140 protein-coding genes, 2 tRNA genes and 2 pseudogenes (1 of these 144 only partly in view) are annotated in these 168,178 nt (G+C 64.0%); 72 read left to right on the plus strand and 72 right to left on the minus strand.

The features are described 5' to 3' along the window. The 3 genes from malZ to OPU71_RS03660 form a co-directional block, all read right to left on the minus strand. On the minus strand, nt 1-1,585 hold the 5' portion of the coding sequence (gene malZ, locus OPU71_RS03650; RefSeq protein ID WP_267725016.1) for a maltodextrin glucosidase. Its footprint begins 245 nt before the window's first position; only the first 1,585 of its 1,830 coding nucleotides appear in the window; the start codon lies at nt 1,583-1,585; its stop codon lies beyond the left edge, outside the window. 93 nt (nt 1,586-1,678) lie between these two features. Continuing rightward, nucleotides 1,679-2,755 carry a sensor domain-containing diguanylate cyclase gene (locus tag OPU71_RS03655; protein ID WP_267725017.1) on the minus strand — a complete coding sequence of 359 codons (1,077 nt, stop codon included), beginning with the start codon at nt 2,753-2,755 and terminating at the stop codon, nt 1,679-1,681. A 72-nt stretch (nt 2,756-2,827) separates the two neighbouring features. Beyond that, nucleotides 2,828-4,810 (minus strand): DUF1631 family protein, encoded by a 1,983-nt coding sequence (locus OPU71_RS03660; RefSeq protein ID WP_267725018.1) that lies wholly within the window; start codon nt 4,808-4,810, stop codon nt 2,828-2,830. Nucleotides 4,811-5,031: 221 nt separating this feature from the next. On the opposite strand from OPU71_RS03660, the gene OPU71_RS03665 reads away from it, so the two are divergent. Next, nucleotides 5,032-6,303 carry a Glu/Leu/Phe/Val family dehydrogenase gene (locus tag OPU71_RS03665; protein WP_267725019.1) on the plus strand — a complete coding sequence of 424 codons (1,272 nt, stop codon included), beginning with the start codon at nt 5,032-5,034 and terminating at the stop codon, nt 6,301-6,303. A 36-nt stretch (nt 6,304-6,339) separates the two neighbouring features. Here OPU71_RS03665 and OPU71_RS03670 read toward each other — a convergent pair whose 3' ends face one another. After that, a complete protein-coding gene (locus OPU71_RS03670; protein WP_267725021.1) occupies nt 6,340-8,340 on the minus strand; it encodes an ABC transporter substrate-binding protein in 2,001 nt (666 codons plus the stop codon). Then, complete coding sequence (locus OPU71_RS03675) at nt 8,337-9,581, minus strand: EAL and HDOD domain-containing protein (protein WP_267725022.1); 1,245 nt, start codon at nt 9,579-9,581, stop codon at nt 8,337-8,339. Before OPU71_RS03675 ends, OPU71_RS03670 begins: the two co-directional genes overlap by 4 nt. Nucleotides 9,582-9,706: 125 nt before the next feature. Between OPU71_RS03675 and OPU71_RS03680 the strand changes: the two genes are divergently transcribed. From OPU71_RS03680 to OPU71_RS03690, 3 genes are read left to right on the plus strand one after another with little or no spacing between them, the layout of a single operon-like run. Further along, on the plus strand, nt 9,707-11,242 hold the full coding sequence (locus OPU71_RS03680) for a DUF4118 domain-containing protein (RefSeq protein ID WP_267725023.1): 1,536 nt from the start codon (nt 9,707-9,709) through the stop codon (nt 11,240-11,242). Then, nucleotides 11,239-11,928, plus strand: a complete 690-nt coding sequence (locus tag OPU71_RS03685; protein ID WP_267725025.1) for a response regulator — start codon at nt 11,239-11,241, stop codon at nt 11,926-11,928. Before OPU71_RS03680 ends, OPU71_RS03685 begins: the two co-directional genes overlap by 4 nt. 25 nt (nt 11,929-11,953) lie before the next feature. Further along, on the plus strand, nt 11,954-13,837 hold the full coding sequence (locus OPU71_RS03690; RefSeq protein ID WP_267725026.1) for a potassium transporter Kup: 1,884 nt from the start codon (nt 11,954-11,956) through the stop codon (nt 13,835-13,837). A 6-nt stretch (nt 13,838-13,843) separates the two neighbouring features. Here the strand turns inward: OPU71_RS03690 and OPU71_RS03695 are convergent, their stop codons facing one another. The 3 genes and pseudogenes from OPU71_RS03695 to OPU71_RS03705 all read right to left on the minus strand — a co-directional run. Continuing rightward, nucleotides 13,844-15,661, minus strand: a complete 1,818-nt coding sequence (locus OPU71_RS03695) for a GGDEF domain-containing protein (RefSeq protein ID WP_267725027.1) — start codon at nt 15,659-15,661, stop codon at nt 13,844-13,846. Between the two features lie 238 nt (nt 15,662-15,899). After that, complete coding sequence (locus tag OPU71_RS03700) at nt 15,900-17,294, minus strand: phosphomannomutase/phosphoglucomutase (protein WP_267725028.1); 1,395 nt, start codon at nt 17,292-17,294, stop codon at nt 15,900-15,902. A gap of 58 nt (nt 17,295-17,352) precedes the next feature. Further along, nucleotides 17,353-18,261 (minus strand): annotated as a pseudogene (locus tag OPU71_RS03705) (hydrolase); the annotation flags it as partial. A 194-nt stretch (nt 18,262-18,455) separates the two neighbouring features. Between OPU71_RS03705 and OPU71_RS03710 the strand changes: the two are divergent. Further along, entirely contained in the window at nt 18,456-19,277 is an 822-nt protein-coding gene (locus OPU71_RS03710) for a hypothetical protein (protein ID WP_267725030.1), read from the plus strand. Here OPU71_RS03710 and OPU71_RS03715 read toward each other — a convergent pair. The 4 genes from OPU71_RS03715 to OPU71_RS03730 form a co-directional block, all read right to left on the minus strand. Next, nucleotides 19,247-19,678: a YybH family protein gene (locus tag OPU71_RS03715; RefSeq protein WP_267725031.1), complete on the minus strand. Its 432-nt coding sequence runs from the start codon at nt 19,676-19,678 to the stop codon at nt 19,247-19,249. The two genes, OPU71_RS03710 and OPU71_RS03715, sit on opposite strands and share 31 nt — an antisense overlap. Further along, nucleotides 19,675-20,697, minus strand: a complete 1,023-nt coding sequence (waaF, locus tag OPU71_RS03720) for a lipopolysaccharide heptosyltransferase II (protein ID WP_267725032.1) — start codon at nt 20,695-20,697, stop codon at nt 19,675-19,677. The genes OPU71_RS03715 and waaF overlap by 4 nt, the downstream gene beginning before the upstream one ends. 77 nt (nt 20,698-20,774) lie before the next feature. After that, a complete protein-coding gene (locus OPU71_RS03725; RefSeq protein WP_267725034.1) occupies nt 20,775-20,975 on the minus strand; it encodes a zinc-finger domain-containing protein in 201 nt (66 codons plus the stop codon). A 12-nt stretch (nt 20,976-20,987) separates the two neighbouring features. Beyond that, complete coding sequence (locus tag OPU71_RS03730; RefSeq protein ID WP_267725035.1) at nt 20,988-21,908, minus strand: branched-chain amino acid transaminase; 921 nt, start codon at nt 21,906-21,908, stop codon at nt 20,988-20,990. A 135-nt stretch (nt 21,909-22,043) separates the two neighbouring features. Between OPU71_RS03730 and OPU71_RS03735 the strand changes: the two genes are divergently transcribed. The 3 genes from OPU71_RS03735 (at nt 22,044) to OPU71_RS03745 (ending at nt 24,261) form a co-directional block, all read left to right on the plus strand. Further along, nucleotides 22,044-22,490 (plus strand): NUDIX hydrolase, encoded by a 447-nt coding sequence (locus OPU71_RS03735; RefSeq protein WP_267725037.1) that lies wholly within the window; start codon nt 22,044-22,046, stop codon nt 22,488-22,490. A 12-nt stretch (nt 22,491-22,502) separates the two neighbouring features. Beyond that, entirely contained in the window at nt 22,503-23,609 is a 1,107-nt protein-coding gene (gene mnmA, locus OPU71_RS03740) for a tRNA 2-thiouridine(34) synthase MnmA (protein ID WP_267725038.1), read from the plus strand. A 292-nt stretch (nt 23,610-23,901) separates the two neighbouring features. Next, complete coding sequence (locus OPU71_RS03745; RefSeq protein WP_267725039.1) at nt 23,902-24,261, plus strand: hypothetical protein; 360 nt, start codon at nt 23,902-23,904, stop codon at nt 24,259-24,261. 9 nt (nt 24,262-24,270) lie between these two features. On the opposite strand, the gene OPU71_RS03750 is transcribed toward OPU71_RS03745, so the two are convergent. Further along, the gene (locus OPU71_RS03750; RefSeq protein ID WP_267725040.1) at nt 24,271-25,740 is read right to left on the minus strand and encodes a wax ester/triacylglycerol synthase family O-acyltransferase; all 1,470 of its coding nucleotides are present in this window, start codon (nt 25,738-25,740) and stop codon (nt 24,271-24,273) included. Between the two features lie 95 nt (nt 25,741-25,835). On the opposite strand from OPU71_RS03750, the gene OPU71_RS03755 reads away from it, so the two are divergent. Then, entirely contained in the window at nt 25,836-26,093 is a 258-nt protein-coding gene (locus tag OPU71_RS03755) for an acyl-CoA-binding protein (RefSeq protein WP_267725042.1), read from the plus strand. 40 nt (nt 26,094-26,133) lie between these two features. Here OPU71_RS03755 and OPU71_RS03760 read toward each other — a convergent pair whose 3' ends face one another. After that, nucleotides 26,134-26,415: a polyhydroxyalkanoic acid system family protein gene (locus OPU71_RS03760; protein WP_267725044.1), complete on the minus strand. Its 282-nt coding sequence runs from the start codon at nt 26,413-26,415 to the stop codon at nt 26,134-26,136. 87 nt (nt 26,416-26,502) lie between these two features. Here OPU71_RS03760 and OPU71_RS03765 point away from each other — a divergent pair, with 87 nt between their 5' ends. Next, the gene (locus tag OPU71_RS03765) at nt 26,503-28,182 is read left to right on the plus strand and encodes a long-chain-fatty-acid--CoA ligase (protein ID WP_267725045.1); all 1,680 of its coding nucleotides are present in this window, start codon (nt 26,503-26,505) and stop codon (nt 28,180-28,182) included. Between the two features lie 220 nt (nt 28,183-28,402). Here the strand turns inward: OPU71_RS03765 and OPU71_RS03770 are convergent, their stop codons facing one another. Continuing rightward, nucleotides 28,403-28,753: an ArsR/SmtB family transcription factor gene (locus OPU71_RS03770; RefSeq protein ID WP_267725046.1), complete on the minus strand. Its 351-nt coding sequence runs from the start codon at nt 28,751-28,753 to the stop codon at nt 28,403-28,405. 134 nt (nt 28,754-28,887) lie between these two features. On the opposite strand from OPU71_RS03770, the gene OPU71_RS03775 reads away from it, so the two are divergent. The 5 genes from OPU71_RS03775 to OPU71_RS03795 all read left to right on the plus strand — a co-directional run bounded on the left by OPU71_RS03775 (nt 28,888) and on the right by OPU71_RS03795 (nt 34,373). Next, entirely contained in the window at nt 28,888-29,913 is a 1,026-nt protein-coding gene (locus OPU71_RS03775; RefSeq protein ID WP_267725048.1) for an efflux RND transporter periplasmic adaptor subunit, read from the plus strand. Nucleotides 29,914-29,923: 10 nt separating this feature from the next. After that, nucleotides 29,924-33,139: an efflux RND transporter permease subunit gene (locus OPU71_RS03780; RefSeq protein ID WP_267725049.1), complete on the plus strand. Its 3,216-nt coding sequence runs from the start codon at nt 29,924-29,926 to the stop codon at nt 33,137-33,139. Between the two features lie 17 nt (nt 33,140-33,156). Next, nucleotides 33,157-33,375, plus strand: a complete 219-nt coding sequence (locus OPU71_RS03785; protein ID WP_267725050.1) for a YgaP family membrane protein — start codon at nt 33,157-33,159, stop codon at nt 33,373-33,375. A gap of 79 nt (nt 33,376-33,454) precedes the next feature. Beyond that, on the plus strand, nt 33,455-33,883 hold the full coding sequence (gene trxC, locus OPU71_RS03790) for a thioredoxin TrxC (protein WP_267725052.1): 429 nt from the start codon (nt 33,455-33,457) through the stop codon (nt 33,881-33,883). Nucleotides 33,884-33,920: 37 nt separating this feature from the next. Continuing rightward, complete coding sequence (locus OPU71_RS03795; RefSeq protein ID WP_267725054.1) at nt 33,921-34,373, plus strand: OsmC family protein; 453 nt, start codon at nt 33,921-33,923, stop codon at nt 34,371-34,373. Nucleotides 34,374-34,620: 247 nt separating this feature from the next. On the opposite strand, the gene OPU71_RS03800 is transcribed toward OPU71_RS03795, so the two are convergent. The 11 genes from OPU71_RS03800 to OPU71_RS03850 form a co-directional block, all read right to left on the minus strand. Continuing rightward, nucleotides 34,621-35,421 carry a glycine zipper 2TM domain-containing protein gene (locus OPU71_RS03800; protein ID WP_267725056.1) on the minus strand — a complete coding sequence of 267 codons (801 nt, stop codon included), beginning with the start codon at nt 35,419-35,421 and terminating at the stop codon, nt 34,621-34,623. Nucleotides 35,422-35,548: 127 nt separating this feature from the next. Beyond that, on the minus strand, nt 35,549-37,471 hold the full coding sequence (gene mnmC / locus OPU71_RS03805) for a bifunctional tRNA (5-methylaminomethyl-2-thiouridine)(34)-methyltransferase MnmD/FAD-dependent 5-carboxymethylaminomethyl-2-thiouridine(34) oxidoreductase MnmC (RefSeq protein ID WP_267725059.1): 1,923 nt from the start codon (nt 37,469-37,471) through the stop codon (nt 35,549-35,551). Between the two features lie 36 nt (nt 37,472-37,507). Next, on the minus strand, nt 37,508-39,016 hold the full coding sequence (lysS, locus tag OPU71_RS03810) for a lysine--tRNA ligase (protein ID WP_267725062.1): 1,509 nt from the start codon (nt 39,014-39,016) through the stop codon (nt 37,508-37,510). A gap of 590 nt (nt 39,017-39,606) precedes the next feature. Beyond that, nucleotides 39,607-40,716 (minus strand): sensor domain-containing diguanylate cyclase, encoded by a 1,110-nt coding sequence (locus OPU71_RS03815; RefSeq protein WP_267725063.1) that lies wholly within the window; start codon nt 40,714-40,716, stop codon nt 39,607-39,609. Between the two features lie 66 nt (nt 40,717-40,782). Continuing rightward, the gene (locus OPU71_RS03820) at nt 40,783-43,572 is read right to left on the minus strand and encodes an AAA family ATPase (protein ID WP_267725065.1); all 2,790 of its coding nucleotides are present in this window, start codon (nt 43,570-43,572) and stop codon (nt 40,783-40,785) included. Between the two features lie 6 nt (nt 43,573-43,578). Continuing rightward, nucleotides 43,579-44,277 (minus strand): hypothetical protein, encoded by a 699-nt coding sequence (locus OPU71_RS03825; protein ID WP_267725067.1) that lies wholly within the window; start codon nt 44,275-44,277, stop codon nt 43,579-43,581. A 48-nt stretch (nt 44,278-44,325) separates the two neighbouring features. Beyond that, a complete protein-coding gene (locus OPU71_RS03830; protein WP_267725070.1) occupies nt 44,326-44,928 on the minus strand; it encodes an HD domain-containing protein in 603 nt (200 codons plus the stop codon). Beyond that, a complete protein-coding gene (locus tag OPU71_RS03835; RefSeq protein WP_267725072.1) occupies nt 44,928-45,446 on the minus strand; it encodes a hypothetical protein in 519 nt (172 codons plus the stop codon). The genes OPU71_RS03830 and OPU71_RS03835 overlap by 1 nt, the downstream gene beginning before the upstream one ends. A 6-nt stretch (nt 45,447-45,452) precedes the next feature. After that, nucleotides 45,453-46,820, minus strand: coding sequence for a hypothetical protein (locus tag OPU71_RS03840; protein WP_324256029.1), 1,368 nt, complete (start codon nt 46,818-46,820; stop codon nt 45,453-45,455). Between the two features lie 37 nt (nt 46,821-46,857). Beyond that, a protein-coding gene (prfB, locus tag OPU71_RS03845; protein ID WP_267725074.1) for a peptide chain release factor 2 occupies nt 46,858-47,962 on the minus strand; the annotation gives its coding sequence in 2 pieces (ribosomal slippage) (nt 46,858-47,880 and nt 47,882-47,962; 1,104 coding nt in all). Between the two features lie 157 nt (nt 47,963-48,119). Beyond that, nucleotides 48,120-50,120 carry a site-specific recombinase gene (locus OPU71_RS03850; RefSeq protein ID WP_267725077.1) on the minus strand — a complete coding sequence of 667 codons (2,001 nt, stop codon included), beginning with the start codon at nt 50,118-50,120 and terminating at the stop codon, nt 48,120-48,122. A gap of 157 nt (nt 50,121-50,277) precedes the next feature. Between OPU71_RS03850 and OPU71_RS03855 the strand changes: the two genes are divergently transcribed. Next, nucleotides 50,278-50,481: a DUF2116 family Zn-ribbon domain-containing protein gene (locus OPU71_RS03855; RefSeq protein ID WP_267725080.1), complete on the plus strand. Its 204-nt coding sequence runs from the start codon at nt 50,278-50,280 to the stop codon at nt 50,479-50,481. 33 nt (nt 50,482-50,514) lie between these two features. Further along, nucleotides 50,515-50,721: a DNA-directed RNA polymerase subunit omega gene (gene rpoZ / locus OPU71_RS03860; RefSeq protein WP_267725083.1), complete on the plus strand. Its 207-nt coding sequence runs from the start codon at nt 50,515-50,517 to the stop codon at nt 50,719-50,721. A gap of 76 nt (nt 50,722-50,797) precedes the next feature. Here the strand turns inward: rpoZ and aceK are convergent, their stop codons facing one another. From aceK to OPU71_RS03890, 6 genes are all read right to left on the minus strand, one after another. Beyond that, complete coding sequence (gene aceK / locus OPU71_RS03865) at nt 50,798-52,600, minus strand: bifunctional isocitrate dehydrogenase kinase/phosphatase (protein ID WP_267725086.1); 1,803 nt, start codon at nt 52,598-52,600, stop codon at nt 50,798-50,800. A 113-nt stretch (nt 52,601-52,713) separates the two neighbouring features. Beyond that, entirely contained in the window at nt 52,714-53,502 is a 789-nt protein-coding gene (locus tag OPU71_RS03870) for a diguanylate cyclase (protein ID WP_267725089.1), read from the minus strand. A 103-nt stretch (nt 53,503-53,605) separates the two neighbouring features. Then, on the minus strand, nt 53,606-55,723 hold the full coding sequence (locus OPU71_RS03875; RefSeq protein WP_267725092.1) for a prolyl oligopeptidase family serine peptidase: 2,118 nt from the start codon (nt 55,721-55,723) through the stop codon (nt 53,606-53,608). Nucleotides 55,724-55,830: 107 nt separating this feature from the next. Next, a complete protein-coding gene (tssA, locus tag OPU71_RS03880) occupies nt 55,831-56,910 on the minus strand; it encodes a type VI secretion system protein TssA (protein WP_267725094.1) in 1,080 nt (359 codons plus the stop codon). An 81-nt stretch (nt 56,911-56,991) separates the two neighbouring features. After that, nucleotides 56,992-60,051: an efflux RND transporter permease subunit gene (locus tag OPU71_RS03885; protein WP_267725096.1), complete on the minus strand. Its 3,060-nt coding sequence runs from the start codon at nt 60,049-60,051 to the stop codon at nt 56,992-56,994. Continuing rightward, entirely contained in the window at nt 60,048-61,187 is a 1,140-nt protein-coding gene (locus OPU71_RS03890; RefSeq protein ID WP_267725098.1) for an efflux RND transporter periplasmic adaptor subunit, read from the minus strand. Before OPU71_RS03890 ends, OPU71_RS03885 begins: the two co-directional genes overlap by 4 nt. A 350-nt stretch (nt 61,188-61,537) precedes the next feature. Between OPU71_RS03890 and icd the strand changes: the two genes are divergently transcribed. The 6 genes and pseudogenes from icd to OPU71_RS03920 form a co-directional block, all read left to right on the plus strand. Beyond that, the gene (icd, locus tag OPU71_RS03895; RefSeq protein ID WP_267725100.1) at nt 61,538-62,785 is read left to right on the plus strand and encodes an NADP-dependent isocitrate dehydrogenase; all 1,248 of its coding nucleotides are present in this window, start codon (nt 61,538-61,540) and stop codon (nt 62,783-62,785) included. A 305-nt stretch (nt 62,786-63,090) separates the two neighbouring features. Beyond that, on the plus strand, nt 63,091-63,345 hold the full coding sequence (locus OPU71_RS21315; RefSeq protein WP_420712359.1) for a hypothetical protein: 255 nt from the start codon (nt 63,091-63,093) through the stop codon (nt 63,343-63,345). A gap of 85 nt (nt 63,346-63,430) precedes the next feature. Next, complete coding sequence (locus OPU71_RS03905) at nt 63,431-63,634, plus strand: hypothetical protein (protein WP_267725103.1); 204 nt, start codon at nt 63,431-63,433, stop codon at nt 63,632-63,634. Nucleotides 63,635-63,637: 3 nt separating this feature from the next. Further along, nucleotides 63,638-63,784, plus strand: a complete 147-nt coding sequence (locus OPU71_RS03910; protein ID WP_267725106.1) for a hypothetical protein — start codon at nt 63,638-63,640, stop codon at nt 63,782-63,784. Nucleotides 63,785-64,278: 494 nt separating this feature from the next. Beyond that, the gene (locus OPU71_RS03915; RefSeq protein ID WP_267725108.1) at nt 64,279-64,647 is read left to right on the plus strand and encodes a group II intron maturase-specific domain-containing protein; all 369 of its coding nucleotides are present in this window, start codon (nt 64,279-64,281) and stop codon (nt 64,645-64,647) included. Nucleotides 64,648-64,726: 79 nt separating this feature from the next. Then, nucleotides 64,727-65,107, plus strand: a pseudogene (locus OPU71_RS03920) (integrase core domain-containing protein); the annotation flags it as partial. A 61-nt stretch (nt 65,108-65,168) separates the two neighbouring features. On the opposite strand, the gene OPU71_RS03925 reads toward OPU71_RS03920, so the two are convergent. After that, nucleotides 65,169-66,587: a DEAD/DEAH box helicase gene (locus OPU71_RS03925; protein WP_267725111.1), complete on the minus strand. Its 1,419-nt coding sequence runs from the start codon at nt 66,585-66,587 to the stop codon at nt 65,169-65,171. A 171-nt stretch (nt 66,588-66,758) separates the two neighbouring features. Next, a complete protein-coding gene (pabB, locus tag OPU71_RS03930; RefSeq protein WP_267725114.1) occupies nt 66,759-68,576 on the minus strand; it encodes an aminodeoxychorismate synthase component I in 1,818 nt (605 codons plus the stop codon). Between the two features lie 293 nt (nt 68,577-68,869). Here pabB and glpD point away from each other — a divergent pair, with 293 nt between their 5' ends. Genes glpD through OPU71_RS03950 form a run of 4 tightly spaced genes read left to right on the plus strand, consistent with a single transcriptional unit; the run spans nt 68,870 to nt 72,892 of the window. Then, nucleotides 68,870-70,372, plus strand: coding sequence for a glycerol-3-phosphate dehydrogenase (gene glpD / locus OPU71_RS03935; protein ID WP_267725116.1), 1,503 nt, complete (start codon nt 68,870-68,872; stop codon nt 70,370-70,372). 21 nt (nt 70,373-70,393) lie between these two features. Continuing rightward, nucleotides 70,394-71,893: a glycerol kinase GlpK gene (gene glpK, locus OPU71_RS03940; protein ID WP_267725118.1), complete on the plus strand. Its 1,500-nt coding sequence runs from the start codon at nt 70,394-70,396 to the stop codon at nt 71,891-71,893. 14 nt (nt 71,894-71,907) lie between these two features. Then, complete coding sequence (locus OPU71_RS03945) at nt 71,908-72,657, plus strand: sulfite exporter TauE/SafE family protein (protein WP_267725120.1); 750 nt, start codon at nt 71,908-71,910, stop codon at nt 72,655-72,657. Between the two features lie 55 nt (nt 72,658-72,712). Next, on the plus strand, nt 72,713-72,892 hold the full coding sequence (locus OPU71_RS03950; protein ID WP_267725121.1) for a hypothetical protein: 180 nt from the start codon (nt 72,713-72,715) through the stop codon (nt 72,890-72,892). Between the two features lie 64 nt (nt 72,893-72,956). On the opposite strand, the gene panB is transcribed toward OPU71_RS03950, so the two are convergent. The 6 genes from panB to OPU71_RS03980 form a co-directional block, all read right to left on the minus strand. After that, nucleotides 72,957-73,772, minus strand: coding sequence for a 3-methyl-2-oxobutanoate hydroxymethyltransferase (panB, locus tag OPU71_RS03955; protein WP_267725123.1), 816 nt, complete (start codon nt 73,770-73,772; stop codon nt 72,957-72,959). A gap of 136 nt (nt 73,773-73,908) precedes the next feature. Then, nucleotides 73,909-74,544, minus strand: coding sequence for a deoxynucleoside kinase (locus OPU71_RS03960; RefSeq protein ID WP_267725125.1), 636 nt, complete (start codon nt 74,542-74,544; stop codon nt 73,909-73,911). Between the two features lie 87 nt (nt 74,545-74,631). Continuing rightward, entirely contained in the window at nt 74,632-75,120 is a 489-nt protein-coding gene (gene folK, locus OPU71_RS03965) for a 2-amino-4-hydroxy-6-hydroxymethyldihydropteridine diphosphokinase (protein WP_267725127.1), read from the minus strand. After that, on the minus strand, nt 75,120-76,463 hold the full coding sequence (pcnB, locus tag OPU71_RS03970) for a polynucleotide adenylyltransferase PcnB (RefSeq protein WP_267725129.1): 1,344 nt from the start codon (nt 76,461-76,463) through the stop codon (nt 75,120-75,122). Before pcnB ends, folK begins: the two co-directional genes overlap by 1 nt. Nucleotides 76,464-76,520: 57 nt before the next feature. Further along, nucleotides 76,521-77,186 carry an HAD family hydrolase gene (locus tag OPU71_RS03975; protein WP_267725131.1) on the minus strand — a complete coding sequence of 222 codons (666 nt, stop codon included), beginning with the start codon at nt 77,184-77,186 and terminating at the stop codon, nt 76,521-76,523. Further along, on the minus strand, nt 77,183-77,872 hold the full coding sequence (locus OPU71_RS03980; protein WP_267725133.1) for an HdaA/DnaA family protein: 690 nt from the start codon (nt 77,870-77,872) through the stop codon (nt 77,183-77,185). Before OPU71_RS03980 ends, OPU71_RS03975 begins: the two co-directional genes overlap by 4 nt. A 282-nt stretch (nt 77,873-78,154) precedes the next feature. Here OPU71_RS03980 and OPU71_RS03985 point away from each other — a divergent pair, with 282 nt between their 5' ends. Continuing rightward, the gene (locus OPU71_RS03985) at nt 78,155-78,931 is read left to right on the plus strand and encodes an SIR2 family NAD-dependent protein deacylase (RefSeq protein ID WP_267725135.1); all 777 of its coding nucleotides are present in this window, start codon (nt 78,155-78,157) and stop codon (nt 78,929-78,931) included. A gap of 10 nt (nt 78,932-78,941) precedes the next feature. Here OPU71_RS03985 and OPU71_RS03990 read toward each other — a convergent pair whose 3' ends face one another. After that, on the minus strand, nt 78,942-80,051 hold the full coding sequence (locus OPU71_RS03990; protein WP_267725137.1) for an AIR synthase-related protein: 1,110 nt from the start codon (nt 80,049-80,051) through the stop codon (nt 78,942-78,944). 252 nt (nt 80,052-80,303) lie between these two features. Between OPU71_RS03990 and xylB the strand changes: the two genes are divergently transcribed. The 4 genes from xylB (at nt 80,304) to tal (ending at nt 86,361) form a co-directional block, all read left to right on the plus strand. Then, complete coding sequence (gene xylB, locus OPU71_RS03995; protein WP_267725139.1) at nt 80,304-81,770, plus strand: xylulokinase; 1,467 nt, start codon at nt 80,304-80,306, stop codon at nt 81,768-81,770. 34 nt (nt 81,771-81,804) lie between these two features. Further along, nucleotides 81,805-83,118, plus strand: a complete 1,314-nt coding sequence (xylA, locus tag OPU71_RS04000) for a xylose isomerase (protein WP_267725144.1) — start codon at nt 81,805-81,807, stop codon at nt 83,116-83,118. Between the two features lie 181 nt (nt 83,119-83,299). Beyond that, complete coding sequence (gene tkt / locus OPU71_RS04005) at nt 83,300-85,297, plus strand: transketolase (protein WP_267725147.1); 1,998 nt, start codon at nt 83,300-83,302, stop codon at nt 85,295-85,297. Then, nucleotides 85,294-86,361 (plus strand): transaldolase, encoded by a 1,068-nt coding sequence (gene tal, locus OPU71_RS04010; RefSeq protein ID WP_267725148.1) that lies wholly within the window; start codon nt 85,294-85,296, stop codon nt 86,359-86,361. Before tkt ends, tal begins: the two co-directional genes overlap by 4 nt. Nucleotides 86,362-86,427: 66 nt before the next feature. Here tal and trhA read toward each other — a convergent pair whose 3' ends face one another. Continuing rightward, a complete protein-coding gene (trhA, locus tag OPU71_RS04015) occupies nt 86,428-87,045 on the minus strand; it encodes a PAQR family membrane homeostasis protein TrhA (RefSeq protein ID WP_267725151.1) in 618 nt (205 codons plus the stop codon). Nucleotides 87,046-87,274: 229 nt separating this feature from the next. After that, a tRNA-Val gene (locus OPU71_RS04020) sits at nt 87,275-87,349 on the minus strand. A 118-nt stretch (nt 87,350-87,467) separates the two neighbouring features. Between OPU71_RS04020 and gltX the strand changes: the two genes are divergently transcribed. Beyond that, nucleotides 87,468-88,865 carry a glutamate--tRNA ligase gene (gltX, locus tag OPU71_RS04025; protein ID WP_267725154.1) on the plus strand — a complete coding sequence of 466 codons (1,398 nt, stop codon included), beginning with the start codon at nt 87,468-87,470 and terminating at the stop codon, nt 88,863-88,865. Nucleotides 88,866-89,236: 371 nt separating this feature from the next. Here gltX and OPU71_RS04030 read toward each other — a convergent pair whose 3' ends face one another. Both OPU71_RS04030 and rlmM read right to left on the minus strand, forming a co-directional pair. Then, nucleotides 89,237-89,623: a YchJ family protein gene (locus OPU71_RS04030; RefSeq protein ID WP_267725157.1), complete on the minus strand. Its 387-nt coding sequence runs from the start codon at nt 89,621-89,623 to the stop codon at nt 89,237-89,239. Further along, complete coding sequence (gene rlmM / locus OPU71_RS04035; protein WP_267725160.1) at nt 89,624-90,688, minus strand: 23S rRNA (cytidine(2498)-2'-O)-methyltransferase RlmM; 1,065 nt, start codon at nt 90,686-90,688, stop codon at nt 89,624-89,626. An 80-nt stretch (nt 90,689-90,768) separates the two neighbouring features. On the opposite strand from rlmM, the gene OPU71_RS04040 reads away from it, so the two are divergent. Together OPU71_RS04040 and OPU71_RS04045 are read left to right on the plus strand one after the other, a co-directional pair. Then, complete coding sequence (locus OPU71_RS04040) at nt 90,769-92,265, plus strand: HD-GYP domain-containing protein (protein WP_267725162.1); 1,497 nt, start codon at nt 90,769-90,771, stop codon at nt 92,263-92,265. 11 nt (nt 92,266-92,276) lie between these two features. Then, nucleotides 92,277-94,076 (plus strand): putative bifunctional diguanylate cyclase/phosphodiesterase, encoded by a 1,800-nt coding sequence (locus OPU71_RS04045; RefSeq protein ID WP_267725164.1) that lies wholly within the window; start codon nt 92,277-92,279, stop codon nt 94,074-94,076. Here the strand turns inward: OPU71_RS04045 and OPU71_RS04050 are convergent. Next, entirely contained in the window at nt 94,073-94,561 is a 489-nt protein-coding gene (locus OPU71_RS04050) for a hypothetical protein (RefSeq protein WP_267725166.1), read from the minus strand. The genes OPU71_RS04045 and OPU71_RS04050 overlap by 4 nt on opposite strands. A 147-nt stretch (nt 94,562-94,708) precedes the next feature. On the opposite strand from OPU71_RS04050, the gene OPU71_RS04055 reads away from it, so the two are divergent. The 9 genes from OPU71_RS04055 (at nt 94,709) to frdD (ending at nt 105,083) form a co-directional block, all read left to right on the plus strand. Continuing rightward, nucleotides 94,709-95,974: an extracellular solute-binding protein gene (locus tag OPU71_RS04055; RefSeq protein ID WP_267725169.1), complete on the plus strand. Its 1,266-nt coding sequence runs from the start codon at nt 94,709-94,711 to the stop codon at nt 95,972-95,974. Nucleotides 95,975-95,980: 6 nt separating this feature from the next. Then, entirely contained in the window at nt 95,981-96,718 is a 738-nt protein-coding gene (gene ugpQ, locus OPU71_RS04060; RefSeq protein WP_267725171.1) for a glycerophosphodiester phosphodiesterase, read from the plus strand. A gap of 130 nt (nt 96,719-96,848) precedes the next feature. After that, on the plus strand, nt 96,849-98,408 hold the full coding sequence (locus OPU71_RS04065) for an AAA family ATPase (protein WP_267725173.1): 1,560 nt from the start codon (nt 96,849-96,851) through the stop codon (nt 98,406-98,408). A gap of 100 nt (nt 98,409-98,508) precedes the next feature. After that, entirely contained in the window at nt 98,509-101,136 is a 2,628-nt protein-coding gene (gene alaS, locus OPU71_RS04070) for an alanine--tRNA ligase (RefSeq protein WP_267725175.1), read from the plus strand. A 58-nt stretch (nt 101,137-101,194) separates the two neighbouring features. Then, nucleotides 101,195-101,623, plus strand: coding sequence for a PaaI family thioesterase (locus OPU71_RS04075; protein ID WP_267725176.1), 429 nt, complete (start codon nt 101,195-101,197; stop codon nt 101,621-101,623). Between the two features lie 170 nt (nt 101,624-101,793). After that, nucleotides 101,794-103,578: a fumarate reductase (quinol) flavoprotein subunit gene (gene frdA, locus OPU71_RS04080; protein WP_267725177.1), complete on the plus strand. Its 1,785-nt coding sequence runs from the start codon at nt 101,794-101,796 to the stop codon at nt 103,576-103,578. Next, nucleotides 103,571-104,332 (plus strand): succinate dehydrogenase/fumarate reductase iron-sulfur subunit, encoded by a 762-nt coding sequence (locus OPU71_RS04085; RefSeq protein ID WP_267725178.1) that lies wholly within the window; start codon nt 103,571-103,573, stop codon nt 104,330-104,332. The genes frdA and OPU71_RS04085 overlap by 8 nt, the downstream gene beginning before the upstream one ends. Continuing rightward, complete coding sequence (locus OPU71_RS04090) at nt 104,329-104,727, plus strand: fumarate reductase subunit C (protein ID WP_267725180.1); 399 nt, start codon at nt 104,329-104,331, stop codon at nt 104,725-104,727. Before OPU71_RS04085 ends, OPU71_RS04090 begins: the two co-directional genes overlap by 4 nt. Next, a complete protein-coding gene (gene frdD / locus OPU71_RS04095) occupies nt 104,724-105,083 on the plus strand; it encodes a fumarate reductase subunit FrdD (RefSeq protein WP_267725182.1) in 360 nt (119 codons plus the stop codon). The genes OPU71_RS04090 and frdD overlap by 4 nt, the downstream gene beginning before the upstream one ends. 143 nt (nt 105,084-105,226) lie before the next feature. Here frdD and OPU71_RS04100 read toward each other — a convergent pair whose 3' ends face one another. The 3 genes from OPU71_RS04100 to OPU71_RS04110 form a co-directional block, all read right to left on the minus strand. Then, nucleotides 105,227-105,802, minus strand: a complete 576-nt coding sequence (locus tag OPU71_RS04100) for a hypothetical protein (RefSeq protein WP_267725184.1) — start codon at nt 105,800-105,802, stop codon at nt 105,227-105,229. After that, nucleotides 105,783-106,331: a hypothetical protein gene (locus tag OPU71_RS04105; RefSeq protein WP_267725186.1), complete on the minus strand. Its 549-nt coding sequence runs from the start codon at nt 106,329-106,331 to the stop codon at nt 105,783-105,785. The genes OPU71_RS04100 and OPU71_RS04105 overlap by 20 nt, the downstream gene beginning before the upstream one ends. Before the next feature lie 180 nt (nt 106,332-106,511). Further along, the gene (locus OPU71_RS04110) at nt 106,512-108,833 is read right to left on the minus strand and encodes a helix-turn-helix transcriptional regulator (protein ID WP_267725188.1); all 2,322 of its coding nucleotides are present in this window, start codon (nt 108,831-108,833) and stop codon (nt 106,512-106,514) included. Between the two features lie 195 nt (nt 108,834-109,028). Between OPU71_RS04110 and OPU71_RS04115 the strand changes: the two genes are divergently transcribed. Then, on the plus strand, nt 109,029-110,108 hold the full coding sequence (locus OPU71_RS04115; protein WP_267725190.1) for a hypothetical protein: 1,080 nt from the start codon (nt 109,029-109,031) through the stop codon (nt 110,106-110,108). A gap of 13 nt (nt 110,109-110,121) precedes the next feature. Continuing rightward, nucleotides 110,122-110,784: an HAD family hydrolase gene (locus tag OPU71_RS04120; protein ID WP_267725193.1), complete on the plus strand. Its 663-nt coding sequence runs from the start codon at nt 110,122-110,124 to the stop codon at nt 110,782-110,784. Between the two features lie 109 nt (nt 110,785-110,893). Here OPU71_RS04120 and OPU71_RS04125 read toward each other — a convergent pair whose 3' ends face one another. Further along, nucleotides 110,894-111,349 (minus strand): DUF962 domain-containing protein, encoded by a 456-nt coding sequence (locus OPU71_RS04125; protein ID WP_267725195.1) that lies wholly within the window; start codon nt 111,347-111,349, stop codon nt 110,894-110,896. 199 nt (nt 111,350-111,548) lie between these two features. Here OPU71_RS04125 and OPU71_RS04130 point away from each other — a divergent pair, with 199 nt between their 5' ends. The 3 genes from OPU71_RS04130 to OPU71_RS04140 all read left to right on the plus strand — a co-directional run bounded on the left by OPU71_RS04130 (nt 111,549) and on the right by OPU71_RS04140 (nt 115,449). After that, nucleotides 111,549-112,034 carry a GNAT family N-acetyltransferase gene (locus OPU71_RS04130; RefSeq protein ID WP_267725197.1) on the plus strand — a complete coding sequence of 162 codons (486 nt, stop codon included), beginning with the start codon at nt 111,549-111,551 and terminating at the stop codon, nt 112,032-112,034. A gap of 297 nt (nt 112,035-112,331) precedes the next feature. Next, the gene (locus tag OPU71_RS04135) at nt 112,332-113,942 is read left to right on the plus strand and encodes a DEAD/DEAH box helicase (protein ID WP_267725199.1); all 1,611 of its coding nucleotides are present in this window, start codon (nt 112,332-112,334) and stop codon (nt 113,940-113,942) included. A gap of 175 nt (nt 113,943-114,117) precedes the next feature. Further along, nucleotides 114,118-115,449, plus strand: a complete 1,332-nt coding sequence (locus tag OPU71_RS04140) for a glutamine synthetase family protein (protein ID WP_267725201.1) — start codon at nt 114,118-114,120, stop codon at nt 115,447-115,449. 53 nt (nt 115,450-115,502) lie between these two features. Here OPU71_RS04140 and OPU71_RS04145 read toward each other — a convergent pair whose 3' ends face one another. The 3 genes from OPU71_RS04145 to OPU71_RS04155 all read right to left on the minus strand — a co-directional run bounded on the left by OPU71_RS04145 (nt 115,503) and on the right by OPU71_RS04155 (nt 119,216). Continuing rightward, a complete protein-coding gene (locus OPU71_RS04145; RefSeq protein WP_267725204.1) occupies nt 115,503-117,116 on the minus strand; it encodes an alpha-amylase family protein in 1,614 nt (537 codons plus the stop codon). 211 nt (nt 117,117-117,327) lie between these two features. Then, entirely contained in the window at nt 117,328-118,284 is a 957-nt protein-coding gene (locus tag OPU71_RS04150) for a TIGR01212 family radical SAM protein (RefSeq protein WP_267725206.1), read from the minus strand. 80 nt (nt 118,285-118,364) lie between these two features. Next, nucleotides 118,365-119,216 (minus strand): DUF4114 domain-containing protein, encoded by an 852-nt coding sequence (locus OPU71_RS04155; RefSeq protein WP_267725209.1) that lies wholly within the window; start codon nt 119,214-119,216, stop codon nt 118,365-118,367. A gap of 233 nt (nt 119,217-119,449) precedes the next feature. Between OPU71_RS04155 and OPU71_RS04160 the strand changes: the two genes are divergently transcribed. Next, entirely contained in the window at nt 119,450-121,945 is a 2,496-nt protein-coding gene (locus OPU71_RS04160; RefSeq protein WP_267725211.1) for an ABC transporter permease, read from the plus strand. Nucleotides 121,946-121,948: 3 nt separating this feature from the next. On the opposite strand, the gene OPU71_RS04165 is transcribed toward OPU71_RS04160, so the two are convergent. Continuing rightward, nucleotides 121,949-123,706 carry an ATP-binding protein gene (locus OPU71_RS04165; RefSeq protein ID WP_267725213.1) on the minus strand — a complete coding sequence of 586 codons (1,758 nt, stop codon included), beginning with the start codon at nt 123,704-123,706 and terminating at the stop codon, nt 121,949-121,951. A 131-nt stretch (nt 123,707-123,837) separates the two neighbouring features. On the opposite strand from OPU71_RS04165, the gene rmuC reads away from it, so the two are divergent. The 4 genes from rmuC (at nt 123,838) to malE (ending at nt 128,742) form a co-directional block, all read left to right on the plus strand. After that, entirely contained in the window at nt 123,838-125,241 is a 1,404-nt protein-coding gene (gene rmuC / locus OPU71_RS04170; protein ID WP_267725215.1) for a DNA recombination protein RmuC, read from the plus strand. Between the two features lie 30 nt (nt 125,242-125,271). Further along, on the plus strand, nt 125,272-125,778 hold the full coding sequence (locus tag OPU71_RS04175) for a DUF1993 domain-containing protein (RefSeq protein WP_267725217.1): 507 nt from the start codon (nt 125,272-125,274) through the stop codon (nt 125,776-125,778). A gap of 134 nt (nt 125,779-125,912) precedes the next feature. Beyond that, nucleotides 125,913-127,529 carry a methyl-accepting chemotaxis protein gene (locus OPU71_RS04180; RefSeq protein ID WP_267725219.1) on the plus strand — a complete coding sequence of 539 codons (1,617 nt, stop codon included), beginning with the start codon at nt 125,913-125,915 and terminating at the stop codon, nt 127,527-127,529. A gap of 10 nt (nt 127,530-127,539) precedes the next feature. Continuing rightward, nucleotides 127,540-128,742 (plus strand): maltose/maltodextrin ABC transporter substrate-binding protein MalE, encoded by a 1,203-nt coding sequence (malE, locus tag OPU71_RS04185; protein WP_267725221.1) that lies wholly within the window; start codon nt 127,540-127,542, stop codon nt 128,740-128,742. A gap of 5 nt (nt 128,743-128,747) precedes the next feature. On the opposite strand, the gene mobA is transcribed toward malE, so the two are convergent. The 3 genes from mobA to OPU71_RS04200 form a co-directional block, all read right to left on the minus strand. Continuing rightward, on the minus strand, nt 128,748-129,314 hold the full coding sequence (mobA, locus tag OPU71_RS04190) for a molybdenum cofactor guanylyltransferase MobA (protein WP_267725223.1): 567 nt from the start codon (nt 129,312-129,314) through the stop codon (nt 128,748-128,750). Beyond that, on the minus strand, nt 129,311-130,369 hold the full coding sequence (gene moaA / locus OPU71_RS04195; RefSeq protein ID WP_420712361.1) for a GTP 3',8-cyclase MoaA: 1,059 nt from the start codon (nt 130,367-130,369) through the stop codon (nt 129,311-129,313). The genes mobA and moaA overlap by 4 nt, the downstream gene beginning before the upstream one ends. A 276-nt stretch (nt 130,370-130,645) precedes the next feature. Continuing rightward, on the minus strand, nt 130,646-131,962 hold the full coding sequence (locus tag OPU71_RS04200; protein WP_267725225.1) for a DUF4397 domain-containing protein: 1,317 nt from the start codon (nt 131,960-131,962) through the stop codon (nt 130,646-130,648). Nucleotides 131,963-132,131: 169 nt separating this feature from the next. Between OPU71_RS04200 and OPU71_RS04205 the strand changes: the two genes are divergently transcribed. The 9 genes from OPU71_RS04205 to OPU71_RS04245 all read left to right on the plus strand — a co-directional run bounded on the left by OPU71_RS04205 (nt 132,132) and on the right by OPU71_RS04245 (nt 140,886). Further along, entirely contained in the window at nt 132,132-132,761 is a 630-nt protein-coding gene (locus OPU71_RS04205; protein WP_267725227.1) for a TetR/AcrR family transcriptional regulator, read from the plus strand. A gap of 415 nt (nt 132,762-133,176) precedes the next feature. Then, entirely contained in the window at nt 133,177-134,499 is a 1,323-nt protein-coding gene (locus OPU71_RS04210; protein ID WP_267725231.1) for a hypothetical protein, read from the plus strand. A gap of 201 nt (nt 134,500-134,700) precedes the next feature. Further along, on the plus strand, nt 134,701-135,081 hold the full coding sequence (locus OPU71_RS04215; protein WP_267725234.1) for a DUF2946 family protein: 381 nt from the start codon (nt 134,701-134,703) through the stop codon (nt 135,079-135,081). 156 nt (nt 135,082-135,237) lie between these two features. Further along, entirely contained in the window at nt 135,238-135,633 is a 396-nt protein-coding gene (locus OPU71_RS04220; RefSeq protein WP_267725238.1) for a DUF2946 domain-containing protein, read from the plus strand. 164 nt (nt 135,634-135,797) lie between these two features. Next, entirely contained in the window at nt 135,798-137,300 is a 1,503-nt protein-coding gene (locus tag OPU71_RS04225; protein ID WP_267725241.1) for an MbnP family copper-binding protein, read from the plus strand. A gap of 82 nt (nt 137,301-137,382) precedes the next feature. Beyond that, entirely contained in the window at nt 137,383-138,477 is a 1,095-nt protein-coding gene (locus OPU71_RS04230) for a methanobactin export MATE transporter MbnM (RefSeq protein WP_267725244.1), read from the plus strand. Next, on the plus strand, nt 138,464-139,699 hold the full coding sequence (locus tag OPU71_RS04235) for a hypothetical protein (protein ID WP_267725248.1): 1,236 nt from the start codon (nt 138,464-138,466) through the stop codon (nt 139,697-139,699). Before OPU71_RS04230 ends, OPU71_RS04235 begins: the two co-directional genes overlap by 14 nt. Before the next feature lie 49 nt (nt 139,700-139,748). Continuing rightward, the gene (locus OPU71_RS04240; protein WP_267725251.1) at nt 139,749-140,228 is read left to right on the plus strand and encodes a copper chaperone PCu(A)C; all 480 of its coding nucleotides are present in this window, start codon (nt 139,749-139,751) and stop codon (nt 140,226-140,228) included. A 31-nt stretch (nt 140,229-140,259) separates the two neighbouring features. Further along, nucleotides 140,260-140,886: a Crp/Fnr family transcriptional regulator gene (locus OPU71_RS04245; protein ID WP_267725254.1), complete on the plus strand. Its 627-nt coding sequence runs from the start codon at nt 140,260-140,262 to the stop codon at nt 140,884-140,886. Between the two features lie 50 nt (nt 140,887-140,936). Here OPU71_RS04245 and OPU71_RS04250 read toward each other — a convergent pair whose 3' ends face one another. The 3 genes from OPU71_RS04250 to OPU71_RS04260 form a co-directional block, all read right to left on the minus strand. Further along, nucleotides 140,937-146,294 (minus strand): AAA family ATPase, encoded by a 5,358-nt coding sequence (locus OPU71_RS04250; protein ID WP_267725258.1) that lies wholly within the window; start codon nt 146,292-146,294, stop codon nt 140,937-140,939. 39 nt (nt 146,295-146,333) lie between these two features. Beyond that, nucleotides 146,334-147,050: a hypothetical protein gene (locus OPU71_RS04255; RefSeq protein WP_267725261.1), complete on the minus strand. Its 717-nt coding sequence runs from the start codon at nt 147,048-147,050 to the stop codon at nt 146,334-146,336. A 118-nt stretch (nt 147,051-147,168) separates the two neighbouring features. Continuing rightward, complete coding sequence (locus tag OPU71_RS04260; RefSeq protein ID WP_267725266.1) at nt 147,169-147,957, minus strand: gamma-glutamylcyclotransferase family protein; 789 nt, start codon at nt 147,955-147,957, stop codon at nt 147,169-147,171. Nucleotides 147,958-148,210: 253 nt separating this feature from the next. Here OPU71_RS04260 and OPU71_RS04265 point away from each other — a divergent pair, with 253 nt between their 5' ends. The 6 genes from OPU71_RS04265 (at nt 148,211) to OPU71_RS04290 (ending at nt 157,586) form a co-directional block, all read left to right on the plus strand. Then, nucleotides 148,211-150,610: an alkaline phosphatase family protein gene (locus OPU71_RS04265; RefSeq protein WP_267725268.1), complete on the plus strand. Its 2,400-nt coding sequence runs from the start codon at nt 148,211-148,213 to the stop codon at nt 150,608-150,610. A 418-nt stretch (nt 150,611-151,028) separates the two neighbouring features. Next, complete coding sequence (locus OPU71_RS04270) at nt 151,029-151,493, plus strand: DinB family protein (RefSeq protein ID WP_267725271.1); 465 nt, start codon at nt 151,029-151,031, stop codon at nt 151,491-151,493. A gap of 286 nt (nt 151,494-151,779) precedes the next feature. Continuing rightward, a complete protein-coding gene (locus OPU71_RS04275; RefSeq protein WP_267725273.1) occupies nt 151,780-152,124 on the plus strand; it encodes a hypothetical protein in 345 nt (114 codons plus the stop codon). Nucleotides 152,125-152,234: 110 nt separating this feature from the next. Next, nucleotides 152,235-153,002, plus strand: a complete 768-nt coding sequence (imuA, locus tag OPU71_RS04280) for a translesion DNA synthesis-associated protein ImuA (protein WP_267725274.1) — start codon at nt 152,235-152,237, stop codon at nt 153,000-153,002. Between the two features lie 43 nt (nt 153,003-153,045). Beyond that, nucleotides 153,046-154,455 (plus strand): Y-family DNA polymerase, encoded by a 1,410-nt coding sequence (locus OPU71_RS04285; protein ID WP_267725276.1) that lies wholly within the window; start codon nt 153,046-153,048, stop codon nt 154,453-154,455. Continuing rightward, nucleotides 154,452-157,586 (plus strand): error-prone DNA polymerase, encoded by a 3,135-nt coding sequence (locus tag OPU71_RS04290; RefSeq protein ID WP_324256031.1) that lies wholly within the window; start codon nt 154,452-154,454, stop codon nt 157,584-157,586. The genes OPU71_RS04285 and OPU71_RS04290 overlap by 4 nt, the downstream gene beginning before the upstream one ends. 54 nt (nt 157,587-157,640) lie before the next feature. Here the strand turns inward: OPU71_RS04290 and OPU71_RS04295 are convergent, their stop codons facing one another. After that, nucleotides 157,641-158,327: a Bax inhibitor-1/YccA family protein gene (locus OPU71_RS04295; RefSeq protein WP_267725278.1), complete on the minus strand. Its 687-nt coding sequence runs from the start codon at nt 158,325-158,327 to the stop codon at nt 157,641-157,643. Between the two features lie 184 nt (nt 158,328-158,511). Here OPU71_RS04295 and OPU71_RS04300 point away from each other — a divergent pair. Then, nucleotides 158,512-158,599, plus strand: a tRNA-Ser gene (locus OPU71_RS04300). A 213-nt stretch (nt 158,600-158,812) separates the two neighbouring features. Next, nucleotides 158,813-159,787 carry a DNA-methyltransferase gene (locus OPU71_RS04305; RefSeq protein ID WP_267725280.1) on the plus strand — a complete coding sequence of 325 codons (975 nt, stop codon included), beginning with the start codon at nt 158,813-158,815 and terminating at the stop codon, nt 159,785-159,787. Here OPU71_RS04305 and OPU71_RS04310 read toward each other — a convergent pair whose 3' ends face one another. From OPU71_RS04310 to OPU71_RS04335, 6 genes are all read right to left on the minus strand, one after another. Continuing rightward, entirely contained in the window at nt 159,788-160,453 is a 666-nt protein-coding gene (locus OPU71_RS04310) for a hypothetical protein (RefSeq protein WP_267725319.1), read from the minus strand. 477 nt (nt 160,454-160,930) lie between these two features. Then, nucleotides 160,931-161,155 (minus strand): hypothetical protein, encoded by a 225-nt coding sequence (locus tag OPU71_RS04315; protein ID WP_267725321.1) that lies wholly within the window; start codon nt 161,153-161,155, stop codon nt 160,931-160,933. A gap of 4 nt (nt 161,156-161,159) precedes the next feature. After that, nucleotides 161,160-161,342 carry a hypothetical protein gene (locus tag OPU71_RS04320; RefSeq protein WP_267725323.1) on the minus strand — a complete coding sequence of 61 codons (183 nt, stop codon included), beginning with the start codon at nt 161,340-161,342 and terminating at the stop codon, nt 161,160-161,162. Beyond that, entirely contained in the window at nt 161,339-161,542 is a 204-nt protein-coding gene (locus OPU71_RS04325) for a hypothetical protein (protein ID WP_267725326.1), read from the minus strand. The genes OPU71_RS04320 and OPU71_RS04325 overlap by 4 nt, the downstream gene beginning before the upstream one ends. After that, entirely contained in the window at nt 161,539-162,006 is a 468-nt protein-coding gene (locus OPU71_RS04330) for a hypothetical protein (protein ID WP_267725329.1), read from the minus strand. The genes OPU71_RS04325 and OPU71_RS04330 overlap by 4 nt, the downstream gene beginning before the upstream one ends. Before the next feature lie 39 nt (nt 162,007-162,045). Then, a complete protein-coding gene (locus tag OPU71_RS04335; protein ID WP_267725331.1) occupies nt 162,046-162,759 on the minus strand; it encodes a hypothetical protein in 714 nt (237 codons plus the stop codon). A gap of 231 nt (nt 162,760-162,990) precedes the next feature. On the opposite strand from OPU71_RS04335, the gene OPU71_RS04340 reads away from it, so the two are divergent. Beyond that, on the plus strand, nt 162,991-163,422 hold the full coding sequence (locus OPU71_RS04340; protein ID WP_267725335.1) for a hypothetical protein: 432 nt from the start codon (nt 162,991-162,993) through the stop codon (nt 163,420-163,422). Nucleotides 163,423-163,513: 91 nt separating this feature from the next. Here OPU71_RS04340 and OPU71_RS04345 read toward each other — a convergent pair whose 3' ends face one another. The 5 genes from OPU71_RS04345 to OPU71_RS04365 form a co-directional block, all read right to left on the minus strand. Further along, nucleotides 163,514-164,962 (minus strand): AAA family ATPase, encoded by a 1,449-nt coding sequence (locus OPU71_RS04345; protein ID WP_267725339.1) that lies wholly within the window; start codon nt 164,960-164,962, stop codon nt 163,514-163,516. Nucleotides 164,963-165,088: 126 nt separating this feature from the next. Next, nucleotides 165,089-165,334 carry a helix-turn-helix domain-containing protein gene (locus tag OPU71_RS04350; RefSeq protein WP_267725341.1) on the minus strand — a complete coding sequence of 82 codons (246 nt, stop codon included), beginning with the start codon at nt 165,332-165,334 and terminating at the stop codon, nt 165,089-165,091. A gap of 220 nt (nt 165,335-165,554) precedes the next feature. Next, a complete protein-coding gene (locus OPU71_RS04355; RefSeq protein ID WP_267725344.1) occupies nt 165,555-165,824 on the minus strand; it encodes a hypothetical protein in 270 nt (89 codons plus the stop codon). Between the two features lie 112 nt (nt 165,825-165,936). After that, nucleotides 165,937-167,199 carry a tyrosine-type recombinase/integrase gene (locus tag OPU71_RS04360; protein ID WP_267725348.1) on the minus strand — a complete coding sequence of 421 codons (1,263 nt, stop codon included), beginning with the start codon at nt 167,197-167,199 and terminating at the stop codon, nt 165,937-165,939. A 652-nt stretch (nt 167,200-167,851) separates the two neighbouring features. Then, nucleotides 167,852-168,178: IS5 family transposase (locus OPU71_RS04365; protein ID WP_267725352.1), on the minus strand; the 327-nt coding region annotated here is incomplete at its 5' end.

Here is a 168,178-nt window from a genome sequence, read left to right on the forward strand (position 1 = left end):
CGCCGTGGCGCAGTTCCGGCCGCGCCTTGCGCAGCGTAATCAGCGCCTTGTAGTGATCGAACAGCTCGCGGTTCCAGTGGTTGCGATCCCAGTCGAAGCAGCGGCGGCAGTCCGGGTCTTGCCCGCCTTCGAGGCCGATTTCGTCGCCGTAGTAGATGCAGGGCACGCCGGGGTAGGCGAAGAGCAGGCTCGCGGCCAGTTTCATTGCCTCAGTGTCGGTACCCACCAGGGTGAAGAAGCGCGCGGTGTCATGGCTGTCGAGCAGGTTGAACTGCGCCAGCTGGTTGTCGTAGGGGATGCGCCCGCGGGCCGAATCAAGCCAGTCGCTGAAGGCTTCGGTTTCCAGGCGGGCATCGTGGTAGGCGATGTCGGTGCCGGCCAGCCATTCGCGCACCGGGTGGGCGAAGCCGTAGTAGTTCATCGCGCCGTCTTCCTGGTCGCCCTGCAGCCAGCGCGTGGCTTCGTTGAAGTGCTCCCCCATCACGTAGGCTTCGGGGTTCTCTTCGCGCAACGCCTTGCGGAATTCGCCCACGTAGTGGCCGTTGCGGCCTGAACCGGGGCCTTCGCCGAGCATGTGGATCACATCGAAACGCCAGCCGTCGATGCTGTAGGGCGCGCGCATCCAGTGCCGCAGCACCGCGTTGGGGCCGGCGTAGATGGCGTCGCGCAGACCTTGCGCGCTGAAGTCGAGAACTGGTAGCGACATATGGCCGTTCCAGCCGTAGTAATGACCGGCCTGGTCGAAGTAATACCAATCACGCCACGGGGATTCGGGCGATTGCATGGCGCCCTTGCTGTCGTGACGGCCATGCAGGTTGAACCACGGGTGGTTGGTGCCAGTATGGTTCACCACCGCGTCGAGGATCAGCCGCATCTTGCGGACTTTCATCTCGGCCGAGAGTGCGGCGAGCGATTCGTTGCCGCCCAGATGCGGGTCGACGTTGAAGTAGTCTTCGGTGTCGTACTTGTGGTTGCTGCCCGAAACGAAGATCGGGTTCAGGTACAGCGCCGTGACGCCCAGTTCGTTCTGCAGGTAGTTGAGGCTGCGGCGCACGCCGATCAGGTCGCCGCCGTAGAACTCGGTGGCGCAGGTTTCCTGGCTGACCGGCTCGCCCCATCGTTTGGCCACTACCTTCATGCGGCCGCTGCCGTAGGTGTATTCGCCGGTTCGCACGGCGAGTGACGGATCGCCCTGGCAGAAGCGGTCGGGGAAGATCTGGTAGAAAACCTGATCGCGCACCCAGGCCGGCGGGGTGTCGCGGCGGTTGATGCGGAACATCTGATCGCGATGTGGCACGCGGTGGTGCTGGCCGTCGCCGGCAAGCCAGTGCTGCTTGCCGTGTTCAATCACCTTGAAGCAATAAACCGTGGGGTCGTTGCCCGAATCCCAGGGCAGCAGCGCCTCGAAGCGGTGCAATTCCGCCTCGCGGCCGGTGTGTTGCATGTCGATGAAGCGCGCCTCGTTATCGGGCTCGCAACGCAGCATCACCGTGATGCCTTCGCTGCGCTCGGTCAGCAGCGTCAGCTTGACGCCTTCTTCAGTGCGGATCAGCCACGGGGCAACCTGGGGGTGGAGCAGGAACATGGTGAAGTCCTCGGTTTTCGATGGCTGCACTCTAGGCGTGCAAGCCGCGGACGTCGTCGGCAGGCGCGGTTGATCTTGCGGGGTGGAGCCGGCTCAACCCGCCGTGGCGTGGCGGCGCTCGGTGCAGGTGCCGGCCACTTCAACGCGATTGCGGCCGGCGCTCTTGGCGGCGTAGAGCGCATGGTCGGCCCTCTCGATCAGCCAGGGGATCGAGTGCTCGTCGGTGTGTTCGGCAAGGCCAATCGATATGGTGGTCGGGTGAGGTAGACCGCCGCAGTGTGCCTGCTCGCAGGCGGCCCGCAGGCGTTCGATACTGGTGTGTGACTGTTGCAGATCGCCGTGCAGAATCGCGAGAAATTCTTCTCCACCCCAGCGGGCGATCATGTCGCCCTTTCGCAGCGTGTCGCGAGCGATGCGCGCAAATTCGCAGATCACTGCATCCCCGCGCGCATGCCCCCAGGTGTCGTTGATCTGCTTGAAGTGGTCGAAGTCGACAAGGGCAACGCAGAACGGCACGCGGTTCCCGGCTGAGAGGCGTGTCAATTGATCAAGATAGGCGAGTGCGGCTCTGCGGTTGAGCAGGCCCGAGAGTTCATCGTGATCCGACAGTTTCTTGTAGTGGCCGTACTCGAACAGGCGCCCTGACACGAAAGCACTGAAGGGCAGCACGAGCATCAGGGCACACCAGTGCAGGAGTTCGAGTTCAAGGCGAGGGCCGGGAATGCCCAGCCAAACACTTGTGGCGACCGCCATGGGCAGGGTGATGGCTGGAATCAGGCACAGGCGCATCAGGCTTGGCGTGGACAAGGCAAATGCGCCAAATTGCAGCGGAATCAGGTAGGCCAGCGTGATCAGGCCGCGCAGTTCGCCCGAGAACGTCGCCGTGAGCGAGCAGAGCAGCAATGCGGCGACGATTTGCGCGGCAGTCAGACTGGGGTCGGCAAAGCGCAGATTGAATCCACTGGCGATCGACGCAATAAATACCAGGTTCGTGAGCCCGTAAGCCGCGACGACGACGAGCCAGGCTTGCATCGGGTAACGGCCAAGGTATGTCGCAATCGCCATGATGCCGGCGCAGGCGGCATAGAACAGCGCTGCACTCAGGCATCGCTGCAGACGCAGCTTCTGCGCCCGCGCGATCTGCTGGGGGGTGTAGGGGGTGTCTGCCAAGAGGTTTTCTCTACCGGGCTTTTGCAAGGCTAACGGCAGAGCGGCGGGCGTGCTTGAGTCTTCCTGCCTGGCTTATTGGTTTCGGCTGCGAAGGCCTTTGAGGACGTGCGCCGCAGCGGTTTCGAAGAGCGGCGCTTCGTTGATCAGCCATGCGTCGCCGGTCGAGAACTCGCGTTCAAGCGCACGCATGGTGACACCCATGACGCCACGCCGGTCGGGGTCGCACACCACAATGGTCTGGCGCGCTGGCCCGATCCAGCCCACACAGGCCCGCACGCGCCGGTTATCGTGCAGGCCGAATTCGATCCATTGGCCGGGTTTGAGCGTGGCGAGCGCGGGGGGGAGCACACTCTCGCGTCCGATCACCCCAACCAACCGGAATACCTTGAGCCCGGGCGCGGCACCAACGGTACCGAATTCGAGTACGGGTTGTGGTGGCGCGTAGGGCAGCTCTGCCGGCATGGGCTGCGCATTGATGGCGGCAGTGTGGTAGGTCATGCAGGGCGCGAGACATTCGCGCGCATGGGCTTCGTCGATGCCGATGCCCGCAAGGCCTTCGGCGGCGTGGCGCAACAGCTCCGGCAGGGTGCGCAGCAGTTGCTGGCGTTCATCGGCGGTCGGCTTGGGCTGTACGCTCCAGATCAGGCGGTCCGCCACCGTCAATTGATTGCGCCATTCGGGGCTTTTCTCGCCGTGAGTCAGCAAGGTGTTTTGCAGTACCCGAACCCAGTGCTGGTCGAGGAAACCGCGCACGGCCGTTGGAACGCCGTCGCTGGACAAGGCGCGGATCGCCTTGGCGGCGAATTTCAGCGACACCTCTTCGCGTTCGACTTTGGCCGCAAGCGTGTTGGACGTGGTAGCGAGCTGTATCGCGAGTGCAGTGCGATCCGCTGCAATGGTCTGAGCGCTGGCCAATGCTTGGGCGAACACCTCCGGGTCACGCCCGAACTTGAGCACCACGCCATCGGTGAGGGTCTTGATGAGGACGCATAGCGGATGGTCGGCTCCGGCTGAGACAGAAAGGCCACGGCAGCAATCGCCGATGGCGTTGATCAGCCGGCGCGCCACATGGTCCGGCGCTTCGAGCACGGTGGGATCGATCAGCGCGAGCTTGAGCATGGGCAAGGCGAGCGAGCCCAGCGCGGCACGGATCGGGGCGGCGAGCTGGCGGTCCTGCTCGATCGCTCGGAAGACGTTTTCCAGCGCGTCGGCCGCAGCCCGTTCGCGCGGGCCCAGCAAGGGGCCCAGGTGGCTGGCGCCCAGTGCGGCGACCTCGCTGCCGATCGCCAGGTTGTGTTGTTGGTTGTCGAGCCAGGCCAATACTTGCTCGCGAACGGCGGCGGCCAGCGTGGCGTCGATCACCGCGCCGGTACCGCCGCCCAGGCGGCTGACGGTTGCGCGGTGCAGTTCGCCGAAACTGCCCGAGCCCCAGTCATTAGCGTCGCTCCTGGGTGCTTGTTGCGCGGGCGGGGAAGTCGGCGTTGCGGGGCGCGAGAGCGACTGGGGCTCGACGCCGGCAGCCTCAAGCTCCTTGTTGAGCCTTCCATAAAACAGGTTGAGCGCTTGGGCGAGCGAGGATTCGATCCGCTCCAGCATCTGCAGGCGCATGGCCGGGTCGAAGCCGGCGGCGTCAGACATCTCGCGCAAGCCGCAGCACACGGTTTCTGGCCCGACCGGGAGCTGCTCCACCGATGCGTCGTCACTTTGATCGAGCAGGGTCATGTAGCGCCCGTGCAGGCGGCCCAGTTCGCGATCGCAGCGCTCGCGCAGGCGCCGCGCGAACTCGTTGATGCGGATCGTGAATTCCAGATCTTCGTCATGCACCAGGCTGATCCGTGATGCGGTGAGCCCGCGTGCATTCTCGAACCCGCGCCGATCACGCAGGCCGGCCAGTTCATCGTGGCTGCCGAGGGCTCCGCGACGCAGGCCTTCGAGTCCGTCCGGGTGGGTGAAGCCGCAAACGCGTACCACTTCGTCAATGGTTTGAAGCAGGGCGTCGCGGTTACCTGCGACAAGGCGGGAAGCGAGCGGGCCGGGGGCTGAGGATTCGGTCATGGGGCGTGTGCGCAGCAGATCGGGGAGCTTGCCGCTGACTATACCCCCACAGGTGCCGCTTGCGGGCGGCGCATCCAGGCAAGTCCCTGTCGCCGCGCAAGGCGCGGCAAGCCCCGCAAGCACGGCAGAATGCCGCGCAGGGTGGTGATCCCGCCTCGTGGTGGCTCTTTGGGCCGTTTTATAAAAGTTGTCAAAAGCACACCCATAACGGGGGAGGCAAGATGGACAGGCTTTCTTATGTTGCAACGACGGTCGGGGGGCCGTGGGCAACCTACCTTGAACAGGTTGAGCGCGTAGTGCCTTACCTGGGGCACCTCGGGCGCTGGGCAGAGACCCTGCGGCGGCCCAAGCGCGCCTTGATCGTTGATATCCCGATCGAGATGGACGACGGCAGCATCCGCCACTTTGAAGGCTTTCGTGTGCAGCACAATCTTTCACGCGGGCCGGGCAAGGGGGGCGTGCGCTTCCACCCCGACGTGACTCTGGAAGAGGTAATGGCGCTGTCGGCGTGGATGACGGTGAAGAACGCGGCGGTAAACCTGCCCTACGGCGGTGCCAAGGGCGGCGTGCGCGTCGACCCCAAGACCCTGTCGAAGAAAGAACTGGAAAAACTCACCCGCCGCTACACCAGCGAGATCGGCCTGATCATCGGGCCGGACAAGGATATTCCGGCGCCCGACGTCAACACCAACGCGCAGATCATGGCGTGGATGATGGATACGTACTCGATGAACGTCGGCGCCACCGCAACCGGCGTGGTGACGGGCAAGCCGATCGAACTGGGTGGTTCGCTCGGGCGCCTCAAATCGACCGGGCGCGGCGTATTCGTGATTGGCCGCGAAGTGGCTCGGCGGATCGATCTGCCGATCAACGGCGCGCGGGTAGCCGTTCAGGGCTTTGGCAATGTGGGTAGTGCAGCCGCGGAATTGTTTGCCGGGAACGGGGCCAAGATTGTTGCCGTGCAGGATCACACTGGCACGATTTACAACGCCAATGGCCTTGATATCGATGATCTGATGGCGACGCTGCGTCGCGATGGCGGCATCGGCAAGTGCCCGGGCTGCGAGGTGATTCCGAACGAACAGTTCTGGGATGTGGAAACCGAATTCCTGATACCGGCCGCGCTCGAAGGCCAGATCACCCCCGAGCGTGCCAAACGCATCAAGACCCGCGTGGTGCTTGAGGGCGCCAACGGCCCGACGGTACCTGAGGCAGACGACATCCTCACCAGCAAGGGTGTGCTGGTGGTGCCCGATGTCATCGCCAACGCGGGCGGCGTCACGGTGTCGTACTTCGAGTGGGTGCAGGACATCGCCAGCTTCTTCTGGAGCGAGGATGAGATCAACATGCGCCTCGAACGCATCCTCGCCGAGGCCTTCCGCAAGATCTGGGATACCGGGCAAGAGCACAAGATTCCGCTTCGCACGGCGGCCTTCGTGGTGGCTTGCACGCGCATCCTGCAAGCGCGTGAGGAGCGCGGTCTGTATCCCTGATTGCCGGGGTGATGCGGCGGGGGCGCCCCGCCGCGTTCAGTGCTCGCGTGCCACGGCGACGCCGTGCTTGCCGCCGTGCTTGATGCGGTACATGGCTTCGTCTGCGGCGCGCATCAGCGATTCGGGGTTGTCGCCGTGGATCGGGCTGAACGCGATGCCAATGCTGGCGCCGATCTGCGTGTAGCGGGCGGGGCGGATCTCGATCGGCAGCCGGGCCGCTTCCTCCGCCTTGTGGGCGACGATCATCGCCGCTTCGGGTGATTCGATTTCCTGCAGCAAGATCACGAACTCGTCGCCGCCGATGCGGCTGACTGTGTCCGATTCACGCACCAGCTTGCGCAGCCGCATGGCAATCGAGCGCAGCACCATGTCACCGGCGGCGTGCCCCCAGGTGTCGTTCACTTCCTTGAAATCGTCCAGATCCAGGTAGATCAGCGCGACATGGCCAGTGTGGCGATGCGCCAGCGACAGCGCGCGTTCGAGGCGGTCGTAGAAGAGCGAACGGTTGGCCAGGCCGGTCAGTGGGTCTGCATGCGCCATCAGGTTCAGGCGCGCTTCAAGCTCACGCTGCGCCGTGACATCGATGGCCATTGCCACCAGGCGCCGAAGCCGGCCATTGCTCGACGGCATCACCGCAAAGCGCCAGTCGCACAGGATGCGCCGCCCCTCTGAGGTATTGGCCCACACCGCCTCATGCTGGCTGGCTTCGGCCGCAGCCCGGGCCGCTTCCAGCATGTCGGCGCACGTCTTGCGGTCGTCGCTCGGGACGATGAAGTCGAGCAGATTGCGGTTGCGCACGTCGTCCCACTTCCAGCCGAAGGTGCGCTCGGCGGCCCGGTTCCAGCTGGTGACACGGTTGTCGTCGCCCAGCACGATGAGGGCCAGCGGCGCGGTATCGATGATGACCCGCTGCTGTTCGCGCGCCGCCTGCAGGCGGTAATTGAGGCGCAACACGTAGGCGGCAACGCCGGCGATCAAGAGCAGCGCCGCCAGGCTCACGACCAGCCATTTGCGTTGCCGTGATGATTCCGAGCTCACGCTGTCTTCGTAAAGGAAGCCGTCGAGCGAGACATCTTTGGGCAGGAGCCCGAGCTCGGCGTAGGTGTTGGCCACATGCTGCCAGCGCCCGATGTGCATGTAGCCGGGCTCTACCAGTGAAGGTTGCAGCAGGCGCTCCATCACCGTAGCCTCGAAGCGCAGGTGTTCGGCGGTGTGGCGCTCGCCATACTGCGTGAGGATCAGGTTGATGATTTCTTCCGGGTGCTGCATGGCGTAGGCCCAGCCGCGCAGCGTGGCTTCGCGGAATGCGCGTACCCGCTCGGGATGCTTCTGGATTTGCGCCTGGGTGGTGAACAGGTTGTCGCCGTAAAAGTCGATGCCGGCCGAGCGCGGTTCGAAGAGGTCGTAGGCCACACCGTACTGCTTGAGTTCAAAGGGTTCGTCGGTGGAGTAGACCGACATCGCATCGACTTTGCCGGCCACCAGATCATCGGCATTGAATTTGTGCGGCACGATCCTGAGCGAGTCGGCTTCGACCTTCTCACGCTTGAGATAGGCGAAGAGTTCGGCCGAATTGGGCTCGATCATGACTTTCTTGCCCGCCAGATCCTGCAAGGTCTTGATGCCGCTGCCGCGGCGCGTCAGCAGGGTCAGGGGTGAATGCTGGAAGATCACGGCCAGCACGACCACTGGTTTGCCGGCATTCCGGAGCAGAAGCAGTTCGCTGGTGCCAACGCCGAAGTCGGCATTGCCGTTGAGCACCTGGTTGATCGGGTTTTCGCCGCTGACCGCTTCGCGGATCTCGACATCGAGGCCGGCGTCCCAGTAGTAGCCCTTGAAGAGTGCGGCGTAGTAGCCGGCAAACTGGAACTGATGCTGCCATTTCAACTGCAGCACGACCTTTTCCTGGTTTGCCGGCGCGGCCTGCACCGCTTGCCAGCACGGCAGGATCGGCAACAGCGCCAGCCATGCGCGAAAAACGAGCGCCAGCCTGCCTCGCCGCAAGACCGCTGCCAGTTGTGGAGTTCGCAACGTCATTCCTGCGCCGGTTTTCCGATCTGCGAGGCCCAAGCCATGGCCGCGGACTCGGCCGAGAAAACGGCTTCTGCCGTTACGCCCGGGCACTGCGCCAGGGCTGCGAGGAAGGCGTCCTGATCCTCGTCTTCGAGCGTTTGGGCTAATTTCAGCAGCGCGCCGAGTGGGCCGCCGCGTTCCACCATCGCTGACCGGAGCCGCTCGGAAACCGGCAAGCCGCTGAGGATCTCTTCCATCGGAGTGGCCAGCAGTGCCGGCAGCAGCGACAGCACGCCCGCCAGGAAGGCCTCATCGTTCAGCGCGTGCAGCGGGCTGTCTCGTTGTTCGGTCAGCAGTTCGAGCAAGCGGCCGCGGGTGGCGGCCATCGTCATCAGCGGGTCGCCAGCCGGCGCGCTGCCGGGCCGCGCGAAAAGCAGCAATTGCACCCACCGCTGCAGCTGGCGCCGGCCCAGCGCAGTGATTGCCTGACGCATCGAATGCACCGGGCTGCGCAAACCAGCGCCCACCGAATTCACCAACCGCAGCAAATTCACCGCAAGACTTGGATCGGCCTTGATGACGGCCTCCAGCGCGTCGGTCTCGGCATCCTGGATGACCAGCCCGAGCAGGCGCATCAGGGTCAGTTCGTTCTGGTTGAGTTTGCGCCGCTCGAGAATGGTCGGGCGGGCGAAGAAGTAACCCTGGAACAGCTCGTAGCCAAGATCGCGGCACAGGTCGGCCTGCGCCAGGTTGTCCACTTTTTCCGCCAGCAATGGCACGCCCAGCGGCAGCAAGCGGGCTGTCAGCGTGCGCAGCTCCGCTTCGGAAAGGGGCTGGATGTCCACCTTGATGAAATCGACCAGCTTGAGCAGTTCGCGGAAACGGTCTTCCGCGCCGATGTAGTCATCGAGCGCCAGCATGAAGCCTTTTTCGCGCAGCGCTCGGCAGCGCTCGATCACTTCCGGTGTGGGCTCAACCGTCTCAAGGATTTCCAGCACAATTCGGCTGCAGGGCAGCACTTCGATTGCATCAGAGAGCAGCAGGTTGGCGTCGCAGTTGATAAAGCCCAGCCCGGTGCCCAGCGCGGCGTCGATGCCCAGGTCGGTGAATGCGCGCGTCACGACAGTGGCGGTTGCCATCGTGTCGTCGGTCACGCGCGCCATGTTCTCGGTGCCGCCCCGAAAGAGCAACTCAAAGCCAACCATCTGGCGGTCGCGATCGAGAATGGGTTGGCGCCCGAGGAAGGCTGTGCTGGATTTGCTCATACCGCAGTCTACGGCACCGTTTTGCACTTGTTGAGGGTGCCGCAATCGAGATAACGCAACTTTTGCATCGTGTTTACCTCATTCGCATTACGCTCGGAATCAACCCATTTCTGGAGATGTTGAACTTGAACCCGCGCCATGCCTTGGCTGGATCACTGCAGTCACCCCGCTGGCTGGGCTTTGTCATGGCCTTTGTGCCAGTGCTGCTGGTCAGCGCAGGGGGCGTTCTGGCGGTACCGCATTTTGCGCTGACCAATCTTGCCATGCCTTACCTGCTCGGGGTGGTTGGCGTGGCGGTCAGGTATGGCATTGCGCCCGCCGTGCTGTGTGCGGTGGCCAGCGTGGCGGCGTTTGACCTGCTGTTCGTGCCGCCGCGATTCTCCTTTGCCGTGCATGACGCCGAGTACCTGGTCACCTTTGTGGTCATGCTGGCGGTGGGGCTGGTTGCTGCGCACCTGGCTGCCCGCTTGCATGACGAGGCCGCGCGGGCCACCGCGCGCGAGCGCGATACGGCAACGCTCTACCTTGCGGCTGAGCGGCTGGCCGGGGCCTTCGCGCCGGCGCAAGTGGCGGAGACCGTGCAACACGTGTTGCACGAACAGCTCGGCGCGCGCGCGCAGTTGTGGCAGAGCAATGCGAACGAAGCGCCCACCGCAATTGGCGGCGCGCTGCCGCCTGCCTGCGTGCCCTCACGCGCGCTCGACCTCGCGCTTGAATCCGAGGCCCCGTTCGACTGGGCCGATCCGCCCGCACTGGAGCGCGATCTGCGTGTGCAACCCTTGCGTGTTGCCGGGCGATTGCGCGGCATTCTGGTGGTGGAGTTGCCGCCGCGTGCGGCGCACGATGGTGCGCGCGATCTGGTCGCCGCGATGGGGCTACTGGTGGCTACCGCCCTTGAGCGCCTGCACTTTGTGGACGTGGCGCAGTCGGCAAGCGTCGAGATGGCGCGCGAGAGACTGCGCAACACCATCCTTTCGGTGCTGTCGCACGACATCCGGACCCCGCTCACCGTTCTGGTCGGGCTCACCGATTCGCTTTCTGCCTCGCCGCTGGCGGGGGCAGATGCAACCCGCAAGACCCTCGCGAGTCTGCGCGAACAGGCCTTGTCGCTGAACGAATTTGCCAATGACCTGATCGACATGGCGCGGCTGCAAAGTGGCGCAAGCCTGCGCCGTGAGTGGGAATCGATTCAGGAGATCGTTGGCGCAGCCGTGGCAAGCCTCGATGCCCGCTTGAGCAGCCATCTGCTGGAACTGGATGTGCCCTCTGATCTGCCGCTGGTCGAGTGCGACGCGGTGCTCGCATCGCGCCTGGTGGCCAATCTTCTGGACAACGCCCAACGCTATACCCCGGCTGGCAGCACGATCCGTGTCTGTGCGTATGTAACGCCCGGCCAGATGCACCTGAGGGTGGCAGACAACGGCCCCGGCCTTCCGGCGGGTGGCTCGCAGGCGCTCTTCGAGCCCTTTGCCCGCGGTCAGCGCGAAGGCGGGCCATCGGGCTTGGGGCTTGGTCTGGCAATCTGCCGCGCAGTGGCTGAGCTGCATGGCGGGCGGGTTGAGGCCTTGCCGAACAGTCCGCAGGGCTGCATCTTCGAATGGGTGATGCCGCGGCGCGAAATGCCGGTGATCGAGGCCGAAACCCAGGAGGGCGCCGCATGACGACGCCGCAGACCCTGATCATGGTGGTGGAAGATGAGCCACAGATCCGCCGCCTGGTGGCTGAGGCCGTGCTGGGCGAGGGCTACCTGGTGCACGAGGCGGCATCCCTGCAGCAGGCGCTGACCGATGCGGCCAACCGCAACCCGGAACTGGTGGTGCTCGATCTGGGTCTGCCGGACGGCGATGGCGTTGAATTCGTACGCCGCTTCCGCGACTGGTCTGCCGCGCCGGTGCTGATCTTGTCGGCGCGCCACGATGAAGTGGTCAAGGTGGCTGCGCTCGATGCCGGCGCCGACGATTACCTGAGCAAACCCTTCAGCCTGCCGGAGCTGCTGGCACGCGTGCGCGCGCTGCTGCGCCGGCAGTTGCGCGCCCAGGTGCCGCAATCGATCGTCACCTTCGGGTCGGTCGTGCTCGATGTGGCCCGGCAACAGGTCAGCCGCGGCGGCGAACCGGTCCACCTCACCCCCACCGAATACAAGTTGCTGGTGGCGCTGGTGGCGGGGCAGGGGCGGGTGCTGACACACCGGCACCTGCTGCGCGCGGTATGGGGCCAGGCCTACGCCGAGTCGGCGCACTACCTGCGAATTTATCTTGGCCACCTGCGGGCAAAGCTTGAGGACGACCCCGCACGGCCGCGACATTTCATTACCGAAACTGGGGTTGGCTACCGCTTCCTTGCCTGAAGCGCGCTGATCCGGAAAGACATCAATGCCCCACAACAATGAACGCAGTACCCCTGCAGCACTGACCCTCGCGGCGCTTGGCGTCGTCTTCGGCGATATCGGCACCAGCCCGCTCTACGCAATGAAGGAAGCCTTCGCGCAAACGCACTACCCGCTGGCGGTGACGCCGGAAAACATCCTCGGCATCCTTTCGCTGATCGTGTGGACGCTGATCATCGTGGTGACGCTCAAGTACGTGGTACTGGTGCTGCGCGCCGACAACCACGGCGAGGGTGGCGTCGTGGCGCTGCTTGCGCGGGTGGTCGAACGCTCGGGCGACCGGCCGCGCAAGAAGGCGATCGCGATTGCGCTGGGCCTTGCCGGTGCCGCGCTGTTCTACGGCGACGGGGTGATCACGCCGGCGATCTCGGTGCTCTCTGCAGTCGAAGGGCTTGAGGTGGCCACCCCGGCGATGAAGCCCTTCGTGGTGCCGATCGCGCTGGGCATCCTGATTGCGCTGTTCCTGCCGCAACGGCGTGGCACCGCGAGCGTGGGCCGCATCTTCGGGCCGGTGGTGGCGGTGTGGTTCCTCGCGCTGGCGGTGATCGGGGTGTCGAACATCTTGCGCCATCCCGAAGTGTTGGCAGCCTTGTCGCCGACCTACGCGATCGGCTTCTTCGTCAGCAACCCGATGGTTGCGTTTCTGGCGCTCGGCGCCGTGTTCCTGACGGTCACCGGCGCCGAGGCCTTGTACGCCGACATGGGCCACTTTGGCGCCCGCCCGATCCGCGTGGCCTGGCTCGGCTTTGTCATGCCGGGCCTGTTGCTCAACTACTTCGGCCAGGGCGCGGTGCTCATTGCCGACCCGGCGGCGGTGAGCAACCCCTTCTACCTGTCGGTGCCTTCGTGGGGGGTGCTGCCCTTGGTGGCGCTCGCGACTGCCGCCTCGGTGATTGCCTCGCAGGCCCTGATTACCGGGGTGTATTCGGTCACGCGCGAACTGGTGCAGCTGGGCTATTGCCCGCGCATCGCGATCCAGCACACCTCGGGCGCGCAGATGGGGCAGATCTACGTGCCCTTCATGAACTGGCTCTTGCTCGCGCTGGTGCTGGCGGTGGTGGTGGGCTTCCGCTCTTCAACCAACCTGGCCGCGGCGTACGGCATTGCGGTGTCGATGACGATGGTGATCACCACCTTGCTGGCTTTCTCGGTGTCGCGGCGCGACTGGAACTGGCCGACCGCGCTTGCAGTGCTGGTGTGGGGGCCCTTGCTGGCGGTGGAATTGGCCTTCTGTGCGGCGAACGCCACCAAGATCGCTGATGGCGGCTGGTTCCCGCTGGTGTTTGGCGGGCTGCTATTCACGCTCCTGTCCACCTGGCGCCGTGGCCGCGAACAGTTGGCGCGGCGCAGTGAAGACGAAGGGATTCCGCTTGTGCCCTTCATCGAAGCGCTGGTGGCGGACCCTGCCCTGGCGCGGGTGCCCAGCGCGGCGGTGTTTCTCTCGCCGCGCTGCGATACCGTGCCGCGCGCCTTGTTGCACAACCTCAAGCACAACATGGTGATGCACGAGACTACGGTGTTCGTGAGCGTGGCCTTCATGCAGCAACCTCGTGTGCCGGATTCGCAGCGGGTGCTGGTGGAGCGCATCGCTGCCGGTTGCTGGCGCGTGAAGCTCTACTTCGGTTTCATGGAAGAGCCCGATGTTCCAGCGGCGCTTGAGTGGTGCGCCGAGCAGGATCTGGCGCTTGAGCCGATGCGCGTCTCCTACTTCCTGAGCCGCGAAACCTTGCTGCCAACGCCGGGCGAGGGCATGGCCCTGTGGCGCGAGCGGGTCTTCGAGTTCATGTTCCGCAATGCCACCAGCGCGGCGGCATTCTTCAATCTGCCGCCCAATCGCGTGGTGGAACTGGGGAGCCAGGTCGAGATCTGAGCGCCTTCAATCGGCCTTGGCGAGGCGGTCGCGGCCGGCCTGCTTTGCTTCGTAAAGGGCGAGGTCGGCGCGGCGCAAGGCGTGGGTCAGGCCTTCGCCCTTGCGCACGCGTGCCACCCCCATGCTGAAGGCGACTCGGTGGCCGGACGGGAGCCCCGCCGCATGCATGCCGGCCACCGCAGTGCGCATCCGCTCGAACACCGACTCCTCGGCGCCGGGCGGCGCAACCGGCATCACCAGCAGCCACTCTTCGCCGCCGGCGCGGCCGAGCATGTCGTCGGGGCGGATCGCGCTCGCGGCTGCCTTGTAGAAACCGCGCAGCACCGCGTCGCCCACGTCGTGGCCGAAGCTGTCGTTGATCTGCTTGAAGTGATCCAGATCCAGCAAGGCGATCACCGCGTTGTCGCCTTCGCCGCTCGGGCGCGCGATGATGACCTCGGCAAACTGCATGATTGCGCGGCGATTCGGCGCACCGGTCAGTTCGTCTTGCAGCGCGAGCACCTTGAATTGCTGCTTGAGCGCAACCTGGCGGCGTAGCAGCACCACGCCACTGATCAGCGCGATGACCGCTGCTGCGAGCCCGCCGGCCAGCGCCAGCTGGCGCGCGCGCTGGGTGGCGATGGTGGCGTCGTTGAGCTGCTGCGTGAGTCGCAGTTGCTTGTTTTCCGCCTCGCGGCGCTGGGTTTCGAAGCGCACCGTTAGCTCGCTCAAGGCCTGCGCCTGCCGGCTGTCGAACTGGATGCGCTGGGTCCGCAAGACGCGCTCGTTGGCGGCGTAGGCGGCCTCGAAGCGGCCGAAGGCCGCGTTCACCAGGGCATCGGTGCGCCAGTAAATGGCTTCGTCTTCGGTGGTGCCGGTGGCGAGCAGGGTGGCCTTGGCGCTTGCCAGCGCGGGCCATGCCGCCGGATCGTGTTGCAAGGCGAGCGCGTGGGCAAGCCGGGCGTCGGTGCGCGCTACCGCAATCGTGTTCTGGCCCGCTTCCAGCACCGGGCGGGCTTGTTTGAGCAGTGTCGCCGCTTCGCGTGGGTTTCCTTGTTCGAGCAGCAGCGGTGCGAGTTCGCTTTCGGCGAAGGCAACGCCCATGTCGTCGCCGATGCGGCGGCTCAGCTCGATCGACATTCGCAAGGCGCGTTCGGCATCGCCCCTGTTCTCGCGCGAGCGCTCGACCGCCCCCAGCTCGTAGTAAATCGTTGCTGCAAGGTAGGCCTGGTGCGCCGGGTCTACCAGTTCCAGCGAGCGCATCCGTTCGCTGGTGCCGCGTTTGATGTCGCGCAGGCGGTCGTACAGCGTGGCGGACTGGTAGCGCAGTTCCGCTTCGCGCGCGCGGTCGCCGCGTTTCATGAACTGGGCCAGTGCGGCTTCGAAGTGCGGCACCGCATCCTGGTGGCGCTGCATGGTCCGGGCCAGCGACCAGCCGTACTGCGCACGCACGATGGCCTCGGCGTCGGCATCGCCGCCACGGGCCGCCGCAGCAAGCGCCAGCTCAAAGGCGCGCAACGCGGTTTTGAAATCGCCCTCGACTGCAGACATTTCCCCATCGACTGCGTGCAACAGGGCCTCGGCGGTGGCGTCGTGCAGCTCGGTGGCCAGTGGCAGGGCCTCGGCGAGCGCCGGGCGGGTAAGGTTGGAATCGCCGATCAGGTTGTAGGCCATCGCCACCAGGGTCAGCGATTCGAGCAGCGTTTGCTTGTCGCCGTTCTTGCGCGCCGCCTCGGCTTGGGCAACCGCGTCACTCGCTGCCGTGTAGGGGTTGTCGTCGAGCTTGCCGCGCAGTTTGAGGGCGTCGGTTGCCCAGGCGGCGCTTGCCGCCAACAGGGCCAGCATCGCGCAAGCAGCGCGGAGGCAACGCAGCGATCGGGTAAGCCTGTTCATGCAGCAGCGCCTGACGGGGTGAGGAGGCTGCCCCAGTATGCCCGCTGCCGGGCGCGAGGTGAATCGTTTGTGTGGGCCTTAGGGAAGGCCTGAATAAGTGGCTGCGACGGCGCATCGCTGCGTTGCGGCGTGCTCGCTCGCGCGCCGCGCCTTGCGCTGCATCCCTCTCGCTCACTCATTCAGACCTTCGTTAACGGGTGGCGCGCGTCAGGACGTCCAGCGCCAGATCGGGCCAGACAGCCTTGAGCGCAGCCGCGAAGGCTGCCTGGATGCGTGCGAGCGCGGCGTCGTTGTCGGCCTCGAAGCGCAGCACCGCAACCGGTGTGGTGTTCGATGCGCGCACCAGACCGAAGCCGTCGGCAAATTCAACGCGCAGCCCGTCCAGCGTCACGCGCCCGGTCTCCCCCGCGAAACGGCCTGTGCCGACGAGCGCTTCGAGCAGCCGTGCCGGCTCGCCTTCGCGCATCCGGATATGCAACTCGGGCGTGCTCACCGCGTTTGGCAGGGCCTTGAGCGCCGCGCAGGCGTCCGCGCTGCGCGAGAGGATTTCAAGCAGCCGGGCGCCGGTGTAGAGCCCGTCGTCGAAGCCGTACCAGCGTTCCTTGAAGAACATGTGGCCGCTGAGTTCGCCTGCCAGTGGTGCGCCGGTTTCAGCCAGTTTTGCCTTGACCAGCGCATGGCCGGTCTTCCAGATCAGCGGCTGGCCGCCGTGCGCGCGAATCCACGGATCCAGGTGGCGGCTGCATTTGACGTCGTAGATGATCGTGCCGCCCGGCACGCGCGCCAGTATGTCTGTGGCAAACAGCATCAACTGCCGGTCGGGGTAGATGATCTCGCCATCCTTGGTGACGACGCCGAGCCGGTCGCCGTCGCCGTCAAAGGCCAGGCCGACTTCCGCATCGGTGTCGCGCAGTGCCGTGATCAGGTCGCGCAGGTTGTCGGCTTCGCTCGGGTCGGGGTGGTGGTTGGGGAAATCCCCGTCCACCTCCGAGTACAGCTCGACCACCTTGCAGCCCAGGCGCTGGAACAGCGCCGGCGCGGTGTTGCCGGCGGCGCCGTTGCCCGAATCGAGCACCACCGTCATTGGCCGCGCGAGTTTGATGTCGGACGCGATGCGTTCGATGTAGTCGGCGCGCACGTCGGCGTAGCTGAGCGTGCCTTGGCCGTCGGCGAAGTCGCCCTCGATGATGCGCCGCCGCAGGTCTGCAATCTCGGCACCATGCAAGGTGTGGCCCGCCAGCACGAACTTGAGGCCGTTGTACTCGGGCGGGTTATGGCTGCCGGTGATCGATACGCAGGTGTGCGTGCCCAGATGATGCGCGGCAAAGTAGGTGATTGGTGTTGCAACACAGCCAATGTCGATGACATTGGTGCCGGTGCTCAGGACGCCTTCGGCGAAGGCGGCGACAAAGGCGGGGCCCGAGTGTCGGCCATCGCGGCCAAGCACTACCTGGCCTTGCCCGGCCGCACGGGCTGCGCTGCCGAATGCCCGCCCGATCTGCCGCACGACGTCCACCGTCAGGGTTTTGTCGACGATGCCGCGCACATCGTAGGCCTTGAAGATTTCTGCTGCGGGGACCTGCATTGCTTGCTCCTGATGGGTCAGGCCGTGGCCTGGGGTGAAAACCGTGGGCGCCGCGCGCTCAAGCACCGTGCTCGAAGAAGTGCAGCAGCCGGCGCGGCAGCCAGTCGATGCGGCCGGGGAAGGGGCCTTCGACAAAACCGACGTGGCCGCCCTGATCGGTCAGTTCAAAGCGCATGTTCGGCCCCAGTTGATCGGGGCGCGGATAGACCGAGCGAGGAATGAAAGGGTCGTTGCGCGCATTGAGCACCAGCGCCGGCAGCGTGATCTGCGGCAGCAGCGGCTTGGCCGAACAACGCGTCCAGTAGTCTTCGGTGCCCGCGAATCCGTGCAGCGGAGCGGTGACGACGTTGTCGAACTCGTACAGATTGCGCGCACGCTGCATCCGGGTTCGATCGAACACGCCGGGAAAGCGCGCCAGTTTCTCCTGGCTGCGCGCCTTCATCGTGTTGAGGAAATTGCGTGTGTAGAGCCGGTTGAAGCCCTGCGCCAGATGATGGCCGCAGGCAGTGAGATCCAGCGGCGCGCAGACCGACGCCACGCTGCGCACCACCGCGGCGGCCTTTGAGCCCTCGCGCGCGGCCCAGACCAGCAGGGCGTTGCCGCCGAGCGAAACGCCCGCTGCATAGCGGGGCAGGTCGGCAAATTGCGTCGCGAAACGGCGAAGAATCCAGTCGATCTCTTCGGCATCGCCCGAGTGGTAAGCCCGCGCGAGGCGGTTGGGTTCGCCCGAGCAACCGCGAAAGTGCGCCACCGCGCCGTTCCAGCCCTTGCGATGCAGTGCGCCAAGCAGGGCGCGCGAGTAGTGGCTGCCGCTTGAACCTTCGAGCCCGTGAAACAGAACAATGAGCGGCCGGCCTGGTCGAATGGCCAGCAAGTCGACGTCGATGAAGTCGCCGTCGGGCGCTTCCCAGCGCTCGCGACTGAGCGGGGGCAGCGGCGGCTTGATCGCCAGCGGCCAGATCGTCTGGGCGTGGCTGCCCGGTAGCCACGCTGGCGCGCGGTAGGGGGGGGGGAAGCGGTGGGCTGAGCGGGGTCATTGCGTGTGGACGGTGGCACGAATTGCATCGTCGGGTATCGGATGATGCCACCGTGCCCGCGCCGCATGACGGCGCCGATCGCTGCCGGCAGGCTTGTCGCCACGAATGTGTCTCGGAGGCAACAATGAACTCACCTGTCTTGCGTCACCACGCGCCCTTGGGCGCCGTGCTTCTGATCATCATCGCGCTGGTTGCGGCGGGGCCAATCCACACCCCGGCGGGCTATCACGACTTTGCCGACCAGCGCATGCTGGGCCAGTTGCCGCGCGCGGCCGACGTGTTGTCGAATCTGCCCTTCCTGTTTGTCGGGCTGCTCGGCCTACTGGGCATCGGGCGCGGCCGCTGGTTGAGCGGGCCGGTGGCTTGGTCGCTGCGTGCGTTCTTTCTTGCGATTGCCGCCACGGCGGTGGGTTCGCTCTGGTATCACCTGCAGCCGGAGGATGCGCGCCTGGTGTGGGATCGGCTGCCGATCGCACTGGCCTGCGGCGCACTGCTGGCCGCCGTGCTGGAGGAATGCACTGCGCTGCGGCCGCCGTTTGGCTGGCTCGTCTGGCTGCTTGGCGCGGCGGCAGGGAGCGTGGTGCTGACCAACGAGGCGCTCATGCTCGCACCGGGTGATCTGCGCGCCTACCTTGGCTTGCAACTGGCCTTGCTGATCGTGGCGCCGCTGCTGCAATGGCGCGCCGGGCTGGCCTGGTCACAGCGGCGTCTGTGGTTGGCGGCAGTGGCCAGCTATGTGCTCGCCAAGCTGCTGGAAGTGGCGGATCTGCCGGTGCTGGAGATGACGGGCCTGCTCAGCGGTCACACGCTCAAGCACTTGCTGGCGGCGCTCGGCGCATGGTTCGTATGGCGAGCCTACCGGCTGCGAGCGCTGGCAGGGCCGGCTCTGGAACGCGACGCAGTGCGTCCGCCGGCTCAGTGGACGACGCGCGGCGTGTCGTCCTGAAAACTGCCTGCCGTCTCGGGCGAGGGCGACGCGTGGTGCATTGCAATGCGCCAGCCGTAAGGGCCGCGCACATAGACATTGGTGGCGATGATCGGCGGCGGGATGCCGTCTTCGCCTTCAATCACCACATGCTGCAAGACGCTGCGCACCGCCAGCATCGGACTCGAATGAAAGATGCCGTGGTGCACCCGCAGCCGTAGCCGCAAGCCGCTCTCGAAGAGCTGCTTCCATGCGTCGCGAATTGCGTGCAGGCCTACCAGGCGGCCGCCGCCCGGGTGGATGCAGACCACTTCCTCTCCCTCTGACCACAAGGCCATCAGCGCCTCGAGATCGCAGCGGTTGAAGGCGTCGTAGAAGGCTGCTTCGGCGTCTTCGACGCTGGCGTGAAAATCCGGATTCATGCGCTGACTCCATCGGCGAGCAGGGCGCGCGCTTGCGCTTCAACCTGCTCTGGGCTGATCTTGTTGAGGCAATCGAGGTGGCCGAGCGGACATTCCCGCTTGAAGCAGGGGCTGCAGGCCAGTTTGAGCCACACCACCGCGGCACGGTCGGAAAGCGGCGGCGTGTAGTTCGGGCTGGACGAGCCGAACACCGCCACCAGCGGTGTGCCGAGCGCCGCGGCGACATGCATCAGCCCCGAATCGTTGGTAACGGCAAAGCGCGCGTGCGCCAGCAGATCAATCGCTTCGCCCAGCGAGGTGCGGCCGCACAGATCGCGCGCCGCCCCGTTTGAGAGGCGGACGATCTCTTCGGCTACCGGCACATCTTTCTTCGAGCCGAGGATCCATACCGGCGTGCCGTCGGCCGCGAGGCGACGCGCCAGCTCGGCGTAGTGGCGTTCCGGCCAGCGCTTGGCGGGGCCGTATTCGGCGCCGGGGCAGAACACCACCGGGGTGCTTGCGGTCGCGAGCTCGTACTTGGCGAGCGTTGCGGCGATCTGCGCTGGCGTGCGCAGCAGTGCCGGATTCGGCAAGGGGCGTTCGAGCGTTGCGCCCGCCGCCTCGGCAAGCTGGGCGTAGCGCTCCACCTGCAGCGGCAGCGCTTGCTTGTCGAGCTTGTGCGCGCGGTTGATCACGCCGTAACGCGCTTCACCGATAAAGCCGACGCGGACCTTGATACCGGCAAAGAAGGGGATCAGTGCCGACTTCCACGAGTTGGGCAGCACATAGGCTTCGTCGTACTCACCGGCCAGCGAACGGGCCAGCTTCCAGCGCCCGACCGGTTCAAACGCGCCATGCCCGAAGGGGTTGCTGATGACCTTGCGGATCTGCGGCATCGCCTGCATCGCCGGCGCGACCCAGGCGGGTGCCAGAGCGTCGATCACCACGCCGGGGCGGCGCGTTGCCAGGCGCATCAGCAAGGGCTGGGCGGCAACGCAGTCGCCGATCCAGTTCGGCGTGACGATGAGGATTCGAGTCATGGTGCTCACAATGGAAAACGGGGGCCGTAGCCCCCGATCCGCAGCGCGTGTCGGGGGCAACCGCCACCCGAGCCCGGTCAGTGGTGTCCGCTCGGACGTTCGCCGGTGAAGCTGTACTTGGCGCCGCAATACGGGCAAGCGGCTTCGCCGGTTTTCAGCACATCCAGAAACACGCGCGGGTGCCGTGCCCAGAGCGGTGCGTCGGGCATCGGGCAGTGCAGCGGCAGATCCTTTGCTGTAACCGCGATCGGCTGATTCTTGTCCTGATTCTCGGGCATGTTCAAAACCCCTTAAACGTAGGCGAGCCAGTCTTTGTGCTCGGGCAGGCGGCCGTTGACCAGATCGAAGAAGCGCGCCTGGATCTTCTGCGTGATCGGGCCGCGTGAGCCGCTGCCGATCTGGCGGTTGTCGAGTTCGCGGATCGGCGTGACTTCAGCGGCGGTGCCGGTGAAGAAGGCTTCGTCTGCGATGTAGATATCGTCGCGCGTCAGGCGGCGGGTGCGCACTTCGAGGCCCAGATCCTTGGCCAGCGTGTGCACCGTGGAGCGGGTGATGCCGGTGAGCGCCGAGGCGATTTCCGGCTCGATGATCACGCCATCCTTGACGATGAAGAGGTTCTCGCCTGCGCCTTCGGCAACGAAGCCTTCGGTGTCGAGCAGCATTGCTTCGTCGTAGCCGTCTTGCGTGGCTTCGAGGTTGGCGAGGATCGAGTTTGCGTAGGTGCTGGCGAGCTTGGCGCGCGGCATCGTCACGTTCACATGGTGACGCGCGAAGGACGAGGTCTTGACGCGGATGCCGCGCTCAAGGCCGTCTTCACCCAGGTAAGCGCCCCACGGCCAGGCGGCGATGGCGACATGCACCGTGGCGCCGCGGGTCGAAATGCCCATCTTCTCCGAACCGTAGAATGCGATCGGGCGCAGGTAGCAGCTTTCGAGCTTGTTTGCGCGCACGACTTCCTTCTGGGCCTCGTTGATCGTCGTCTTGTCGAAGGGGATCTTCATCATGTAGATGTGGGCCGAGGTGAACAGGCGATCGGTGTGTTCCTTGAGGCGGAAGATCGCGGTGCCAGTGTCGGTTTTATAGGCGCGCACGCCTTCGAAGACAGACAGCCCGTAGTGCAGTGAGTGCGTGAGCACATGCGTGGTGGCTTCGCGCCACGGCACGAGCTTGCCGTCAAACCAGATAAAACCGTCGCGGTCGGCCATCGACATGAGCATTCCCCCTTGGAGTTTGATTTGTTGCTTCGCCTGCGGTCGGCGAAAAGCGTGATTTTAGCTGATTCCGCGCTTGCACCGGCAGCCCGCCGTGCTCGCGTTAAAATGCGCGTTTTCCGGTCGGAGTTCGGCATGGCTTGGAATCCGCATGTCACCGTTGCTGCGGTGGTCGAAAATGAAGGGCGCTTCCTCTTGGTAGAAGAGGAAACCGATCACGGAGTACGCCTCAACCAGCCGGCGGGCCATCTGGATGAGGGTGAGTCGCTGCTTGCCGCGTGCGCGCGCGAGGCACTGGAAGAAACGGCCTACCGCGTTGCACCGCAGGCCTTGATCGGCGTGTACCAATGGCCGCGCCCCGATGGCGAGGTCACCTACGTGCGCTTTGCCTTTGCCGGCGTGAGCACCGGTTTTGATGAAGGCCGCAAACTCGATACCGGCATCCTGCGTGCGCTGTGGATGACGCGTGACGAACTTGCAGCCTGCCCAGAACGGCATCGTAGCCCGCTGGTTTTACGCTGCATTGATGATTACCTCGCCGGCCAGCGCTACCCGCTGGAACTGATCCGGCATTACGACTGAAGAAGAGACAGCATGAGCAACGGAAAGAAAGTCGTCGTCGGCATGTCCGGTGGCGTGGATTCCTCGGTCGCGGCGCTGCTGCTCAAGGAGCAGGGCTACGAAGTCATTGGCCTGTTCATGAAGAACTGGGAAGACGATGACGACGACGAGTACTGCTCGACGCGGCAGGATCTGGTCGACGTGGCCTCGGTGTGCGATGTGATCGGCATCGATCTGGAAGTCGTGAACTTCTCGTCTGAGTACAAGGATCGGGTGTTCGCCGACTTCCTGCGCGAATACGAAGCCGGGCGCACGCCGAACCCGGACATCCTGTGCAACAGCGAGATCAAGTTCCGCTGTTTCCTCGACCATGCGATGCAGTTGGGTGCCGACAAGATTGCAACCGGCCACTACGCGCAGGTGCGTGAGTGGCACAACGACAATCGTAGCGAGTTCCAGTTGATGAAGGCCGAGGACGGCACCAAGGACCAGAGCTACTTCCTCTACCGCCTCAACCAGGCACAGTTGTCGAAGACGGTGTTCCCGCTTGGCCACCTGTACAAGCGTGATGTGCGCCAGATCGCCGAGAAGGCCGGCCTGCATGTGTTCGACAAGAAGGATTCGACCGGCATCTGCTTCATCGGCGAGCGCCCGTTCCGCGAATTCCTGATGCGCTACCTGCCGACCAAGCCGGGCGAGATCCGCACGCTCGACGGCGACAAGGTGATCGGCGAACACCAGGGCCTGATGTACCACACCATCGGCCAGCGCAAGGGCCTGCACATCGGCGGCATCAAGGGCAATGATGTGGCTGGCGAACACGACGCCTGGTACGCGGCGGTGAAGGATGTGAAGAAGAACGTACTCTACGTCGTGCAAGGCCATGATCACCCTGCGCTGCTCAAGGAGCGGCTGGAAGCGATCGACCTGAACTGGATCTCTGGCGAGCCGCCGCGCACGCACTGGGTCTACACCGCCAAGCCGCGCTACCGCACGCCGGATGCACCGTGCGAGATCGATTCGCTGTCGGCGGATCGGTGCGAGATCGCCTTTGCCGCGCCGCAGTGGGCGCTGACGCCGGGCCAGTCTGTTGTGGTGTACGAATCCCGCGTGTGCCTGGGTGGCGGCATCATCGCTTGATGTCTGGAGTGCTCACCGCCAGCCCCGTTTGGCGCTGGCGGTGGCTGCGTCGGTGGTGCTGCATGCGGTGCTGCTGACGCGGCCGTTTGACCGGCGCCTGCCGTCGCCTGCACCTGTTCGGCTTCACGCTTCGCTGCGATTGAATGAATCTCAGCCCGTAGTGCTTGGGGTGACGACACAGTCCTCGGCGGTTGCAAAGCGAGCCGGACCCGCGCCCACTGGTCCGGGCCGCAAACCGATGGTTCGAACAAGGCCGGCGCCGCCGGGGCAGCCGCACGCAGCAGAGGTCAGGGTGCCCACCGAAGTACCGCCCAGCGGCGAAGACCTTGCGGCCAGCGCGCGGGCGAGCATTGGCGCGGTGATGAAAGAGATGGCGCGGCAGGAAGGCAGCCTCGATCCGAAGCGCGGACACATGCCGGCCGCGCCTGCAGCACGGCGTGACGCGATTGCGCTTGCGCTGGAAAAGCGCTTCGGGCGTCCGCTGCCCTTCCTCGAAGAAAGCTCATGGACGGCGCCGGAGGGCGGCATGGTGTGGCGCATCAAGACTGAGCAGGGCGCATTTTGCCTGATGGAAATGCCGCCAACCGCGATGATGTCGGCCCCCGGGCAGGGCGCGGGCAAGACCTTGATGGTGCCCTTGCCCTGCAACTGAGGCGCTGCTTCAGTGCTCGCCCAATTCTGCCTTGATGTGTTGCTCGACCTCGTGCGGATGCTCTAGGCGATCCCACGGCTCCATCAGCACCAGCCACATCAGTTTTTCGAATTCGCCGCTGAATCGTTTGATGATGTTCTCGGGGTCGGGGCAGTGCTTGTGATCGGTGATCAGGCCGAACTGCACGTTCCCGTTGTACGAGAGGATGCTGACGCCCATGCCGATGTTGCCGCTCTGCGGCACCCACACCATCAGCTGCGACACGCCCGATCCGGCGAGGAACAAGGGGTTCTGCGGGCCGGGCACATTGGTCATCACGGCGCTGGCCTTGTTGGCCAGCAGATCAAGCGCTTCCTGCTGCACGATCTTTGGCGCCATGCCGGCGACGCCGAGCAGGGCGAAGGCGACGGCCGCCTGGTAGGAATGCTTGAGCGCTTCCATCCTGCGTTTGGTGTCGTACAGGCGTTCGAGCGGGTTTTCCACGCCCACCGGCAGCTCCAGTGCAACCAGCCCGAAGTGGTTCCCCAGCTTGCTGGCTTGCCCAGCCGGGCGAAGGTTAACCGGCACCATGGCTCGCAGTTCGACGCCATCCACTTCGTCACCGCGCTCTTGCAGGTAGCTGCGCAAGGCGCCTGCGACCGATGCGAGCAAGAGATCATTGATTGAACAGCCAAGCACCTTGCCGACGGCCTTGATGGTGGGGAGCGGCATCGGTTCGGACCATGCTACGGACTTGGCAACACCCGCCTTGCCTTTGAAGCGGGTCGGAGAATCGTTGGGCATCAGCGCAAGCTTGGCCAGCTCACCCGCGAAAGCGGCGCCCATGCGGGCATGGCTTACCGCCTTGCCCGGATTCATCAACAGATCGAGATAACCGAACCACAGCTTGCTGCCGACCGAGAGCGAGTTGAGCCACGCCTCGGTCGCGGGGCTGAACACTTTCCACCAGAACTGGTCATCGTCGTGTGCTTCGATGTGCGGCTTGCGTTTGCTGGGGTGCGGCAGGCCCAGCGGCGCGTCGGCACGCTCATCGGTGAGCGAGAGGATCACCCCGATCAGCGCGATGCCATCGGCAATGCAGTGGTGGATGCGTACCGCCATCGCATTGACGCCGGCGGGGGTCTGGATGACCTGCATCTCCCACAAGGGGCGATTGGGGTTGAGTGGCTCACTGGCGAGATCGGCGACGTGTGCCTTCAGTGCATCAAGGTCACCCTTGCCTGGCAGTGTTACCGGGTGCACATGATGGTTGATGTTGAAGTCGTCGTCGTCCTCCCAGTAGCAAGCGGTGAAGGTTTGCGTGACGCGCTGCCGAAAGCGCGGGTAGCGATCGATCATCCGGATCTGCAATGTGTCCCGCAAGCGCTGCAAGTCGAGCGGTTTGTCGAACACCATCACACCTAGAATCTGCATCAGGTTGCTGGGTCGATCCATCCGCAGCCATGCGGTGTCGACACTCGACATCTTCTCGCGCGCCATTGATTCCTCTCCTCGATTTTGGGCGCAATAATACGGCTGCGGCGCGTTTGCGTCGCCCGATATTGTCGATGCATGACCAAAACAAGGAGAAAGCGATGAGCGACCTGAAGGCGCAGTTCGAAGCGGCAGTGGCTGATTCCAAGACGCTCACCGAGCGGCCCGACAATGCAACGCTGCTCAAGCTCTATTCGCTCTTCAAGCAGGCGAGCGAGGGGGACTGCGAGGGCAAGCGGCCCGGTTTCACTGATCCGGTTGGTCGGGCGAAATACGATGCATGGGCCGCGATCAAGGGTACGAGTCAGGACGATGCCTGCACCCAGTACATCGAACTCGTCAAATCGCTGAAGGGGTAAATCGAGCAGGAAACGGCGGCATGTGCCGCCGTTTTTTTGTTCAGGCCTCGCCGAATTCGGCGTCGAAGAACTTGTGGATTTCCGCTTCCAGGGGGCCGCGGAATACTGCGAGCAGGAAACCGAGCTTCATCCGGATCTCGACGGCATCGCCATCAAGATCAAGCTGGCCGGACAGGCCTGAACGTGCGAAGACCAGGGTGTCGTCCTGCCATTCGTAGTCAAGTTGGTGTCTTTCCCTCAGGTCGGCCGCGACGCGTTCGGCTGCCTCCCGTGCTTGTGCGGGGCTGAGGGTGTGGGTGCGTCGGATATGGATCTCGCTCATGGTGGGGCTGGAGTGTGCGCCAATGGCGATACGGCTGCCAAGTGAGCGCCAGAAAAAACAATCGGGGACAAACGGAGGAGGGGAAAGATGGAATCGATCTGGTTGAAAAGCTACCCGAAAGGCGTGCCGGCAACGATTGATGTCAATGCTTTCAGTTCGGTGGTGGACATCTTCGAGCGCAGTGCGAAGCGCTTCGCGGACAAGGTGGCCTACATCAACATGGGGGTACGGATCACTTACCGGGAACTGGACCAGCAGACAGCGGCCTTTGCGGGTTACTTGCAGAATGACCTGGGGCTGGTGCCCGGTGATCGCGTTGCGGTGATGATGCCCAATTGCCTGCAGTACCCGATCGGCGTGTTCGGCACGCTGCGGGCCGGCTGTGTAGTGGTCAATTGCAACCCGCTGTACACCGTGCGCGAACTGCATCATCAACTGAAGGACTCTGGCGCACGCGTGATCGTGGTGCTGGAGAACTTTGCACATACGGTTGAAGAGGCCATCGTCGGTACCGCGGTTGAGAAGGTGATCGTGACCGGGCTGGGCGATCTGTTTCCGGGCGCCAAAGGGGCGATCGTCAACCTGGTCCTGAAGTATGTGAAAAAGATGGTGCCGCACTGGAACATTCCAGGTGCCGTGCGGCTGAATGGAGCCTTGCGGCGTGGCGCGGGAACCGGCTTCAAACCGGTTCCGCGGACACTCGACGATATCGCCTTCCTGCAGTACACCGGCGGTACCACCGGGGTATCGAAAGGCGCCATGCTCACGCACCGCAATATCGTGGCCAACGTTGAGCAGGCCTACGCATGGCTGGCCTCCGCGGTGGTGGAAGGCGAAGAGTTGATAGTCACCGCCTTGCCGCTTTATCACATCTTCTCGCTTACGGCGAACTGTCTGACCTTCATGCGGATTGGCGCAGCCAACCTGCTGATCACCAATCCGCGTGATATTCCAGGCTTCGCCAAGGAACTGGCGAAGTACCGATTCACTGCCATCACCGGCGTGAACACCCTGTTCAATGCCTTGATGAACAACGATGATTTCCGTGACCTGGATTTCTCATCGCTCAAGCTCACGCTTGGCGGCGGCATGGCGGTGCAGCGCGCCGTGGCCGAGCGTTGGCAGAAGCTCACCGGCATGCCGCTGCTTGAAGCCTATGGCCTCACCGAAACCTCACCCGCTGTGACAATCAACCCGCTGGATCTGCCGGCCTACAACGGCACTATCGGGCTGCCGGTTCCGTCGACCGAGGTGTCGATCCGTGACGACGCGGGCGTTGAAGTGCCGCTTGGTCATCCGGGTGAGCTTTGTGTGCGGGGGCCGCAGGTGATGGCTGGCTACTGGCAGCGTCCGGACGAGACGAAGAAGGTCATGACCAGCGATGGATTCTTCATGACCGGCGACGTGGCGGTGGCGGACGAGCAAGGCTTCTTCCGCATCGTTGATCGCAAGAAGGACATGATCCTCGTCTCGGGCTTCAACGTTTATCCAAACGAAATCGAAGACGTTGTAGCAGGCCATCCGGGTGTGCTTGAAGTGGCTGCGGTGGGCGTGCCGGACGAGAAGTCCGGTGAGGCGGTAAAGCTGTTTGTGGTGGTGCGCAACGAAGGCGTTACCGAGGCAGCGCTGATTGCATACTGCCGGGAGCGACTGACCGGCTACAAGGTGCCCAGCCAGGTGGAGTTCCGCACCGAACTGCCGAAGACCAACGTCGGCAAGATCCTGCGGCGCAGTCTGCGGGACGAAGGCATGGCCAAGCGGGCCTGATGTGCTGCATCGGTGCGTCCGCGCGTGCTTGTCGCGGACGTATCGATGCACCGCATGAATGGTTTGGCCGACGGACAATCCACAGAAGCTGTGGGTGGATCTGTGAACAGGCTGTGGATAAGTACGCGATGGGCGCATCGGCCGGGCGCCGCGTCGGTTTGCCTGTTTTCTGGGCAATCCCCACGCGCGAGGCAGCAGTGCCCGCCCGGTGGCGCCGCGATCAGGCGTTGCGAAGCTTGCGGCTGTCCATCAGGGCTTGATGTAGCTCCAGGCCTTTTTCCAGTTCGCGCGCGACCGAATCGCAAACCAGCGAGCAAAGGTCGTAAATCGCCGGATCGGCGACGCTGATGACGGTGGTCGTGCCACGCGGCGTGCGGGCGACGATACCCGCGTCGGCAAGTACACGCAGGTGCTTCGACACATTCGCCTGGCTGCATTGCGCGATCTCGGTGAGTTCACCGACCGAGCGTTCCGATTCGCGTAAGGCGTTGAGGATACGCAAGCGTGTCGGGTCTGAGAGGGCGCGAAAATACAGCGCGACGCGGTCGATGGCTTGTTCGGGCAGGGCCATGGGGCAGGAGTCCATTTTTAGTCGTGTGTCCGAAATATATCCCAGTGGTTATCAAGCGAACAAGTCTTGCAAAGATCGCTTAGTGGTTATATCGTGATAGCAGACTTGAACGCATTCAACGAGGACAAGCTGCAATGACGATGCGAAATTTGCTCTGGCTGTTGTTGGGGATCAGCGGCGCCGCCATGGCGGCAGATGCCCTGCCGACAGCCGTGGTAACCCGATCGCCGGCCGCAGGCAGTTATGTGGCGGACGCTACGGTGCAGGCGGTGCGGCAAAGCGTGGTGGCGGCGCAGGTTCAGGGCAGGGTGCTGCAACTGGCGGTGCGTGCCGGCGACGTCGTGAAAGCGGGCCAGGTGCTGGTGCGGCTGGACGATCGCGAGCTGGGTGCGGCCGAAGCCTCCAGTAACGCCGCGATCATGGAAGCGCAGGCGAATCTGGCGAAGGCCGAACTGGATCACAAGCGCAACCAGTCGCTGGCAAAGCAGAACTTTGTCAGCCCCTCGGTCGTCGAGCAGTCCGATACGCAAGTCAAGGCGCTGCGTGCCCGCGTCGAGGCGCTTCGCGCCGGGGCCGGCGCAGCCACGGCGACGCGCAGCCACGCGCTGATCACCGCACCTTATGACGGCGTTGTGGCGGCCACCCATATCGAGGCCGGCGACATGGCGATGCCCGGCAAACCGATCGCGACGCTGTTCCAGCCCGGCGCTTTGCGCGCGGTGGCGCATCTGCCGGAATCGCAACTGGCCGCGGTGAAGGCTGGCTTGGCCAAGCAGTCCGCCGTTGAACTTGAGCTTGGCGGCCAGACCGTTGTGTCGCAACAAGTCACCGTGCTGCCTTCGGCCGACCCGAGCACCCGAACCACCGAAGTCCGCATTGATCTGCCCGCCAGCGCAAAAGCGACGCCGGGCCAGTTTGCGCGCGCGCGCTTTGCGGTCGGCGAGGCGCAGCGCCTTGCGATTCCGCAAGCTGCGGTGCTCAAGCGCGGCGAACTGACGGCGGTGTACGTCAAGGGCGCGGATGGCCGCTTCCAGCAGCGCCAGATTCGCGCGGGCGAACGCCTGGCTGATGGCCGTATTGAAGTGCTCGCAGGCTTGAAGGCCGGCGAGGCGGTGGCGCTCGATCCGGTGAAAGCCGGCATCGCGGCGGCAGCGAAGTGAGAGGCGCGTGATGAGCGAATCTACTGATCGACTCGGCGTGTCCGGCCGCATTGCGGCGATGTTCCAGCGCAATGCGCTTACGCCCTTGCTGGCGCTGGTCCTGCTGCTGCTTGGCATCTTCGCTGCCGCGATTACGCCGCGCGAGGAAGAACCGCAGATCAACGTGACGATGGCCAATGTGCTGATCCCCTTCCCGGGGGCGTCGAGCACCGATGTCGAGCGCCTTGTCGCGGGGCCGGCCGAGCAGGTGCTCGACCAGATTGCCGGCATCGAACATACCTATTCGGTGTCGCGCCCGGGTCTGGCGATCCTCACCGTGCAATTCAAGGTGGGTGTGCCACGTACCGAGGCGCTGGTGCGCCTCTACGACACCCTGCACAGCAACCGCGACTGGCTGCCCGCCGGGCTCGGCGTGATGGAGCCGATCGTCAAGCCCAAGGGCATCGACGATGTGCCGATTGTGGCGCTGACGCTTTGGACCAAGGATCAGGACGCGAGCGCGTTCGATCTGGAACGCGTGGCACATGGGCTTGAGGCGGAGATCAAGCGTGTCAAGGGCACCCGCGAAGTCAGCACGATTGGCGGCCCCGGCAATGCGGTAAACGTGTGGCTGGATGCCGATCGCTTGTCGGCGCTGGGCATGTCGGTCGGCCAGATCACGCAGGCCTTGCAGGCCCGCAACCTGGTGATGCCGGGGGGCGAACTGGCGGCTGACAATCGTTTGTTGCATGTCGAGGTGGGCACCTATCTGGCCGACGCCCGCGAGGTCGCCGACGTGGTGATCGGCAGCCGTGGCGGCAAGCCGGTCTATCTGGCCGACGTGGCGCGGATCGAGGCCGGCGCGCCGATGCCGGGCCGTTATGTGTGGCATGGCTTGGGGGGCAAGGCGCCCGCTGAATACCCTGCAGTCACGCTGCAAGTGACGAAGAAAGCGGGCGAGAACGCGGTGGATGTGGCGCGCGCGGTGACCGAGCGTGTCGATGCCCTGCACAACCAGTTGATCCCCGCGAACGTTGAACTCACGGTCACACGCAACTACGGCCAGACGGCCGACGACAAGGCGAGCAAGCTGATCCAGAAGCTCGCGTTTGCTACGCTGTCGGTGATCGCTCTGGTGTGGCTTGCACTCGGCCGGCGCGAAGCGGCGATCGTGGGTGCGGCGGTGATCCTGACGCTGGCGGCGACGCTGTTCGCCAGCTGGGCCTGGGGCTTTACGCTCAACCGTGTATCGCTGTTCGCGCTGATCTTCTCGATCGGCATCCTGGTCGATGACGCGATCGTGGTGGTCGAGAACATCCACCGCCACCGCGTGCTGGAGCCCGGAAAGCCCCTGTGGGAGATCATTCCGCAGGCGGTTGATGAAGTGGGCGGCCCGACCATCCTGGCCACGTTGACGGTGATCGCCGCGCTGCTGCCAATGGCCTTCGTCACCGGTTTGATGGGGCCCTACATGAGCCCGATCCCGATCAACTCGAGCATGGGCATGCTGCTCTCGCTCGCGATCGCCTTCATCGTCACGCCCTGGCTGGCCAACAAATGGCTCGGCGCGCATCACGGCGGCGAGGTTGACACCCATGCCGGCGATCACGCCGAGGGCAAGGTGATGCGTCTCGCCCGCAAGCTACTCAGCCCCTTCCTTGATCCCGAAAGAGGCAAGCGTGCGCGCCGCAAATTGTGGGCGGGTGTGGCGGGCGCCATTGCCATCTCGCTCGCCTTGCCGGTGATGCAGTGGGTGGTGCTCAAGATGCTGCCCTTCGACAACAAGAGCGAGTTTCAGGTGGTGGTCGACATGCCGCCCGGCACGCCGGTCGAAGACACGGCCGCGGTCTTGCGCGAGATGGGCGCGGCGCTCGCCAAGGTGCCGGAAGTTACCGACTACCAGGCTTACGCGGGCACTGCGAGCCCGATCAACTTCAACGGCCTGGTGCGCCAGTACTACCTGCGGGCGGCCACTGAACTGGGCGACATCCAGGTGAACCTGGCGGATAAGCACCACCGCAGCCGCAAGAGCCATGAGATCGCGCTTGCGGTACGTCCCGAACTGCAGGCCATCGCGAAGAAGCACGGCGCGCGGGTGAAGGTGGTGGAAGTGCCGCCCGGCCCGCCGGTGATGAGCCCGATCGTGGCCGAGGTGTACGGCCCCGATGAGGCCGGCCGCCGTGCGGTAGCGAAGAAGGTGCTGGCAGCCTTCGAGGGCACCGCCGACATCGTCGATACCGACTCCACGGATAACGCTGCTTCGCCGCAAGTCACGCTGCGGATCAAGCAGGGCAAGGCGGCGCAGCTGGGGGTGAGCCAGGCACAGATTGCGCAGACGCTCTACGCCGCAGGGCAGGGGGCCGAAGTGACCTACCTGCGCGATGGGCAGAGCAAGTACGCGGTGCCGGTGCGCTTGCAGGTGTCGCCCGACAAACTCTCGAATCTCGATGCGCTGCTCAAACTGCCGGTGGCCACCGCCGATGGCCGCACCGTGCCGCTTGCCGATCTGGTGGACGTTCAGCACGGCGAGCGCGACCGTGTCATCACGCACAAGGATCTGATGCCGGTGACCTACGTGGTCGGCGACATGGCCGGCAAGCTCGACAGCCCGCTCTACGGCATGTTCGCGATCCGCAGCAAACTGAATGATCTCAAGCTCGACGAGGGCGGCACCCTGGGGCAGACCTTCATCCGCCAGCCCGACGACGCGTGGCAGGGTTACGCGATCAAGTGGGACGGCGAGTGGCAGGTCACCTACGAGACCTTCCGCGACATGGGCGCCGCTTATGCGGTGGGCCTGATCCTGATCTATCTGCTCGTGGTCGCGCAGTTCAAGAGTTACATGACGCCGCTGGTGATCATGGCGCCGATCCCGCTCACCATCATCGGCGTGATGCCCGGCCATGCCCTGTTCGGTGCGCAATACACCGCCACCTCCATGATCGGGATGATCGCGCTGGCCGGCATCATCGTGCGCAACTCGATCCTGCTGGTCGACTTCATCAACCTGCAGGTTGCCCAAGGGGTGCCTTTCCGTGAGGCGGTGATCCGCTCGGCCGGCGTGCGCGCGCAGCCCATCGTGCTGACCGCCGTGGCCGCGATGATGGGCGCGCTGTTCATCCTCGACGACCCGATCTTCAACGGACTCGCAGTGTCGCTGCTGTTCGGCATTGCCGTGTCCACCCTGCTCACCCTGGTGGTGATTCCGATCCTGTACTACGCGCTCAACGCGCGCCGTTTTCCCTGAAATGAAGGAGTAATCCCATGACGACCGAACGCCTTATCCGCATCATCGCCGGCACCTTTGTCCTGCTCTCGCTTGCGCTGGGCATCCCCGGCAGCCCGATCTTTGTCAGCGAGTGGTTCCTCGCCTTCACGGCCTTTGTCGGTATCAACCTGCTGCAGAGCGGCATCACCCGCTGGTGTCTGATGGAAGACATCCTGACGAAGCTGGGCGTCAAGCGTGGCGGCATCCACGGCTGATCTTTCAAAGCGGCGCTTTGGCCATATCTGGCAGGGTGACGCCGTGTTGCTTCGCAACTGATTGAACAAGAGAACATCCATGCAAATTGTTTGCCCTCATTGCACCACCTTGAACCGCGTACCGCCAGAGCGCATTGGCGATGGCCCGAACTGTGGCCAATGCAAGCGCCCCCTGATCACCGGCGAGCCGGTCGAGCTGACCGAGGCAAACTTCGATGCCTTTGCCAACAAGAGCGATCTGCCGGTGCTGATCGACTTCTGGGCGGCATGGTGCGGGCCGTGCAGAATGATGGCGCCGCAGTTTGCCGCGGCGGCGCGCGAGATGATCGGTGAGGTGGTCTTCGCAAAGCTCGACACTGAATCCAATCAACGCATCGCTGCTCTGTTCAACGTTCGCAGCATTCCAACGCTTGCCATGGTGAAAGGCGGGCGCGAACTGGCCCGCGAGGCCGGCGCCCGCCCGGCCGCAGAGATTGTGCGCTGGGCGCGCAAGGCAGCAAGCCTTTGATCATGCCGTTGGAAACCCGTTTGCCAAGGAGTGAGTCATGAGTGATGCCGGTTTCAAGCTGCGCTTGACGCAGCAGAAGGACTACCAGTTCCTCGTCGAATTTCTCGACACCGAGATTCCGCCGGTCACGACCGACGAGCCGCCGCCCTTGGGCGAGAACGCGGGGCCGAACCCTTCGCGCATGCTGGCGGCGGCGGTGTCGAACTGTCTTGCGGCGAGCTTGATGTTTGCCTTGCGCAAGTTCAAGAACGAGCCCGATCCGGTGACGGTGGATGTCGAGGTGAGCATGGCGCGCAACGAGTCCAAGCGCTTGCGGGTGGGCGCGGTGGATGTCGCAATCAAGTTGGGCAAGCCGGGCGCCAGCTTTGAGCATCTGGACCGCGTGCTGGCGCAGTTTGAAGAGTTCTGCGTGGTGACACAGAGTGTGCGTGACGGGTTTGCGGTGAATGTAACGGTGAGCGATTCAGAGGACGTAGTACTGAAAGCGTGATCCCCAGCTTCTGTTGAACAGCCTGTGGATATCGGCCTAACAGTTGCGCTAAGTCACTGCCGCATAAGGGGAATGACTCCGTTGCACAAAAAATGGGCAAGGAGCCGCAGCCACCTTGATTTCTGTCCCCACAGACTGGGGGTCAAGCTGTGGATTAGTCCTGTACTGCCGTGACAAGTAACTGATGTTAAAGAAAAAAGTCGGCTTGCCTAATAAATGAGCACGCCGACTTTTTCGTTGCCATGCTTCAGAGCATGGCGGATGAAGCGGTCTCGGCACGGCCGACGATCACGCCGTTCTCGACCCGCACCCGCTCACCCGTGTGCCATGTCGTAGCCGTGGTTTGCGTCAGGGTTTTGCGGCTCCCATCGTCCATCCGCACGGTGACTTCGTAGTGGCTGGTTTTGCGGATCTGCTTTTCAGCCTGGTGACCCGCAATGCCGCCAAGGATTGCGCCGCCGATCCGTGCGAGCTGCTTGCCTTGTCCTTCACCAACCTGATGGCCGAGCACGCCACCGAGCACGGCGCCGCCCACGGCGCCAAGGCCACTGCCTTCGCCAGCTTGCTCGACTGCCTGCACGTTTTCGACAACCCCGCAGTCGTAACACTGCGCGACCGTGACTGCGCGGGGTTTGTCGTCTGGGGTCCGCGTTGGAATCGCGCGGGGCGCGGCCTCAGCCTCAGTTGCACGAACCGGTGCCGTCTTCTCGCGATGTGCCTCAGGCTTGTGCGTTGGCGCGGGCTTGCTGGCGGGTTTGGGTGCCGGTTTTGTGTTTGCGGGGGGCGTCGCGGCGCTTGCCGGTACGGCGGCTTGCGGCACGGTGACAGTGGCTTCGCCAGCGCTGGCGATCGGTGCCGCAAGTGGCGGCGGTGTCACTGCGGCGCTTGCAGCATTGGCCAAGGGGTCGGGCGTTGGCTCAAGCAGGCGTGCCGGGATCATGCCGGTAAGCGCTGCGATGCCGGTGAGGCTGAAAAGGCTAACTGACCCGGCGGCAACCCACATCATCGGATGCATGCTGGGAGGTTTGACTGCGTGTGCGTTTGTCATGAAGGGCTCCGGTATTTGGGCTTGCTTTCACGATAACGCGCCTGTCGCCGCTGGGCAGACAGGCTTTACCAGCGCTTACATGTGTGTCGCTCGCGATGCGCCTGGCATCGCGAGGGGCGCCGCCGTGTCAGATCTCGGCGACGAGCGGGCTGCGAATCTTGCGGAAAAGGAAGCGCGCCGGGTCTACCCGATCCGCGAGCGATTCCGGCACGGGCAGGGGCTCATTCGCAATCTGGCTGGCAACCAGTTCGCTCAGCAATGAACACCACACCAGGCCGCGCGCGCCGAATCCGGAAAGGATGTAGAGGCCGGCATGGCGGGGCACGCTGTTCAGATCGAAGCCCTTGCCGCTCATCACCGAAGGCAGTTCGCCGGCAATGGGCATGCGGTCGAGCGAGACCGGGCGTTGGCCGACACGGCCGCCAAAGCGGTCCATCGGCGCGTTCTTGGCGAAGCCCGGCAGCATCTTGTGTAGTTTGTCGATGTTCTCGAGGTGGTCGCCCAAGCGAACATGGGTCGATTCATCATCGGCAAAGAAGGTGGCGCCGGCGCAGGTTACGCCGTCAATCGCAGGTGTGGCGTAGCCTTGTCCGCAAACAACCGTCTTGAGCGCGGGTACCGTGTCTTCAGGCAGGTGGGTGACCTGGCCACGTGCCACGCGCAGGGCCATCCAGTCAGCCATTGCAAGGCGGCGCGCATCCGCAGCGTTGGCCAGCACGATTACCGGCGCTTCTGCGATCAGCTTGCCGTCGGCGGAAACGGCGCGCCAAAGCTTGCCCACCCGCTGCAAGCGCGCAACATGGGTGGAAAAGCGCGCGACGACGCGGCCGGGGTGACGCGCAAGGTTGGCAACGCACAGGCTGGGCGGATTGATCCACCCGCCCATCTGGAAGAACCAACCGCCGTGCGAGACCGGGGCACCCGCAATTCGCTCCGCATGACGCTTGTCCACGTAGCGGACGAACTCCTGCGGTGCTTTGATGGCTTCGACAACCATCCGCTGCTTTTCTTCTTGCTCCGGGTCGCGAGCCAGATGAAGTACGCCGCAGGGCGCCCAGCGCACGTTGAGCTCTTCCTGCTGCAGATTCTTGATGTGCCGCAGCCCGTACAGGAAACCTGAGCGGGTGATCTGGAAGAGGCGCCCGTCGTCGGCCGACGGCAGCGGGCGGAAGGCGCCGGCAAGGTTGCCCGAGGCGCCTTGGGCGGGTTGTGAGGCCGATTCAACCAGTTGCACATCCCAGCCGCGCGCGGCAAGACGCTCCGCCATCGAAGTGCCGGCCAAGCCGGCGCCGATCACGATTGCACGCCGGTCATCGGGCGTGCGGCGCCGCTCGGAAATCGTGGTTGCGCGGCCGCAGAGCATCTCTCGCTTGCCACCGTAACCCGCCTGCTTGTCGGTCAGGAAGCCGGCTTCGGCGAGTGCGGTGCGCACCCACGCCGAGACGGACCAGGTTGCAATCCGTGTCTCGGTGTGCGCGCGCTCGGCGAGCGCTTCAAACACCGCAGGCGACCACATGTCCGGGTTCTTGCCTGGTGCGAAGCCGTCCAGGTAGATCGCATCGGCTTGCGCACGCAGTTCCGGCAGCATCATGTGTGCTTCGCCGAACAGCAGCGTCAGCGTGACACGATCTTCGTCAAAGTGCAGGCGGTGGAAGCCGGGCATCGGCAACGGCCACTGCGCGCGCAGCTTGGCGGCAAGATCGGGCGGTGCCCCCGATTTTGCGTGCGCTTCGGCCAGGTCGCTGGCATTGAAGGGATGCTTCTCAACCGAAATGAAATGCAGGCGCCGGCATTTGTTCGGATCGGCACGCCACGCTTCCCAGGTTGCCAGGAAGTTATGTCCGAGCCCGAAACCGGTTTCGATCACGACGTAGTCGTCGCGCCCCTTCCAGCCCTCTGGCAGGGCACAGCCGGCCAGGAAGACGTGTCGCGCTTGCCCCATTGCGCCTGCATGCGGATGGTAGGCGTCGTCGTACTTGATTGAGTACGGCGTGCCGTCTTCACCGAATTCAAGGCTTGCAGTGTCGAGGGGGCGATAGTCAGTGCTCACGCGGGCGCTCTCGAGTGGGTTTCGGGTATGTGAAGCTTATTCCGGACGCATCTGCGGGAAAAGGATGACGTCGCGGATCGCCGGGCTGTCGGTCAGCAACATGATCAGGCGGTCGATACCGACACCGCAACCACCTGTGGGCGGCAGGCCGAATTCAAGCGCGCGGACGTAATCGGCGTCGTAGTACATCGCCTCGTCGTCGCCGGCTTCCTTCGCCTTGACCTGCTCCAGGAAGCGTTCAGCTTGGTCTTCCGGATCGTTCAACTCAGAGAAGCCGTTACAGATTTCGCGGCCGACGATGAAGAGTTCGAAGCGCTCGGTGATCTCGGGGCGGGCGTCGGACTTGCGCGCCAGCGGGCTGATCTCGGTCGGGTAGTCGATGATGAAGGTCGGCTCCCACAACTCGGCCTCGGTGTTCTCTTCGAACATCAGCAGTTGCAGGCCACCCAGGCCCGGCGCGCCCTTGACGTCGACTTTCATCGCGGCGAGCTTGTCGCGCAGCCAGTCGGCATCGTTGAGCTGCGCCATCGAGAAGCCCGGGTTGTACTTGTGAATGGCTTCAGCCATCGTCAGGCGATGGAAGGGGCGCGACAGGTCAAGCTCGCGGCCCTGGTACTGGAACACTTCGGTGCCCAGCGCTTCACGCGCCGCGTGGCGGATCAGCCCTTCGGTGAAGTTCATGACGAGTTGGTAGTCGGCGTAGGCCTCGTAGAACTCCATCATCGTGAATTCGGGGTTGTGACGGGTCGAGATGCCTTCGTTGCGGAAGTTGCGATTGATCTCGAACACCTTCTCGAAGCCGCCGACCACGAGGCGCTTGAGGTAGAGCTCCGGCGCAATGCGCAGATAGAGTTCCATGTCGAGCGCGTTGTGGTGCGTCTTGAAGGGCTTGGCCGCGGCGCCGCCGGGGATCGGATGCATCATCGGCGTTTCGACTTCGAGGAAGCCGTGCCCGGTCATGTAGTTGCGGATCGACTGCACCAGGCGTGAGCGCGCGACGAAGGTGTAGCGCGATTCTTCCGACGTGATCAGATCAAGGTAGCGCTGACGGTAGGTCATCTCGACGTCGGCAAGGCCCTTGTGCTTGTCGGGCAGCGGGCGCAGGCACTTCGAGAGCAGGCGGATCTCGGCGACCTTGACCGAAAGCTCACCCGTTTTGGTCTTGAACAGCGTGCCGACGCAGCCGACGATATCGCCCAGATCCCAGGTCTTGAAGTCTGCATACACTTCTTCGCCCACCGCATCGCGGGTGACGTAAAGCTGGATGCGGCCCGAAAGATCCTGCACGGTCACGAACGAGGCCTTGCCCATGACGCGCTTGAGCATCACGCGGCCAGCGACCTTCACTTCAACCGGGTTGGCCTCAAGCGTCTCGTTGTCCTTGCCGCTGTACAGCTCGTCCAGCTTGCCCGCGGTGTTCTCGCGGCGGAAGTCGTTCGGGTAGGCTTTGCCGGACTCACGCCATTTCGCAAGCTTCGCGCGACGCTCGGCGATGATGTGGTTTTCGTCCTGGGCGTGGACCGGATTTTCGTTGTTTTCGGACATGGCAGAAGCTCAAGGCAAGGCACACGGCAGCCGACAATGGTCGGGCGTCCGGGGCAGGATCGCCCCTCGGTGCAAAGGGTCTGATTTTGACATACTCGGGCCCCCCTGTGGCCACGTCGCTTGCGGGCCAGATCAAGAGTAAGCGCCGGGCATGCAGGCCCATGCCGCATGCGGGTAAACCTTGATCGAACACACCTGGAATCCGCCGTCTATGTGTGTGCCGCGTGTCTTTGATGAATGGATTCGGTCGGCCCGCGCGCGTGCATCTGCTTGAGCGCAGTGTTCAGTGCTTCAAGAAAGTCCGGATGCTTTTTGAGCGTGAGTTTGCTGATCAGAAAGGCGGAGTGATCGCTGCGCAGTTCGCGTGTGACTCCGACGTTCGGTGGCGTCGAGGGCTGCGACCGTTCCGTGACCGTGACCGGACCGTTAATGACGAAGCCGATTCTTCCGGTTCAGCGCTGCTTGGACGTTGGTCGTATCGAGCGGTGCGAATTCCCGCGGGGATGAAATGCCCGGCTTGGTCAAGGAGGTTGCGAGATTGCCGCCGCATGCAGAACCATGGACGTCGCCGCTTCGCGCCGTCTTTCCGATCAATCGAAAAGCGCGTCGATATCCGCCTGAAGCTCGGTGTTTGCGCCTGCGGCGGGCTTGGGGCCTTCGAGCAGGCCGCGTGCCACGAGGTCTTCGTAACTATTGACCTGGTTGCGGCCGTTCTGCTTCGAGAAATACAGCGCTTCGTCCGCGTGGCCGAGCATTTCGGCCGGCGGTTGAGTCGGATCGATCTGCGTGAAACCCGCTGACGCAGTGACCTGGCCGACCTGCGGGAACTCGTGCGATTCAACCGCGGTACGAAAGCGCTCGAAGATTGCGCGTGCGTCCGGCTCGCTGACATTGCGCAGCAGCACGACGAATTCTTCGCCCCCGAAGCGGAACAGCTTGTCGCGCTGGCGGAACGAACTCCTCATCACCTCGGCCACGCGCAGCAGCACTTCGTCGCCAAACAAGTGGCCAAAGTTGTCGTTGATGCGCTTGAAGCGGTCGATGTCGATCACGCCCATCCATGAGGGGCGTGTGGCCAGATCGTCCTGATTGCGGCGGTCTGAATCAGTCTGCAGCGCACGGCCTACACTTGCGATGAAACGGTCGAAGTTCTCGTCGAACGTCTTGCGGTTGAGCAGCTTGGTCAGGGTGTCTAGCTCGGCGTAGTCGAGCAGGTCAAGCTGATTCTGGTAGAAGTGGGCGACATGCAGAAAGGCATCGCGAACGCGCGGTTCCGGGGCGATGTCGCAGTCGGCAACCAGCAGCGCGTGCGGGTTGCCGGTGTCGCCCATGGCCAGCGCTAGGCGGTAGGCGGATTCAGAGCGAATCTCGGCAACGCCGTCGCTGGAGCGGATGGCCGAGTCCAGGAAGGGATCGTCGTGCAGCGGTACTGGTGGGTGTTCCTCGTCTTCGTTGGCCACCTGTTCGCGATCTGGCGCCGCCACGGCCACCACCGCGCCGACCGGGCCGTGCGGCGATGCGCTTACCGCGTAGAGCTTGACCTCTCGCGCGCCGAGCACGTCGCGCATCGCGGTGACCAGACGAAGCGTCATCTGCTCGCGGTCGCGGCTCGAAGACATGGCGCGTACCTGCCCCAGCAGCTTCAGCATGCTTTGGTCGGTGCCTGCAGCCAGTCGGGCAAGTCCGGTGGTATCGCTCATCTCTACGCTTGCTAGGTTATTGAGTGATTATCGGCCGAGCCGACTAGGGCTTGAGGCCAATTTGCATCAGATCTCGCGCCGCAGCACGCCGATTGGCGGCGCCCAGTCTTCGCCGCCCTTCTTCTTGCGGGTCACCAGCGTCAGTTGAGCTGGCTGGAACACGTTGGCGTTGTGCGTTACCGGCGTCGTGATCAGGTATTGCGCGCGGGTGGCGCGGAGGAAGGCGCCAACGCGGTCGATATTGGCCACGTCAAGGTGGGCGAAGGGTTCGTCGATGAAGACAAAGCCGCCAGGGCGGGCGTCGTCCATCAGCAGGCCCACCAGCAGGATCAGCGACTTCATCACCTGCTGGCCGCCAGAGGCTTCGCCATCGTTAAGCGTCTGCACGCCCTTCTGGTCGAAATCGAAAGCCACTTCCAGCCCGGCCGACGAGAGGGTGGCGTCTTCATTTTCAAGCAGCGGGGTGGGGCACTCGACATGGATGCCCGCAAGCTCGCCCAGCGCGCGCAGGTTCTTCGCGTACTGGCGCACGGTGGCGCGCAGCTTGGCGATGTAGGCGGCACGCGCTTCGTCGACGAGGATGCGGGTGCGCTCGCAGTAGCCGCTGCGCTCGCGGTAGTCGCGCTCGCGGGCGTCGAGTTCGAGCTTGAGCTTGTCGCGCACGATCAGCACCTGCTCGTCGGTCGCCCAGTCGCCTTCGTTCAAGCGGCGCTTCAGGCGCGCCAGTTCGTTGCGCGCGCCGGCCAGGCCGTTGAACTGCTCGGCCAGCCCAGAAAGGGTTTCGGGGTCGAGCCAACGCCGCGGCATGCCGCGGCGCTTGCTGCGCAGGCGCATCAGGCGGGCGGCCTGCTCCAGGCGTTGCGGTTTGTCGTCCGCGTTCAGGCGCACCAGCGCCTCGCGCGCGATGCGCAGTTCGTCCTTGCGGCGATTGGCTTCGATCTCGATGCCGCGCAGGCTTTCTTCGCAACGGGTGACTTCGGCGCGCGCCGCGTCGCGCTGTGCTTCGGCGGCCTGCTGTGCGCTGCGCGCCACCGCTTGTTCCTGCGCAGCCGCTTCGAACTCGGATGCGCGCGCGAGCATCAACTCGGCGGCCTGCAAGCCCAGTAGCTTTTCGCGGCAGGCGCGCAGGCGGGCATCGGCCTCGTCCTGCTGCTTTTGCGCCGCCTGCAGGCGGGCGTCCAGGTCGCGGACTTCAGCATTCAAAGCATCGACTCGCGAAGTACGGGCGAGTGCGCCAAACCAGAATTCGTGCGGCACGCCAAGGTGGCGGGCGCCGCGGCGTTCGCGGTGGTAGCCCTCGGGCGTGATCCAGTCCTGATCCTTCGGCAGGCGCTTGGCGGCGTCGGCACTGGCAACCCGCTGGATGCGGTTGAGCAGGTCGGCGAGCCAGCGCGGCGGGTCGCCGGCAAAGCGCACGACTTCGAGCAGGCTACCCGGCATCGGGCCAGGGCAGGGCGCGCGCTCTGCGACGAGGAAGTGGCGGAAGCGTTCCTGTTCGCCCAGTGCCCAGGCGGCGTAGCGGTCGTTCTCGTCTTCCAGCAGCAGCAGCGAACGATAGGGCCGCAGGATGGCCTCAACCGCGCCTTGCCAGGCCGGGTCGGTGACTTCGGTGAGTTCGGCCAGCGCGATGTGTTCGATGCCTTCGTCACTCAGCAGGCTGCGGAATCGGCGTACGTCCGCCTCTTGCGGCGGGCCGGCCTTATCGCGGGCTTGTCGCAACTGCTCGGTGACTTCCTCGAATCGGGCTTTGAGTGTGCGGACCTGGCTGCGCGCTGCATCGGCCGCGGCGAAGGAGGCGGAGGCTTCTTCCTCGCTCGCCAGCGCGTCAGCACCGTGTTCGCGGCTGACGCGCTCACGCAGTGCGTCACGCTCGGCGAGCAGGCGATCGATGTCGCGCAGGCGGTCGCGTGCGGTGAGCCACAGCGCATCCTGTTCCGCGAGCAGCGCCTTGGCGTTGGCGAGGCCATCGCGTGCCGTGCTGCGTTCGCCGTCCAGTTCAGCCAGGCGGGCGTTCGCGCTGGCGACCACGGCGGTGCGTTCGCGGGCATCGACTCGGGCGCCACGAAGCTTGCCGCGCGCCTCAGTGATCTCGCGGCTGAGGTCGGCGACTTCGAGCCGCGGAATGATCTCCGCTTCCAGCGACTGGGTTTCGCGGGTGAGGTCGCGCCACTCCATGTAGCGGTCCGCTTCCAGTCGTTTGGCCTCGGCCTGGGCGCGGAGCTTTTCCAGATCCAGCGCGAGCGATTCGAGTTCGCGCAGCGCGGTGTGTTGCTCGGTGCGGGCGGTCTGGTAGTTGTCCAGCACTTCCTTGTCGCCGAACACATCGAAGACCAGATCGAGCAGGGCGCGTGGCGAGTACTCGCAGAGCTTGTCGGTGTCGCCCTGCTCAAGCGCCAGCACCTTGGCGATGGCGGGCGTCAGGCCGGCGTAGGCAAGCCGGGTCTGGTAGTCGCGCAGGCCGGCCCACTGGGCGCGCTCGTCGAGTTCCTCGATCGGGACGATGCCGTCTTCGATGGTGTATTCGCGCGTCCAGTCGCCGCCGGCGCGCTTGATGCGGCAGGCGAGCGTGACGTCGTCGCGCAAACAGGGGAAGAAGGGGCGTTTGCCGGTCGGGCCGGGGCGGTTGGCCACCGTGGCACGAATCCACGCCACGCCGGCATTCGCGCGGCGAACATAGCGGCGGAACTCGCGCTTGCCGGAGCAGCGCAGCGCGAACAGCGTGCGCAGCGCGTCGAGCAGGGTAGTTTTGCCGGAGCCGTTGGGCCCGACGATGGTAATGATCTGGGCGTCGAGCGGGATCGTGAAGCGGCGCCAGAAGTCCCAGTGGACCAGTTCGATTTCGCGGATATGGAACATGCGGTATCAGGCGTCCGTGGAATCGGGTTCGGAATCGGCATCCTCTTCGAATGCCTCGTCGGTGCTGGGCAGCGCGTGGCCGGCGGCGGCCAGCACGTCGGCCAGGGTGCCGTTGACGATGCGGTCGGCCAGCACGCGGTAGTCGAGCAGCACGTCGAGCAAGGGGCCCTCGTGGATCATGCCGCCACGTCGTTCGATGAAGCCGAGCCGCGCAAGCTTGCCGAGGGCGAAGTTGCGCACCTTGGTCTTACCGCCCAGTTGCGCACCGAAGTCCGCCAGCAGCGAGGCTTCGGAGATTGCGCCGGAGACTTCCTCGCCGTGCGTGATCGGTTTTTCCTGCCCGAACATATCGTTCTGGCCATCGTCGCCGCGTTCACGCCGGCCGAGCTGGCGTTCGCGCTTGGGCAGGATGATCAGCGCCCAGATCACGATCAGCAGCGCAATCTCGTCGCGCGTCAGGCCCATCGTGCTGGCCTGGTAGTCGCGCCCGCCGAACACCGCGTCGAGCATGTCTTCCTTCAGGCCAACCGCGACATGCGCCGCGAACGGGTTGTCGAGCAACTGCAGGCCGACTTCGGCGAGCCGGTGTTCCAGTTCAAGCCGGAAGCTCTCGTCGACCAGCGCACGCTTGACCTGCGCATCGGTGCGCGGCAGCCAGCGATGGGCCAGCAGGCGGGCGGTGAGGGTGGTGATGTTGTGGTCCATCAAAGGCCTTCCGCGTTTGTTTGCTCAACGGTGATGCGTGCTGGCGAACTACTCATTTCGGTACAGCCCCTTCTCAGTACTGGTTTCGATGGTGCTCTGCGCCTGCGCCCAAAGCGCAGCCGATGCAGCCGCGATGTGCTGCTTGCGCGCCAGAACGGCGGTCTTCGTCGGGATCAGCGACGGGTCTTCGGGTTCGCCGGAAATCAGATGGTTTGTCAGCGGTTGCAGGGCGTCAATCGAGGCGGCAAAAGCGGCCTCGGGCGTGCTGCGCGCCTCGAACTCACGCCACAGATCAAGGAATTCGGCCCCTTGCTCCGCAGGTAGCATGCCGAACAGCCTTGCTGCGGCCGATTCCTCATTGTCGGGCTGCTTCTTCTGGGCTTGGGTGTCGTAAGCCCAGGTGTCGCCGGCGTCGATCTCGACCAAGTCGTGAATCAGCAGCATCTTTACGATGCGCAGCACGTCCAGCGAGCCGGCGTCCGCATGCTCAGCCAGCACAATCGCCATCAGCGCGATGTGCCAGGAGTGCTCGGCGCTGTTCTCGAAGCGCGAGCGATCGACAACCCGGTTGCGCCTGAACACCAACTTGAGCTTCTCGACCTCGTTCAGGAAATCAAGTTGTTGGGTGATGCGCGATTCGTTGGGCGACACTAAGCGCGCTCCTTCAGGGCTACAGTCGAAAGGAACTGCTTCAGGCGTTCTTCATTGTTCTGCGGACCGACGAGTTCGACGACCTTGCAGCGACGGCTGCCTAGCCAGTTTCGATGTGCGGCGAGGCTTCGGCCCTCTGCGGGGTTGCCGTCGTAGGATGCGGCCCATTCGAGAAACTCGGGTCGCGCGCTGCCATGCAGGCGCTGCTCGCGCTCAATCAGTCGCGCGACTCGAATGCTGGTTTCCACGTACAGGAATGCAACGGCATCGAAGCAGTCCTCGATCGCTGAACCCCATCCCATCACGCTTCCGGACACCACAGCATCGGGTGCGCCGTTCAGTGCACTTATCAGCATCGATGCTCGTTCTTCGGCTTGGCGAAGCTTCTGGTATGGCGGGTGAGTAGGAAGCCAAAGGTAATCGTCGGCTTCGAAGTGCCGCGCGCCCATCGCTTGAGCAATCGAAACGCCCAGCGTTGTCGTGCCCGAACCAGCCGCCCCTGTCACAAGAATTCGCATCAGAGCCTAAGCCTCAGGCTTGCGAACGACCGAGCCTGCCGACATCGTCGCCACTTCATCCTGATGCACCGGGATCTGGTGGTCTTCGAGTACCAGTTCGTACGGCATCTGGGTGAGGTCGGCGACCGGGCCTTCGGCTTGGGCTTCGACGCCGCCCAGCAGCGAGAGCAGGGAGAGGCGGTAGCTGGCGGGCGCGAAGCCGCCGCCGAGCACGAGGCGGTGGGCGGGGGCGGTTTCGGCGACGTTGGTGAGGCGGTCGGTGAGCTTCCAGAGCAGCGAGAGGTCTTCGGATTCAGGCGCGAGGTTCTGGTCGACGGTTTGCGAGGCGGGCAGGCTGTTGTCGGCTTCCATGCGCTGCACTTCTTCCGACAGTGCGCTTTCGGCGCGGTCCAGCAATTCATGGCCGCCGGCGACGAACTGCGTTTGCGGCGAGGCGCCGAGCGCGTCGTTGGCGAGCGCGGCGATGTCGGCGGTGGTGCGCGCGCGCAGCCAGACCATGACGTCGGACGATGAAACGCCGGATTCGCCCAGCGTGACCCGCTGCGATTCGATCTTGTTGAGCGCGCGCTGGAAGGCGGCATCGGCGCGCGCAAGTTTGCTCTGCGCAAGGCCGATGGCGTGGGCGACGCGGCCGATCTCGGGCGTGACCTCTTCAACATCCAGCAGTGAGCGCAGGATGCCGGTGCCTTTGTCGAGCCAGCGCATGTTGGCCGACAGGCGGCTGCGGGCTTCGATGATGCGGAATTCAGAGCCCGACGCGATCGACTCTTCGAAGGATTCGGTCAGCGCGTTCAGCTTGGCCAGCAGGTGTTGCAGCACTTCCGGCGTGACGGTGCCGGTGACCTGCATGCCGGCGAGCTGGGTGGTGAGGAAGCCCAGTTCGGCGTCTTCGTCCTCGCCAAAGCGCAGCAGCACCGATACCGCGGCCATCGCGTTGCGGCCGGCATCGGTGAGCTGGTACTGGCGGTCTTCGCCGAACACCATCAGCCCGTTTTCGCGCAGGCGTGCGAGCACGGTTTCGAGCTTGATCGGGTCGAGGTAGGCGAAGTGGCGACGCAGTTCGTCCGGGCCCCAGCGCGGGGTTTCGGCGCGTCCGCCCATCTCGCGCAGCACATGCAGGCGGATGAAGACTTCTTCCTCGCCACCGCGGAACAGGGTGATGAAGGCGGCGATCAGCGACTGCGCGCGGGCGAGCGACCACAGCGCGGGCACATCGTCGAGCGTGACGCCGGCGGCGAGGAAGTCGTCCAGCGCGCCGCCATCCACTGCGGTTTGCCATGAGTCGGTCTGCGCCATCGAGGCGTGGCGGCGCGGGCTGGCCGCATCGGCCGGTTTGCGCGGCGTTGCGGGGTCGGGATGGATGGCGTCGTTCATGCGGGGCGGGGCAGCGCGTGGCGCCGCCCCGGTCTCCTTAGACGCCTTGCTTCAGGCTGGCCTGGATGAAGTCTTCCAGGTCGCCGTCGAGCACGGCTTGGGTGTTGCCGACTTCGAAGTTGGTACGCAGATCCTTGATGCGCGACTGGTCGAGCACGTAGGAGCGGATCTGGTGGCCCCAACCGATATCCGACTTCGAGTCTTCGAGCTTCTGCTGTTCGCTCTGGCGCTTGCGCAGCTCCGCTTCGTAGAGGCGCGCGCGCAGCATCTGCCAGGCTTCATCGCGGTTGCGGTGCTGCGAACGGTCGTTCTGGCACTGCACGACGATGCCGGTGGGCACGTGCGTCAAGCGCACCGCCGAGTCGGTCTTGTTGATGTGCTGACCGCCGGCGCCGGATGCGCGGTAGGTGTCGGTACGCACATCCGCTGGATTGATGTCGATTTCGATCGAGTCGTCGACTTCCGGGAAGATGAAAACCGAGCAGAAGCTGGTGTGGCGGCGTGCGTTCGAGTCGAAGGGGCTCTTGCGAACCAGGCGATGGATGCCGGTTTCGGTGCGCAGGTAGCCGTAGGCGTAGTCGCCGGTGACCTTGATCGTTGCGCTCTTGATGCCGGCCACTTCGCCTTCGGACTCTTCGAGCAGTTCAACCGTGAAACCCTTGCGCTCGCAGTAGCGCAGGTACATGCGTTCGAGCATGCCGGCCCAATCCTGTGCCTCGGTGCCACCGGCACCAGACTGGATTTCGATGAAGCAGGGGCGCGGGTCCATCGGGTTGTTGAACATGCGGCGGAATTCAAGGCCGACGATGATCGCTTCGACGCTGGCGACATCGGCATCGACGGCTTCGACCGTGTCCCAGTCCGCTTCGGCCTGGCCCATCTCGAAAAGCTCGCGGCTGTCGGTGATGCGCGCCACAACGTCGTCGAGCGTGAGCACCACGCCTTCGAGCGACTTCTTTTCCTTGCCTAGCTCCTGGGCCCGTGCGGCGTCATTCCAGACGTTGGGGTCTTCCAGTTCGCGGTTGACTTCTTCGAGACGGCGATGCTTGGTCTCGTAGTCAAAGATACCCCCGTAGGGCGTGCTCGCGGGTCTTCAGATCCTCGAGCTTGTTTGCGATCGCGTTGATGCGTTCAGCGTCCATTTCGGCCTCCGATGAACCGATTCGCTGAGGCTGGCAGCCCCGCTTGGGGCAGCGCACGCAAGATGCGTGGGGGCCGAGTGATCGGCGTGCTACCGGCGAATTCGGAAAAACCGCGAATTATACATGCGGGGCGCAAGCGGCCCCGCAGTGCGCAGGCTCAGGTTTCCTCGGCTGCGCTTTGCCGGCGCGGTGGCAGGAATAGATCCTGCGGGCGCCGCAGCATGCGCTTGAGCACGCGCCCGAGCAGTTGCCGGCCGTGGCTGAAGCGCACCCGGCGCGACTTCATCGCGGTGTAGAGCGCCAGGCTGAAGCTGACCAGCAGGTTGGTCAGGCCAATCGCGGCGACGCCCAGCGTGCAGCTGATCAGCAGGTACAGCGGCACATCGAAGCCCTTGGCGGCGATGCCGTAGGCGAAGTTGGCGGCACCGAAGGTGACATGGCGGATATCCAGTGGCAGGCCGAGGATGAAGCCGATCGTGCCCATGCAGCCGAGCATGCAGCCGAAAAGGAAGTTGCCCATCAGGGCGCCCAGGTTGTTTTCGATGTAGTTGCTGACGCGGCTCAGGCGCGCTTCGCCAAGCAATTTGCGCAGACGGGGCAATTGCCGGATGCGTTGCGGGATGCGGGCATAGACGCACTTGTTGTCGTAATAACCGGTAATCAAGCCAGAGAGGAACAGGCACACGCCCGCAATGGCGGCATGCGGAATGGCCAGGCTGGTCAAGGGGCGGATGTCTTCGAGCAGGTGGGTTGCCTTGGCGGCATCGACCATGGGCATTGGCGCAAAACGCAGCCACAGCCAGCCGATCGAGATGCTGACGGCAAACGCAATCAGGACGTTGCCGACAATCGCGGCGAACTGACTGCGGAGCACATCGACGACCAGATTCTCAAGGCGGTCGAGTTGCGGCTTGCCGTCGCGGCCTTCATCCAGGGCCGCGGCGAGCAGGGCGGCCGTCATCGCGGGCTGTTTTGTGGCGATGGTGAAGTGCAGCAGGTGCACGACGATGAAGCCCAGCCCGTAGTTCAGGCTGAAGCCCAGTGCCTCCCACAGCGGGGGCAGGTGCGCCTTGGCGGTGTATATCTTGATGATGGCCATGAACGCCACAATTACCCCGGCGCCCGCGGCTGCGCCGAACAGTGCGCGCATTTCCTTGGTGGTGCTGGCAACGTAGTGCTCGCCGGTGCGGCTGGCGTGTTCGGTGACCTGAAGCGCGAGCAGATCGGTTACGCGTACCAGCAGCGCACGAATGCTGTTCTTTTCGCCTTCGTGGTGCAGCAATTCGCGGAAGAACGCGAGCTTGCGCTCTTGCTGGGCCTCAGAACTGTCGGGCGCGGCGAGTACGACCAGTTGCCGCATCCGCGCGATCGTCTGCCCGGCGCGCTGGGCGTCGTAGGTGAGGGCGACGCTTGCGCCACCCTGGCGGGCGAGTTTGCGGATCCGGTTGATATGCCTTTCGCACTGGCTGAGCAGTACTTCCAGGTGGCTGCAATCGGGCCAGGGCTGGCTGCCATCAGCGAGTGCGGCAAGGGCTGCGGCGGAGATCGCCTGCACTTCGTCGGTCTGCGCAACAAAGGGCGATTCGCGCGAAGCGGCATCGCTGTCGTAACGCAGGAAGTCCGGCTCCAGGCCAAGCGCTGCGAGGCGGAAGGAGAGTATGCGGAGCGCCTCAATCATCTCGGCTTCCATCTTCCGATCGTTTGCGGAACGGGCATTGCCGAAGCCGATTACTTCCAGCAGTTCTGCGACAACATGCTCCGGGATCTCGGCGATCCAGTTCTGATCCTTCGCCTCACGGACCAAGGTGGCGAAAAGGTCCTGCAGGTAGGTGTCGTCGTAGGCGGGCGGCAGCACTTTCGCCACCATGCGCTTGATCACGGCGCCGAAGATGCTGTCGTTGGTGAGGATGCCCAGGTCAGCGAAGAGCGAACGCTGCATGCGCGCGGCAAACACGCCAGACAGGTAGTCACGCAGGCCGTCGGCCAGATGCGGGCGCGTCTGCAGCACCGAGATCATGGCCCGCAATCGTTGCGTGGCGGCGCCTGGCGCCTCAAGCTCGCGCGGGCGCAGGCTCGCGATGATCTCCATCAGGGCATCGGTTGAACGGCTGCCTGGGGCGGCTGCAATGTCCTCAAGAATGGGTACCAGAGCTCTCATCGGTCTCTTGCCTGCACGCTGGGCGGACTATTCTGGCACACTGTGCGGGCGCCTTTCGCTTTCCGGGCGAGACGGCGGCCCGAAAACTTGGTAAAGTGCCGCCCCTTTCGCGGGTGGCATGCGTGCCTCCGTTTGCAGACTGCGGAGACGTCAGAAAATGGATGAAGCGGATCTGGCTCAACAGGAAGTTGAATTGAGCCTCAAACTCTCGCTGCAGCGTAAGGAGCCTTCGCTCGCGGCGACAGGCACCTGCTACTTCTGCAGTGAGTCGCTGCCGGAAGGCCAGAAGTTCTGCGACAGCGATTGCGAGGAAGACTATCGCCGGCTGCAGTGGCAGAAATCACAGCGCGTTCGCGGCTGAACCCGCGCAGCGCAAGCAACACAAGGAAAAGACATGGCCCGTATCACTGTTGAAGATTGCCTGAAGACGATTCCGAATCGCTTCGAAATGACGCTGGCCGCCGCGATCCGCGCGCGTCAGCTCGCTCGTGGCCATACGCCGCAAGTGGATGGCAGCAAGAACAAGTTCGCCGTGACCGCGCTGCGCGAAGTTGCCTCGGGTCACATCGATCGCGGCATCCTGTCGAAACTCGAAGCCTGATCGCAAACGGGGCCGACCTCACCGGCCCTGATCAAAACCGGCCGCGTCAGCGCGCGGCCTGTCGCGCCTCAGCGGTTCAGTCCTCAGCCTCGGCGAGAAGCTCTGCTTCTCCGTCCGGGGCTTTGGTCGTTTCTGTGCCGTAGAGCTGGCAGAAACGCAGGCGCTGCGGGTAAGGGAAGAAGTCTTCGACGTAACCTTCGCGGATTCGGGCCTGCGTGCCCTGCCAGAAGGCGGCGTCGAGCAGATCCCGGTGGTACTTCATGAACGCGTGCCGCACCTTGGGCAGGCCGAGCAGGAAGGTGCCGAATTCCTCCGGGAACACGTCGTTGCGTGCCACCGAGTACCAGACCTCGCCGCTCATTTCCATTTCTTCGTTGGGAGCCGGCGGAATGCGACGGAAGTTGCAGTCGGTCATGAACTCGATTTCGTCGTAGTCGTAGAACACGACGCGGCCGTAGCGGGTGACACCGAAGTTCTTCCACAGCATATCGCCCGGGAAGATGTTGGCCTGCGCCATTTCGCGGATGGCGCTGCCATATTCCTGCACCGCGTGGTCGGTTTGCGCTTCGTCCGCTTGCTCAAGGAAGAGGTTCAGCGGCGTGAGGCGGCGTTCGATGTAGAGGTGCTTGATGACGATCGTGTCGCCTTCCTCCTCAACGCTGTCGGCACAAACGTCTCGCAGTTCGGCGATCAGATCGGGGTGGAAGCGGTGGCGCGGCAGCGCGGCATCGGAAAACTCCAGCGTGTCGGCCATGCGCCCGACGCGGTCCACCTGCTTGACCATCTGGTACTTGCGCTTGACGGTCGCCCGATCCATTTCCTTCTGGATCGCGCGCTGGTCCTTGATGATCTTGAAGACGTAGGGGTAGGAGGGCAGCGTGAATACCGCCATCACCATGCCGCGGATACCCGGCGCGACAATGAACTGGTCGTTCGAGTGCAGCAGGTGGCTGACTAGATCGCGGAAGAACATCGTCTTGCCTTGCTTGCCCAAGCCCAGCATGGTGTAGATCTCGCTGCGCGGCTTGTTCGGCATGATCGAGCGCAGGAAGTGCACATAGCCTGACGGCACCTCCATATCGACCAGGAAGTAGGCGCGCGAGAGCGAGAACAGCAGCGAAATCCGCCAGGGTTCGAGCAGGATGGTGTCGGCGTAGAGGCGCCCTTCGGTGTTGTGCCGGATCACCACCGCGAAGGGCGTTTCGACATAGCCGTTGATGGCCTTGCCGATGATATAGGCGGCCTTGTTGCGGTAGAAGGGCGAGTACAGCACCTGGATCTGGCAATTCACCTCTCGCGCCGGCCAACCATTGAGGTGGCTCTCGATGCTGCGCAGGATGTGTTCGACATCGCGCTGGAGGTCCTCGAAGGGTACCTGCCATGCAAAGTCTTCGATCACCCGGCGCACGGTGGCGCGCATGCCGCCTTCGTGCGGGTAGTAGCTTGAGTAGGTAGGCGGGTAGGACTGGATGTACTCAGTTGAAATTGCCGGCCGCGCGAAGATGTAATCGTTGTGGAAGTAGGTGCGGTGCAGGATCTTGCAGCACACCGAGTTGAAGAAGGTTTCTGCAAGCTCGGGCTGCTTGTGATTGATCAGGAAACCGATGTAGAGCAGCTTGGCTTGTTGCCAGGTGCGGTCATCCAGCCCGTCTGCATGGCACTCGCCGCGCAGGCGCATCACCGTTTCGTTCACGCGATCGTCGTAGAACTGCACCCGCTCGCGCACCGCCCGCAGTTCGCCTTGCCAGTCGGCCTGCTCGAAACGTTGCTTCGCCGAGCGCGAGGTTTCACTAAAGATGCGGTAGTGGCGGTTGAAGCCATCGATCAGCGCTTGCGCGATCGCATGCGCCACGTGGTTGTCCGCTGCCGGAACGTCCATGCCGTCTCCCCCGGTGGTGTCCGATTGTGCAGATGCACATCGGCGATTCTAGCTGTGGCAGTCAAGCGGGCGCCATCGGCGGAAACACCGACATGCGTGGCCTGCATGCCCGCCTACTGGTGGGCGATCACTTGATTGCGGCCCAGATGCTTGGCCTGATACACGGCCGCGTCGGCACGGTTGAAAAGCGCTTCGAAGTTCTCGTCGGCCTTGAGCGTGGCGACGCCGATGCTGCAGGTGACCGGAACTCCGCCCGGTTTGAGTGTTTCGATGTGAGCGCGAAGGCGCTCGGCGCCCAGTGATGCCAGGGGCAGATCAACCCCCGGCAGCACCAGCAGCAGTTCTTCGCCACCGTAGCGCACCGGAATGTCTTGCGGGCGGGCGCTGTTGCGCAATGCACTGGCAACCGCAACGAGCACCTGATCGCCAGCGCCATGACCGAAGCTGTCGTTGATCTTCTTGAAATGGTCGAGATCGATCACGACCAGCGACAAGGCCTTTCCACTCTGGCGGCACTCGGCCAGCAGTTCGGGTGTGAGTTCTTCGAGCCGATGCCGGTTGAACAGGCCGGTCAGGCGATTGCGCTGGGCCATGTCCTTGACCATCTGATGCTGCGCCTCCAGCCGTGCAAACAGGTCTGCGAGGGTCACGAGCTTGCGCACCCGCACTTCGAACGCTTCCGGTAGCACCGGCTTCTGCACGAAGTCGTTGGCGCCTGCACGCAGGATCTCGATGCGTCGGCTCGCGTTGTCGCTGGCGGAGAGGGCGAGGATCGGTGTTTGCGCAGCGCGGCCGGGATTCCCCCGCACGACACGGATCACGTCAAGCCCGGTCTTGATGCCTTCAAGCATGAAGTCGGTGACGATGAGCGAATAGGGCCGTCGCCGTACTGCTTCATTCAACGGCAGGCGCTGCGGATTCCTGAGTGCCGGCAACCGCTTTGTCCATAACAAAACGGCGCGTCCGAGGTGACGCGCCGTTTGTGTGATGCGGGGCTGTGCCGACTCAGCGCGTCGGCTGGAAGGCCGGGTCGCCCATCTGCCAGAGGAAGAAAGACCAGACGTCTGCGGTTTCGTCGAGCGCCTGGCCGATGTTCGAGCCAATCCCATGGCCCGCATCGAAGTCCACGCGCAAGAGCACCGGTTTGCCCTTCGGATTGGCCGCCTGCAGCCGTGCGGCGAGCTTGCCGGGCATCCAGGCGTCAACACGCGGGTCATTGGCGCCGGTGGTGACGATCACGGCCGGATAGGCGACCCCGTCGCGAATACGGTGGTAGGGGCTGTTGGCGTACATCGCCTTGAAGTGCGAGGGGTTCGTCACGGTGCCGAACTCGGCCACGTTTGGTGCCCCGTTGGGCGTCAGCTCCATGCGCAGCATGTCGGAGACGCCCACGGCACTTTGCGCCGCAGCAAACAGATCCGGCCGCGCGGTGATGGCGCCACCGATCGTGATGCCGCCCGCGCTGCCGCCGGTGCCCGCCAGGGTGGAAGGCGAGGTGTACTGGTTGCTCACCAGCCACTGGGCACACGCGAGGAAGTCGCCCACGGTGTTGTGCTTGGTCTCGATGTATCCGCCGCGATGCCAGTCCTCGCCCAGCTCTCCGCCGCCGCGCACATGGCAGATCGCCTGAATGCCACCGCGCTCAAGCCAAGCCAGGCGGCTTGCCGAAAAGGCGGGTTCCAGCGAGATCCCGTAAGCGCCATAGCCGGTTAGTATGGTCGGGCGCTTGCCGTCACGCGCCACGCCCTTGGGCGTCAGCAAGGACATCGGCACCATGACCCCGTCGGCCGCCTTCACCATCACGCGGCTTGCTTCCACCTTGGAGGTGTCCACCTTGACCGGCGCTTGCAGCGGGGTGGGCTTGGTCTTGATCCCGTCGACCAGCAATACCTGGGGCGGATTGGTCCAGCCTGCCATGCGCACCAGCAGGCGCCAGTCGTCCCCGGCGCTGATTTCCTGCACGGTGCCGTCGAACGGCAATTGCACGGTTTCGACCTTGCCGTCCTTGCGCGCTACTCGGATCAGGCGGGACACCCCGCCGTCAAGCGCCTTCACATAGATTGCATCCCGCGCGACGACTGGAAACTGAAGCACGCTGTCGCCGCTCGGCAGGGCCACGCTCTGGGTGCCAGCGGCGATGTCCAGACGCAGCAACTCGCGGCGCGAGGCTTTCTTCTGGCTGATCGCGAAGACGGCGTCACCGGCGAGCGCTGCCCGGGTGACCTTGTCTTCCGGGCCGATGATCCGCTTCCAGGGCGTGTCAGCCCCCTTCAAGTCTGCCAGTGGCGCGACCCAGTACGAGCGCTCTGCCGCGTCACCGTGCAAGACCTCGGCCAAGGCCCACTTCGAATCCCGGGCGGTCGAGATGTAGGGCAGGTCCGGGACCGCGAACGTGCGCTTGGCTGATACTTCCCAGCCGAACACCGCCACATCTTGCGTGCTGGCGCTGCCGAGTTTGTGCAGCAACACCGCGCTCTTGTTGTAGCGCTCATCGGCGGGATGCCGGTTGTAGAAGAATCCGCGGCCGTCGGGCAGCCAAGCGACGCCGTTTTCGTTAAGGCCGGCGCGATCGATCGATTCGCTGAGAAAAGTGCCTTTGGCCACGTCCAGCACCCGCAGGACGCTGTCTTCGGAGCCGCCACGCGAGATGCCGATCGCCAGAAGCCGGCCGTTGGGCGAGGGGGTATACCAGTCGATCGAGTGGTGTCCGCCCTCACCGGGCAGCGCGTCAGGATCGAGCAGCAGGCGTTCGCCACCGCTGGTGCCGGCCCGCACCCAGAGTTTGCGTGCGTTTTCGCCCGGTACGCGTTTGAGGTAGAAGGTGCGGCCGCCCGCCTGCTCGTAGCCGGCGGTGATCTCGCCCGAATCGGCCAGTTCCCCCATGCGTTTGCGCAGCGCATCGCGGCCGGGCAGGGTCTTGAGCACGCTGCTGGCGTAGTCGGCCTGCGCACGCAGCCAGCCCTTGAACTCGGGCGTGCTCATGTCTTCCATCCAGCGGTACGGGTCCTTTACGCTGACACCATGGTAGACATCGACGACGGGCTTTTCCGGCGTGGCCGGCGGAGCGGCCAGGGCGAGCGCCGGAATGGCGAGCAGGGCGCTGCAGAGGGCATGACGGCGCATCTTCGTTCCTTGTGGGGTTTGAGCGGCTGACGCGCAGCAGGGTGAGGCCGCGCGTCAAAAGATGCAGATGCTAACCCGCTGCGCAGCGGCGCAGATGTCGTTATGTGTCAGCGCTGCACACCGAGCAACTCGTCGATGTGCGCCAGGGCGCTGTCGTCCTTGACGACCTGCCGCAGCCAGTCGTGCAGTGGCATGTTGGCCCATGTTGCGGCCTTGTCGGCAAGGTAGGCGACCGGGCTGTGCGGTTCGGTGCGGCGGAAGTATGCGGCGACTTCAACCAGCATGGCGACCGCTTCGGCGCGGCTCATGCCCTCTGGCGAACGCGGCGCGCTGCGGCTTGCGGCGGGGCGCGCGGGCTCGCCGGCTGCGCTGGCATTGGCAATTCCGTTGGCGTTGGCGGGCGCACTGGGCTGAATTGCGCTTGCGCCGCCGCGTTCGGTGATGAGACGGCTGATCAGGTGATGGATGCGCTCGTGCAGGTCGCGCAGCATCCGCAGCGATGGCGCGTGATCGCCGAGGACGCGTTCGGCGGTGGCATCGAGATTGCGCATCGACTCGGCGAGTGCGTCGAGCGTGTCGCGCGTGGCCTGCAACTGGGTGAGCGGGCATGTGCGGCAGGCAGCCTCCCATGCAAGGGCGAGGTCGGCGTGCTCGTGCGGTTCGCCGTCGTCGAAGCGCCCGCTGGCGCTGCGGGCACGCTCATGGTCGTCCCAGGAGAAGGTGGTGCCGTCGCCGTGGACCAGCGGTGCGGATTTGGCCACTTCCAGCGCGCGCTGCAGCATCCAACCGATGGCGCCGGCGCGCTCCTCGGCGTCGGCGTCTTCGGGCAGGGGGTGCACCGTGTCAGGGAAGGCGTCAAGCAATCCACTGCAAAGATCGAGGCCTAGGGCGAGGCCGGCAAAGCCATTGAGACGGCCGCTTGCCTCGGTGTAACGCGCCGCAACGCGCAGATCCTTGGTGCGCTTGCTCAAGAGGCTGCTGGCGACATCGATCACGCGTCGCCAGTCTGCCACCTTGAGCGTGGTGACCCAGTCGCCCTGGTCGAGCGACGGGTCGTCTTCACGGCGCGCTTCGTCGAGCGCGTCGAACTCGGGTGAGAAGGACATGTCTTCGCCCGTGGTGCTGGCACCGGTGAGCGGTGCCAGCAGGGGCGCAAGGATTTCGGCGTTGGCGTGCGGTGCGGTCATGGGAATCTCCGGAAGGTCGCCGGAGATTCTAATGTCATGACGCGCGCCGTCGGCGTGATGCCATGCGCATCAGCGGTGTGATCAGGCCGTTTGCAGGGCGCGCCGGCCAAAGCGCGCGCGCAGGTCTTCAAAGCCAAGGTAGATGACTGGCGTGATGAAGAGCGTGATCAGCTGCGAGAAGACCAGGCCGCCCACCACCGATACGCCAAGCGGTTGCCGCAACTCGGCCCCGGCGCCAATGCCCAGCGCAATCGGCAACGCGCCAGCCAGTGCCGCCAGGGTCGTCATCGTGATCGGGCGGAAGCGCAGTGCGCAGGCCTCGCGGATTGCGTCCAGCGGTGTTGCGCCGGCGCGCTGCGCCTCAACCGCGAAGTCGATCATCATGATGGCGTTCTTCTTCACGATGCCGATCAGCAAGACAATGCCAATGCTGGCGATCAGCGTGAGTTCCATGTCGAACAGGCGCAGGGTGATCAGCGCGCCCACCGCGGCGGACGGCAGGCCGGCCAGGATCGTGATCGGGTGGATGTAGCTTTCGTACAGCACCCCAAGCAGGACGTAGATCACCAGCAGCGCACCGAGGATCAGCACGACTTGTGCCCCCTGCGATTGCTGGAACGCGGCCGCATCACCGGCGAAGCTGGTGAGGATGCCAGAGGGCAGGCCGATCTGGCGCTCTGCTTGCTTGATCCGGTCGGTTGCTTCGCCCAGCGCCGCGCCGGGCGCGAGGTTGAAGGACACGGTCACCGCCTGGAGTTGCCCCTGATGGTTCACCGAAGTCGGGCCGGCGACGCGTTCAACATGGGTCAGGTTGGCCAGCGGCACCATGTTGCCGGCAGCGTTTTTCACCTGCAGGCGGCCCAAGGCCCGCTCGTCGCTGCGGAACGCCTCTTCAAGCTCAAGGATTACCTTGTAATCGCCGGATGAGGTGTAGATCGTCGAGACCTGGCGCTCGCCGAAGGCGCTGTAGAGCGTTGAGCGGATGTCGGAGAGCGCGACGCCGTAAAGGTTGGCACGTTCGCGGTCGATGGTGATGCGCGCGTTGAGGCCTTTGAGCTGTGAATCGGTGGTGACATCGCGGAACAGCGGATCGGCCGCGAGCGTTTGCTTGAGCCGATCGGCCCAGCCGGTCAGCTCTTCCCCGCCTACGCTTTGCATCACGTACTGGAACTGGCTGCGTGAAGGGCGGCCGCCCAAGCGCAGGTTCTGGACCGGCATGAAGTACACGTCCACGCCCGGAATGCCGCGCGTCTTGGCGCGCAGCCGCTCGACCACCTTGGGCATGGCTTCGCGCTCGCTGCGTGGCTTGAGGCGCAACCACATCCGCGCGCCCGATTCGCCCACCGCGGCAGAGTAGCCCTCCACGGCCGGGTCGCTGCCGATGGTTTTCATCAAGGTGTCGCCGTGCTTGAGGATGGCGTCGAACGAGGCATCGGTCGATGCGTCCGCGTTCACCATCACCAGGCCGGTATCTTCCTGCGGGAAGAAGCCCTTGGGGCTGGCGGCAAACAGCCAGACGCTTGCGATCAGCGTTGCCAGCGCCACGCCCAGGACGAGGCCGCGGTGCGCCAGCGCACGATCGAGGCCGCGCTGGTAGGCCGTCAGAATCTTGTTGAAGCCATGTTCCAGCCGGGCCAGGGCCGGGTGCTGGGTTTGCTCGGATTCGCGCTTGAGGAAGCGGCTGCCCATCAAGGGAATCAGCGTGAGCGAGACCACGGCCGAAACCAGGACCGCGAGCGATACCACCACCGCGAATTCATGGAACAGCAGGCCAATCACGCCGGGCATGAAGAAGATCGGGATGAACACCGCCACCAGCGAGAGCGAGATCGAGATGATCGTGAAGCTCACTTCCCGTGCGCCGGTGATCGCCGCTTCAAGCGGCGGGAGGCCATCTTCAAGATGGCGGACGATGTTCTCGAGCACCACGATGGCGTCGTCCACCACCAAGCCGACCGCAAGCGTGAGACCGAGCAGCGAAATATTGTTGAGGCTGTAGCCCAGCAGGTACATCAGGCCCAGCGTGCCGATCAGCGAGATCGGTAGCGTGACGGACGGGATCAAGGTCGCCGCCGCATGGCGCAAGAAGAGGAACATGACCAGCACGACCAGTGCGATCGTGCCCAGCATGGTCAGTTCGACGTCGTGGATCGCATCGCGCACCGACTGCGAGCGGTCATTGACGATCTGGACACGGACCGAGCCGGGCATCTGGGCCGACAGGCGCGGCAGCATCGCGCGGATCGCATCGACCGTGGCGACCGTGTTGGCATCCGGCTGCTTCTGCACGCCCAGCACGATGGACCGTTCGCCGTCTGCCCAGCTTGCATTGGTAACGGTTTCGATGCTGTCGGTGACGGTGGCGACATCGCTCAGGCGAACCGGCTGGCCGTTGTAACTGGCCACGATCAGCGGCGCGAATTCGCTTGCCTGCTTGAGCTGGCGGTTTGCGTCGATCGTCAGCGTCTGCGACGGGCCGCGCAGCACGCCAAGCGGGGTGTTGGTGTTCGAATTGCGGATCGCGGTGGCCAGTTGGTCGAGCGTCATGCCACGCGCGGCCAGCTTGTCGGGGTTGGCTTGCACCCGCACAGCGAACTTGCGCTGCCCCCAGTTCGATACCTGCGCGACGCCCTCAACCGTTGAAAGTGCCGGGGCGATCAGGTTGTCGGCAAAGTCGTTGAGCTGCGCGGGCGACAGCGATGGCGCCGTGAGCGCCATGATCAGGATCGGTGCGTCGGCCGGGTTCACCTTGCGGTAGGACGGCAGGGAAGTCATTTCGGCCGGCAGCGAACGCTGCGCGCGCAGCAAGGCCGCCTGCACGTCACCCGCGGCAGCGTCGATGTCGCGCTTGGCGGCAAACTCCAGCGTGATCGAGGTGTTGCCCTGAGTGTTGCTCGAACTCATGCTGACCAGGCCGGCAATCGTCGAGAACTGCTTCTCAAGCGGTGTCGCCACCGATGTGGCCATCGTTTCCGGGTTGGCCCCCGGTAGCGACGCGTTCACGTTGATGGTGGGCGTGTCATAGCTGGGCAGCGCCGCAACCGGCAGATACATGAAGCCGAAAATGCCCGCCACGACTGCCGACAGCGAGAGCAGGACGGTCATCACCGGCCTGCGGATGCAAAGCTCCGACAAGTTCATTGCTTGCCCTCGCCAGCCTTGGGCGCTTGATCGGCATCGCGCAGTTTGACGCCCGGCCGCAGGTTCTGGCCGCCGACGTTCACAACGCGCGCGCCGGCGGAGACGCCTTCGAGTACCGCAAAGCGTGCATCCTGATAACGGATTTTCACCGGCACCGCCTTGGCGCGACCCTGCTCATCGGCGAGATAGACGAACTGACCTTCGGGGCCGACCTGCACGGCCGTCAGTGGCGCCGTTGCAGCATCGCTGATGGTGTCCAGCGTCAGCGAGACAGCCACCTGCGATCCCGGCCACAGCGGGTATTTGTCATTGCCGAAGCGTGCTTTGACCCGCACGCCGCCGGCAGCCGCATCCACCGTGCTGTCGATGAAGTTGAGCTTGCCCTGGTGCGTGCCGCTGGCATCGATCACGGTCACCATGACCTCACCGCGTGCCTGGGCTGCGCGCAATTGGGCCAGGCGTGATTCGGGCAGCGAAAACGCAACGTCAATCGGGTCGAGTTGTGTCAAGGTGGTCAGGGCTTGGGTGTTGCCCGGCTGCACGAGACTGCCCACCCGAACGTTGATCAATCCCACGCGGCCGCTCTGCGGTGCGGCGATCACACCACGGTCAATCGTAACTTGCGCCTCCGCGATGGCTGCGCGATCTGCCGCGACCGATGCGATCAAGGCTGCGACGTTGCTCTTGCTGGCGTCGACAATGCCTTGCGAAACAAAGCCGCGTGACTGCAGTTCGATGTTGCGATCCAGCGTTCGCTGGGCCTCGCCGAGCAATGCCTCGTTTCGCGCGCGTTGGGCCTTGAGCTTTTCGAGTGACGCCGCCTCGGCGCGGGCATCAAGGCGGAACAGCGGTGTGCCCGCAGCGACGGAATCGCCCTCGCGCACCAGGATCTCCCGAATCGTGCTTGAGAGCTGCGAACGAACTTCAACCGTCGAGACTGGGGTGACGAAGCCGCTGGTCTCGAACACGACAGGAACCGATCGGGTTTCAACCGTGACAAAACGAACGCTGACGACCGGCTCGCCGCCGCCTTTGCCGCCCTTGAGGCTGCCGGATGAACCCGGCTTGAAAATGGCGTAGCCAGCGATTCCGATGGCAATAGCCAGCGCCGCGATCAGGAGTTTTTTCTTGTGCATGGAGGTATCGTGAAGGTGAAACGGCGCGCCTGAGATGCTTCAAGGCACGCCCATTCTGGCAGCGCCTGCGATGTCGTGTTGTGACTCGTCAGGGCACATTTGGTTCGCAATGTAATTGCTTTACACAGCAAAGAATAGCGCGCCTTGGTGCGGTGCCGCGAAATCGGCCATAATTTGAAGTTCAGATGATGCAGTAACGGCTGCATCGTCCATGCAAGGCCACATGGACCCTCAATGGCGAGGGGCTGGTGTGGCGCGGGGAGACGTGCTAGCCACACTGCCGTGGCGGCGCGGCGCGCAGCAGCCTTGCCTGCATATACCAATGACCCAACCCTGAGGAAGCAACAGCCATGAGCGCCCAGTCTTTGATCTCGGTACCTGCCGGCGGCCAGAAAATCGTTCCCGGTCAACCGACCCCGAACAACCCGATCATTCCCTTCATTGAGGGTGACGGCATTGGTGTTGATATCACCCCGGTGATGATCAAGGTGATCGACGCTGCTGTGGCCAAGGCCTACGGCGGCGCGAAGAAGATCCACTGGATGGAGGTCTATGCCGGTGAAAAGGCAACCGTGAAGTACGGCCCGGATCAGTGGCTGCCGGCCGAAACCTTCCAGGCGCTGAAGGACTATTCGGTGTCGATCAAGGGCCCGATGACCACGCCGGTGGGCGGCGGCATCCGTTCGCTGAACGTTGCGCTGCGCCAGGAGCTTGACCTCTACCAGTGCGTGCGTCCGGTGCAGTACTTCAAGGGCGTGCCGTCGCCGCTCAAGCAGCCGGAGCTGACCAACATGGTCATCTTCCGTGAGAACACCGAAGACATCTACGCCGGCATCGAATGGCAAGCCGAGTCCGAAGGCGCCAAGAAGGTCATCAAGTTCCTGACCGAAGACATGGGCGTCAAGAAGATCCGCTTCCCGGAAACCTCGGGCATCGGCATCAAGCCGGTTTCAAAGCAGGGTACCGAGCGCTTGGTGCGCGCTGCGCTTCAGTATGTGATCGACAACGATCGCAAGTCGCTGACGATCGTGCACAAGGGCAACATCATGAAGTTCACCGAAGGTGGCTTCCGTGACTGGGCCTATGCGCTGGCCAAGAACGAATTCGGCGCGGTGGAAATCGACGGCGGCCCGTGGTGCAAGTTCACGAACCCGAAGACGGGGCGTGAAGTCATCGTCAAGGACGCCATCGCCGACGCCTTCCTGCAGCAGATCCTGCTGCGCCCGGCTGAGTACGACACCATCGCCACCCTCAACCTGAACGGCGACTACATCTCCGACGCACTGGCCGCGCAAGTGGGCGGTATCGGCATTGCTCCGGGCGCCAACATTTCGGACAAGTACGCCTGTTTCGAAGCCACCCACGGCACCGCGCCGAAGTACGCCGGCAAGGACAAGGTGAACCCTGGTTCGTTGATCCTGTCGGCCGAAATGATGCTGCGCCACCTGGGCTGGAAGGAAGCGGCCGATCTGGTTGTGAAGGGCATGGAAGGCGCGATTGGCGCGAAGACCGTGACCTACGACTTTGCCCGCCTGATGGACGGCGCGACCGAAGTGTCCTGCTCGGCCTTCGGCGACGCGATGATCTCGCACATGTGATCTGCGCGGTCAGCGAATGAAAAGGGCGCCCTGCGGGGCGCCCTGTTTGTTTTATCTGACCTTTCCTGAATAGTGTTGACACCTTTTCTCACTAGAAAAGGAATATTCAATCAATTCAATCATCAAGCCCAGCCAGCGAGACCGTTCGCTTGCCTTCAAATTGTCGCTGATAGATCAGGTTGAGCGCGGGGAGCTGATCTATCGTCAGGCTCAGGCGCTACGGCATCAAGGGCAGCAGCACGGTCCTGAAGTGGCTGCGTCGCCACGGTCGGCAGGACTGGTCAGCGGGTGCATCATCTTTGCCCATGACGACACCCTCCAAAACCGCTCCGGCCAAGCCGCTGACGCCTCAGCAGCAGATCAAAACCCTGCAGGAGCAGTTGCGCGAGGCCAATGAGAAGGCGCAACGCTTCGAGGCCATCGTCGAGGTGCTCAAGGATGACGATGGGGTACGCGTCGTGAAAAGCCTTCCGGCAAGTCCTCACTCAAATGCGCCTGAGCGTGGCAAGGGCTTGCCAGTACTACAGGGGTATCAGCCGCCAGGCGCATTGTCAGGCTGAGCAGTGGTAACAGCGTCGGCAATCCGACGCCCGTCGGGCGGTCGAGCGGGTCAGCGCTTACCGCATCCGACAACCGAGCATCGCGATGGGACGGGATCGCGTGTTTGCCGTGCTCGCCGATGAGCGGATGCTGGTGCCGATGCGACGGGCGTATCACAAGACGACCCAGAGCCATCATCGTTTCCGCTGCCATCCCAACCTGCTCAAGACCGGCCCTGAACAGGTCAGCGCCAGCGCAAGCGAGCAGGTCTGGGTGTCGGGCTTCAGTGTGCCGCAGCAAGCGGCGTAGGAGATGAGGGTATTGCCCCTCGCCATTGGCTTGCGGGAGCAGGTGGCAAACCGCCATGAGCGGCTGGGGTCAAAAGCCCCGGTCGTGAGCGTCATGGAAAAGGCGTCGCAAAGGCGTCAGGTGTGGATCATGGAAGACGAACAACCGTGAACTGCCGTTCAAGTGTCGAAAGTACTCAAATGACATCAAAATCGGGGAGTGAAGTTGCCCCGCGATCAGCTTGGCCGTTACCTGCTTACGGGCCAAGCGGTGTCCGGCATAGAGGCAGCGTCAGCCTGATTCGGGCTCTTACGTTGAACTGCGGGAACCTTCGGTGGCGATGCCAAGCGAACGGCACAAGCTCGAAAGGCGAGGCCGAGAGTAGCGATGTGCCACCAAGGGGCGGAGCAGCTCGTAGTAGTGTTGAAGCCGCTGTAATGGCGGTGGAGCGAAGGGGCTGCGTCATCCCGGTCTGGGGCCGTGCCAACTGCGCGAACAGGAGGAGCACGGGTTCAAGACCAAACCGTATGACATTCCCAAAGCCGCGGGCTCGAATTGCATCCGGGCAAGACACGGATCGTCTACTGTCAGGACGTCAATCGGCGGGAAGCACACCGGGAGGTGCGGTTTACTTTCTCGGCTACACGTTCCGGCCACGCAAAGCGGTGGACAAGTATCAGCGGGGCTATGTGCACTTCGCCCCGGCGGTCAGCCGTGATGCCCTCAAGGCAATGCGGCAGACCATCCGTGGGTGGCATCTGCAACTGATGTGCGACCGCGAACTGGGCGATCTGGCGGCGATGTTCAATCCGGTTCTTAGGGGGTGGCAGAAGTACTACGGCCGCTTCCACGGCTCGGCGATGTCGGCGATCTGGAGACACATGAATGACTATCTGGTGCGCTGGATGATGCGCAAGTACAAGACGCTCGCCCGTCATAAAACGCGGGCAAGACACGCCCTCGGGCGACTAGCGCGTCTTTTTCCGACAGCCTTTGTGCATTGGAAGATGGGATGTCTGCCTGCGGTTGGATGATGGGAGCCGGATGAGTCAAGAGGCTTACGTCCGGTTCTGCGAGGGGCTGGGGGTGCAATCCTCCCGGCCGAATCATCTCTATCTGCCAACAGGGGAAAGAGGCCTGTTTGTCAGTCCCGTCACGGATGCATATTCAAGAAAGATCGTGGGCTGGAGCGTGGATGACAACATGTGCACCGCGCAGGTCAGCCCAGTACTGCTCGGTCGTGTATCAGAAGCTTCATGCCGCAGATGGGAGCACCTGCTCGATGACCGATGGCTATGACTTCTACCAGAATGCGTTGGCTGAACGGATTAACGGCATCCTCGAGGGCGAGTTTTTGCTCAACAAGCCTCGGGATCTGGCACAAGCACGGCAGATGGTTGCCGAATCGATCGCCATCTACAACGACGAGCGCTCCACCTCTCGCGCAAAATGAAGACGCCCGATACGGTGCATCGAGCGCCCTTAGCTACCTGAAGCGGTGGCCGCTATCCCGCCACAGGCGTCAACCTATGGCGGGACGGGTCAGCTTCGCTGTTTAGCGGCCGTTGCCGCCGAGGAGCACGGCGATCGGTCTGCCGGCCTTGCGCGCCGCGCTGGCGGCATTGGCGGTCTTGTTGGCGCCGGCAGTGGAAGCCGATGCGCTTTCGGTGTAGGGCCGGCTGAAGTCAAAGCCATCCGGCGCCGTGCGTGGCCGCCGCTCAAGGCGGTCCGGCGCCGGCCGCGTATGTGCGTCCGAGTCAGGTGACGGGTGGGCGCGGCGATCAGCGGTCTGGTTGCGCAGGATGCGGCGTGACGAATCGGCGGTGGCATCCGCACCGAAACCCGGAACGACTTCCTGCGTGATCTTCAGCTTGATCAGCTTTTCGATCGCGCTCAGGCGGATGTGCTCATCGGGCGAGACCAGCGAGATCGCATTGCCCTGTTTGCCTGCACGACCCGTCCGGCCGATGCGGTGGACGTAGTCTTCGGCGGTGGGCGGCAGTTCGTAGTTGATCACGCAGGGCAGGTCGTCAATGTCGAGGCCACGCGCGGCAACGTCGGTCGCGACCAGCACGCGGATCGCACCGCTCTTGAATCCCTCCAGCGCCTCGGTCCGTTGCTGCTGATTCTTGTCGCCATGGATCGCGTCGGCGGCGATGCCGTCCTTCTGCAGTTGGCGAGCCAGGCGGGCACATGCCAGCTTGGTGCTGCAGAACACCAGCACTTGTGGTGCGGCGACGTCTTCGAGCAACAGCCAGGTCAGCAGATCGCGCTTGACGGCGGCCGGAACCGGATGCACCCGGTGAGTAATGGTTTCACTGACCATGTTGCGCCGGGCAACTTCGATCAGTTGCGGGCTCTTGAGCATCGTGTCGGCGAGCTTCTTGATCTCGTCCGAGAAGGTCGCCGAGAACAGAAGGCTCTGGCGTTGCGCCGGCAGCAGACCGAGGATGCGGCGGATGTCAGGGATGAAACCCATATCCAGCATGCGGTCGGCTTCGTCCAGCACAACGAACTCGACCTGGCTGAGCGTGATGCTGCGCTGTTCAACGTGATCGAGCAGTCGCCCTGGGGTGGCAACAACGATTTCAATGCCGCGCCGCAACTCATCGAGCTGCGGTTTGATATCCACGCCGCCGTAGATGCAGGCAGAGCGCAAGGGCAGGTATTTTGCGTAGGTCTGCACCGATTCGTGCACTTGCATCGCCAGTTCGCGTGTTGGTGCAAGAATCAGGGCGCGAACCGGATGGCGCGCGGGCGAGGCGCTGGTATTGGCCCAGCGCGAAAGCTTGTGGAGCAACGGCAGGGTGAAACCTGCGGTCTTGCCTGTACCGGTTTGTGCGCCGCCCATCATGTCGTGGCCTGCCAGCACAACCGGGATCGCCTGGCGCTGGATCGGCGTTGGCTCGGTATAGCCAGCCTCTTCGACAGCACGCAGCAATTCAGGAATCAGACCGAGTTCGGAAAACGTCATAAGCACCCATCAAGCGCGGCAAACATCAGGGCTTGAGCTTGGCCGCGCGGTTTCAAGAAGGCGAGGATTATAGCTGGGACGTGGGTCGTTGCCCCATTTATTTGGCCTTGTCAAGCCGTTCGGCGGCGTTGCGTTGCATGATCGCCACGGCTGGTGCGGGTGGCCGGCAGCCTAATTGGCGACCGTCACGGCAATCAGCCCGCGTAGCGCGTTGCTGACATACACGGCTTGTGCGGAGAGCAGATCTGCGCGGCGAAGCACGGCCTCGTGAGCCTTGCCGGCATCAAGCAGGGCTTGGCGCATCACGCCCGGCAGCAGGCCGCTGCGTGCGGGCGGCGTGAGCAAGCGCCCATCGACTTCTATGAACACGTTGCTGCGCGCGCCCTCGCATAACTCGTCGCGCTCGTTGAAGAACAGCGCGTCAAAGTGCCCGCGCGCCATGCATTCCTTCAGGGTCTGGTCGTAAAGGAAGCGGCGGCTCGTCTTGTGCTGGAGTAGCGGGTCGCGGGAATCAAGGCGCTCCGGCGACAGGATGACCGTCAGCTGTCCGGCCAGAGGATCGAGCGATGCATGGCTGAGCGAGAGTGCGCCGCCGGGCGCGAGCGCGAGTCGCAGGCGATGCGCGCCCTTGCCGTGCAGTGGCGCCGAGGTTCTGGCGATCAGCGCGCGTGCCTCAGCTTCGTTGAAAGCAAAGCCCAGGGCGGCGGCCGAGCGGGTCAGTCGCGCCAGATGCAGATCGAGCAGGCGTGGTGTGGTCTCGCCGCTTGCCAGGCACAGGGTCTCGAACAGCTCGAAGCGCGGGGTCAAAGCTGTAACGAAGCGGGCCTTCGCGGCGCACTCGGCCCACTCATCGGCTGGCTCCGAATCTGCAACGATGCCGCTTCCGATGCCGAGCCGGGCGGTGCCGCTTGCATTCAGTTCAAGGGTGCGGATCGGCACGTTCAGGCTGAAGTCGCCGTTCGGGGCCAGCCAGCCGAGTGCGCCGCAGTAGATGCCGCGCGGCGTCGGTTCGATTTCGCGGATGACTTCCATCGCGCGGATTTTCGGCGCCCCGGTCACCGAACCACATGGGTAGAGCGCGTGCAGGGTTTCGGCGAGGCTGGCGCGAACCGGTTCGGCAACGATCGTCGAGGTCATCTGGTGCAGGGTCGCGTAGTCCTCGATCTCGAACAGTCGCTCCACCCGAACGCCGCCTGTTGCGGCCAGGCGCCCGAGATCGTTGCGAATCAGATCGACGATCATCAGGTTTTCGGCGCGGTCCTTGGTGGAATTTGCGAGCGCGGCTGCTTCGCCCAGTGGCGCGGTTCCCTTCATCGGGCGGGCAGTCAGCTGCGCGCCGCGGCGGGCGACGAAGAGCTCGGGCGAGTGCGACAGGATTGCGCCGGTGCAGTGGCGTACGAAGCCGCCGTAGCGCACTGGTTGGGCGGTGCGGAGCCGGGCGTAGAGGGCCAGCGGGTCGCCGTATGCGCGAGCCGCGAGCGGAAAGGTGAAATTGACCTGGTAGCAATCGCCGGCGGCAATCAGCTGTCGAATCCGTGAAACGGCGTCCACGTATTCCGCCTGCGAGAGTCCGAACTTCAGATCTACCAAGCCTGCGATACGCGCGTCGGCTTTGAGTCCTTCGAGCGATAGCGCGATCAGCGCGTCGGCCTGCGTACGGGAAAATTCGTCCATCTGCGCCCAGACCATCGCCGTCAGGAGCGGGCGGCCCGTCTGGGGCTGGCGATTGAGCAGGCTCGATTCAAGGGCGTAGCCGAGCTCGAAATCGGCGGCAATCGTGACCCAGCTGCCGCGGGCACTTGCTGCTTCGATTTCGGCGATTGCGCCGGGTATCGACCCTGCATCCCAGGCCGTGATCTGGCGTTCGAGGTCGCTGAATACACGCGCGCGACCATCGTGGTCGAGATTGTTCTCGAGCAGGGCGATCGGCCGGTCTCCGGCCAGCAGTCCGGCGAGTCGGCAGAATTCGGGGTGGGTGTCGGTCGTCAACGGTGCAGAATGAAACAGTGGTAGGCAGTTTTTGGCCTTATCCGGGCGACTGTACCCAGCGCAGGTGACAGCCACAATGCGATAGAAGGAATTGCCGCGAGGCGTTGATGCGACTGTTGCCAATTTGACAGTCGCGTTGTGTTCTTGCACTCGGCCAGGCGTTAGTGCTGCACCGGCAGCGGCGGGCTTCGCATTGACCGCCAACTCGCGCTAGTGTTCCGGCGTGCGGGGGCCCGGAGCAGGCGGGGGCGGGTTCAGGCTGCGCACGATCAACACCGGGGAGGGGCGAGGCCTTGGGCCAGTTCGATGTCTTTGTCGTCGGCGGGGGGATCAACGGCACCGGTATTGCCCGTGATGCGGCCGGGCGGGGCTTGTCGGTGATGCTTTGTGAGCGCGACGATCTCGCCGCGCACACTTCCAGCGCCAGTACCAAGCTCATCCATGGTGGCTTGCGATACCTGGAGCACTACGAATTCGGACTTGTCCGCAAGGCATTGATCGAGCGCGAAGTGTTGTTGCGCGCTGCGCCGCACATCATCTGGCCGCTCCGGTTCGTGATGCCGCACGACGCCGGGCAGCGCCCGGCATGGATGATCCGCGCCGGTCTGTTCTTGTATGACCACCTGGCGCAGCGCGAGCGCTTGCCGGGCTCGAACGCCGTCGACCTGCGCCGCCATCCCGCCGGCGCGCCGCTCAAACCCTTCCTGACGCAAGGTTTCGAGTATTCCGATGCCTGGGTGCAGGATGCTCGGCTGGTAGTGCTCAATGCGATGGACGCGCGCGAGCGGGGCGCACGTATCGCAAGCCGCACCGCCCTGGTGGCCGCGCGGCGTCGTGCCACGCACTGGGATCTGGAGCTCGCCGGGCCGCAGGGACGGCGCGAGACCGTCAGCGCACGGCTGCTGGTCAACGCCGCGGGCCCCTGGGTCGGCCGCTTGCTTGCCGATGTGCTGAACGTGGATAGCGACAAGACGGTGCGCCTGGTGAAGGGTAGCCATATCGTCGTGCGCCGCCGGTTCGAGCACGACTATGCGTACATTTTCCAGAACCCCGACAAGCGCATCATCTTCGCAATCCCCTTCGAGCAGGACTACACCCTCATCGGCACCACGGATCTTGAGTACCGCGGCGATGCCGCAGCGGTGGCGATTACCGACGATGAAGTGCAATACCTTTGCCGCATGGCCAGCCGCTACTTTGAAGCACCGCTCCTGCCTGCCGACCTCGTCTGGAGTTACTCGGGCGTGCGCCCGCTGCTTGAAGACGAATCAAGTGATGCCTCTGCCGTCACGCGCGACTATCTGCTTGAGGTGGATGCTTTCGGTGCGCCACTGCTCAGCGTGTTTGGCGGCAAGCTCACGACCTACCGCAAGCTGGCCGAAGAGGCGCTTGAGCGGATTCAACCCTTGCTCGGTATCGATGCAGCGCCGTGGACGGCATCGGCGCGTCTGCCCGGCGGCGATCTGCCGGGCGCGGATTTTGAGGGCTTCTATCGCGAAGTTGGCGAGCGCTATCCGTGGTTGCCACCCACGATGGCATTCCGGATGGCGCGCAGCTATGGTTCGCGCTTGCACCGCTTGCTCGACGGTGTTGGCGGCATGGGCGAGATGGGCGAGGCACTCGTGCCGGGCCTTCACGAGGTGGAAGTGCGTTATCTGATGCGCGAAGAATTTGCGCTGCGTGCCGACGACGTGCTGTGGCGCCGCAGCAAGCTCGGGCTCGGCGTGCCGCCCGATGCGGCCGTGCGCTTGCAGCACTGGATGGATGCCTGCGGCGCCGGCCAGCCTGATCACTGAGCAGACACACGGGGGCAGACTATGGGCTATTTGCTGGCCTTGGATCAGGGAACGACCAGCTCGCGCGCGATCGTGTTCGATACCCATGGCGCGCTGGTCAGCATGGCGCAGCAAGAGTTTGCGCAAATCTATCCGCAAGCTGGATGGGTTGAACATGATCCGGAAGCCATCTGGCAAACCCAGCTTGAAACCGCGCGCCAGGCGCTGGCCAAGGCAGGCGTGGGCGCGTCGCAGTTGCTCTCGGTGGGGATCACCAACCAGCGCGAAACCACGCTGATCTGGGAGCGCGCCACCGGCAGGCCGATTCACAATGCGATCGTCTGGCAGGATCGCCGCACCGCGGCAATCTGCGCGCAGATCGCCGCGGCGGGCCACGAGGCGCTGTTTCGCGAACGGACCGGGCTGGTGCTGGACCCCTACTTTTCCGGCACCAAGCTGGCGTGGTTGCTCGATCAAGTGCCCGGCGCGCGCGAACGGGCCGAACGCGGCGAACTGGCCTTCGGCACCGTCGATAGCTGGCTGATCTGGCGCCTGACCGATGGCCGGGTGCATGCCACCGATGTCAGCAACGCATCGCGAACATTGATGTTCGACATTCACCGCCAGTGCTGGGATGGAGAGTTGCTTGGCGTGCTGCGTGTGCCGCCGGCGCTCTTGCCGCAGGTGATGCCGTCAGCGGGCCACTTCGGGGATTGTTCGGCCGCCTGTTTTGGCGCGCCGGTGCCCATTGGTGGCGTGGCCGGTGATCAACAGGCCGCCTTGCTAGGCCAGGCCTGCCTGCAGCCGGGTATGGTCAAGAACACGTATGGCACCGGCTGCTTCATGCTGATGCATACCGGCGCGGCGCCCAAAGTGTCGCAGAACGGATTGCTGACCACTGCCGCCGCCCAGTCCGGTGCCGCACCCGCCTATGCGCTGGAGGGCAGCGTGTTTGTCGGCGGCGCCGTGGTGCAGTGGTTGCGCGACGGCTTGGGCATCATTCGCAGTGCCAACGAGATTGAGGCGCTCGCCCGCAGTGTGCCGGATACCGATGGGGTCTATCTGGTGCCGGCTTTTGTCGGCCTCGGTTCGCCGTACTGGGATCCGTTCGCGCGCGGCGCCCTGATCGGTTTGACCCGCGGCAGCACCCGCGCCCACATTGCGCGGGCTGCGCTCGAATCGATCGCCTTCCAGTCGGCCGAGCTCCTGCATGCGATGCAGGCCGACGCCGGTCTGCCGATCGCGGCGCTGCGGGTTGATGGCGGCGCCACGGCCAATGATCTGCTGATGCAGATGCAGGCGGACCTGCTGGGCCTGCCGGTTCAACGCCCCCGGATCACCGAGACGACCGCGCTGGGCGCGGCCTTCCTGGCGGGCCTCAGTGCGGGCGTGTGGGATAGCGAAGACGCCCTCTCGGCCAACTGGCGTGCCGAAGCGGTGTTCGAGCCAACGATGTCCGCCGACCAAGCGGCCGCCCGGATGGCGCGCTGGCAGTCTGCCGTGGCGCGCACGCGAAACTGGGCGGGCGAGGGCGCGGGGTGATGCCCGGTGCGGCGATGATCGAATGGGCGGCATTGCTCGGCGCGGCGTTCCTGGCGGGTGGCCTCAATGCGGTTGCCGGCGGCGGCAGTTTTCTGACCCTGCCGGCCCTGGTATTTGCGGGCGTGCCGGCACTCATGGCCAACGCCACCGGAACGGTGGCGCTGCTGCCCGGCTATGTCGCCAGCACCTGGGCGTTCCGCGAGGAACTTGCGGGTCTCGATCGCCGGCAATTGGGCCTGACGCTGGCATTGAGCCTGTGCGGTGGCGCCCTCGGCGCGGCCCTGTTGCTGCATACGCCCAACAGCACATTTCGCCGCATCGTGCCGTGCTTGCTGCTGCTGGCTACGGTGCTGTTCGCGGTGGCGCCCTGGCTGCTTGCACGCCTGTCACGCGACACCGGGCTGCAAGCCGGGCGGGGTGCGAACGCCAGTGGTGTTGCGCTGGTCTCGATTTACGGCGGCTACTTCAACGGCGGGCTCGGCATCTTGTTGCTTGCGTTGTATGCCGTGTTGGGCGAGCGAAGCCTGGCGCGCGCGAATGCACTCAAGAATCTCGTGTCTGCCGTACTGACCGCGGTGGCCGTGTGTCTCTATGCCTTTGGCGGGGCGGTGGTTTGGGGCAAGGCCCTGCCGATGATGCTTGCCGCCGTGGCGGGCGGCTACATCGGCGCACGCGCTGGCAAGCGAATCCCGCCGGCGCTGCTGCGGGGCCTGATTGTGCTGACTGGCCTGCTGATGTCCGTGCTGTTCTTCGTGCGAGGCTGACAGGGCGAGCGTGGCCTGCTAGATTGACAACTCACCCCAACCGGAGCCAGAAAAAATGAAACACGCAGCTTCCATTGCCGTCGTGATTGCGGCGTTCCTCTCGGCGCCTGTGCTGGCTTGCCCCGGTGGCGATATGGCTGGGCACGAGCAAGGCGCATCCACTAAGAAGTCCGCCGAGCAACAGACCGAAAAGTCGGGCACGGCTGACAAGAAGACCGACGCCAAGAAAACCTGACGCACCGCCAGCACCAACGCAAAGGGCCGGGATGACCGGCCCTTTTTTTTGCGAACGCGTTGTCTCAGTAGGTGTGCTCGGCGGCAGGGAAGCTGCCTTCCTGAACCGCCGTCACGTACGCGCCGACGGCTGCGTCGATGCTGGCGGCGCCCTCCATGAAATTACGCACGAAACGCGCCTTGCGGCCGGGGAAGACGCCGAGCAGATCATGCAGGACCAACACCTGGCCATCGGTGTCCTTGCCTGCACCAATCCCGATGCTTGCCATGGATGTGAGGGATGCCGTGAGCGCCGCGGCAACGGTGGCTGGCACCATTTCAAGGACGATCAGCGCCGCGCCGGCTGCCTCAAGCGCCTTGGCGTCGGTATTGAGCTGGCGTGCACCTTCTTCGGTCCGGCCCTGGACGCGGTAGCCGCCCAACTGATTCACCGCCTGCGGGGTCAGCCCGATGTGCCCGCAGACGGGAATGCCCCGTTCCACCAGGAAGCGCACCGTATCGGCCATGTACGCGCCGCCTTCGAGCTTGACCATGTGTGCGCCGGCCGCCATCAACTGCACCGCGTTGCGCAGCGCCTGCTGCGGGCTTTCCTGATAGCTGCCGAATGGCATGTCGGCAACGATCAGCGGCCGCTTGCAGCCGCGTGCAACGCACTGCGTGTGATAGACCATGTGCTCCATCGTGACCGGCAAGGTGCTGCTGTGGCCTTGCAGCACGTTGCCGAGCGAGTCGCCGACAAGAATCACATCAACGCCATTGCGCTCGAGCAGGGCCGCGAAGCTGGCGTCGTAGCAGGTGAGCATCGCGATTTTGCGGCCCTCGGCGCGCATCTTCGCGAGTTCGGTGAGGGTAACGGGGCGATCGTTCTGGAGATAAGTCATTGTGGGACGTCCTTGCTGCATGCGCCTTGCCTGTCCGCCAGGGTGTCGGGGACGGGCGCTTCGGTTCCCGTTTGGGGGCGATGCGTGCGCGTTGCGTGTTGGTCTGGCTGGAAAAGGTTTCGTCTGGGCGGCGCGCCTACTGGGCGTAGCCGAAGAATTCACGATAGCTGCGCATCGCATTGAGCCGATCGACCATCAATTCGAAGTCGTCGTCCTGGTCGACCGGGTTGAGCACTTCCGCATTGACGATGAACAGCGGTGCGGCGTCGTACTGATGGAAGAAGCTGGCATAGCGCTCTGACACGCTGGCCAGGTAGCTTTCGGTGATGTTGCGCTCGGCACCCACGCCGCGCTTGCGCACGCGATCCATCAGGATCTCTGGCTGCGCTTGCAGGTAGATCACCAGGTCGGGCCGCGGGATCTGTGGCTGCAGCGTTGCGTAAAGGCGCTGGTAGAGGCGCTCTTCGTCTGCGCCAAGCGTCAGGCCTGCGAACAGCGGGTCTTTCTCGATCAGGAAGTCAGACACCACCCGCCGCTCGGCAGGGTGCTGGGCAAACTGCGCAAGCAGGTCGTGCCGCTGGTACAGGAAGGACACTTGGGTCGCCAACGCCCAGCGGTCCATGTTTTCGTAGAAGCGCCCAAGGAAGGGGTTGAGCTCGGGCTGCTCAAGCATCAGGTCGGCGTCCAGCCGCTGAGCGAGGCGTTGCGCAAAGCTGGTCTTGCCAGCACCGATCGGACCTTCCACCACGATGTGGCGCGCCTTTTCAAGCATTCTGTGCTGCGTCCTGAGAGTGATGATTGACGTCGGCAAGCATACACAAGGCGGCGATGAGTTGCGCGGTGCGGCGCCGGTGGCGCCTCAATCCATGCGTTCGATCAGTTGATCGCGAACCGATGGCAGCAGTGCTGCGACGCGCCCGTGGCCGGGAATCTGCAGATCCGAGTTGATTTCGGCCAGCGGCGCGAGGACGAACGCGCGCAAGTGCATGCGGGGATGCGGCAGGGTCAGTTCCTCGGTCGCGAGCGAGATATCGCCAAACATCAGCAGATCGAGGTCGAGCGTGCGCGGGGCGTTGCGAAAACTGCGCTCGCGGCCATTGGCTTGCTCGATCTGCTGCAGCGCTCGCAAGAGCGCAAGGGGTTCGAGCCCGGTATCCAGCGCGACGACCGCATTCCAGTAATCGGGTTGTCCGGGCGCGTCGACCGGCGCGCTGCGATAGTGCGAGGAGCGCGCGACGAGGCGACACTGCGCAAGCCGGGCGATCGATTCGATGGCGCGGTTCAAGGCAGCGCGGGGTTCGCCCAGGTTTGCACCCAATGCGACCCAGGCGCGCGACAGTTCACTCATCAGGCCGCCGTATCGCCACCAGCGGGCTTGCGCCGGCGACGGCGGCGTTTCTTGGCCGCAGCGTCCTGATCGGGTACCAGCATGGTTTCGCGCGAATCAGGGTTGGCGTCGGCGAAGTTGTTCCACCAGTCGGCTACTTCGATCGGCAGTTCGCCGCTGAGCGCGCGCAGGCGCAGGAAGTCATAGCCTGCTCGATATCTGGGCTGCTCAAGAAGACGGAAGGGCGCCTTGCCGGCACGGCGCTCAAAGCGCGGTTGCAAGGCCCAGATTTCCTTGATGTCGGCCGAAATCTTGCGGGTGATCGCCAGCTTTTCGGCCTGTTGGTCAAGCACCTCGGACATTGCGTCAAACAGCGCGGCCTGGTTGGGTTCGCCGCGCGCCTTGCGCGCTTCCCAGTTGGCCAGGGCTTCATGCCACAAAAGTGTGGCGAATAAGAAGCCGGGTGACACGGGCTTGCCCGCGCGGACGCGCTCGTCGGTGTTTTCGAGCGCCAGCCAGACGAATCGCTCGCCCATCGGTTGCTCAAGGATCACGTCGAGCAGCGGCAGGAGCCCCTTGTGCAGGCCTTCGGCGAGCAGTTGCTTGAGGCAGGCCACCGCGTGGCCGCTGGTGAGCAGCTTGAGCATTTCGTCGAAAAGCCGTGCCGGCGGCACGTTTTCGAGCAACTCGGCCAACTCAAGTATTGGCTTGCGCGCGGCCGGGTCGATGATCAGGCCCAGTTTGGCCGCCATGCGCACCGCGCGCAGCATCCGCACCGGGTCTTCGCGGTAGCGCGTGACCGGGTCGCCAATGATGCGCAGCGTCTTCTGCTTCAGATCACCCACGCCGTGGTGGTAGTCGATCACCGTTTCGGTGCTCGGGTCGAAGTAGAGCGCATTGATCGTGAAGTCGCGGCGGGTGGCGTCTTCGGCCTGCGTGCCCCACACGTTGTCGGCGAGGATGCGGCCGTGCTCGTCGGTGTGGGTGTCTTCACTTTGCAGTGCGCGGAAGGTGGAGACCTCGATGGTTTCCGGGCCGCTCATCACATGAACGATGCGGAAGCGGCGCCCGATGATGCGCGAGCGCCGGAACAGATCGCGTACCTGCTCCGGAGTGGCGTCGGTCGCGACGTCGTAATCCTTGGGCGTGATACCCGCGATCAGATCACGTACCGCACCGCCCACGACAAAACCCTTGAAGCCGGCTTCCTGCAGCGTGCTGCACACGCGCCGGGCTGCCGGCGAGATGCGGTCGCGCGTGATGCCGTGCTGGGCGAGCGGGATGACGGCCGGCTCGATGGCGCGAACCGCGGTCGCGGCGGCCGGCTCGCGGCGGAATACTCGGCGCAGTAGCTTGCGGATCATTGGGTGTGAGTTCGTCTTCTTCTTTGAAAAATCCGCTAATTGTAACAGTGCGGTGACTCAGCCGCGCAGGCTGAGGACCTGCCAGCCCCTGCCTTGTGCCTGCGCCAGCAGCACCGGATCGGGATCGACCGCAACCGGGTCGCTGACGCGTTCGAGTAGCGGCAGGTCATTGCGTGAGTCGCTGTAGAACCAGGTGCGCTCGAAACTGCCCCAGTGCAAGCCGAGCGATTCAAGCCAGTGCTCGACGCGCTCGATCTTGCCGGCTTGAAACGCCGGGGTGCCGCGCGGCAGGCCTGTGAATTCGCCGTCTTGTTGTGCTGGTGTCGTGGCCACCATGTGGGGGATGCCTAGCTTGCGGACGATGGGGCCGGTAACGAAGGCGTTGGTGGCAGTCACCACCGCGCAGAGGTCGCCCGCGTCCCGGTGGCGGTCGACCAGCGCCTGGGCGGCGGGCAGCCACATGCCATCCACCCGTTCGCGCATGAACTGGTCGTGCAGGGATTCGAGTTCGGCGCGAGGGCGCTTCGCCAGCGGGGCGAGCGCGAAGGCGAGGTATTCGAAGATGTTCATCGTGCCGGCCTTGTACTGCTCGTAGAACTCGGCATTGCGGGCTTCGTACTCGGCGCGGTCTACGAGACCCTGGTCAACGATGAACTGACCCCACTCATAGTCGCTGTCTCCAGCGAGCAAGGTGTTGTCGAGATCGAAGAGAGCGAGATTCATGAGGCCTCCGGGGGCAGCAGATTGCCTTGCATCAGTTCGCGCAGCAGTGGCAGGGTTGGGGGGCGGTGGCGGGCGAGCGAGGCCTCGTCCAGCGTGTCGATCGCAGCGAGCAATGAAGGCAGGTCGCGGCGGCCGTGTCGCAAGAGCCAGCTGATCAGATCCGGCTCGAGCATCAGGCCCCGGCTCAGACCATACAGCGCCAGCATTTCTCCTTTGTGCCCGTCATCGAGGGGCTTGAGCTCGAACACCAGGCATTGGCCGATCCGTGTGCGAACGTCTTCACGCAGCCGCAGGCTTGCTGGCGGAGCATCGCCGCCGATCAGCAAACTGCACGCCTGGCCGGGGGCGCGGATGAACGAGCGGAACAGCGCCGCCTGACCGGCTGCGTCTAGGCTGTCCGCCGCATCGAGACACAGCAGGCCGCCCGGGGGCAGGGGGTAGTCGCCATCACTGCCCGGTTGCTTGGCCAGTTCGGCGGCGCGCCCGTTTGCGCGCGCATCCGCCACCGCCGCCTGCAACAGGTGGCTGCGTCCGCTGCCGGCCTCACCCCACAGGTAAATCGCCTGCGGTTGGCCATAGCAGGCCAGCAGGCGCACGCTGTCTAGCGCTTCGCGATTGGCGCCGACAACAAAGTTGTCGAAGCGCGGCGTGCGTTCGGGGCGCAGGTTGAGGGTGAGTTGTCTCACGATGGCGGTGGGCCGGGTGGGGCGATTGTTCGGGGCGCCAAACGGCGGGCTGGCTGGCGGCAAACCCGTAATCGTAGACGCCCGCCTGCCGCGACTCAACAGCAATGGCGGATTTCCCTGCTCACGCTGCGCGAACCTGAAATGTGCAGCTGCTTGACGACGGCCGCGTCGGGCGGATGAGTGGCGCGTTACGATCAGGCGGGTACTGGGCGCGTCCGATTGGTCCAGTGCAGATGGGGGCGCGATTGCCTCGCCGCACGAATCGGGCTTGGAGTGAGCAAGATGTCTCAACTGGAAGATACGCTGGGCCGTGTTGCACAGTGCCTGAGGGATGCGCGCCGTATCCTCTTCATAACCGGCGCCGGCATCTCGGCCGATTCGGGCTTGCCCACGTATCGGGGCATCAATGGTCTTTACAACGACCAACTGACTGACGAGGGCATCGACATCGAGGATGCCCTGTCTGGCGAAATGCTGCGCACCCACCCGGCGCTGACCTGGAAGTACCTTGCGCAGATCGAACGCAGCTGCCGTGGCGCTGTGCCCAACGATGCTCACCATGCCTTGCGGAAGATCGAGACCAGCGCGCCGCATGCGCTGGTGCTGACCCAGAACGTCGATGGTTTGCACCATGCGGCGGGTAGCCAGAACCTGATCGAGATTCACGGGAGTTTGCGGCGCTTGCGCTGTACCGGATGTGGCTTTCGCGAAGCGGTGACATCGCTGGAGGGGCGCAGCCTGCCGCCGGTGTGCGCAGCTTGCGGTGCATGGATGCGGCCGGAAGTCGTGTTGTTTGGCGAGCGCCTGGCGCAACAGGACCTTGAACGGCTTTACGCGGAATTGGCTGAGGGTTTTGACCTGGTGTTCAGCATCGGAACGACCAGTACCTTTCCGTACATCGTTGAGCCGGTCGCCTGGGCGGTGCAGGCGGGCGTCCCGACGGTTGAAATCAACCCGCAGGCCACACAGATCAGCCCCTACGTGCGCTACCGCATTCCGCTGGGGGCGGCACAAGCGATGAGGGCGCTGCTTGAACGCAGCGCCCTCGGGGATCTCTGACCGACAGGCTTTATGCGCGCAGGTGCAGTTCGTCCGCCGCAAAGACCAGATCAAGCGGCTCGATCACCACTTGCTTTGCGCCGGCTTCAACGCGCCCTGCCAGCCAGGCGTCGATGCCGTTCGCGCGGGCGATCTCAACCGTGCGCGCTGCATCGGCGGCTGCGACGTAGAGCGCAAAGCCCGCGCCCATGTTCAGGCTGCCGTAGGCTTCACGGTTGTCGATGCCCGCCTTCTCCTGAATGAAAGCGAGCACCGGCGGTACCGGCGGCAGGGTCTGGATGCGGTAGGTGAAGCTGCCCGGGTGGCGCATGATCTTGCGCCAGCCATGGCCGGTGATGTTCGCGCAGTAGTGAGGGATGATGCCGGCGGCGAACAGCGCCTCGGTCACCGGCACGTAGAGCGCGGTCGGATCGAGCAAGGCCTCGCCGTACATGCGGCCGTCGGAGAGCTTGCTGGCGTAGCCGTCGGGCAGGCGCTCGACCAGCTTGCGTGCGAGGCTCACGCCGTTGGCGTGGATGCCGCTCGACGCAAGGAACACAATCGCATCGCCATCGGCAAGCTTGTCGCCCAGCGTCAGATGCTCACGCGAACGGACGATACCGACCGACGAAGCCGCCAGGTCGATGCGGCCTGCTTCCACCACGCCGGCCAGCGCCGGGGTTTCGCCGCCGCCCCAGCTGACTTTGCAGACGTCGCAGGCACGCTGCCAACCGTTCACCAGATCGCGCATCCGTTGCTCGTCGGCAAACCAGTCGCTGCCGCCGGCCGACCAGTACGCGTGCACCGACATCGGCGTGGCGCCAACCGTAATCAGGTCGTTAACCGCCATCGCTATGGTGTCTTGCGCGATGCTGTCGTAGTGGGTGCGCCCGGTGATGGCGCGCACCGCATCGGCGACCAGCGCCTTGGTGCCGAGGCACTCGGTGATCGAGGCGATCAGCACGCCGCCTACGTCCATCACATAAGCCGATTCGCCGCGCGAGGCGGGGATTTCGCTTACGCCGTGCGCGGCGAGGTTGCCCTTGGTGGCGCTAGCGGCCTGCTGGGCGAGGATCTTGAGCGGGTCGATCTTGCTGTAGTCGACGCCGGCGGCGGTGTAATCGAGTGGGGTCTGGCTCATGACGGGTCCTGCGCAAATGAGGGCGCGATTCTATCGCGACCGGTGACCCCGCAGCCAGCGAGGGTTCGCATGCGCTAACAGGGGTACGTAAGCCTTTAGGGTTTCGCGGTGTCGGCGATGCTGATAGGCTTGGTCGAAGAAAACGATTGCAAGATTCTTTGATAAATAGTTTGACGCCCGAACAATTGGCGACTAGATTTATCTCATCGGCGCTGCCAATCGATGCAAGCGCAAGGAAGGACGGACCGAAACATGTTTCTAGGCATAGATCTGGGCACGTCGGAAGTGAAGCTTCTGCTGCTGGCAGATGACCACCGAATCGTAGCCATTGCGGGCGAAAAGATTGGTCTTTCGCGGCCGCATCCACACTGGTCGGAGCAGGATCCGGAAGAATGGTGGTCTGCCACCGGGCGTGCGATGGCGGCATTGCGTGCCAAGGTGCCGAGCGAGTTTTCCAGCGTGACGGCGATCGGGCTTTCGGGCCAGATGCACGGCGCAACGCTTCTGGATGCGCAAGACCGCGTGCTGCGCCCGGCAATTCTCTGGAACGACACCCGCTCGGCGCTTGAATGCGATGAGTTGACTGCGCGTTTGCCGTCCTTGCCGCAGATCGCCGGCAACCTTGCGATGCCCGGCTTTACCGCACCGAAGCTGGCCTGGGTGGCCAAGCATGAGCCCGCGGTGTTCAGCCAGATCGCCAGCGTGCTGCTGCCCAAGGATTACCTGCGGCTGCGGATGACCGGCGAGAAAGTCTCCGAGATGTCCGATGCTGCCGGAACCTTGTGGCTCGATGTGGCCAAGCGCGACTGGTCGGACGAACTGCTGGCCGCAACCGGCCTGAACCGTGCGCAGATGCCGCGGCTGGTTGAAGGCAGCGAAGCATCCGGCACCTTGTTGCCCGAGGTCGCGAAGGCTTGGGGCCTGTCGGCCGGGGTGATCGTGGCCGGCGGCGGTGGCGACAACGCTGCCAGCGCGGTCGGCATCGGCGCAGTGGCGCCGGGCGACGGTTTTCTGTCGCTGGGCACCAGCGGTGTGCTTTTCGTCGTGACCGACAAGTTCCGCCCGAACCCGGCATCGGCCGTGCACGCCTTCTGCCATGCCTTGCCGGGGCGCTGGCACCAGATGAGCGTGATGCTCTCTGCGGCAAGCTGCCTGAGCTGGGTGACACGTCTGGTCAATGCTGCCAACGAAGGGGAGTTGCTCGCCAAGGCCAACGCGCTCACCGATGCACAGCGCGCTGCGGCGCCGATCTTCCTGCCCTACCTTTCGGGTGAGCGCACGCCGCACAACGACGCGCAGGCGCAGGGCGTGTTCTTCGGCCTTAACCACGACACCACCGACGCGCATCTTGCCTATTCGGTGATCGAAGGCGTGGCCTTCGGCACCATGGATGGCCTGGCCGCGCTCAAAGCGGCGGGCACCGAAGTCGGCCGCCTCGCCTTGGTCGGCGGTGGTTCGCGCAGTGTCGAGTGGGCTCAACTGCTCGCCAGCCTGCTAGATACGGAAATCGTCACGCTCGAAGGTAGCGAAACCGGTGGCGCGCTTGGCGCGGCGCGGCTTGGCTGGCTCGCGGCGGGCGGCAAAGAGGCCGATGTTTGCCGCGCACCGGCGATCCGTGCGCGCTATACCTGCAATACAGAACAACGCGCAGCCTTGCTGCCGCGCTACGAACGATTCACCCAGCTTTATCCGCGCCTTCGCGACCTGTTCGCACGCTGACGCGGTACCTAAACCAAAACAAAGGAGACCCAAAATGGCTGCTTATTTCGAAGGCATCGACAAGATCAAATACGAAGGCCCGGATTCGCAGAACCCGCTGGCGTTCAAGTACTACGACAAGGACCGCCTGGTGCTTGGCAAGCGCATGGAAGACCACCTGCGTTTCGCCGCTTGCTACTGGCACACCTTCTGCTGGAACGGGCTTGACCCGTTCGGCGGCGACACCTTCCAGCGCCCCTGGCACCAGATCCCGAACGCCATGGAAGCCGCAATGGTGAAGGCCGATGTCGCATTCGACTTCTTCAGCAAGGTCGGCGTGCCGTTCTACTGCTTCCATGACCGCGATGTGGCCCCGGAAGGCGCAACGCCGCGCGAGAGCGTTTCGAACCTGCACCGCATCGTCGACATCCTGGGCCAGAAGCAGGAAGAGACCGGGATGAAGCTGCTGTGGGGCACGGCCAACCTGTTCAGCCACCGTCGCTTCATGTCCGGCGCTTCGACCAACCCGGATCCGGAAATCTTCGCGATGGCCGCGCTGCAGGTGAAAGAGGCGATGGACGCCACGGTGAAGCTGGGCGGCGCCAACTACGTGATGTGGGGTGGCCGTGAAGGCTACGAAACCCTGCTGAACACCGATCTGAAGAGCGAGCTGGCGCAGATGGGCCGCTTCCTCAGCATGGCGGTGGACTACAAGCACAAGATCGGCCTCAAGGGCCCGATTCTGATCGAGCCGAAGCCGCGTGAGCCTTCCAAGCACCAGTACGACTTCGACACCGCGACGGTGTACGGCTTCCTGAAGCAGTACGGGCTGGAAAACGACGTTAAGGTCAACATCGAAGCTAACCACGCCACGCTGTCGGGCCATAGCTTCGAGCATGAGATCAGCACCGCGATCGCGCTGGGCATCTTCGGTTCGATCGACATGAACCGCGGCGACATGCAGTGCGGCTGGGATACCGACCAGTTCCCGAACAACATCCCTGAAACCGCGCTGGCGATGTACTACATCCTGCAGGGAGGTGGTTTCACGACCGGTGGCCTGAACTTCGACGCCAAGGTGCGCCGTCAGTCGATCGACGCCGAAGACCTGTTCTACGGCCACATCGGCGGCATGGATGTGTCGGCCCGCGCGCTGCTGATCGCCGAGAAGATGATCACCGACGGCAAGTTCGCGCAGATCACCAAGGATCGCTACGCCGGCTGGCGTGTCGAGTTCGGCCAGCAAGTGCTGGCAGGCAAGCTGGGGCTGGATGCCGTGGCTCAGCGCGTGCTCGACCGCAATGTCGACGTCGCGCCGAAGTCCGGCCGCCAGGAGCTGATCGAGAACCTGCTCAACAGCTACATCTGAGTCGCACGCGGCTAACGGCCGCGTGAAGCGGCGCGCCGGGGTTCCCCGGTTCGCCGCGAATAGTTTGGCCTGCATTCCTTTCCCGAATCGATGGACGGAAAAGCTGATCCCGGCTGGGCGGCGTTTCCGGCGGGTGGGGCTGCGCTACGCTTCTGTCGCCGAAACTGGAAAGACGCTCCCGATGATCACATCCCAATCCCTTGCCGACGCCCTTCGCATCCTCGCGATGGACGGTGTGCAAGCCGCAAATTCTGGCCACCCCGGCATGCCCATGGGCATGGCCGAGGTGGCCGTTGCGCTGTGGCACCGCCACCTGCGCCATAACCCTGCCGACCCGACCTGGGCCAACCGCGACCGCTTCGTACTGTCGAACGGGCACGGCTCCATGCTGCTGTACGCGCTGCTGCATCTGAGCGGCTATGACCTGCCGCTCGACGAGCTCAAGCGCTTCCGCCAACTGCATAGCAAGACGCCGGGGCACCCGGAGTACGGCTACACGCCTGGGGTCGAAACCACCACCGGCCCGCTCGGGCAGGGCATCGCCAATGCGGTGGGTTTCGCGATGGCCGAGCGTCTGCTCGCGGCGGAATTCAACCGCGAGGGCTTCCCGGTTGTCGATCACCGCACCTACGTGTTCCTGGGCGACGGCTGCATGATGGAAGGCATCTCTCACGAAGCCTGTGCGCTGGCCGGCACCTGGAAGCTCGGCAAGCTGATTGCGCTGTACGACGACAACGGCATCTCGATCGACGGCCATGTCGAACCCTGGTTCTCCGACGACACACCCAAGCGTTTTGAAGCCTACGGCTGGAACGTGATCCGCGATGTCGACGGCCATAGCATCGACGCGGTGGACCTTGCCCTGCGCCAGGCGCGTGCGCAGTCCGCCAAGCCCACGCTGATCTGCTGCAAGACAGTGATCGGCAAGGGGTCACCGAACAAAGCCGGCACCCACGATGTGCATGGCTCGCCGCTGGGGGCGGCGGAGATCGCAGCAACGCGCGCCCAACTGGGTATCACGGCGGGCCCGTTCGAAGTGTCGGACTCAGTGCGCGCGATCTGGAATGCTCGTGAAAACGGCGCGGCCCAGCAAACCGCCTGGGATGCACTGTTTGCGCGTTACCGCGCCGACTACCCGGATCTGGCTGCTGAATTCGAGCGCCGCATGAAGGGCGACTTGCCGGCGGAATTCTCTGAAAAGACTGCGGTACTGCTGAGCGAAGTCGACACCAAGGCCGAAGCGATTGCGAGCCGCAAGGCTTCGCAGAACGCGATCCAGGCGCTCGCGCCGCTTCTGCCGGAGTTCCTCGGCGGTTCGGCTGACCTCGCGCCCTCGAACCTGACGATGTGGAAGGGCTGCGTGCCGGTGCGCGAAGCTGGGGGTAACTACCTCAACTACGGCGTGCGCGAATTCGGCATGGGCGCGATCATGAACGGCATCGCGTTGCATGGCGGCTTCCGCCCCTTTGCCGGCACTTTCCTGATGTTCAGCGAGTACGCCCGCAATGCGATCCGCATGGCGGCGCTGATGAAGATCAACCCGATCTGGGTGTTCACGCACGATTCGATCGGGCTGGGCGAAGACGGCCCGACCCACCAGCCGGTGGAGCAAACCGCCACCCTGCGCATGGTGCCCAACCTCGATGTGTGGCGGCCTTGCGATGCGGTGGAGAGCTTTGTTGCCTGGCGCATTGCAGTGGAGCACCGGCACACGCCGACCTGCCTGATCCTGTCGCGCCAGAACCTGCCGCATCAAACCCGCAGCGCGGCACAGCTCGATGCGATCGCCCGCGGTGGCTATGTGCTCAGCGATTGCGAAGCAGCGCCCAAGGCGGTGATCATCGCGACTGGCTCGGAAGTCTCGCTTGCGATGGAAGCGCAGCGAGTGCTGGCCGAACATGACGTGCCGGTGCGTGTGGTATCGATGCCTTCAAGCTTCATGTTTGAACGGCAGGATGCTGCGTATCGCGCATCGGTGCTTCCGCGCGGTGTGCCGCGCGTGGCGGTGGAGGCGGGGGTGACCGACGGCTGGCGCAAGTATGTCGGGCTGGAGGGCGCGGTAATCGGCATCGACGCCTTCGGTGAATCGGCCCCGGCGCCGGTCCTTTACGAACATTTCGGCATCACCACGGCACGTGTCGTCGAGGCGGTGCACAACCTGATTAAGGAATCAGCATGAGTCGTCTGAAAGCTATCGATGCCCTCGGTCAGCAAGTCTGGCTCGACTCGATTTCGCGCAAGCTGATCGAGAGCGGCGAACTGGCCCGACTGATCGCCGAAGACGGCATCTCGGGCGTGACCTCAAACCCGGCGATTTTCCAGCAAGCCTTGTCGAAAGACCCGGCTTACGTGGCGGCCAAGGCGGCCTTGCCGGCAACGCTGACGGACCCGGAAGCGCGCTTCGAAGCGCTGGCCTTGCCGGATATCCAGGCTGCCTGCGATGCCTTCTTGCCGCTGTACGACAAGAGCAATGGCAACAAGGGTTTCGTGAGCTTCGAAGTGTCGCCGAGCCTCTCGCGCGATGCGGACGGCACCTTTGCCGCTGCGCAGCGTCTGTGGAGCGCGATCGCGCGCCCGAACGTGATGATCAAGATCCCGGCCACGCCGGAGGGGCTGGTGGCGATCCGAAAATCGATCGCGGCCGGCATCAACATCAACGTCACGCTGATGTTCTCGCCGCGCCATGTCGAGGCGGTGGCTCAGGCGCATGCTGATGGTCTGGCGGATCGCCTTGCCGCGGGCTTGCCGATCGGCCAGATTCGTTCGGTGGCGAGCGTCTTCATCTCGCGCGTCGACAGCAAGATCGACCCGTTGGTGCCGGATGCACTCAAAGGCAAGATCGCCATCGCGTCTGCGCGCGTGGCCTACGCCGACTGGCTGGCGCACTGGGGGCAGAAGGGCGACCGCTTTGCTGCGCTCGCCGCTGCGGGCGCGCACCCGCAATGGCTGCTGTGGGCAAGTACCGGCACCAAGAACGCTGCCTATCGCGACGTGTTGTACGTCGAAACGCTGATCGGTGATCAGACCGTGAATACCGTGCCGGAGGCGACCTTGAACGCTTTCCGCGATCATGGTGAGGCGGCGGCAACGCTGGCTCAGGGTGTGGCCGCTGCGCGCGTCAGCCTCGCAGCGCTGGCGGATCTGGGGATCGACCTCAATGTGGTCGGCGAACACCTGCAGAACGAGGGGCTGGTGTTGTTCGAGCAGGCGTTCGAGACGCTGCTGGCTTCAGTCGGTACTTGAGTTCAGGTACTTGCCAACAAAAACGGCAGCGGATTTGCTGCCGTTTTTGTTTGGCCCTGCGACGCCTCACATTACGTAGCACAGCACCGCGATGAAGTGCATCAGGCTGCCGGCAATCACGAACAAGTGCCAGATGCCGTGCCAGTGGCGGAAGCGCTCGTCGAAGGCGAAGAAGATGATCCCGACGGTGTAGAAAATGCCGCCCGCCGCCAGCCACATGAAGCCGGCTGTGCCCAAGCTTGCGATCAGCGGTTTGACGGCGACCAGCACGATCCAGCCCATCACCGCGTAGATCACCAGCGACATCACGCGGGCTTCCGAGCGCGGTTTGATCTCCTGGATCATGCCGACGATCGCCAGCGTCCACACCGTGGCAAACAGCGACCAGCCCCACGGCCCGCGCAGGCTGATCAGGCAGAAGGGCGTGTAGCTGCCGGCGATCAGCAGATAGATCGACAAGTGATCGAGCTTCTGCAGGATGCGTTTCGCACGCCCGCGGACGCTGTGATAGATCGTTGAGCTGCTGTAGAGCAGCACCAGCGCGACGCCGTACACCGCCATGCTGAAGACCTTCCAGCCATCGCCGCTCGTAATTGCGATGGCGAGCAGCCAGATCGCACCGGTTAGCGCCAGCACGGCGCCGACAAGGTGGGTCCAGGCGTTGAATCTCTCTCCGGGGTACACGATCAGTCCTTGATGCAAGAATGGGGGGCACGACGCGACCTCGGTTTGTCGAGTACGCGCTGGAGTGAGTCTATTCGCAACGTGGCGCGCGGGCGGGGCCGCAATCGTCGCAATTCGTTTCGCGGTTGCGCCTGCGTGGCGACAGCGCGATGGCTGGTTGCCAGCGATAGCAGGTGGCAAGAAAGCAAAAAGCCCAGCAGGGCTGGGCTTTGCGTTTCGTACAAACCGGTGGTGGGCAGTACTGGGATCGAACCAGTGACCCCTGCCGTGTGAAGGCAGTGCTCTACCGCTGAGCTAACTGCCCGGTTTGCAGCGAAGTCCGCGACTATACCGTGGTCGATTTCGATGGTCAATAGTTCGGGCGAACTGGCGTTGTGCTCCGGTAGAATGTCGGTCTTTCCCGATTCCGGCCAATCCTTGCCATGACTCGACGCATCCGTACCCGCTTTGCCCCCAGCCCCACCGGTTTCTTGCACATCGGCGGCGCGCGCACCGCGCTGTTCTCCTGGGCCTATGCCCGTCACCACGGCGGTGATTTCATCCTTCGCATCGAAGATACCGACGTGGCGCGCTCCACGCCCGAGGCGGTGCAGGCGATTCTCGACGGCATGAACTGGCTTGGCCTGGAGTGGGACGAGGGCCCGTTCTACCAGATGCAGCGGATGGATCGTTACAAGGCCGTGATCGCGCAGATGCTGGAGGTCGGTACTGCCTACCACTGCTACATGACACCCGAAGAGCTGGATGCGATTCGCGAAGCGCAGCGCGCACGGGGTGACAAGCCGCGCTACGACGGCCGCTGGCGTCCAGAGCCGGGCAAGGTGCTGCCGACGCCGCCAGAAGGCGTGAAGCCGGTGGTGCGTTTCAAGAACCCGACAAGCGGCAAGGTTGCATGGAACGACGTGGTGAAGGGGCTGATCGAGTTCGATAACGCAGAACTGGACGACCTGATCATCGCGCGCCCCGATGGCACGCCCACCTACAATTTCTGTGTCGTGGTTGATGACTGGGACATGGGCATCACCCATGTGATCCGCGGCGACGATCATGTGAACAACACGCCGCGCCAGATCAACATCCTCAGCGCGCTGGGCGCCGAATTGCCGCAGTACGGCCACCTGTCGATGATCCTCGGCTCGGACGGGCAGAAGCTCTCCAAGCGCCACGGCGCAGTCAGCGTGATGCAGTACGACGACGATGGTTATCTGGTTGAATCCGTCATCAACTACCTTGCACGACTGGGCTGGAGCCACGGCGACGACGAGGTGTTTTCGCGTGAGCAGTTCGTCGAGTGGTTTGATCTCGATCGCATCACGCCCTCGGCAGCGCAATTCAACTTTGAAAAGCTCGACTGGCTCAACGCGCACTACATCAAACAGGCCGAGCCCGCGGTGCTGGTGGCGGATGCGGCGCGGCGCCTGGCCAAGCGTGGCGTATCGATTGAGAACGGGCCGAGTCTTGAGGCGGTTGTCGCGCTCTACCGTGAGCGGGTGAGCACCCTGGTTCAACTGGCGGACTCGGTGGAGGCTTATTACATCGACATCCAGCCGTCGGAGGAGATGGCGAGCCAGCATCTCACCGATGCCGCCAAGGCTGCCCTGCGTTCCTTGCAGGCGCGATTTGCCGGCGCAGTCTGGGATAAAGCCACCTTGAGTGCCGCCATCAAGGAAACCTGCAACGAGCATGGCCTGAAGATGCCCCAGGTTGCGATACCGCTCCGTGTGGCGCTGCTTGGCGTGAGCCAGACGCCCGCAATTGATGCGGTACTCGAAGTGCTGGGGCGCGACTGCGTGATGGCACGGCTGGCGAAGCTCGGCTAAGGTGGCTTTGCGGCAAGCCAGCAGCGAAGGGGGCGCAGTTTTGCAGCCCCCTTTTTCATTTAGGGTGTCGCCAAAATAAAAAGCCGCGGGGGTTGCCCGCGGCTTCGTCTGGGTATGCCGTTTTGATACGGCGTTCGTCGGTTCCGGTTCCGTATGTTTTGTCAGGCAACTCATGATTGCCCGTGTGTGCATTCACGGCCTTGAGTGTGCGGACTTGAACGGTTGATGGGGGGACGAACCCCCTTTGCGATCCGCCTGGTGAAGCTTATCCACAGAATCTGTGGGGCAATCTGTGGATAAGCTGTGAATCGCGGGGTGCAGCGGGTGCGCAGCGTGCGGGTGCTTTGTTTGATGCACTTTGCAGCATTGTTTCAGTCGCGGTGCTCGATGCCGTCGACATAGAGCCAGCGGCCGTCGATGCGCTCGAAGCGGCTTGTTTCATGCAAACGCCCTGCGCGGCCGCCGACCTTGAAGCGTGCGATGAATTCGACGCGGGCCTCGTCGCCATTGCTGTGGTGGGCACACACCTCAAGCCCGATCCATTTTGGCTTGGGGGATTCATCCAGATCGAGTTCCGTCGGGCGCGTGGCTGGCGCCCAAGAGCTGAGCAGATAGTCGGCCAAGCCCAATGCGAAGGCGCTGTAGCGCGAACGCATCAAGGCTTCGGCGGTGGGCGCCGCTTCGCCACCATGCCAGCGGCCACAGCATTCTGCGTAGCTGCTGCCGCCACACGGGCAGGGGAGCTTCGCCTTGCGCATTTACTTGGTTGCGGCGAGGTAGCCGGTGATTTCCTCGCGATCGTGGTAGAGGTGCTTGAAGCGCAGGGTCCAGTCGCGGCCCGAGACCGACATGCGGCGGTAAATCAGGTTGCGCGCCTGTTCCAGTGCTTCATGGCGCTTTTTCATCGGCAGCTTGAGGTTGAACATCGTGCGACGGCAGCGCCCGGAGGCCACCCATTCGGCCACCAGTTGGGCGACGCGCGAGGGCTGCTCGACCATGTCGCAGACCATCCATTCCACCGGGCGCGGTGGCTTCCAGACAAAACCGTCGGCGCGGATGTGTTCAACCATGCCCGTCGCCCTAACGCTTTCGGCCATCGTGCCGTTATCAATGGCAGTGACCAACAAACCGCGATGCGCAAATTGCCAAGTCCAGCCCCCCGGCGCCGCACCCAGATCGACCGCCTTGAGCCCAGCCCTCAGGCTGGACTTGCGTTCGTCTTCGCTGAGCAGTCCGAAGAAAGCTTCGGCCAGTTTGAGCGTCGATCGGCTTGGCGCCTCGCGTGGCATGCGGAGTCGGGCAATGCCCATGGGCCACGGCGAGGCCTGCGAGGGATCCGAGGTGCCGATGAATACGCGCTTTGGACTGGTGAAGAAGAGGTGCAGGTTCGGTGCGTCGGGGCGATCGAAAAGGCGCTTGTTGTCGTGCAGGGCGCTCTCAAGGATCGGCATGAAGCGTTTGAAGAACGAGGAGAGCGTTTTGGCTTCGTTGGTGTCGGGCGTCTCTGCCCACACGCGGCCAAAGCGGCCATGCAGGCGGCCGATTGCCGCCATCAAGGGGGTCAGTCGGTCTTTTTCCGGCAGATCGTCAATAGTTTCGCGCACCCAGATGAGCTGGCGCGCAAACACGAGTTGGTCGTATGCAACCACGCGCTGCGCTTCTTCAAGCGGGGCGTCGAACTCATGCAGCACGAAACCGCAGTCCGGTGTGCTGTGCGATTGCCCGGCGACGCCGGATTTTGCGCATTTGGCCGCGAACTCTGCGGCGAGGTCTTTTTCAAAGCCTGGGCGGCAATAGGCGATGGCGCGACTAGTAAAGTCCATGGCGGGTCACAGGCTGAAGTGGACTGGGCATGTTACCCGATGCGGGCGGAATTGATTGAGGTGGGCAATTGAAGGAATTCGTGGCGACCTCGGAGCTGGAGCTCGGCATGTTCGTGGCGGAACTGGATCGACCCTGGCTGGAGACACCATTCCTGATCCAGGGCTTCATGATCGAGAACGATCAACAACTGGCGCAGTTGCGGGCCGTTTGCCGAATTGTCGCAATAGATCGAGATCTTTCCGAGGCAAGGCACCAACACCCGCTGCCCCGGCAAGTTGATGCGCCAGTGCGGCGCTCGCCAAGTGCCGAATTGCCGCCGATGCCATTGCCTCAGGCGCCGACCGACTTCTTTGAGCTCTTGCGCTTCTTGAAACAGCAAGAGTCGGACCCGGGGCAGCCGGCCGTCGATGGGGGGCCGGTCCTTGCCTGGCAAGCGGCACAGACGGCCTTGCCGCCCGATTTGCTGGCAGATGAGCCGCCCGCGAGTTGCAACAAGCCCGAGCAGACAGGGGTTTGGGCTTGGCTGCGAGCGCGCGCGCGCGACGCGCTTGGGCAAAACGGTGTCGAGGAAGCGTTCGTGGATGAGGGTGAGGTTCAGGAGGAGGCGCCTTACCCGATCCGGGTGCCGCTTGAGCAGGAGCTGGTTGCGGCGGCCCCGGTACACCGTGAGGCGGTCATCGCGGTCAAGGAAATCCTGCGCGACGTTGAAAGGCAGGTTCCGCCTGACCTTGGCCGTGCTCGCGAAGTGGTGGGCGACATGATGCGCAGCGTCGTGCGACATCCCGATGCCCTGCTTTGGCTGACTCGTCTGAAGCGAACGGATCGCTACACCTACGATCACGCGCTCGATTGCAGCACTTACATGATGGTTTTTGCGCGCCATCTTGGCCTGCCCGAGGAACGGATCGTGCTCCTGGGGATGGCGGGGCTGATGCTGGACATCGGCAAGCTGCGGCTGTCACAGCGTTTGCTCGCCAAGACGGGGGCGCTGACCCCGCTTGAGTACGAGCTGTTCAAGACTCATGTCGAGAGCGCGGTGCTGATCCTGCGAGCCGACGCGAATGCGGATCCCGAACTGATTCAGATCGTTGCGCGACATCACGAGCGCTTCGATGGCAGTGGCTATCCGGAGGGCATCCAGGGCGAGCAGATCGGGGTTTTCGGCGAAATGGCAGGCATTGTCGACAGCTTTTGCGCGATGACCCGCCATCGATCCTGGCGTCCGGCTGTGTCCGCCCAGCGAGCTCTTGAAACCCTGATCAGCCAACGCAACAAGCACTTCAGCGAGGTGCTGGTGGATCAGTATGTGCAATGCATCGGTATCTATCCGGCAGGCACACTGGTTGAACTTAATTCAGGCGAAGTTGCGGTGGTGGTGGCGCAGAACCGGGTGCGGCGGCTCCAGCCCCGGGTGATGATCCTGCTCGCACCCGATCACTCGGCCAATGCGAATCCCCATACGATTGATCTGCTGTTTGATCCACTGGTGCCAGGCGGGAATGAGCCGTATCGGATTGTTCGTTCCTTGCCCGAGCATGCGTTCGGAATCGACCCGGCGCAGTTCTATCTGGCCTGACCGCGATGCCGATGACGCCTCCTCCGATTCTGGCCGACGAGCGCATCGCTGAGGCGCTGCAAGCACAAGGTTTTGGCGAACGCGAGCGCAGTGCGTTGCGTGCGTTCTGGCAAAGCTCGGACGCGCACGCTTTGTCCGCGCGACTGAGAGAGCGCGTCGGTGCACTGCGTGTTGAATGTCTGGACTGCGGCTCCGGCGATGCGGCCGGCGGCTTCTTCGATACCACGCTTGGCGTAGTGGGGTGGGAGCTCACCGAGGATTGGCCCATCGCCATGCGCAGCCGCTGGCTTGTGCTGCGGGCCAAGGGGGCGCCGGCAAGCTTGCCGGCGCGGGTTGCGGCGGTGGTGCTCGACCTTCTGTATCAGGAACTGGCCAAGGGCCGGGCCAGTGTGTCGCGTCTGGATGTCGATCTTCTCCAGATTCTCAGTCGGCTGGGGCTGTTCGTGGTCGGGCTCCTGGCAGAGGCCTCCAGCGCCGCCGAGGCGCGCGCGCGCTGGCTATCCGAGCATACGGACGCGGCCTCGGGCTTACCCAACCGGGCTGCGCTCGACCAGTTGTTCAACGCACGTGAGCCCGCGGCCGGTGCGCACGCCATGCTGGCTGTGCTCCTTCAATGGACGGCCAGCGCTGTGATGCTCAACAGTGCTGAGCGCGACCAGGCCCGGCTTGCACTTGGGGCAGCGCTGGCGGGCTGTGCCCGATCGCAAGATGGCTTGTGCCGGGTGGGCGACGACGAATGGGTGTTGTGGGCGCCTGGCATTGGTGCCGACATGCGGGTGCGTCTTGCGGCGGCGGCGCTGCTTGAATCTGGTGCGCGGGCGCTTCGTGCCAGCGGTGTGGCTTCGCACGCAACGCTTTGCGTTGGGGTGGCGGTGTCGCCAGAGCAGGGGGATACCGCTGACGCCGTATTCAACGCTGCCCGTCGGGCCCGTGCGGCCGCGCTGAGGGACGGCCTGAACCTCCGCATCGCGGGTCCCGAACTGGAGCTCGAACGCGTTGATCGGGCGAGGCTTGAGCATGAATTCGTTGATGCGCTGCGCAACAACGTCTTCAGCCTGCATCTGCAGCCGATCGTGCACCTTGCCGACGGCGCCTGCCACGGCGCAGAGGCCTTGCTGCGCTGGCAGCGCGCGGATGGAACGATGGTGCCACCCCCTGTCGTGGTAGAGCTTGCCGAGCAGTTCGGGCAGATGGATCAGCTCAGCCGTTTTGTGGTGCAGCGGGCGTCGGCCATTCTGGCGGACCTGGCAGCGGCCGGCGTGCAGGCTGGACTGTCGGTCAACCTTGCCGGCAGCGACTTGCGCGACCCCGAACTGCCTCAGTTCGTGGCGCAGGCACTGATGACCTGGCGCGTGGCGCCACCCTTGCTGACGCTTGAGCTGACCGAGGGTTCAATGATCGCCGATGACGCGCAGACCATCGGCGTGATCCGCCGCCTTCGTGACGCGGGCCATGGCGTCGCGCTTGATGACTTCGGCACCGGGTACTCGTCGCTCGCCTGGTTGCGCCGGCTACCCGCTACACGCTTGAAAATCGACCGCATGTTCATCAGGAAGATGCCCGAAACTGCGCAAGATCATGCGATTGTCCGCTCGGTCATCCTGCTGGCGCAGGGGCTGGGGCTGAACGTCGTCGCCGAGGGCGTCGAGCGTGAAGAGCAACTGCGGCAGTTGCGCGAGCTGGGCTGCGATGCCGCGCAGGGCTACCTCTTCGCGCGCCCGATGCCGGTCGCCGAGTTTGTCAGCTGGTGGCACGCTTGGGGCCGCGAAGGGCGCGAGGCTTACTGGCGCCCGTCACCTGACCCTGCTTAGTTTGTCGGCGCTGAAGCGGCCTGCTTGGCTTTCGCGCCAGCTTTGCCGCTGGCCTTGTCCTCGGCCGCTTTGTCGCTTGAATCACCGCTGTTTTCATCATGATTCTTTGTGGTCGGCGACGAAGCATCGCTCTCTGCGCTCTCATCCGGCTTTGCGTCAGTGTCCTCTTCGCCGGTTTCGGAGGCAGGCTTTTTCTTTGGTTTGGGCAGGCTGGGCGGTACCGTGGGCTTGATGACTTCGAGTTTCTGCTCGGTCATGTAGTCGTTCATTTCCTTCCAGCCGGCAAACACCGCCGCCTTGGGCGCCTTCGGATTGAACTGGTAGCAGTCCTCCAGCGCACGTCCGGCGTGGCGGCAAGCGGCACCAACCGCCTTGCCTTCTGCTTCGACCGCACGCGTGTCATCAAGCCCGAGTTGTTCGCATGCGCTCAGCAGGCTCAGGCATAGCAGTGCGAGCGGGATAGCGGGGGTGTTTGGGCGTTGCATGGTGCGGCTCCGGGGCTAGGTGTTCCAGTAATGATTACGTCCCCCGATGACAGAACTTGATTGCCTTTCATCGGGTGGGTGCTTGCGTGTGTTGCGGCTTGCATATAATCGGCGCCTCTTCCTGCAGCAGCCATGAGTCGCTTACCCATGAACACACTTCGCCTGATTACGCCGATTGCTTTGTCGCTTTCGTTGATTGCCGCGCCCGCTTGGGCGCAGAAAGCCAAAGCGGCACCCGCACCGGCCGCCGATATCGAACTGCGCAGCCAGTTGTCCAAAGAGAAACAGGATGCGCTCAAAGCCCTGATTGAACGCTTCAACGAGGCCAACAAGGGCAGCCGGATCGTGTTGTCGGAGCAAGCCTGGAGCGACAGCGCCCCCGCTGCGATGCAGATCCTGGAAGGCGAGAGCGAAATGAACTTCCTCGCCGGCAAGAAGCGCTACAAGCCGATGGCGGCGGTGCTCAAAGACGCGGGCGTGAAGCCGGCCGTGCTTGAGCGGGCCGCGCCGGTGGTTGCGCCGGTGTCTTTCGACGCCAAGGCGGGTCTGCTGGCGCTGCCGGTTGGTCTTTCAACCCCGGTGTTCTTCGTCAATCAGGACATGCTGCGCAAGAGCGGTGTCGATGCCGGCATCCCGGTTCGCACCTGGGCCGATGTGCAGGAAGTCGCCGGCAAGCTCGCCGATGCGGGCGTTGCATGCCCGCTGGCTGTGGCGCGCCCGGCAACCGTGTTGCTTGAAAACGCAGCTGCGTGGCACAACGAAGCGGTTGTCAACGCCAAGGGTGAGCTGGCGGTGAACGGCCTCAACTATGTGCGGCACATTGCGCGCATGGCGTCCTGGCAGAAGTCGCGCTACCTCAACATTTTCGGTCATGGTGACGAGGCGGTTGGCAAGTTCGCCGCCGGCCAGTGCGGCATGTTGATTGCCGGGCAGTCGGCGATGCCGGCGGTTTCCAGCGGCGGCTTTGGCGTCGGCGTGAGCGCAATGCCTTACTACGCCGACGTTGCCGGCGCGCAGCAAAACACCCTGGCGGATGGTGCCAGCCTCTGGGTGACTGCGGGTCGTAGTGCGAACGAGTACAAGACGATCGCCAAGTTCGTCGCATTCTGGCTTGAGCCGACTCAGCAGATCGAGTGGATGCGCGCGACAGGCTATCTGCCGCTGAACCGCGCAGGCGCCTTCGCTGCGGGCAGTCAGTCGCTCGGATCCGAACTCGGCCATGTCAAGGTCGCGATCGATCAATTGATCGCCAAGCCGGCAACGGCTAACTCGCGTGCCACTACGCTGGGTCGTGATCCGCGCACGCTCAAGGTCTTGAACGACGAGCTCGACGCCGTCTGGAACCAGGGCAAGGCAGCCAAGCTTGCGCTGGACGAGGCAGTCGCCAAGGTTCGCGCACTCGGTCTGCGCTGATCCAGCATGGGCCAGTGGTCGCTGCCGCGGATTGTTGCCCACCGTTGTGGCGGCACGCTGGCCCCTGAAAACACCCTGATCGGGCTCGAGTTCGCAGTCGCCCACGGCTGCTACGGGGTCGAGTTCGATGTAATGCTCTCCGGCAGTGGAACGCCGGTGCTCATCCACGACGAAACCCTTGAACGCACTACCAGCGGATTCGGGGCGGTTTCCGATACGCCGGACGAGACCTTGTTGCGGCTTGATGCCGGTAGCTGGCGTTCGGAGCGGTTCGCGGGCGAACGCATTCCCTTGTTCGCCGATGCCATCCGGCGCTGCCGTGCACTGGGGATTGCGGCGAACGTGGAAATCAAGCCGGCAAGCGGTTTTGATCATGCCACCGGGCGGGCCGCAGCGCTTGCTGCGGCACTCGGGTGGGCGGGCGATGATCGCTTGCCGCTGCTTTCGTCGTTCAGTGGCGAGGCGCTTGCCGCCGCGGCTGAGGCCGCCCCCGACTTGCCGCGTGCGCTGCTGTTTGAAGCCATCCCGCCTGATTGGCGCGCGCGACTCGAAGTGCTTGGCGCGATTGGCCTCGTTTGCGATGGCCGCTTGCTGGATGCGCAAACCGCCAGCGCGGTGAAGCGGGCGGGCTATCGTCTAGCGACCTACACCGAGAACGATCTGGCACATGCGCAGTTGCTGCAAAGCTACGGCGTGGATTCGATCATCACCGACCGACCGGACTTGCTCGCCCCCTTGCGCTGAGCGGTCTATCGGCCCGGTGCAGTCCTGCGTTTGCGGTGTACCGCCCGCAAGTACGCAAATCCCACACGGCCGTTGCGGCCGTCTGACGCGATAATCCAGCCTCTTTGCTTTTTTACGGTTTCTGCCTGAAATGCCGGACTTCCGAGAGCTTTCCGCATTGGTGCGATCGCGCCTGCCAATCATCGCGATCGATACGGTTGAAGAAAACAAGGCGCTGGTGCTGCTGCAGCGGCTCGCCGACGAACTGGGTCAGCCCTTGTTCCGTTGGAGTGCGGCAGACGGACTGGCGCAGCTTAACTTTCGCTACGGTTCGTCCGATCTGCGTGACCAGGGTTTCGTTGACGGTCATCGCAGCCAGCACAGTTCGCCCCCCAGTAACCGCGATCCACAAGCGATCGCAGAGACCCAGGTCTTCCAGGCGGCCTTGCAGCACATCGAAAAGCGCGGCAAGGCGGGCATCTATGTCTTGCTTGATCCGCACCCCTTTTTCGGAGAGGCGGTTTCGATTCGCCTGCTGCGCGAAATCGCGCTTGATCACGCGGTGGCTGGCCGCACCCTGGTGCTGATTGCGCCGGGCTTGAGTTTGCCGCCGGAGCTTGCCCGCCACTCGGCGAACATGCGTTTGCGCATTCCTGACCTGACGCGGGTGCGCGAAATGCTCAAGGAGGAAATGCAAGGCTGGGCTGCGAAGCAGGGGCAGCCGGTGCGCGGCGACCAAGCCAGCGCCAACCTGCTCGTTCAGCAATTGGTCGGGCTTTGTGAAGACGATGTCCGGCGTCTTGTTCGGGGTGCCGTGCAAGATGACGGCGCTCTCACGCGTGAAGACGTCGAGCGCATCGTGCGCATCAAGCAGGATCTGCATGGCAGCGGCGGGCTGGACGTTCAGTTGCCGCAAGAAGGGCTGGAGCAGCTTGCGGGTATGCGGCGCCTCAAGCGTTGGCTGGGCCACCGCAGGCCGGTGTTTACCGGTGAGGTGTCGGCGCCGGACCTGCCCGTCCCGCGCGGCATGCTTTTGCTGGGCGTTCAGGGCGCAGGCAAGAGCGCCGCTGCGAAGGCGGTGGCCGCCTCATGGCGTGTTCCGCTGGCGCGGCTCGATATCGGTAGCCTGTTCGACAAGTTTCAGGGCGAAACCGAGCGAAAACTGCGCGAGGCCCTGCAGGCCGCCGAAGCGCTGGCGCCGGCCGTGCTGTGGGTTGATGAGATCGAGAAGGCGCTAGCGAGCAATGGCAGTGATTCCGATGGCGGGCTGTCGCGGCGGATCCTTGGTTACCTGCTGACCTGGATGGCCGAGCGCAAGTCGCGCGTGTTCATTGTTGCGACGGCCAACCGTGCGGAAGATCTGCCGCCCGAACTGATCCGCAAGGGGCGTTTCGACGAGATCTTCTTTGTCGATCTGCCTAGCGAGGAAGTGCGCACCGAAATCCTGCGCCTGCACCTGGTGCGGCGAGGATTTGCGGCTGAGCAGTTCGATCTGGATGCCCTTACCGCGGCCTCTGCGGGATTTTCGGGTGCGGAAATCGAGCAGGCCATCGTGGCGGCACGATACGAGGGGCTGGCTAGCGGCGAAGGCCTCGATAGCGTCACGCTGCTGGGCGAAATCTCATCCACCCGGCCGCTTTCGGTGGTGATGGCCGAGAAAGTCACCGCCTTGCGTGCCTGGGCGATGGAGCGCTGCGTCAGCGTGGACTGAGAGCGCCTGTGGCTCCGGGGCAAATTCAGGCTTTCAGTTACAATCGACTGTTTCTATTCACATATTCGCGCGTTTGCGCGCGAGCAAAGCACGGAACGCCATGAAAAGCGCAGAGATCCGCCGCCAGTTCCTTGAGTTTTTCGCCTCCAAGGGCCACCAGATCGTTTCATCCAGCTCGCTGGTGCCGGGCGACGACCCGACCCTGCTGTTCACCAACGCCGGGATGAACCAGTTCAAGGACGTCTTCCTTGGATTCGACAAGCGGCCCTATACCCGCGCCACCACCTCGCAAAAGTGCGTGCGTGCCGGCGGCAAGCACAACGACCTTGAGAACGTTGGCTACACCGCGCGCCACCACACCTTCTTCGAGATGCTGGGTAACTTCAGTTTCGGCGATTACTTCAAGCGCGACGCAATCAAGTACGCGTGGGAACTGCTGACCGAGGTCTACAAGCTGCCGACCGAGAAGTTGTGGGTCACTGTTTACGCGGAAGACGACGAGGCTTACGAGATCTGGAACAAGGAAGTCGGCGTGCCGGCCGAACGTATCGTGCGGATCGGCGACAACAAGGGCGCGCGCTACGCCTCTGACAACTTCTGGATGATGGGTGACACCGGCCCGTGTGGCCCCTGCACCGAGATCTTCTACGACCACGGCGAGCAGATCTGGGGGGGCCCGCCGGGAAGCCCGGACGAAGACGGCGACCGCTACATCGAGATCTGGAACAACGTGTTCATGCAGTTCAACCGCGACGAGGCGGGCGTGATGCATCCGCTGCCCAAGCCCAGCGTGGATACCGGCATGGGCCTCGAACGCATCTCGGCGGTGCTGCAGCATGTGCACGCCAACTACGAGATTGACCTGTTCCAGAGCCTGATCAAGGCCGCCGCGCGTGAAACCCGCAGCAGCGACATGGACAGCCCCTCGCTCAAGGTGCTGGCCGACCACATCCGCGCCTGCTCCTTCCTGATCGCCGATGGCGTGATCCCGGGTAACGCGGGCCGCGGCTATGTGCTGCGCCGGATCATCCGCCGCGCTATCCGTCATGGTTACAAGCTTGGTGCGCGCGCGGCCTTCTTCCACAAGATGGTGCCGGACCTCGTAGCCGAAATGGGCGAGGCCTACCCGGAGCTGGTGAAGGAACAAGCCAAGGTCACCGCGATCCTGAAGGAAGAAGAAGACAGCTTCTTCCGCACGATCCAGAACGGCATGGAAATCCTCGACGCCACGCTGGCGGTGATGGAGACGAATGGTCGCAAAGAGCTGGACGGCGAAATCGCCTTCAAGCTGCACGACACCTACGGCTTCCCGCTCGATCTGACGGCTGACATCTGCCGCGAGCGCAGTTACACCGTCGACGCCGCCGGCTTCGACGCCGCGATGGCGCGCCAGCGCGAGCAGGCGCGTGCCGCCGGCAAGTTCAAGATGGCTGCGGCGCTTGAATACAGCGGCAGCGCGACCACCTTCCACGGTTACGACAAGCTGAACGTAGAAGGCGCGCGTGTCACGGCAGTGTACGTCGACGGCGCACCGGTCGATGTGGCGGTGGCCGGGCAGGATGCTGTCATCGTGCTCGACAACACGCCGTTCTACGCCGAATCGGGCGGTCAGGTTGGCGACGCTGGCGTGCTGCAAAACGGTACGACGCGCGTCGTGATTGAAGACACGCAGAAGATCCAGGCCGACGTGTTCGGTCACCACGGCCAGGTGGTCGAGGGCTCCGTGCGCGTCGGCGATCTGCTGAATGCCAAGGTCGACGGCGAGTCGCGCGCCCGCATCATGCGCAATCACTCGGCGACCCACCTGATGCACAAGGCATTGCGTGAAGTGCTGGGTGAGCATGTGCAGCAGAAGGGCTCCCAGGTCGACGCCGAGAAGACCCGCTTCGACTTTGCGCACAACGGCCCGATGACCGACGACGAGATCCGCAAGGTCGAGGCGATCGTCAATCGCGAGATCCTCGCCAACGCCGCTACCCAGGCCCGTGTGTTGCCGATCGCCGAAGCGCAGAAGACCGGCGCGATGATGCTGTTCGGCGAGAAGTACGGCGACGAGGTGCGTGTGCTTGACATCGGTTCCTCGCGCGAACTCTGCGGCGGCACCCATGTTGCCCGCACCGGCGACATCGGCTTGTTCAAGATCGTCGCCCAGGGCGGCGTGGCGGCGGGTATCCGCCGAGTCGAAGCGACAACGGGCGAGTCGGCCTTCGCGATCGTTCAGCAGCAGGACGCGCTGATCGGTGAGCTGGCCGCAACGCTCAAGGTGCCGGCTTCGGATACCGTGGCGCGGGTTGCGCAGTTGCAGGATCAGCTCAAGGCCGCCGAGAAGGAACTGGCGAAGCTCAAGAGCGAGATGGTCGTGATGCAGCTCGAAGAGCTGGTCGCTGCCGGCGTGCGTACCGTCAAGGGCGTCAAGGTCGTGGCTTTGCGGCTTGAGAACATTGACGCGGCCACCTTGCGCGACGTGGCGGACAAAGCGCGTGATCGCCTGGGCGAAGGTGTCGTGGTGGCGGCCGCCGTGACCGACGGCAAGGTGTCGTTGGTCGCAATGGTCACCAAGTCGCTCACCGACAGGCTCAAGGCGGGCGAGATCGTCGGCGTTGCCGCGCAGGTCGTGGGCGGCAAGGGCGGTGGCCGGCCGGACATGGCGCAGGCTGGCGGTACGCAACCGGAGAAGCTGCCGGAAGCCTTCGAGACTGTCTTGCAGTTGCTAGATTCGAAACTCTGATCCAGCTTCAATTCAAGGGCCGCCCTAGTCCGGCCCTTTTCGTTTCTGGAGCTTGAGCATGAGCACGCTGCGCACGGACATGTCGGTCGCCCAACTCAACGCATGGAGCCCCGGTTGCTTGCCGGGCCACCACGGCTTCGAGGTGCTGGAACTGGAGCAGGGTCGGCTGATCGCGAAGTTGCCGCTCGGCCCGGAAGTCATGGCGCCGAATGGCTTCCTGCATGCCGCGAGCGTCGTGCTGCTTGCTGATTCCGCATGTGGATACGGCGCGATTGCGCATCTGCCGGAAGGTGCGAGCAACTTTACAACGATCGAACTGAAGACGAATTTTCTTGCGACGGCCAAAGAGGGCGAAGTGCTGTGCGAGGCGCGCGCTGTGCACCTGGGGCGCACGACACAGGTCTGGGATGCCGAGGTGCGTCGGCCTGACGGCACCCGGATCGCCTTGTTCCGCTGCACACAGATGATTCTTTGGCCTAAAGCCTGAGTGCTCTGCCACCTTGGCTGCGGCCGCGCGCGGGCCGGCGCAAGCGTGGAATCCGAAGTCGCATTTGATCCAGACGAAAAGATCGTCGCCTTGCTGCGCGCACACTGAGGCTCCCTGCCGCCGGCGAGCGTTTCGTTGCCCGCCTGCGACGCCACAGGAAAGGGCTGGGCATGCAGATTCATCAGGCCGACGTTGTCGTCGTCGGAGCCGGCGGCGCCGGACTACGGGCCGCCATCGCGGTCGCAGAACTTGACCCGCGTTTGCGGGTGGCACTGGTCTCCAAGGTTTATCCGATGCGCAGCCACACCGTGGCTGCCGAGGGCGGCTCCGCCGCCGTGGTCCAGTCGCATGACAGTCTCGAACACCACTTCCATGACACCGTAGCCGGTGGCGACTGGCTCTGCGAGCAGGATGTCGTCGACTACTTCGTCGCCCACTGTGCCGAAGAAATGGTGCAGATGGAGCACTGGGGCTGCCCCTGGAGCCGCAAGGAAGATGGCCACATCAACGTGCGCGCCTTCGGCGGCATGAAGATCGAGCGCACCTGGTTCGCCGCCGACAAAACCGGCTTCCACATGCTGCACACGCTGTTTCAGACCTCGATGAAGTACCCCTCTATCAAGCGTTTTGACGAGTACTTCTGCGCTGATTTGCTCGTGGACGAAGGGCGCTGCGGCGGCGTGGTGGCAATCGAGATCGCCAGCGGCGAGCTGGTGCAAATCCAGGCGCCGTCAGTCGTGCTGGCAACCGGTGGGGCGGGGCGCGTATTCCGCCAGAACACCAACGGCGGCATCGTCACCGGCGACGGCATGGCGCTCGCTTACCGCCACGGCGTGCCCTTGCGCGACATGGAATTCGTGCAGTACCACCCGACCTGCATGCCCGGCACCGGCTTGCTGTTCACCGAAGGTTGCCGTGGCGAAGGCGGGATTCTCACCAACCGCGATGGCTATCGCTACCTGCAGGACTACGGCCTCGGCCCGGCCGATCCGTGGCCGCGCAAGAAAGCGATGGAACTGGGGCCGCGCGACAGGCTTTCACAGGCCTTCTGGCACGAGGAACGCAAGGGCCGCACGATTGACGGCCCGCACGGCTCGGTCGTGAATCTGGACTTGCGCCACCTGGGCGAGAAGAAGCTGCGCGAGCGCTTACCGCAGATCTGCGAGCTGGCCGAAGAGTTCCTCGGTATCGATCCGGCCAAAGCACCGATTCCGGTGCGCCCGGCGGTGCACTACACGATGGGCGGCATTCTGGTTGATGGCGACTGTGCAGCGCCGCTACGCGGGCTGTTCGCCGCAGGCGAATGCTCCAGCGTCGGCATCCACGGCGCGAACCGCTTGGGGTCGAACTCGCTCGCTGAGCTGTGCGTGTTTGGCAAGGTGGCGGGTGAGTCTGCGGCGCGCTTTGCGCAAGACTCGGCGCCACTGCGCCGCAATCATCTGGCGGAACAGGCTTCCGATGTCGAAGCACGGGTTCGCGGCCTGATGCACAACCCTGGCACCGAGCGCATCGCCACGCTGCGAACCGAGATGGCCAAGACGATGGAGCAGGGCTGCGGCATCTACCGCCTCGGTGATGAGATGCAGGCCACCTGTGACAAGCTGGCCGAGCTGCGGGAGCGCTTCACTCGTGTGAAGCTGGACGACCAATCGCGTGTGTGGAACTCGGAATGGCTGCTCGCGATCGAGCTGGGCTACCAGCTTGAGGTCGCGCAAGCGATGGCGCATTCGGCGCTGCAGCGGCGCGAGTCACGCGGCGCGCACCAGCGCCTGGATGGCTACGAGGCGCGCGACGATGCGAACTACCTGAGCCACTCGCTGGCGATCTACAGCGGGCGCGATGCACCCCGCATCGACTACGGGCCGGTGAAGATCACCCACCTGCCGCCGGGCGTGCGCGCCTATGGCGCCGAGGGTGAGCGCGTCGAGCAGGAAAGGAGTGCCGCCGGTGTCTGAACAGGAAAAAATCATCGAGATCGAGGTACTGCGCTATCGCCCCGAGCAGGACGAAAAGCCGGTGCCGCAGGTCTTCAAGGTGCCCTTCACCGACGACATGTCAGTGCTGCAAGGCATCCAGTACATCAAGGACTGGCTCGACGGCACGCTCAGCTATCGCTGGTCTTGCCGCATGGCAATCTGCGGCAGCTGCGGGATGATGGTTGACGGTATTCCCAAGCTGGCCTGCAAGACTTTCCTGCGTGACTACTACCCGAACCGCGTGCGGATCGAGGCGCTGGCGCACTTCCCGATTGAGCGCGATCTGGTCGTGGTGGCAGATGATTTCATCGAGAAACTCCAGCGCATCAAGCCCTGGATCATCCCGAAGGAGGCGCGCACGCTGGAGCAGGGCGAGTACATCCAGACGCCGGCCGAGCTGGATGTCTACGAACAGTTCTCGTCGTGCATCAACTGCATGCTGTGTTACGCGGCTTGCCCGCAGTACGGCCTCAACGACAAATTCCTTGGCCCCGGCATCATCGCCCTGCTGCATCGCTACAACGCGGATTCGCGCGATGGCGGCGAGGCGGAGCGGATGCAGGAGATCCACGGCCACGAGGGGGTCTTTAACTGCACGGCGGTGGGCTATTGCTCCGAGGTTTGCCCGAAAGGTGTAGACCCGGCCAATGCGGTCAACGTGAACAAGACCAAGGTGGCGCAGGACTACTTCCTGCGATTCGTTCGCCCCAAAGCGAAGGGAGGCATGGAATGAACGCGCGACGCCCGTACAAGCGCCCGATGCCCGGCTGGTGGCGCAAGAACCCCTTCTTTGTCGAGTACGTGATTCATGAGGCCACGGCCTGTTTCGTGGCGGCCTACGCCTTCATCCTGCTAGCGGGCCTGGTGTGTCTTGCCATGGGTGAGCAGAGCTGGAACGCTTGGCTGGCGCAGGTGCGCAGCCCGATGGCGGTGCTCGCACACTTGATCATGCTGGTCGCAATCGCTTACCACAGCTACACGTGGTTCAGGATCATGCCGAAGACCTTGCCGCCCATCGTGATTGGTGGCAAGCGCATGTCGCCCGCTGCGATCACCGGTGGCGGCCTTGCCGCAGCAGCGGTGACGTCTTTGCTGATGCTTGGTCTTGCCTGGGGGGCTTTGTCATGAGCAAACGCAGCAACGAACCCATCTTCTGGCTGCTCTTTGGTGCGGGCGGCATGTTGTCGGCCTTGCTTGGCCCGGCGCTCGTGTTGATTACCGGCATTGCCGCGCCGCTTGGACTTGGCCTTTCGCCGGATGCGTTCAGCTACGACAAGGTCCATGCCGTGGCGGTGCATTGGCTTGGAAAGGGCTTCCTGTTCCTGGTGGTGAGTCTGTTCCTGTGGCACGCGGGCCATCGCATCTTTCACAGCCTGCATGACTTTGGCATCCACGCTGGCGCGCTTGCGCGGGCGCTCTGCTACGGCGTGCCGGCGGCTGCAACCGTGATTGCAGCGGCCGCGTTGCTGGCCATCGGTTTCTAGGGAAGGCCTGAATGAGTGGTTGCGACGGCGCATCGCTGCGTTGCGGCGTGCTCGCTCCCGCGCCTATCCCATTGATATGTCTTGGTCGCTGCGCGCGCCGCGCCTTGCGCTGCATCCCTCTCGCTCACTTATTTAGACCTTCCCTAGGGCGCTGCTGAGTCGCCTGTCAGCGTGAGGCCGCCTGCGCGCAGTGCGTCAGCGGTAGGGCCGGGCACTGCTTCGCGCGTCAGATGTTGGGTGTCGATCTCGGCCTGAAGCTTGTCTTTGCCGCCGAAGGCGCGCGTGTAACGCGAAACGGCGTCTGCGAGGATGGCCTTGCGAACCCGTTCAGACACGATGGGTTTCGCATCGAACATTCGATCGGGCACACCCAGCACTTGCTGCATCTTGCCGCGCCGATACACGACGGCACCCGGGTCCGGCTCGGTTACCGACGCGCCGCCGCCGTCACTCTGAATCGTCCGCATGCCGGCGATCACGCAGGTGCTTGCGTCGCCCGACTGGGCGCAGGCGAAGACCCATTTGCGGCCGCTGCCCAGCTCACGCCGCGTGGCCTGGCTGTCTTGCCAGGTCGGGAAGCGCACGCGTTCGGGGTCGAAGGACAAGCCAAGCAAGGGGTCGCTCATGGCGCTTGCGCCGCCATCGGCCATTGCGGGCCGGGCGCTCAGCAGGCACGCCAGCACGGCCCAGCGCAGCGCTTTACGGACGGTAGATTTCATACGCCACCTTCTCCTTGCGGTAGGCCGGGCCCGGATAGATCCCGGTGCCCTGGACGAAGTCCGATACCCAGGTTTCGCCGTTGTGCATCTGGATGTGACCAGCGGTCTGGCCGGCGGGCGGTTGCAACACCACGATGTCGCCTTTCTGCGGGACGTAGCCTGCCGCGTCCAGTTTGCTGAAGCCCAGGGCGGCAAGCTTGGGGCCGTAGTCTTTGGCGTAAGTCGGGCGCGGCGCGGGAATGGTGACGCCGCCGGCTTCGATCGCCAGCCGCACGTATCGGGCGCATTGCCCCTGGCTGCTTGCGTGAGCGTGGTCGTTGAGGCGTTTGACTGCGTCATCGATCCTGAATTGCGTGCTCGCGTTCGGGCTGGGCGTTGCGGGCGCCGCAGGAGCGCCGGCGCGTGGTGTTGCGGTGGCGTCCGGCGCGGGGCCGGGGGGCGGCGTCAGCATGAGAGCCAGCGTGCCCTCATCGGGTCGGGTCCAGTTGCTGCCAATCCCGGCCGGGCCGGGTATGCGTGCGCCTGCCATGTCTGTGACCTCCTGTACGCCGGGCACACGCCAGCGCAAGCGGCGCAGGTGTGCAACGGTTGGCGGAACGAACTGCCGATGGATCCAGCCGTGGATTCTGGCAGCAAGTGCCTGCACGGCGCCAGCGGCCAGACCCGCGACTTCGCCGGTCGAAGGCGGGCGCCGCGCGTGCAGCAAGGATCAGAGCGTGCGGGCGCGATGCACCGCTTCGCTTCGGCTTCGAATGCCGAGCTTCGAATAGATGTGGTTGATGTGCGTCTTGACGGTCGCAAGCGATACGTAGAGCCGGTTGGCGATCTGCTCGTTGGTGAATTGCTCGCCGATGAGCTGGAGGATCTCCCATTCTTTGGCGGTCAATCCAGCCGGCGGCGGCTCGGCGGACTCGGTTGAGTCGGCCGCGTCTTCGCTGCTGGGCGCGCGGCGCCGCTCGAGCATGCGCTGCACGAGTTCGCGGAGGAAGTTGCGTGTCAGTGAGTCGCCCGCGAGCGAGGGTTCGGTGAGCAGGCTTTCCAGCGGGCCGAGCGCGCGTGGCGCCAGCCATAGCCAGTCGAGTCGGTCATTGTGTGCGCTGGCAATGCGCACGGCTTCGAGCAGCAGGCCGCTGTCGCCTGAATCGAGCGCAAGGATGCGGCGCCCGAGGATGGCCAGATCCTTGGCGCCGCCGCCCTCGAGCCGCTCGACAATCGCGAGAACCGCAGCCGCGTCGGCGGATTCACCCGCAAGCAGGCGGGCCGCGGCGCACAGCAGATCGCGCCGGTCGCGGTAGATGCTTGGCGGCCACGGTTCTGCCAGGGCACGCGCCGCCAGTTCGAGCAGGGCGTCGTGCCGGGCTTCGCGCGCGCGCGCCCAAATGCGTGGCAGCAGGGCTTCGGCGCGCCACTTTACGCAGAGGAAGCGCTCGGCCAGTTGGGATTCAAGCCAGGCGACGCCATCGCTGGCGGCGTCGTTGTCGCCCTCGACCAGCGACGCAATGGTTTGCAGGGTGCCGTAGGTGAAGCTCCAGTAAGCGCCGTAGGTGCAGGCGGCCTCGGTGCCGGCGGGTAGCAGCCGGCGGGCGGCGCCCGCATCGAGCCGTCGCAACTGGATCATTGCTTCAAGTCGCAGGCTGGGGTCCAACGCGGTGGCGGACTCCAGCCCCGAGGTACGGATGCGTTTGCGGCGCTCGATGGACCACCGGAGTGCGGTGTCAAGGTCGCCGGATTCGAGCGCCAGCGAGGCGCGCCGGTGCAGCGCTTCGAACTGCAGCCAGTCGAGTCGGTCGCGGTCGGCGCAGGCGAGCATGTAGGTGAGGCGGCTCTGCGCATCGGCGAAATCGCCCATCGCAAAGGCGCAGCCTGCCGCGATGTGCTGCGCCAGCGCAAAGGCCGGGTGCAAGTCTTCCTGCAAGGCTTCGAGCGCCTTGGTGGCGTGCGCCATGGCGCATTCGAAGCCGTCGTACTGGTAGGAAATGGATGCTGCCAGTGCACGCGCCTGGGCTGCGATGGCGGCGTCTTCGTGCTCGCAAAGCTGGGCGATCTGGGCGTCGGCCTCATGCGGCAGCTTGGTGACTTCAACTTTCCAGGCGGCCTCAAGCAGATTGCGCGCCGTGTGGTGGGTTTCGGTGGCCGTTGCGTCGAGAAGCGTGCGCAGCAGGGGGCGGTTGCGGTCAAACAGCAAACGCCAGCCGGCTTGCTCGATGACGCTCAGGCAGAGCGCGGTGTCACCGGCGTCGAGCGCGAGCAGGGCGGCGGGGCGGTGTTCGCCGCGTGCCAGCAAGGCTGTGGTGCCAGCGTCAAGCGCGCTGCGCCAGGCGTGCGGATCGCGCTTGCGCCAGGCCGCAACCAGGTAAGGGCGATAACGGGCGGCGAGCATCACACCCCCGCCTGCGTTGCAAAGTGGCCCGGCCAGCGTTGCAACCGATAGCAAGGTGGCGTCGGCTTGCGCGCGAGCGCCCACGCCCAGGGCCATCAACCATTCCGGGCGCGATTCCGGCAGCAGCGCGGAGCGGCCAAGATCGGCAAGTTGGGTGTCGTCCAGCGCATCGAGCCAGGCCTGCTCAAGCCAGCGTGCGAGTTCCTCGTCCCACGGGGCGTCAGGGTGCAAGGCAGCCTGGCACGCGCCCCACCAGCCTGCCCAGGATTCCGCCGTGCCGCCCAGCCCGGCGGCGCGCCACTCGTCTTGCGAGAGTGCCAGGTGATGGGCGCTCAGTGCGGACAGCCGGCCCTGCGAGCGCCAGAGTGCGATTGGCAGGTGGTTTGCGTGACGGCCAGCGATGATCACGCGGGCGCTGCGCGGCAAGGCTTCGATGGTGGCCGCCAGCGCTTGTGCGGCCAGGGTGTCGAGCCGCTCCGCGCTGTCGATCAGCAAGAGTCCGCCATCGCCGATTTCACTGCCTGCAAGCTCAAGCGCCCCGGGCAGCAAGGCCGTGGCACAGTCGATCCATGCCCGCGTCTGGGGCCAGTCGGACCAGAAACCGCGCAAGGCGCAGGTCTTGCCAAAGCCGCCCGGTGCAAGCACGGTCACGAGCGGCCGCTGGAGCCCCGCAGCCAGGGCCGCGTTAACGTGTGGCCGGGGCATGTCGGGGCGGAACGGGGCGGGGGGGTGGAGGTCTTCCATCTGCATCGGTACATCGTACCGCGACAATCAACCTCAGGGTTTGACGACTTCGTGACCACGGCGGCGGAGCATCCATGCCATCGAACAACCGGGGCAAAGATCATGACGCGGGATGAAATACGGCAGGCGGCACAACTTGAATTCGCTGCCAGTGGGAAGGAGATCCGGATCGGATCGGAGGCCGACTTGCCCTTGCCGCTGGCCGAACTGCTGGTGCTCGACGCGACACATCCGCAGGTGCTCGAAGCCCACCAAGGTGGCCTGACTGGATTCGTCTATCGCCTGCGCACCGAAACAGGCGACTGGAACATCAAGAAGGCGCGTTCAAGCAGTCTGGTGCAGAACCCGGACGGCCAGACTTCTTTTCTTAACGAGGTTCAGCGGCGCAGCGAGTTCGAAGCCGCTGCCGATCGCCCGGCTGGCATCGTGCGTACCCGGTACGCGTCTTTTCAGCAGCGGCTCATCGTGTCGGACTGGATTGACGGCCAGATCCCCAAATTCTGGGACGAACGCCGCTTGAGCAGCCTGTTCGACTTGCTGGTCGATCTGCACCTGCGTGGATTCTTCGAATGGGATGTCTCGAGCGGGAACCTGATCGACGACGGCAATCGGCTGTGGATGTTTGATTTTGGCTACATGTACCGCTTCGATCCGAAAGTCGACTTCAATTCAAACGGGCAGGCGGCCGCGTTGTTTCACCCCGCCGAGCGTTTTGAAACGCGCAGCTACTTCGCGGCGCTGCTGGAAATCGAGTCGCGTGAAGGGCAGGATGCGGCGTTGCGGGCATTCGTGCTGGAGAAAGAGATCGCCCTGGCCGCCTACCAGCGCTTGATTGCAGAACTGCGCAAGCAAGGGGCCGAGGCGTCGGTCATCAACTGGCTGGGGGGCTTTGCCCGCCGCTGGCAGCAGGCGTTGTCTGCCGACCCCGCGGCGCTATACCTTGCTGAGGGTTGGCGCTCTCATCGGCTGGATCTTGATGACGACCTGCGCGGGCAGACCTGCACCCGCCGCACCCTTGCCCGCACCGACTGGCTGATAGAGGCTGTGAGCAAGCATTACGATGCGCTGGTGAGCCTGGATGCGTTGTTCTGGCACGACGCCGGCCTGACGCGCGATGCGCTACGCCAGCAACTTGTGATTGATCGCCGCAATGCCGAAGGCTGGCAGGTGGCGGTTCAGTAGGGTGAGGCAAACGATGCGCTTTTCATTCAAGGCCGTGCTGTTCGACATGGACGGCACCATCACCGATAGCACGCCGTTTCATGATCTGGCCTGGGATCAGTTTGCCAAGGCGCACTTGGGGGCCGGCATCACGCCCGGCGATCCCCGCCTGGTGGCTGGGCGCACCGCCGATGTGATCTGCGCGCTGCTCGGGCGCGAGGTGGCGGGCGAGGCGGCGCAGCGTCTGCACGACGACAAGGAGCAGCGCTTTCAAGCCATTGCGCACGGCAAGCTCAAGCCGATCAATGGCCTGGGCCACTACCTTGCCTTGCTGGCCGAGCGCGGGATTCCAGCAGCACTGGTGACCAACGCGCCGCGCATCAACATCGATTTCACGCTCGCCCAGCTGCGCCTTGAAAACGCGTTTGAAGTGCTGCTCGGGGCCGAAGACGTTTTGCGTGGGAAGCCGCACCCCGATCCCTTCCTTGAAGCCTGCCGGCGCCTTGGCGTGGCGCCTGAAGCGGCTTTGGTGCACGAGGACTCAGGGCTTGGCATCCGGGCCGGCGTTGCTGCGGGGGCGCCGGTCGCGGCCTTGCTGACCGGGCTCTCCGCCACCGCCGCGCGGCAGGCCGGCGCCCGTTGGGTTGCGCGCGACTACGATGACTGGTGCACGCAGATCGCCGCGGCCATTGCGTGACGGATTGCCCGAAAATTAGGCAATCGACAAAAAGCCAATCCGCTCATGGGCTTGTGTGCGCCGTACAGGGCTTATCCACAGGAGCGCACACACCTTCTGTGGAGACTTCCTACCAGCGAAGTCCGAGGGCTTGGAAGGCGATGCTCAGACAGAAGAGGGGGCCGACCCAAAGGTAGCGAACATCCTCGAAAAACGATGGCTTCTTGCCTTCGATTTTGTGGCCGATGAACTGACCGATCCACGCCAGCACGAAAACGAGGGCCGATGCCGTCAGCACATGCTCGCCCAGCGCCCAGGCCAGGCTCAGCGCAATTGCACTCACGGGCGTCATCGCCAGCAGGAAGGGGATCGAAAGCCGGGCGTAGTACGCAAGGCTGGCCGCCACGAATGCGATGGCCAGCCACGCTGAAGCGGCCCAGAGCAGGCCAATCAGACTGAGCAGTATCAGCGGAATGCAGACCAGGTGAATGCGTTCGTTGGTGTGGTTGCGGTGGCTTTCGGCGTAGTGCGAGAGCAACTGGTCGACTTCTCGATGGGGCTGTTCCGGGGGCAAGGGGCGGATCATGGCGTCTCCTGTCGCGCGTCGGGAAGTTCTGCGGGCGCGCCGATCTGGTTCTGGATGCCGCGCAAGCGCGGGGAAAGCTGAGCGAAGTCAGATTGCGGGGTTTCCACGGTAGTCGCCGCCCCGTTTTTGGCGGATGATGCCACCCATCATGAATTGGCCGGGTCAATTGCCTCCGCGGAAAGACTGGGAACTGCGACGCTTGACGTCTGCAGACGCGTTGGCCATTGCAGACCATTGGCGCGCCTTGCCCTCGGGGTCGCGTTACAGCCGATTCGGCCACATTCTTCCGGACGCTACCCTTGAGCGATTCGCGGAAGATCTTGATTTCGACACCGATCTGTTTTGTGGCGCGTTTTCGCCCGAAGGGGATCTGGTTGCCCTCGTGCAGGCCGCGCCCGAATGGGACGGCGCGTGGGAGCTGAGTTTCTCGGTCCTGCCACGGGTTCAGCGCAAGGGGCTGGCGCGTCGTTTGGGGGATCGCATCCTCAGGATGCTCGCCGCGCAGGGCGCCCGGCGTGTGCGCATGTGCTGTCTGGCGTCGAATCAGGCAATGGCCCAACTTGCTGCAGCGCTTGGCTTTGCCCTGCAACGTGAGAGCACGTTCATTCGCGGCGAGTGCGAACTGGTCCCGCCGAACGTTCGTGGATTGCGACCAGGACAACGCGAGCGTTTGCGCGGCATCTAGCCTCACTGCGCCTCGCAGATTTGTCAGGCAAAATAAATCTGGCGTTTCTTGCAGATCGTGGCATAATTCGCCCCCTCGTCTCGGCTGCCGGTAGGTTTTGTTTCCGGCACGCATCGATTTCCAGCTTCCCGTCGTTTCCGGACTCTCCCGTTCGACATACCCGGTTGGCATCGATGTTTATTGCGATGCGCCATCCCGGGTTGCCCTTGGCAAGCCCTCATTGGCTCTGCGCCACTGGATCAGATTTCTGGTTCATGCGTCGAGGCGGCCTTTTGTTTGCCTGAATTGGAGAATTGAATGTCCGAAAACGGATTTGCTGCCCTTGGCCTTGGCCAGACGCTTGAAGCCACCCTTGCATCGCAAGGCCTGACCGAACCCACCCCCATCCAGCAACAAGCCATCCCGATGTTGCTCGAAGGCGCCGACCTGATCGCGTCGGCCCCCACCGGTACCGGCAAAACCGCTGCTTTTCTGCTGCCTGCACTCGTTCGCCTGACTGCAGCCCCCAAGATCAAGAGCACGGGCCCGCGCGTGCTGGTTCTGACGCCGACGCGCGAGCTGGCCCAGCAGGTTGCGAACGCGGCCAAGCAGTTCTCCCGTCAGCTCAATCGTGTCAAGACGGTGTGTGTGACCGGTGGCGAGTCTTACCGCGAACAGAACCGTGCGATCTCGGCACCGCACGAAATCATGGTTGCAACGCCTGGTCGCCTGATGGATCAGATGCAATCCGGCCGTCTCGATTTCTCGCGCCTTGAAGTGCTGGTGCTCGACGAGGCAGACCGCATGCTGGACATGGGTTTCTCTGACGATGTGATGACCATCGCGTCGAAGCTGCCGGCCGACCGCCAGACCGTGTGCTTCACCGCCACGATGTCGCGCACCGTGCTGCAACTCTCGCAGCAGTTGCAGAAGAGCCCGAAGACACTGGAAGTGAAGGCTGAAGTCGCCCGCACCGAAGCGATCGACCAGCATGTGATCTTTGTTGATAATTTTGGCCACAAGCGCCGCCTCCTGAGCCACTGGCTCAATGGCGAAGCGAGCGGCCAGGCCGTGGTGTTCACCTCCACCAAGCGTAGCGCCGATGAGTTGGCCGCAGCGCTCGACGCCGAAGGTCACGCCACGGCGGCCTTGCACGGTGACCTGCAACAGCGCCAGCGGACCCGTATGCTCAACCAGCTTCGGCGCGGTGAAGTGCGGGTGCTGGTTGCCACCGACGTCGCAGCGCGCGGTATCGACGTTCCGGCAATCACCCATGTTTTCAACTTTGATCTGCCGCGTTTCGCGGAAGACTATGTGCACCGCATCGGTCGTACCGGCCGCGCCGGTGCGAACGGCACTGCCGTGTCCTTCGTGGGTCGCGACGATGTTGGCGCGCTGCGCGGGATCGAGCGCTTCATTGGCCGTCCGGTCAAGATCAGCGAAGTTGAAGGCATGGTTGCCGACTTCAAACCCGGCGCACGTGGCGATGGCCGCCGCCCGGCGCCCCGCAAGTGGGACGAGCGTCGCCCGCAAGGCGAGCGCCGCGAAGGGCGTCCGTTCGGTGATCGCAACTTCGGTGACCGCCGTCCGCAAGGTGAGCGCAGTTTTGGCGATCGTCGCCCCTTCGCCAGTGAGCCGCGTGCGTTCGGTGACCGCGCACCGCGTGGCGAGTCTTTCGGCAACAGCGAGCGCCCGGCCAGCCGCGATGTTTATCCGAAGCGCGAAGCCTTCCGCCGCGACGACAGCGCGCCGCGCAGTTTCGGCGACCGTCCGCGCGAAACCGCGCCGTACGGTGAGCGTCCGCAGCGCGAGGCCCGCGCCGGTGCAGAACGTAGCTTTGGCGACCGCCGGCCGGAGGCGCCCCGCAAGAGCTGGGGTGACAGCAAGCCCTTCGGATCGAGCGAGCGGCCGCGTCGCAAGTTCGACTGAGCCTTGATGCAGTGCCTGAAGGCCGGGATCAGATCCCGGCCTTTTTCGTTAACGCGGTGTCTCACCTGAGCGATTGGTGCCGCCCGTTCGCTGTGATTGGCTCTCGCCATCGCGCTGCGCGGGCGCTAGGCTGGCCAATTCGACTCAATGCGACGTTTCGTTGCTGGATGCGTGAATGACTGACCCGAACCGAGAAGTTGATCTGGCTGGCGTGCGGGATGTGGCCTGCATGTTCCCTGACGTGAACGCCGTTCCACGCGGCAAGATCCGGCCAGCCGCAGATTTTGCCGGTGGTGTGGAGTTGCGCATCGCGGAAGCGATCGGGTTGCACACGATCGATGGCAATTACCCGGACGACGACATCACCGGCGATTCCGACCAGGACGTGCGACTCGTCCCCGACTTGCGCAGCCTGCGGGTATTGCCCTGGCGCCCGAGCCGCGCCATCGCGATTCATGATGCGGTTCATTTCGACGGCAGGCCCTCTGATTTTGCGGCGCGTGCGGTTTTGCTGCGGGTGATGGAGGCATACCGTGCGCAGGGGTTGTCGGCGGTGGTTGCGCCGGAAATCGAGTTCTATCTGTTCGACCGCAACGATCGGATCGAGGCGGGCTTCGAAGCGCCGCGCGGGCGGGGCGGTGTGCGGGAACAAAGCCCGGCAGGCTACAGCCTCGATGCGGGCAATGAACACGCGGCGTTCTGGGATGAACTTGCCGCTGCACTGGTACAGCTTGGCGTGCGAACCGATACCTGGTTGCATGAGGTCGGGCAATCGCAGTACGAGATCAACCTGTTGCACGGTGATCCGCTCGATCTGGCGGATCAGGTCATCTATTTCAAGATGGCGCTGCGCGAGATCGCGGCGCGCCACGGCCTGCTCGCGGTCTTCATGGCCAAGCCTGTTGCCGGCCAGCCGGGCAGTTCGATGCATTTGCATCAGAGCGTGGTGGATGCGGCCGGTCGCAACATTTTTGCGGATGCGGCAAGCGGCGCCGATACGCAGGCCTTCGATCATTACATCGGCGGCCTTCAGCGCTACATGCCTGATCTGATGCTGTTCTTTGCGCCTTACGTGAATTCGTGGCGGCGATATGTCGTCGGTTCGCAGGCGCCTGTGAACCTTGAGTGGGCCGAGGATAACCGTACGGTAGCCCTGCGTGTGCCGACCTCCGGTGCGTCCGCTCGGCGGGTCGAAAACCGCCTGGCCGGCAGCGATGCAAATCCTTACCTGGTGATCGCGGCCTCGCTGGCGTGCGGCCTGCGGGGCATTCGTGAGGGGCTGCCGCGCCGGGAGTCGATCGGCGCACGCTCAGCGTATTCCTACCCGCGGGAATTGCCCTTGGGCATCGAGGATGCCATTGCGCGTTTGCAGAACAGTGAAAGTGCGGCCCAGGCCTTGGGGGCGGGCTTCTTGCGGGCCTATTGCGGCGTGAAGCAGACCGAGTTCAATGCCTTCATGGGTGAGATTGGCGCCTGGGAGCGAAGGCATCTCGCCTTGCAGGCATGAATGAAAAAGGGGCCAGAATCATCCGGCCCCTTTTTCCATCTACCAGCGGAAAATCAGAACTTCAGCAAACGTGCGCTCAGCGCAGGAACCTTGAACGAGTAGACGCCGTCCGTCGCGCTGACGGCACTTGCGTCTTCCAGGTCAGTCAGGCCGCTGTCGATCCCGCCGATTGCTGCCTTGTCGAGTTTGATGCTCGCTTCGCTGGTGCCGGTGTTCATCACCAGCAGAACGCGGTTGCTGCCTGCGTCCTTGCGGTCGACGTAAACGGTGCTGTTGGCGAACACGTGGGTACGCGAGCCATAGGCGAGCGCCGGGTTGGTGTCGCGCAGCGCCCACAGCGTTGCAACATAGTTCTTCAGATTGCTCTGGCGTGCGTTGAGCGCACCCACCGCGCCACCGACGGTCGTTGCCACGCCATCGATCAGCGCACTGCTGCGGCTGACATGGTCGTCGCACAGGCCGGCGTCGGCGCAGGTGGTGGGCGATTGTTGCGTGGAGAAGCCTGGCACTTCCTGCCCGATTTCGTCACCGTAGTACAGGGTGATCGGGCCGCTGTAGGCCGCCATGAATGCGAACGCGAGCTTGTGGCGGTTCCAGTAAGCGTCATCCGAAGGTTGTGCAATACCGCCACGCTGGAGCAGATCGCCGAAACGCACCAAGTCGTGATTGGTGAGCATCAGATTCGGAATTGCGTGGTTCGGGTAGCCCGCTTGAACCGTCGAGAACACTTCCTTCAAGGTGCTGGCAGGCTTTTTCCCCGTTCCGCTCTCTTCAACTGCGAGCGTTTGAACGAGGCGATAGCGGCTGGGGAAATCGAAGTTCGACAGCAAAGCGGGCGCGTTGGCAGGTCCGTAGCCCTTACTGGCAATGGTGCTTTCGCCATCCCAGATCTCGCCGACCATGTAACCGAGCGGATTCACGCTTGCACCGCTGGCATTGGTGTAGGTGACCGAGGCTGAGGCCTGCTCGACGGCAGCGCGGAGTTTTGTCCATTGATCGACCGGTACCTGATAGGCCTGATCGAGGCGCCAGCCGTCGATCTTCAGTTCCTTGATCCAGTAAGTGGCAACTTCTGCGTAGAAGTCATAGCTGCCCGGGTACGACACCGGGTTGGTGCCACCGGTCGGCGATTTGCCTGTGGGTGAGGCAAGCACGTTGTCTTTGTGGTGGCCGAATACCCCGTCAAAAAACACATACAGACCGCGCTTGTGGGCCTCATCTACGAGCGCTCTGGCGTCGTCCAGCGTGCCGAACTTGGGGTCGATCTTGAAGTAGTTGCTTGCGAAGTAACCGGTAGCATCCAGTCGGTCGGCCCACTTGTCTTGACCCGATTTCGGAATCGACTCAAATACCGGCGTCAGCCAGATGGCATTGACGCCCGTGCTCTTGATGTAATCGAGTGCGCTGATGATTCCCTTCAGGTCGCCTTTGTGGTGACTGGTGCCATAGCCGACGTTGTAGTCAGCCGACGCATCGCCGTCTACAAAAGACTCCACCATGATCTGGTAGGTGCGCAGGCCGCAGGCAGCGTTGGCCGTGCCCTTGAAGCAGGCAAGGCGGCTGTCTGCGGTGCCTGCTGCGGCGGAAATCGTAACGGTGCCGTCGGGTGTCGGCGTCGGGGTCGGCGTGGGGCTTGTCTCGCCACCACCGCCGCCACAGGCGGCCATGCATGCCGGCCATGAGGACCGCGAGGGCGACTTGCTTGAGATTGAAACTGCTCATGAATCGATTGCTCCTGAATGGTGTGGCGTCGGGCTGACCGGCCCGAGGTTCCTTGGCGCGCATGCTGGCCTCTAGTCCATGGCGCGCTTCGAATTGTGCGCAGTACGCTAAGCGTAAGCCGCGGACCCGTCTTGTCGCTTTTTGTGATTCTGCCGACTAGCTTGAGGCGGTGCGGCAGCCTTGATGCGTTCCGCGCGATTGCAGTAAGGCATCAAGCCGCGGCGCAAGTTCCGAAAGCCGCAGATTCCAGGTCGGCGCCAGCTTCAGATGGGGTGGAACTTCGCTGCCGAGGCGCTGGATCAGGATGGCGGGCGAGAGGCGTTCGACGAAATCGGCAAGCAGATCCAGGTAGGCATCCTCCTCAAACAACGGCACTGATTCCGGGTTGCGCTGCCAGGCGCGCGCGAGGGGGGTGCCGCGGACGAGTTGAAGCTGGTGAAACTTGATTGCGTTGATCGGCAGCGCTGACAACCGATCCGCGCCGATGAGCATGTCTGCTTGCGTCTCGCCTGGCAAACCGAGAATCAGATGCACGGTGATGAACAAGCCGCGTTGGGCTGCGCGGGTGATCGCATCTGCACTGCAGGTGAAATCGTGGCCGCGATTGACTTGTTCCAGGGCGGCGTCCGACGTGGACTCAACGCCGATTTCAAGCTCGATGTGGCGGGTTTGCGCGAGTTCTGCGAGGTAATCGAGCACTTCATCGGGCAGGCAGTCTGGGCGCGTGCCGATCGCCAGACCGCAGATGTCCGGGTGCGCCAGGGCGGCCTCATAGCATTCGCGCAGGCGCGCCATCTCGCCGTAGGTGTTGCTGTAGGACTGGAAGTAGGCAATGAAGCGATTGATTGCCGGGTAGCGACGGCGGAGGAAACCAAGTCCTGTCTCGATCTGCGCGTGAATGCCAGCGCGCACATCCAGATAGCCGGGCGTGAACCCCGCGTTGTTGCAAAAACTGCATCCGCCGGTGCCGACGCTGCCGTCACGATTCGGGCAGGTGAAACCGGCGGCGACGGATACCTTCTGGATACGGCCGCCGTGCTTGCGGGTAACCCAGTCGTTGTAGGCGTTGTAGCGGCGCGAGCCGAAGGGTGAGGCAGGGGCGGGGGAATTCATTGTGTGAATTCTCGCCGACCCGAGGGTGCGGCGCCTTGATCAGGGTGGGATCAAGGCGCAGTAGCACAGAGGGCTGGTGTTCAGCTGCGCTTGCGCAGCGTCATGCCCATGAGCCCAAGGCCGAGCGCCAGCAGGGCTGCGGTCGACGGAGCCGACACCGGGTTCTCGGTTGCAACGCCTTCGAAGATGAAGACCATGTCGTTGAAGTCACGATCGCTCTTGCTGCCATTGCCGAGCCAGGTGTCTTCGAAGCCGATCAGGAGACGGTTCGCGCCCAGATTCAGGGTGTAAGCCCGTGCGTGCACCGAATCGTCGTTCCAGCCGAGGGGATCGTCATTTGCGCTGGCTGCGCCGGTGAAGAAGTACTCGACATTGGGCAGGTTGATGCCGTCGTACACCAGGCGCTGTGTCTGCAGGCCAAATACCAGCTGGTTGCCGACAGTCAGGCCCGAGATGTCACGTGACATGCCGATCTGGGTTGCAAGGCAGGTATTGCCTGCTTTGGCTTGCGCGTACTGGCAGCCATCACGGGTCTGGAAGAGTTCGTTGCTGCCATTGACCGGGTTGTAGGTGCCCAGGTTGTTGGTGCCGCCGCTGGCGTAAATCGGGTTCCAGAAGGTATTCAGGTTCAGCGGGCCGTTGTCGCTGGCGAGGAACAGGCGCGAGTCGCGCGAGGCGCCGGTGCCCACATAGGTCACACGAACCTTGTCAGAGGTGGCAAACAGGCCAAGCGGAGCGCCCGGGCTGTTCTTCAGGTCGTTGAACTGGGCGAGCGTGATGAGGGATGCATCGAAGCGGCTGAACCACTCGGGCCCCATTTGTACTTGCGGGTTGGTGGTACTGCCGATCAGGCTGCTGATCGGGGCGGCAGTGGCGGTGCCCGCTGCACTGGCCGCGAGTGCCAGAAGGCCTGCGGCAATTTTGTTTTGCATGGTAATTTCCTCGGATGTGGTGAGCCTGTGACGGCGCCAGTCGCTTTACGCGGGGGGTGGTGCGGCACAGGCGGCGAAGCCGATGCCTCGCTGCCGCCAAGGCTAATCATCCCTTTCTTGCGCGGGTTGTTAAAAGCTGTGAATTGCCGCAAAGGTCGTGATTGCCGTCACGGTCTGCGGAACCTAAATCTTGCGACCCGACTCAGATGGCAGAATTTCCCACGAAAGCAGCCATGTCATCCCTTCGACTTGCCCTGACCGCTCTGCGCCGTGACATGCGCGCGGGGGAACTCAAACTCTTGATGGTGGCGCTGGTTCTCGCCGTTGCCAGCCTGAGCAGTGTTGCTTTTCTGACCGACCGGGTTGGCCGCGCGCTTGATCGTGATGCGAACCAATTGCTCGGTGGTGACTTGTTGATCGTTTCCGATCATCCGGTGCCACCAGCCTTTGAGGCTGATGCACGGGCGCGTGGGCTTGAGCGCGCGGAGACCTGGTTGTTTTCGAGCATGGTGACGGCGGCCGATCAGGCGCAACTTGCGGGTGTAAAGGCCGCGAGCGACAGCTACCCGCTGCGTGGTGGCTTGCGCTTGCGGGATCAGGTCGATGGGCCTGAACGCGGCGTCAAGGCGGCGCCGGCCCGTGGTGAGGTCTGGGTTGATGAGCGCTTGATCGGCATGCTCGGCATCAAGGTGGGTGATTCGGTGGGGGTCGGTCTGCTGCAACTGAAGGTTGCAGCAATCCTGAGCTACGAGCCGGATCGCGGCGCCAATTTCTTCGCCCTCGCACCCCGCCTGCTGATGAACCTTGCAGACGTGCCGGCCAGCGGCCTGGTTCAGCCAGGTAGCCGGGTGACCTACCGCGTGCATCTGGCGGGTTCGAGCGAATCGGTGGTGGGCTTCGAGGCGTTTGCAAAGCCGCGGCTTGGACGCGGCGAGGCGATCGAGTCGATCCAGAATGCGCGCCCCGAATTGCGCAACATGCTTGACCGTGCGCATCGCTTTCTGAGCCTTGCTGCGCTGCTTGCGGTGGTGTTGTCATCGGTTGCGGTGGGTCTGGCGACGCGGCGTTTCGTCCTCCGCCACCTTGATGGCTGTGCCGTGATGCGCTGCTTCGGCGCGACGCAGGCGGTGCTGCTGAGGGTGTATCTGGGTGAATTTGTGCTGCTGGGTTTGCTGGCGGCGCTGGTGGGGGCGGCGCTGGGCTTGGTTGTCCACTACGTACTCGCGTTCGCGCTGGCCGGCTTGATCGAGGCCGAACTGCCCGCGCCGTCCGTCTGGCCTGCAGTGCAGGGCATGCTCGCCAGCATGGTCTTGCTGCTGGGCTTTTCAATGCCGCAACTGATGCGCCTGGGGCGGGTGTCGACCCTGCGTGTCCTGCGTCGTGAGTGGGCGGCATTCGAGACCGCCGGGGCCGCAAGCTGGCTGGCGGCAGGTGTCGCCTTGGCGGCGCTGATGCTCTGGGTGGCGGGGGATTGGCGTCTGGGGGGCTGGGTTGCCGGTGGCTTCGCGGCGGCTCTGCTGGTTTATGCGCTGATCGCCCGTGCCGTGATCGGGCTCTTTGCCCATGCGCGACGTCTGCCCGGTGCGGCGGGCGGCGGCTGGCGCTATGGCCTGGCTTCGCTGGGGCGGCGCTCGGCGGGCGCCACGGTGCAGGCGGTGGCCTTGTCGCTGGGGCTGACGGCGATGTTGCTGCTTTCAGTGGGCCATAGCGACTTGCTCGACGGCTGGCGGAAGAAAGTACCGCCAGAAGCGCCGAACCGCTTTGCAGTCAACATTCAACCGGATCAGCTCGACGGAATCCGGCAGCGATTCGTAGCCGAAGGGCTGCCACCGCCCGAGTTGATGCCGATGATCCGCGGGCGCCTGGTTGCCATCAACGGGGTGGCGGTTGACCCGAGCCGCTATGAAGAAGGCCGCGCGCAGCGCCTGGCCGAGCGGGAATTCAACCTGAGCCATTCAGACCGGATTCAGGTGGGCAACCGCATCGTCGGGGGCACTTGGCACGGTGCCAGCACCCAAGCCGAATGGTCGGTCGAGCAGGGGATCGCGAAGACCCTCGGCCTCAAGTTGGGCGACCGCCTGCGCTTCGAGGTTGGCGGCACGATGGTGGAGGCGCCGGTGACCAGCCTGCGTGGGCTGGAGTGGGATTCGATGCGGGTGAATTTCTTTGTGGTCGGCTCGCCGGGTTTGCTGGCGGGGCAGCCCACCAGCTACATCACCAGCTTTCACCTTCCGCCGGGGCATCCCGGCTTTACCGCGGGCTTGTCCCGCGCTTACCCGAACCTGACCGTGATCGACGCGTCGGCCTTGCTGGCGCAAATGCAGGACACCATGGAGGTGCTGATTCGCGCGGTGAAGCTTGTATTTGGGCTGGCGCTGGTGGCAGGGCTGGTCGTGATGGCGGCGGCACTGCAGTCGACCCACGATGAGCGGGCGCACGAATTGGCGGTATTGCGCACTTTGGGGGCCCGCGATGGCCAGCTCCGGCGTGCCTTGCTGGCTGAGTTTGCGGCGTTGGGGCTGGTGGCCGGGGGCCTTGGTGCGTTCGGCGCGCTTGGAATCGGTTGGGCCCTGGCCACGCAGGTGTTCCAGTTTGCCTTCAGCCCGAGCCTGCTTTCGTTTGCCGCAGGGGGCCTGGCGGGTGTGGCCGCGGTGGTGCTGGCGGGCTGGGCGGGTACGCGCGGCGTGATGCGCACACCGCCGCTTGTGAGCTTGCGCGCCCTCGCCTGAGGTTCAGGGTTCCGCCTGGGTTGGCGCAACGCGGGGCAGCCTGAGCGTAAAGCTGGTGCCCTCGCCCTCGACCGAGCGAACATCAATGCGGCCCCCCAGTACGCCGACGACGATGTTGTGCACGATGTGCAGCCCCAGCCCGGTGCCGCCCATGCCAAGGCGCGTCGTGAAGAATGGATCGAACACCTTGCCCAGGTTGGCGGCCGGGATGCCGCGGCCGAAGTCGGTGACATCGAGCGAGACTTCGGCGCCATCCAGCGTGGCCGATATCTTCACCGTGCCCGGCCCGCCGGGCGCGTAGGCATGGAGCACCGCGTTCTGGATCAGGTTCATCAAGACCTGGTCGAAGGGGCCGGGGTAGCTGTCCAGTTCCACTTCAGGTATGGCACCCAGCTCCACCACCACGCCGGCGCGGCGCAGGCTCGGCTGCATGGTGACGATCAGTTCGTGCAGGGTGCGTGCAAGCGAGAAACGCCGCCGCTGTTCGCTGGTGCGATCGCTGGCCACCTGCTTGAAGCTTGCAACCAGTTCGCCGGCGCGGCTGAGGCTGCGCTGGATGATGGCGCTGGCCTCCTTCATCTGCGACAGCGCGTCTTGCCATTCAGAACGTTTGAGCGCTTCGCCCGGCCGATCAAGGCGGCGCAGCATTTCGCCGAGGGTGCTGGCGGCCAGCAAGCTGTTGCCCACCGGGGTGTTCAACTCGTGCGCGATGCCCGCGACCAGCGAACCGAGTGCGGCAAGCTTTTCACTGCGGACCAGATCGCCCTGGGTCTGCCGCAAGGTATTTACCAAGCGTTCAAGTTCGTCACGGGTGTGGCTTAATTGCTCGGTTCGGGCCGCGATCCGCGATTCCAGTTCCTGATTGAGCCGAGCCAGTTCAGCGCTTGCCTGCTCACGCTGGCGGGTCTCGCGCATCAGGCGGTACGCCAGCGAACCGATCACCAGCGCAATCAGCAGGTAGGCCGTGCGAAGCCCGATGATGCTCGCGGCCGAGGCGCCCCAGCCTTGGCGAGGGGCGGCCGCCAGCACCCAGTGGCCGCCGGGTAGATCGAGCCGCGCGCGCACCGGCTCAGCTGCGAACACACGCGCATCGCCGAAGAAGACCTCACCGGCCTCGCCTGCGGCATCCTTGCCGCGAATCGCGAGCACGAACTCATCGGTGCTTGCCTCCAGGCCTGCCGTGCGCTGCAGCCCTTCCCAGTCCACCACCAGACTCATCAAGCCCCAGTACTTGCCATGCGAATCAAAGACGGGCGTGCGGCTGACGAGGCCGCGTCCGCCCTGAACCAGATCCACCGGGCCGGCAACAACGGTTTGCCGGCGCTCCATCGCGCGCTTCACCGCTGGCCATTGCTTCGGGTTATCGGGGTAGTACAGGCCGATCACCTTTTCATTGCCGGCCAAGGGGTGCACCCATTGCACGCGGTTGTCCGGTGCAATCACGATGTTGCGAACGTTCCTGCCCGACTTGTAGAGTGCCGAGAGCAGGTCGCCAGCATTGGCGCCGTCAATCAGGTTGCCTTTTGCGCTGGCGAACGCCACCAAACCGCTTGAAAGAAACAGCGTCGCATTGAGTTCGGATTCCAGACGCGCGCGGGCACTCGCGACATGGGCGGTCACCAGTGCCCGCTGCTGTTCAATCTGCCGCGCTGCTTCAAGCTGCACACCTGCTTCGCCCACGGCGATGACCGCGATAACCTGGGCCAATGGCACGAAAAGGCGCCATCCGCGCGTGGGGCGCAGCCGGGCAAGCAAAGCCATCGGTGGTTTCCGGTCCATGCAGGGATTACGGGCAGGGCGCCGCCGAACTTGAGCTTTTTGTGCTTCAAGGCAGCGCGGAGGCGATGCGCCGGGCCGGTATACTCGCCCGATTAGCTTGCGACGGATGCCCAATGCTTGAAGTGCTGCCCTTGGTTTTCTCGATTCTCACGCTTCTGGCGGTGGCCTGGCTGGTGGCGACAGCTGCTGCGGCACGAGCCACAGCCGAGCGCCTAGCCGATGAGCGCGCGCAGCGGCTTGAGGCCAACCTGGTGCAAGCCCTGCGGCTGACCGAAACTGACCTTGCCGCAGGTATTGAACGGCAAGTTGAGCGCCTTGCCGCGAACCAGGCCGAAACCGCCGAACGTTTGCGGGCGCAGGTGTTCGAGGCCCTCAGGGCGACGGCCGATGCGGTGGCCGACTCGCGGCGCAGTCTTGAACAGGGCACGGCGAGCCAGCGCGAGGACTTGGCGACCCGGCTGACCGAGCTGGCCCAGGGCTTGGCGACACGCCACGAACAACTGCGCGGACACTTGACCGAAGCCATGCTCAAGAGCGTGGCCGAGCAGGCGAGGGCGGACCGGGAATTGCTGCAAGGCGGGCTCAATGCCGCATCGCAGCAGATGGCGACCAGCAATGAAGCGCTGATGCGGATGCTGGCCGAGCGGCTGGATACGATTACCGGGGTTGTGCATCAGCGGCTCGATGAAGGCTTCAAGAAGACCAATGAGACCTTTGCCAGCGTGATGGCGCGGCTGGCGACGATTGACGAGGCGCAGAAAAAGATCGACGGGCTGACCACCAACGTCGTCAGCCTGCAGGAATTGCTGGGTGACAAGCGTTCGCGTGGCGCCTTCGGCGAGGTGCAGCTTGAGGCGCTGATCAAGAACACCCTGCCGCCGGATGGCTATGGCTTCCAGGTGCAGTTGAGCAGCGGTGTGCGTGCGGACTGTGTGCTCAACTTGCCGGAGCCCACCGGCCGCGTGGCAGTGGACGCGAAGTTCCCGCTCGAGAACTACCACCGCATGTTCGAACAGGGCGCGGGCGAGGCCGAGCGCAAAGTTGCGCAAGCGGCCTTCCGGGCGGACATCAAGCGTCATGTCGACGCGATTGCATCCAAGTACATCATTGCCGGTGAAACCTCGGATGGCGCCGTGATGTTCGTGCCGGCCGAAGCCGTGTTTGCCGAGATCCATGCTTACCACCCCGAACTGGTGCAGTACGCCCTGGCGCGCCGGGTCTGGATCGTGTCGCCAACCACCTTGATGGCGGTGCTCAACACGGCCCGCGCGGTGCTCAAGGATGTTGAAACCCGCAAACAGATCCATGTGATCAAGGATGCACTGGGCAAGCTCGCGAAAGACTTCTCGCGCTTTGACGAACGGATGCAGAAGCTGGCAACGCATATCCGCCAGGCCCATGAAGATGTGCAGGATGTGCACACCTCAAGCAAGAAGATTTCGAGCCACTTCACCCGCATCGAGCAAGTGCAACTTGAAGACGGGCCACGGGCCCTGATCGAAGACGGCGAGAGCTGAGTCCCCGGTATTCACTGAAGGAGTCTGACGATGTCGATTGATCTCTACCGGCTGTCCGTAGGCAGCTTTCAGCGCCATCTCGAGCATATCGATGCACTGCTGAGCAAGGCGCTGACGCATTGCGCCGAGCATGGCGTCGATCCGCATGACTTGCTGGGAGCCCGCCTGGCCCCCGATATGTTCGACTTCAAACGCCAGGTGCAGATCGCGTGCGACTTCGCCAAGGGCGCCGGCGCCCGGCTGGCCGGGGTGGAAGTGCCCAAGTTCGAAGACGATGAACAGAGCTTTGAAGACCTGCGGGTGCGGGTCAACAAGACCATGGGCTTTCTGCGCAGTCTGTCGCCCCAGGATTTCTTCAATGCCGATACGCGCACCGTGGTGATTCCCTTGCGTGACCGCACGCTGCGCATGGAAGGCGCAACCTACCTGGTGGACTTCGCGCTGCCGAACTTCTACTTCCACTACACCACCGCCTACGATCTGCTGCGCCACAAAGGCGTGGCGATCGGCAAGCGTGACTTTATCGGCGACGTTTGAACCTAACGCCGTGTTTGCCTGAGCAGCCAAGCTCAAGCCGTCACCGGAACTGCCGTTAGCCCCCGAATACTGACGATCCCTGTTCGGGCCACACCCATGGCGCGACGTGGGCGCGGTGTTCAGGGGGACTCCACATGACCATCACGACCCGCCTCGCCAGCCTGATCGGTGGGGCCATTCTCGCGCTGCTGGTGGTGGGCGCGATCGGCCTGGTGCAACTGGGGCGGCTCAACGCTTCGGTGCGGCAGGTGACCGAGCAGGAGGTGCCGGCACTTGAGGCCGTCAAGGGCTTTGAGGCCCGCTATCACGAGCTGCGTACTCTGGTGTTCCGCCATATCGCAGATCCTGATACGCAGCGCAAGTCGGCCATCGATAGTGAGCTGAAGGGCAAAGTCGCCGCGCTGGATCAGGATATCCAGCGCTTCGAGAGCCAGTTGCTGGACGGCGAAAACAAGAAGCGCGTCGGCGAGTTCCGCAAAACGGTGGCGGCCTATTTCCTGGTGTGCGAAACCGCGTTCGCGCGCTCGCGCCAGAATCAGACCGAAGCGGCCATGGAACTGGCCGTCAGTCCATTCATCGAAGACGCGGCGGTGCTCAGCGCCGAAATCCTTGGCGGGCTTGCCAAAGAGGCGGGGATGCGGGTGGCGACGACGCGCGAAGCGGCGGCAGCGACCTACAAGACCGCATTTGGCGTGCTGGCCGGTCTCATTGTGGCGGCCATCGCGGGCATGGTGGTGCTCGGCTGGTTGCTGGCCTCGTCGATTACCAAGCCGCTGGCGATGCTGCGCAACACCGTGGTGGAGATTGGCAGCTCGCTCGATTTCACCCGCCGAATCCCGTCCAAGGGGCGTGACGAGATCGGCCAGACCATGACTGCGTTCAACACCATGGTTGAATCCGTGCAGGCTTCGTTCGTCGAACTGGCCAAGAGCGCCAAACGCGTGGGCGAAGCGGCTCGCGGCATGGAGAACACCTCGCGCCAGTTGGCACAAAGCGCGGGCGTACAGGCGGACTCGGCATCGGCCATGGCGGCCGCGGTGGAAGAGGTGACCGTGAGCATCAATCACGTCGCCGACCGTGCGCAGGAGGCCGCGACCCTCTCTGCCGAGGCAAGCCGCAGTGCCGATTCGGGCGCCGGCGTCGTGGGCGCCACGGTCGAGCGCTTCGGCCAGATCGCCAGCGAAGTCGATCAGACCTCCGCCAGCCTTGACGCATTGCAGACTGAAACGGCCCGGATCTCTTCGGTGGTTGCGGTGATCAAGGAGGTGGCGGAACAGACCAACTTGCTGGCGCTCAACGCGGCAATCGAAGCCGCGCGCGCGGGCGAACAGGGGCGGGGTTTTGCAGTGGTGGCCGATGAGGTGCGCGGCCTGGCCGAGCGCACGGCAAAGTCGACCAGCGAGATCTCGCAGCTGGTGGGGCGGATTCAGGCCGGTGCGCAGCAAGTGGTGCAGCGCATGCAGCAAACGGTTGCAACCGTGAAGGAGGGCGCCACCGAAGCGGTGGCCGCCGGCGAGGCGATCCGGACGATTCGCGGCTCATCGGATCAGGCCGTCTCGATGGTCAGCGACATCACCGATTCCATCCGCGAGCAGAGCGCGGCGAGCACCGCCATCGCCCAGCAGGTTGAGCGCATCGCCACCATGACCGAAGAGTCCACCGCTAGCGCGCAACACACCGCGAGCGCTGCTTCCGATCTGAACGCGCTGGCCGAAAACATGGTCGGCGCAATTTCGCGTTACCGCTATTGAGGGGTCTGGCATGCGCGCACACATCATTGCAGGCGTACTCGCGCTCGGCCTTGCCTCAACGGCGATCGCGGGCGAAAAGGGCAAGCTGCTCATCTGGATCAACGGCGACAAGGGTTACACCGGCCTGCAGCAGGTTGCAGATGCTTTCGGCAAGAAATACGGGGTGACTGCCAAGGTGGAGCACCCGGAAGACCCGACCAAGAAATTTGAAGAGTCGGCTAAAAGTGCGAACGGACCTGACGTGTTCCTGTGGGCCCACGACCGCATTGGCGACTGGATCAGCAAGGGCTTGATCAGCGAAGTCACGCCGCCTGAGGCCTTGCGCAAGGAGCTGGTGTCGGTGGGCTGGGACGCCTTCACCGTCAACGGCAAGACCTGGGGCTACCCGGTGGGTGCCGAGGCGATCATGCTGCTCTACAACAAGAAGCTGCTGCCCAAGCCGCCGGCAACCTTCGAGGAAATCATCGCGCTTGATAAGGAACTGGCCGCCAAGGAAGTCAAGGCGATCGGCTGGGATTACACGAACTCCTACTTCACCTGGCCCTTGATGGCTGCCAATGGTGGCTACGTGTTCAAGCGCGAAAGCAGCGGCAGCTACAACGCGGCCGACGTGGGGGTGGCAACACCGGGGGCCTTGCTGGGGGGCAAGCTACTGGCGGACTACATCGCCGCGGGCGTCTTGCCCAAAGGGGGTTTGCCGTACGGCGATGCCGAGAAAGCCATGACAAGCGGCAAGCAGGCCATGTGGATCAACGGCCCTTGGGCGTGGGATGCGCTACGCAAGGCAGGCATCGATTTCGGCGTTGCGCCGCTGCCGACGCTGGCCGGTAAGCCGGCACGCCCGTTTGTCGGGGTGCTGGGAGCGATGATCGTGGCTGACACGCCTAACCGCGATCTTGCGGTGAAGTTCATCGAAGAGTTCCTGATGACCGAAGAGGGGCTCAAGACAGTCAATGCCGATAAGCCGATCGGCGTGCCGCTGAACAAGAAGCTCTTCTGGTCGCTGATGGGGGACGAGAAGATCCGGATCTCGATGGACGGCGTGACCTTTGGCCGGCCGATGCCCTCCAACCCGGAAATGGGGCGCTTCTGGACCTCTTTCACCTTGGCGCTCAAAGGCATTGCCGTGGCGAAGAAGACGCCCGATGAACTGTTGGGCACCGCAGCCAAGGACATGCTTAATCCGCCCGAGCCCAAACCCGCGGCAAAGTAGGAAGCTCAGCCAGCGAGGGTGTCGGGCGAGTTCAGATTCTTGAAGGCGCCCGCTTGGTCGGTGAAGTCGACCGGGCGGGCGCCGATCGATTCCAGCCACGCCCCGACACGGCGTTCGCCCTTTTCCAGATCCGCCGACAGGCGCGCTGCCAATGCCGTTTGCAGCAGGCAGAACACCGGCTGCATGCGGCCGTGCAGCGAGACGACCGCTGCCGCGGCGCCGTTGGCGGTGGCCTGCGCGAGTTTCTGCGCCAGATTGGGTGGCAGATCCGGGCTATCGCAGGGCACGCACAACAACCAACCGGGCGCTGCAGCGTGCAGCCCCGACTCAATGCCCGCGAGCGGGCCGCAGAAGCCATTCTGTCGATCCGCGAGCACCGCTACGCCCAGGGCGCCATAGCGCTCACGATTGCGGTTGGCGCTGATCAGCACCTGGCTGACCTGAGGCGCGAGCCGATCCAGCACCTGCTCGATCAAGGGCCTGCCCTGGTATTCAACCCAGCCCTTGTCCACGCCCCCCATGCGGCGGCCTTCACCGCCCGCGAGGATCAGGCCGCTCAGCTGCGCGCTCATCCGCCGATGTAAGACATCTCGACCTTGGCGCGGCGGGTTTCCTCGCTGCGCAGCTCTGAATAGCGGTCGTCACGCGCGCGCCAGACTGCGCGGATCTCCTTGCGCAGGGCCGCATCGTCGCCGCCGCCGCGCAGTGTGGCCCGCAGGTCGTGCCCGTGGTCGGCGAACAGGCAGGTGAAGAGGCGCCCCTCGGGCGAGATCCGCATCCGCGTGCAGTCGCGGCAGAAGGCTTGGCTGACCGATGAGATCACGCCGATCTCACCTTGGCCGTCTGCATAGCGCCAACGTTCGGCGACTTCCCCAAGATAGTTGGCGTCGAGCGGCAGAAGCGGAAATTGCGCCGAGATCGCGCTGATGACCTCGCGCGAGGGCAGCACTTCGTCGAGCTTCCAGCCGTTGTGGCTGCCAACATCCATGAACTCGATAAAGCGCAGGATGTGGGGCGTGCCGCGGAAGTGCTGGGCAAGCGGCAGAATCTGGCCATCGTTGGTGCCGCGCTTGACGACGCAGTTGACCTTGATCGGCCCAAGCCCGGCACTGGCTGCCGCGTCGATCCCGGCCAGGACCCGCTCGACCGGGAAGTCGACATCGTTCATGCGTCGGAACACGGCGTCGTCCAGCGCATCCAGGCTCACCGTGACGCGCTTCAAGCCGGCATCGGCGAGCGATCGGGCCTTCTGCGCGAGCAGGGCGCCGTTGGTGGTCAGCGTGATTTCGACATCCAGCCGCGCAAGCTGATCGATCAGCCGTTCAAGCTGTTTGCGCAGCAGCGGTTCGCCGCCGGTGATGCGGATCTTGCGCACCCCTTCGGCGACGAAAACCCGGGCAACGCGGGTGATTTCCTCGAAATCGAGCAGTTGGGCGCGCGGCAGGAAGGCGTGCTCGCGATCGAACACGTCTTTGGGCATGCAGTAGGTGCAGCGGAAGTTGCAGCGGTCGGTGACCGATATGCGCAAGTCGTGCATGGCCCGCCCCAGACGATCGCGCGCCTGGGTGTTCGGGTCATCAGGCGGCAGCGGGGCCGTGCGCTGGGCAGCAATCGGGATGATCGGGATCGGCGGTCGGGCGTTCATGGGCGCGGCTTCGAATGCGCCGCCGGATGGCAGCATCACTGGAGTTTAGCCGCCCGCAAGTGCGCCGGCGAATCATTCGAGCCAAGCACGGAATCACGCTGATGCTGTGCCCGTGGATCCGGCAAATTAAGTGTGCGGCGATTACGTCAGGGGTGAGTTGTTGCGCAAGGCTGAATGCAGCGTGGCTTGCAAGGTCGCCAAAAACAGCCGAGGGCCACCCCGAAAACGGGGCGGCCCCTGGTTTTGCACAGCGACGGTTTACTTGTCGGTCAGCAGTTTGATCGTCAGCGGATTGGTGCCACCCGCGGCTGAACCGATGGCGATGGCGGTGTAGACCTTGCCAGCCTCAAGCGCAATGCTCGGCGAAGTGAAGGCGGTGGTGGAGGTGCCTTGCAGATTCAGCTTGAATACATAGTTGCCTGCGGGCACTTCGAGGTAGCCGCTCACGCCCTTGAAGGGGACGTTCGGCACCACCACAGCGTCGTTCGCCAGCACATCAACGGCGGGCGCATCCGGTGATCCGTGAATGACGCGAACCTTGGCCTTGTCGGCAACCACGGTGCGGTTATCTTCAAGCAGCAGCGGCTCGATCCCCGCGAGGAACCCCACCGCGAATACCGAATACGACTTGCCGGCGGCGAGAGCGGGGCTTACGTCGATCACCGTGGTGCTGGTGCCGGCTGCGTTCACCTTGAAGTTGCGCGTGCCCGACAACAGGCTCAGGTAACCGGAATCGGCCGGGAAGGGCACGTTGGTCAGGGCTGCGGCGCCGTCAACCAGCACGTCTACCGCCGGGGCATCGGGTGACGCGTGCATCACGCGCACCTGCGAGGTGGCGTCGGCAATCAGCAACTTCGGCGTGCCGGCGGCGCGCGTCAGAACCAGCAGCTGAACCGGTGAGTTGCCAGTGCTTGCAGGCACGGCCAGCGCAACCAGGTCAGAACCGGCGGCCAGTGCTACCGAGCCGGAATCGTAAGCAACCGTCTTGGTGCCGGCCAGGGTGGCGCGGATACGGTAGTTCCCGCCCGGAATCTGCAACACGCCGCTGACGGCCTTGTAGGCGGCATTCGGCACTGCGGGGCTGGCGGTCGCCAGATCAGCATCCGGCGCGGTGACGTAGATATCCACCGCAGGTACGCCGGGCGAAGCGTGGCCGGCGCGCAGCTTCAGGTTGCCGGCCGTCGGCGCGCTGCCGTCTTCGGCGATCACCAGGGGTTCCACCGTACCGCCAGCCAGGCTGCCAACCGCAACAACTGTCGTGAATGCGTCGGCCTTCAGATCGAGCGTCGCCTTGATCACCTCGGGCGTCATCGCGCCCTCGGGGGTCACGATCACTTGCGGCGTGCCGGCATCGACGCTCAGGAAGGCGGTGGCGTCGGTGTAGGCAACGCCCGAAAGCGCCTTTGCGCCGCCCAGATAGACGTCCACCTTCGGCGCGTCAGCACTCGCATGAACGACTCTCAGGCTCGACTTCGGCGTGGCCGGTGCGTGGGTTTCTTCATCGTCGTCTCCACCGCAGGCAGAAAGAACAGCGACTGAAGCGGCTGCGAGCAGCCAGGCTCGGATCTTGGTCATGGGTGGATCTCCTCGTTGGTTTTGGTTGCCGGGCGTGGCGTTCGCGTACAGATAAGTTGCGAAACGACTTGCCGGAGTAAAAAGATACTGAGCGGTCACAAAAAACGCAAGCGCGTTTTTTTGCGACCTTAAGTTTTCGTTTTGAACTGCTGTCGCTACAATCCGACATATGGACACTGCATCCCCAGAACGCCCCAGCTTCAAGCAGCGCCAGTTCGAGGCGCGCGAAGACGCCATCCTTGATGCCGCGCATCAATTGATTGCGACCAAGGGTTACGACCTCACAACGGTCGATGAAGTCGCCAACGCGGTCGGCATTGCCAAGGCGAGCCTCTACAAGCACTTCGCGTCCAAAGAGGCGCTTGCCACGGCCGCCATGCTCCGCACGCTGCGGCGGACGCTTGCCTTCGTCGACCAGCTCTCGCCCGATCTGAACCCGATTCAGTCGATGCGCGCCTTGCTCGATTGGGCGCTTCGCCTGCGCCTGGCCGGCGGACTGCCGACCTTGCCTTCGGGCAATTCGGTGCTGCGTGAAGCGCTCAGCAATGACCCGGATTACTCCGCAGCGGTGGTGCAACTCTCTGGCCGGCTGATGATCTGGATTCACATGGGCAAAGCCTTCGGGCTGATCCGCCCGGACTTGCCCGACGAAGTGGTGCTGCTTTCGCTCTATGCGCGCAGCTGTGACCCGACAGTGGACTTCCTCAAGGAATCCGGATCACTGAGCGACGATCAGATCGTTGCTTCGATGCTGACGATCTACTTCGACGGTATCGCGCCGCAGCCCCCGAAAGGCTGAAGTACCCGCGGCGTGCTGTTGGTGACACGCTACCAGGCCGCAACCACCCAAGCCGGGTCGGCGCTCGAATAAGCGCCTTCTGATCACGCCAGCCAAATAATTCGTGCGCCCGGTTCTGTGCGAAGTGCTTGCCGCCTAGGGCGCCAAGCCCTCTGCACATTGGCGACGTTGAGTGCCCCGATGCGGCGGCATTCTTGCGCTGATTTCCCGCCGACCCGGTAGCGAAGTCCGCATGCGCCTTGCGGCTGATCGACCTCGGTCGCCGCTCAGCCGCGCAGGTGGGCGGGTGACTCTCCCTCTTGCAGGCCGGGCGTGCATATTCACGATTGCGCAGGGCGCGGCTTTGGGTGATCGTGCGCGGGCGCGCCGCGTGCGCACCAAAAACAGAGAGATCCCCAACAACGGAGGCACCCCCGTGATCGAATATGCCCTGCCGGGAAGCAAGTCATACCTGGAGCGGCTCTACCCAAGGCCGTCCAAACTGAACCCTGATACGCGCAAGAAGCTGGGCCTCAAGCGCCCGGCGGATGTGATCGCGCATTTCACCGCCAGTTCTCTGGCCCAGGACGGCATCAGCATCGTTCCGGGGTCTTTGCGGGTTGAAGAGCGAGCAGGCGGCTATGTGCTTGCTTTCGACCCCACGCCGGAAAGCGAGGCGGCCGCCAAAGCCTTCGCGGCCATGCATGTGGCGATGCTCGATGAACAGCATGCCGGACTTGCGCTCCGCGGGGCCGACGCGTGCCGGCGCACGCCGGCGTGGAATCCGATGGCGGGCTATCCGGTCAATCACAGCGATGGGCCGTCGGAGTGGCTGCCCTGTTTGCCCCTGGGCATGCCGGTGGCCCGCCAGTGTGCGGTGACGCTGATGCACTACCCGCCCATCGTTGCCTACCGCACCGCCGACTACCTCAACAACATGACCTTGCGCCGCTGGGCGCAGTTGCTCAGCTGTGTCGGCATTTCAGAGCCCTCGCGCTACCACTCGATTCTCGACGTCAACCCGATCGCCGCGCCGGGCTCGGGCGAAAGCGAGTACCCGAACGACTACTTCCCGATCAATCTGACCTCGCAGTTCTTCGATAACGAGAAACGCGGCCTGAGCTACGTGCGGGCAATGCTTGAGCTGATGCTCAATCCGCCTGACAACGCATCCAATCCGCAGACGCTGCCCTTGCTGGTCTGCGGTTCGCCGCGCTACGACCCGCAGGCGCCGGGCTGGTTCCGCGTGCGCTACGCGGATCAACTGCCCAAGGACAAGAATGGCTCCCCGACGGTTGACGTGCTGCAGGTCGGGCTGATCCGACTCAATCCACAAAGCGAGAAGCTCACCCCCTACATGGTCGCAAATCACATGATTGCGGCCGGGGTCACCGGAAAGTGCTCGAGCGATCCGAGCCAGATCCCCAACATCCAGAAGTACGAAGCACAGGATCTGGTGGCCGCAAGCTGGCTCAGCCTTTACGCCGACGCGCAGGCACAGGGCAAGGCCTTCGACCCCGCTGCAGCCAAGGCGCAGGCCTGCCAGCGCTGGTTTGGTGCGGCAGATGGCAGCGGGGCGCCCAATCCGCCTGATGCCGATGACCGCCTGACGATCTGCGCGCTGGCGCAGATGGACCTGTGCTTCGACCCGGTGAAGATCGCGCCGATGTACAGCTACGAGGAGGCTTTGCAACGCTGTCGCCAGGCGGGCGGCGCCAACGCATCGCCGTGTTTTGGGTGCAAGCCGATTCCAGCTTGAAGCAGCACGTTTCTCGGCGATCGACGGCACGCTTGGGGCGACAGCCGCCTTTGCCGTTCTGGCGCGGGGCGACGGGGCGCGGGTGGCCCGCTGAGCGGGCGTGGGTGCGCTCAGTGCGGGCGCCGCGCGCTGGCATGCGGATGCGGCGGTGTGGCGTGGGCGGATTGCCAGCGCATGCGCTTCCGTGGATACTCCGCGCCCATGTTCTGCGGTCAACGCACCCGTCGCTATTTCTCTGTCTACCTGCTGCTTGGCCTGCTCCTGCAGGTTTTTGCCGCGGCGGCCAGCGGTGCGTCGATGACGCAGGCACTGGAGGCATCGCGGTCGCCCGCGATGCTCGACCTCTGCCGCAGCCCCGCTATGGCGCAGGGTGACACAGGCTTTCCCGCAAGTATTCAAGCGAGCGGCCACTGCCTGCTCTGCGCAGTGACCACCCCGCCGCCGGAACCGGTGGCAAGCCTGTTCTTCCTCTTCAAGCAGCACGAGCCTCGCGCCTTCGCGCCCGCGGCTGAATCGCCACCCGCTTTGCCCTCGGGCTATCCCGGCGACGAGCAACCCCCTCGAGCGCCCCCGATTCTCTGATTCCATCCTGAACACGACAGGCCCGCGCGTACATGCACGGGCGCTCGTTGTGAGCGCGCGCTCGCGTGCGCAATGGTTCTGGCATTTGCCCTGTTCACCGTATCGGGGCAAGGCCGCTCAGGTTCGCCGGGCCTCGCTGCCCGCACCGGATGCTCGATGAAGGCTCGATTGCAAACCCGCTTCACGCTTGATTTCCGTTCCGCGCATTGGCTTGCCCGATGCGCGCGGCTGGCCCTGTTCGCGGTATTGCTCAATGCGTTCGCACCCTTGGTGTCCACGCTGCTGGCCGCGCACGACCCGGTGCGTTTCGATGCCTTGTGCAGCGCGCAGGTGCGCCCCGGCAGCCAGGCGCCCGGCAACGGCGGGGGGCAGCATCCGGCCTGCCACTACTGCGTCGTCCATGCCGCCAGCTATGCCTTGGCGGTGCCGCCCGCCGCTGCCGCTGTAGCCGTCGCCTTCATCCCACCGCGCCCCGATGCGGCGGTGCGCTTTGCCGCCCGCGTGATCCCGCGCTGGCCCAGCGCCCAACCGCGCGCCCCACCGCAGGCCTGACCCCGCGCCGGGCATGCCCCGGCCGACTCGTAGCACCCGTTCCGTGATTCTTGCTCGCGACGCGCCTTGCCGCGCGCCCGCGCGCCTTGTTTCGCTGCAGGCTGCCGCCCCCCAAGAGCAGCCGAAGCATTCCTTGCATCAATGCATCTACAGAGAGGTTCTAAATGAAACACACAAGCTTTCCGGTTCTTCCATTGGCAGCGCTGCTGCTCGCAGCCTGCGGCGGTGGTGGCAGTGACTCACCGGCACCCACGCCGCAACCCAGCCCGCAGATCGTCAGTGGCGTGGCGGCGGTCGGCAAGCCGATCGTTGGCGCATCCGTGGCGCTCAAGTGTGCTTCCGGCACGCCGGAAACCGGCAAGCTGACGGCGGCGGACGGCAGTTTCAGTGTCGCCCTCAACGGTGCGCAGGTGCCCTGCCTGCTCGCAGTGAGCGGGGGCAAGGTCGGTAGCGCGAGCGGGGCCGATAACACCCTTGTGCTGCACGGCACTGCGCTGGCTGCGGGCCTTGCCAACGTCACGCCGCTGACCGAACTGGCGCTTTCGCATGCGCTGGGCGGCAGCCCCGCAGCGGCATTCGCAACGCCATCGGCAGGCGCGTTCACCGCGCTCAGCAGCGGCATCGATGCGGCGAAGGCTTACGTTTCCGCGCAACTGCTTGCGCTCGGGCTCACCGCGCCGGTGGCCGACATCGTCAATGGCAGCTTCAAGGCCGATGGCACTGGCAACGACAAATTGCTCGACGATCTGGCCACGCAGATTGCGGACAAGGGCAGCAGTCTTGCCGCGCTGAGCACGGTTGCGGCAAGCAGGGGTTCGCTCGCTGACAGCCTGAATGCGCCGCGTGCGATCGACATCGAGTTCGCGGCGGTGGCGGGCGATCTGCCGGTTGCCTGTGGCACCGCGGTTGCAGGCCTGGGCAGTGGTGGCTTGGCGGCGCAGGTGAAGGATTTCCGCTTCTACATCACGAACGTCGCGCTGCTCACCGCCGACGATCGGGAAGTGCCGCTGACGCTGTCGGCCAACGACGACTGGAACCTTACCGCCGGCGCTGATTCGGTGACGCTGATCGACCTTGAAGATGCCAGCGGCGCCTGCACGGTTGGCACGGCGGCGACCAACTCGCGGATCAAGGGTACGGTGCCTGCCGGCAACTATGTCGGGGTGAAGCTGACGATGGGCGTGCCGTTTGCGCTCAACCACACCGACTACGCCACCGCCACCAAGCCGCTCGATATCCAGGGCATGGCCTGGTCATGGCAGTCCGGCCGCAAGTTCGCCAAGGTCGAGATCACCGACCCGGCCGGCGTATCCGGTAACTGGGTCGCGAAGACCTTCAACTTCCACCTCGGCTCCACCGGTTGCACCGGCAATCCCGCAAATGGTGAAACGGTGAGCTGCAAGGCGCCCAACCGGATGGACTTCCACTTCCATCAGTTCGACCCGGCCACGCAGAAGATCGCGTTTGACCTGAAGGCGCTGGTCGCAGGCGAGGACATCACCGTCAATGCTGCAGGTGCGCCGGGCTGCATGTCGGGCGGGACTGATCCCGAGTGCGACACGCTGTTCAGCGCCATGAAGCTGGACTGGAAGGCGGATGGTTCCGGAACCGGCCTGTCGATCGACGGCGGGCACGGCCAGACGCTGTTCAAGGTCATCGCAAAATGAGTCGAGCGCAGCGCATGAACATCGCGCTGCGCTCCTGCTGGGCGCGGCAGCCCTCGCCGGTTGCGGTGGCGAAGGGGTGAGCGTGGAGGAAAGCAGCCGCACGCCAGACGCCGCGGGCTGGGTGTGGTCGCTGCCGCCCAACTTCCCGACCCCCAAGGTGCCCGCCGACAACCCGATGTCGCAGCCCAAGGTCGAACTCGGGCGTTTCCTGTTCTACGAAAAGCGGCTCTCCGGCAATGCGCAGCAGGCCTGCGCGAGTTGCCACCTGCAGGAGAAGGCCTTCACCGATGGCCGCGCGGCCTCGATCGGCTCGACCGGGGAAGATCACCCGCGCAGTGCGCAGCCGCTTGCAAACGTGGTCTACAACGCCACGCTGACCTGGGCGAACCCATCGCTGGTGACGCTGGAACGGCAGATGGAAACGCCCCTGTTCGGCGAACACCCGGTTGAAATGGGCATCAACGATGCCAACAAGGCCGCAGTGCTCGCACGCATCGGCGGTGATGCCGCTTACCGCAGCCGCTTCGAATTGGCCTTCCCCGGGCAAGTCGATCCGGTCAGCTGGGGAAACATCGTCAAGGCGATCTCCGCGTTCCAGCGCACGCTGATCTCGGGCGAATCCCGCTACGACCACTACCTGCAAGGGCGGGTCACCCTTAGCGCAGCCGAGACGCGCGGCAAGGACCTCTTCTTCGGCGAGAAGGCCGAGTGCTTCCACTGCCATGGAAGCTTCAACTTCAACGACCAGATCGTGCATGCCGGCAGTCGCATTGTCGAAACACCCTTCCACAACACCGGGCTCTACAACCTCGGCGGCACCGGCGCCTTCCCCGAGCCCAATCGAGGCGTTTTCGAGCTGACCGCCAACGCAACCGACATGGGCAAGTTCCGTGCGGCGAGCCTGCGCAATGTCGCAGTGACCGCGCCCTACATGCACGATGGCTCGATCGCCAGCCTTGAAGCAGTGCTCGATTTCTACTCTGCCGGTGGGCGCAACATCACCAGTGGCCCGCATGCCGGCGACGGCCGCGCGAATCCGTACAAGAGCGATCTCGTCAGCCTGATCAACCTCACCGAGCAGGACAAGGCCGATCTGGTTGCGTTTCTGAAGACCCTGACTGATGACAAATTCCTCACCAACCCCGCGTTTTCGGACCCGAACCATGCGACGCCTTGAACCGTGTCTGCTCGCCTTGGCGAGCGCCATGCTGGCCGGGCACGCGCAGGCCCACGGGGGGGGCGATGCGCTCGGCATCCCCGCTGAGCCGGGCTGGCGTGCCGGTCTTGCGATTGCCGGCGCATGGCTGGGGGCTGAGGCGGACACGGCGCTGCCGGCCCCTGCGCTGAGCGGCTATCTGACCTCCGGCGAAACACCGAGCGACCGCAGCGGGCTGGGGCTTGAACATGCCACGCTTGATCTGGCGGGCCGTGTCGCGCTTGGGCCGGCCTCGCTCGGGGCGGCCTTCGCCTATGGCTGGCACGGCGAAGACGGCAGCCATGTCGAGACCGCCTGGCTGAACCTGCAGGCGCGCACCGATGCCGGCATCGTTGCCGGCGGCGGTCGGAGGCGGGTGCCGATGGGCAATGCCATCGACCAGGCCGGCAACTTCGATCGCTTCGCACAGGTGCCGCTGGCCAAGCGCGCCATCCTCAACGACGACTGGATCACCGACGGGGCGCTGCTGGGCTGGCAGCGCGATCACGCCGAGGTGCTGCCCTGGCTGACCCGGCTTGAAGTGGGCGCCTGGAAGGGCGAGGTATTCCCCGGCGGGCCCGGTGCGCCGGCCGCTCCCAGCGCACGCGTGCAAGTCAGTGCGGGCGGCTGGGTGTTCGATGCCTTCGTCAGCCACCTCGAACCGCAACAGCGCGCCACCCGCGCGCAAGGCAGCAGCACCGGCCACAGCCACTCGCAGCCCGATTGCAGCGCGAGCCTGCGCTTTCTCAGCTGCTTTGACGGCCGCGTCGAGCTGCTTGCCGGCTCGGCCCGCTGGCAAACACCCTGGCAGGGTGTGAGCCTTGCCGTGTCGGCCTTGTTGCGTGACGAGCAAGGCGATCTCTATTCCGAGAACGGCGACGTGCTTTACGAAGGCCAGACCTGGGGCGGCTGGTTCGATGCCGCATGGCAGATCCATCCGCAGTTTGATGCCGCGCTGCGGCTGGAGACCCTGCACGCCTCGCACGATCTCAAGGGCCCTGGCGCCAGCCTTGTCGCCCGCGACGCCAACCTGCTGCCCTACGACGCGGCCCAGCGCGGCGAGCTCTCGCTCGGCTGGTCGCCGTATCCCAAGCTCACGCTGCGCGCGAGTGTGGGGCAGGAACGCGTTGCAAGCCTCGACACCCGCTACGGCGCCTTTCGCCTGATCTGGGTGCCCGACCAACTCTTCGGCGGCCGCTGGTAGGCCGCAGCCGAATCAACCCTTTCAATCAGCCACACAACGGAGTCACACCATGAAGCGCCTCTACACCCTTGGTTTCGCCGCAGCGATCGCGCTGGTTTCGCACACCGCGCTGGCGCACGACTACGCGCTCGGCGATCTGAAGATCGAACACCCCTGGGCACGCGCCACGGTGCCGGCCCAACGCGCCAGCGGCGGCTTTCTCAAGATCCGCAACAACGGCGCGGCTGACCGCCTGGTGTCAGCTTCTGCCGGCGTTTCCGAGCGGGTGGAACTGCACGAGATGAAGATGGAGGGCGACGTCATGAAGATGCGGGAGATCGCGGCCATCGATCTGCCTGCAGGCGGTGAAGTCGAACTCAAGCCGGGCGGCCTGCATGTGATGTTCATCAACTTGAAGGCGCCGCTTGCGGAAGGCAGCAGTTTCCCGATGACGCTGAAGTTCGAGAAGGCGGGGGAGATCAAGCTCGATATGCGCGTCGAAGCCCTCAAGACGCCGGATGCGAAGCCGCACAAGGCGATGTCGCACTGAGCTGCACGGCAACACTGGAAGGAGGCAAGCGATGCCGACCCATTGCAAGGAAGGTCTGCAGCCCTCGCCGCGTTTGCGTGCGAGAGGTGTGCCGCGAGGCGAGGTGATCTACGAGGTGGGCGCGACCGGCCAGACCTGGCGACTGATCTCGGGCATCGTGCGGCTTGATCGCGACGATGCCTCGGGCCCGCAGTTTGCCAGTCTGGCGCTGGCGGGCGATCTGCTAGGTAGCGAACTGCTGTTGCACGATTGCTATGTGTTCCGCGCGACCGCCTTGACCACCTGCCGGATCGAGCCCTGGTTGCCGCCGCCGGCCGAGCAGGGCTATCGACCGCTGCTGGAAAGGCTGACGGCGCTCGAAGCGCGCGCCGCCGACTTGCTGGCGTTGCGCACCGGCAGTCCGCTGGATCGTGTATCGCGGTTGTTGCGCTTGCTGGCGGGCGGCGATCTCTCGGCAAGGGCCACCCGTATTGCCTTGCCGCGTCTGCGTGATATGGCCGAGATGACCAATCTGGCTGGCGAGACCGTCTCGCGCGCCTTCAGCGAACTGAGGCGCCAGGGCGTGCTGACCCGCGACGGGCACCGCCGTGCAAGCGTGTCGAGCATGGTTGCCGCACTCGACCCGGCCGTGCCCTTGCAAGAAGCGGCGAGAAGGTAAGTTGATTGCCGTTCTGCGCGGGGCAGGGGAGATCTCACTGCGGTGGCGGTCTACTTCTGCGTCAGGCGCTCGAAGCCTTGCCAGTGCGCCGGAGGGGGGGCGATCAGGTAATGCTCGCAGCGCGCGATGAACTCCGTGGGGACTTCGTCCTCCGGGTCTTGCGCGCTGACATGGCGGAACGCGGCGAGCGCTGCACTGAAGTCGCGCGCATCGTAAAGCTGCATTGCAGTGGCCAGTGCTGCTCGCGTGGCCAGCTTCGCTTCGCGACGTTCGGGCGCCTCGGCGTCGAGCACTTCGTATAGCTCGATCGCGAGGTTCTTTCCCTTGACGGCGACCCGGTCCACCCGGCGGATCTCGAATGCGTCCGCTTGGTTCAGGCCCCGGTAGGTCTGTTCGCCGATCAGCAGGCGCGCGCGGTAGCGCTTGGTGAGTTGCTCGATCCGCGAGGCCAGGTTCACCGTGTCGCCGATCACCGAACACTGGATCCGGTCGTGCCCGCCTACGGTGCCGAGCACGACCGGGCCGGAATTGATCCCGATGCCCATCTGAAGTGTTGGTTGCCCGAGCGCGATCGATTGTTGATTGAGCGATTCGAGCGCGCGCCACATGCCGATGCCGGCACGCACTGCGGCGTCTGGCGTGGCTTCAAACAGGGCCTTGATCTCGTCACCCGCAAAGGAGTCGATGAATCCGCCGGTCTGCTTGATGGGCGTTTCCATACTCACGAAGAAGCGGTTGAGCAGTGCGATCACGGTGTGCGGGTCGAGGCTTTCGGCCAGCGGCGTGAAGCCGCGCAAGTCGGCGAACATGACGCTCATGGTCTTGGCGACGTGCTCGCCCAGATCAACCCGCGCGATATCCAGGTGATCAAGGCTTTCAAGGAACTGGCTCGGCACGAAGCGGCGCTGCGCGGCGATCAGGCGCAACTGCTCGTCGTAGAGCCGGGCGTTCTCCATCGAAATGGATGCCTGTGCGGCGAGCAGTTTGATCACCTCGATGCGGTCTTCGGTGAAGGCGCCGCTGGCAATGCCGTTCTCCATGTAGATCGCGCCTTCGAATTTGCCCTGGCGCTGGAGCGGAATGCACAGCGCAGACTGCGGCCGGCGCGCGATCAGGTAAGCGTCGCGCGCGAAGTTTCCGGCGCGCGTCACGTCGTTGAGCACCACCGGTGTGTTGGTGTGCAGCACGTGGTAGATGATCGAAAGCGGCAGTTCCAGCGATTCGCCGGCTTGCTCGATCGGCAGCGAGGGGGGCATCGCCGCGCCTGGATTGCCGATCTCGCAGAAGCCTTCGACGCGCAGGCGCCCATCCTTGCGCACCACGAAACAGCCGCGCTGCCCGCCGGCATTTTCGAGCATGATCCGCATGGTGCTGCTGAGCAGTTGTTCGAGCACGATTTCGCTCGAGATGGCCTGCGACGCCTTGATGACCGAAGCCATGTCGAGCGCGCTGGCGTCCACCGGATCGTCCTCGTCTGCGCTGCTGCTGGCGCGGGCCCGCAGCGGCAGGCGCTGCTGCAACTGCGGGAATTCGTCTTCGAGCAGGGCGACTTTGCGGCGGGCGCCCCAACGCTCGTAGAGGTGGCGCGCCGCGCGAAGGTAACCTTCTGCGGCCTTGCGCCGGTCTGCGGCAAGCAGGTGCCGCGCCGCCAGTTCGTTGGCCATGGCTTCGTCGCGCGAGAACTCGTGCTCGCGTGCGGCATCCATCGCCTGTTCGTAACGCTGCAGCGCGCGGTCCACCCGCCCGTCGAGCCGTGCGAGCTCGCCTTCCATCATGTACTGCAGGTGCAGAAAGTTCTCCGGGCAATGCGCAGCCCAGCGCGCCATGCGGCGATGGTCGGCACGCAAGCGGGTGCGCGCCGCTGCCTGCGCGGCGGGCGCAAGCATGTTGAATAGCGCCGCGCGGGTGAGAAAGGCCACGATGTAGAAGCGCACAAGTTGCGGCAGCGACATGGCGGATGCCAGCAACTGATCCTGTGCTTCGACATGCCGCAAGGCTTCGTCGTACTCGCCGTAGAAGTGGCAGATCTCGGCCTTGTAGATGTGGTAGTTGGCCACGCCGGTCATGAAGCGGCGCTGCAGCATGCCTTCAAGGCAACGCGCTTCGTCAAAGCTGGCGTCGTTCATCGAGCAGAGGCCATCGGTGCGCCCGAGGAAGTTGCGCTGCATCTGCAGGAACAGCGTGCCCGAGTCCAGCGAGTCCTGGTATTCGCAGTCGCGCACGATGCTCAGGTAGTTGGCGTGCTCCTGCTCGGCGGTTTCAAGGTCGAGCTTGGGGTCCCAGATGATGCAGTCCTGCGCGCTGTAGGCGAGGTAGAGCAGATCGCCCGACTGGTAGCCGGATTCGATGCCACGGCGGAACCACGGGGTCATGCTTGACCAGTGCTTGCTCCAGTGGTGCACGAACATCGTGTAGACGTAGAGCACCCGCGACTTGAGTGCGATGTCGTCGAGCTGGTCGTTCATCGCCACCGCAAGCTGGCCGTATTCATAGCCGGTTGCCGGATCGTCGAGTACCCCGCAAAGCAGCATGCCGTAGGCGGCGTAGGCGAAGGCCGATTCCGGACTGGTGCCGCTGCTCAGCGAGATGTTCACCGACTTGAGCACCAGGAAGGGGAAGAGGTTGCCGCTGCCGGACAGGAAGGCGGCAGGGAAGATTTCCATCAGGAGGCGGATGGCGATCAGCCGCGACGGATCGGTCAGCGGGGGCGAGTGGATCAGCGAGGCGATCTCGCGCCCGGCGAGGTTGCGCTTGACCGCCGCCCGTTCGCGCGCGATGGCGGCGCGGTCGGGGTTGCTGGTGATGCGGATGCCCAGCAAGCCCAGGCCCAGGATGGCTGCGTCGATCGATTCCACCATCTTGCCGGTGGTGGCGTACTGCCGGGTGCGCATCGAAAGGATCTCTGCGCGTTCCAGGTTGCTGCGTGCGCGGGCGAGCAGTTGTTCGATGTAGGCCTCGGCCTCGTCGAAGCGCGCGGTGAGGTAGGCGCACTGCTGGTATTCGGTGGCGAGCGCCTTGGCCAGTTCGAAATCGGTGTCCCATGCATCGCGCGCCAGCAGCGATTGACCGATGCGCAGGTATTCGAGCGCGGATTCATAGGCCGACGAGCGCTGCGCCATGAGCCCCGCGGCAAGGTTCAGTGCCGCCAGCTCGCGCCGTTCGGCGGCGTCGTCGATCAGGCGAAGCCCCTGGTTGAGGTGGTCGACGATGTCGATCAGGCGTGCCGTGCGCTCCTGCGGTGTGGCGTGGGCCTGGATCAGCCGCCCGATCGAAAGGTGCACCGCCTGCTTGTGCTCGTGGTCGATCAGCGCGTAGGCGGCTTGCTGCACGCGGTCGTGCTGGAAACGGTAGCTCGGGTTCAGGCCGGCGGCTTTGGCGTGGCCGGCTTCGTCGCCGGCGGCCTCGCCGACGAGCTTGTATTCGTCCTGCAGCGGAATGACCATGTGCCGCTTGAGCGCCGGCAGCAAGGCGGCTGCGGTCTGGTCGAGCGATTGCTGGTGGATGATGGCCAGCGTTCGCAGATCAAAACTCGCCCCGATGCAGGCGGCCAATTGCAGGACTCGCTGGGTGTCCGGCGCGAGTTTGCGCAGATTGGCGACCACCAGATCGACCACATCGTCGGGCAGGCCCGCACGCTGCACCCCATCCAGATCCCACTGCCACCCGCCGGCTTCGGGCGAGAAACTGATCGCTCTGGATTGCTCAAGCGCCTTGAGCATTTCGGTCAGGAAGAAGGGGTTGCCCTGCGCCTTGTCATGCAACACCGCGCTCAAGGCCGCGCAGGCGGCGACGCTGCAGCCCAGGGCGTCTGCCACGAGCTGCGCGCTTGAAGCCGGGTCGAGCGGATGCAGCGGCAGATCATGAATCGGGCGAATGGCCTGGATTTCGTTGAGCGCGAGTCGAAGCGGGTGGCCGGTATCGACTTCGTTGCTGCGATACGCGCCAATCAGCATCAGCCGCGAGAGTTCGCGCGCGCCCGCGAGCCAGCGGATCAGATTGAGCGAGGCGGTGTCACTGAACTGCAGGTCGTCGAGGAAGATCACCAGGGCTTGTTCGCTGGTGATGACGCGCAGGAAATTGAGAATCGCGATCTGGAAGCGGTTCTGCGCCTCGGTGCGTGGCAGCTCGGGCACGGCGGGCTGCGGGCCGATGATCAGCGCGAGATCCGGCATCAGTTCAACCAGCAACTGCGCATTGGGCGCGACCGCCGCAAGGATCTTCTCGCGCAGCGCATCGGTGCGCTCGCGCGATTCACCCAGCAGTTGCCGGATCAGGCTGCGAAACGCGGTCGCCAGCGCGGAGTAGGGCGTGCTGCGGTGGAATTGGTCGAACTTTCCTTCGATCAGGTAGCCGTGCTGCCTGACCAGTGGCTTGCCCAGCTCATTGACCAGCGCCGATTTGCCGATGCCCGAGTAGCCCGACACCATGCAGATTGCGGTGGCGCCCTTGGCAACGTCGTCGAACAGGCGCATCAGCACCGCAAGTTCCGCTTCGCGGCCGTAGAGCTTCTGCGGGATCTGGAACTTGCGTGAAACGTCGCGCAGCCCGAGTGCAAAAAGGGGAATCGCACCGGTATCGGCAAGCGCCTGCTGGCACCGCGTCAGGTCGGCGATCAGGCCAAAGCTGCTCTGGTAGCGGTCTTCGGCGTTCTTGGCCATGAGCTTGAGCACGATCGCCGATACCGTTTCGGGGATCGAGTGATCGCGCTCGCTGGGGCTGGGCGGCTGTTTGCCGATGTGGCTGTGCACCCATTCCAGCACCGAGTCGGCCTTGAACGGCAACTCGCCGGTGAGTAGCTCGAACAGCGTGACGCCCAGCGAGTAAAAGTCCGAGCGGTAGTCCAGATCGCGGTTCATGCGCCCGGTTTGCTCGGGCGAAATGTAGGGCAGCGAACCCTCGATCCGTTTGCTTACGCCGTAATTGGGCCGCTCGCGCGAGATTTCAGACGAGAGGCCGAAGTCGATCAGGCGCACCCGCCCGGCTTCGTCCACCAGCACACTGCCGGGGTGGATGTTCTTGTGCACGACCTCGTGTTCGTGCACTTGGCCGAGCGCTTCAGCAATCGCAATCGCGATATCGAAGAAGCGGTTTAGCGGGATGATCCGCGCGCCGGCCTGGCCGATCAGCTTGGCCAGCGGCTGTCCAAAGGGTTCATAAACGATGGCGAGATTGCCGTTGCCATGCGCTTCCAGCGCATGCACGCGCACGATGCTCGATGCCGCCTGCAGACGCTGCACGATCTGGTACTCGCGGCGAAGCGCCGCTACGGCCTGCTTGTCGGGGTACTCGGCCTTGAGGGTTTTGGCGATCAGCTGCCGCCCGTCGCGCACCCGCACCACGTTGAGTACGGCACGCAGGCGCGACTGGTGTAGCGCCGCGCCGATCCGGTAGCCGGGTATCTCAATCATCGGGGGTGCGGATCGTCACGACATGCGGCACGGGGCGGTTCAGGCGCCGAACACGCTCTGCGAGCGCTTGCGGTAGTCGTCGTAAGCGGTGTCGATCAGTGGCGCACCGTGCCCGCAAAGGGTATGGCGGAACGGGATCTCGAAAAGGCGCACGAAGTCTTCCGCCTTGGGCTCGCAAACCTGCATCCAGACCGGGCCGAAGTTGGCCGGCTGGAAAAAGCCCATCTGCCGCATCATCGCGCGCGATTCGTCGGAGAAGAACTCGTCATCCGAGATCCAGTTCTGAAGCGAATCGCAGGCCACCAGGATGCCGCCGGCGCGGTCGATACGCAGAATGCACTCGGGCAGCTTGGTCGTCTTGAACTCGAAGACCGAGCAATCCGGGAAGGGCATTTCGCCACCGGCACGCAGTTCTTTGTCTGCCACCAGGCCCAGCTTGTGCTGCATGCCCGGCATTGCCCAGAAAACGGGGTTGTAGCGCGCCTTGTAGAACGGGTCGTCTTCGCCATGCAGCGAACCGATCTTCACCAGATGGGTCACCGTGCCGAGCGCATCGAGCCTGGCCAGACCTGCCTCATCGAGCCGCACCGAATTGATCAGTGTGAGCTCCGTGCCGTTGCGCACGATCGTCATGTTGCGGCTGAAATGCCAGTGCGCGCCCATCAGTTCGGTCTTCATGGTGCCGGTGACGAAGAAAACGTCCGGGAAGACTTCTTTGATTTCGCCTGCGGGCTGCGCTGCTGGGAAGTGATCCATTGCTATAAACCTCATCGTTTGGGAGCGCCCGTTTCAGGCAAAGCGGAAGTATGTCGTAACTGGCAAAACTGCTGAAAGCCCTGCCTGAGCAAGCGTGCTTGCCAATGTCATCAGCGCTTCAGTCGTAGCGGTAGCGGCCTGCGTAGACGTACTCGATGGCGTACTCGTGGAGGTACTCGTTCAGGTACTGCCACTGCGCCGCGCTCAAGCGGTTCTGCTTGATGTCCTCAAGCGTTTCGCTGCCGTCGGAATGGTCAAGCCGCTTCAGATGGAACAGCGTCATGTCGCGTCCGCCAAAGAAGCCCTTCAGGAAGTCGTGCTGCCATCGCGCGCCGGACATGTCGAACACCGCGCCGGCAAGTGCGGTGTGGAACGGGTGCTCGGCCAGCGTCTCTGCGGTGAACTCGGGGTAGGCGCCGGCTGGGTGTTCGAAGGCAGGCACCGCCTGCTTCTGATGCACCGGGTACTGGCGCAACTGGTTGATGTAGGCCGGATCCAGCCCCGAGGCTTCTGCGCCCTTGATCAGGATGTTCAGGTAGCGTTGCGTGGGCCGGCAGCTTTCGTCGATGAAGCTCGGGATTCCCACGTAGGCAATTGCCGCCTGGACGCCGTGTGCGGTTTCCACCGGCAGTTCGATGCGGTCGTATCCGTGGCCATAGGCTTCGGCCGCATCCAGCAGCGCAAGATGCTGCGGCTCGCACCGGTGCAGCACGCCGCGGACGAGATCGCCCGGCGCTTGCGAGGGTTCGATGTTGCCAACGCCCCCTTCGTGGCGAAAGAAGTGATGGACGTTGAAGCGCAAGCGCCAGCCATGCAGCACCGCTGCGTGCGACTCGCCGGGCTCGACGCCCTTCGCGCGCAGCGAATGCAGGTCCATGTTTGAGCCGTAGCCGAAGTACCAGAACACGCGGGATCCCCTTGCCTTGTGTGGCCAAGCCCGGATTCGACGTGAGCATCGCGGAAAACGCAAGCCATGGCGGGGGGCGACACCATTCCGCGATAATCCGCAAGGTACTTGTCACGTGGCGATATCCCGCCTTTGCACCTATGGTGCACTGGGCGCAACGCCGCTTGCAGCATCCATAAGCCAGAAATAAGCCAGAAATAAGCCAGAACAATGAGGCCCGCGGCCATTGCCGCAGCCCGACAGGAGAAACCAGATGGCCGACACCACCCCCGGCGGATGTAGCTCGCACGATTATTTGATCAGTCGCAGCGAGTCCGATGATGGCTACGCGATGTGGCGCTTTGCGCCGGACGCGGAACAGATGCTGCAGCCGGTGCCCATCAAGCCGGGCGCAAAGTTCGATCGCACGCACCAACTGATCTCGATCGGCCGCTACCTGCTCGAATGGGGGCCGGTGGCGCTTGAGGCGTACCAGGCCAGCTTTCCGTATCGCCTGTTCGAGTTCGATCCCTCGAGCGACGATCCGCTGGCCGGCGCCCCGGTGCAGAAAGGCCTGTGGCCGAAGTCGAAGTTCTGGTGGTCGCGCCCGGACTTTGGCAACCCGGACGGCGCGGCGAAGAGTTTTGATTCCGGCAAGAACCTGATGCTGGTGCCGATGGGCGGCTTTGTCCTGAACCTGATTCCGCAGCCCGGGCGCGGCACCTTCATGTTGTGGAACTTCGATCCGAACCCGCACGCACCGTGTCAGTCCGACCCGCTTCCAAAGCCTTACTCACCGCAGGGTGCCTTTGATTCGATAGCCGACGGGCATCAGCTCATCCCCTTCGGCAACTATGTGCTCGACTGGAAGGCCGCCAGCAGCGAATACCGCGTCTGGAGCTTCGATCCGGGGAGCGAATTCCCGCTCGGGCGGCCGGCGATCCAGCGGGGGCAGTGGCAGACGATCGACGCCAGTCACAGCCTGGTCGGGATCGGTGACTATCTGCTTGACTGGGTGCCGGCTGATCGCACTTATCGGCTGTGGCAGTTCGACCCGACCCGCGCCGATCCCTTGCTTGGGCCGGTGCGCAGCGGCGTGCTGCCGGCCGGTTTCACGCCGCAGACCACGCTGACGGGCATTCAGGCCTTGCGGCCGGTGGATGCCGCGAAGAAGGACGTACCCGGCACGATCGACTTCATGCGCGACAAGATCAAACATGTGGTTTATCTGATGCTGGAGAACCGCTCTTTCGATCATGTCTGCGGCTGGCTCTACGAACAAGGCGAAACCAGCATTCGCTTTGTCGGCCCCGATCACCCCTTCGACGGGGCCAGCACCGAGATGTACAACATTGCCACCGACGCCCGCGGCAATGAACGCAAGGTGTTCTTGAGCAAGTACCAGGGCGGCAAGCTCAGTGATGACTGGTCGCTGGATTTCCTGACCGTCGATCCGTACCACGACCATTCCGATGTGATGCGGCAGTGTTTCTACCGCAAGCCCGAAGGCAATCTCGGCGGTGCGGTGCCGGACATGGGGGGCTTTGTCTGGAACAACGCGTCTGACTCGGTGATGCTTACCTACGGCCCGGAACAATTGCCGGTGCTCAACGGGCTCGCCAGACACTACGCGGTGTCCGACGCCTGGTTCAGTTCGATGCCCGGCGCGACCGACTCGAACCGGGCCTTCGCCTTCAGCGGCTCGGCGCTGGGGCAACTGAACAACTTCCAGAACGGCGCCCAGTACATCGACTGGCCCGACAGCCCGCATCGCCAGTCGATGTGGAAGGTTTTGTGGACCCACGGTTTCTGCGACTGGAAGATCTACAACTCCATCACCTGGATGAATTTCGTCCACACCTATCACCTCTACCTGCAGGGGCAGATCCCCGCGGTCGACGCCAACACCTCGAACTACATCGCCGGCATCGAGCAGTTCAAGGCCGATGCGCGGGCCGGAAAACTGCCCGCATTCAGCTTCCTGGAGCCGGTGTGGGTGGGCAGCGCCGGCACCACGTCCTACCACCCCGGGCCGGATGTCGTGCCGGGCGAGCGGGCCTTGAACGAACTGTTCAATGCCATCAAGGAAGGGCCGGCCTTCAACGAGACGCTGTTCGTGATCACCTTCGATGAACACGGCGGCATCTTCGACCATGTCGCGCCGCCCTACGCCCGTAACCCGTGGCCGAATGACGAGGTGGATGGCTACCGCTTCAACATGATGGGCGTGCGGGTGCCAACGATTCTGGTGTCGCCGTGGATCAACGAGAAGACCGTGTTTCGCGCAGGCGGCCCGGTGGCCTACGACGCCACCTCCTTCATGGCAACCCTGCTGCATTGGTACGGCATTCCGAAGGCAGCGTGGGCGGTGGGCGATCGGGTGGCGCACGCCCCCACGTTCGAAGGCGTGTTCCAGCGAACAAGCCCGCGCACCGATGCCCCGAGCCTGACTCCGCCGCACGACAGCGATTACCCCAGCACCGGCGAGACGCCCAGGAACATGAAGCTCAACGATCTGCACCGGCTCATGACGCCGCGGATCGTGTGGGCGATCGCCCGCGGCAAGCTGAGCATTGCCGAGGCGGGCCGGGTCGCGGACGAAATCCTCGCGCGGGCCACAACGCTCGATAGCCTTCATGACCTGATCGACGATTTCGCCAAACGCCTTGGCTGATTCCTGGCCGGACAACAGCACGCAAGCGCGGGGCCACGGCCGCCAGGGAAGGCCTGATTAAGTGGCTGCGACGGCGCATCGCTGCGTTGCGGCGTGCTCGCTCCCGCGCCTATCCCTTTGATATGTCTTGGTCGCTGCGCGCGCCGCGCCTTGCGCTGCATCCCTCTCGCTCACTTATTCAGACCTTCCCGAGCGGTCGGGGCGTGCATCGTGTCGGGCGGCCGGGCGCCGTGAAACCGATTCGTGCCATCACCGCTCGCGCTCCGCGCGCGTGCGGGCATGCCGTGCCGGTGGGGCATCAGGGGTGTGGGTGGAGCAGCCGCCCCGCCTGTGGCTTGGTATGCTTGCCATTCCTTCATGCCGGGTCATGCCAATGTTCGAGCAGAGTCTGGAAAGCCTTTTTCGGCAGCTTGAAGAAATGCCGCAGTTTTTGGACCGCGCGCTGCAAGGGCTCTCGCCCGAGCTGCTCGCCGCCAGCACCCTCTACGACAAATCGCCGCTGCTTGAGCACCTGTGGCATGTCCGCGATTGCGACACCGATCTTTATGGCATGCGGATTCACCGCATCCTGAATGAATCACTCCCCAGGCTCGATCCGGTTGAAGTTGGCCTCTGGCCCGAGCAACGCAACTACCTATCGCGCGGTAGTGAGCAGGCCCTGCGCGAATTCGCCAGCTACCGCGCCAGCCTGATCGCCACCTTGCGCGCGGCCGACACCGCAACGCTGGCGCGCTGTGGCGTCCGCGCCGATGGCACGCAGATCAATGTGCTGGGCGTGCTGGAGCAATTGCTCGATCACGATCGCGATCACCGCGAGCGCATTGGCGCAACGCTGCGAGGCATGCTGGCCGCCGCCACCCAGGGCGCCTGGCCGGTGGCTTGATGGGGCCGCGCTGCGCAGCGCAGAGAGCTTGAATGGGGTGGCGGACGCGCGTCGGCGCTGAGATGGCCCTTTGGGATGGCCGACCCAGTGATTACCGGGCTGCGCCGGATGGTCTGCGTGTTCAGGCCTGCTGGCAAGCGAGAAGGCGCCGCCTCATACCCGCCTTTCTCTGGGACGCCCCCCGCGCCGCACCTGAAATTTCCGCCAGCACTTGCATGCGCCAAATACTGTAATAAAATACAGTTTTTGGCGCGATCTTCCGTGCCGCATCACCGGAGGGCAGGGCATGCACGAGCTGGGGGGTTGCCAGGTGGGGTGGATCACCGATGCGTTCGATGGCGAGCGCAAGCACGGCGCCGAACCCTCGGCTTTGCACTGCAGCGGCAAGGTTTGCTGCCTGTGGTTTGCCTCGCGTGAACAAGTGCGCCGACATGCGCCTCCCGGCGCGATGAGTACCGACGCCCTCCACCGGCCGGTACTCGAACATCACTTCTGCCCGATCTGCGGTGGCTCAGCTTTTGGTTTTGGCCGGGCGGCGCACGAGCCGGCGCATGCCGCAATCGAGCCGCGCCGCCGGCAGACGCTTGATCTGGCGACGCCACGGGCGCAGCTCGATGGCCGACGTCGCTGATTGCCGGCCGGCGGACTTGATGCCCGCTGCCAGTCATCCCGGTGTCGCGCAAGTGTTGCCGCGGATGCGGTGCTTGGCTCTTCAACTCTTTTCAGGATTTGTTTTGACTCATGGCTGCCGCAGCACCGCTGGCTCTCTCCGATCTGCTCCAGCGCGCCGATCTCTGGCGCGGGGATGCGCTCGGCCAGGTGGCAGAAGCGCGCAGCACCGGGTTTGAGGCACTGGACGCGGTACTGCCGGGCGGTGGCTGGCCGCAGGGCGCGCTGACCGAGTTGCTCTTGCCCTCCGCCGGGCTGGGCGGTGGCTTGGGCGAGGTGTCGCTGCTGATGCCTGCGCTGCGTGCGCTCAATGCGGACGCCGGCTGGGTGGTGCTGGTGGCGCCACCCTGGTTGCCGCAGGCGGCAGCCTGGCAGGCGGCTGGGCAAAGCCTGTCGCGTTTGTTGATTGTTGAGGCGGCTGGTGAGGATGCCGCGTGGGCGAGCGAACAGTTGCTGGCCAGTGGCGCGGTGGCGGCCTTGCTGAGCTGGTTGCCCGATAGCGACGCGCGCGCGCTGCGCCGGCTGCAACTGGCGATGGCCACACGCCGCACGCTGGCGTTTGTCTTCCGCAGTGAGAAGCAAGCCCGCGCCGCTTCGCCGGCACCGCTGCGCATTGCGCTGAATGCCGCCGACAGTGGCCTGGCGCTGCAAGTGGTCAAACGCCGTGGGCCGCCCCTGGCGCAAGCCGTGCGGCTGCAGGTGGCGCGTCCGGTGAGCTGGGCCCGGCTGGCGGCGCGCCATCCCCTGGGCGTGCAGGCCTCGCCGGGCGTGAATCTGGCCCGTAGCCCCGCGCGCGCACGGCTGCCGGCGCTGGTCGGTGCGGCGGCGCTCAAGCGCTGAAGCGCCGCTTCTTGCCTGCCGATTTCACCTGAGAACGCCTGTGATGCTCTGGCTTGCACTGCAACTTTTTCGTTTGCCGATCGAGGTTTTCGCGGCCCGACCACCTGCCGTGGCGGTGGCGCGTGGCCGTGTCCTGTCGACCGATGCGCAGGCCGAGGCGGCCGGCGTGCAGCCGGGGCAGAAACTTTCCAGCGCGCTGGGGCTGGCGCCGCAACTCTCCGCCTGCGAGCGCGATCCGCAGCGCGAAGCCGCAGTGCTGATGCGCCTGGCTTGTTGGGCGGGGCGCTTCAGCCCGCAGGTGAGCCTTGCGCCACCCGACGAGTTGCTGATCGAAATCGGCGGCAGCCTGCGGCTTTTCAAAGGGCTTGAGGCCCTGCTCCAAGCGGTGGAGGCGGGCCTGACGGCCGAGGGCTACAGCTACCGTATCGGCCTGGCACGCACGCCACTGGCGGCGCAATGGTTTGCGCGTGCCGCCCTGACCGGATACGAAACCCATGCCTCGGCGGAAGCGGCGCGTCTGGCGGGCCTGCCGCTGGGCGTGATCGGCTTCGACGAACGTGCGGCCAGGCGCTTGGCGGTGCTGGGCCTGACCCACATCGGTGAGCTGCTGGCCCTGCCGCAGGCCGCGCTGGCGCGCCGCTTCGGGCCGGATCTGCCCTTGCAACTGGCGCAAGCGCGCGGCGATTTGCCCGATCTGCGCCGCAGCTTCGCCTTCCCCGAACGCTTCTCCGAATACCTTGAGCTGCCTGCACGGGTTGAACTTGCGCCAATGCTGCTGTTTGGCGCGCGCCGGTTGCTGCAGGCACTGGCCGGCTGGCTTAACGCACGCGGTGCCGGCTTGCAGCAGTGCGTGCTGCAGCTTGAGCATGAAGACATCGACGATTCGCAACTTGTGCTGGGCTTTGCCGCCCCCACGCGCGATGCCGACCGCCTTGCCCGGGTGCTGCGTGAGCGGCTCGATCGCCTCGCGCTGACAGCCCCGGTGGTGGGGCTGCGCCTAGTTGCCGAGCAGATTGAATCGATGCCCGGCGAGAGTGCCGCGCTGTTTGGTGAAGCGGGCACCCAGCGCATCGCGCCGGTGGTTGAGCGCCTGCGTGCGCGCCTGGGGCGTGAAGCGGTGCATGGCATTGCGGTGCAGCCCGGGCACCGGCCCGAGCACTGCACGGTGGCGGTGGACTGGCCCCGCGCCGATGCCCCGGATGCTGCGCGCTCGCGCCCGCTGTGGCTGCTGCGCGAGGCCTGCCCCTTGGTAGAGCAGGACGGGCGCCCGCAGCACAAGGGCCCATTGCAATTGCTCACCCGCCCCGAGCGGATCGAGAGCGGCTGGTGGGATGCCGGCGAAGGGCTGGGCGATGTGCGGCGTGACTACCATGTGGCGCTGAGTTCGCGCGGCGAGTGGCTGTGGATCTACCGCGACACGGCCGGCTGGTGGTTGCAGGGGGTGTTCGGATGAGCGCGCTACCCGCGTATGCCGAGCTTCACTGCATCTCGAACTTCACCTTCCTGCGTGGCGCATCGCACCCGGAAGAGCTGGTCGCCCGGGCTCACCGCCTGGGCTACACCGGGCTGGCGATTACCGATGAATGCTCGTTCGCCGGCGCGGTACGCGCCTACGATGCGTGGCGGCAGTTGCGCGATGCGGCGGGCGGGCAGATCGACTTCCGCCTGATTCACGGCGCCGAGTTCCGCTTCGAATGCGGGCTGAAGCTGGTGTTGCTGGCACAGAACCGCGCCGGCTACGGCAACCTTTCAGCCTTGATCACGCTGGGGCGGCGGCGTGCGGAAAAGGGTGAATACCGGCTGGTACGCGGCGATCTGGAATCCATCTCGCCCAGTGGCGCGGTGCCCGATTGCCTGGCGCTGTGGGTGCCGGGCGAACAAGCAGACGAGGCCGAAGGGCGCTGGCTCGTGCAGCGCTTTCCCGGCCGCCTGTGGCTGGCGCTTGAGCTGCACAGCGGGCCGGACGACGCGGCCCGCCTGGCGAGCTTGCAAGCCCTGGCCGACACCTGCGGCATGCCCTGCGTGGCCAGTGGCGATGTGCACATGCATGCGCGCTTGCGCCGCCCCTTGCAGGATGTGCTTACCGCCACTCGCCTGGGGACGACCGTGTTCGATGCCGGTGATCGGCTCTACCCCAATGGCGAACGTCATCTGCGTCAGCCTTTGCGGCTATCGCGCCTTTACCCGGCCAAGTTGCTCGAAGAGTCCGCGCGCATCGCGGCGATGTGCAATTTCACGCTGGATGAACTGCGTTACGAATATCCCGACGAAATCGTTCCGCACGGGCATACCCCCACCAGCTACCTGCGGCGCGAAACCTTTGCCGGCCTTGCGCGGCGCTATCCTGCAGGCGTGCCGGACAAAGTGATCGCGGGCGTTGAGCATGAGCTCGCCCTGATCGCCGAGCTGCGCTACGAACCCTTCTTCCTCACGGTGTACGACATCGTCTGCTTCGCCAAAGGCGAGGGCATCCTGTGCCAGGGCCGCGGCTCGGCCGCCAACTCGATTGTTTGCTACGCCCTCGGGATCACCGAGGTGGACCCGATGCGTGCCTCGCTGCTGTTTGAGCGCTTCTTGTCAAAGGAGCGCAATGAACCGCCCGACATTGATGTGGACTTCGAGCATGAGCGGCGCGAAATCGTCATCCAGTACATCTACCGCAAGTACAGCCGCGAGCGTGCCGCGCTGGCTGCCACGCTGATCCGCTACCGCACCAAGGGTGCGCTACGCGACGCCGGCCGCGCGCTGGGCTTCGGCCTTGAGCAGATCGATGCGCTGTCAGCGTCGCTGAGCTGGTGGGACAAGCGCGAGCAACTGCCCGAACGGCTCGCCGAGGTCGGGCTGGATGCGACGAGCCCGCGCGTGGCCAAGTGGCTGGCCCTGACCAACATGCTGGTCGGTTTCCCGCGCCATCTATCGCAGCATGTCGGTGGTTTCGTTATCTCGTGCGGGCCGCTCTCCCGCCTGGTGCCGGTGGAAAACGCCGCGATGGAAGATCGCTCGGTGATCCAGTGGGACAAGGACGATCTGGAATCGCTTGGGCTGCTGAAGGTCGATGTGCTGGCGCTGGGCATGCTCACCGCCCTCAAGCGTTCGCTCGATCTGGTCAGCCTGCGGCGGCGCAAGCCCTTCGCGCTGGCCGACATCCCCGACAAGGATGCCGCCACCTTCGACATGCTTTGCCACGCCGATTCGGTGGGCGTGTTCCAGGTTGAATCGCGCGCGCAGATGAGCATGCTGCCGCGTCTGAAGCCGCGCCAGTTCTACGATCTGGTGGTGCAGGTGGCGATTGTGCGGCCGGGGCCGATTCAGGGCGACATGGTGCATCCCTACCTGGCGCACCGGGCCGATCCGCAAGCGGCACGGGCGGCCATGGCGCGCTTGCCCGCTGAGGTGGCCGAGGTGCTGTCGCGTACCTGCGGGGTGCCGATCTTTCAGGAGCAGGTGATGCGGCTTGCGGTGGTGGCCGCCGGCTTTACGCCGGGCGAAGCGGATCAATTGCGCCGCGCCATGGCCTCATGGCGGCAGAGAGGCCACATCGACCGGTTCAAGGACAAACTGCGCGCCGGCATGGCCGAGCGTGGACATCTGCCCGAGTTTGCCGAGGCGCTGTGCCGGCAGATCGAAGGCTTTGGCGAATACGGTTTTCCCGAGTCGCATGCCGCCAGCTTCGCCTTGCTGGCGTACAGCTCGGCGTGGATGAAGCGGCATGAGCCGGAGGCATTCCTGTGCGGGCTGCTCAACAGCCAACCGATGGGTTTCTACGCGCCTTCACAGCTGGTGCAGGACGCCCGCCGCCACGGCGTGCAGGTACTACCGGTGGATGTGATGCACAGCGATTGGGACAGCGGTTTCGAGCGTGTGCCGGGGGCACGACGGCCAGCGGTGAGGCTGGGGCTGCGTGAAGTGCGTGGCTTTGCGCAGGCGGCTGCGGTACGCATTGCTGCCGCACGGACCCGGGCGCCATTTACTTCTGTGGATGATCTCGCGCACCGCGCCATGCAGGGGGGGCGTGATCTGGAATTGCTGGCGGGGGCTGGGGCCTTGAAAGCGCTGGCCGGGCACCGCCGGCAGGCCGCTTGGCTGGTTGCCGGGGTGCAAGGGCAGGGCGATCTGTTCGACAGCGCGCCGCCCCCCGAGGCCCCGGTCCGCTTTGCTGCCCCGCGTGAAGGCGAAGAAATCGTGGCCGACTACGCCAGCACCGGCCTCAGCTTGGGGCGCCATCCCCTGGCGCTGTTGCGCGATCGCCTGAGCGCCCGGCGCTTTCTTGCGGCCGGTACGATCCGTGAGGCCGGTGATCGTGCATTGGTGCGCGCGGCCGGCATCGTTATCGGGCGCCAGCGGCCCGGCACGGCAAGCGGCATCATCTTCGTCACGCTCGAAGACGAGACCGGTCAGGCCAATATCGTGGTGTATTCAGATCTGGCTGAGCGCCAGCGCCGCGAATTGCTCGGCGCGCGGCTGCTGGGGGTGTATGGCCAGTTGCAACGAGAAGGCGAAGTCGTTCACGTGCTCGCCAAGCGTCTGCTGGACCTGACGCCTTGGCTGGGCGCGCTGCCCACGATCAGCCGTGACTTCCATTGACTGATGCGTGGGCGGGCGCCGTAGCGGTGGGCCGGTGCGGCCCGGATCGCGCAATCAGTCGCGATCGCCACCGAAGATGCCAAGCAATTGCAGCAGGCTCACAAAGACGTTGTACACGTCCAGGTAGATCGCCAGCGTGGCGCTGATGTAGTTGGTCTCACCGCCCGTCACGATGCGATTCACGTCGTACAGGATGTAGGCCGAGAAGATGCAGAGCACCACCGACGAGATCGCGATCGAGAGCGCCGGCACCTGCAGGAAGATGTTTGCCACCGCAGCAATCAGCGCAACGATCATCCCGACGAAGAGGAACTTCCCCATCCCGCTCAGATCGCGCTTGATCACCGTTGCCAGCGTCGCCATGGCGAAGAAGATCGTCGCCGTACCGCCGGCCGCCAGTGCGATCAACTGGGTCCCGTTTGAAAAGCCCAGCATCACCTGAAGAATGCGCGAGAGCATCAGCCCCATGAAGAAGGTAAAGCACAGCAGCAAGAGCACGCCGACCGAGCTGTTCTTGAACTTCTCAATCATGAAGAAGAAGCCGAACGCAATCGCCATGAAGACGATGAACGAGATCATCGGGCTACCGGCAAAGAACGAAAAGCCCATCTGCACGCCAAGGTAGGCGCCAGCAATCGTTGGCAACATTGAAAGCGCGAGCAGCATGTAGGTGTTTCGCAGCACCCGGTTGCGGGTTCCAACAAGGCTGTCGCCAATCGGGGAATAGCTTGTCTGACTCATGTGTTGCTCCTTGCGGGGGTTGTGCTGTGCTTATGACCGGCGCAGATTCTAATGGTTCTCAGATGAAAGCTGAAAGCGCCCGTGCTAGAATCGCACGGCTTTACTGCTCGGGGCATCGCTCTGAGCGTAATTTGCAGGAAGCGTGGCAGAGTGGTCGATTGCACCGGTCTTGAAAACAGTTGTAGGAAGCTTGGCAGAGTGGTCGATTGCACCGGTCTTGAAAACCGGCATACCGCAAGGTATCCAGGGTTCGAATCCCTGAGCTTCCGCCAATAAAAACAAGCACTTAGCGTAGCCCTGAGAGCACGCAAAGGGCTTGTGAAAAGCGACAAAAAGCCCCGCCAGTCGGGGCTTTCTTGCAGTTGGGCAAAATTGGTGGCGTAAGCACACCATAAGCGGCGCGCAGAATTCACGGCGTGCCGGTGTACTAGCTAAGGGCATGCGTCCTATGCTGTGTGCTGTGGCACGACAGACAAGGTAAAGAGATGCAGAATGGTGTTGAGTTGGCAGACCTGAAGGCGCTTGCGTTCGACTATCAAAGTCGCGCGTTCCGTCACACGGGGATCGTCCATGCGGACTGTTTCGAGTGGCTTGGACGCCTGCCTGAGAACACGCTGCACGCTATCGTCACCGACCCGCCGTATGGCGTGAAGGAATACGACTTCGACCAGCTTGAGAAGAAAGAGAACGGGAACGGGGGCATCTGGAGAATCCCGCCATCGTTCGATGGGCATGTCCGCTCACCCCTGCCGCGCTTCACCGCGCTGGACAAGAAGGAGCGCGACTCAATTGACCGCTTCTTTTTCGAGTGGGGCAAGCAAGTGATGCACGCGCTACGTCCGGGCGGCCATGTAATCCTCGCCAGCAATTCCTTCTTGTCGCAACTGGTCTTCGGTGCGCTGGTTCGCAGCGGCTTGGAGTTTCGTGGCGAGATGATCCGCCTCGTTCGTACCATGCGAGGGGGCGACCGCCCCAAGAACGCCGAAGATGAATTCCCCGACGTATGCTCAATGCCGCGTGGCTGCTATGAGCCGTGGGGCATCTTCCGCAAGCCCATTCCCGCCAAGATGACGGTTGCCGAGTGTTTGCGCACCTACCAGACCGGCGGGCTGCGCCGACTCGCTGACGGCAACCCGTTCTGTGATGTTGTGGTCAGCGAACGTACCCCAAAGCGCGAGCGCGAAATTGCCGACCATCCGAGCATCAAGCCCCAATCGTTGATGCGGCAGCTCGTGCGCGCTGCGCTCCCTTTGGGCGAAGGCATCATTGCCGACCCGTTCTTGGGTTCCGGTTCCACGGTAGCAGCCGCAGAAGCGCTAGGGCTGCAATGCGTTGGCATTGAGCGGTATCAGGACTATTTCGATATGGCTAGTGAAGGCATTCCACTACTTGCCAGAGCAGATGTCCGCTCCTTCACTGCGAAAGAGGCAGAGCTGGAATCCCAACTCCACCTCATTTGATTACATCGGCAAGTCTGGCGCGTTGTAGATCCAGTTAGCCATCATCTTCTGATAGCCGGAATTGGTGACGCTCGCCGTGATAGTGCGGCGGCTGGTTTCCGACCTTCCAGAGAAGTTCCAATCTGCCTTTGTGAGCTGCGCACCGGCAACACGCAGGAACCGGAATGGCATTGCGGGGCGGCCTCCCTCTCCAGCATCCACAGGGCGGTTGCTGTCGTACATGAACACCATCAACCATGTGTCTTCGGCGTTGTGACCCTGCCAGCCGCGCAGGTAGCGCGAGCCCTTCACTTCGATTCCTTCCGTGCCGTGCTGCAATGAGTCTCCGGGATACCGGCCAGCGGGCAGCATGTCGGGGTGGCCGTTGTGATAAGTGTTCTTCACGATGCCCGGAGAATGCTTGGGCAAATTGGCGCTCATGAACTCGCCTACCATGCTGCTGAAGTTCGCAGGCATGAGCATCGCCTCTATGCGCTGCGTACCGTTCTCATGCAGTCGCACATCCACCATCTGGATGAAGCCAAGAAAGTCGTTCATGGCTGCGCATAGATGCTCGATCGTCACGCCACAAGGGATAACGGCGCGAGGGTTGAAGTGTTCGATCCTTACCGGCTCAGGGTTGCAGGCCGCAAATTCGAGTTGTTGTTCTGGTGTCAGCGGTGGCATCGGGCAACGGTTCCCATCTATCTATCAAATAGATGGAATCGTAACCTGATTCAAAGGCGCATGACAGCCGTTTGATGTTTATGCAGCGCTTATGCCTTGCGGGTGTTGCCGACCTAACCACAATGGCAGCAATCGGTTAGCGGGCAAGCCCGAATAACTCCGTGTTTGTTGTTCCTTACCCGCTGGCATGCGCGCCGCTACAGGCCGCGTGCCATGCTCGCCAGTACCCTAGCGGCGGCAGTGTGGTGATCGTCGCCCCAGTCGCCCGCATCGCTCGCGCAGCCGCACAAACGACAAGCCCCCGCCGGTCATGGGCACCGACAGGGGCTTGAAGGCAACGTCAGACAGGTAAGAGTGGCCCTGTCCCGCTGCTGCACCCGATCGATTAACGAGGGTCGGTGTGCCTGACCTCGGCCCGGCCTTCTATTCCGGGCACCGCCTACCACGGACGACGATCAGCGCGGTGGGCAGCGTTGCTCAGCTCCAAATCAACGAACCCTCCCCAGCCATGCCCTTGGCGCTTCCGTCGCCGACCCACTTCAAGACACAGTGCCGCACCACATCGCCATCGACCGGGCACATGCGACCGTCAGCAATCGCAGCATCGAACGCTTGCGCAAGCCATTCGCGCATTTCCTCGCCAGCACCACGCGAGCGCTCCAGTTTGCGCAACCGTGCCAGCATGCCCCGCGTGTCGGCCATGTGGTTACTCCCGCGACTTGCGCAAAGCCTCGCCCAGCTTGAAAGCGCGAAGCAGGTTTAAGTCGGACATGGTTTGCCGCTCTGCATGCGCCTCGATACGGCGCTGCTGAATCTGTTGCAGGTCGTCGGGTGTGGGCGAGTTTTTGACCGGGCCGTTTTCCTTCAAGTCGGTGTGCAGGTTCTTCATTGCAGTCTCTCCTTTAGTGGCCCAATCTGTTGCAGCAGCCGCGCAGCCTCCCAGCGCACGGCGGGGTCGTCGCATTTCAAAATCACTTCATAGAGCGTATCGACGCACAGCCTCATGATCGATTCGCGCTCCTGCTTCTCCTGCGCTATCCGTGCAGCGTCGCGCGGTTTCATCCACGCATAGGGTGTTGAATAACTCACTGCTTGTCCTCCAGCGCCTGCAAGCGCTTCTCCAGTTCATCGACAGCACGCACGGCACTGAGCGCGCCGATTGCCTCAATGATTTGTTTGCCAACATCTGCCGCCACCTTGCCGTCAGCTATCGCCTGAAGTACGGCCTCGACCTGCTGGGCGACGGGGGCGGCGGCGTCAAAGTCAAACTCCACGCGCTCGGTCTGCGCACGCAAGACAGGCGCGCACCGAGACAAGACAAGCCCAGCAGCCTGCACGTCGCCAGCAAGCGCAGCGTCGATAACCACACGGGCAATCCTCGGCGCGTCGTCCATCAGTGCCTGCGTCACACGGGTTCGCTTATCTACAACCCCTCGCGGGCGTCCGGATTTGTTGGGCGACGGCATGCCCTTCTTCCAGTTCGGATTGCCCGCTGGCGGTTCGGTGTTGGGCTGGTAGCTCTTCAACCAGTCCGGTTGAACTATCTCGGTCATTGAATGAACCCCTTTGATGTCATCAATTGGCGATCAGGCTCAACCGAGGTCTTGCAGGATGAAAGCCTTCTCAGCGTTCGTTTTGGCTTGACGAAGTGCGGCAGCTTTGTGCGGCGGTGCGCCGACGGCTTTCTCAAGCTCCTTGAACACCAGCCCCGCGCGCTCTTCGATCATCTGCTTGGCACCCTTCATCGCCTTGAGGCGCTGCGCAATCTCAGGCGTGCTGCGCTCGTTCCAGAAGCGAACATAGGTCTGCTGGAAGTTCGCATCGAGGCCGGACAGATATGGCGGGGCACCTAGAAGCGCCGCGACTGAAGTGTGGTCACCCTCGTCAATGGCTTGTTGGATGAACTTGTGGCGCTGTTCGCTGGGCAGGTTCTTGGCGTAGGCGCGAATCTCAGCGCTGACGCTCTGTGCAGCCTTCGATTCAAGGGGTGTTGCAAGCTGCTGCTCCAGCATGGCAATGCCCTTCTCCAGATTCGAGCGGGTAACGTCGAAGCTCTTGCTGATCTTGGAAAAGTGCTTCTGCGCAAAGTCGTCCGTGTGGATGATCTGCATTGCCTCATTCCACGTCGGGTTGTGGGCGGCGGCTTCCTTGGCCGACCACACAGCGCGCACACCTTCATAGGCGGTGCTGAACGCGGTCATGGTCGGTGCAAGATACGGCGCGGTCTGCTCGTCGTAGCCTTCGATATTCTTCACGTTCTCGGGGTGCAGCGTGGGCGTGATACGCGGATCAATGCTGTCTGTCATGGTGCAACTCCTTGATAAATAGGCGCGTGTTTGTACGCAGTGCTTACATGCTGCGAAATATCAGCGAAGGTCCGCAAGGAAAACAAAAGCATGCGCACGGGGAACAAGTTATTCAGCGTTATTCGTTCGGCATCAAAGCGGCTGCTGTCCCGAGCATCTAAAAAGTCGTTGCCGAGTCTCGGAGATGCGTCTTAGCGTTGCCCCATCTACAACACGCACAGGAGCAATGACATGGAAACCAAGACCTACACCAAGCGCGAGAACGCCCGCCGTGCCGGTGTTGCCGCAGGGGTGCCCGCTGAACTGGTGGAAATCACCGTGCATAAGAACGGCGATGACGTTCGATTTGGATGGAAGCAGATGGAAGCACCGGAACCCGCTGCCGCCGACGCTGTGGTGACCACAGGCAAGCCGAAGAAGGAAGCCGCCCCGAAGGTGGAGCGCGTCGAGCAGAACGGCGTGAAGCGTCCAAAGGATGGCGGGCTGTGCGCTGCCGTCTGGGCATGGCTGGACGCGCACCCGGAAGCAACGATCAAGGACGCGAAAGCCGCTGCACCGGAGAACGGCTGGAACGAGAACAACGTGGCCTGCGAGTTCTACGCTTGGCGCAAGTTCAACGGGATCAGCAGGCAGACCGGCGACAACGCGCCCGCGCATGCGTAAGGAAACCCCGTAAGGTGGGGCCGTGGTGGTAGGTGGGGGCACCAGTGCCCACATTCCCCACCTTGGCCCCACACTACGCACATTCCCCACATTACGTAGTTTCTGCATACAAGTTCTTCGGGCGGCAGTACCAAATCCCTCCGACGTTCTGCTTGTCCATGTAGCTGCCGCTGTGTTCGTTCCACCAGCGTTCGGTGACAACATTTGCGGACGCCGCTGCTTGCTTCACTTGGCTGATCGGCTGCCACGGGTTTGCAGGTGTGGTCAAGAAATGCGCCTTCAGCCACATTCCAAACGCCGCTTCGAACTTGCTGATCGGGCCGCGTGCATTGCCCACCATGCTCTGCGGCGTCAGGGCGCTATCTAACTCCTCCCAGTTTGGGCGAGTCGCGCTGATAGGCTTGCCGTTGCACGGGTCGATTCCAACTTGAACTTTTACCGTGCTGAACTTCCATGCGCCGCCGGGATGCTCTGGCAGATTGACTTTGACCTGCACCATCGCCTTGGCATGCTGGCCATCGTCCTCGCGGCTGATAATGGCAATGAGGCTCCGGCAGGTCTGCGCGAATGCAGCAGACCCTAGAACACGATGAAGCATTGAGCGCGTCGTGTCCTTGGCAAAGTGCGTCACGCAGACAATTGCGATTCGATATTCCTGTGCCACCACTAGCCACGGCTCAAGGACGGTGCGAAGTTGCCCCGCGTCGTTCAGATCAACCTTGCGCAACTTCTGGCCGGGCAGATAGCTGGTCACTGGATCAATAACGAGCATGGAGAATGGATACCCTTCATCCCTCGCGGCACCGAGCCAACGCCGAATCTCACCAAGGTCGTCTTGCATGGAGAACGTGTTGCGCTTTCCTTGCTGGGTCACGCCTTGAATTTCGATTACGTTGTCGAGGTTCCCACCGCATGCGACCAGACGCGGCGCGGTCATTTCCTCGATGCTATCCTCGCTGCCAAGCCATAGGACGCGGTTCGGTTGGCGTGGTTCGTATTCGCCGGGCCAAGGCGTACCCGTGGTCACTCTGGCGGTAACGTCGGCTAACACGGTTGATTTTCCCGCGCCGGTCTCGCCTGCAAGTAGCGTGATGTATCCCTTCGGAATCCATCCTGTCCAAAGCCAGTCGATGGCCCGCATCTGCACGTTTCCGAGCGTGCGCCCGACAAGTGCGCGTGGCCCATTAGGACTGTCTTCGATGCCCAGTCCCTTCTTGAGCATTTCACGCTTGGTCTTCTCCTTCTCCTGCTCTAGCTTGAGTTCGTCCTGCCTATTCGCCTCGCGTTGAAACTCAAGCAGCGTTTTGGCGGTTTCGCCCTTTGCCTGCTCCTGCGCCACCTCGGGCGTGAGATGTGGGTTGCGCTGCTGGGCGGTAGCGAGCCAAGCGGGTGACTGCGCGGCGGCTGGGGCCGCGTTTGCATGCTGGTCGCCGCTAGGGTATTGGCCGGGGTACTGCGTCGCCTGTAGCGGCGGCTGCACTCCTTGCAAATTCTCCGAGTCGCCGGAAGTGGCTTGTCCTACGCTATGTGTGCTGTGCATGTTGTTCCTCTCCAAAGCCGTCCTGACCCGACGGCTTTTTTCTTGATGGAGTTATGCAGGGCTTATCGGCGGGTGTGCGGGGTCGGCAAGTTGCGCGGCTGCATAGGGTTTTCGTCGCCATGACCGTCAAACTGCTTGTTTGGCGTTCGGCGCGTAGGCGCTGGTGCTGCTGAAGGATTGCTGCTCCAGCCACTCGAAAATTCTGGGGCGCTGGTAACGGATAGGCGCGGACTTGGTGCGCCCGAGCTTCACGAACTCCGGGCCTTTGCCCTTCGTGCGCCAGATTTCAAGGGTGTTGGGTTTGATACCCAGCAGGGCGGCAGCTTCTTCGTTCGTCAGCAGATCGGGGCTGAGTGCGGAAAGTGTGGTCATGGCAAGTAGTCCTCAGACTGTGCCTTGCCAGCGCATGCAATAGAGAGCGTCAGGCAAGGCGAATGCTTGCCGTCGAGATTTGTGTTGTCACCTGCCCCAGACGGTTTCGGGGGTGTCCGGTTTCCCGGCTCGCGTCACAGATGCTTCTTTGCCTTGGCGCCCTGTGCGGCCCCTTGAATCGCCGCCCCGCATTGCACGAGGCGGCTTAGTTGGCGTTACCCTAACACTGCTTTACGCGGGAATGTTGGATATCTTTTAAGCGCTGCAAGTACGTCGCACGCTCTTTGATATACCCCAATGGCATTTCATCAATCTCCAGCTCAAATTGGCAAAGGACATCGTTGATAACATCGTTCATCGACATAAATGGTTCGTCCGGCGCAAAGCCCCAAAAGTCCTCCGCTTGCGCTATCGAGTCAATCGCAAGTTCAAGAACTCTTTTGGCATCCTCAATGGAGAGGAAAGTCAGGGTACGAATTTCGCGCAGCATGGTGGAACTCCTATCTGGCTCCACCGTCCGCAGCAAACAAAAAGGCCGGCAGACGATGGAACGTCAATGCCGGCCTGCTGGTGCAGACTATTCAGGACGCGCAACCCGCGCGTCAGGCGATCTGGTGAAGTGACTCTACATCAACTTTTTGGGCGTGTCTTTCATAATTCGCCGCCTGCTGCTCGATCCAATCGGATATCCGCTGTGTCTCAGGCTTGAGATATTGCAGGTGCGAAGTCTCAAGGTAGTGGCGCGCGGTCACGCCCTTGGGAACGTGGTTCGTCAGTAGCTCGACCTTGTGCAAGTCGATGCCCACCGACGCCACGCCTATCGTGGTGAAGGTGCGGCGCAGGTCGTGGGGCGTAATCTTGGTGCCTGCCGCTTCGCTGACCTTCTTCATCGTGTCGCGCGGGTCGCGTATGTGCCCGCACTTGCCCCAGGACGAAAACACGAACGGGCTACCCTTGACGCGCTGGCGTGTGGTCAGCAACTGCACCGCCTGCGTGGATAGCGGCAGCCATACGGGATTACTGTTCTTCGGGTCGGGAATGTGAATCCAGCCCTCCTCAAGATTGACCCGATCCCATGTCAGTTCGCTGCATTCCCCGATGCGCAGACCTGTGAGAAGGAGCAGCATCACAAGATCAAGGCTTGCCAGCGTGTCACGGTTGTAGGCCTGCTCGCGCGCCTTGGTAAGGAATGACCACACCGCGCCGACTTTGCTATCCGGCACGCGGCTAGTGCGGGGCTTGAGCGGCACCCACTTCTTATAGAGAACATCGACGGGGTTGTCCGTCAGCACGGGCGACCCGTCCGGCTCGCGGTATTCGCGGATGGCGTAATTGAACAAGGCGCGAAGCACCGCCATTGACTGGTTCGCCTGTGCTGGTGCTGGCCCATCGCCGCGCGTGCCCTTCGTCTTAACCTCGTTGAAGCGCTTCGTGACCATCTCGCGAGTGATGTCCTTGAGAGGCTTCTTCAACCATGCGTCAAAGGTTGTGGTCACATGACGCTCAATCTCGGCCTTGCTACTGTCCTTCAGCGGGCGGTCGCGTTTGTACCCGTCAGCCACATCACGGAGGGTGACACGCTGCGCCGCTTCCTTCTTGGCAACGGCGCGCGGATCGATGCCCATGCGCATGCTGCGCAGATGTTCGCGGGCGACCTCGCGGGCCTGATCCACGGTGAAGACACCATGCGGGCCGATGCTGATTCGGGGCGAACTGCCATTGACGCGCCCCTGCACGATGTAGGTGATCTTGCCGGTAGGTGTGACGCGCAGGCCGAAGCCCTTGACCTCGCTATCCCAGTGGAACGCCTCTTTGTCGGCTGGTGCGGTGAGCTTATCGATGTAGGTCTTCGTCAGCTTAGGCATGCTGCACCTCGCTGACTTTGGCACTTGTGGTTACTATCTTCACGTCGGCTTCCTTCGTAGGTAAGGGAGTTGGCCACGCGGTCGGGACTGTTGGCGCAGTCGCCGGCCGCATCAATTCTGGCGCTCATAAGCAGCTCGTAAGCGCTCTGCGTAAAGTTACGACAAGTTACGAAAAACGGCAAACGCCGCTAAGTGCTTGACCTACAAAGGGGCGTACAGCTTACAATGGCAACTCAAAGCGGTGTAAAGCGTGGCTCCGGGAAACTTGAAAACCGGCAACGGGCAACCGTTCGTGAGTTCGAATCTCACCGCTTCCGCCAGAACGCCAGCAATCAAGCGCCTTTCTGGGCGCTTTTTTGTTTGCCCCATCAATTGCCCCATCCAAGTGCTAAGAGGTCAAGGCTTCGTCGGGTGCGACCTCAGAGTGCGGCGCTTTGTCGCCAGCGAGCTTGGTGGTGCCCCCATCAGTTTGTTTAAATGTGGCCTTTGCCAAGCGGCGAATATCTAACGATTTCTGAAGTCGACGGTGGTCAGCCTTGGGGGCGCGTTCAAGAACCCGACTGGATGGCGTGTTGCACTGACAACGACCTGACGGACTGGACCAACGGATGAGGCTGGCTCAATCTCGTTGCTAGCTAGGGTCTGTTGACAATCAAGCCAGCCAAATAACGGACGCGGACAAAGCGACGAAAGCGGCGAAGCGTTCGGCGAGCTTGTCGTAGCGTGTGGCAATGCGCCGAAAATGCTTGATGCGGCAGAAGAAGCGCTCGACCAGGTTGCGGTTCTTGTACTGGTGGCGATCGAAAGCTCGCTGAACGATGCGATGGCTGCGCGGCGGGATGACGGCTTCGATCCCGTGATCGTTAAGGTGTTCGAGAATGGCGTCGGTGTCGTACGCCTTGTCCGCACTGAGCGAGTTGGGCTTCAAGGCGCCCAGCAAGGGCAGCGCTTGTGGGCTATCGCCCGCTTCACCGCCGGT

The sequence above is a fragment of the Niveibacterium sp. 24ML genome, assembly GCF_026586805.1.
In the GTDB taxonomy this organism is placed as follows: domain Bacteria; phylum Pseudomonadota; class Gammaproteobacteria; order Burkholderiales; family Rhodocyclaceae; genus Niveibacterium.

Bases quoted from the DNA above. Each gene is read 5' to 3' on its own strand.
- OPU71_RS03660 (WP_267725018.1), bottom strand. From the start codon at position 4,810: ATGACCGAATCCTCAGCCCCCGGCCCGCTCGCTTCCCGCCTTGTCGCA.
- OPU71_RS03665 (WP_267725019.1), top strand. From the start codon at position 5,032: ATGGACAGGCTTTCTTATGTTGCAACGACGGTCGGGGGGCCGTGGGCA.
- OPU71_RS03670 (WP_267725021.1), bottom strand. From the start codon at position 8,340: ATGACGTTGCGAACTCCACAACTGGCAGCGGTCTTGCGGCGAGGCAGG.
- OPU71_RS03675 (WP_267725022.1), bottom strand. From the start codon at position 9,581: ATGAGCAAATCCAGCACAGCCTTCCTCGGGCGCCAACCCATTCTCGAT.
- OPU71_RS03685 (WP_267725025.1), top strand. From the start codon at position 11,239: ATGACGACGCCGCAGACCCTGATCATGGTGGTGGAAGATGAGCCACAG.
- OPU71_RS03690 (WP_267725026.1), top strand. From the start codon at position 11,954: ATGCCCCACAACAATGAACGCAGTACCCCTGCAGCACTGACCCTCGCG.
- OPU71_RS03695 (WP_267725027.1), bottom strand. From the start codon at position 15,661: ATGCTGGCCCTGTTGGCGGCAAGCGCCGCCTGGGCAACCGACGCCCTC.
- OPU71_RS03700 (WP_267725028.1), bottom strand. From the start codon at position 17,294: ATGCAGGTCCCCGCAGCAGAAATCTTCAAGGCCTACGATGTGCGCGGC.
- OPU71_RS03710 (WP_267725030.1), top strand. From the start codon at position 18,456: ATGAACTCACCTGTCTTGCGTCACCACGCGCCCTTGGGCGCCGTGCTT.
- OPU71_RS03715 (WP_267725031.1), bottom strand. From the start codon at position 19,678: ATGAATCCGGATTTTCACGCCAGCGTCGAAGACGCCGAAGCAGCCTTC.
- waaF (WP_267725032.1), bottom strand. From the start codon at position 20,697: ATGACTCGAATCCTCATCGTCACGCCGAACTGGATCGGCGACTGCGTT.
- OPU71_RS03725 (WP_267725034.1), bottom strand. From the start codon at position 20,975: ATGCCCGAGAATCAGGACAAGAATCAGCCGATCGCGGTTACAGCAAAG.
- OPU71_RS03730 (WP_267725035.1), bottom strand. From the start codon at position 21,908: ATGTCGATGGCCGACCGCGACGGTTTTATCTGGTTTGACGGCAAGCTC.
- OPU71_RS03735 (WP_267725037.1), top strand. From the start codon at position 22,044: ATGGCTTGGAATCCGCATGTCACCGTTGCTGCGGTGGTCGAAAATGAA.
- mnmA (WP_267725038.1), top strand. From the start codon at position 22,503: ATGAGCAACGGAAAGAAAGTCGTCGTCGGCATGTCCGGTGGCGTGGAT.
- OPU71_RS03750 (WP_267725040.1), bottom strand. From the start codon at position 25,740: ATGGCGCGCGAGAAGATGTCGAGTGTCGACACCGCATGGCTGCGGATG.
- OPU71_RS03755 (WP_267725042.1), top strand. From the start codon at position 25,836: ATGAGCGACCTGAAGGCGCAGTTCGAAGCGGCAGTGGCTGATTCCAAG.
- OPU71_RS03760 (WP_267725044.1), bottom strand. From the start codon at position 26,415: ATGAGCGAGATCCATATCCGACGCACCCACACCCTCAGCCCCGCACAA.
- OPU71_RS03765 (WP_267725045.1), top strand. From the start codon at position 26,503: ATGGAATCGATCTGGTTGAAAAGCTACCCGAAAGGCGTGCCGGCAACG.
- OPU71_RS03770 (WP_267725046.1), bottom strand. From the start codon at position 28,753: ATGGCCCTGCCCGAACAAGCCATCGACCGCGTCGCGCTGTATTTTCGC.
- OPU71_RS03775 (WP_267725048.1), top strand. From the start codon at position 28,888: ATGACGATGCGAAATTTGCTCTGGCTGTTGTTGGGGATCAGCGGCGCC.
- OPU71_RS03780 (WP_267725049.1), top strand. From the start codon at position 29,924: ATGAGCGAATCTACTGATCGACTCGGCGTGTCCGGCCGCATTGCGGCG.
- OPU71_RS03785 (WP_267725050.1), top strand. From the start codon at position 33,157: ATGACGACCGAACGCCTTATCCGCATCATCGCCGGCACCTTTGTCCTG.
- trxC (WP_267725052.1), top strand. From the start codon at position 33,455: ATGCAAATTGTTTGCCCTCATTGCACCACCTTGAACCGCGTACCGCCA.
- OPU71_RS03795 (WP_267725054.1), top strand. From the start codon at position 33,921: ATGAGTGATGCCGGTTTCAAGCTGCGCTTGACGCAGCAGAAGGACTAC.
- OPU71_RS03800 (WP_267725056.1), bottom strand. From the start codon at position 35,421: ATGACAAACGCACACGCAGTCAAACCTCCCAGCATGCATCCGATGATG.
- lysS (WP_267725062.1), bottom strand. From the start codon at position 39,016: ATGTCCGAAAACAACGAAAATCCGGTCCACGCCCAGGACGAAAACCAC.
- OPU71_RS03815 (WP_267725063.1), bottom strand. From the start codon at position 40,716: ATGAGCGATACCACCGGACTTGCCCGACTGGCTGCAGGCACCGACCAA.
- OPU71_RS03820 (WP_267725065.1), bottom strand. From the start codon at position 43,572: ATGTTCCATATCCGCGAAATCGAACTGGTCCACTGGGACTTCTGGCGC.
- OPU71_RS03825 (WP_267725067.1), bottom strand. From the start codon at position 44,277: ATGGACCACAACATCACCACCCTCACCGCCCGCCTGCTGGCCCATCGC.
- OPU71_RS03835 (WP_267725072.1), bottom strand. From the start codon at position 45,446: ATGCGAATTCTTGTGACAGGGGCGGCTGGTTCGGGCACGACAACGCTG.
- OPU71_RS03840 (WP_324256029.1), bottom strand. From the start codon at position 46,820: ATGAACGACGCCATCCATCCCGACCCCGCAACGCCGCGCAAACCGGCC.
- OPU71_RS03850 (WP_267725077.1), bottom strand. From the start codon at position 50,120: ATGAGAGCTCTGGTACCCATTCTTGAGGACATTGCAGCCGCCCCAGGC.
- OPU71_RS03855 (WP_267725080.1), top strand. From the start codon at position 50,278: ATGGATGAAGCGGATCTGGCTCAACAGGAAGTTGAATTGAGCCTCAAA.
- rpoZ (WP_267725083.1), top strand. From the start codon at position 50,515: ATGGCCCGTATCACTGTTGAAGATTGCCTGAAGACGATTCCGAATCGC.
- aceK (WP_267725086.1), bottom strand. From the start codon at position 52,600: ATGGACGTTCCGGCAGCGGACAACCACGTGGCGCATGCGATCGCGCAA.
- OPU71_RS03875 (WP_267725092.1), bottom strand. From the start codon at position 55,723: ATGCGCCGTCATGCCCTCTGCAGCGCCCTGCTCGCCATTCCGGCGCTC.
- tssA (WP_267725094.1), bottom strand. From the start codon at position 56,910: ATGACCGCACCGCACGCCAACGCCGAAATCCTTGCGCCCCTGCTGGCA.
- OPU71_RS03885 (WP_267725096.1), bottom strand. From the start codon at position 60,051: ATGAACTTGTCGGAGCTTTGCATCCGCAGGCCGGTGATGACCGTCCTG.
- OPU71_RS03890 (WP_267725098.1), bottom strand. From the start codon at position 61,187: ATGCACAAGAAAAAACTCCTGATCGCGGCGCTGGCTATTGCCATCGGA.
- icd (WP_267725100.1), top strand. From the start codon at position 61,538: ATGAGCGCCCAGTCTTTGATCTCGGTACCTGCCGGCGGCCAGAAAATC.
- OPU71_RS21315 (WP_420712359.1), top strand. From the start codon at position 63,091: ATGACGACACCCTCCAAAACCGCTCCGGCCAAGCCGCTGACGCCTCAG.
- OPU71_RS03905 (WP_267725103.1), top strand. From the start codon at position 63,431: ATGGGACGGGATCGCGTGTTTGCCGTGCTCGCCGATGAGCGGATGCTG.
- OPU71_RS03910 (WP_267725106.1), top strand. From the start codon at position 63,638: ATGAGGGTATTGCCCCTCGCCATTGGCTTGCGGGAGCAGGTGGCAAAC.
- OPU71_RS03925 (WP_267725111.1), bottom strand. From the start codon at position 66,587: ATGACGTTTTCCGAACTCGGTCTGATTCCTGAATTGCTGCGTGCTGTC.
- glpK (WP_267725118.1), top strand. From the start codon at position 70,394: ATGGGCTATTTGCTGGCCTTGGATCAGGGAACGACCAGCTCGCGCGCG.
- OPU71_RS03945 (WP_267725120.1), top strand. From the start codon at position 71,908: ATGATCGAATGGGCGGCATTGCTCGGCGCGGCGTTCCTGGCGGGTGGC.
- OPU71_RS03950 (WP_267725121.1), top strand. From the start codon at position 72,713: ATGAAACACGCAGCTTCCATTGCCGTCGTGATTGCGGCGTTCCTCTCG.
- panB (WP_267725123.1), bottom strand. From the start codon at position 73,772: ATGACTTATCTCCAGAACGATCGCCCCGTTACCCTCACCGAACTCGCG.
- OPU71_RS03960 (WP_267725125.1), bottom strand. From the start codon at position 74,544: ATGCTTGAAAAGGCGCGCCACATCGTGGTGGAAGGTCCGATCGGTGCT.
- folK (WP_267725127.1), bottom strand. From the start codon at position 75,120: ATGAGTGAACTGTCGCGCGCCTGGGTCGCATTGGGTGCAAACCTGGGC.
- pcnB (WP_267725129.1), bottom strand. From the start codon at position 76,463: ATGATCCGCAAGCTACTGCGCCGAGTATTCCGCCGCGAGCCGGCCGCC.
- OPU71_RS03975 (WP_267725131.1), bottom strand. From the start codon at position 77,186: ATGAATCTCGCTCTCTTCGATCTCGACAACACCTTGCTCGCTGGAGAC.
- OPU71_RS03985 (WP_267725135.1), top strand. From the start codon at position 78,155: ATGTCTCAACTGGAAGATACGCTGGGCCGTGTTGCACAGTGCCTGAGG.
- OPU71_RS03990 (WP_267725137.1), bottom strand. From the start codon at position 80,051: ATGAGCCAGACCCCACTCGATTACACCGCCGCCGGCGTCGACTACAGC.
- xylB (WP_267725139.1), top strand. From the start codon at position 80,304: ATGTTTCTAGGCATAGATCTGGGCACGTCGGAAGTGAAGCTTCTGCTG.
- xylA (WP_267725144.1), top strand. From the start codon at position 81,805: ATGGCTGCTTATTTCGAAGGCATCGACAAGATCAAATACGAAGGCCCG.
- tkt (WP_267725147.1), top strand. From the start codon at position 83,300: ATGATCACATCCCAATCCCTTGCCGACGCCCTTCGCATCCTCGCGATG.
- tal (WP_267725148.1), top strand. From the start codon at position 85,294: ATGAGTCGTCTGAAAGCTATCGATGCCCTCGGTCAGCAAGTCTGGCTC.
- gltX (WP_267725154.1), top strand. From the start codon at position 87,468: ATGACTCGACGCATCCGTACCCGCTTTGCCCCCAGCCCCACCGGTTTC.
- OPU71_RS04030 (WP_267725157.1), bottom strand. From the start codon at position 89,623: ATGCGCAAGGCGAAGCTCCCCTGCCCGTGTGGCGGCAGCAGCTACGCA.
- rlmM (WP_267725160.1), bottom strand. From the start codon at position 90,688: ATGGACTTTACTAGTCGCGCCATCGCCTATTGCCGCCCAGGCTTTGAA.
- OPU71_RS04045 (WP_267725164.1), top strand. From the start codon at position 92,277: ATGACGCCTCCTCCGATTCTGGCCGACGAGCGCATCGCTGAGGCGCTG.
- OPU71_RS04050 (WP_267725166.1), bottom strand. From the start codon at position 94,561: ATGCAACGCCCAAACACCCCCGCTATCCCGCTCGCACTGCTATGCCTG.
- OPU71_RS04055 (WP_267725169.1), top strand. From the start codon at position 94,709: ATGAACACACTTCGCCTGATTACGCCGATTGCTTTGTCGCTTTCGTTG.
- ugpQ (WP_267725171.1), top strand. From the start codon at position 95,981: ATGGGCCAGTGGTCGCTGCCGCGGATTGTTGCCCACCGTTGTGGCGGC.
- OPU71_RS04065 (WP_267725173.1), top strand. From the start codon at position 96,849: ATGCCGGACTTCCGAGAGCTTTCCGCATTGGTGCGATCGCGCCTGCCA.
- alaS (WP_267725175.1), top strand. From the start codon at position 98,509: ATGAAAAGCGCAGAGATCCGCCGCCAGTTCCTTGAGTTTTTCGCCTCC.
- OPU71_RS04075 (WP_267725176.1), top strand. From the start codon at position 101,195: ATGAGCACGCTGCGCACGGACATGTCGGTCGCCCAACTCAACGCATGG.
- frdA (WP_267725177.1), top strand. From the start codon at position 101,794: ATGCAGATTCATCAGGCCGACGTTGTCGTCGTCGGAGCCGGCGGCGCC.
- OPU71_RS04090 (WP_267725180.1), top strand. From the start codon at position 104,329: ATGAACGCGCGACGCCCGTACAAGCGCCCGATGCCCGGCTGGTGGCGC.
- frdD (WP_267725182.1), top strand. From the start codon at position 104,724: ATGAGCAAACGCAGCAACGAACCCATCTTCTGGCTGCTCTTTGGTGCG.
- OPU71_RS04100 (WP_267725184.1), bottom strand. From the start codon at position 105,802: ATGAAATCTACCGTCCGTAAAGCGCTGCGCTGGGCCGTGCTGGCGTGC.
- OPU71_RS04105 (WP_267725186.1), bottom strand. From the start codon at position 106,331: ATGGCAGGCGCACGCATACCCGGCCCGGCCGGGATTGGCAGCAACTGG.
- OPU71_RS04115 (WP_267725190.1), top strand. From the start codon at position 109,029: ATGACGCGGGATGAAATACGGCAGGCGGCACAACTTGAATTCGCTGCC.
- OPU71_RS04120 (WP_267725193.1), top strand. From the start codon at position 110,122: ATGCGCTTTTCATTCAAGGCCGTGCTGTTCGACATGGACGGCACCATC.
- OPU71_RS04125 (WP_267725195.1), bottom strand. From the start codon at position 111,349: ATGATCCGCCCCTTGCCCCCGGAACAGCCCCATCGAGAAGTCGACCAG.
- OPU71_RS04135 (WP_267725199.1), top strand. From the start codon at position 112,332: ATGTCCGAAAACGGATTTGCTGCCCTTGGCCTTGGCCAGACGCTTGAA.
- OPU71_RS04140 (WP_267725201.1), top strand. From the start codon at position 114,118: ATGACTGACCCGAACCGAGAAGTTGATCTGGCTGGCGTGCGGGATGTG.
- OPU71_RS04145 (WP_267725204.1), bottom strand. From the start codon at position 117,116: ATGGCCGCCTGTGGCGGCGGTGGTGGCGAGACAAGCCCCACGCCGACC.
- OPU71_RS04150 (WP_267725206.1), bottom strand. From the start codon at position 118,284: ATGAATTCCCCCGCCCCTGCCTCACCCTTCGGCTCGCGCCGCTACAAC.
- OPU71_RS04155 (WP_267725209.1), bottom strand. From the start codon at position 119,216: ATGCAAAACAAAATTGCCGCAGGCCTTCTGGCACTCGCGGCCAGTGCA.
- OPU71_RS04160 (WP_267725211.1), top strand. From the start codon at position 119,450: ATGTCATCCCTTCGACTTGCCCTGACCGCTCTGCGCCGTGACATGCGC.
- OPU71_RS04165 (WP_267725213.1), bottom strand. From the start codon at position 123,706: ATGGCTTTGCTTGCCCGGCTGCGCCCCACGCGCGGATGGCGCCTTTTC.
- rmuC (WP_267725215.1), top strand. From the start codon at position 123,838: ATGCTTGAAGTGCTGCCCTTGGTTTTCTCGATTCTCACGCTTCTGGCG.
- OPU71_RS04175 (WP_267725217.1), top strand. From the start codon at position 125,272: ATGTCGATTGATCTCTACCGGCTGTCCGTAGGCAGCTTTCAGCGCCAT.
- OPU71_RS04180 (WP_267725219.1), top strand. From the start codon at position 125,913: ATGACCATCACGACCCGCCTCGCCAGCCTGATCGGTGGGGCCATTCTC.
- malE (WP_267725221.1), top strand. From the start codon at position 127,540: ATGCGCGCACACATCATTGCAGGCGTACTCGCGCTCGGCCTTGCCTCA.
- mobA (WP_267725223.1), bottom strand. From the start codon at position 129,314: ATGAGCGCGCAGCTGAGCGGCCTGATCCTCGCGGGCGGTGAAGGCCGC.
- OPU71_RS04200 (WP_267725225.1), bottom strand. From the start codon at position 131,962: ATGACCAAGATCCGAGCCTGGCTGCTCGCAGCCGCTTCAGTCGCTGTT.
- OPU71_RS04205 (WP_267725227.1), top strand. From the start codon at position 132,132: ATGGACACTGCATCCCCAGAACGCCCCAGCTTCAAGCAGCGCCAGTTC.
- OPU71_RS04215 (WP_267725234.1), top strand. From the start codon at position 134,701: ATGTTCTGCGGTCAACGCACCCGTCGCTATTTCTCTGTCTACCTGCTG.
- OPU71_RS04220 (WP_267725238.1), top strand. From the start codon at position 135,238: ATGAAGGCTCGATTGCAAACCCGCTTCACGCTTGATTTCCGTTCCGCG.
- OPU71_RS04225 (WP_267725241.1), top strand. From the start codon at position 135,798: ATGAAACACACAAGCTTTCCGGTTCTTCCATTGGCAGCGCTGCTGCTC.
- OPU71_RS04235 (WP_267725248.1), top strand. From the start codon at position 138,464: ATGCGACGCCTTGAACCGTGTCTGCTCGCCTTGGCGAGCGCCATGCTG.
- OPU71_RS04240 (WP_267725251.1), top strand. From the start codon at position 139,749: ATGAAGCGCCTCTACACCCTTGGTTTCGCCGCAGCGATCGCGCTGGTT.
- OPU71_RS04245 (WP_267725254.1), top strand. From the start codon at position 140,260: ATGCCGACCCATTGCAAGGAAGGTCTGCAGCCCTCGCCGCGTTTGCGT.
- OPU71_RS04250 (WP_267725258.1), bottom strand. From the start codon at position 146,294: ATGATTGAGATACCCGGCTACCGGATCGGCGCGGCGCTACACCAGTCG.
- OPU71_RS04255 (WP_267725261.1), bottom strand. From the start codon at position 147,050: ATGGATCACTTCCCAGCAGCGCAGCCCGCAGGCGAAATCAAAGAAGTC.
- OPU71_RS04265 (WP_267725268.1), top strand. From the start codon at position 148,211: ATGGCCGACACCACCCCCGGCGGATGTAGCTCGCACGATTATTTGATC.
- OPU71_RS04270 (WP_267725271.1), top strand. From the start codon at position 151,029: ATGCCGCAGTTTTTGGACCGCGCGCTGCAAGGGCTCTCGCCCGAGCTG.
- OPU71_RS04275 (WP_267725273.1), top strand. From the start codon at position 151,780: ATGCACGAGCTGGGGGGTTGCCAGGTGGGGTGGATCACCGATGCGTTC.
- imuA (WP_267725274.1), top strand. From the start codon at position 152,235: ATGGCTGCCGCAGCACCGCTGGCTCTCTCCGATCTGCTCCAGCGCGCC.
- OPU71_RS04285 (WP_267725276.1), top strand. From the start codon at position 153,046: ATGCTCTGGCTTGCACTGCAACTTTTTCGTTTGCCGATCGAGGTTTTC.
- OPU71_RS04290 (WP_324256031.1), top strand. From the start codon at position 154,452: ATGAGCGCGCTACCCGCGTATGCCGAGCTTCACTGCATCTCGAACTTC.
- OPU71_RS04295 (WP_267725278.1), bottom strand. From the start codon at position 158,327: ATGAGTCAGACAAGCTATTCCCCGATTGGCGACAGCCTTGTTGGAACC.
- OPU71_RS04305 (WP_267725280.1), top strand. From the start codon at position 158,813: ATGCAGAATGGTGTTGAGTTGGCAGACCTGAAGGCGCTTGCGTTCGAC.
- OPU71_RS04310 (WP_267725319.1), bottom strand. From the start codon at position 160,453: ATGCCACCGCTGACACCAGAACAACAACTCGAATTTGCGGCCTGCAAC.
- OPU71_RS04315 (WP_267725321.1), bottom strand. From the start codon at position 161,155: ATGGCCGACACGCGGGGCATGCTGGCACGGTTGCGCAAACTGGAGCGC.
- OPU71_RS04320 (WP_267725323.1), bottom strand. From the start codon at position 161,342: ATGAAGAACCTGCACACCGACTTGAAGGAAAACGGCCCGGTCAAAAAC.
- OPU71_RS04330 (WP_267725329.1), bottom strand. From the start codon at position 162,006: ATGACCGAGATAGTTCAACCGGACTGGTTGAAGAGCTACCAGCCCAAC.
- OPU71_RS04335 (WP_267725331.1), bottom strand. From the start codon at position 162,759: ATGACAGACAGCATTGATCCGCGTATCACGCCCACGCTGCACCCCGAG.
- OPU71_RS04340 (WP_267725335.1), top strand. From the start codon at position 162,991: ATGGAAACCAAGACCTACACCAAGCGCGAGAACGCCCGCCGTGCCGGT.
- OPU71_RS04345 (WP_267725339.1), bottom strand. From the start codon at position 164,962: ATGCACAGCACACATAGCGTAGGACAAGCCACTTCCGGCGACTCGGAG.
- OPU71_RS04350 (WP_267725341.1), bottom strand. From the start codon at position 165,334: ATGACCACACTTTCCGCACTCAGCCCCGATCTGCTGACGAACGAAGAA.
- OPU71_RS04355 (WP_267725344.1), bottom strand. From the start codon at position 165,824: ATGCTGCGCGAAATTCGTACCCTGACTTTCCTCTCCATTGAGGATGCC.
- OPU71_RS04360 (WP_267725348.1), bottom strand. From the start codon at position 167,199: ATGCCTAAGCTGACGAAGACCTACATCGATAAGCTCACCGCACCAGCC.